The sequence below is a fragment of the Kineosporiaceae bacterium genome (genome assembly GCA_016713225.1).
In the GTDB taxonomy this organism is placed as follows: Bacteria; Actinomycetota; Actinomycetes; order Actinomycetales; family Kineosporiaceae; genus JADJPO01.
This window is the reverse complement of sequence record JADJPO010000003.1, coordinates 230686-461371: the sequence shown is the minus strand read 5'-3', so window position 1 is coordinate 461371 and position 230686 is coordinate 230686. Positions and strand designations below refer to the sequence as shown.

General features: G+C 70.8%; 188 protein-coding genes, 8 pseudogenes and 1 riboswitch (2 of these 197 running past the window's edge). Of the genes and pseudogenes, 65 read left to right on the top strand and 131 right to left on the bottom strand.

Going from position 1 to position 230686, the window contains the following annotated elements:
* The 3 genes from IPK24_13110 to IPK24_13100 form a co-directional block, all read left to right on the top strand.
* A protein-coding gene (locus tag IPK24_13110) for a PepSY domain-containing protein (protein MBK8076471.1) crosses the window boundary here: on the top strand, nucleotides 1-1295 show its 3' portion. It extends 268 nt beyond the left edge of the window; 1295 of the gene's 1563 nt are visible here — the last part of the coding sequence; its start codon lies beyond the left edge, outside the window; the stop codon is at nucleotides 1293-1295.
* 143 nt (nucleotides 1296-1438) lie between these two features.
* Nucleotides 1439-2674, top strand: coding sequence for a thiolase family protein (locus tag IPK24_13105; protein MBK8076470.1), 1236 nt, complete (start codon nucleotides 1439-1441; stop codon nucleotides 2672-2674).
* Nucleotides 2671-4809, top strand: coding sequence for an enoyl-CoA hydratase/isomerase family protein (locus IPK24_13100; GenBank protein ID MBK8076469.1), 2139 nt, complete (start codon nucleotides 2671-2673; stop codon nucleotides 4807-4809). The genes IPK24_13105 and IPK24_13100 overlap by 4 nt, the downstream gene beginning before the upstream one ends.
* 132 nt (nucleotides 4810-4941) lie before the next feature.
* Here IPK24_13100 and IPK24_13095 read toward each other — a convergent pair whose 3' ends face one another.
* Nucleotides 4942-6540 carry a hypothetical protein gene (locus IPK24_13095; GenBank protein ID MBK8076468.1) on the bottom strand — a complete coding sequence of 533 codons (1599 nt, stop codon included), beginning with the start codon at nucleotides 6538-6540 and terminating at the stop codon, nucleotides 4942-4944.
* A 158-nt stretch (nucleotides 6541-6698) separates the two neighbouring features.
* On the opposite strand from IPK24_13095, the gene IPK24_13090 reads away from it, so the two are divergent.
* A complete protein-coding gene (locus IPK24_13090; protein ID MBK8076467.1) occupies nucleotides 6699-7538 on the top strand; it encodes a hypothetical protein in 840 nt (279 codons plus the stop codon).
* Here the strand turns inward: IPK24_13090 and IPK24_13085 are convergent.
* The 9 genes from IPK24_13085 to IPK24_13045 all read right to left on the bottom strand — a co-directional run bounded on the left by IPK24_13085 (nucleotide 7510) and on the right by IPK24_13045 (nucleotide 20981).
* Complete coding sequence (locus tag IPK24_13085; protein ID MBK8076466.1) at nucleotides 7510-9447, bottom strand: 1-deoxy-D-xylulose-5-phosphate synthase; 1938 nt, start codon at nucleotides 9445-9447, stop codon at nucleotides 7510-7512. The two genes, IPK24_13090 and IPK24_13085, sit on opposite strands and share 29 nt — an antisense overlap.
* Before the next feature lie 166 nt (nucleotides 9448-9613).
* Entirely contained in the window at nucleotides 9614-9979 is a 366-nt protein-coding gene (locus tag IPK24_13080; protein MBK8076465.1) for a hypothetical protein, read from the bottom strand.
* On the bottom strand, nucleotides 9976-11229 hold the full coding sequence (locus IPK24_13075) for an ROK family transcriptional regulator (protein ID MBK8076464.1): 1254 nt from the start codon (nucleotides 11227-11229) through the stop codon (nucleotides 9976-9978). Before IPK24_13075 ends, IPK24_13080 begins: the two co-directional genes overlap by 4 nt.
* Nucleotides 11230-11241: 12 nt before the next feature.
* On the bottom strand, nucleotides 11242-12474 hold the full coding sequence (locus IPK24_13070) for an ABC transporter permease (protein ID MBK8076463.1): 1233 nt from the start codon (nucleotides 12472-12474) through the stop codon (nucleotides 11242-11244).
* A gap of 20 nt (nucleotides 12475-12494) precedes the next feature.
* Nucleotides 12495-13289, bottom strand: coding sequence for a sugar ABC transporter ATP-binding protein (locus IPK24_13065; GenBank protein ID MBK8076462.1), 795 nt, complete (start codon nucleotides 13287-13289; stop codon nucleotides 12495-12497).
* Nucleotides 13290-13423: 134 nt separating this feature from the next.
* On the bottom strand, nucleotides 13424-14545 hold the full coding sequence (locus tag IPK24_13060) for a substrate-binding domain-containing protein (protein MBK8076461.1): 1122 nt from the start codon (nucleotides 14543-14545) through the stop codon (nucleotides 13424-13426).
* 306 nt (nucleotides 14546-14851) lie between these two features.
* Entirely contained in the window at nucleotides 14852-17524 is a 2673-nt protein-coding gene (gene acnA / locus IPK24_13055) for an aconitate hydratase AcnA (GenBank protein ID MBK8076460.1), read from the bottom strand.
* Between the two features lie 42 nt (nucleotides 17525-17566).
* A complete protein-coding gene (locus IPK24_13050; protein MBK8076459.1) occupies nucleotides 17567-18919 on the bottom strand; it encodes a class I SAM-dependent RNA methyltransferase in 1353 nt (450 codons plus the stop codon).
* Nucleotides 18912-20981, bottom strand: a complete 2070-nt coding sequence (locus tag IPK24_13045) for an APC family permease (GenBank protein MBK8076458.1) — start codon at nucleotides 20979-20981, stop codon at nucleotides 18912-18914. Before IPK24_13045 ends, IPK24_13050 begins: the two co-directional genes overlap by 8 nt.
* 176 nt (nucleotides 20982-21157) lie before the next feature.
* On the opposite strand from IPK24_13045, the gene IPK24_13040 reads away from it, so the two are divergent.
* Together IPK24_13040 and IPK24_13035 are read left to right on the top strand one after the other, a co-directional pair.
* Nucleotides 21158-21826 carry a TrkA family potassium uptake protein gene (locus IPK24_13040; protein MBK8076457.1) on the top strand — a complete coding sequence of 223 codons (669 nt, stop codon included), beginning with the start codon at nucleotides 21158-21160 and terminating at the stop codon, nucleotides 21824-21826.
* On the top strand, nucleotides 21826-22491 hold the full coding sequence (locus IPK24_13035) for a TrkA family potassium uptake protein (GenBank protein MBK8076456.1): 666 nt from the start codon (nucleotides 21826-21828) through the stop codon (nucleotides 22489-22491). Before IPK24_13040 ends, IPK24_13035 begins: the two co-directional genes overlap by 1 nt.
* A 60-nt stretch (nucleotides 22492-22551) precedes the next feature.
* Here IPK24_13035 and IPK24_13030 read toward each other — a convergent pair whose 3' ends face one another.
* From IPK24_13030 to dut, 4 genes are read right to left on the bottom strand one after another with little or no spacing between them, the layout of a single operon-like run.
* On the bottom strand, nucleotides 22552-23256 hold the full coding sequence (locus IPK24_13030) for a DUF3159 domain-containing protein (protein MBK8076455.1): 705 nt from the start codon (nucleotides 23254-23256) through the stop codon (nucleotides 22552-22554).
* A 37-nt stretch (nucleotides 23257-23293) separates the two neighbouring features.
* Nucleotides 23294-23707, bottom strand: coding sequence for an OB-fold nucleic acid binding domain-containing protein (locus IPK24_13025; GenBank protein ID MBK8076454.1), 414 nt, complete (start codon nucleotides 23705-23707; stop codon nucleotides 23294-23296).
* An 18-nt stretch (nucleotides 23708-23725) separates the two neighbouring features.
* Nucleotides 23726-24505: a DUF3710 domain-containing protein gene (locus IPK24_13020; protein MBK8076453.1), complete on the bottom strand. Its 780-nt coding sequence runs from the start codon at nucleotides 24503-24505 to the stop codon at nucleotides 23726-23728.
* The gene (dut, locus tag IPK24_13015) at nucleotides 24502-24969 is read right to left on the bottom strand and encodes a dUTP diphosphatase (protein MBK8076452.1); all 468 of its coding nucleotides are present in this window, start codon (nucleotides 24967-24969) and stop codon (nucleotides 24502-24504) included. Before dut ends, IPK24_13020 begins: the two co-directional genes overlap by 4 nt.
* A 32-nt stretch (nucleotides 24970-25001) precedes the next feature.
* Between dut and IPK24_13010 the strand changes: the two genes are divergently transcribed.
* Nucleotides 25002-25472: a DUF3093 domain-containing protein gene (locus IPK24_13010; GenBank protein MBK8076451.1), complete on the top strand. Its 471-nt coding sequence runs from the start codon at nucleotides 25002-25004 to the stop codon at nucleotides 25470-25472.
* A gap of 142 nt (nucleotides 25473-25614) precedes the next feature.
* Here IPK24_13010 and IPK24_13005 read toward each other — a convergent pair whose 3' ends face one another.
* The 3 genes from IPK24_13005 to hemH form a co-directional block, all read right to left on the bottom strand.
* Nucleotides 25615-25914 (bottom strand): DUF4193 domain-containing protein, encoded by a 300-nt coding sequence (locus IPK24_13005; protein ID MBK8076450.1) that lies wholly within the window; start codon nucleotides 25912-25914, stop codon nucleotides 25615-25617.
* 173 nt (nucleotides 25915-26087) lie between these two features.
* On the bottom strand, nucleotides 26088-26972 hold the full coding sequence (locus IPK24_13000; GenBank protein MBK8076449.1) for an inositol monophosphatase: 885 nt from the start codon (nucleotides 26970-26972) through the stop codon (nucleotides 26088-26090).
* Nucleotides 26969-28009 (bottom strand): ferrochelatase, encoded by a 1041-nt coding sequence (gene hemH, locus IPK24_12995; protein ID MBK8076448.1) that lies wholly within the window; start codon nucleotides 28007-28009, stop codon nucleotides 26969-26971. Before hemH ends, IPK24_13000 begins: the two co-directional genes overlap by 4 nt.
* 164 nt (nucleotides 28010-28173) lie before the next feature.
* Between hemH and IPK24_12990 the strand changes: the two genes are divergently transcribed.
* Nucleotides 28174-29319, top strand: coding sequence for a DUF3071 domain-containing protein (locus IPK24_12990; protein ID MBK8076447.1), 1146 nt, complete (start codon nucleotides 28174-28176; stop codon nucleotides 29317-29319).
* A 15-nt stretch (nucleotides 29320-29334) separates the two neighbouring features.
* Here the strand turns inward: IPK24_12990 and IPK24_12985 are convergent, their stop codons facing one another.
* From IPK24_12985 to IPK24_12975, 3 genes are all read right to left on the bottom strand, one after another.
* Nucleotides 29335-30486, bottom strand: coding sequence for an alkaline phosphatase family protein (locus IPK24_12985; protein ID MBK8076446.1), 1152 nt, complete (start codon nucleotides 30484-30486; stop codon nucleotides 29335-29337).
* Nucleotides 30483-31061: a phosphodiesterase gene (locus IPK24_12980; protein ID MBK8076445.1), complete on the bottom strand. Its 579-nt coding sequence runs from the start codon at nucleotides 31059-31061 to the stop codon at nucleotides 30483-30485. Before IPK24_12980 ends, IPK24_12985 begins: the two co-directional genes overlap by 4 nt.
* A 67-nt stretch (nucleotides 31062-31128) precedes the next feature.
* A complete protein-coding gene (locus tag IPK24_12975; protein ID MBK8076444.1) occupies nucleotides 31129-33837 on the bottom strand; it encodes a GNAT family N-acetyltransferase in 2709 nt (902 codons plus the stop codon).
* Between the two features lie 10 nt (nucleotides 33838-33847).
* Between IPK24_12975 and IPK24_12970 the strand changes: the two genes are divergently transcribed.
* Entirely contained in the window at nucleotides 33848-35692 is a 1845-nt protein-coding gene (locus IPK24_12970; GenBank protein MBK8076443.1) for an AMP-binding protein, read from the top strand.
* Nucleotides 35693-35783: 91 nt separating this feature from the next.
* Here IPK24_12970 and IPK24_12965 read toward each other — a convergent pair whose 3' ends face one another.
* Nucleotides 35784-36326: a C40 family peptidase gene (locus IPK24_12965; GenBank protein MBK8076442.1), complete on the bottom strand. Its 543-nt coding sequence runs from the start codon at nucleotides 36324-36326 to the stop codon at nucleotides 35784-35786.
* Between the two features lie 500 nt (nucleotides 36327-36826).
* Here IPK24_12965 and IPK24_12960 point away from each other — a divergent pair, with 500 nt between their 5' ends.
* The 4 genes and pseudogenes from IPK24_12960 to IPK24_12945 all read left to right on the top strand — a co-directional run bounded on the left by IPK24_12960 (nucleotide 36827) and on the right by IPK24_12945 (nucleotide 41008).
* A complete protein-coding gene (locus IPK24_12960; protein MBK8076441.1) occupies nucleotides 36827-37444 on the top strand; it encodes a nitroreductase family protein in 618 nt (205 codons plus the stop codon).
* A 27-nt stretch (nucleotides 37445-37471) separates the two neighbouring features.
* Nucleotides 37472-37858 (top strand): annotated as a pseudogene (locus IPK24_12955) (DNA topoisomerase IV).
* 138 nt (nucleotides 37859-37996) lie between these two features.
* Nucleotides 37997-38557: pseudogene (locus tag IPK24_12950) on the top strand (DNA gyrase subunit A).
* Between the two features lie 72 nt (nucleotides 38558-38629).
* On the top strand, nucleotides 38630-41008 hold the full coding sequence (locus IPK24_12945) for a DNA topoisomerase IV (protein MBK8076440.1): 2379 nt from the start codon (nucleotides 38630-38632) through the stop codon (nucleotides 41006-41008).
* A gap of 161 nt (nucleotides 41009-41169) precedes the next feature.
* On the opposite strand, the gene IPK24_12940 is transcribed toward IPK24_12945, so the two are convergent.
* Nucleotides 41170-42357: a xylose isomerase gene (locus tag IPK24_12940; GenBank protein MBK8076439.1), complete on the bottom strand. Its 1188-nt coding sequence runs from the start codon at nucleotides 42355-42357 to the stop codon at nucleotides 41170-41172.
* A gap of 85 nt (nucleotides 42358-42442) precedes the next feature.
* Between IPK24_12940 and IPK24_12935 the strand changes: the two genes are divergently transcribed.
* Together IPK24_12935 and IPK24_12930 are read left to right on the top strand one after the other, a co-directional pair.
* On the top strand, nucleotides 42443-43639 hold the full coding sequence (locus IPK24_12935; protein MBK8076438.1) for an ROK family transcriptional regulator: 1197 nt from the start codon (nucleotides 42443-42445) through the stop codon (nucleotides 43637-43639).
* A 260-nt stretch (nucleotides 43640-43899) separates the two neighbouring features.
* On the top strand, nucleotides 43900-45231 hold the full coding sequence (locus IPK24_12930; GenBank protein ID MBK8076437.1) for an RNA-directed DNA polymerase: 1332 nt from the start codon (nucleotides 43900-43902) through the stop codon (nucleotides 45229-45231).
* 103 nt (nucleotides 45232-45334) lie between these two features.
* Here the strand turns inward: IPK24_12930 and IPK24_12925 are convergent, their stop codons facing one another.
* Genes IPK24_12925 through IPK24_12910 form a run of 4 tightly spaced genes read right to left on the bottom strand, consistent with a single transcriptional unit; the run spans nucleotide 45335 to nucleotide 49538 of the window.
* A complete protein-coding gene (locus IPK24_12925) occupies nucleotides 45335-46273 on the bottom strand; it encodes a cation transporter (protein MBK8076436.1) in 939 nt (312 codons plus the stop codon).
* Nucleotides 46270-46983 carry a cation transporter gene (locus IPK24_12920; GenBank protein ID MBK8076435.1) on the bottom strand — a complete coding sequence of 238 codons (714 nt, stop codon included), beginning with the start codon at nucleotides 46981-46983 and terminating at the stop codon, nucleotides 46270-46272. Before IPK24_12920 ends, IPK24_12925 begins: the two co-directional genes overlap by 4 nt.
* Complete coding sequence (locus IPK24_12915) at nucleotides 46980-47330, bottom strand: winged helix-turn-helix transcriptional regulator (protein ID MBK8076434.1); 351 nt, start codon at nucleotides 47328-47330, stop codon at nucleotides 46980-46982. Before IPK24_12915 ends, IPK24_12920 begins: the two co-directional genes overlap by 4 nt.
* A gap of 57 nt (nucleotides 47331-47387) precedes the next feature.
* Entirely contained in the window at nucleotides 47388-49538 is a 2151-nt protein-coding gene (locus tag IPK24_12910; protein ID MBK8076433.1) for a type IIA DNA topoisomerase subunit B, read from the bottom strand.
* Between the two features lie 259 nt (nucleotides 49539-49797).
* Here IPK24_12910 and IPK24_12905 point away from each other — a divergent pair, with 259 nt between their 5' ends.
* Complete coding sequence (locus tag IPK24_12905) at nucleotides 49798-50028, top strand: hypothetical protein (protein ID MBK8076432.1); 231 nt, start codon at nucleotides 49798-49800, stop codon at nucleotides 50026-50028.
* Between the two features lie 53 nt (nucleotides 50029-50081).
* A complete protein-coding gene (locus IPK24_12900) occupies nucleotides 50082-50558 on the top strand; it encodes a DUF456 domain-containing protein (protein MBK8076431.1) in 477 nt (158 codons plus the stop codon).
* Nucleotides 50559-50699: 141 nt separating this feature from the next.
* Here the strand turns inward: IPK24_12900 and IPK24_12895 are convergent, their stop codons facing one another.
* The 4 genes and pseudogenes from IPK24_12895 to IPK24_12880 form a co-directional block, all read right to left on the bottom strand.
* On the bottom strand, nucleotides 50700-51338 hold the full coding sequence (locus IPK24_12895; protein MBK8076430.1) for a LysE family translocator: 639 nt from the start codon (nucleotides 51336-51338) through the stop codon (nucleotides 50700-50702).
* Between the two features lie 366 nt (nucleotides 51339-51704).
* Nucleotides 51705-52964: pseudogene (locus IPK24_12890) on the bottom strand (RNA polymerase sigma factor).
* Nucleotides 52965-53244: 280 nt separating this feature from the next.
* Complete coding sequence (locus tag IPK24_12885) at nucleotides 53245-53904, bottom strand: Fe-S cluster assembly protein HesB (protein MBK8076429.1); 660 nt, start codon at nucleotides 53902-53904, stop codon at nucleotides 53245-53247.
* A complete protein-coding gene (locus IPK24_12880; GenBank protein MBK8076428.1) occupies nucleotides 53840-54244 on the bottom strand; it encodes a universal stress protein in 405 nt (134 codons plus the stop codon). The genes IPK24_12885 and IPK24_12880 overlap by 65 nt, the downstream gene beginning before the upstream one ends.
* A 21-nt stretch (nucleotides 54245-54265) precedes the next feature.
* On the opposite strand from IPK24_12880, the gene IPK24_12875 reads away from it, so the two are divergent.
* Nucleotides 54266-54760, top strand: coding sequence for an NUDIX hydrolase (locus IPK24_12875; GenBank protein ID MBK8076427.1), 495 nt, complete (start codon nucleotides 54266-54268; stop codon nucleotides 54758-54760).
* Nucleotides 54761-54819: 59 nt separating this feature from the next.
* On the opposite strand, the gene IPK24_12870 is transcribed toward IPK24_12875, so the two are convergent.
* The 5 genes from IPK24_12870 to IPK24_12850 form a co-directional block, all read right to left on the bottom strand.
* A complete protein-coding gene (locus IPK24_12870; protein ID MBK8076426.1) occupies nucleotides 54820-56136 on the bottom strand; it encodes a bifunctional o-acetylhomoserine/o-acetylserine sulfhydrylase in 1317 nt (438 codons plus the stop codon).
* A 35-nt stretch (nucleotides 56137-56171) separates the two neighbouring features.
* Nucleotides 56172-56286, bottom strand: a riboswitch (SAM riboswitch).
* Nucleotides 56287-56332: 46 nt separating this feature from the next.
* Nucleotides 56333-57436: a DUF4192 domain-containing protein gene (locus tag IPK24_12865; protein ID MBK8076425.1), complete on the bottom strand. Its 1104-nt coding sequence runs from the start codon at nucleotides 57434-57436 to the stop codon at nucleotides 56333-56335.
* Nucleotides 57437-57608: 172 nt separating this feature from the next.
* Nucleotides 57609-57995, bottom strand: coding sequence for a DUF1232 domain-containing protein (locus IPK24_12860; GenBank protein MBK8076424.1), 387 nt, complete (start codon nucleotides 57993-57995; stop codon nucleotides 57609-57611).
* Between the two features lie 1110 nt (nucleotides 57996-59105).
* Entirely contained in the window at nucleotides 59106-60245 is a 1140-nt protein-coding gene (locus IPK24_12855) for an alcohol dehydrogenase catalytic domain-containing protein (protein MBK8076423.1), read from the bottom strand.
* A gap of 14 nt (nucleotides 60246-60259) precedes the next feature.
* Nucleotides 60260-61996 (bottom strand): DUF885 domain-containing protein, encoded by a 1737-nt coding sequence (locus IPK24_12850; GenBank protein MBK8076422.1) that lies wholly within the window; start codon nucleotides 61994-61996, stop codon nucleotides 60260-60262.
* 104 nt (nucleotides 61997-62100) lie between these two features.
* On the opposite strand from IPK24_12850, the gene IPK24_12845 reads away from it, so the two are divergent.
* Complete coding sequence (locus IPK24_12845) at nucleotides 62101-63390, top strand: GNAT family N-acetyltransferase (GenBank protein MBK8076421.1); 1290 nt, start codon at nucleotides 62101-62103, stop codon at nucleotides 63388-63390.
* On the opposite strand, the gene mgrA is transcribed toward IPK24_12845, so the two are convergent.
* Entirely contained in the window at nucleotides 63359-64393 is a 1035-nt protein-coding gene (mgrA, locus tag IPK24_12840; protein ID MBK8076420.1) for an L-glyceraldehyde 3-phosphate reductase, read from the bottom strand. The genes IPK24_12845 and mgrA overlap by 32 nt on opposite strands.
* A gap of 72 nt (nucleotides 64394-64465) precedes the next feature.
* Between mgrA and IPK24_12835 the strand changes: the two genes are divergently transcribed.
* From IPK24_12835 to IPK24_12805, 7 genes are all read left to right on the top strand, one after another.
* Nucleotides 64466-65278 carry a purine-nucleoside phosphorylase gene (locus IPK24_12835; protein MBK8076419.1) on the top strand — a complete coding sequence of 271 codons (813 nt, stop codon included), beginning with the start codon at nucleotides 64466-64468 and terminating at the stop codon, nucleotides 65276-65278.
* Entirely contained in the window at nucleotides 65275-66723 is a 1449-nt protein-coding gene (locus IPK24_12830) for a cytosine permease (protein ID MBK8076418.1), read from the top strand. Before IPK24_12835 ends, IPK24_12830 begins: the two co-directional genes overlap by 4 nt.
* 219 nt (nucleotides 66724-66942) lie before the next feature.
* Nucleotides 66943-68166 (top strand): pyrophosphate--fructose-6-phosphate 1-phosphotransferase, encoded by a 1224-nt coding sequence (locus IPK24_12825; GenBank protein ID MBK8076417.1) that lies wholly within the window; start codon nucleotides 66943-66945, stop codon nucleotides 68164-68166.
* 3 nt (nucleotides 68167-68169) lie between these two features.
* The gene (locus IPK24_12820; protein ID MBK8076416.1) at nucleotides 68170-69054 is read left to right on the top strand and encodes a DUF1028 domain-containing protein; all 885 of its coding nucleotides are present in this window, start codon (nucleotides 68170-68172) and stop codon (nucleotides 69052-69054) included.
* A 39-nt stretch (nucleotides 69055-69093) separates the two neighbouring features.
* Nucleotides 69094-69696: a DUF937 domain-containing protein gene (locus tag IPK24_12815; protein ID MBK8076415.1), complete on the top strand. Its 603-nt coding sequence runs from the start codon at nucleotides 69094-69096 to the stop codon at nucleotides 69694-69696.
* A gap of 29 nt (nucleotides 69697-69725) precedes the next feature.
* On the top strand, nucleotides 69726-71279 hold the full coding sequence (locus IPK24_12810; GenBank protein ID MBK8076414.1) for an ATP-dependent DNA ligase: 1554 nt from the start codon (nucleotides 69726-69728) through the stop codon (nucleotides 71277-71279).
* A gap of 32 nt (nucleotides 71280-71311) precedes the next feature.
* Nucleotides 71312-71716: a pilus assembly protein CpaE gene (locus tag IPK24_12805; GenBank protein MBK8076413.1), complete on the top strand. Its 405-nt coding sequence runs from the start codon at nucleotides 71312-71314 to the stop codon at nucleotides 71714-71716.
* A gap of 18 nt (nucleotides 71717-71734) precedes the next feature.
* Here IPK24_12805 and IPK24_12800 read toward each other — a convergent pair whose 3' ends face one another.
* A complete protein-coding gene (locus tag IPK24_12800) occupies nucleotides 71735-72661 on the bottom strand; it encodes a PAC2 family protein (protein MBK8076412.1) in 927 nt (308 codons plus the stop codon).
* 383 nt (nucleotides 72662-73044) lie between these two features.
* Between IPK24_12800 and IPK24_12795 the strand changes: the two genes are divergently transcribed.
* Entirely contained in the window at nucleotides 73045-74811 is a 1767-nt protein-coding gene (locus IPK24_12795; protein ID MBK8076411.1) for a hypothetical protein, read from the top strand.
* Nucleotides 74812-74862: 51 nt separating this feature from the next.
* Nucleotides 74863-75828: a magnesium transporter CorA family protein gene (locus tag IPK24_12790; GenBank protein MBK8076410.1), complete on the top strand. Its 966-nt coding sequence runs from the start codon at nucleotides 74863-74865 to the stop codon at nucleotides 75826-75828.
* A gap of 64 nt (nucleotides 75829-75892) precedes the next feature.
* Here the strand turns inward: IPK24_12790 and IPK24_12785 are convergent, their stop codons facing one another.
* Nucleotides 75893-76261: an SRPBCC domain-containing protein gene (locus IPK24_12785; protein ID MBK8076409.1), complete on the bottom strand. Its 369-nt coding sequence runs from the start codon at nucleotides 76259-76261 to the stop codon at nucleotides 75893-75895.
* Between the two features lie 518 nt (nucleotides 76262-76779).
* Between IPK24_12785 and IPK24_12780 the strand changes: the two genes are divergently transcribed.
* The 6 genes from IPK24_12780 (at nucleotide 76780) to IPK24_12755 (ending at nucleotide 83976) form a co-directional block, all read left to right on the top strand.
* Nucleotides 76780-79575 (top strand): hypothetical protein, encoded by a 2796-nt coding sequence (locus IPK24_12780; GenBank protein ID MBK8076408.1) that lies wholly within the window; start codon nucleotides 76780-76782, stop codon nucleotides 79573-79575.
* Between the two features lie 244 nt (nucleotides 79576-79819).
* Entirely contained in the window at nucleotides 79820-80185 is a 366-nt protein-coding gene (locus tag IPK24_12775) for an STAS domain-containing protein (protein MBK8076407.1), read from the top strand.
* Entirely contained in the window at nucleotides 80186-80839 is a 654-nt protein-coding gene (locus IPK24_12770; protein ID MBK8076406.1) for a response regulator transcription factor, read from the top strand.
* A gap of 50 nt (nucleotides 80840-80889) precedes the next feature.
* Nucleotides 80890-82422 carry a PAS domain S-box protein gene (locus IPK24_12765; GenBank protein ID MBK8076405.1) on the top strand — a complete coding sequence of 511 codons (1533 nt, stop codon included), beginning with the start codon at nucleotides 80890-80892 and terminating at the stop codon, nucleotides 82420-82422.
* Between the two features lie 148 nt (nucleotides 82423-82570).
* Nucleotides 82571-83020 carry a hypothetical protein gene (locus tag IPK24_12760; GenBank protein ID MBK8076404.1) on the top strand — a complete coding sequence of 150 codons (450 nt, stop codon included), beginning with the start codon at nucleotides 82571-82573 and terminating at the stop codon, nucleotides 83018-83020.
* A complete protein-coding gene (locus tag IPK24_12755) occupies nucleotides 83017-83976 on the top strand; it encodes an FAD:protein FMN transferase (protein ID MBK8076403.1) in 960 nt (319 codons plus the stop codon). The genes IPK24_12760 and IPK24_12755 overlap by 4 nt, the downstream gene beginning before the upstream one ends.
* Nucleotides 83977-84011: 35 nt before the next feature.
* On the opposite strand, the gene IPK24_12750 is transcribed toward IPK24_12755, so the two are convergent.
* The 8 genes from IPK24_12750 to IPK24_12715 form a co-directional block, all read right to left on the bottom strand.
* Complete coding sequence (locus IPK24_12750; GenBank protein MBK8076402.1) at nucleotides 84012-85856, bottom strand: DUF4132 domain-containing protein; 1845 nt, start codon at nucleotides 85854-85856, stop codon at nucleotides 84012-84014.
* A 138-nt stretch (nucleotides 85857-85994) separates the two neighbouring features.
* Nucleotides 85995-86633 (bottom strand): hypothetical protein, encoded by a 639-nt coding sequence (locus IPK24_12745; protein MBK8076401.1) that lies wholly within the window; start codon nucleotides 86631-86633, stop codon nucleotides 85995-85997.
* A 55-nt stretch (nucleotides 86634-86688) separates the two neighbouring features.
* The gene (locus tag IPK24_12740) at nucleotides 86689-86934 is read right to left on the bottom strand and encodes a thioredoxin family protein (GenBank protein ID MBK8076400.1); all 246 of its coding nucleotides are present in this window, start codon (nucleotides 86932-86934) and stop codon (nucleotides 86689-86691) included.
* 37 nt (nucleotides 86935-86971) lie between these two features.
* Nucleotides 86972-88021, bottom strand: a complete 1050-nt coding sequence (locus IPK24_12735) for a permease (protein ID MBK8076399.1) — start codon at nucleotides 88019-88021, stop codon at nucleotides 86972-86974.
* A gap of 11 nt (nucleotides 88022-88032) precedes the next feature.
* On the bottom strand, nucleotides 88033-88320 hold the full coding sequence (locus IPK24_12730; protein MBK8076398.1) for a winged helix-turn-helix transcriptional regulator: 288 nt from the start codon (nucleotides 88318-88320) through the stop codon (nucleotides 88033-88035).
* A gap of 131 nt (nucleotides 88321-88451) precedes the next feature.
* Nucleotides 88452-89468, bottom strand: coding sequence for a thioredoxin-disulfide reductase (trxB, locus tag IPK24_12725; GenBank protein ID MBK8076397.1), 1017 nt, complete (start codon nucleotides 89466-89468; stop codon nucleotides 88452-88454).
* Nucleotides 89465-89896, bottom strand: coding sequence for an arsenate reductase ArsC (locus IPK24_12720; protein ID MBK8076396.1), 432 nt, complete (start codon nucleotides 89894-89896; stop codon nucleotides 89465-89467). The genes trxB and IPK24_12720 overlap by 4 nt, the downstream gene beginning before the upstream one ends.
* A 57-nt stretch (nucleotides 89897-89953) precedes the next feature.
* The gene (locus tag IPK24_12715) at nucleotides 89954-90778 is read right to left on the bottom strand and encodes an aquaporin family protein (protein ID MBK8076395.1); all 825 of its coding nucleotides are present in this window, start codon (nucleotides 90776-90778) and stop codon (nucleotides 89954-89956) included.
* 89 nt (nucleotides 90779-90867) lie between these two features.
* Here IPK24_12715 and IPK24_12710 point away from each other — a divergent pair, with 89 nt between their 5' ends.
* Complete coding sequence (locus IPK24_12710) at nucleotides 90868-91638, top strand: helix-turn-helix domain-containing protein (protein ID MBK8076394.1); 771 nt, start codon at nucleotides 90868-90870, stop codon at nucleotides 91636-91638.
* 49 nt (nucleotides 91639-91687) lie between these two features.
* Here IPK24_12710 and IPK24_12705 read toward each other — a convergent pair whose 3' ends face one another.
* The 7 genes from IPK24_12705 to IPK24_12675 all read right to left on the bottom strand — a co-directional run bounded on the left by IPK24_12705 (nucleotide 91688) and on the right by IPK24_12675 (nucleotide 101377).
* Nucleotides 91688-92935 carry a hypothetical protein gene (locus tag IPK24_12705; protein ID MBK8076393.1) on the bottom strand — a complete coding sequence of 416 codons (1248 nt, stop codon included), beginning with the start codon at nucleotides 92933-92935 and terminating at the stop codon, nucleotides 91688-91690.
* Entirely contained in the window at nucleotides 92932-96396 is a 3465-nt protein-coding gene (locus IPK24_12700) for an AAA family ATPase (GenBank protein ID MBK8076392.1), read from the bottom strand. Before IPK24_12700 ends, IPK24_12705 begins: the two co-directional genes overlap by 4 nt.
* Nucleotides 96397-96434: 38 nt before the next feature.
* Nucleotides 96435-97238 (bottom strand): DUF4194 domain-containing protein, encoded by an 804-nt coding sequence (locus IPK24_12695; protein ID MBK8076391.1) that lies wholly within the window; start codon nucleotides 97236-97238, stop codon nucleotides 96435-96437.
* Nucleotides 97235-98743, bottom strand: coding sequence for a DUF3375 domain-containing protein (locus IPK24_12690; GenBank protein ID MBK8076390.1), 1509 nt, complete (start codon nucleotides 98741-98743; stop codon nucleotides 97235-97237). The genes IPK24_12695 and IPK24_12690 overlap by 4 nt, the downstream gene beginning before the upstream one ends.
* Nucleotides 98744-98959: 216 nt before the next feature.
* The gene (locus IPK24_12685) at nucleotides 98960-99604 is read right to left on the bottom strand and encodes a mobile mystery protein B (GenBank protein MBK8076389.1); all 645 of its coding nucleotides are present in this window, start codon (nucleotides 99602-99604) and stop codon (nucleotides 98960-98962) included.
* A 9-nt stretch (nucleotides 99605-99613) separates the two neighbouring features.
* Nucleotides 99614-100060 (bottom strand): mobile mystery protein A, encoded by a 447-nt coding sequence (locus IPK24_12680; GenBank protein ID MBK8076388.1) that lies wholly within the window; start codon nucleotides 100058-100060, stop codon nucleotides 99614-99616.
* Nucleotides 100061-100186: 126 nt separating this feature from the next.
* Nucleotides 100187-101377 carry an MFS transporter gene (locus tag IPK24_12675; GenBank protein MBK8076387.1) on the bottom strand — a complete coding sequence of 397 codons (1191 nt, stop codon included), beginning with the start codon at nucleotides 101375-101377 and terminating at the stop codon, nucleotides 100187-100189.
* Between the two features lie 128 nt (nucleotides 101378-101505).
* Here IPK24_12675 and IPK24_12670 point away from each other — a divergent pair, with 128 nt between their 5' ends.
* The 3 genes from IPK24_12670 to IPK24_12660 are packed head-to-tail and all read left to right on the top strand — an operon-like array spanning nucleotide 101506 to nucleotide 103701.
* The gene (locus IPK24_12670; protein MBK8076386.1) at nucleotides 101506-102129 is read left to right on the top strand and encodes a helix-turn-helix transcriptional regulator; all 624 of its coding nucleotides are present in this window, start codon (nucleotides 101506-101508) and stop codon (nucleotides 102127-102129) included.
* Nucleotides 102122-102856: a hypothetical protein gene (locus IPK24_12665; GenBank protein ID MBK8076385.1), complete on the top strand. Its 735-nt coding sequence runs from the start codon at nucleotides 102122-102124 to the stop codon at nucleotides 102854-102856. The genes IPK24_12670 and IPK24_12665 overlap by 8 nt, the downstream gene beginning before the upstream one ends.
* 59 nt (nucleotides 102857-102915) lie before the next feature.
* Nucleotides 102916-103701 carry an EamA family transporter gene (locus IPK24_12660; GenBank protein ID MBK8076384.1) on the top strand — a complete coding sequence of 262 codons (786 nt, stop codon included), beginning with the start codon at nucleotides 102916-102918 and terminating at the stop codon, nucleotides 103699-103701.
* Nucleotides 103702-103798: 97 nt separating this feature from the next.
* Here IPK24_12660 and IPK24_12655 read toward each other — a convergent pair whose 3' ends face one another.
* The 4 genes and pseudogenes from IPK24_12655 to IPK24_12640 form a co-directional block, all read right to left on the bottom strand.
* On the bottom strand, nucleotides 103799-104506 hold the full coding sequence (locus IPK24_12655) for a hypothetical protein (GenBank protein MBK8076383.1): 708 nt from the start codon (nucleotides 104504-104506) through the stop codon (nucleotides 103799-103801).
* A 283-nt stretch (nucleotides 104507-104789) separates the two neighbouring features.
* Nucleotides 104790-107609: pseudogene (locus tag IPK24_12650) on the bottom strand (vitamin B12-dependent ribonucleotide reductase).
* 266 nt (nucleotides 107610-107875) lie between these two features.
* A complete protein-coding gene (gene nrdR / locus IPK24_12645) occupies nucleotides 107876-108394 on the bottom strand; it encodes a transcriptional repressor NrdR (protein MBK8076382.1) in 519 nt (172 codons plus the stop codon).
* Nucleotides 108395-108799: 405 nt separating this feature from the next.
* Nucleotides 108800-109108, bottom strand: coding sequence for a LysM peptidoglycan-binding domain-containing protein (locus IPK24_12640; protein ID MBK8076381.1), 309 nt, complete (start codon nucleotides 109106-109108; stop codon nucleotides 108800-108802).
* 396 nt (nucleotides 109109-109504) lie between these two features.
* Between IPK24_12640 and lexA the strand changes: the two are divergent.
* Nucleotides 109505-110274, top strand: a pseudogene (gene lexA / locus IPK24_12635) (transcriptional repressor LexA).
* A 342-nt stretch (nucleotides 110275-110616) separates the two neighbouring features.
* Here lexA and IPK24_12630 read toward each other — a convergent pair.
* Nucleotides 110617-111736, bottom strand: a pseudogene (locus IPK24_12630) (aminotransferase class V-fold PLP-dependent enzyme).
* 71 nt (nucleotides 111737-111807) lie between these two features.
* Between IPK24_12630 and IPK24_12625 the strand changes: the two are divergent.
* Entirely contained in the window at nucleotides 111808-112764 is a 957-nt protein-coding gene (locus IPK24_12625) for a LysR family transcriptional regulator (protein MBK8076380.1), read from the top strand.
* Nucleotides 112765-112781: 17 nt separating this feature from the next.
* On the opposite strand, the gene IPK24_12620 is transcribed toward IPK24_12625, so the two are convergent.
* Together IPK24_12620 and hflX are read right to left on the bottom strand one after the other, a co-directional pair.
* Nucleotides 112782-114785 carry an ATP-dependent DNA helicase gene (locus tag IPK24_12620; protein ID MBK8076379.1) on the bottom strand — a complete coding sequence of 668 codons (2004 nt, stop codon included), beginning with the start codon at nucleotides 114783-114785 and terminating at the stop codon, nucleotides 112782-112784.
* Nucleotides 114786-114935: 150 nt separating this feature from the next.
* Nucleotides 114936-116354: a GTPase HflX gene (gene hflX / locus IPK24_12615; GenBank protein ID MBK8076378.1), complete on the bottom strand. Its 1419-nt coding sequence runs from the start codon at nucleotides 116352-116354 to the stop codon at nucleotides 114936-114938.
* 99 nt (nucleotides 116355-116453) lie between these two features.
* Here hflX and IPK24_12610 point away from each other — a divergent pair, with 99 nt between their 5' ends.
* Nucleotides 116454-117074, top strand: a complete 621-nt coding sequence (locus IPK24_12610; GenBank protein MBK8076377.1) for a methyltransferase — start codon at nucleotides 116454-116456, stop codon at nucleotides 117072-117074.
* Nucleotides 117075-117094: 20 nt separating this feature from the next.
* Here the strand turns inward: IPK24_12610 and IPK24_12605 are convergent, their stop codons facing one another.
* Nucleotides 117095-118042 carry a diaminopimelate epimerase gene (locus IPK24_12605; protein ID MBK8076376.1) on the bottom strand — a complete coding sequence of 316 codons (948 nt, stop codon included), beginning with the start codon at nucleotides 118040-118042 and terminating at the stop codon, nucleotides 117095-117097.
* Nucleotides 118039-119064 (bottom strand): tRNA (adenosine(37)-N6)-dimethylallyltransferase MiaA, encoded by a 1026-nt coding sequence (miaA, locus tag IPK24_12600; GenBank protein ID MBK8076375.1) that lies wholly within the window; start codon nucleotides 119062-119064, stop codon nucleotides 118039-118041. Before miaA ends, IPK24_12605 begins: the two co-directional genes overlap by 4 nt.
* 6 nt (nucleotides 119065-119070) lie before the next feature.
* Between miaA and IPK24_12595 the strand changes: the two genes are divergently transcribed.
* Nucleotides 119071-119346: an antitoxin gene (locus tag IPK24_12595; GenBank protein ID MBK8076374.1), complete on the top strand. Its 276-nt coding sequence runs from the start codon at nucleotides 119071-119073 to the stop codon at nucleotides 119344-119346.
* Between the two features lie 88 nt (nucleotides 119347-119434).
* On the opposite strand, the gene miaB is transcribed toward IPK24_12595, so the two are convergent.
* From miaB to IPK24_12555, 8 genes and pseudogenes are all read right to left on the bottom strand, one after another.
* Nucleotides 119435-120943 (bottom strand): tRNA (N6-isopentenyl adenosine(37)-C2)-methylthiotransferase MiaB, encoded by a 1509-nt coding sequence (miaB, locus tag IPK24_12590; GenBank protein ID MBK8076373.1) that lies wholly within the window; start codon nucleotides 120941-120943, stop codon nucleotides 119435-119437.
* A 43-nt stretch (nucleotides 120944-120986) separates the two neighbouring features.
* Entirely contained in the window at nucleotides 120987-121892 is a 906-nt protein-coding gene (locus IPK24_12585) for an amino acid ABC transporter permease (protein ID MBK8076372.1), read from the bottom strand.
* Nucleotides 121889-122551, bottom strand: coding sequence for an amino acid ABC transporter permease (locus tag IPK24_12580; protein ID MBK8076371.1), 663 nt, complete (start codon nucleotides 122549-122551; stop codon nucleotides 121889-121891). The genes IPK24_12585 and IPK24_12580 overlap by 4 nt, the downstream gene beginning before the upstream one ends.
* A gap of 85 nt (nucleotides 122552-122636) precedes the next feature.
* Nucleotides 122637-123470 (bottom strand): glutamate ABC transporter substrate-binding protein, encoded by an 834-nt coding sequence (locus tag IPK24_12575; protein ID MBK8076370.1) that lies wholly within the window; start codon nucleotides 123468-123470, stop codon nucleotides 122637-122639.
* A gap of 93 nt (nucleotides 123471-123563) precedes the next feature.
* Nucleotides 123564-124305, bottom strand: a pseudogene (locus tag IPK24_12570) (amino acid ABC transporter ATP-binding protein).
* 103 nt (nucleotides 124306-124408) lie between these two features.
* Nucleotides 124409-124810 carry a RecX family transcriptional regulator gene (locus IPK24_12565; GenBank protein MBK8076369.1) on the bottom strand — a complete coding sequence of 134 codons (402 nt, stop codon included), beginning with the start codon at nucleotides 124808-124810 and terminating at the stop codon, nucleotides 124409-124411.
* 167 nt (nucleotides 124811-124977) lie between these two features.
* Nucleotides 124978-126084, bottom strand: a complete 1107-nt coding sequence (recA, locus tag IPK24_12560; GenBank protein MBK8076368.1) for a recombinase RecA — start codon at nucleotides 126082-126084, stop codon at nucleotides 124978-124980.
* A 212-nt stretch (nucleotides 126085-126296) separates the two neighbouring features.
* Nucleotides 126297-126530, bottom strand: coding sequence for a DUF3046 domain-containing protein (locus IPK24_12555; GenBank protein MBK8076367.1), 234 nt, complete (start codon nucleotides 126528-126530; stop codon nucleotides 126297-126299).
* A 916-nt stretch (nucleotides 126531-127446) separates the two neighbouring features.
* Here IPK24_12555 and IPK24_12550 point away from each other — a divergent pair.
* The 3 genes from IPK24_12550 (at nucleotide 127447) to IPK24_12540 (ending at nucleotide 134224) form a co-directional block, all read left to right on the top strand.
* Nucleotides 127447-128298 carry a hypothetical protein gene (locus IPK24_12550; protein ID MBK8076366.1) on the top strand — a complete coding sequence of 284 codons (852 nt, stop codon included), beginning with the start codon at nucleotides 127447-127449 and terminating at the stop codon, nucleotides 128296-128298.
* 108 nt (nucleotides 128299-128406) lie between these two features.
* Complete coding sequence (locus IPK24_12545; GenBank protein ID MBK8076365.1) at nucleotides 128407-133326, top strand: DEAD/DEAH box helicase; 4920 nt, start codon at nucleotides 128407-128409, stop codon at nucleotides 133324-133326.
* 13 nt (nucleotides 133327-133339) lie between these two features.
* Nucleotides 133340-134224, top strand: a complete 885-nt coding sequence (locus IPK24_12540; protein MBK8076364.1) for an Fpg/Nei family DNA glycosylase — start codon at nucleotides 133340-133342, stop codon at nucleotides 134222-134224.
* On the opposite strand, the gene IPK24_12535 is transcribed toward IPK24_12540, so the two are convergent.
* The 11 genes from IPK24_12535 to ald all read right to left on the bottom strand — a co-directional run bounded on the left by IPK24_12535 (nucleotide 134211) and on the right by ald (nucleotide 146088).
* Nucleotides 134211-134558 (bottom strand): helix-turn-helix transcriptional regulator, encoded by a 348-nt coding sequence (locus IPK24_12535; protein MBK8076363.1) that lies wholly within the window; start codon nucleotides 134556-134558, stop codon nucleotides 134211-134213. The genes IPK24_12540 and IPK24_12535 overlap by 14 nt on opposite strands.
* Before the next feature lie 331 nt (nucleotides 134559-134889).
* Nucleotides 134890-135210: a hypothetical protein gene (locus tag IPK24_12530; GenBank protein ID MBK8076362.1), complete on the bottom strand. Its 321-nt coding sequence runs from the start codon at nucleotides 135208-135210 to the stop codon at nucleotides 134890-134892.
* Entirely contained in the window at nucleotides 135207-135596 is a 390-nt protein-coding gene (locus IPK24_12525; protein MBK8076361.1) for a hypothetical protein, read from the bottom strand. The genes IPK24_12530 and IPK24_12525 overlap by 4 nt, the downstream gene beginning before the upstream one ends.
* Nucleotides 135597-135707: 111 nt before the next feature.
* A complete protein-coding gene (locus IPK24_12520; GenBank protein ID MBK8076360.1) occupies nucleotides 135708-137153 on the bottom strand; it encodes a HAMP domain-containing histidine kinase in 1446 nt (481 codons plus the stop codon).
* The gene (locus IPK24_12515) at nucleotides 137134-137814 is read right to left on the bottom strand and encodes a response regulator transcription factor (GenBank protein ID MBK8076359.1); all 681 of its coding nucleotides are present in this window, start codon (nucleotides 137812-137814) and stop codon (nucleotides 137134-137136) included. The genes IPK24_12520 and IPK24_12515 overlap by 20 nt, the downstream gene beginning before the upstream one ends.
* A gap of 5 nt (nucleotides 137815-137819) precedes the next feature.
* Nucleotides 137820-138464, bottom strand: coding sequence for a CDP-diacylglycerol--glycerol-3-phosphate 3-phosphatidyltransferase (gene pgsA / locus IPK24_12510; protein ID MBK8076358.1), 645 nt, complete (start codon nucleotides 138462-138464; stop codon nucleotides 137820-137822).
* A complete protein-coding gene (gene rimO, locus IPK24_12505; protein ID MBK8076357.1) occupies nucleotides 138461-139891 on the bottom strand; it encodes a 30S ribosomal protein S12 methylthiotransferase RimO in 1431 nt (476 codons plus the stop codon). Before rimO ends, pgsA begins: the two co-directional genes overlap by 4 nt.
* 80 nt (nucleotides 139892-139971) lie before the next feature.
* The gene (locus tag IPK24_12500) at nucleotides 139972-140625 is read right to left on the bottom strand and encodes an NYN domain-containing protein (protein ID MBK8076356.1); all 654 of its coding nucleotides are present in this window, start codon (nucleotides 140623-140625) and stop codon (nucleotides 139972-139974) included.
* Complete coding sequence (locus tag IPK24_12495; protein ID MBK8076355.1) at nucleotides 140615-143383, bottom strand: DNA translocase FtsK; 2769 nt, start codon at nucleotides 143381-143383, stop codon at nucleotides 140615-140617. The genes IPK24_12500 and IPK24_12495 overlap by 11 nt, the downstream gene beginning before the upstream one ends.
* A 266-nt stretch (nucleotides 143384-143649) precedes the next feature.
* Entirely contained in the window at nucleotides 143650-144876 is a 1227-nt protein-coding gene (gene alr, locus IPK24_12490; GenBank protein MBK8076354.1) for an alanine racemase, read from the bottom strand.
* 96 nt (nucleotides 144877-144972) lie between these two features.
* The gene (gene ald / locus IPK24_12485) at nucleotides 144973-146088 is read right to left on the bottom strand and encodes an alanine dehydrogenase (protein MBK8076353.1); all 1116 of its coding nucleotides are present in this window, start codon (nucleotides 146086-146088) and stop codon (nucleotides 144973-144975) included.
* A 183-nt stretch (nucleotides 146089-146271) separates the two neighbouring features.
* On the opposite strand from ald, the gene IPK24_12480 reads away from it, so the two are divergent.
* Nucleotides 146272-146733 (top strand): Lrp/AsnC family transcriptional regulator, encoded by a 462-nt coding sequence (locus IPK24_12480; protein ID MBK8076352.1) that lies wholly within the window; start codon nucleotides 146272-146274, stop codon nucleotides 146731-146733.
* A gap of 15 nt (nucleotides 146734-146748) precedes the next feature.
* Here the strand turns inward: IPK24_12480 and IPK24_12475 are convergent, their stop codons facing one another.
* A complete protein-coding gene (locus IPK24_12475) occupies nucleotides 146749-148410 on the bottom strand; it encodes a hypothetical protein (protein ID MBK8076351.1) in 1662 nt (553 codons plus the stop codon).
* Nucleotides 148411-148826: 416 nt separating this feature from the next.
* Between IPK24_12475 and IPK24_12470 the strand changes: the two genes are divergently transcribed.
* On the top strand, nucleotides 148827-149021 hold the full coding sequence (locus tag IPK24_12470; GenBank protein MBK8076350.1) for a hypothetical protein: 195 nt from the start codon (nucleotides 148827-148829) through the stop codon (nucleotides 149019-149021).
* A 533-nt stretch (nucleotides 149022-149554) separates the two neighbouring features.
* On the opposite strand, the gene IPK24_12465 is transcribed toward IPK24_12470, so the two are convergent.
* From IPK24_12465 to IPK24_12440, 6 genes are all read right to left on the bottom strand, one after another.
* Nucleotides 149555-150463 (bottom strand): pseudouridine-5'-phosphate glycosidase, encoded by a 909-nt coding sequence (locus IPK24_12465; GenBank protein MBK8076349.1) that lies wholly within the window; start codon nucleotides 150461-150463, stop codon nucleotides 149555-149557.
* A 74-nt stretch (nucleotides 150464-150537) separates the two neighbouring features.
* The gene (locus IPK24_12460; protein ID MBK8076348.1) at nucleotides 150538-151545 is read right to left on the bottom strand and encodes a carbohydrate kinase; all 1008 of its coding nucleotides are present in this window, start codon (nucleotides 151543-151545) and stop codon (nucleotides 150538-150540) included.
* Between the two features lie 35 nt (nucleotides 151546-151580).
* On the bottom strand, nucleotides 151581-153266 hold the full coding sequence (locus IPK24_12455) for a ribonuclease J (protein ID MBK8076347.1): 1686 nt from the start codon (nucleotides 153264-153266) through the stop codon (nucleotides 151581-151583).
* Nucleotides 153263-154201, bottom strand: coding sequence for a 4-hydroxy-tetrahydrodipicolinate synthase (dapA, locus tag IPK24_12450; protein ID MBK8076346.1), 939 nt, complete (start codon nucleotides 154199-154201; stop codon nucleotides 153263-153265). The genes IPK24_12455 and dapA overlap by 4 nt, the downstream gene beginning before the upstream one ends.
* A gap of 270 nt (nucleotides 154202-154471) precedes the next feature.
* Entirely contained in the window at nucleotides 154472-155320 is an 849-nt protein-coding gene (locus IPK24_12445) for an FAD-dependent thymidylate synthase (protein ID MBK8076345.1), read from the bottom strand.
* Nucleotides 155289-155972: an HAD-IA family hydrolase gene (locus IPK24_12440; protein ID MBK8076344.1), complete on the bottom strand. Its 684-nt coding sequence runs from the start codon at nucleotides 155970-155972 to the stop codon at nucleotides 155289-155291. The genes IPK24_12445 and IPK24_12440 overlap by 32 nt, the downstream gene beginning before the upstream one ends.
* Here IPK24_12440 and IPK24_12435 point away from each other — a divergent pair.
* From IPK24_12435 to IPK24_12425, 3 genes are read left to right on the top strand one after another with little or no spacing between them, the layout of a single operon-like run.
* Nucleotides 155971-156747 (top strand): AzlC family ABC transporter permease, encoded by a 777-nt coding sequence (locus IPK24_12435; GenBank protein MBK8076343.1) that lies wholly within the window; start codon nucleotides 155971-155973, stop codon nucleotides 156745-156747. The genes IPK24_12440 and IPK24_12435 overlap by 2 nt on opposite strands.
* Nucleotides 156744-157046: an AzlD domain-containing protein gene (locus IPK24_12430; GenBank protein MBK8076342.1), complete on the top strand. Its 303-nt coding sequence runs from the start codon at nucleotides 156744-156746 to the stop codon at nucleotides 157044-157046. The genes IPK24_12435 and IPK24_12430 overlap by 4 nt, the downstream gene beginning before the upstream one ends.
* Nucleotides 157047-157101: 55 nt before the next feature.
* Nucleotides 157102-160812 (top strand): fibronectin type III domain-containing protein, encoded by a 3711-nt coding sequence (locus IPK24_12425; protein MBK8076341.1) that lies wholly within the window; start codon nucleotides 157102-157104, stop codon nucleotides 160810-160812.
* Nucleotides 160813-160884: 72 nt separating this feature from the next.
* Here IPK24_12425 and IPK24_12420 read toward each other — a convergent pair whose 3' ends face one another.
* Nucleotides 160885-161598 (bottom strand): FadR family transcriptional regulator, encoded by a 714-nt coding sequence (locus IPK24_12420; protein MBK8076340.1) that lies wholly within the window; start codon nucleotides 161596-161598, stop codon nucleotides 160885-160887.
* Between the two features lie 183 nt (nucleotides 161599-161781).
* On the opposite strand from IPK24_12420, the gene IPK24_12415 reads away from it, so the two are divergent.
* From IPK24_12415 to IPK24_12400, 4 genes and pseudogenes are all read left to right on the top strand, one after another.
* Nucleotides 161782-163581, top strand: a complete 1800-nt coding sequence (locus IPK24_12415) for an L-lactate permease (protein MBK8076339.1) — start codon at nucleotides 161782-161784, stop codon at nucleotides 163579-163581.
* Nucleotides 163578-164993 carry an FAD-binding protein gene (locus IPK24_12410; protein MBK8076338.1) on the top strand — a complete coding sequence of 472 codons (1416 nt, stop codon included), beginning with the start codon at nucleotides 163578-163580 and terminating at the stop codon, nucleotides 164991-164993. The genes IPK24_12415 and IPK24_12410 overlap by 4 nt, the downstream gene beginning before the upstream one ends.
* Before the next feature lie 68 nt (nucleotides 164994-165061).
* Nucleotides 165062-166141, top strand: a pseudogene (locus IPK24_12405) ((Fe-S)-binding protein).
* A 165-nt stretch (nucleotides 166142-166306) separates the two neighbouring features.
* Nucleotides 166307-166927, top strand: a complete 621-nt coding sequence (locus tag IPK24_12400) for a hypothetical protein (protein ID MBK8076337.1) — start codon at nucleotides 166307-166309, stop codon at nucleotides 166925-166927.
* 168 nt (nucleotides 166928-167095) lie between these two features.
* On the opposite strand, the gene IPK24_12395 is transcribed toward IPK24_12400, so the two are convergent.
* The 13 genes from IPK24_12395 to rimP all read right to left on the bottom strand — a co-directional run bounded on the left by IPK24_12395 (nucleotide 167096) and on the right by rimP (nucleotide 181339).
* Nucleotides 167096-167839: a 4-hydroxy-tetrahydrodipicolinate reductase gene (locus IPK24_12395; protein ID MBK8076336.1), complete on the bottom strand. Its 744-nt coding sequence runs from the start codon at nucleotides 167837-167839 to the stop codon at nucleotides 167096-167098.
* A 3-nt stretch (nucleotides 167840-167842) separates the two neighbouring features.
* A complete protein-coding gene (locus IPK24_12390; GenBank protein MBK8076335.1) occupies nucleotides 167843-169171 on the bottom strand; it encodes an insulinase family protein in 1329 nt (442 codons plus the stop codon).
* Between the two features lie 16 nt (nucleotides 169172-169187).
* A complete protein-coding gene (locus IPK24_12385; GenBank protein ID MBK8076334.1) occupies nucleotides 169188-171461 on the bottom strand; it encodes a polyribonucleotide nucleotidyltransferase in 2274 nt (757 codons plus the stop codon).
* A 238-nt stretch (nucleotides 171462-171699) separates the two neighbouring features.
* A complete protein-coding gene (gene rpsO, locus IPK24_12380) occupies nucleotides 171700-171969 on the bottom strand; it encodes a 30S ribosomal protein S15 (GenBank protein MBK8076333.1) in 270 nt (89 codons plus the stop codon).
* 94 nt (nucleotides 171970-172063) lie between these two features.
* Nucleotides 172064-173113, bottom strand: a complete 1050-nt coding sequence (locus IPK24_12375; GenBank protein ID MBK8076332.1) for a hypothetical protein — start codon at nucleotides 173111-173113, stop codon at nucleotides 172064-172066.
* Nucleotides 173110-174222: a bifunctional riboflavin kinase/FAD synthetase gene (locus IPK24_12370; GenBank protein MBK8076331.1), complete on the bottom strand. Its 1113-nt coding sequence runs from the start codon at nucleotides 174220-174222 to the stop codon at nucleotides 173110-173112. The genes IPK24_12375 and IPK24_12370 overlap by 4 nt, the downstream gene beginning before the upstream one ends.
* A gap of 114 nt (nucleotides 174223-174336) precedes the next feature.
* Nucleotides 174337-175350 carry a tRNA pseudouridine(55) synthase TruB gene (truB, locus tag IPK24_12365; protein MBK8076330.1) on the bottom strand — a complete coding sequence of 338 codons (1014 nt, stop codon included), beginning with the start codon at nucleotides 175348-175350 and terminating at the stop codon, nucleotides 174337-174339.
* Nucleotides 175310-175825: a 30S ribosome-binding factor RbfA gene (gene rbfA / locus IPK24_12360; GenBank protein MBK8076329.1), complete on the bottom strand. Its 516-nt coding sequence runs from the start codon at nucleotides 175823-175825 to the stop codon at nucleotides 175310-175312. Before rbfA ends, truB begins: the two co-directional genes overlap by 41 nt.
* Nucleotides 175826-176009: 184 nt before the next feature.
* On the bottom strand, nucleotides 176010-176291 hold the full coding sequence (locus tag IPK24_12355) for a DUF503 domain-containing protein (protein MBK8076328.1): 282 nt from the start codon (nucleotides 176289-176291) through the stop codon (nucleotides 176010-176012).
* Between the two features lie 5 nt (nucleotides 176292-176296).
* Nucleotides 176297-179278, bottom strand: coding sequence for a translation initiation factor IF-2 (gene infB / locus IPK24_12350; protein MBK8076327.1), 2982 nt, complete (start codon nucleotides 179276-179278; stop codon nucleotides 176297-176299).
* 60 nt (nucleotides 179279-179338) lie between these two features.
* Nucleotides 179339-179755 carry a YlxR family protein gene (locus IPK24_12345; protein MBK8076326.1) on the bottom strand — a complete coding sequence of 139 codons (417 nt, stop codon included), beginning with the start codon at nucleotides 179753-179755 and terminating at the stop codon, nucleotides 179339-179341.
* A 1-nt stretch (nucleotide 179756) separates the two neighbouring features.
* Nucleotides 179757-180737, bottom strand: a complete 981-nt coding sequence (gene nusA / locus IPK24_12340; GenBank protein MBK8076325.1) for a transcription termination/antitermination protein NusA — start codon at nucleotides 180735-180737, stop codon at nucleotides 179757-179759.
* Nucleotides 180738-180745: 8 nt separating this feature from the next.
* Nucleotides 180746-181339, bottom strand: coding sequence for a ribosome maturation factor RimP (rimP, locus tag IPK24_12335; protein MBK8076324.1), 594 nt, complete (start codon nucleotides 181337-181339; stop codon nucleotides 180746-180748).
* 53 nt (nucleotides 181340-181392) lie between these two features.
* On the opposite strand from rimP, the gene IPK24_12330 reads away from it, so the two are divergent.
* Entirely contained in the window at nucleotides 181393-182382 is a 990-nt protein-coding gene (locus tag IPK24_12330) for a DUF4439 domain-containing protein (protein ID MBK8076323.1), read from the top strand.
* Between the two features lie 208 nt (nucleotides 182383-182590).
* Here the strand turns inward: IPK24_12330 and IPK24_12325 are convergent, their stop codons facing one another.
* The 7 genes from IPK24_12325 to IPK24_12295 form a co-directional block, all read right to left on the bottom strand.
* Nucleotides 182591-183367 (bottom strand): TSUP family transporter, encoded by a 777-nt coding sequence (locus IPK24_12325; GenBank protein ID MBK8076322.1) that lies wholly within the window; start codon nucleotides 183365-183367, stop codon nucleotides 182591-182593.
* 14 nt (nucleotides 183368-183381) lie between these two features.
* Nucleotides 183382-184152 (bottom strand): HAD family hydrolase, encoded by a 771-nt coding sequence (locus tag IPK24_12320; protein MBK8076321.1) that lies wholly within the window; start codon nucleotides 184150-184152, stop codon nucleotides 183382-183384.
* Nucleotides 184149-185903, bottom strand: coding sequence for a proline--tRNA ligase (locus IPK24_12315; GenBank protein ID MBK8076320.1), 1755 nt, complete (start codon nucleotides 185901-185903; stop codon nucleotides 184149-184151). Before IPK24_12315 ends, IPK24_12320 begins: the two co-directional genes overlap by 4 nt.
* A gap of 186 nt (nucleotides 185904-186089) precedes the next feature.
* Nucleotides 186090-186923 carry a GNAT family N-acetyltransferase gene (locus IPK24_12310; GenBank protein ID MBK8076319.1) on the bottom strand — a complete coding sequence of 278 codons (834 nt, stop codon included), beginning with the start codon at nucleotides 186921-186923 and terminating at the stop codon, nucleotides 186090-186092.
* 105 nt (nucleotides 186924-187028) lie between these two features.
* Nucleotides 187029-188171, bottom strand: a complete 1143-nt coding sequence (ispG, locus tag IPK24_12305) for a flavodoxin-dependent (E)-4-hydroxy-3-methylbut-2-enyl-diphosphate synthase (protein MBK8076318.1) — start codon at nucleotides 188169-188171, stop codon at nucleotides 187029-187031.
* 126 nt (nucleotides 188172-188297) lie between these two features.
* Complete coding sequence (locus tag IPK24_12300) at nucleotides 188298-189647, bottom strand: site-2 protease family protein (GenBank protein ID MBK8076317.1); 1350 nt, start codon at nucleotides 189645-189647, stop codon at nucleotides 188298-188300.
* Nucleotides 189648-189655: 8 nt separating this feature from the next.
* A complete protein-coding gene (locus IPK24_12295; GenBank protein MBK8076316.1) occupies nucleotides 189656-190855 on the bottom strand; it encodes a 1-deoxy-D-xylulose-5-phosphate reductoisomerase in 1200 nt (399 codons plus the stop codon).
* A gap of 182 nt (nucleotides 190856-191037) precedes the next feature.
* On the opposite strand from IPK24_12295, the gene IPK24_12290 reads away from it, so the two are divergent.
* Entirely contained in the window at nucleotides 191038-192102 is a 1065-nt protein-coding gene (locus IPK24_12290) for an alpha/beta fold hydrolase (protein ID MBK8076315.1), read from the top strand.
* Between the two features lie 778 nt (nucleotides 192103-192880).
* Here IPK24_12290 and IPK24_12285 read toward each other — a convergent pair.
* Both IPK24_12285 and IPK24_12280 read right to left on the bottom strand, forming a co-directional pair.
* Nucleotides 192881-194347, bottom strand: a complete 1467-nt coding sequence (locus IPK24_12285) for an NAD-dependent succinate-semialdehyde dehydrogenase (GenBank protein ID MBK8076314.1) — start codon at nucleotides 194345-194347, stop codon at nucleotides 192881-192883.
* 103 nt (nucleotides 194348-194450) lie between these two features.
* On the bottom strand, nucleotides 194451-195734 hold the full coding sequence (locus IPK24_12280; protein MBK8076313.1) for a saccharopine dehydrogenase NADP-binding domain-containing protein: 1284 nt from the start codon (nucleotides 195732-195734) through the stop codon (nucleotides 194451-194453).
* Between the two features lie 183 nt (nucleotides 195735-195917).
* Between IPK24_12280 and IPK24_12275 the strand changes: the two genes are divergently transcribed.
* Entirely contained in the window at nucleotides 195918-197675 is a 1758-nt protein-coding gene (locus tag IPK24_12275; protein MBK8076312.1) for an APC family permease, read from the top strand.
* A gap of 233 nt (nucleotides 197676-197908) precedes the next feature.
* Here the strand turns inward: IPK24_12275 and IPK24_12270 are convergent, their stop codons facing one another.
* From IPK24_12270 to IPK24_12255, 4 genes are all read right to left on the bottom strand, one after another.
* A complete protein-coding gene (locus IPK24_12270; protein ID MBK8076311.1) occupies nucleotides 197909-199417 on the bottom strand; it encodes a CoA-acylating methylmalonate-semialdehyde dehydrogenase in 1509 nt (502 codons plus the stop codon).
* A 76-nt stretch (nucleotides 199418-199493) separates the two neighbouring features.
* Nucleotides 199494-200963 (bottom strand): FAD-dependent oxidoreductase, encoded by a 1470-nt coding sequence (locus tag IPK24_12265; protein MBK8076310.1) that lies wholly within the window; start codon nucleotides 200961-200963, stop codon nucleotides 199494-199496.
* A 78-nt stretch (nucleotides 200964-201041) separates the two neighbouring features.
* Nucleotides 201042-202448, bottom strand: a complete 1407-nt coding sequence (locus IPK24_12260) for an MFS transporter (protein MBK8076309.1) — start codon at nucleotides 202446-202448, stop codon at nucleotides 201042-201044.
* A 116-nt stretch (nucleotides 202449-202564) separates the two neighbouring features.
* Complete coding sequence (locus tag IPK24_12255; GenBank protein ID MBK8076308.1) at nucleotides 202565-204016, bottom strand: aminobutyraldehyde dehydrogenase; 1452 nt, start codon at nucleotides 204014-204016, stop codon at nucleotides 202565-202567.
* A 163-nt stretch (nucleotides 204017-204179) separates the two neighbouring features.
* Here IPK24_12255 and IPK24_12250 point away from each other — a divergent pair, with 163 nt between their 5' ends.
* From IPK24_12250 to IPK24_12240, 3 genes are read left to right on the top strand one after another with little or no spacing between them, the layout of a single operon-like run.
* On the top strand, nucleotides 204180-204662 hold the full coding sequence (locus IPK24_12250; GenBank protein ID MBK8076307.1) for an Lrp/AsnC family transcriptional regulator: 483 nt from the start codon (nucleotides 204180-204182) through the stop codon (nucleotides 204660-204662).
* The gene (locus tag IPK24_12245) at nucleotides 204659-206062 is read left to right on the top strand and encodes an aspartate aminotransferase family protein (GenBank protein MBK8076306.1); all 1404 of its coding nucleotides are present in this window, start codon (nucleotides 204659-204661) and stop codon (nucleotides 206060-206062) included. Before IPK24_12250 ends, IPK24_12245 begins: the two co-directional genes overlap by 4 nt.
* On the top strand, nucleotides 206047-207501 hold the full coding sequence (locus tag IPK24_12240) for an FAD-dependent oxidoreductase (GenBank protein ID MBK8076305.1): 1455 nt from the start codon (nucleotides 206047-206049) through the stop codon (nucleotides 207499-207501). The genes IPK24_12245 and IPK24_12240 overlap by 16 nt, the downstream gene beginning before the upstream one ends.
* 330 nt (nucleotides 207502-207831) lie before the next feature.
* Here the strand turns inward: IPK24_12240 and IPK24_12235 are convergent, their stop codons facing one another.
* Nucleotides 207832-209826: a hypothetical protein gene (locus tag IPK24_12235; protein MBK8076304.1), complete on the bottom strand. Its 1995-nt coding sequence runs from the start codon at nucleotides 209824-209826 to the stop codon at nucleotides 207832-207834.
* A 190-nt stretch (nucleotides 209827-210016) separates the two neighbouring features.
* Here IPK24_12235 and IPK24_12230 point away from each other — a divergent pair, with 190 nt between their 5' ends.
* The 3 genes from IPK24_12230 (at nucleotide 210017) to IPK24_12220 (ending at nucleotide 212861) form a co-directional block, all read left to right on the top strand.
* Complete coding sequence (locus tag IPK24_12230; GenBank protein ID MBK8076303.1) at nucleotides 210017-210595, top strand: carbonic anhydrase; 579 nt, start codon at nucleotides 210017-210019, stop codon at nucleotides 210593-210595.
* A gap of 1112 nt (nucleotides 210596-211707) precedes the next feature.
* Nucleotides 211708-212154: a peptidoglycan-binding protein gene (locus IPK24_12225; protein MBK8076302.1), complete on the top strand. Its 447-nt coding sequence runs from the start codon at nucleotides 211708-211710 to the stop codon at nucleotides 212152-212154.
* 128 nt (nucleotides 212155-212282) lie between these two features.
* The gene (locus IPK24_12220; protein MBK8076301.1) at nucleotides 212283-212861 is read left to right on the top strand and encodes a CDP-alcohol phosphatidyltransferase family protein; all 579 of its coding nucleotides are present in this window, start codon (nucleotides 212283-212285) and stop codon (nucleotides 212859-212861) included.
* Nucleotides 212862-212991: 130 nt separating this feature from the next.
* Here IPK24_12220 and IPK24_12215 read toward each other — a convergent pair whose 3' ends face one another.
* The 11 genes from IPK24_12215 to rpsB form a co-directional block, all read right to left on the bottom strand.
* A complete protein-coding gene (locus IPK24_12215) occupies nucleotides 212992-214488 on the bottom strand; it encodes a hypothetical protein (GenBank protein MBK8076300.1) in 1497 nt (498 codons plus the stop codon).
* Complete coding sequence (locus IPK24_12210; GenBank protein MBK8076299.1) at nucleotides 214485-215168, bottom strand: ABC transporter ATP-binding protein; 684 nt, start codon at nucleotides 215166-215168, stop codon at nucleotides 214485-214487. Before IPK24_12210 ends, IPK24_12215 begins: the two co-directional genes overlap by 4 nt.
* A complete protein-coding gene (locus tag IPK24_12205) occupies nucleotides 215165-215722 on the bottom strand; it encodes a PadR family transcriptional regulator (GenBank protein MBK8076298.1) in 558 nt (185 codons plus the stop codon). Before IPK24_12205 ends, IPK24_12210 begins: the two co-directional genes overlap by 4 nt.
* Nucleotides 215723-215954: 232 nt before the next feature.
* Nucleotides 215955-217862, bottom strand: a complete 1908-nt coding sequence (locus IPK24_12200) for a propionyl-CoA synthetase (GenBank protein ID MBK8076297.1) — start codon at nucleotides 217860-217862, stop codon at nucleotides 215955-215957.
* A gap of 239 nt (nucleotides 217863-218101) precedes the next feature.
* Nucleotides 218102-218659, bottom strand: coding sequence for a DivIVA domain-containing protein (locus IPK24_12195; protein MBK8076296.1), 558 nt, complete (start codon nucleotides 218657-218659; stop codon nucleotides 218102-218104).
* Nucleotides 218656-219816 carry a 23S rRNA (adenine(2503)-C(2))-methyltransferase RlmN gene (rlmN, locus tag IPK24_12190; protein ID MBK8076295.1) on the bottom strand — a complete coding sequence of 387 codons (1161 nt, stop codon included), beginning with the start codon at nucleotides 219814-219816 and terminating at the stop codon, nucleotides 218656-218658. Before rlmN ends, IPK24_12195 begins: the two co-directional genes overlap by 4 nt.
* Nucleotides 219813-220598 (bottom strand): phosphatidate cytidylyltransferase, encoded by a 786-nt coding sequence (locus IPK24_12185; protein MBK8076294.1) that lies wholly within the window; start codon nucleotides 220596-220598, stop codon nucleotides 219813-219815. The genes rlmN and IPK24_12185 overlap by 4 nt, the downstream gene beginning before the upstream one ends.
* Before the next feature lie 734 nt (nucleotides 220599-221332).
* The gene (frr, locus tag IPK24_12180; GenBank protein MBK8076293.1) at nucleotides 221333-221890 is read right to left on the bottom strand and encodes a ribosome recycling factor; all 558 of its coding nucleotides are present in this window, start codon (nucleotides 221888-221890) and stop codon (nucleotides 221333-221335) included.
* A 55-nt stretch (nucleotides 221891-221945) separates the two neighbouring features.
* Nucleotides 221946-222677, bottom strand: coding sequence for a UMP kinase (locus tag IPK24_12175; GenBank protein MBK8076292.1), 732 nt, complete (start codon nucleotides 222675-222677; stop codon nucleotides 221946-221948).
* A gap of 115 nt (nucleotides 222678-222792) precedes the next feature.
* Nucleotides 222793-223629 carry an elongation factor Ts gene (locus IPK24_12170; protein ID MBK8076291.1) on the bottom strand — a complete coding sequence of 279 codons (837 nt, stop codon included), beginning with the start codon at nucleotides 223627-223629 and terminating at the stop codon, nucleotides 222793-222795.
* Nucleotides 223630-223667: 38 nt separating this feature from the next.
* Nucleotides 223668-224630: a 30S ribosomal protein S2 gene (gene rpsB, locus IPK24_12165; GenBank protein MBK8076290.1), complete on the bottom strand. Its 963-nt coding sequence runs from the start codon at nucleotides 224628-224630 to the stop codon at nucleotides 223668-223670.
* A gap of 286 nt (nucleotides 224631-224916) precedes the next feature.
* Here rpsB and IPK24_12160 point away from each other — a divergent pair, with 286 nt between their 5' ends.
* A complete protein-coding gene (locus tag IPK24_12160) occupies nucleotides 224917-226143 on the top strand; it encodes a pyridoxal phosphate-dependent aminotransferase (protein MBK8076289.1) in 1227 nt (408 codons plus the stop codon).
* 126 nt (nucleotides 226144-226269) lie between these two features.
* On the opposite strand, the gene IPK24_12155 is transcribed toward IPK24_12160, so the two are convergent.
* Nucleotides 226270-227217 carry a hypothetical protein gene (locus IPK24_12155; protein MBK8076288.1) on the bottom strand — a complete coding sequence of 316 codons (948 nt, stop codon included), beginning with the start codon at nucleotides 227215-227217 and terminating at the stop codon, nucleotides 226270-226272.
* Between the two features lie 177 nt (nucleotides 227218-227394).
* Between IPK24_12155 and IPK24_12150 the strand changes: the two genes are divergently transcribed.
* Nucleotides 227395-228105, top strand: coding sequence for a M23 family metallopeptidase (locus IPK24_12150; protein MBK8076287.1), 711 nt, complete (start codon nucleotides 227395-227397; stop codon nucleotides 228103-228105).
* On the opposite strand, the gene whiG is transcribed toward IPK24_12150, so the two are convergent.
* The 3 genes in view from whiG to dprA are tightly spaced (at most 58 nt apart) and all read right to left on the bottom strand, a layout consistent with a single transcriptional unit that may run on beyond the window.
* The gene (whiG, locus tag IPK24_12145) at nucleotides 228048-228854 is read right to left on the bottom strand and encodes an RNA polymerase sigma factor WhiG (protein ID MBK8076286.1); all 807 of its coding nucleotides are present in this window, start codon (nucleotides 228852-228854) and stop codon (nucleotides 228048-228050) included. The two genes, IPK24_12150 and whiG, sit on opposite strands and share 58 nt — an antisense overlap.
* A 58-nt stretch (nucleotides 228855-228912) precedes the next feature.
* Nucleotides 228913-229947, bottom strand: a complete 1035-nt coding sequence (locus IPK24_12140; GenBank protein ID MBK8076285.1) for a tyrosine recombinase XerC — start codon at nucleotides 229945-229947, stop codon at nucleotides 228913-228915.
* Between the two features lie 45 nt (nucleotides 229948-229992).
* Nucleotides 229993-230686, bottom strand: partial view of a DNA-protecting protein DprA gene (dprA, locus tag IPK24_12135; protein MBK8076284.1) — the 3' portion only. 485 nt of this gene lie beyond the right edge of the window; 694 of the gene's 1179 nt are visible here — the last part of the coding sequence; its start codon lies off the right edge, out of view — the gene reads right to left on this strand; its stop codon occupies nucleotides 229993-229995.

The window sequence follows — 230686 nt, the reverse complement described above, 5'->3', positions numbered from 1 at the left end:
TCCCGTTGAGCCGCCAGGAGGCGGCCGTCCACGCCGCCTTCCCCGACCAGACCGTCACCGCGGTGCAGCAGGGCGCCGAGAACCGGGCGACCTTCTTCACCGTGCAGACCGGTGAGGATTCGAGTCGCAACGTCTACGTCGACCCCTTCACGGGCAAGGTCCTGGGCTCACTGGGCGAGACCGACCTGCTGTCCAACCTGGCCGTTCAGGTGCACGGCAGCATCGTCTTCGGCAGCCTGCGCGACATCGAGCTGTTCCACGACCCCATCGTCGACGACACCTTCACCGTGGGTACCGCCGGCGACCGGATCATCGAGCTCGCCGCCTGCTGGGCGATCGTGATGACCCTCACCGGGTACTACCTGTTCTTCCGGGGTCGCGCGGCGCGGTTGCGGCGCAAGGCATCTGCCGCGGTCGGGGCGAAGCTGCGCAACCAGCACGGCGTCACCGGCGCGGTGATCGGCGCGGGCATCCTGCTGCTGGTGTTCTCCGGCCTGCCCTGGACCGGTCTGTGGGGCAGCGTGGTGCAGAAGTGGGCCTCGGGTCACTCGGCCAGCCTGTGGGGTGAGGACCCCGGTGCGACCTCGACGCTGGGCGAGAAGCTGACCGAGATCGGCAGCAACTCGGCCCCGGCACCGTGGGCCGAGGGCGCGGCGCCGATGCCCGAATCGATGCCGGAATCGATGCCCGGCATGGATCACGGCACCGATGCCGCCGGCAGTTCGTCGTCCGGCACGATCTCGATCGATCGGGTGATGACCGCGGCGGCGAGCGACGGGCTACCGCAGCCGTACTACATCACCTACCCCGACGAGAAGGACGGGGTGTTCTCGGTGCTGGCCGATCAGTGGCACGACAAGTCCAACCCGGCGTTCACCAACGTCGGCAAGGAGCGCACCGCCCACGTCGACCAGTACAGCGGTCAGGTCGTGGCCCGCTACGGCTACTCCGACTACACCGTGGCGGCCAAGACGGTCAGCCAGGGCATCGCGCTGCACGAGGGCCGACGTTTCGGCTCGTTCAACACCATGGCCAGCACGGCGTTCTGCCTCGCCGTGCTGTTCCTGTGCATCAGCGGCCCGCTGATGTGGTGGCGGCGCCGTCCCACCGGCGGCGGGGTCGCGGCCCCGCGCGGCAAGATGCCGTGGAAGGCCACGCCGTGGCTGATCGCGGCAGGCGTCGCCTTGGCGATCTTCTTCCCGCTGTTCGGCGCGAGCCTGCTGCTGGTGCTCGCCTTCGACCAGTTGGTGCTCACCCGGGTGCCACGCCTGGCTCGCACGTTCAACCGGGTCTGACCGCCCCGGGAACCTGACAGGGTGGGGTGTCCGTGCACGTCGCGGGCACCCCACCCGTCACTGGTCGGCGACGGCGTGAGAGGACTCTCGTCGCGGGGCCTCGGCAGTTTTATTACTGTCGAGTAGCATCACGGCGAACCCCCATGAGCGAGGAGGCTCGAGTGGCCGGCATCCTGCACGACGTCGTCTTCGTGGACGGCGTGCGCACCCCTTTCGGCACCGCCCGTGACACCGGGATGTACGCCCAGACCCGGGCGGACGATCTGGTGATCCGTTGCATTCGCGAACTGCTGCGCCGCCACCCCGAGCTACCCCCTGAACGCGTCGACGACGTGGCCATCGCCGCCACCACCCAGACCGGCGACCAGGGCCTGACCATCGGCCGCATGGCCGCGTTACTGTCCGGGTTGCCCAAGAGCGTGCCGGGCTTCGCGATCGACCGGATGTGCGCCGGGGCCATGACCGCGGTCACCACGACCGCATCGGGCATCGCCAGCGGTGCCTACGACGTCGTGATCGCCGGTGGCGTCGAGCACATGGGCCACCACCCCATGGGCACCGGGATCGACCCCAACCCGCGCATCCTGGCCGAGAAGCTGGTCGACCCCTCCGCGCTGGTCATGGGCCAGACCGCCGAGAACCTGCACGACCGATTCCCGCAGCTGACCAAGCAGCGGGCCGACGCCTATGCCGTGGCCAGTCAGGCCAAGCTCGCCGCGGCCTACGAAGCCGGTCGGATCCAGGCCGATCTGGTGCCGATGGCCACCCGCAACGTGGACGCCGGCTGGGGCCTGGCCACCGTCGACGAACCACCCCGACCCGGCACCACCCTGGCCGACCTGGCCGCCCTCAAGACCCCGTTCCGCCCCCACGGCCGGATCACCGCGGGCAACTCGGCAGGCCTGAACGACGGCGCCACGGCGTGCCTGCTGGCCTCGGCCGAGACCGCGGCAGAACTCGGTCTGCCCACCCGGATGCGTCTGGTGGGCTACGCCTTCGCGGGCGTCGAGCCCGAGGTGATGGGAGTCGGCCCGGTACCGGCCACCGAGAAGGCGCTGGCCCGGGCGGGCATGAGCATCGAGGACATCGGGCTGTTCGAGGTCAACGAGGCGTTCGCCGTCCAGGTGCTCGCCTTCCTGGATCACTTCGGCATCGCCGACGACGACGAGCGGGTCAACCCGGACGGCGGCGCGATCGCGGTCGGGCACCCGCTGGCCTCCAGCGGGGTGCGTCTGATGACCCAGCTGGCCCGCCACTTCGAGGCCCGCCCGCAGGTGCGCTACGGGCTGACCACCATGTGCATCGGCATCGGCATGGGCGGCACGGTCATCTGGGAGAACCCCCACCACGCCGACTACGGCAAGGAGCGTGCGGCATGACCGCCTCGAGCCCGACCACCACCGGCCCGACCTCGTCGAATGCGGATGCGCTGCCGGCCCTGCCGGACGAGGTGGTGACTCGCGCCCTGGTGCGTGACGTCGTCCTGCCCCGCACCGTCGGCGGCGACCCGGGCACCCTGGCCCTGATCACGCTGGACAACGGGCGCGACCACACCCGGCCGACCACGTTCGGCCCCGCCGGGCTGCGCAGCCTGAACGAGGCACTCGACCAGGTCGCCGCCCAGGTCGCGGCCGGTCAGATCAGTGCCGTGGCCGTCACCGGCAAGCCGTTCTTCTTCCTCGCCGGGGCCGACCTGACCATGGCCGCTTCAGGTGCGGCGTCGGCGTCCGGCCCTGCCGAGGCGCGTGAGGTGGCGGTCGCGATCGGCCGCTACGGCCACGACGTGATGCGCCGGCTCGGCGAGCTGGGGGTGCCCTCGTTCGCCTTCGTCAACGGCGCGGTGCTCGGCGGCGGGGTCGAACTGGCGCTGCACTGCACCTACCGCACCATCTCGTCCGGGGTGCCGGCGCTCGCGCTGCCGGAGTGCTTCCTGGGCATCCTGCCCGGGTGGGGTGGCACCTACCTGTTGCCGAACCTGATCGGGCTGGCCCCGGCACTCGAGGTGATCGTCGCCAACCCGCTGCAGAACAACCGCATGCTCAACGGCCGCAAGGCCTTGGCGTTCGGCATCGCCGACGTGATGTTCGACCCGGCCGACTTCCTGGAGCGGTCGCTGGCGTGGGCGGGCGACGTCCTGACCGGCGTGACGACCGTCGAACGAGCCGAGATCGACCGCGACGAGCAGACCTGGACGGCGACCCTCGCCGAGGCGCGAGCCGGGGTCGACCTCAAGCTGCACGGCGCCGCACCGGCCTGCTACAAGGCCCTCGATCTGGTGGCGCTGGCGCGCACCGCCGACCGTGACACCGCCTTCGAGGCCGAGTCGCAGGGGCTGGCCGATTTGATCGTCAGCCCGCAGTTCGCCAACAGCCTGTACGCCTTCGACCTGGTCAACAAGCGCGCCAAGCGCCCGGTGGGGGTGCCGAGTTCGTCGCTGGCCCGCCCGGTGACCAAGGTGGGCGTGGTGGGCGCCGGGTTGATGGCGACCCAGCTCGCCACGCTGTTCCTGCGTCGGCTCAAGGTGCCGGTGGCCCTGACCGACCTGGACGCCGAGCGCGTCACCCGCGGCGTCGACGCGGTGCGGGCCGAGATCGATTCCCAGGCCGGCAAGGGACGGATCCGCCCCGATGAGGCGAACCGGCTGAAGGCCCTGGTCAGCGGCTCGGTCGAGGCAGCCGAGGCCTTCGCCGGCGCCGACCTCGTGATCGAGGCCGTGTTCGAGGAGCTCGAGGTCAAGAAGACCGTCTTCGCCGCGGTCGAGAAGGTGGTCTCCCCCGAGTGCGTGCTGATGACCAACACCTCCTCGTTGTCGGTCACCGCGATGGCCGCCGACCTGGCCCACCCCGAACGGGTGGTCGGGTTCCACTTCTTCAACCCGGTGGCGGTGCTGCCGCTGGTCGAGGTGGTGCGGGCCGAACAGACGGACGACGCGACGCTGGCCACCGCCTTCGCCGTCGGCAAGCAGCTGCGCAAGTCGTGCGTCCTGGTCAAGGACGCCCCGGCGTTCGTGGTCAATCGGCTGCTCACCCGCTTCCTGGGTGAGGTCACCGCTGCCGTCGACGAGGGCACCCCGATCGAGGTGGCCGATGCCGCCCTCGAGCCGCTGGGCCTGCCGATGAGCCCGTTCCTGCTGCTGCAACTGGTCGGCCCGGCGGTGGCGCTGCACGTCGCCGAGACGATGCACGCCGCCTTCCCCGACCGGTTCGGGGTCTCGACCAACCTGCGGGCCATCGTGGCGTCCGGCCGCTCCGGGGTGTTCACCTGGGGCATGGACGGCAAGCCCTATGTCGACGACGAGACCAAGGCCATCCTGGTGCAGGGCGACGCGCCGTCCACCGCCGAGCAGGTGCGCGACCGGGCGCTCGCGGCGCTGGCGCAGGAGTGCCGGCTGATGGTGGCCGAGGGAGTGGTGGCCGAGGCGGCCGACATCGACCTGTGCATGCTGCTCGGAGCCGGCTGGCCGTTCCACCTGGGCGGGATGACGCCGTACCTGAAGCACACCGGACACCTCTGACCCCACCCCCCGTGATCATGTAATTCGTGCACATTTCCCCCGTGATCATGCAATCCGTGCACGCTTGTGAAGCGTCTTCACAAGCGTGCACGGATTGCATGATCACGGGGTGCGGGGTGTGACGCCCGAGTGTCAGCTGAAGTTGGTGCGCAGGGTGCGGGCGAAGGCGGCGACCTGACGACGCAACTCGGCCTGGTCGACGTCCAGCACGCTGCGCAGCACCGCCTTCTCGACCACCGCGGGATCCTGCTCCGGGGACGTCGCGGCGGCTGCGTAGAGCTGGAACAGCCGGGCCTCACCGTAGTGCTGGGCGATGTAGAGGCAGGTCAGCCAGGCGTCGGTGTAGTTGCGCGCGACCTGGCTGTTGGTGCCGGTGTAGAACGTCGTGCTCTGGGTGACCAGCACCGGCCGCCAGACCCGCTTCTGCAGTTGCTGCCAGGTCGGGGCGGGTAGGCCACGACGGTCGAGGGCGACGACGGCGCTGACTCGGCCCGCCACGAGCTGGCGGTAGGCGATGAACTCGGCCGCCCCCTCGACCAACCAAGCCGGCACGGCCCCCTGACCCTCCAGGGCGAGCGCCACGTGGGTGATCTCGTGCCGGAGCACGGCCTGCGATCGGCTGTCCCGCCGGGTCAACAGGTAGGGCGTGACCGCCAGCCGGGCGGCCACGGGTGCCGAGCTCGTCGTGCCGCTGCGACCTTGACCGGTCAGGGTGCGTACCTCGGCGGCAAAGGCCGCCGGATCGTTGCCGGCGCGGCGTCCCTCGCGAGCGGCCCGCCCGCCGAACCAGCTCGCCACGATGACCGGATCGGTGGAGGCGTACGCCACCACCTGCCCGTTCCAGCGCGTCGACGGCAGCACCGCCCGGACGGCGCGGCTCGCCTGCTCGAGCTCGGCGGCCAGCCTCTGGTTGTCCGCCCGGCGTGCCGGGTCACCGACCACGAGCGCGTGCGTCGTGCGCGCGACGGTGACCTCGGTGGTCACCCAGGGCTCCATCGGGGTTGCCGCTGACGGGGTGATCGGCCGGGCCGCCGGGGCTGCGGCGCTGTCCCCCACCAGTCGCCAGGCCGACCCCACCCGGCCGAAGCGCAGCGCGAGCACGGTGGCCACCGGGCTGCGGTCCCACCCGGCGAGGGTGTACCCGAACTGCACCGGCACATCCACGTAGCGGTCGAATCGCGCCGGTGCCGGATCGGTCCGCAGCGCGGGCAACGGCCCCGGCAAGAGACTGAACTGGACGGCGCTCGCTCCGACGGTGCGCACTCGGGCCGGCAGCGCCGCCCATCGCGCACCGAGGGCCTGGTCAGCCGGGTCGACCAGGGCCGCGATGCCGGCCGTGTCCCCCGCACGCACGGCGGTCTGCATCCGACTGAGCAGCTGAGTGATCTCGATCCGGGCATCCCCCGGCCGCGCTGCGGAGGCGGCGGGCCCCCGACCGAGCAGACCGTTCAGGCCAGGCACCCGTGAGGGGGCCAGCACGGCGAGCGACCCGAGCGCCACCACGGCCGCCACGGAACCGGCCAACCCCATCGAGCGGCGCCGACGTCGCCCGGCCGTGGGCAGAGTGGGCCGGGCGGGCACGTCCAGCTGCGGCGGGCGGTCGCCCGCCCGCGCGATGGCCTCGGTGCTGATCGCCTCGGTCGGAGGTCTGGTCAAGTGCGCCAGGGGCAACCCCATCGGACGGGTGGCAGCGACCTGAGGGTCGACCACCGCTCGTCCGTTGTGATCCACGACCAGCACGGTAACCGCACCGCCCTGGTCACGCGCCGTGTTTCAGGGTTCACCACAGGCCCGCATCCGTGCCCGTCGCTCACCTACTGCTGCTCCACACGGGCGAGACCGGCCCTCGTAAGGCCAATCAGACGCGTGGGGCAACTACTGTGCGTGACATGAATACCGGCGAATCGGCGTCCGAACTGCGTCGAGCAGTACTCAGCGTCATCGTGACCCACGACATCGACATCACGCCGCATGATCGCGGTGTCGTGCTGGCCGGCGGCACCCTGCTCGCCTGGGACCAGCTGGCCCAGGTGTGCGGCTCCCGAGCCCCGATGAGCCCCGCAGCCCGGCACCGGATCGCCGCCCTGCTGCGGATCCACGATCACCTGGCCCGGTTGGACCACCCCTCGACCCGGGTACAGCAGGGCCGGACGGCGCGCGACGTGCTGCGCGAGAGCGCCGAGATCATGGCGCTGCCTCGTGGTCACGTGCACCACTTGGGGCCTGCCTGGCAGCACCGCGAGGTGGCCGGGCGTGCCCTCTCACTGGGCCTCGGGCTGCGCACCACCGAGGACCGGCCCCCGCTTCCCGTGCCACACAGCCTGTTGCAGCGCTACGGCCTGTCCGCCGAGGACTGCTGGCCGCGGGCGACCGTCCATCTCGAGCGGCACGCCACGGTGGCTGCCGAACTGCTCACGCGGGGCGGGCGGTACGCCGGCACGCTGCGACCGGTCGCCGGCAGTGACGTCCTGACGCTGCTCGCCGGCAGCGGGCTCCGCCGGGCGCTGGCCGCCGGTGACGGCAGCGGCATGCGAGCCGTCGCCGTCCCAGCCCGCGCTCAGGGCTGGTACGACCTCACCCGGGTCGACCCGGCCTACGTGGCGCTGGCCTGGCAACTCACCGATGAGGTGGACCGCGGCGTCAGGGTGCCTCTGCTGGTCACCGCCGACGAGGTCGTCTCCGCCTCGATCCGTGGCGACCTCACCCGGCCCGCGGTCGAAACGCGCTGACGTCGGCCGCACGAGGGGTGATGTCCTGGATCACCTCGTCGCTGATCGTCACGGCGGTCAGGCCGATCTGGTCGAGCACGCTGGCACGGCCGGCGTGATCCAGGAAGGTCGACGGGATCCCGAAGGTGCGCACCGGGACGTCGATCCGACGCCCGGCAAGGTGTTCGCGCACCACGCTGCCCACGCCGCCGCGCACCAGGTTGTCCTCGATGACGACCACCAGTCGGTGCCCGGCAGCCAGGTCGAGGACGGCGTCCGGTACCGGCAGTACCCATCGTGGGTCGATCACCTGCGCACCGATCCCGCGGGCGGTCAGGCGCGCGGCGACGTCCAGCGCGGTACCGACCATCGCGCCGACCGCCACCAGCAGGACGTCGGCGGGACCCTCGCGATACAGCACGTCGACAGCGCCCGGGCCTGAGCCACCGGAAGATCCGGCCGCGCCGCCGAGGGTGTCGATCGCGGGGATGTCCGCCGGAACGGCGCCCTTCGGGAACCGCAGCACCGTGGGGCCGTCGGTGATCGCGACGGCCTCGGCGAGTTCGGCGCACAGTGTGGCGCCGTCACGTGGGGCCGCCAGGCGCAAGCCGGGCACCATGGCCAGCATCGACATGTCCCACATGCCGTTGTGGCTGGCGCCGTCATCACCGGTGACGCCCGCCCGGTCGAGCACGAACGTGACGCCTGCCCGGTGCAGGGCACAGTCCATCAACACCTGGTCGAAGGCCCGGTTGAGGAAGGTCGCGTACACCGCGACCACCGGGTGCAGACCGGCGAAGGCCATACCGGCGGCACTGGTCGCCGCGTGTTGTTCGGCGATACCGACATCGAAGACCCGCTCGGGGTGCTTGGCCGCGAACCGGTGCAGCCCGACCGGGATCATCATGGCGGCCGTGATGCCGACCAGTTCCGGGTGTTCGTCGGCGAGTTCGACCACCGCGTCGGAGAACACCGAGGTCCAGCCCGTGCCCGAGGCGGCCAGCGGCTGGCCGGTCTCGGGGTCGACCACCCCCACCGCGTGAAAGTGGTCGGCGCTGTCGTTCTCGGCGGGGGCATAGCCATGGCCCTTGCGGGTGAGGACGTGCACGATCACCGGGCCGCCGTACTCGCGGGCGCGGCGCAGCACGTGCTCGAGCTCGGCGATGTCGTGCCCGTCGACCGGGCCGAGGTACTTGATGCCCAGGTCCTCGAACATGCCCTGCGGGGCCACCACGTCCTTGAGGCCCTTCTTCACGCCGTGCAGCGCCTCGTAGGCCAGCCTGCCGGGGGCACCCCGCCGCTGCAGTACGCCCTTGCCCCAGTCGAGGAAGCGCTCGTAGCCACGGGTGGTGCGCAATGTCGACAGGTGGTGGGCCAGGCCACCGATGGTCGGCGCATAGGAGCGCCCGTTGTCGTTGACCACGATCACCAGGCGACGGTCGGGGCCGGCGGCGATGTTGTTCAGCGCCTCCCAGGCCATGCCGCCGGTCAGCGCGCCGTCCCCGATCACGGCCACGACGTGGCGGTCCTCGCCACGCAACTGGTGTGCTTTGGCGATGCCGTCCGCCCACGAGAGCGCGGTCGAGGCGTGGGAGTTCTCGACGATGTCGTGCGGTGACTCGGCGCGGCTCGGGTAGCCCGAGAGGCCACCCTCCTGGCGCAGGCCCGAGAAGTCGTGCCGGCCGGTGAGCAGCTTGTGCACGTAGGCCTGGTGGCCGGTGTCGAACACGATCCGGTCGGTCGGTGAGGCGAAGACCCGGTGCAGGGCGAGGGTCAGCTCGACCACGCCCAGGTTGGGACCGAGGTGTCCCCCGGTGCGCGAGACCTGTTCCACCAGAAAGGTACGGATCTGGGTTGCGAGGTCGTCCAGGTCCTCGGGGCGCAAGGGCTGGAGATCCTCCGGGCCGCCGATCGAGGCGAGCTGCACCATCCGGGCTGGAACCTCCCTGGTCCGGCCACACACCGACACCGATACCGATACTAGGTGGCCCCGCCCGGAGCAGCCGTTCGAATCCAGCTCACGTGCGCAGGATCTCCACATCTGCATGTCGGCAGCTGCGTGTCGGCAGCTGCATGTCGGCGCGCCGGGCCGCGGGTCACAACCGAGGCGTGTGGCGTCCGCCTCGTAGCGCGGTCTCGACCAGCCGGACGCCGCGCAGCGCCGCGAGCAGCCGCGCCTCCTCGCGGTCGAGCACCTCGAAGACCTCGCTCAGCACCTGCACCTCGAGCGCCTCGGCCAGCTGGGTCCGCGCCGTCGCGCGGGCATCGCGCAACCCGGTCAGCTGCGCCTCGACATGGGCCAGGGCCAGGTGCAGCAGAGCCAGCGGATGACGCTGCAGCAGGGGGTAGCCGCGGTAGTCCGGCGGGCACAGGTCGAGCACCCACGACACCGCCGAACGCTGCCAACCGGGGGTGTCCGGGGGACGCACCGGTGTCGGCCAGCCCGGTGGGCCCGACGTCACGGCATCACCTGCAGGTCACGCCCTCCCAGCACGGCCGTGGGATCGGCCAGCAGGTCCGACCACGCCAGCTCCGAGGCGCCGAACAGCGCCGCGTCACCACCCAGGGCCGGGACGGCGACCCGCGCCTGATCGGCGGGCGCCGTGAGGGCGGCCGAGCGCAACGTCGCCTCCACTTGCCCCCGAACCAGCGGGAAGACCTCCCGGAGCAGACCACCGACGATGAACAGCCGTGGATTGACCAGATTGATGATGCTGGCCATGCCCAGGCCGAGGTAGTGACCCACCTCGGCGAGAGTGCCGTCGTCCGGCTCGAGCCGGGCGAGGGCGGCGATCAGGTCGTCGGAGGCGGCGTCCTCGGGAAGGTGCAGTGCTCGGGCCACGGCGGGCAACCCGATCTCGGTCTCCCAGCACCCGTGCGCCCCGCAGCGGCAGCGCCGCCCGCCGGGGCGGATCACCATGTGCCCGAGTTCGCCGGCGTATCCCCCGGCGCCGGCCACCGGGTGACCTCCGATCACCATGCCGCCACCGACGCCGACCTCGCCGGCCAGGAACACGACGTCGTCCACGCCCTGGGCAGCCCCGCGCCGGTGTTCGGCGAGCAGGCCGAGGTCGGCGTCGTTACCCAGCCAGATCGGCAGGTCGGGCAGCCGTCGCTGCAGCATCTCGCCGAACGGCACGTCGACCCAGGCCAGGTTGGGTGCGAAGCGGACACAGCCGTCGCTCTGCCGGATCACCCCGGGCAGCGCCAGGCCCAGCCCCACCACGTTCTGGCCCGCCGCCGGATCGGCCAGCACCTCCTCGACCAGGGCGAGCACGAGCTCGAGCACCGCAGTCGGTCGGCAGTCGCTCTGCCGCCGGGTGCGGCGCGTGCAGACCGTGCCGCCGAGTCCGATCAGGGCCACGGTGACCCGGTCGACGGCGATGTCCGCCGCGATCACCTGGATCTGATCGCTGGCCGGCGTCACGACCAGCGAGGGCCGCCCGGCCCCGCTCTGGCTCTGAGCGGCGTCCGGACGTTGCTCCTGGACGGCGCCGAGGGCTGCCAACTCGGCGACCAGGACGGCGATGGTGCTGCGGTTCAGACCCATCCGCGCGGTCAGCTCGGCCCGGGTCAACGGGCCGGACTCGTGCAGGTGGGCCAGCAGCGTGCCGAGGTTGTGTCGCCGGACGTCTTCCTGGGTACCGCCGCGGGCGGCCCGGACCGGCTGAACCGGTCCGGGCGCGCGCGGGCGATGAGGGCCGCCGGGCATCAGCCTGATCGACTAGCGCCCGGTGGCTGCCGTGCGACGGCGCGAGATGGCGTCCACACTCGCAGCCAGCAACAGCACCAGGGCCGTGACGATGAACTGGTAGGACGACTCCTTGGTGATGAACGGCATACCGTTCGCCAGGACGGCAACCACCAGCCCGCCGATGATCGCGTCGATGATGCGGCCCTTGCCACCGAAGAGCGAGGTACCACCGATCACCGCCGCGCCGACGGCCAGCAAGAGGGTCGTCGAGCCACCGGTGGTCGGCGAGATCGAGTTGTCCCGCGAGGCAAGCACGATGCCGGCCATGGCCGCCAGCAACGAACCCATCACGAAGCAGACGATCTTCACTCGGGTCACGTTGATACCGGCGCGGCGCGCCGCCTCGGCGTTGCCGCCGACGGCATAGATGTGCCGGCCGAACTTGGTGCGGCGCAACAGGAACGTCAAGCCCACCACGACGACCGCGGTGATCGGGACGATGATCGGGACACCCTTGAGTGAGGACACCCCGGGGTTACGGCTGCGCTCGGCGTTGAGGATCCAGGTGGCCAATCCCAGGACGACCGTCAACGCCCCGACCTTGGCCAACAGCGCAACAATCGGCTCGGTCGGCAGACCGGCCTTGGCCCGACCAGCCCGTTGGAGCAATCCCACGCCGGCGTAGGCGAGGACGGCGACGACGAACAGCGCCCAACCCCACACCACCGGCAGGTTCTTGTTCTGGATCGCGAGGATCGTGTCGTCCTTGATCGAGATGGTGCCGCCGTCACCGATCACCCAGAGCATCACGCCCTGCAGCCCCAGGAAGGTGGACAGGGTCACGACGAACGAGGGAATGCCGAGCTTGGCGACCAACAGGCCGACCACCAGACCGATGACGACCCCGGTGATCAGGCAGCCGATGACGGCGATCGGCCAGGGGAGACCCTGCTTGGTCATCAGCACGCCCATGATCGCCGCCGAGGTGCCGGCCGTGTAGCCGGCCCCGAGGTCGATCTCACCCAGCAGCAGGATGAACACCAGGCCCATGGCGATGTAGATGACACCGGCGCTCTGCTGCAACAGATTGGCGGCGTTGTACGCGGTCGCGAAGAGGTTCGGCTTCATGGCCGAGAAGAGGATGACGAGGAACAGGAAGCCCAGGACGGCCGGCAGCGCACCGACGTCTCCGCCACGCAGCTTCGTGACGTAGTCCCCGATCATCGAGCCCAGCGTGGGCGGGGTCGAGGTGTGCTCCTCCATGGCGTATTCGGTCGTCGCGCTCACAGCACGGCCTCCTTCGACGTCAGGCCGATGTCACCACTGCGGCCCGAGGTGATCAGCTCCACGATGCGCCCCCGGTCGAGGGACTCGGTCGACACCTGAGCGGCCAGCTGCCCCAGGTACAGCGCCGCCACGTTGTCGGCGACCTGCATCACGTCGTTCATGTTGTGCGAGATCAGGATGACCGCCAGGCCGTTGTCGGCCAGCCGGCGCACCAGGTTCAGCACCTGCTCGGTCTGGGCCACACCCAGCGCCGCGGTGGGCTCGTCGAGGATCACCAGCTTGCTGTTCCAGAGCACGGCCCGGGCGATCGCCACCGTCTGCCGCTGCCCACCGGACAGGCTGGAGACGTTCTGGCGCACCGACTTCAGGGTGCGCACCGACAGACCCTTGAGGGTCTCGATGGCGCGCTGCTCCATCGTGGCCTCGTCCAAGGTGCCGCCGGACATCGCCTCACGGCCCAGGAACAGGTTGTTGACCACGTCGAGGTTGTCGCACAACGCCAGGTCCTGGTAGACGACCTCGATGCCGAGCGAGTTGGCCTGCTTGGGGCTGGTGACGTTCACCTCCTGGCCCTCGAAGGTGTAGCTGCCACCGTCGAAGGAGTAGATGCCGGCGATGCCCTTGATCAGGGTCGACTTACCGGCACCGTTGTCACCGACCAGAGCGGTGACCTTGCCCGACCAGGCGTCCAGGTCGACGCCCTTGAGGACGTCGACGGCGCCGAAACTCTTGGTGATTCCACGCAGGCTCAACAAGGGAGTCAACTGCGGGTGGGCTGACGTGCTGCTCATCGTGTCCTCACGTTCCCTCCGGTGACGGGTCAACGGTGCGCCGATGCTGCAGTGCCCGACGCGGACGGGGCCCGGGCCGCACCGGATGCGGCCCGGGCCCCGTCACGTCGTCGTGCTGTGGAGCGAGAGGTGGATCAGCTGATGCCGTTGGCGGTGCAGGCCGCCTTCAGGGCGTCAGTGGTGCAGACCTTGTCCTTGGTCGTGAAGCCATCGGCGATGACGTCCTTGACCGTGTCCTTGAAGATGGCCTGCGGCTCGAGCAGCACCGAGGGCACCTGGGTCTTGGCGGTGGTGTCCTCGACCTTGCCGGTCGCCAGGGCGTCGGCTGCCGCGGTGTCACCCTTGGCCAGCGCGATCGCCAGCTGGGCGGCCGCGTCGGCCTCCTTCTTGACGGCCTTGTAGACCGTGACGTACTGCTCGCCGAGCAGCACCCGCTGCAGACCCTCGTCGGTGGCGTCCTGACCGGTCACCGGCACCTTGCCCGCGAGACCGTTCTTCTTCAGCACCGAGATCGCCGAGCCACCCAGACCGTCGTTGGCGGCAGCAACGCCGTCCACCTTGCCGCCGGCCTTGGCGAACATCTGCTCGAAGACGGTGACGGCCTTGGTGTTGTCCCAGTCCGGCACGGCCTGCGAGTCGGTCACGGTGTAGCCCGCGGCCTTGATGGCCGCGTCGTAGCCCTGCTTGAACAGGGTGGCGTTGTTGTCCGTCGGCGACCCGTTGAGCTCGAGCACGTTGCCGGTCTTCTTGCCGGCCGCCTGCAGGCCCTTGACCAGGCCCTCACCGATGGCCGTACCGACCTTCACGTTGTCGAACGACACGTAGTACTTGGCGCCGCCGCCCAGGGTGAGCCGGTCGTAGTCGATGACCGGGATGCCTGCGGCATTGGCCTTCTTGATGACGGCCGCACCGGTGTCGGAGTCCAGGTTGACGATCATCAGGACCTTGACGCCGGCACCGATCATGCCGTCGGCCAGGGTTGCGAACTTGGCCTTGTCGCCGCCGGCGTTCTGGATGTCCGCCTCGACACCGGCCGCCTTGAAGGCGTCGCCGAGGAACTTGCGGTCCGCGGTCTCCCAGCGAGCCGAGGACGCCGAGTCGGGGAGGATCACGCCGACCTTGCCGACGCTGGCGCCGGCCGCGGCCGACGTGCTGCCGGACGAACCCGACGTGGACGTGTCGCTCCCGCCACACGCCGACAGGCTCAGGGCACCAATGGCGGTCAGGGCGAGCAGCCCGACACTACGCTTGCGCATACTCCGGTCCTTCCTGGAGCCGAGGATGGCTCCGGGATCGCGTGCCGCCGGGCGAGCGCCCCACGGCCCCCATCACCCTTCATCTGAGTGATGGATATGTTGTGGCCGACAACATATTCGCCCGCCGTCAGTGACGGAAGTCATTCCGGGTCATCTGATGGTCACGCTCTCGTAACAAACCGGCTCATGCTCCGTGGGTGACGCATCATCCCAGGATTTGTCCTGTTTTGCGCGTCACCTACGGAGCATGAGCGGTCACCCGCGGAGCATGAGCGGGTTGGGGTGGGGCTTGGTGGTGGGCTCGGGTCAGCTGCGGACGAGCTGGCGCAGGACGTACTGCAGGATGCCGCCGTTGCGGTAGTAGTCCGCCTCACCGGGGGTGTCGATGCGCAGGACGGCGTCGAACTCGACGGTGCTGCCGTCCTCGGCGGTCGCCGTCACGTGCAGGGTGCGCGGCGTCGTCCCGTTGTTGAGTTCGGTCGCGCCCGTGATCGAGAAGGTCTCGGTTCCGGTGAGCCCGAGCGAGTCGGCGTTCTGGCCCGCCGGGTACTGCAGCGGCAGGACGCCCATACCGATCAGGTTCGAGCGGTGGATCCGCTCGTAGCTCTCGGCGATGACGGCCTTGACCCCGAGCAGCGCCGTGCCCTTCGCCGCCCAGTCACGGCTGGACCCCGAGCCGTACTCCTTGCCCGACAGCACCACCAGCGGGATCCCGGCCGCCGCGTAGTTCTGGGCCGCGTCGTAGATGAACGCCTGCGCTCCCCCGGCGGTGAAGTCGCGGGTGAAGCCACCCTCGACGCCGTCCAGCAGGAGGTTCTTCAGCCGGATGTTGGCGAAGGTGCCGCGGATCATCACCTCGTGGTTGCCGCGGCGCGAGCCGTAGGAGTTGAAGTCCTTGGCACCCACCCCGTTCTCGCTGAGGTACTGCGCCGCCGGCGTGCCGGCCTTGATGGAGCCGGCCGGGCTGATGTGGTCGGTGGTCACCGAGTCACCCAGCTTGGCCAGCACCCGGGCGCCGCTGATGTCGGCGACCGGGGCCGGGTCCATGCCCATGCCGTCGAAGTACGGCGGCTTGCGCACGTAGGTGGACGCCGCGTCCCAGGCGAAGGTGTTGCCGGTCGGCGTCTCGAGGTTCTGCCAGCGCGCGTCGCCGGCGAACACGTCCGCGTAGTCGGCGGTGAACATGTCGCGCGTGATGGACGACGCGATGGTCGCGTCGATCTCGGCCGGCGTCGGCCACACGTCGCGCAGGAAGACCTCGGTGCCGTCGGCAGCGGTGCCCAGCGGCTCGGCGTCCAGGTCGATGTCCATCGTGCCGGCGAGCGCGTACGCGATCACCAGCGGCGGTGAGGCCAGGTAGTTCATCTTGATGTCGGGGTTGATCCGACCCTCGAAGTTACGGTTACCCGACAGAACCGACACCACGGCCAGGTCGCCCGACTGGACGGCGGCCGAGACCTCCTCAGGCAGTGGACCCGAGTTGCCGATGCAGGTGGTGCAGCCGAAGCCCACGACATGGAAGCCGAGCTTCTCGAGGTAGGGGGTCAGCCCGGCCTTGTCGAAGTAGTCCGAGGCCACCTTGCTGCCGGGGGCGAGCGAGGTCTTGACCCACGGCTTGACCGTGAGCCCCTTCTCGACCGCCTTCTTGGCCAGCAGCCCGGCGGCCATCATCACCGAGGGGTTGGAGGTGTTGGTGCACGAGGTGATCGAGGCGATCGCCACCGCACCGTGCTTCACGGCGTACGACCCGTCGGCCACCGTCACCGAGGCCGTGACGTCCTTGGTGTACGTGGGCAGCGCGGCGGCGAAGGCCTGCTTGGCGTTCGAGACCAGGATCCGGTCCTGCGGGCGCTTCGGGCCGGCGATCGAGGGCACCACGGTCGACAGGTCGAGCTCGAGGTACTCCGAGTAGGTGGCCTCGCGGCTCGGGTCGTGCCAGAGGCCCTGCTCCTTGGCATACGCCTCGACCAGGGCGAGCTGGGACTCGCTGCGCCCGGTCAGGCGCAGGTAGTCGATCGTCACGTCGTCGATCGGGAAGATCGCGCAGGTGGAGCCGAACTCCGGGCTCATGTTGCCGATGGTGGCCCGGTTGGCCAGCGGGACGGCGCCCACACCCTCGCCGTAGAACTCGACGAACTTGCCGACCACGCCGTGCTTGCGCAGCATCTCGGTGATGGTCAGCACCACGTCGGTGGCGGTGGCGCCGGCCGGGATCGCCCCGGTGAGCTTGAAGCCGACCACCCGCGGGATGAGCATCGAGACCGGCTGACCGAGCATGGCGGCCTCGGCCTCGATGCCGCCGACGCCCCAGCCCAGCACCCCCAGGCCGTTGACCATCGTGGTGTGGCTGTCGGTGCCGACGCAGGTGTCGGGGTAGGCCCGGACGGCGCCGCCCACCTCACGCGTCATCACGATGCGGGCCAGGTACTCGATGTTGACCTGGTGCACGATGCCGGTGCCGGGCGGTACCACCTTGAACTCGTCGAAGGCGCCCTGCCCCCACCGCAGGAACTGGTAGCGCTCGCGGTTGCGCTGGTACTCGATCTCCATGTTGCGCTCGAGCGCGTCCTGCCGACCGAACACGTCGATGATCACCGAGTGGTCGATCACCATCTCGGCCGGCGCCAGCGGGTTGATCCGCGCGGGGTCACCGCCCAGGTCGGCCACGGCCTCGCGCATGGTGGCCAGATCGACCACGCACGGCACGCCGGTGAAGTCCTGCATCACCACGCGCGCGGGGGTGAACTGGATCTCGGTGTCGGGCTCGGCCGCCGGGTCCCAGGAGGCCAGGGCGCGAATCTGCTCCGCCGTGACGTTGGCGCCGTCCTCGGTGCGAACCAAGTTCTCCAGCAACACCTTCAGGCTGAACGGCAGCTTCGCGGCGCCGTCCACCGCCGACAGTCGGTAGATCTCGTAGCTGGTCCCACCAACGTCGAGGGTGCTCTTGGCCCCGAAGCTGTCCTTGGAGGTGTTGGTCACGGTCCGCTCCTTCGCGTCTCGCCGAGAGAAACTATCTCGATGTCAAACTATCTCGTTCGGGTGCAGAGTGGCAAGGCACTCCACATGGTGCGTCATGGGGAACATGTCGAAGGCGCGCAGCCCTGTCAGGCGGTAGCCATTCTGCGCCGCATGGGTGATGTCGCGAGCCAGCGACGCCGCATCGCAGGACACATACGCCACCACGCGGGGGCGCAAAGCCGCGATGCGGGCCATCACCTCGGGTCCGGCGCCGGCCCGAGGCGGGTCCAGAACCACCACATCGGCACGGCCACTGCTCCAGTGCGACGCGTCGGCTGTATCGGCTGTGTGATCCGGGTCGTCCGGGTCAGGTGAGGCCTCGACCAACCCTTGGGTGATGCGCACCTGTGGCAGGTCGTGCAGATTGCGCCGGGCGTCCTTGCAGGCCCGCCCCTCACTCTCGACGGCGTGCACGAACCCTGCTGGTCCGACGCGCAGCGCGAGGGCGGCGGCGAACAGGCCGACCCCGGCATAGAGATCAACGGCCCGCTCACCCGCTGCCGGCATCGTCACACCCAGCACGGCGTCCACCAGGGTGGCCGGCGCCGCCGGGTGCACCTGCCAGAACCCACCGTCGCTGACCCGGAACCGCCGGGGCTCGGGCAGCAGCGGGGTACTCACGTGGTGCTCCACCCAGGTCCGCCGGCCCTCGACGCGACGGACCGGTTCGCGGGGCGGCGACGCGCTACGGGCGCCGCGGCGTCCGGACGGTGGTGGTCCGGAGGACTCCTCGACGATCACCAGGGCGGGCCCGGGGGAACCGTCGACCACCTCGACCGCCGCAGCCCCCGGCCAGCTGCGCCCCGGGATGTCGGCCGCGGCCACTCCCGGGTGGGCGATCGGGCACCCGGCCACCGGGATCACGGCATGCGAGCGGGCCGAGCGGAACCCCGCCCGGCCCCGCGCGTCCACCGCGAAACGCACGCGGGTACGCCAGCCGAGGCCGTCGTCCGGCTCGGTGCCGTTCGAGGGGCCGCCGGGCGGCTCGACCACCAGGTCGGGCAGCTCGATCCCGGCCAACCGGGAGAACTGATCCCGGATCACGGCCGCCTTGCTCAGCCGCTGCGCGGCCAGCGAGGCGTGTTGCCAGTCACAGCCGCCGCAGCCGCCCGGGCGAGCCGCCGGGCAGGGGGGCACCACGCGGTCCGGCGAGGGCTCGAGCACCTCGACGGCGTCCGCCCGCCAGAATCGTTTGCCTGCAGCACGCGGCCCGGACGACGCCGGGTCCAGCCGGGCCATCACCACCTCGCCGGGCAGGGCATGACGGACGAAGACCACGCGACCTTCGTGTCGGGCGACGCAGAACCCGCCGGCGGCCACGGCCCCGACCTCGAGCCGGAGCAGCGGCTCACTCACCCGGTGTCCGCTCGTCACCCAACAGTTCGTCGATGGTCCGTGGCGCACCGGTCTGCAGCGCACGCCGAGCCAGCTGGGGCAGATGATCGGAGCGCTTCGCGGCCCCCTCGGACGAGGTGAGCTGCCACGGCACGCTCGCCACCATCACCCCGCTCATGTAGTGCAGCCGAGTCTTGAGTCGCAACGCGCTCTGGTTGTGCAGGATGTGCTCCCACCAATGGCCCACGACGTACTCGGGCACATAGACGACGACGAGGTCACGCGGACTGTCGAGGCGGATGTTCTTGACGTAGTCGACCACCGGACGGGTGATCTCCCGGTAGGGCGAGTCGAGAGCGCGCAGCGGCACCGGAAGATCGGTGGCCTCCCACTCTCGCTGGAACGCAGCCGTCTCCTCCGGGTCGACCACCACGGTGACCGCCTCCAACGTCGACGGACGTGAGGCTCGAGCATAGGCCAGCGCCCGCAGGGTCGGTTTGTGCAGCTTGGACACCAACACGATGGCGTGCACCCGTGACGGCAACTGTCGGGCGGCACCGCCCTCGTCGATCGCCAGTTCGCGCCGCACCTTGCGATAGTGGCCCCGGATGGCGAGCATGATCAGATAGAGCACGCTCATCGCGATCAGCGCGAGGTAGGCACCCCGGACGAACTTGGTCGCCAACACGATGATCAACACGATGCCGGTGATGCTCAGGCCGATCACGTTGACGATCCGCGAGCGCTGCATCCGGCGACGAGCTGCCGGGTCGTTCTCGGTGCGCAGCAACCGGTTCCAGTGCCGCACCATGCCGGTCTGGCTGGTCGTGAACGAGATGAACACCCCGACGATGTAGAGCTGGATGAGCTTGGTGACCTCGGCGTCGAAGACCAGGATGAGCCCCGCCGCCGCGGCCGCCAGGGTCACGATGCCGTTGCTGAACGCCAGCCGGTCACCCCGGGTGTGCAGCTGTCGGGGCATCAGGTCATCCCGCGCCAGGATGGAACCGAGCACGGGGAACCCGTTGAACGCCGTGTTCGCGGCCAGGACCAGGATCAGCCCGGTCGTCGCCGTCACCAGGTAGAACGCCACGGGGAATCCGTCGAACAGCGCCTTGGCGATCTGCCCGATCGCCGGGTCCTGGACATAGTCCTCGCCCACCGGGACGCCGTTGCGCAGCAGGTGCGTGGCCGGGTCCTCGCTGATGTGCACCTTCATCTGCCGAGCGAGCACCAGGATGCTCATCAGCATGGTCACCGCGATCCCGCCGAGCAGCGCCAGCGTCGTGGCCGCGTTCTTGCTCTTGGGCCGCTTGAACGCCGGCACACCGTTGCTGATCGCCTCGACACCCGTGAGCGCGGCGCAGCCCGACGAGAACGCCCGCAGCAGCAGGAAGCCCCAGGCGAGGCCGACCATGCCCTGCTCGAAGGCGGCCTCGGGCTTGGCGGTCAGGGCCGCACTCTCGGCCAGCGGGAGGTTCCCCAGGGCCAGGCGGATGAGTCCGTAGGCGCTCATTCCGAGAATGGCCACCATGAAGGCGTACGTCGGGATGGCGAAGGCCGTGCCCGATTCCCGGACGCCGCGCAGGTTCATCGCGGTGAGCACAGCCACCACCAGGACGGCGAGCAGCGCCTCGTGCCCCCGCAACCCCGGGATCGCGGCGGCGGCGTACTGGGCGCCGGAGGAGACCGACACCGCCACGGTCAGGACGTAGTCGACCAGCAGTGCGCTGGCCACCGTGAGGCCGGCCGGCACCCCCAGATTGGTGGTGGCGACCTCGTAGTCACCACCGCCGGAGGGGTAGGCATGCACATTCTGGCGGTACGACATCACCACGATGAGCATGACGAACACCACAGCCAGACCGACCAGTGGCGAGAACGTGTAGGCCGCTGAACCAGCCAACGCCAGTGTGAGCAGAATCTCATCGGGCGCATAGGCGACCGACGACAACGCGTCGGAGGCGAAGACGGGCAACGCGATCCGCTTCGGCAACAGCGTCTCCGAGAGGCGTTCGCTGTGCACCGGACGACCGAGGGCGATCCGTTTCAGGGCATCGGCGAAAACAGGCACGCTGGGCATCGTAGGCGTGTTGATGGGGCGTGTAGCGTTCGTGTCGACACAGTTGTCGGCTCAGTGACCGACACAGTGACCGGCGGTGACCAGCACGGTGACCGACACGGTGACCGACACGGTGACTGACACAACGACCAACACAGTTCAGGACACCTGGCACTCGGCGAGGAGTCGGACCAGAAGTGCATTTCGTGATCATGGGGTGCGGCCGGACCGGCTCGACCCTCGCGCAGATGGTGGAACGGCGGGGTCACTCCGTCGCGGTGATCGACCAGAACCCCGACGCCTTCCGGCGCCTCGGATCCTCCTTCGACGGCCTGCGGGTGACCGGGGCGGGCTTCGAGCGCGAGACGCTGCAAGAGGCCGGCATCGACGAGGCCTACGCCTTCGCTGCGGTGAGCAGCGGCGACAACTCCAACATCTTGGCCGCCCGGGTGGCCCGCGAGATGTTCGGGGTGTCCAACGTGGTGGCGCGCATCTACGACCCGGGTCGGGCCGAGGTCTACCAACGCCTCGGGATTCCCACCGTGGCGACCGTGCGCTGGACGGCGGACCAGATCGTCCGTCGCCTGCTGCCGGTGGGCGCGGCCTCGGAGTACCGCGACGCCTCGGGCTCACTGATCATGGCGGAGGTCGGCGTGCACCTCGGCTGGGTCGGACGGCGCATGGCGACCCTGGAGGACGCCGCCCGCGGGCGTGTGGCCTACCTGTCCCGGCTGGGCGAGGGCATCGTGCCCGGGCCGGACACGGTGTACCAAGAGGGCGATCTGGTGCACCTGATGGTGCGCGAGACCGACCTGCCGCAGGCCGAGTCCGTGCTGGGCGTGCCCCCCGTGGCGGTGAGTCACTGATGCGCGTCGTCATCGCCGGAGCCGGCAGTGTCGGCCGATCGATCGCCGGGGAGTTGCTGGCCAACGGGCACCACGTGCTCTTGGTCGATCGCGACCCGGCCGCCATCCGGGTCTCGAGCGTGCCGGATGCCCAGTGGCTGCTGGCCGACGCCTGCGAGATCAGTTCGCTGGCCGAGGCCGGGCTGGCCGAGTGCGACGCGGTGGTGGCCGCCAGCGGTGACGACAAGGTCAACCTGGTCGTCTCGCTGTTGGCCAAGACCGAGTACGGCGTACCCCGCACCGTGGCGCGGGTCAACAACCCCAAGAACGAGTGGATGTTCGACGAGGCCTGGGGCGTGGACGTCGCGGTGTCGACCCCCCGGCTGATGACCGCTCTGGTCGAGGAGGCCGTCTCCATCGGGGACCTGGTGCGGATCTTCACCTTCCAGCAGAGCCACGCGAACATGGTCGAACTGACGCTGCCTGCCGATGCACCGGTGGTCGGAACCATGGTCGGCGACATCGAATGGCCGGCGGACACGGTACTGGTGGGCATCATCCGCGCCGACCGGCCGATTGCGCCGAGCCGGGACGACACCCTCGAGGCCAACGACGAGCTGATGTTCATCACGGTGCCCGAGTCGGAGGACCAGCTCCAGCGATTGCTCAGCCCGTCCAACGTCTGAGCAACTCCCACCTCTCGGTGATCATGCAATCCGTGCACGTTTCGTGCACGGATTGCATGATCACCGAGAGGTGGGGTGCGGGTCGTCGTCCGGCTGGGCGGCGATGGGCGCCGAGTCCTCGACGCCCGGGGGCCGGGCGAGCGGAACCCGCCGGACGATGAGCCAGCAGACCAACACCGTGACGCCGAAGAGCGGCAACCCGAGAGGAACCGAGGCCGCCCCGAGCCCGGTGACGTGATCGCGCAGGTACAGCGGTACCTGGAAGCCCAACCGGATCACGAACATGGCCACCCACGCCCAGGTCGCCCAGGTGTACGCCCGGGCTCGGGCGGGCACCTGCCGCCAGTGCGTACCCTCGCCGAGCATCAATCCCAGCAGCACGCCCACATAGGGCCAGCGCACGACGATCGAGATCAGACACAGCACCGTGAAGAACGCGTTCTTCAGGATCGAGGCCAGGAAGAAGTTGATCGCCGAATGGGTGTACCAGGCGATGGCCGCTGCCAGTGCCACGCCCATCAAGCCACTGACCGCCTGCATCACCGTCTGCCGCTGGGCCAGGCGGACGACGGTGAGCGCGACGGCGGTGCCGACCGCGGCGATCAGGGCGCGTTGCAGGTCGTTGTCGATGGTGTAGACGAGAGTGAACACCAGGGTCGGGACGACGGACTCGAGCAGGCCGCGCACGCCGCCCACGGCGGACTCGAACGAGAACTGCTCGGCCATGGCCTGGGCCAGGCCCGACGTCGCCGGCCCGGGTTGCACCCCCGAAGCCGCTGCGGGGGATGACGCCCGCTCCGGCTCACTCCCCGGCACGCGCGACCAATTCGTAGCGGGGGTTGAACAGGGCCGGCTCGCCCTCCGAGCTGGTGATCATGCCGTGGACCCGGATCCGACGACCCGGCTCGATGCCGGCGATCTGCCGCCGTCCGAGCCAGACCACGGTCAAGGTGCCGCTGCCGTCGTACAGGGCGGCCTCCAGCGCAGGAACCCCCGCGCGGGGCCGCAGCGTCACCGAACGCAAGGTGCCACACACCGTGGCATCGCGGCGCGATTCCAGATCGGCCACCAAGGTTCCGCCGAGCTCGGCGGCACGTTCCTGCTCCTGCTCGGCCAGAACCTGAGACTGCGGTGCGACCAGACGCGAGATCGCCGCGCGAAAACGTGACGTCGTCGCACGTGCGGTCGGTGTCTTGGCCTGTTCGGTGCCTGCCATGGGTTCAGCGTACGCGGGCTAGTGGATCTCGGTGATCTCGGGACCACGCTCGAAGGGCTGCAGGTCGTCACGGCGGGCGGCCGGCGGTTCGACCTCGGTGGAGGCCTGACCGTCGGCGGTCACCACCTCGGGCAGGCTCAGCACGAGCAACTCCCGCGGAGCCATGGCCTCCTCGCCGCGCACCACCACGATGTCGCGGACCACCGACTCCAGGTCGAGGGCCGCCCCGGCGTCGTGAACCGCCTGCCCGTGGAACACCGCGCGCAGGAACCACCGGGGTCCGTCGATGCCGACGAAGCGCGCGGGCTGGTGCCCGGTGCGACCATCCGGCGTACGCGCCGGGATGCGGGCCAACAACTCCCGGCCGAACACCCCGGCCACCTCGTCGGCGGTACCACCCTGCCGCGTGATCCCCGAGGCGATCTCGCCGCGGATCTCCTCCCAGATCCCCTCACTGCGGGGTGCGGCGAAGGCCTGCAACTGCACGGCCGATTCGCCGAGCTGCACGGTGGCCGAGTTCACCGTCCCGGTGGATTCGTCCATCTCGAGGCGCAGCTCCATCCCGGCGCGGCCCCGCAGGCGCAACGCGCCCAGATCGACGTACCCATCGGCATCCGGCTGCTCGACGACGTCCCAGGGGCCGTCGGGCCGCGGTGACAGACCTGGGCGGGTGTCCTCCTCGTCCGGCTCGTCGAGTTCGTCCAACTCGTCGAGTTCGGCGTCCAACTCCTGCGCCGCGCCGACCTCGGCATCGCTGACCTCAGCCGCCTCGGTCTTACGACGTCGGAACAAGCTCACTGCGCCTCACCCTTCTGTTCACCCGTCTGTTCGAATCCTCCGGTGGACCCGAAACCGCCTGCGCCCCGCGGGGTCTCGGTCAATTGGTCCACCTCCAGGAATGTCGCGTGCTCGACCCGCTGCACCACCAGCTGGGCGATCCGGTCTCCCCGGCGCACCGTGAACGGGTGATCGACATCGGTGTTGATCAACGTCACCTTGATCTCGCCTCGATATCCGGCATCGACCGTACCCGGTGCATTCACCACAGTCACACCATGCCGGGCGGCCAGCCCGGACCGCGGGTGCACGAACGCGGCGTAGCCCTCCGGCAGCTCGACGGCGATGCCGGTGGGGACCACCTCGCGCCGACCCGGGGCGAGGACGACATCGACCGCACTGACCAGGTCTGCGCCGGCATCGCCCGGATGGGCGTACCTGGGCGGCGGCAGCCCGGGGTCGAGGCGGCGGAACGGGATCCGCATGCACGCGAGCCTAGCCCGTGTGGGAACCTGGGCTGGTGAGTGTGGACTACCGCGAAAAACTCCGTCCGGCCGCGTGGGTCTGGGCCACCGCCTCCCTGCTGGGCTGCGGATTCGGACTGATCCTCGTCCCCAAGAGCGAACAGCTCGCCCTGGTCGTGGCCATCCTGGCCACCGCGACGCTGGCCGGTCTCCTCGCGCGCACCACACCCGAGGTCACCGTGCGCGACGGGCAACTCCAGGCCGGGCGGGCGCGGTTGCCGCTGGAATTCTGCGGCGCGGTCGAATCGTTGGACGCCGCAGCCATGCGGCATGCGCACGGCCCCGGCCTGGACGCACGCGCCTACCTGTGCATCCGTGGCTGGATCCCCACCGGAATCCGGGTCGCCGTGGCCGATCCTCGCGATCCCACCCCCTACTGGCTGATCTCCAGCCGTCGCCCCAACCTGCTGGCAGAGGCCATCGAGGCGGCTCGGGCCGAGCAGCCATCGGCTACTCAGCCCTGACCGACCCCTCCCCTGACGTCACCTGACGTCCGTGACGTCGGCGACGTCCCTGATGTCACTGACGTCGGCGAGGTCCCTGATGACATTCCATCCCCCGAACCCCCGGTCCCCCGAGCGGGTACGGCCCGATCCGCCGCCCGCGTCAGGCGGCGCACTCCTTGCACACCGGCTGCCCGCCGACCTCTTTGGCCAGCTGACTGCGGTGGTGCACGAGGAAGCAGCTCGAACAGGTGAACTCGTCGGCCTGACGCGGCAGGACCCGCACCGAGAGTTCCTCATTGGACAGGTCGGCGCCGGGAAGCTCGAAGCCCTCGGCCGCCTCGGTCTCGTCTTCGTCGACGGCGCCGGAACCCTTGTCGACGCGCCGGGCCTTGAGCTCCTCGAGAGAGTCCTCGCTCAGCTCGTCGTCCGTCTTGCGCGGCGCGTCGTAGTCGGTCGCCATATAGGTCACGCTCCGGTGAAAAGTTGTGATGAACAGGGGTGTCACGTGCCGGGCCGGTACACGTGGCCGAACGTCGGGTCGGTCTGGCCTTCCCCACGCGCTGGGCGATTGTGCACTATGCGGGTCGCCGAGGCGAACCCACTAGGGCGTGATGTCCGACGGCGTGTCATGACTCACATCTGCTCGACCAGCCCTCGCAGCGTCTCGGCCAGCGGCGCCGGCCCCACCACCACCAGGTCCGGCGACGGCGGACCGCCACCGGGACCGAGCACCAGCCCTCCGGTTTCGGTCACCACGAGCTGGCCCGCCGCAATGTCCCAGACGTTGAGCCCACGCTCGTAGAAGGCATCCAGTCGGCCCGTGGCCACCGCGCACAGATCGAGCGAGGCGCTGCCGATCCGACGGATGTCACGCACCAGGGGCAGCAACGCCGAGACCACCTCGGCCTGTTCCCGACGGCGTTCGGGCCGATAGCCGAACCCCGTTCCCACCAGAGCGGCGTCCAGAGGTGGCGCGGATCGGGTGGGCAACCGGCACCCGTCCAACCAGGCGCCGTGGCCGGCGATCGCCGTCCAGGTCTCGCCCGATGCCGGGTTGTGCACGCACCCGGCCAGGGCCTGCCAACCGCCGGGACGACGCGGGTCCCCGGTGACGACGGCGACGCTGACGGCGTAGGCCGGCAGCCCGTACAGATAGTTGACGGTGCCGTCGATCGGATCGATCACCCAGGTCAGGCCGCTGCTGTGACCGGTGCGTCCGGCCACGCCGCCGGCCTCCTCACCGAACAACGCGTCGTCCGGCCGAGCCTGCTGCACCATCTCGCTGATCAGCTGCTCGGCGGCCCGGTCCATGGCGGTCACGACATCGGTCGGGCTGCTCTTGGTGGCCTCCACCGTCACCGGTGCCGCTCGCCGTCCCTGCTCCACCAGGATTCCGGCCGCCCGGGCGGCCTGCTCGGCCACGTGCAGCAACGCCCGTCGGGATGCCTCGTCGAAGGCCCCGGGATCGACGGTTCGGGGCAAGGGGCCGGACGAGGTGTCCTCGGTCGGATCGCTCATCGTGCACAACATCCCTCGCCGCAGCTGACCGGCTGATCCGGCAGGCTCTCACCGCGCGCCTGCGCGGCGTGGTCCGCCAGGGCATCGGCCATGGCCGCCACGAATCGGGGGTCCGTCCCGACGGTCGGCACCCGCACGAAGCCGAGACCCAGTCGTTCGGCGACTCCCGCGGCCTGGGTATCGAGGTCGTAGACGACCTCCATGTGATCACTGATGAACCCGATCGGCACCACGACGACGCCGCTGGTGCCCTGGCGAGCCGACTCGGCGAGGTGGTCGTCGATGTCCGGCTCCAGCCAGGGGGTCTCGGGCGAACCGGATCGTGAGCAGTAGACCAGGTCCCACGCGTGACGACGGCCGTGACGTCCAGCGAGGGCCTCCATCACCGTCTGCGCGGTCAGCGCGTGCCCGGTGCGATAGGCCTGACCCCCGGGGCCCGAGGCCTGGTCCATCGTCAGCGGGATGGAGTGGGTGACGAACACCACCCGTGGAGCTCGCGCCACGTCCGGCCCCAGGGCCTCCAGCTCGTGCAGGCCCCGGTCGACCGCGTCGACGACGGCGGCGATGATCCCCGGCCGACCGGCGAAGGGGCGCACGACGTCGACCTCGATCTCGCGTCCCTGCCGGGCCAGCTCCCGAACGGCGTCCTCCAGGTTGGCGCGGTACTGCCGACAGCCGGACCAGCTCGGGTAGAGGCTGGTCAGGATGGCCACCACCCGCCGCGCACCGGACTCGTGGGCCTCGCTCAGCGCCTCGGTCAGCAGCGGATGCCAGTTGCGGTTGCCCCACCACAGCGGCTGCTGCACCCCACGGGCATCCAGCTCGGCGCGCAGTGCCGCGAGCAGGACCCGGTTGGCCCCGTTGATCGGACTCCGACCACCCACTGCGTGGTAGTGCTCCGCGACGGCGGCCAGCCGGTGCGGCGGCACCGGCCGACCCCGGGTCACGTTCTGCAGGAACGGCATGACATCCTCGGGCCGTTCCGGACCGCCGAAGGACACCAGCAACACCCCGTCGTACGGGGCCAACGCACTCACCCGGGCATCCTCGCACCACCCACGAGCGACTCAACACGCGAGCCACACGCCAGCCACACGGGAGCCAGACGGACCAGTCGCTCGCCGACATGCCCGGTGACATGCTTCGCCATCGGTGCGCGGGATGGCACAGTCGAACCAGGACGCAGCTGGAGGGGTGACGCATGCAGGACCTCACGCTCGTCGGCGTCCATGACGACGGGGAGCACCTGGTATTGGCGGGGGCCGAGGGCCAGAGGTTCAGGGTCCGGGTCGACGAGCCGCTTCGTGCTGCCGTGCGCCGCGACCGTCCTCGCCTGGGTCAGCTGCAGATCGAACAGGACGGGCGGTTGCGTCCGCGGGACATCCAGGCCCGGATCAGGTCCGGCGAGAGCGCCGAACAGATCGCCGCCGACTCCGGTGTCGCGATCGAACACATCCGCCGCTACGAGGGACCCGTTCTCGCCGAACGGGAATTCGTCGTCCGGCAGGCCCGTGCGGTGCGCTTGCGAGGGGTTTCACGGCTGGACGGCACCGTCCCCACCCTCGGTGAGTTGGTGACCGAACGACTGGCCGTCCGCGAGGTGGAACACGGCGAGGGCTCGTGGGATGCCTGGCGCACGGAGGACGGCACCTGGATCGTCACCCTGGCCTTCACCGCCGGGACGCGTCAGCGTCAGGCCCAGTGGGCCTACAACGCACAGCTGCGTCACGTCACCGCACAGGACGACGAGGCGCGCTGGCTGACCGAGAACGAGACGCCCGGGTCGAGCCCGGGGGCGGCGGTTCACCGACGACTGGTGCCGCTGCGCGCCGCCGATGACCACGACCGCGGCCACGAGCACATCTATGACGTCGAGGCCGACGGCGGGGTCCGCCAGGCCGAGCCGCCCTCCTCCCCCGCAGCATGGCCCGCGGCCTCCACGGTCGACCTGCTGGACACGCTGCGGGAGCGTCGTGGTCGGCGACAGCGACCACTCGACGACCTGTCGGACTTCGAGGACGACGGTCTGCCACCGGCAGCCCACCCGCCGCGGTCACGACCGGACGAGGCGATGGACGCCGAGGTGCTCACCCTGCCCGAGTCCCCGGTCGCGGTGACGATCTCGCCGGTGCCCGCGGTGAAACCGGCTTCCCCCGGTGCACCCAGCGCCCCCGCGGCAGCCGGGGCGGTGAGTCCGGTCGGTGTGGTCAAGCCTGTGCCAGTGGTGGCCGAACCCGCGGCCGAGGCACCCACGCCACCACCGCCACCGCCACCGCCACCGCGGCGCAGCAAGCGCGCCAGCGTGCCCAGCTGGGACGACATCGTCTTCGGCGGACGCCGGGAGTGAACGCCGCCGAGCCGCTCAGGCTCGGCCGCGGGTGACCAGGAGCGGCACCAGCTGTTCGGCGTCGGTCCGGGCTCCGTGCAGCCCCAGCAAGGCGAGGACCTCCTTGCGCGCCGTCCGCGAGTCGACCACGGCCGTGGTGCCCCGGGCCGAACCGACCACGTCGCCGATCCGCGGCACCACCCGAGGGTGCACCGGACCGAACCAGCCGGCGGCCATGGCGTCCTGACGGCTCAACAGCTCGAGGCGATCGCCGAGCCGCTCCCGCCAGGCCGCGAGCACGTCGTCCGCGGCACCAGTGCGGCAGTAGAGGTGCAGACCCCGCGGCTCGCCTCCGACCTGCTCCACCCCGGCGGCGAGCGTCGGTTCGTGGGCGACGTCCACCCGGTCGGCGAACGGCACGTCGACCATGCCGTGGTCGGCGGTGACCACGATCAGCGTGTCCCGCGACAGCCGAGCGACCAGTCGCGACAGCGCGGCGTCCACCGTGGCGAGTTCCTCACCCCACTGCCACGACTCACAGCCGGCCACGTGACCGACCTTGTCGATCTCACCCCAGTACAGATAGACCAGGCCGCGCCGCCGCGAGCCGAGCGCGCGCAGCGCCGCCACGGTGGCCTCCACCCGCTGATCCAGGGCCGTGGCGGCGGCGAAGCGGCCGCCACGCAGAGCCGCCTCGGTCAACCCGGACCCGTCGAAATAGGCCGGCCCCACCCGGACGACGTCCACGCCGTCTGCGGCGACCTGTTCGAACACGGTGGGTTCCGGCTGCCAGCGATGGGGGTCGACCATGGGATCCCAGGCCAGCTCACTGAACAGCACGCCGCGGTCGGGGTCGAGCACGTCGAGCCCGACCAGACCGTGCTGCCCCGGCAACCGGCCGGTGCCGAACATCGCCAGGCTGGTGGCTGTGGTACTGGGGAAGCCACAGCTGATCACGCGCCCAGACCCGTTCAGTCGCAACGAGTTCAAGAAGGGCGCATGTCCGCCGCGGCGGGCCAGCAACTGCTCACCCAGACCATCGAGCAGCACCACCACGGCATGCCGGGCGGGCTCGAGCACCAGGCGAGCCGCAGCCTCGCCCACCTGGCCCTCGTCGGGTGGGCCGCTCAACGGGACGCCGAGAGCCGTCGCCACCGCGGGCAGGACGTCGGCGAGGGTCGGGTTCACCCCGGGTGGTGACCGGTGGCCGCCATCGCCGCCGACAGCGACCGCGCGAACGCCACCGCCGCCCCGACGGCATCGGTGCCCTCGGCATCGGCGGACAACCGCAACGTGATGTCGTCGGCGGCCGCGGTCCCCGTGTAGCCGTGATCGGCCTCGCACTCGGGGTCGACGCACCCGGCCGGTTCCAGGTCGAGACGACTCATGCCACCCCAGCCGATGGTCATCGTCAACTCACGCGGCAGGGCGCCGGTGCGATGCTGCTCGGGACGGGTCACCGCGTGGGAGAGCACCAGCGAGCGGATATGACGCAACGAGACGGCCTCGGTGCTGGCCGAGGCGTAGGGCTCCGGGCTCAGGGTGTCCGGCTCGTGGTCGTCGGCATGGGCGACCACCAGACGCGTCGCCGTCAACGCCAGCACCGTGACGTGGCGGCGGATCTCCTCGCGGTCGAAGGTGGTCTCGGGGTGCACCAGGAAGCTGTCGACCACCTCCCCGGCCACTGCGACGTCCAGGACGTCGCAGATCAGCTCCGGGTAGTAGCCGGCCCGCTCGACCTCGGTCCGCAGGTGTTTGGGCAGCCCATCCTCGACGCGCCCAACCGCCGCTCCTCGTTCACGCACGGCCCCATCCTGTCACCCTCCCAGGTCAGGTCGAGGCACCCAGCTCCCGACGATCATCGTGGCGGGCGAGTGTGGTGAGTTGGACGGTCGCCGAGAGCACCGCGATACCGTGCTCGCCGACCACGATCGGGTTGAGGTCGAGGTAGGCGACATCAGGCAGTTCGTCCGCCAGACAGGACACCCGCGCGATGAGGTCCTCCAGGGCCGCGACGTCCACCGGCCGAGCGCCGCGGTGACCGAACAGCTTGGGTGCGGCACGGACCGAGCGCACCATGTCGGCGATGTCGGCCGTGGTCAACGGGGCGATCCGGTGCGCCAGGTCACCGAGCAACTCGCTGGCGTCCCCGCCCAGACCGAACGAGACGACCGGACCGTAGGCCGGGTCCTCCACGGTACGCACCACACACGCCACACCGGCGGGCGCCATCTTCTGCACCACGAGGTCACCACCACCGAGCGGCGCCAACTGGGCGGACATCTCGACCACGTCGCGGGCGAGTTCACCGGCATCGCCGATGTCGAGCCGTACCCCGCCCAGGTCGACCCGATGACGCAGATAGGGCGCCGTGGTCTTGAGCGCCACGGGCCAACCGAGCCGGGTACCGACCTCGGCTGCCTCCGCGGGATCCTTGATGGCCAGCGAGGGCCAGACCTCGATGCCGTAGCAGCGCAACAGCTCCGCGGTCCGGCGCGGGTCGAGCTCGATGCCCTCGGGATGATCGGCCAGGACCGACTCGACCAGGGCCTGAGCCCCGGCGACGTCGCAGTCGCGGGCCTCGACACGTTCACCGTGATCGCGGCGACGCCACTGGGCATAGCCGACCACGTCGGCCAGCGCGCTGACGGCTTCCTCCGGGGTGTCGTACAGCGGCACGCGCTGCATCGTCCCCGTCTCGCCCACCTCGGCGATCAGTTCGTCACCGGCATACCCGATCAGGCTGGCGACCACCGGCTGCCGTGAGGCCGACGCCGTCTCGGCCAGTGCCTGGGCGATGTCGGGGGTGTGGGCGAGCACCGCCGGGGCGAACACCGCGACGACGGCGTCCACCGAGATGTCGTCGAAGGCCGCCCGCAGCGCCTGCCGGAACTCATCGGGGCCGGCCAGCTCGGGGACGGCGACGGGCCCGTGGACCACCGAGAGCCGCTGGGCCAGGCAGGCGTCACCGACCAGGTCGGCCAGCGCCCGGCTGTTGGCCACGACGGCGACCCGCTTGCCTTCGGGCAGCGGCTGGTCGAGCAGGAGTTGGGCGACGTCGAACAAGCGGCGCACGGTGTCCACGCGCAGGCAGCCGGTCTGACGCAGGATCGCGTCGAAGGCCTCCGGCGGCGCCTGGGGTGCCCGGCTCGTGGTGTGCCGGGCGAACCCGGAGGTGCCCGAGGTGAGCACCACCACGGGGCGGCTGCGAGAGACCCGGCGCGCGATGCGCGCGAACTTGCGGGGGTTACCGGTGTTCTCGAGGTAGAGCCCGACGGCGTGGGTGTTGTCGTCCGCCTCCCAGTACTGCAGGCAGTCGTTCGCGGACACGTCGGCCCGGTTACCCGCCGAGACGAAGGTCGAGATGCCCACCGAACGCCGGGCGGCCAGGTCGAGCACCGCGACCGAGAGCGCACCGGACTGGCAGAACACGCCGAACCGCCCCGCCGGCGGGGTCTCGGCGCGCAGCGAGATGTTCAGCCGCACCCTCGGGTCGGCGTTGATCACACCCCAGGAGTTGGGCCCGACCACCCGCATGCCGTTGGCGCGTGCCAACGTGACCAGTTCGCGTTGGCGTTCCAGGCCTGCCTCGTCGGCTTCGGCGAAACCACCCGAGACCACCACCATGCCCCGGACACCGGCCTTGGTGCAGTCGTGGACGACGTCCAGTACCGCGGCGGCAGGCACGGCGACCACGGCCAGGTCCACCGGGTGGGGGACGTCGACCAGTCGGCGGTGCGCCGGGATACCGAGAACGCTGTCGGCCTCGGGGTGCACCACGTGCAGCGCGCCGGTGAAGCCGCTGGCCTGCATCGCCGTCAGCAGGGCCCGCCCGATGGTGTCCTCCCGGCGGCTCGCGCCGAGCAGGACCACCGAGCCCGGATTGAGCAACGCGTGCATGCTGCTGGCCTCGGCACGGTGCTCGCGGGCTTCCATCACCGCCCGGGACTTCTCGGTGGGGTCGATGTCGAAGCTCAGGGAGATGACGCCGTCCTCGTACCGGTGGGCCACCTCGTAGCCGGCGTCGTTGAACACCCCGATCATCTTGCGGTTCTGCGGCAGCACCTCGGCCATGAACCGGTGCAGGCCGTTCTCGCGCGCCGCGGCGGCCAGGTGCTCGAGCAGCACCGACCCCACACCGCGGCCATGGTGGTGATCGGAGATGTTGAACGCGACCTCTGCTTCGTCGCCCTCCACCCGGTCGTACCGACCGATGCCGACGATGTCGCCCCCGATGGTGATGACCATGGCCACCCGGTCGCGGTGGTCGACCACCGTGAATCGCTCCAGGTCGCGGTCGGACAACCGCGGCATGGGAGCGAAGAACCGCAGGTAGACGGACTCCGGGGATTGGGAGAGGTGGAAGCGCTGCAGCGCCTCGGCGTCCTCGGGCCGGATCGGCCTCAGATGGGCGGTGCCGCCGTCGCGCAGGACGACATCGGCCTCCCAATGCTCCGGGTAGGCCGGCCGTTCCGGGATCAGCACACCGCTCAGCCTACTGACACTGATCTCTTGCCGTCCGCCCAGGGCCGGTGCCATGGTGCGCGATATGACCGACACCACGCCGTCGTGGCGTCCCGAGCAACCGTCGTCGACGCGCCCGGCGGGGCACGCCGTGCAGCTGACGGCCTCCCCCGCCCATGTCTCGTTCCGGCAGGCCAGAGACCTCTTGCTCACCTTGCGAGAGGACTACGACGAGGCGCGAGAGCGATTCCGGTGGCCCGATCCGGGTGAGTTCAACTGGGCACGCGACTGGTTCGACCATCTGGCGGCCGACCCGACCTGCGGCGCGCGAACCGCCCTGTGGGTGGTCGATCCGGCGCGGCCCGAGGACGACGTCCGGGTGACCTATGCCGAAATGGCCGACCGATCCCGCCGCGTGGCGGGCTGGTTGGCCGGTCTGGGCGTGCTGCGCGGTGACCGGGTGTTGGTCATGCTCGACAACCAGGTCGAGCTCTGGGAGACCCTGCTGGCGTGCATGCGGCTGGGAGCGGCCGTCATCCCGGCGGCGACCCAACTCGCCTCGGCCGATCTGCGCGACCGGATCGAGCGCGGCGCGGCACGGTACGTGGTCGCCCGCAGTGAGGACACCGGCAAGTTCACGGACTATCTCGGGGGATGGACACCCATCGCCGTGGGCGAACCGGTGGTGGGCTGGCACGACTACGCCGCGGCGACAGCAGCGGTGCCCGTGGCCGAGGTGGCGCGCACCGAGGCCGAGGACACCCTGTTGCTCTACTTCACCTCGGGCACCACGGCGCGCCCGAAGCTCGTGGAGCACACTCATGCCTCCTACCCCATCGGCAGTTTGTCGACCATGTACTGGATCGGGCTGCGTCCCGGCGACGTACACCTCAACCTCGCCTCGCCGGGCTGGGCCAAACACGCGTGGAGCACCGTGTTCGCGCCGTGGAACGCCGAGGCCACGGTGGTCGCCGTCCGCAGCCCCCGGCTCGATGCCGAGCGGCTGCTGTCGATCATCGCGCGCTGCGGGGTGACGACCTTCTGCGCCCTGCCCACGGTCTGGCGGATGCTCGGTGAGGCGGATCTGGAGGCCTGGAACGGACGCCTGGCACTGCGTGAACTCGTGGGGGCCGGTGAGCGGGTGAGCGAGGCGGTCGCCGAACGGGTTCACCGGGCCTGGGGCCTGCCGTTGCGCGAGGGGTTCGGTCAGACGGAGACCACGGCTCAGGTCGCCAACACCCCGGGCCAGCCGCTGGTGCCGGGCTCGATGGGGCGTCCGCTGCCCGGATACGACGTGGCCATCCTCGACCCGATCACCGGTGAGGAGGTGCCCGACGGCCTCGAGGGGGAACTGTGTCTGCGCCTGGCCCCCCGCGACGATCAGGGGGCACCGCTGGGGCGACCGGCCGGGCTGATGGTCGGCTACCGCAACGACGAGAGCCGGACGGCGCAGACGATGTACCACGGCTTTTACCACACCGGCGACATGGCCCGACGCGACGCAGGGGGCTATCTGACCCACATCGGGCGGGCCGACGAGGTGTTCAAGGCCAACGACTCACGGATCTCGCCGTTCGAGATCGAGAGCGTGCTGGTCTCGCACCCGGCGGTCGCCGAGGCGGCCGTGGTGCCCTCACCGGACCTGCGACACGGCAGCGTCCCCAAGGCTTTCATCACCCTGGTCGAGGGTGCGCCGGCCACGGAGCAGACGGCCCGCGCGATCCTGGCTCACGCCGCGGAACGGCTGTCCGCCCACAACCGGGTGACGCGGCTGGAGTTCGGCCTCCTGCCCAAGACCCTGGCCGGCAAGATCCGTCGGGTGACGCTGCGCGAGCAAGAGGCGCGGCGTCGGGCGGAGTCGCCCCACGCTGTCGGGCCGAGCGAGTTCTGGGTCGAGGACCCTGCCGATCCGGTCTCGGCCGACCGGTGATCGGCGGGTACGGCTCATGCCCGCACCCGCCGATCACCCTCGCCGAACACCCCTCGGCCCGGCGGCAGCCGTCCGGCTGCGCGCGGGTGGATCAGATGACCCGACCCGCGCTCCAGCGGGTGGTCCAGATCTTGACCTTGCGCACCGTGGAACCGGAGCGGGGCGAGTGCCAGACCATGCCGTCACCGGCATACACGGCGACGTGGTACTTGTAGCTGCCACCGAAGAAGACCAGATCGCCGGGGCGGATCTGCAACTTGCTGATCTTGCGGGCCTTGCGCCATTGCTGCTGCGCCGTGCGCGGCAGGGCGATGCCATTGCGGGAGTAGACGTACTTGGTGTACCCGGAACAGTCGAACGCTCGCGGCCCGGCGGCGCCGTAGCGGTACGGGCGCCCCTTCAGCGAGGCAGCGGTGCGCAGCACCGACTGTGCCTTGGCCAGCGCGGCGGCCTGTGCCCGGAGTCGGGCAGTCGAGATCGGCGCCGCGCTCGGTGCGGTGCTGGTGAGCGCGGTGGTCGTGGCGACCACCGGAGCGGCGGAGGCGGGGGCCGACGGCAGCAGGAGCGCCGTGGAGGCCACGGCCGCCGTGGCCAGGGCGTACGAGGACAGGCGTTTACGAGGGATGTCGGACATGACGAGTTGATTTCCTTCCGGCGTCGCCTGCGAGGTGAGCTGTCGGGTTCGGGCTGGGAAGGCTGCCCGGCCGGTGGGTACCGGCTTCACCCCGAGGTGACCCTGTGCTGCGCCACGCACCTGATCGCTCAGGTGCACAGCTGTGGCACGCACCGAGGTGCGCACCGTGGGCCACCGAAGGTGGGTCCCCCGCTTCCGCCGTGAGCTGGGTAGGCGTCGTTGGTAGGCGGCGTCTCTGCCGAATCGAGGATGGCTCACCGGCGGAACTAGGCGTATGAGCACATCCGGCAACCGGTTCGGGGTTGCCGTGACAACGTTGCACTAGATTCACCGAATAACAAAGTCATAACGTCCGTTGTGTCAGGACATTACGGACATATCAGCCGTGAGGCTTGTCACCACGATGACAGCTTCCACTGTCGTTACCTTGCTGTTATATGGCCTCTGACCTGCGGGTATGTATCTGAACTGATCGCTTACTGTCCAGAGAGGGCAATGAGGTGGAATTCACAGACGTGATTCGTAGGCGCCGCATGATCCGCCGCTATGACGCCACGGAAGATCTTTCCCGAGATCAATTGACGCGTTTTCTGGAATTGGCGATCCGTGCCCCGAGCGCTGGTTTCAGCCAGGGCTGGGACTTCGTCGTCCTGACCAGACCCGTTGACCGGGAACGGTTCTGGACCGCCACCACCGATCCCCAGGTCCCGGCCGACCGGTGGCTCGACGGCATGCGCACCGCCCCCACGCTGGTGCTCTGCCTGTCCGACCCGCAGCGCTACCTGAGCCGCTACGCCGAGCCCGACAAGGGCTGGACCGACCGTGACCCGGCGCGGTGGCCGGTGCCGTACTGGGACGTCGACACCGGCATGGCGGCCCTGGTGCTGTTGCTGGCCGGCGTGGACGCCGGTCTGGGCGGCTGCTTCTTCGGCGTTCCTCCCGCACGGGCCGACGCCGTCCGGGAGGCCTTCGACATCCCGGCCGACCGCAACCTGGTCGGGGTGGTCAGTCTGGGTCGACCCGGGGCCGATCGCCCCTCCCCCTCGGTGCGCCGAGGCCGCCGCCCACTGTCCGACGTCGCGCACAACGGCCGTTTCGGCGCGGCCTGGCCCGGCTGAGGTCGCCCCTCGGCGAGAATGGGCGGCATGGCCCGCGCCACCAACCCACCACCGGACACCGCCGGCGAGCGGATCGTCGACATCGATGTCCAGACCGAGATGCAGGGTGCCTTCCTGGAGTACGCCTACTCGGTGATCTACTCCCGGGCACTGCCCGACGCCCGGGACGGCCTCAAGCCGGTGCAGCGCCGCATCCTGTACTCGATGGCCGAGATGGGCTTGCGACCCGACCGCGCGCACGTCAAGTGCGGTCGCATCGTCGGCGACGTCATGGGCAAGCTGCACCCTCACGGCGACAGTGCGATCTACGACGCACTGGTGCGCCTGGCGCAGGACTTCACGATGCGGCTGCCACTGATCGACGGCCACGGCAACTTCGGTTCGCTGGACGACGGCCCGGCCGCCTACCGCTACTGCGTCACCGGCGAGACCCGGATCCGGCTGGCCGACGGCAGCTCGCCGCGCATCGGTGACCTGGCCGCGCGCCACGGCCTCGAGGCGAACTCGGAGGCCGACGTCGACCTGCAGGTCCTCGACCGGCACGGACGGCCGGTGCGGGCCGACCGGATCTTCCATTCCGGCACCCACCCGGTGATCGCGGTCTCGACCGAGACCGGCCACGAGCTGCAGGGCAGCCACAACCACCCGGTACTCACCCTGCGCGAGGTCGACCGGGTACCGCGGCTGGTCTGGCGACGCCTGGACCAGTTGCAGCCCGGCGACGTGCTGTGCCTGGCGCGCCATGCCGCGCACCCGTCGTCCGGGCCGACCGAACGCACCGATCCCGTGGCCGTCGACGGCCAGGCCGCCTACGTGGCCGGCGGTGGCGCCGAGGGCCTGGTCGAGGGCATCCCGGATGCCGTCTGGTGCGCCACCCCGGCGACCAAACGAGCCTTCCTCAGCGCAGCGTTCCAGAGTGACGGCAGCGTCGTGCGTGGCCGGCGCCACACGGTCTCGGTGCGCTACCGCACCCCTCACCGGCGCCTGGCCCGTGACCTGGCCCAGGTGCTGCTGGAGTTCGGAGTGGTCGCCCAGCTGACGCAGGACGTGCACCGAGGCGCCTATCGGGTGTTGATCGCCGGACGGCACAACGTGGCGGAGTTCGCCGCGTCGGTCTCGTTCCTCGGCTCGAGCCAGGCCCGGTTGCACCGGGCACTCGACCAGATACCGCAGACCGCGCACCGGATGAGCGCCGACGCCGCACCGTTCCTGGCCGACTACCTGGTGCGCGCCCTGCCCACCCCCCGTCCGGACACGAGCTGGGTGCCGGCCGACACCCTGGACGGCTGGCCCGACCGGCGGGCGGGGGTGATGGCGACGCTCGATCGCACCTCGGTGCGCGAGGTGGTGGCCCAGATCCTGGATCCGGGCTATCGGTACGTGCACGTCGCCTCGGTCGAACCCCGGGCACCCGAACCGGTCTACTCGGTGCGAGTGGCGACCGAGGACCACTCGTTCCTGGCCGGGGGCTTCGTCAACCACAACACCGAGGCCCGGATGGCCTCGCCGGCCGCGCTCATGACCGATGGCCTCGACGAGAACGTGATCGACTTCGTCCCGAACTACGATGGCCAGCTGATGCAGCCCGACGTCTTGCCGTCGGCCTTCCCGAACCTGTTGGTCAACGGAGCGAGCGGAATCGCCGTCGGCATGGCCACGAACATGCCGCCGCACAATCTGATCGAGGTCATCGGCGCGGCGCGGCATCTGCTCACCCACCCCGAGGCGTCGCTGGACGACCTGATGCGGTTCGTGCCCGGACCCGACCTGCCCACCGGCGGCAAGATCGTCGGCCTCGACGGCATCCGCGATGCCTATGCCACCGGCCGCGGCACGTTCCGTACCCGGGCCACCACGCGGGTGGAGGCGATCACCCCTCGGCGGCAGGGCATCGTGGTCACCGAGCTGCCCTACCTGGTCGGCCCCGAGAAGGTGCTCGAGAAGATCAAGGATCTGGTGCAGGCCAAGCGGTTGCACGGCATCGCGAACGTGGTCGATCTGACCGACCGCGAGCAGGGCCTGCGCCTGGTGATCGAGCTCAAGGGTGGATTCAACGCGGACGCCGTCTTGGAGCACCTGTTCCGGATGACGCCGATGGAGGATTCCTTCGGTATCAACAACGTCGCCCTGGTCGAGGGCCAGCCCCGCACCCTGGGCCTGCGCGAGATGCTCGAGGTCTACATCGGGCACCGGCTCGAGGTGGTGCGCCGGCGTTGCGAACACCGCCTCGGCAAGGCCGCCGACCGGCTGCACCTGGTCGAGGGTCTGCTCATCGCGATCCTCGACATCGACGAGGTCATCGCGGTCATCCGCTCCAGCGACGACACGGCGCAGGCACGCACCCGGTTGATGGAGATCTTCGACCTGAGCCGGGTGCAGGCCGACTACATCCTCGAGATGCCGTTACGGCGGCTGACCAAGTTCTCCAAGCTCGAACTCGACAAGGAGAAGATCGAGCTCGAGACCACCATGGCCGAGCTCCGCGCGATCCTGGCCGACGAGGGGCGACGGCGCGAGGTGGTCTCCACCGAACTGGCCGACGTCGCCTCCGCCTACGGGACCCCGCGGCGCACGGTCCTGCTGGAATCCGCCGGGGCGGCCGTGACCGCTTCTCGCGCAACACCTCTGGAGATCGCCGACGACCCGTGCTGGGTGCTCATGTCCTCCACCGGCCTGCTGGCCCGGACGGCGTCCGACGAGGCCCTGTCGCCCGCCGACCCCGCCCGGCGGGCGGCCCACGACGCCGTGGTCAGCAAGGTGGCGGGGACCGCGCGCGGTGAGGTCGCAGCGCTCACCACCCATGGCCGCATGGTGCGTCTCGGGGTGGTCGACATGCCCTCGCTACCTCCGACGTCCAGCGCACCGTCCCTGTCCGGCGGCGTGCGGATCGAGGAGTTCCTGGCGCTCGAGAAGGGCGAGCGGGTGCTGGCCCTGACCTCGCTGCGCACCGACGGCCCGGGAATCGCGGTGGGCACCGCTCAGGGTGTGGTCAAGCGGGTGTTGGCCGACTACCCGGGCAACAAGGACTCGTGGGAGATCATCGCCCTGCGCGACGGTGACCAGGTGATCGGGGCCGTCGAACTGCCCTCGGAGAACAGCGATCTCGTCTTCGTCAGCAGCGACGCGCAGTTGCTGCGATTCGGCGCCGACAAGGTGCGCCCGCAGGGACGGGCAGCCGGTGGCATGGCCGGCATCGCGCTGTCGCGCGGCGCGCGGGCGATCTTCTTCGGTGCCGTCGACCTGACCCTGGACGACGGCGAGTGGGCCAGCGTGGTGGTCACCGTGGCCGGATCCGGCTATGGCCTGCCGGGGACGCAGACCGGCAGCGCGAAGGTGACCCCGTTCGCGGAGTACCCGGCCAAGGGGCGAGCCACCGGCGGCGTGCGCTGCCAACGATTCCTCAAGGGCGAGGACACCTTGCTGCTCGCCTGGGCCGGCACCGCTCCCCCGCTGGCGGCAGGCGCCAACGGTGTCGCCGTCCCCCTGCCCCCACCGGACTCCCGCCGCGACGGCTCCGGCACCCCGCTGCGCCAACCCGTCGCCGCCGTCACCTCCCCCGCCTGACCAGCCCCCCGAGCCCCCCGAGCCCCCCGAGCACAACCCGCTCATGCTCCGCAGGTGCCGGCTCATGCTCCGCAGGTGCCGGACAAATCCGACATCGTGTCGACATCGCCGGTCACCCGCGGAGCATGAGCGGGTTGGGTTCGGGGTGTGGCCGGGCCGGTTCAGCCGACCAGGTGCTCCATGGCGAGCTGGTTGAGGCGCACGAAACCGCAGTTGCGCCGTCCGGCCTCGTCGGGGTCGAAGGCGTTGTCCTCGTCCGTGCCGGCCACGAGGTCGGCGATGCTCTCGCCCGGGTTCAGTGTCGGGACGGCGAGCTCGGCCAGCCCGGCGGTCGCGACCGCCTCGACCACCCGCGGATCCGCACGGAACGCGGCAGCCTTGTCGGCGAGCAGCAGGTACATGTCCATGCAGGCCCGGGCCGAGTCCCACACGCCGTCCAGGTACTCGGTGCGCGAGGGCTTGTAGTCGAAGTGCTTCGGCCCGGTGTAACGCGGCGCATCGGGTGAGCCGGTGAAGCCGTTCTCCAGCAGGTCGACGGTGAAGAACGCCGAGGCCAGGTCACCGTGGCCGAAGACCAGGTCCTGGTCGTACTTCATGCCCCGCTGCCCGTTGAGGTCGATGTGGAACAGCTTGCCGCTGAACATCGCCTGAGCCAGCCCGTGCACGTAGTTCAGACCCGCCATCTGCTCGTGGCCGACCTCGGGGTTCAGGCCCACGATGTCGCCGTGCTCCAGCTCGGCGATGAGCCCCAGGGCGTGCCCGATGGTGGGCAGGAAGATGTCGCCCCGAGGCTCGTTGGGCTTGGGCTCGAGGCCGATCCGCAGGCTGTAGCCCTGCGACTTGATGTACCCGGCGACGGTGTCCAGGCCCTCCTTGTAGCGCTCGAGCGCGGCGTAGAGGTTCTTGGACCCGTCGTACTCGCTGCCCTCGCGCCCACCCCACATCACGAAGGTGTCGGCACCCATCTCGGCGGCCAGGTCGACGGCGCGGAGGATCTTGCGCAATCCGAACCGGCGCACGCCCCGGTCGTTGGCGGTCAGCCCGCCGTCCTTGAACACCGGGTGGCTGAAGGTGTTGGTGGTGACCATCTCGATCACGATGCCCGCGGCATCGGTGGCCTCCTTGAAGCGCCGGCAGGTCTTCTCCCGGGTGGCGTCGTCGACGCCGAAGCCGTACACGTCGTTGTCGTGGAAGCTCACCCCCCACGCGCCCAGCTCGGCCAGCTTGTCGGTGTACTCCCAGGGGTCGAGTGCCGGCCGGGTGGCCACGCCGAACGGGTCGACACCGACCCAACCGACGGTCCACAGGCCGAAGGAGAACTTGTCCTCGGGGCGGGGTTGACGGGGCATGTCCGGACCTCCTCTAATTTGTTGTATGGTAAAACTTAACCCGTCGACGGCCTCTGGTCAACGGTCCGAGAGCCCTCGATCAGGGATGGCGGGCAGCGCCGGTCAGGCCAGTCTGCGCGAGGCCAACCTGCGCCTGGTGACCGCCCTGGTCTATGCGTCCGACGAGCCACCCTCTCGCGCGGAGCTGGCATCGGCGAGCGGACTCACCCGCTCGACGGTCTCCCGGCTGGTGGACGAACTGGTGGCCGGCGGGCTGCTGCGCGAACTCGACCCGGCGCCGGCGAATGGACGGGGACGTCCCGCCGTCCCGCTGGCCCCCGCCCGCGCGAGCCTGGTGGCCACCGGCGCGGAGGTCGCGGCAGCCCATGTGTCGGTGCGCTGCATCGACCTGTCCGGACAGGTCCTGGCCGAGCGACGCCACGAGGCCCACTTGGTCGGCTCCGACCCCGGGATGGTGCTGGCCGAGCTCGGCCGCACCCTGGCGTCCGTGCACGACCAACTGCCGGACGGCGTGCGCCACCTCGGGACCGCACTCGCCCTGCCGGGTCTGGTCGAACGCGGTACCGGGCGCCTGCTGCAGGCGCCCAATCTCGGCTGGCGGGACGTCGTCCCGGCGCCTCTGGTGACCGGCGCCGAGGTGGTTCACGTCGGCAACGAGGCCGACCTCGCCGCGCTGGCCCTGACACAACGCCGGCCGGGGCGGCCGTCGGAGCTGATCGACGTGGTGTACGTCTCCGGCGAGGTCGGGATCGGCGCGGCCGTGGTGCGCTCGGGGCAGGTGATGGCCGGACGCCACGGCTGGGCCGGCGAGGTCGGCCACATCAGCGTCGACCCCACCGGCCCCACCTGCCGATGCGGCTCGAGAGGGTGTTTGGAGCAGTACGCCGGACGCGCCGCGATCCTGCGGGCAGCCGGCCTACCCGAGGACACCCCGCCGCCCGACCTGCTCCGGCTCGCCGACGACGGACACCTCGGCGTCCGGCGTGCCCTGACCCGGGCAGGCTGGGCGCTCGGCGTGGTCCTGGCCGGAGTGGTCAACCTGCTCGATCTGCCGACCGTCGTCCTCGGCGGCGATCTGGACCTGCTGTCGCGGCACCTGAAGCCGGCAGCCGAACCAGAGCTGACCAGCCGGGTGCTGTCGGCTCGATGGGTCGCGCCGCAGCTGCTCGGCGCTGGCGAAAGCGATTCCGCCGCAGGGGGTTCCGTGGGATCTCCTACAGCCACGGGTGCGGCATACCACCTACTCGGCGAGGTCCTCGATCACCCCGCACAGCACGTGTGACCAGCCACCGGCAGCGACGCTGGCGACCATGATCTAGGCTCCCCTGTCGTGCGGTGGTGGCTCGGACGAGATGGCCGACGCGGCAACGCGTCCGGCGTCTTCGGGGCTACCCCGAGGTGGGCACGACAACCAGGGCATCACGGCGCAGGTGCCGGACAGCGCTGCGCGCTGTTCCGCACCCGCAGGACGAGTTCGGTCGGACGAGGCCACCACCGCACACGCCTCACCGCCAGGAATGGCCGACGCCTCGGCCGGACGACATGAGGCTCTCCGACAGCACCCTCGCCCGCGCTCTGGCGATGGCCTTTCTCGACGGCGACTGGGAGTTCGACCCGCTGCTGGACCGCGCCGCCCAGGTTCTCGGCGGACGACGACGGTGGGTCCGCCGGCTCGTCAAGGACCTGCTCGCCGCCTTCCCCCGCACCCCCCGCGACGCTCCGTCCGCTCTCGCCGGCTGGATCGGTGCCCATCCCTCCCTGATCGAGGCCGCGGCACGAGCGCGGGACGCCGCCCGCCCGCTCCGGGTGGCGGCAATCCACCCCGGGCACACCGAGATGGGCCGGCGTCGCTGGCCGGTTGCCACGCTCGACGATCTCGCCGACCTGGCCGAGCTGCTCGACCTCGACCAGGCACACCTCGCCTGGTTCGCCGACCAGCAGCACCGCGCGCGACGAGCTCCGGACGGGCCGCTGCACCACTATCGGCGGCGGTGGATCAGCCGATCGGGGCGAACTCCGCGACTGCTCGAGGTGCCATTGCCCCGGCTGCGCGCCCTGCAGCGCACGCTGACCCACGAGGTGCTCGCCCATATTCCGACCCACCCTGCTGCCCACGGTTTCGTCCGCGGCCGCGGTGCCGTCACCGGCGCCCAGCAGCATGTGGGGCGCGACGCCGTCCTCAGCCTGGATCTGTCGGCGTTCTTCGCCTCGGTGAGCGCGGCCCGGGTGCGGGCCATCTGGCGTGCCGCGGGCTACCCCGAGCCGGTAGCCGACGCCCTCACCGGCGTGGTGACGACGCTCGCCCCCGTCCGGATGCTCACCGCCATGCCGCCGGGCGGGCCACCCGAGGCCCGGGCTCTGCTTCGCGCCTGGCTGCGTGCCTCGCACCTACCCCAGGGTGCGCCCACCTCACCGGCCCTGGCCAACCTGGCGGCCCATCGGCTGGACGCCCGGCTGGCCGGCTACGCCGCAGCCGCCGGGTGGTGCTACACGCGCTACGCCGACGACCTGACCATCTCCGGTGGCCCGGAGATGGTCCGCCGCACCGACGCCGTGGTGGCGGCGCTGAGCCGGATCGTCACCGAGGAGGGGTTTCGGGTGAACCCCACCAAGACCCGGCTGCGCACCGCCAGCCAACGCCAGCTGGTGACCGGGATCGTGGTGAACCGCCGTCCCGGCCCCGGTCGATCCGAATATGATCAGCTGAAAGCGTTGCTGCACAACGCTTCCCGCACCGGCGGCCAGGCGCAGAACCGCGACGGTCACCCCGCGTTCGCCGCTCACGTCCGCGGCCGGATCGCCTGGGTCGCCCAACTCCACCCCGAACGCGGCGCCCGACTGCTCGCCACGTGGCACGAGGTGGACTGGAGCTGAGGCGAGCACTCTCGAACAACCCCTGGTGATCACGATGAGGATCTTTCTCGTCGTGAGTACTCGACACGTGGGTGACGGTCGGCGGTGGGCGCGGTCGTGCGGGTCAGGCGTGGGTGTGGAACTCGTGGGAGGCGTGGCTGGCCGGTTCGAGCTGGAAGGTGCAGTGCTCGACGTCGAAGTGCCCGGCAAGGCATTCGGCGAACGTGTCCAGCAGGCGGCCGATCCCGCCGTCGGCCAGGGCCTCGTCGGTGACGATGACGTGGACAGACAGGACCGGTAGACCCGAGGTGATGGTCCAGGCGTGTAGGTCGTGCGCGCCGAGCACGCCGGGGACGTCGAGCAGGTGTCGGCGCACCTGGTCGAGTTCGACGCCCCGCGGGGTTGCCTCCAGCAGCACGTCGACCGCTTCACGAAGCAGCGTCCAGGTGCGTGGAAGGATCATCAGGGAGACGACGACGGAGGCGACCACGTCCGCCCGGACCCACCCGGTCACCGCAATCACGGCGGCGGCCGCGATGACCGCGATCGAGCCGAGGGTGTCGCCGAGGACCTCCAGGTAGGCACCGCGGACGTTCAGGCTGTCCTGGGAGCCGGCATGCAGCACGAGCAGGCCGACGATATTGGCCAACAGACCGACGACGGCGAAGACGAGCATGGCCCTGCCCTCGACCTGCGGCTCCTGAACCCACCTGGTCCAGGCCTCGATCAGGATGTAGATCGCCACACCGAACAGCAGGACGGCGTTGACCACCGCCGCGAGAATCTCCAGCCGGTAGTAGCCGAACGTGCGTTCCGCGGTGGCCGGACGCGACGCGAAGGTGATCGCCAGTACGGCGAGGAGGATTCCGGCGACATCGGTGGACATGTGGCCCGCATCGGCCAGCAACGCCAGCGATCCGGTGATCCAGGCGCCGACCAGCTCGGCGACCAGCACCGTCGTGGTGATGGCCAGCACGATCAGCAGTCGGCCCCGGTTCTGGCCACCGGCGCTGACGGCATGCCCGTGTCCCTGCCCGTGTCCGGAGCGGGGGGCGCCACTCATGAAGGGTTCTCCGTGGTGAGGTCATGGATCGCTACCGAGGCCACCGGAATCGTCACCGGAATGGTGGTGGCGTCCGCGTCGGCGTCCAACCCGGGGGTGCAGGTGCAGGCGTCACCTCTCCAGGCCTCCCTGCCCTCCTGCACAGCCAGGCCAGCGACGACGAGGCCGACCAGCGGGTCTGCCCACCACCACCCGAGCGTGGCGTTCAGCAGCAGCCCGACCAGCAGGACACCGGACAGGTAGGTGCACAGCAGGGTCTGCTTGGAGTCGGCCACCACGGTGGCCGAACCGAGCCGGCGGCCGGTGCGTCGCTGTGCCCAGGACAGAAACGGCATCACCAGCAGTGACAAGGCGGCGATCACGATCCCGACGGTGGACCGCTCAGCCTGGACGCCGGTGAGCAGGGTGCGCGCGGACTCGAAGCTCACATAGCCGGCCAGGGCGAAGAACGACAGCGCCAGCATCCGCAACGCCTGGCGTTCGCGGGACTGCGGCAGCGGATGCCCGAACTGCCACAGGATGATCAACCCGGAGGACATCTCCACGATGGAGTCCAGCCCGAAGCCGACCAGCGCGATCGACGAGGCCGCCGCCCCGGCGGCGAGGGAGACCGCCGCTTCGACCGAGTTGTAGGCCACCGACGCGCCGGCCAGCAGCCGTGCCCGTCGCCCCAGGGCGACACGCCGCTCAGGTGTCACCGAGTCGTTCATGGAGTCGCCTGCGTCCCGTAGCGAGGGCACAGGGCGACAGCGGCACCCGTCGCAGCCAGCAGCTGCTCGGCGGCCTGCAGCACCGCTCGCACCTCATCCGGCACCGCGAGGGAGTACACCGACGCCCGACCCTGCGGGCGGACCTGGATCACGCCGCAGTCCAGCAGGCATCGCAGATGCGCCGACACCGTGGACTGCGCCAGCGCCAGATGCTCGGTCAGCTCCACCACGCGGTGTTCCCCGAGCATCAGATGCGCCACGATCGCCAGCCGGGACGGATCCGCCAACGACCGGAACAAGCTGGTGGCCGCAGCCAGCGACTCAACATCGGCCACCATCGGTTTCATCGCCATATGACGATGATAGACCGCGTCGTCCAGGTCGGCTGCAGCACCCGGTACGGGTCAGGCGTCGATGCGGTCGCGATCCAGCGCGGCGGCCCCGGCCACGATGAAGTCCTTGCGCGGCGCCACGTCGTTGCCCATCAACAGCTCGAACACCTTGGTCGCCGCCTCGAGGTCGCTCATCCGCACCCGGCGCAAGGTGCGGTGACGCGGGTCCATGGTGGTCTCGGCGAGCTGGTCGGCGTCCATCTCGCCCAGACCCTTGTAGCGCTGCGGCGGGGTCTTGTAGGTGCGGCTCTTCTTGTCCAGCGCCGCCAGGGTGCGGTGCAGTTCGGCGTCGGAGTAGGTGTAGACGTACTCGTTCTTCTTCGCCCCGGGGTTGACGATCTCGACCCGGTGCAACGGCGGGACGGCGGCGAACACCCGCCCGGCCTCGACCAACGGGCGCATGTACCGGAAGAACAACGTCAGCAGCAGAGTGCGGATGTGCGCGCCGTCCACATCGGCGTCCGACATCAGGATGATCTTGCCGTAGCGCACGGCCTCGAGGTCGAAGGTACGCCCCGACCCGGCGCCGATCACCTGGATGATCGCCGCGCACTCGGCGTTCTTGAGCATGTCGGCGACGGAGGCCTTCTGCACGTTGAGGATCTTGCCTCGAATGGGGAGCAGCGCCTGGAACTCGCTGATCCGCGCCCGCCGCGCCGTCCCGAGCGCGGAGTCACCCTCGACGATGAACAACTCGCTGCGCTCGACGTCGTCGCTGCGACAGTCGACCAACTTGGACGGCAGCGACGAACTCTCGAGCGCGTTCTTTCGCCGACTGATCTCCTTGTGCTGGCGGGCGGCCACCCGGGTGCGCATCGCCCCGACGACCTTCTCGAGCAGCAGGGCCGCCTGAGCCTTCTCGACGCGTTTGGCCGAGGTCAGCAGCGCGGTCAGCTCACGCTCGACCACGTCGGCCACGATCTTGCGGACCGCAGAGGTCCCCAGCACCTCCTTGGTCTGCCCTTCGAACTGCGGCTCGGCCAGGCGCACGGTGACCACCGCGGTCAGACCTTCCAGGACGTCGTCCTTCTCGAGCTTGTCGTCCTTGCCGAACTTGAGCCGCCGCGCATTGTCGTCCACGACCTTCTTGAAGGTCTTGACCAGCGAGGCCTCGAAGCCGGCGATGTGGGTGCCGCCCTTGGGCGTGGCGATGATGTTGACGAACGAACGCACCTCGGTGTCGTAGCCGGTGCCCCAGCGCAATGCCACGTCGACCTGACACTCTCGCTCGAGCTCGGTCGGGGTCATGTGCCCCCGGTCGTCGAGCACCGGCACGGTCTCGCGGAACGTCCCCGTGCCGCGCAACCGCCAGACGTCGCTGACCTTCTCGTCCGTGGCCAGGAACTCGGCGAACTCGGCGATCCCTCCGTCGTGCAGGAAGGTCTCGGTGTGGCGGCCGTGCTCGCCCGGGGTGCCGGGCAGCGCCCGCGCGTCGCAGAGCTCGATCGCCAGCCCGGGAACCAGATAGCTGGTCTGGCGCGCCCGGGTGACCAGCTCGTCATAGGTGAACGCGGCGTCCTTGAGGAAGATCTGCCGGTCGGCCCAGTACCGCACCCGGGTACCGGTGACCCCCCGCTTGACCGTACCGACGATGCGCAGGTCGCTGCGATCGGTGAACGGCGTGAACGGCGAGTCCGGGGACGGCGGGCCACCGGCGTCGTCGAACACGCCCGGCTCGCCGCGCCGGAAGCTCATCGCGTGGGTCTTGCCTGCGCGGTACACCTCGACGTCCAGGCGGGCCGACAAGGCGTTCACCACGCTGGCGCCCACGCCGTGCAGACCGCCCGATGCGGCGTAGGAGCCGCCGCCGAACTTCCCACCCGCGTGCAGCTTGGTGTAGACCACCTCGACCCCGGACAATCCGGTCTTCGGCTCGATGTCGACCGGGATACCTCGGCCGTCATCGGCCACCTCGACCGACCCGTCGGCATGAAGCACGACGTCGATGCGCTTGCAGTGCTCGCCCAGAGCCTCGTCGACCGAGTTGTCGATGATCTCCCACAGGCAGTGCATCAGACCCCGGGAATCGGTGGACCCGATGTACATGCCGGGGCGCTTGCGCACGGCCTCGAGGCCCTCGAGTACCGACAGGTGGCGGGCGGTGTAGTCGGACGAGCCTGCGGCCGCTCGGCGCGCGGTGCCCCCGGCGCGGTTGGTGCCTATCGGCTGAACGGCCACTGCCTGCCCACCTCGTGTCAGTCTGATCTGGTCTGATCCGGTCTGGTCCGCGGATCTCGGGCCATTTTCTCGTACGTCTGATCGAGGCTACCTGGCCGCATCGAGCGGCTTCGCGGTGAGCGAACGCGACTCGCCGCGGTTTTCGGGAAGTGCTCGGCCTGGTTGACTGTTGCCGAGAACGCAGCGACCGACAGGAACATCGCACCAGGCACGTATCCGCCGACCCGGCCGAAGGAGGCCCGCAGTGAACGCCACCCTTGCCCCAACTGCGCTCAGCGCGGCCGATCGCTGCGACCGATGCGGCGCCCGCGCCTACATCCGGGTGGTCCTGCCCGGTGGAGCCGACCTGCTCTTCTGCGCTCACCACGGCCGCACCCACGAGGGCGCACTGCGCGAGCGCGCCGTCCATTTTCACGACGAGACCGGCCGCTTGGTCGAGTCCACGCCCGGTACCGCGCCGGACGACGAGCGCTGAGGTCGTCGGCGTCCGACAGGTGAGCAGACGCAGCACCACCTAGGCTCCAGGCCATGGGGATCACCATCCTGGCCGGCGTCCTGATCGTGGCCGGGCTGATCGGCATCGTCGTCCCGGTGCTGCCGGGCCTGCTGCTGAGCTGGGCCGGCGTCCTGATCTGGGCACTCTCGCTGCGCACCGGCGGCGCCTGGACCGCGCTCGCCATCGCCACGGCGATCATGGTGATCGGCTCGGTGATCAAGTATCTGGTGCCCGGACGGACGCTGCGCGAGGCCGGCGTGCCCTGGTCGAGTCTCGGTCTGGGCACCCTTCTCGGCATCGTCGGGTTCGTCGTGATCCCGGTGCTGGGCCTGTTCGTGGGCTTCGTCGCCGGGGTCTACCTGGGTGAGCGGATCCGCCTGGACGACAACTCCGCCGCCTGGCCCTCGACCGTGGCTGCCCTCAAGGCGGTCGGCCTGAGCATGCTCATCGAGCTGCTCGCCGGCCTGCTCATCGCCGTCACCTGGGCCGCAGCCCTGATCGTCACCTGACCCCGGACACCCCACCCCAACCCCATCCCAACCTGCTCATGCTCCGCAGGGAACGGGTCATGCTCCGCAGCTGACGCTTTTCAGGCCGAATCCGGCGGGACGACGCGTCACCTGCGGAGCATGAGCAGGTTGGGCTGGGGGTCACAGGGCGAAGGCAACCCCACCACCGAGCACCAGCAGGACGACGCCCGTGAGCCCGTGCAGCCAGGTGTCCACTGCCGGTCGGGTGACCAGCGCCCGGCCGCGTTCGACCGCACCCACGAACACCACGTACCAGGCGGACGTCGTCAGCGCCCAGACCGCGCCGAGCATGACGCCACTGGCGAACACGTACCCGCGCGGCGCGATGAACTGCGGAATGAGCGAGATCGCGAACACTCCCGCCTTGGGGTTGCCCAGATTGGTGGCCAGCCCGGCGAGGTAGGCCCCGGGCCGATCCGTCGTCGACTGCGTCGACTCATCGCGGGCCGTGGAGGAGCCCTCGCTACGCCGACTGCGCCACATGGCCCGAAGGCTGTTCACCCCGAGGACCGCGAGTACCAGCCCGCCCCCCACGCGCAACACCGCGTAGGCGCTCGGGTTGGCCAACAGCAGTGCCGAGAGGCCACCGGCCGCCGTGGTCGACCAGATCAGCAGGCCGGTGCAGGTGCCCGCGATGCTGATCCAGGCTAGCCGCGGTCCGCCGGCCAACGCCTGGCGCAGCATGAGGGCCTGCCCGGCCCCCGGCACCATGGCCAGCAGCCAACAGGTGGCGACGAACGCGGGTAGCCGGATCGGCACGGTGGCCCTCCTGAATGAGTCGGTATCTCAGCCTGACTCCACCCAGGAACCAAACAAAGTCAACTCTCTTCCGTCTACCTTCGAGATGATGTGATCCGCGCCGGCCACGCCGCGCGGTAACAGCTCGACCGCGAAGCTCAGAGTTCGGGTTTCACTCCCCAGGTCCGCTTCGAGACCGAGTCCTACGACGTGGCCCAGGCCTTCGTGGGACCTCGATCACCATCACCCCTGAATTGCGCCCCCGAACCCAAACCTGCTCATGCTCCGCAGAGAACGACTCATGCTCCGCAGATGACGCTTTTCAGACCGTTTCCGGCCGGACGACGCGTCACCTGCGGAGCATGAGCAGGTTTGGGGTGGGTTTGCTCAGTCGAGGTAGTCGCGCAGGACCTGGGAGCGGCTGGGGTGGCGCAGCTTGGACATGGTCTTGGACTCGATCTGGCGGATCCGCTCTCGCGTGACGCCGTAGACCTTGCCGATCTCGTCCAGCGTCTTGGGCTGGCCGTCGGTCAGGCCGAAGCGCATCGAGACGACGCCGGCCTCGCGCTCGGACAGGGTGTCCAGCACCGAGTGCAATTGCTCCTGCAGCAGGGTGAACGAGACGGCGTCCGCCGGGACGACGGCCTCGGAATCCTCGATCAGGTCACCGAACTCGCTGTCGCCGTCCTCGCCGAGCGGGGTGTGCAACGAGATCGGCTCACGGCCGTACTTCTGAACCTCGACCACCTTCTCGGGGGTCATGTCCAGTTCCTTGGCCAGCTCCTCCGGGGTGGGCTCGCGGCCCAGGTCCTGGAGCATCTGACGCTGCACCCGGGCCAGCTTGTTGATGACCTCGACCATGTGCACCGGGATCCGGATGGTGCGGGCCTGGTCGGCCATCGCGCGGGTGATCGCCTGCCGGATCCACCACGTGGCGTAGGTCGAGAACTTGTAGCCCTTGGTGTAGTCGAACTTCTCCACCGCGCGGATCAGACCCAGGTTGCCCTCCTGGATCAGGTCCAGGAACAACATGCCGCGTCCCGTGTAGCGCTTGGCCAACGAGACCACGAGCCGCAGGTTCGCCTCGAGCAGGTGGTTCTTGGCGCGGCGCCCGTCCTCGGCGATCCAGTACAGCTCACGGCGCATCTTCTGTTCGAGCTTGGCGCCGGAGTTCAGCTTCTCCTCGGCGAACAGGCCGGCCTCGATGCGCTTGGCCAGTTCGACCTCCTGCTCGGCATTGAGCAGCGCCACCTTGCCGATCTGCTTGAGATAGTCCTTGACCGGGTCGGCCGTGGCGCCCGCCGTGGCCACCTGCTGCGCCGGGGCATCGTCATCGTCGTCGGACAGGACGAACGCGTCCTCCTCCTCGACGGCGGCGGGGGCCTCGGCCTCGACGGCGGCGACGACCTCGGGGGTCTCCTCCGCCTCGACGATGTCGGTCAGATCGGGCTCGGCCACCTCGAGCTCGGTCTCGTCGATGGCCTCCAACTCGACGTCCCCGTCGGCGGCCACCGGCACCTCGTCCGTCCCCGCGGCGGCGGCCTTGGCGCCACGCCCCTTGGCAGGAGCCTTGGCGGCGGACTTCTTGGCCGGCTTGGCGACACCCTCGGCGGCATCGTCAGAGGTCGCTGCGCGGCTGGACCGCTTGGCCGGAACCGTCGCCTTCACCGTCGCCTTGGCCGTCGCACCGGCAGCAGCGAGCACACCACCACCCGAGGAAGCCGCCTCGAGGGGACCCTCGTGCTCAGAGGGGACGGGAGCGGACACGGAAGCCGGAACCGACGACACGGACGACCTTTCGTCGCGAAGGATGGAACACCGGGGACAACGTCCAGGCACGCGAAGACATGCCCCAACGGGTCAACTCGTCATTCTGGCATGTGAGGTGCACCCACAGCACATCGAAAGCTCGCTCCCCCAGGGCGAGTCATCCACGCGTGGCCTTGGCCGCCTCTTTGACAGCCCGTTTGTGCTCACGCACCTTGTGCAGCGAGGCCGCATCGGTCACGTCGGCCACCGACCGATAGCCGTCCAGGGCGTAGTCTCCTGCGGCCCGCTGCCACCCCTCGGGACGCACCCCGAGCTGCTTGGCCAGCAGTGCCAGGAAGATCGCGGCCTTCTGTTGGCCGAAACCGGGCAACGCCTTCAGCCGCGCCACGAGCTCGGCGCCACTGGCTGCCTCCCGCCACAGCGCCGCGGTGTCACCGTCGTAGTGCTCGACGATGTGCCGGGCCAGCGCCACCACCCGCCCGGCCATGCTGCCGGGATACCGGTGGACGGCGGGAGGCCCGGTCATCAGCGCCACGAAGGTCTGCTCGTCCTGGGCCGCCACCTCGACCGGGTCGAGCCGATCGACGCCCAACCGCTCGGCGATCAATGCCGGCCCGGCGAAGGCGCGCTCCATCGGAAACTGCTGATCCAGCAGCATGCCGACCAGGAGGGCGAACGGGTCGCGCGACAGCAGGTCGTCAGCCGCCGGCTCTTGAGCCAGCACCAGCCGAGGGGTCGTCACGTCGCCGCGCTCAGTCGGACTCGGCCTTGACGGCCAGGACGGGGCACGGCGCCTCGAGCAGGATCCGTTGCGCATTGGACCCGAGGATCAACTTGCCCACGGGAGTCCGGCGACGCAGACCGATGACGATGAAATCGGCGTCCACCTCGACGGCCACCGCGATCAGGTCCTCGGCAGGGTCCATGCCACGCACCAACTGGCGGACCTCGTACGTGACCCCGTCCGCATCGAGCTGGGTCCGGATGTACTCGACATCGCGCTCATACCGGACCGCTTCGTCGGCATCGAGATCCCGCCCACCCCGATTCGAGTTGATCACGACGAGGTCGGTGTTGCGCAGACGGCATTCCCGGGCAGCGTGACGCAGCGCGGCGCGGCCCTCGGGAGTAGCCACATATCCCACGACGACAGGCATGCTTCAACCTACCGTGAGGGCATGGCAGCGCACGACGGCAACGGCTGGGTCGCCTGTCGATGCGGTGCAGAGCACTGGGGCCGTTTCGGCGCGGCGGGACTTTTGCTGCTCAGCGACCCGGACCCTGTCCTCCACGGCACCCCGTCATCTCGGCGGGCGCTGATGCAGCTGAGGGCCGGTTGGGTCCACCAAGGCGGCTTGTGGGCACTACCCGGCGGCGCCCGCGACAGTCACGAGGACGTGGTCACGGCTGCCCTGCGCGAGGCGGCCGAGGAGGTCGGCGCCGAGGCAGAGCACCTCACCGTGCTGGCCCAGCTCGACGGTGTCGACCACGGCGACTGGAGCTACACCTACGTGGTGGCCCGCACCACCCGTCCAGGGCACGTCACGGTGCGCACCACGGAGAGCGAAGAGCTGCGGTGGGTCAGCCTGGACGAGGTGCCGGCGCTGCCGCTGCACCCCGCCCTGGACGCCGCGTGGCCGGAGCTGTCGCGGGCTCTCGCCCACCTGACCTGACAGCCCCGACCACCGGCCTCACCGAGCTCGGCTCGGCCGACTCAGCCGATCGTGACGAGTCAGCCGGCCTTGGCCGCGCGGAAGCCGGTCTCGAGGTCGGCCAGGATGTCGGCGATGTTCTCGATGCCCACGGACAACCGCACCAGACCGGGGGTCACCCCGCTGGCGATCTGCTCCTCGGCGCTCAGCTGGCTGTGCGTGGTGGACGCCGGGTGGATCACCAGGCTGCGCACGTCGCCGATGTTCGCGACGTGGCTGTGCAATTCGAGGGCGTTCACGAACCGCTTGCCCGCCTCGACACCACCCTTGATCTCGAAGGCCAGGACGGCGCCGGTGCCCTTCGGGGCGTACTTCTTGCCCCGCTCGTACCAGGGGCTCGAGGTCAGACCGGCGTAGGCCACGGACTCCACTTCGTCACGCTGCTCGAGCCACTCGGCCACCGCCGCGGCATTCTGCACGTGCCGCTCGATGCGCAGGCTGAGCGTCTCGAGCCCCTGGGCCAACAGGAAGGCGTTGAACGGCGAGGCCGCTGGGCCGAGGTCGCGCAGCAACTGCACCCGAGCCTTCAGGATGAACGCGAGGTTCGCCCCGAGCCCGCTGCCCACGCCGAGGTCGCGGGCATACACCAGCCCGTGGTAGCTGGGGTCGGGCTGGTTGTAGTTGGGGAACCGATCGGGTGATGCGGCGAAGTCGAAGCTGCCGCCGTCGATGATGGCCCCGCCCAGGGCCGTGCCGTGTCCGCCGAGATACTTGGTGGTCGAGTGCACGACGATGTCGGCGCCCCACTCGAGCGGCCGGATCAGGTACGGCGTGGCCACGGTGTTGTCCACCACCAGCGGCACCCCGACCTCGTGGGCCACTGCGGCCACGCCCTCGATGTCGAGGATGTCCTGCTTGGGGTTGGCGATGGTCTCGCCGAAGAACGCCTTGGTGTTCGGACGCACCGCCGCGCGCCAGGAGTCCAGGTCGTCCGGGTCGTCGACGAAGGTGACCTCGATACCGATCTTCGGGAAGGTGTAGTGGAACAGGTTGTAGGTGCCGCCGTACAGGCTCGGGCTGGCCACGATGTGGTCGCCTGCCTCGGCCAGGTTGAGCAGGGCGAGGGTCTCGGCGGCTTGACCGCTGGCCACGAAGAGCGCACCCACACCACCCTCGAGGCTGGCCAACCTCTTCTCGACCACGTCGGTGGTGGGGTTCATCAATCGCGTGTAGATGTTGCCGAACTCCTTGAGTCCGAACAGGTTCGCTGCGTGATCGGTGTCCCGGAAGACGTAGGACGTGGTCTGGTAGATCGGCAGTGCCCGCGCCCCTGTGGTCGGGTCGGGCTCCTGACCGGCGTGGATCTGACGCGTTTCGAAGGACCAACCGTTACTCATGCGACTACTCCTCGAGCCGTGGGGCCCGTCACCGGGACCCGCGCTTGCCTCCGCCACCTCGGCGGCCGGCCATGTCATCACCCGGGGCACCCCACCGCGGAGGAGGGTTGCCGGCCAGCGAGCCGGGGCTTGACGCTGGCACTCTTGACCCGGCGGCAACAGTAAGCGCGGATGTCGGGATACGGGAAACCCCGTCTCACGATATGAGCGCTCGCTGACGGGCCACCCACGGCGGTGCGATGCAGGCACTCACCAAACCGAGCACCAGGTGGGACATCCGGTGCTGCGGCTGGTCCTGCAGCGCGCGCTCGGCCAGCAGCCGTGCCTGAACCGGTTCGCCCTGCCACCACGCCGCCCAGGCCAGGACACCCAGCGCCTCGGCACGTCGCCCGACCGGCGCCCGCCGAGCCACCGCAGCCAACACACGCCGGCTGCGGCGGAGCAGCTCGTCATCGGGAAGGTGGCGCTCTGCCTCGGCCATGGCCCGCTCGGCCTCCCCCGCCGCCATCAGGCGCGCCGAGCTGAGACCGTCGGCCCCGGTCGGCGCCGACATGGCGACCAGGACGGCGTCCCGGAAGCGCACGTCGTCCAGCCCCTGGACGAGATCGACCAGGTCTTCGCTGTCGATCTCGGCCGGAACCAGGTCGCCCTGTGCCGCCACCAGGTCGCCCCAGCGCCGCATCAGGTCGAAGCGGACCGCAGCGGTGCTCGGGACGTCGACGAACAACTCCGGCGGCAGCGGATCGACGGGAGCGACGTCGGCCACCAGGTCGTCGGCCTCCTCGACCAGGGCTTGACCGCGAGACACCAGGTCAGCGGCCATCGGGCCGGCGAACACCGACGCCAGCGGGAAGCCCTCGGGTGGGCAGCACCCCTCGTCCCGACAGAGGATGGACCGATAGCTCTGGTCATCGACCGTGATCACGTCCATCACCCCCAGCCGGCCGGCGCGTGCGGCCTTGCGCCACGCCTTGACCAGCGAGTCGGTCGGACGCTGCGTGATCAACAGGGCGACCGCAGCGGGGTGATCCTGGTCGGCCATCAGCCGCGCGAGGTGCTCGAAGGCCTGCCGGCGTTCCCGTACCGGAGGCAGGTCGAGCCGCGCGACCATACCCACCTGCATTCGCCCGGACCTGCCGGATCTGCCGGAGCCGCCCGGCCCGCCGTTGCGGCCCGCCTCACCGGAGGATCGGGCGGGGAGCATGCCGATCACCACCAGACTCTCGCGCGGACGGAATCCGATGCGGTAGTAGGCGTAAGCGATCAGGTCGGCCGGGTCGGCGGCGACGATGGTGTCCATACGGCCACCCTGCGCCCGGCGTTGCCGGTGGCGCTCGACGTCCCTGCCGGGCTGTGGACAGTGGGACGAAGTCCCTCGGCTGTGCACGCAACGACGTCGTCGTTGCGAGACCGGTTCACCTCCCGGTCGCGACCGAGTCCTCCACGACCTGGTCCACGACCTACTCCACGACCTACTCCACGACCTCGCCCACGACCACGCGCACCCCGGGTTCGGCGCCCGGCCCCGTGGTGGCCTTCTCCCACGCGAGGAAGGTCTCGGTCTCACTCAGCACGACCCCGGCCAACCAGGCGGCGACCAGCGCGTCGTCCCCGAGACCGAAGACCCACAGGAAGGCCTCGGGCATCAGATCGATCGGCGAGATCAGGTAGACCAGCCCGAGCCCGGCGGCCAGCAGCCGCGAACGATCCAGGTGCGGATACCTGCCGTTCAGCCCCAGCGACAGCATGCGCGGCACGGCCCGCAACCGCGGTCCGACGCCCATGCCCGGGCCGCTCGCGCTGCGCAACGCCCGGAACAGCGCGGCCCACGCCGCTCGCCGGCGAATCGTGACAGCCATGGAGGACCTCCTGCTCATCGTCAGCGACTCAACGAGCCCGGACCCTGCCGGTGTTCCGGCGCAGCGTGCGTTCCCGGTCCTGCCCAGTGTGCATCACGTCACATTCGCCGTGGGTATCAGCGCCGGGGGTACCGGGTTCCTGTCCGCGGGCGTGCTGGGGGGGAGGCCCGTCCCACACGGTCCGGTGGAGGCCTGCCACGGGGAGGCCTCCACCGGGACCTCTGGGCGGATCACCTGCCAAGATGGACACGTGCCCACCCGCCGTGTGCTGCCGCGTCCGGTGGCCGGAACCCGATCCGTGGCCACGGGAGTGGCCTCCCTCGTTCCCGATACCGACGGTCGCCGAGGCTGGACCCTCTTCGTGAACGGGATGGAGTCCAGCCACGTCGACCTGGACGATCCGACCCGGCTCGACTTCGAGTACATCCGCTGGCTGGTCGCCGGCATCGAATCCCTGCCCGTCGTGGCCCGGCCCGCAGAGGAGACCGATACCTGGCGCATCCTGCACCTGGGCGGTGGTGGCTGCACCCTGCCCCGCTACCTGGCCGCAGCCCACGACCGGGCACGTCAGGTCGTCGTCGAGCTCGACCCCGGCGTGCTCGAGCTGTCCCAGCAGGCCTTCGGGTTGCGCTCGCGGGCCCGCCTGCGGCTGCGCATCGGCGAGGCCCGAGCCGCGGTCACGGCCGAGGCGGACGCCGGCTGCGACGTGGTGGTGCGTGATGCCTTCATCGGCTCGAACGTGCCGCCTCACCTGCTGACCCGCCAGTTCGTGGCGGAGGTGGCCCGCATCCTGCGACCGGGCGGGCTCTACGTGGCCAATCTCGCGGACGGTGAGTTGTTGGCCACCGCACGCCGGGAAGTGGCCACGGCGCAGCAGAGCTTCGCGCACGTCGCCCTGGTCGCCGAGCCGGGCCAGCTCCGCGGACGGCGTTACGGCAACGTCGTGATCGCCGCCTCGCACTCCCCGCTGCCGGTCGTGGGATGGGCTCGTCGACTGGCCTCCGACCCGGTGCGTGCCCGGCTGGTGGACGGCGAGGCGGCTCGGGCCTTCGGGTCGGGCCGTCACCCGTTCGACGACGCCGATCTGGAGCCCGGATGGTTCGACCCGGCTCATGGCGCCCCGGCCGGCTCCACCACCGTCAGCCCGGATGCCGCCGCCGCGTCCCCGGTCGTTCTCGCGACCGAACCCATCGCGGCCAGTGCTGCACCCGCCCGCTCCAGCGAGACCCTGCGGGTGACCAGGTCGGCCGGACGCAACGCGCCCGAGGCCACCAGCGACAACAGCCGGGGATAGGACCGCGGCGACATGCCGTGGCTGCCCAACAGCTCCAGCTCCCCCGCGATCACCAGGTGCATCGGCACCGGCGGCCAGCCCAGCACCGGGGGCGTCAGCCCGATCTGCACGTGACGACCCCGCGGCCGCAGGCTCGCCACGGACGCCACCAGGGACGGGGCCACCAGGCCGCCCGAGCCGGCCGAACCACCGGTACCGCCGCCGGTTCTGCCACCGGTACTGCCGACGGCGTCCACCGAGACCTCGGCGCCGCCCCCGGTCAGCTCACGTACCCGTCGTCCGGTCTCGAGCGGATCGTCGTCCGGCAGGATCTGCAGGGTGTGCGCGGCACCCAACCGGGCCGCGAGGTCGAGCGCCTCGCGCCGGACGTCGACCGCCACCACGTGCGCCCCCGTCGCGGCACCGATCATGACCGCCGACAGCCCGGCACCACCGCAGCCGTACACCGCCAGCCACTGCCCGGCGCCCAGCCGGCCCACCTCGATCACGGCACGAAAGGCCGTGGCGAACCGGCAGCCGAGTGCCGCCGCCGAGGCGGCGTCGACCTGGTCGGCCAGACGCACCAGGTTGACCTCGGCCGCGTCGACCAGCACCAGATCGGCGAACGAACCCCACCGGGTGAAACCGGGCTGAGTCTGCTGCGGACAGACCTGGTGGTCCCCGGCCAGACAATGCACGCACCGGCCACACCCGTTGACGAACGGCGAGGTCACCCGCTCCCCCACCCGCCAGCCCCGGACGGCGCGACCGACCGCGGCGATGCGGCCGGCGAACTCGTGCCCGGGTACGTGCGGCAACCGGATGTCGGGATCATGGCCGAGCCACCCGTGCCAGTCGCTGCGACAGACACCGGTCGCCTCGACGGCCACGACCACCGCGTGATCCGGGCAGTCCGGGTCGGCCACCTCGCGCACCTCGAGCGGGCCACCGAAGGACTCGAAGATCACGGCGCGCATCGTGTCGGCTCCCGCTACAGCGCCGCGAGTTCGTCGGTCAGGTCGTCCAAGCCGAGCGAACCCTGCGACAGCGCCGCCATGTGCCATGCCTTGGCGTCGAACGTCTCGCCGCGAGCCGCGCGCGCGGCGCGGGCGGCGTCCCGGCCGGCCAGCCAGGCCCGCTCTCCGAGCTTGTAGCCGATGGCCTGCCCCGGCATGCCGAGATAACGGATGATCTCGCTGTCGACGAAGTCGCCCGGCCTGCCGCTGTTCGCGGCGAAGAACTCGCGCGCCAGCTGCGGCGTCCAGCGCTCACCCGGGTGGAATGCCGTGGCGACTCCCTGATCGGCGGGGATCGGCAACTGAAGGTGCATCCCGATGTCGATGATCACCCGGACGGCGCGCATCTGCTGGGCGTCCAGGAACCCCAGCCGCTCGCCCGGCTCGGTGAGGAAGCCCAACTCGTCCATCAGCCGCTCGGCGTACAAGGCCCAGCCCTCGACGTTCGCGCCGACCGACCCGATGGTCGACTGATACCGGGTCAGCTGCGGGGCGACGAACACCCATTGGCCCAGCTGCAGGTGATGACCGGGTACCCCCTCGTGGTACCAGGTGCTCACCAGATCCCAGGTGGGGAATCGGGTGCGCCCCAGGGTGGGCAGCCAGGTCCGTCCCGGGCGACTGAAATCCATCGACGGCGCCGTGTAGTAGGGCGCGGCGGCCGAACCCACCGGCGCGATCATCGCCTCGACCCGGCGCAGCGGAGCGGCCAGGTCGACGTGCACGCCGTCCAGCGCAGAGATCGCGCCGTCCATGAGCGCCTGCAGGTGATCCCGGACGGCGTCGACCCCCTCGATCGCCGGGCCGTGATCGTCCAGGTGCTGCATCGCCTGCCGCGGGGTGGAGCCGGGCAGCACCCGCTCGGCCCCGGAGCGCAGCTGCGCATCGAGCCGGGCGAACTCGGCCCAGCCCCAGGCGTAGGCCTCCGCGAGGTCGAGGTCGGCACCGGTCCACTGGCGCGCGTGCACGGCATAGCGCTCCGGCCCCACCGTGTCGCTGCCGGACGCCGCGGCGCGCGGTGCGTACTCGCGCGCCAACCAGTCGTGCAGCTCGGCGACGGCCCGATCAGCCGTGCGGGCCGCCGCGACCAGGGGGGCCTCGAGGCCGGGGTGCTCCCGGGCACCGCGCCCGGCGAAGGCCGTGAACCAGCCGCCGTCCCGGCCCCAGGTGCCGAGCTGATCGACCAAGGCGTCGACCAGCCCCGGGCCGGCCACCAGGTGCCGGTCCAGACCCTCGGCCAGGCTCTGGCGATACCCGTGCAGGGCATCCCCGACCCGACCCAATCGGGCACCGACGACCTGCCAGTCCTCGGCGGTGGCCACGGGCATCTGCAGGAAGACCGCGCGTACCTCGTGCACCGGGCTGGACAGGGTGCCGACGTCGCGCAGGGGCTCCCCGGTCTCGTGCACCGCCAGCGCCGCGGTCAACCGCTCCCGCAGCAGCCGGGCGCACCGCCGTTCGCTCTCTGGCCAGCCCTCGGCGCCGTTCGGCGCGGCCGCCATCAGTCCGTCGAGGGCGGCCAGCGTCGCGCCGGCCAGATCGGCCCGAGCCTCGAGACCGGTCGGCGACAGGTCGGTCAATGCGTCGTGACGCCCGGCGCCACCGAGGTAGCTGGCCAGCACCGGATCGAGCTCGACCAACCTGTCCAAGTAGTCGTCGGCGAGCCCCCGAGGGCTCGTAGCGGTCGTCACCGGCGGCCCGTCTGCGCTCATGTCGGCATCATGCCCCACCCGGCCGCGCGGGCCCGGGCACCCGACCGGGTAGCGCTCGAGGCGAAACACCGGACGTACCACCCCAATGTCACTAGGGTGTGTCGATGCTTGACAGCCCAGGGACGAGCCCGGCGCTCATCGCGCGCACGCCGTCGCCTGCGCCCCGCGACACCCTGGTCCTGAAACCCTGTCGGCCGCTGGTGCGCACGGTGGGCACCCTGGCCGACTTCGACGCCTTGGCAGAGGCCTGGACCCGGCTGCACGAGAGCTCACCGACGAGCACCACCCCGTTCCAGGCGTACGCCTGGATGCGCTCGTGGTGGCGACACGTCGGTGAGGGCGACCCCGGACTGCGTCTGGCGATCATGGTGGTCGAAGACCGTGGTGAGATCACCGGGATCGCCCCGATGGCCGTCCGGACGACGCGGCTGGCCGGCGTCCGGACCCGAAGGGTCATCCCGCTCGGCGTGCCCTACACCGACTATCTGCCGCCGCTGATCAGCGCCGACCCGCAGTGTGGGCGAGCAGCCCTCGGCGCGTTGGCCCGGTCCATCGCCCAGTGGGCCGGCCAGGCCGGGGCCGGCGGGTTCGACGAGCTGGTGCTGAGCGACCTGCCCGAGACCTGGCCGTGGCTCGAGGCCTGGCAGGCGGCGCTGGGCGAGGCCGGACTGCGGTGTCGGCGTGATCCCGGTGAGGTCTGCCCGCGCGTCGTCCTGGCCGAGACCTGGGACGAGACCTGGCAGCTCCTGCCCCCGGTCACCCGGGGCAAGATCGGCCGCCGCCTTCGCCAGCTGCGGTCCCGGCACGATGCCCACCTGGAGCTGGCCGGAGGCCCGGACACCATCGAGCAGGACCTGGACGACGTGATCCGCCTGCACCAGCGCCGCTGGGAGGCAGCCGGCCAGCCGGGCATCTTCGCCAACCCCCAGGTGCTCGGCCTGGTGCGGGACGCCGCGCCGACCCTGGCAGCGCAGGATCGGCTGGTGGTCGCCTTCCTGGTGCTGGACGGCGTCCGGCGTGCCGCACTGCTGGGACTGCGCCACGCGCAGGAGTTCCACTTCTACACCGGCGGTCTGGACGACGCCGGTGAGGCCATGCGGTATTCGCCGGGGATCGTCGCGCACCTCGAGCTGATGCGGGTCCTGCACGAGCAGGGCATCCGGGTCTACGACCTGCTGCGCGGGACCGAGAGCTACAAGTGCGACCTGGGCGGCGTCGGCTCGCCGACGTGGACCCTGACGGTGAGCGGACGCCGACCGCGCGCCGGGCGGGTGGTGCTTCGGTCCCGGGAGCAGGCGGCAGCGGTGTATGCCACCCTGCCGACCACCGCCCGGGACACGACGCGCAGACTGGCGCACAGCATCAGGCGTCGCTGGAGGCCTGCCACAGATTGATGCCGGCGTCCACCGCGTGCCGGTCGATCTGGGCGAGCTCCTGGTCGGTCAACGCCGCGCCCTGCAGGGCGGCGACGTTGGCCTCCAGTTGGGCCACGCTGCTGGCCCCGATCAGCACGCTGGTCACGCGTTCGTCGCGCAGCACCCACGACAACGCCAACTGGGCCAGGCTCTGGCCGCGACCGCGGGCGATCTCGTTCAACTCCCGCACCCGCGCCAGGGCGTCGTCGGTGAGCATCGAGGCGCTCAAGGCACCGCCGCGAGCGACGCGCGAATCAGCGGGGACGCCGTCCAGATAGCGGTCGGTCAACATGCCCTGGGCCAACGGCGAGAAGGCGATGCAGCCGACACCTTCCTGACCCAGCACGTCCAGCAGGCTCGGATCGCCCGCCTCCACCCACCGGTTGATCATCGAGTAGCTCGGCTGGTGGATCAGTAACGGGGTGCCCATCGAACGCAAGATCGCCACGGCCTGGCGGGTGCGCTCAGCCGAGTACGACGAGATCCCCGCGTACAGCGCCCGACCGGAACGGACCGCCGTGTCCAGCGCACCCATGGTCTCCTCCAGCGGAGTATCCGGGTCGGCCCGGTGGCTGTAGAAGATGTCCACGTAGTCCAGGCCCATGCGGGCCAGCGAGGCGTCGAGGCTGGCCAGCAGGTACTTGCGCGAGCCCCAGTTGCCGTACGGCCCCGGCCACATGTCGTAACCCGCCTTGGTCGAGATCACCAGCTCGTCCCGGTAGGGCGCCAGGTCGGTGGCCATGATGCGACCGAAGTTCGTCTCGGCCGCGCCATAGGGCGGCCCGTAGTTGTTGGCCAGGTCGAGATGGCTCACCCCCAGGTCGACGGCCCGGCGCAGGATCGCTCGCTGGGTGTCGAGGCCGACGTCGTGACCGAAGTTGTGCCACAGGCCCAGCGAGACCGCCGGCAGCAGCAGGCCACTGCGGCCGCATCGCCGGTAGGTCATGTCGTCGTAACGGGCGAGGGCGGGCACGAAGGGCATCGGCAGGTTCATGGGCGAAACCTTCTCATCACTGTCGGGCCTCGCCAGTACGGTGTGCCCGTGTTCGACCCGATGGCGCCCACCTTCGTGCGGGCCGGTGCGGCGGCTGCCGCCCTGGCCGAGCGCACCGGTGTGGCCCGTCACGATGCCGTGGTGGTGCTCGGGTCGGGCTGGTCCGGCGCCGGGCAAGCCCTCGGTGAGCTCCACGCCGAGCTCGAGACGGCCTCGTTGCCGGGCTTCTTCGCCCCGGCGGCCGAGGGCCATCTCGGCGTCGTGCGCTCGTGTCTGCTGGACGGCGTCCGGGTACTGGTCTTCTGCGGGCGTACGCACCTGTACGAGGGGCACGGGCCGGACGCCGTGGCGCACACCGTCCGGACGGCTGCTGCGGCGGGCTGCCGGCTCGTCGTGCTGACCAGCGCCAACGGGTCGCTGCGCCCGCAGTGGCCGACCGGCACCGGTGTGCTGGTCAGGGATCATCTCAACCTGACCGGATGCTCACCCCTGGTCGGCCCGAGGTTCGTCGACCTGACCGACGCCTACTCGCCCGGGTGGCGGGCCCGCGCTCGGGCGCTCGACCCCGACCTGGTCGAGGGCGTGTACGCGATGCTGCCGGGGCCGCACTACCAGACCGTCGCCGAGACCCTGGCGCTGCGCACCCTGGGCGCCGACGTCGTCGGCATGTCGACCGCACTCGAGACGATCGCCGCACGGGAGGCCGGTCTCGACGTGCTGGCGCTCTCGGTGGTGACCACCGTGGAGGCGAGCGGTGATCCGATCGACCCCGAGGAGGTGATCCGGGTGGCGGCAGCATCGGCGACCCGGCTGGGGCGCGTGATCGCCGCTCTCGTGGCACAACTCGCAGCAGACCCTGGAGGCTCCGCATGAGCACAGAACCCACTGTCGAGGCCCCCCGAGGCGTGGAGGCCAATGGCATCAACGTGATCTCCGAGGGCGAGCGCAAGGGCCGCCCGCGAGATCTCTTCTGGCCCTGGTGCGCAGCCAACATCTCGGTGCTGGGTATCAGCTACGGGGCCTGGATCCTCGCCTTCGGGGTGTCGGCCACCCAGGCCATCGTGGCGGGCGTGGTCGGCGCCGTGGTGTCGTTCGTGCTCGTGGGCCTGGTCGCCACCTCGGGCACCGCCGCCTCGGCCCCGACCATGGTGGTCTCCCGTGCTGCGTTCGGGGTCCGCGGCAATGCGCTGCCGGCGGCCGTGTCCTACCTGTTGCTGATCGGTTGGGAGACGGTGCTCTGCGCCCTCGCCACGCTGGCCACCGCCACCGTGTTCGGGCGCCTCGGCTGGGGCTCGGGAAACACGACCAAGGTCATCGCCTTCCTCGTGGTCGCCGCGATCATCGTCTTCGCCGGCGTCTTCGGCTTCGACGTGATCATGAAGCTGCAGACCTATCTGACCATCGCACTGGCCGTTCTCACCGTCGGCTACGTCGCCCTGACCTGGAGCCACGTCTCGGCGGACACGGTCGGCGCCGTGGCGTCGGGCTCCACCCAGGCGTTCATCGGTGCCCTGATCTTCGCCATGACCGGATTCGGTCTGGGCTGGGTCAACTCCGGCGGCGACTACGCCCGCTACCTGCCGCGCACGTCGTCCAAGGCCGGCGTGATCGGCTGGACCACCGTGGGCGCCAGCATCGCCCCGGTGATCCTGGTGTTCTACGGCGTCCTGCTGGCGGCCTCGGACGAGGAGCTGAACAAGGCCGTCAGCTCCGACCCGATCGGCGCGCTGACCGGCATACTGCCCACCTGGTTCCTGGTGCCGTTCGCGGTGGTCGCCATCGGCGGCCTGATCGGTGGGGCCGTGCTGGACATCTACTCCTCCGGGCTCGCCCTGTTGGCCCTCGGACTGAAGATCCCCCGGTGGGCTGCAGCGGGCATCGACGGTGTGGTGATGATCCTGGGCACCGTCTACTTCGTCTGGATCGCCGACAGCTTCTTCTTCCCGTTCCAGGGGTTCCTGATCACCCTGAGCGTGCCGATCGCGGCCTGGTGCGGGGTGTTCCTGGCCGATCTGCTCCATCGCCGTGGTGGGTACCGCGAGGCCGACTTCTACGACGCCCGCGGCCACTACGGCGCCGTCAACCCGGTCGGGACCGGGGCCATGGTGGTCGCCAGCCTGCTCGGCTGGGGTCTGGTGACCAACTCCTACGCCGGCTGGCTGGGCTGGCAGGGATACCTGCTCGGCCCGTTCGGCCTCGGCGGCAAGGAGGGCGCCTGGGCGTACGCGAACCTCGGCGTCCTGGCGGCCCTGGGCCTGGCGTTCGTCCTGCAACTGGCCCTCGGCCGGACGACGCGGCGCAGCGGCCGAGACGCCTGAGACACCTCCGGCATCTCCCGCCGGCCAAGTACGGACAGTGATCTACCGGCTACCGATCACCCAGGGTTTGCCCGCACGTCACAGCCGCGCCCCTGGCCAGCACGGCGGGAGATCGCACTAGGCTGAGTCGGTGACAGGTCCGGCCCGGTTCGGGCCGCCTCGGCGTTGCCCCGGTTGTCCTGTCGACCGTCCTGCTCGCCCTAGTACGTGGAGATCGCCATGACCGTCCGTCGCGTTGCCCTGCTCACCGCCGGGGGCCTTGCCCCCTGCCTCTCCTCGGCCGTCGGTGGCCTGATCGAGCGGTACACCGAGCTGGCACCCGAGGTCGAGATCATCGGCTATCTCGACGGCTACGCCGGGCTGCTCGGCGGGCGCTACCTGACCGTGACGCCCGACGTGCGCGCCAAGGCCCACCTGTTGCACCGCTTCGGTGGCAGCCCGATCGGCAACAGCCGGGTCAAGCTGACCAACGTCAAGGACTGCGTGAAGCGTGGCCTGGTCACCGAGGGCCAGGACCCGTTGCACGTGGCGGCCGAGCAACTCACCCGTGACGGCGTCGACGTGCTGCACACCATCGGCGGCGACGACACCAACACCACCGCCGCCGACCTGGCCGCCTACCTGCACGGCAACGGCTACGAGCTGACCGTGGTGGGGCTGCCCAAGACCGTCGACAACGACGTGATCCCGATCCGCCAGTCGCTCGGCGCCTGGACCGCTGCCGAGCAGGGCGCGGTCTACGCGAAGAACATCATCTCCGAGCACTCCTCGAACCCGCGCATGCTGATCGTGCACGAGGTCATGGGCCGCAACTGTGGCTGGCTCACCGCTGCCACCGCCGCCAAGTACCGCGAGTGGCTGGGCACCCAGGAGTTCGCCGGCTTCGGCAACGACGCCCGCCGCTGGGACGTCCACGCCGTCTTCGTCCCCGAGCTCGGCTTCGACCTCGCCGAGGAGGCGCAGCGGCTCACGGCGGTCATGGACGAGCTCGGTTGCGTGAACATCTTCCTGTCCGAGGGTGCCGGGGTCAGCACCATCGTGGAGGAGATGATCGCCCGCGGTGAGGAGCCGCAGCGCGATGCGTTCGGCCACGTCAAGCTCGACACCATCAACCCCGGCGCCTGGTTCGCCAAGCAGTTCGCCGGGCTGGTGGGTGCCGAGAAGACCATGGTGCAGAAGAGCGGGTACTACTCGCGGTCGGCTGCCGCCAACACCGAGGACCTGGCACTGATCAAGCGGTGCACCGACCTCGCCGTGGACGCTGCGATGCGCGGCGAGTCCGGCGTGGTCGGCGAGGACGAGGACGCCGGCGACACGCTTCGGGTCTGTGAGTTCCCGCGGATCAAGGGCGGCAAGGCCTTCGACACCGACCAGGCCTGGTTCACCGAGCTGCTGGCCGCGATCGGCCAGCCCAAGGGTGAGCGTCTCACCGTCGAGCACTGACCGGTGACGTTCTCGATCGTCGCCCGCTCCCGCGACGGACGCTGGGGCGTGGGCGTGGCCTCCAAGTACCTGGCCGCCCCCAGCGCCGTCGCCGCGGCTCGGGCGGGGGTCGGCGCCCTGGCCACCCAGGCCTGGTGCAACCTGGCCTGGCGCCCACTCGGCCTGGCCCGATTGCAGGCCGGGCTGTCGGCCGACCGGGTGGTGGCCGAACTGACCGCCGCCGACCCGCAGCGCGACCAACGCCAACTCGGCCTGGTGGCCGGTACCGGGCCCGGGGTGACCTACACCGGCGCCGGGTGCATGGACTGGGCAGGCGGCGTCGCGGGGGGCAGCGAGCCGGGTGAGCAGGGTGAGGCCTACGCCATCCAGGGCAACATCCTGACCGGCCCCGACGTGGTCGAGGCCATGCAGCGGGCCTGGTTGAGCGGGGACGCCGACACCCCGCTGGCACACCGGCTGTTGCAGGTCCTCCAGGCCGGGGACGCCGCCGGGGGCGACCGTCGCGGCCGCCAGAGTGCCGGCCTGTTCGTCGTCTCGACCGCACGTCGCGAGGCCAACCAGGCTGAGTTCGGCACCGAGGTCGCCCCGGACGACGAGGTGGACCTGCGGGTCGACGATCACCGGGACCCGATGGCCGAGCTGGCTCGACTCGTGGCCTTGCACGACCTGTACAACGCACCCAGTGACCCACGGACCTGGCTCCCGGTGGAAGGTGACCTCGCTCGGGAGATCGACGGCCATCTGCAACGTCTCGGCTACCCACCGTCGCCGGACGGGCTGAGCGCGTGGGCCGGGGTGGAGAACTTCGAGAACCGGCTGCACGTCGGTGTGATCGAACCCGTGCTGCTCGATCATCTTCGGGGGGCAGCGGCCGACGCCTCGGGCTAGGCTGCGCCCGACCCGATGCGACAAGGAGCACACCACCCCATGAACCTCGACGACATTCTCGAGCAGATCCCGGTCGACCAGATCGCCGGTCGGCTCGGGGTCGACACCGATACCGCTCGCAACGCCATCGGGGTGGCGCTGCCCGCTCTGGTCGGCGGCATGCAGGCCAACGCTCAGGACCCGGCCGGTGCGGCCTCCCTGGCCTCGGCCCTCGGCCAGCACGACAACGATCTGCTCGACAACCTGCTCGGCGGCAACCTCGACGTCGGCCAGGTCGACACCGCCGATGGCTCGAACATCGTCGGCCACGTCTTCGGCGACCAGCAGGACCAGGTGGTCAGCCAGCTCGCCGGCGCCAGCGGCGCCGGCGGCGGTCTCATCGCCAAGTTGCTGCCCATGCTGGCCCCGATCGTGATGTCCTACCTCGCCAAGCGGGTGCTCGGCGGCGGCAACTCCGCGGGGTCCGGCGGCGGGCTCGGCGACGTGCTGGGCAACGTGCTCGGTGGCGGGGCCGGCGGTTCGGCCGGCGGCGGCCTGGGCGACATCCTCGGCCAGGTGCTGGGTGGCCGTTCCGGCGGCGGCGCGGGCGGTGTCGACCTCGGCGACCTGCTCGGCGGGCTGCTCGGCGGCGGACGCCGCTGAGCACAGGTCCGGCCGACCACGATCGGCACATGTTGCTCGCCGACGTCGCGGCCACCTCCACAGCGGTGGCGGGCGCGTCGGGACGTCGGGTGAAGGTCGACCTGTTGGCCGAGCGGCTGCGTGCCGCATCCCTCGGCGATCTGCCGATCCTGGTCAGCTGGCTCGCCGGTCAGCCCCGCCAACGCCGCACCGGTGTGGGCTGGGCCGGCCTGCGCGTGCTGCCCCCCGCGGCCGAGCGAGCCGTCCTGACCGTCGAGACGGTCGACGCGGTGCTCGATCAGACCGCCGCGGCCGCCGGGCCGGGCTCGGCCACGCTGCGGCGGGAGCTGATCCTGACCCTGCTGGCCCAGGCCACAGCGGTCGAGCAACTCTTCCTGCGCGATCTGCTCTCCGGCGGTGTGCGGCAGGGGGCGCAACAGGGCCTGGTCATCGATGCCGTGGCGCACGCTGCCGGCGTGCCGCTCGACCAGGTGCGCCGGGCGATGACCTTCTCCGGCGACCTGGCGGCGGTGGCCACGGCGCTGCGGGCCACCGGACCCGCGGCGCTGGCCGACTTCGGCCTGCAGGTGGGTCGACCGCTGGCGCCGATGCTCGCCCAGAGCGCCCCCGACGTGGCGGCTGCCCTGGAGCGCACCGGCCCGGCGGGTCTGGAGTGGAAGCTGGACGGGGTGCGGGTGCAGGTGCATCGCGACGGCGACGACATCGCGGTCTTCACCCGCACCCTGGACGAGGTCACCGATCGGCTCCCGGAGGTGGTCGAGGCGGTCCGTGCCCTGCCGGGGCGCCGCATGGTGCTGGACGGCGAGGTGATCGCGCTCGGGCCGGATGCCCGCCCGTTGCCGTTCCAGGTGACGGCCGCGCGGACGGCGCGGCGCGACGTCCCGACGGCCCGGACCGCGGTGCCGCTGAGCACCCGGCTGTTCGACGTGCTGCACCTGGACGACACCGACCTGCTCGACCGGCCGGGCAGTGAACGTCACGAAGCCCTGGTTTCGGTGGCCCCGCCCGAGCTGGTGGTGCCACGCCTGGTGCCGGACGGCGAGACCCCGGCCCAGCGCCTCACCCAGGCCGAGTCCTTCGCGACCTCCGCCCTGGCCGCCGGCCACGAGGGCGTGGTGGTCAAGTCCCTGGAGGCGACGTATGCGATGGGTCGACGCGGTGCGGCGTGGGTGAAGGTCAAGCCCCGGATCACCCTCGACCTGGTGATCCTGGCCGTCGAACGCGGCCATGGCCGGCGCAGCGGTTGGCTGTCCAACCTGCACCTGGGCGCCCGCGACCCGCAGGGAACCTACGGCCCCCCAGGGGGTTTCGTGATGCTGGGCAAGACGTTCAAGGGCCTGACCGACGCCATGCTGCGCTGGCAGACCGAGCGGCTGACCGACCTGGCGATCGCCGATGACGGCTACGTGGTCACCGTGCGCCCCGAGCTGGTGGTCGAGGTGGCCTTCGACGGTGTGCAGACCTCGTCGCGCTACCCCACCGGGATGGCGTTGCGGTTCGCCCGGGTCCTGGCCCACCGGCCGGACAAACCCGCCGCACAGGCCGACACCGTCGAGGCCGTGCGCGCTCACCACCCGGGCTGAGCCGGGCAGCGCGAACGGGACGAGGAGCGGACATGGGGATCACCGTGGCGCAGGCGCTGGCGTTGCGCGCGGCCGGCCTGCGCTGGACGCCTGCGGCGGGTGATCGGTTCGTGTTGCCGCACCGCGACATGGACGGCGACGTGTTCGTGCTCTCGGACATGACGGTGCAGGTGCACGAGTTCCCCACCGGAGCGGTGATCGGCTTCAACGGGGTGGCCGAGTGGGCGCTGGACTCGGTGCAGGCCGAGGAGGCGCTGTGGCTACCCGCCGAGCACCAGTTGCGCGATCTGCTGGGTGGCCTGTTCATCCGGCTGATCCGGGCCGACGGCGACTACGTCGTGACGGTTCGCACCCCGGACGGCGAGCGCGACCACGCGGCCGCCGACGCCGCGCAGGCCTACGCCGCGGCGCTGCTGGCGGTGCTGGCCGAGCTGTGAGGCCACGACGTCGGAGCGCTACCCCTCGCCACGACCGCGCCGCTCGTTCTCGGCCGCCAGGAACCGCTCGAGCTCGGCGCCCAGTTCATCGGCGGTCGGCAGGTCCGCCGGAACCCCACCCCCGACGGACTCGGCCTGCTCGGCGGCGATGGTGTCGTACTGCTCCTCCAGCGCCCGCACCACGGCGGCGACATCCGGCTGATCGGCCAGCTGTTCGGCGATCATCTGTTGCACCTTCTCGCCTGCGGTGGCCAGTGCCTGGGTCGGCAGTCGCAACCCGGCGAGGCGACCGACCGACTCCAGCAGCACCTGGGCCGCAGCGGGGTACTCGTTCTGCGCCAGGTAGTGCGGCACATGGACGGCGAACCCGGCGGCGTCCCGCCCGGCCTCGCCCAGGCGCAACTCGAGCAGACCGGTCATCTGCCCGGGCACCTGAACTCGGCCGACCCACTGCCGGTAGTCCGACACCGTCTCGGGCCGGGTGGCATGCGCCGTGACCCCGACCGGTCGGGTGTGCGGCACCCCCATGGGGATGGCGTGGACCCCCAGTGACAGCCGGACGCCGTAGTGCTCGACGAGCCCCGTCACCGCGGCCACGAAGCGCTCCCACTGCACGTCGGGCTCCGGGCCGACCATGAGCAGGAAGCCGGTTCCGGCCATGTCCTGGGCCAGATAGATGTTCAGGCTGGGGGCCTGGTAGCTCTCCCAGTGGTCACCGTCGAAGGTCATCACCGGTCGGCGCGCGCGGTAGTCGTACAGCTGATCCAGGTCGAAGGAGACCAGCAACCGATGGTCGAGGGTGGCCAAGAGGTGATCGGCGGCGAGGCGTCCCGCCTGCCCGGCATCGATGAAGCCGTTCAGGCAGAACAGGAGAACGGGCTCGGACAGTTCGTCCGGGGCGGGCTGGTCGGCCGTGAACGCGTACAAGCCGCGAGGATCGAGCATGCCGTCCACAATAGGCTCCGCCGGCGATCTACGAGCTGCGGACAAAGCTCAGCGGCTCGGACCGGTTACTCACCAGGTACCGTCGCCAACTCCGCTGCCGCGTCTGCGCAGAGCCGCGGCGCTCGGTCTGTGGCTTTAGGTCACTTGCCTGGGTGAGCCGGTTCGAGCCGCCGACTTCACAGTGCTCCTGAACCCGCGGATCGTCCTGGGACTTTGGTCCCGAGACGTGGAGGATCCCTGGCTGGACGTCACGGCGGCCGGCGGGTAGGTCGGGATCGTGCGCGTCGGCACCATTTCGCCGGACCCGCGCCGATAGCGTTGTTCTCGTCCGTCGCCATCACGGCGGCCGGGACGCCGACAGCCCACGACCAGGGAGGTGCCAGGTGAAGGGATGCCTGGCACGCGCGTCGGGCGGGGCCGTGTTGATCGCCGTGTTCGGCCTGCTCGCCGTGCTCATCTGGCGCCAGCCGACCGACCCGGGCGACCCCGAGCCGTCGCCCATCGGCGTCGACTTCGCCGAGGCCTGGCAGGCCGGCCGGCTGGACGACGTCAGCTACGACCCGAGCAGCCCACCAGCCCTGGACGACGGCAATTCCCGCAAGATCGCTGCCGAGGCCCGACGCATCGTCGAGGATCTGTCAGAGGACGACGAGGATCACCCGGTCACGGTCGTGGCCGTCGGCAACCCCCGCCAGATCACCCAGCCCGAGGCCGACCTGCGGCCGGGCGACCTGATGCAGACCCTCGAGGTGAGCTGGCAGCTCGGCCACGACCGCACCTGGACCTATCGCACCGAGGTCGCGATCCGCGAGACCGACGATCAGCCGCGAGTCCTCTGGCGGCCCAGCGCGATTCACCCCGCTCTGACCGAGGGTCTGCGCCTGACGACCCGACGCCTACGCGCCAACCGCGCCCCGGTCCTCGCGGCGGATGCCCGGCCGTTGGCCACCGGCGCAGCGGATCGCCTGGTCGGGGCCGTGGCCACGGCGACCGACGACCTGGTCGCCACGAACCCGGATCGGGTGGTGGCCGGCGATGTGGTCGGCACCAGCGGGCTGAACCTGATGTACGACGCGCAGCTCGCCGGGACCGCAGGGCTCGAGGTGGGCTCGGTGCCGATGCGGGAGTCCACGCCGGTGCAGCCCCTGGTGCGCCAACTGTTCGTCTTTCCCCCCGTACCGGGCAAGCCGCTACGGCTGAGCCTGGACCCGGGATGGCAGCAACGTGCCGACGCGGCCGCCCGGGCCGCCAAGGTGCCGGTGGGGGTGATCGCCCTGGACGCGATGACCGGCCGCATCCTCGCCGCCGCCAGCGCCGGTGGGGACGGTCGCGACCTGGCGCTCCAGGGCCGATACCCGGGCGGTGGGGCGCTACGCCTGGTGACCACCCTGGCCTCGGTACGGGCCGGTCAGTTCAGCGGCTCGGGTCTGGACCTGTCGACAGCCGGGCGCGCCGGCTTGGACACGTTGGCACTCGACTGTCGGCCGTACGACGTCGAGGGACAACGGTTCACCAATCCCGCCACCGCGCCGCAGACCTCCCCGGTGCCCCTCGGTACCGGGATCGCCCGCGAGTGCGTGACCGGGTTGGGGCGTCTGGCGGCCTCACTGCCGGCCGAGGCCCTCCCGGACGCCGCCACCTCACTCGGTATCGGCCTACCCAGCGATACCGGCACGCAGGCCTACGACGGCGTCGTCCCCCGCCCGCGCACCACCCTCGAACAGGTCCAGAACGCCGTCGGCGAGGGCACGGTCCTGGTGAGCCCGCTGGCGATGGCCCGGGCGAGCGCCACGGTGGCCACCGGTGTCGCCCATCCCCCCACCCTGGTCGGCGATCGACCCGCTGCCACACCTGATCCGCAGGCCCAGCTCGCCAGCAGTGAACTGGCTGTGCTGACCTCGTTGATGCGCGACTCGGTCAGCCTCGACGAGTCGCTGGCGCCGCTGCGCTCAGCCTCCTCGGGCGCAGTGTCCGCCTTCGGGGGAACGGCGGGGTACGGGCCGGCCGCCACCGCCCCCGCGTATGGCTGGTGCACCGGGTACCAGGGTTCGGTGGCGTTCGCGGTGCTGGTCGCGGGCGGCACCTCGGGCCAGGCAGATCCTGGACTCGCCCGCCGGGCGGCCGACGTCGTCGCAGCGCTCCTCGGCTAACCTGCGACCGTGCCCGACACCCTCGTGGAGGACGCCGGCCGGCCCGCCGGGATCCGCACCCGGCTCTACCGGCATGGACACCTGGAGCTGGACGCCTTCCCGGTGGCCGACGTCTCCGAGCACCTGCAGCACGAGGACGCCGTGGTGTGGATCGATCTGGTCGACCCGGATCTGCACGCCCTGGACGTCGTCGCCGAGGAACTGTCACTGCACGCCCTGGCCCTCGAGGACGCGCTCACCCGCCACGAGCGACCCAAGGTGCACCGTTATCTGGAGCACCTGTTCGTCAGCGCCGTCCACGTCCGTCTCGTGGACACCTCGGGCGAGCTGCTGCTCACCGAGGTGTCGGCGTTCGTCACTCCCCGGGCGCTGGTGACCGTCCACGACCTGGGTTTCCCGATCGAGGACGTGGTGTCCCGGTGGGACGGTTCCTCCGACCTCGTCGAACACGGCGTGGCCTACCTGCTGCACGGGTTGCTGGACGCCGTGGTCGACAGCCACTTCGACGCCGTGCGCGCCCTCGACGAAGAGCTGGACGACCTCGAGGATCTCCTCTTCGGCGACAGTCCACCGCCGAACCTGGTGCAGCGCAGGGCCTTCGAGCTGCGCAAGTCGGTGGTGTTGCTGCGCCGTGTGGTGCTGCCGATGCGGGAAGTGGTGAACTCGCTGCTGCGTCGAGACCTGGGCATCGTGCCCGGGCCTCTGGTGCCCTACTACCAGGACGTCTACGACCACGTGCTGCGCGCGACCGAGTGGACGGAGTCGTTGCGCGATCTGGTCTCCACCGTCCTCGAGACCCATCTGACCATTCAGGGCAACCGGCTCAACTCGGTGATGAAGAAGGTCACCGGCTGGGCGGCGATCATCGCGGTGCCGACGGCGGTGACCGGCTTCTACGGGCAGAACATCCCGTATCCGGGATTCGGTCACTCCAGCGGGTTCTGGACCTCGACCCTGGCGATCGTGGTGTTCTCCGGGCTGCTCTACGGCGTGTTCCGTCACCGTGACTGGATCTGAGCGTTGTCGGGCACGACGACGCCCGGGGCTCGAGCTGAGGTGAGCCCCGGACGAAGCCGCCGGATCAGCCCTCGGCGGCCTGAGCCAGCGCGGCCAGGGCGGAGTTCCAGCGCGCCGTCAGGGCGTCGACGTCGCTGACCGTGCTCAAGTGGTCCTGACGCAGGTCGAGCCGGGTCACCTCGCCGTCCGTGCGCAGATCGACCTCGACGATCGAGGGCGGGCTGTCAGGAGTCTCGTGCCAGGACACGCGCAGCTGTTCCAAGGGGTGGTAGCTGCGCAGCACTCCGCTGACACCATCGGAGCAGTGGTACGGCTCGCCCTTGCCACCCAGGCGAGCACCCTCGCCCAGCAGAGCCTCCGCACCAGCGGGACTGACCAGCACCTCCCAGACGTGGGTCAACGGGGCCGACACGGCCCTGCTGACCTCGACCACGGGAGGCGCGTCGAGCTTCCCGGCGGTCTGCTCCTCCGACTCACTGACGCTTGCCGACATGGTGCCCTCCTCGTTCCGCGACAACCGGCCCCGGTTGCGGAACCGGTGCCCCCATCAGACTCCTCGCAGCGCCTCCCCACAAGTCCCCCGTTGTCCGGATCACATCGTGATCTCGCCCCGGCGCGAGACCCCGAAACCTGGTCTGGCCTGGTCGGGTCGAGTCGGGTCGAGTCGGGTCTGGTCGGGTCGGACCGCTCGGGTCTGAACGAGTGAGTCGCGCGGATCACCCGATCGCCGCGTTCGCCGGCGGATCGTGAGGAACGGCCCCCCGGTCGTTCACCGGAACGGCCCACCCGACCGGGACGCCGCCGGGCCGGCCCGTCGGCCGATCACCCGCTGTGGTCCTCAGGCGCCCCGGGACACCCGAACGGGTGATCGGTTCCCCGCCCGCTGGGTTCAAGGAGATGACGGGCCGATGCCGAATGACTTGGGCAAGCCACACGTCACGGAGGACCAGAGTGCGCCTGTCCCGTATGCCGGTGCCCCACCCGCTGAACACCCGTTCCCTGATCGCGACCCTCGTCCTCGCGGGTACGGCGAGCGTGGCCGGCCTGGCAGGCCCGGCCGAGGCGACGACGACGTCGACCTCGACCGTCACCGGAACCGTGGATGTGGTGGTGGTGGACCGTCACACCGCCCATGCCGACGCGGAGCGCGGGCACGAGGTGGTTCTGGGCGGTAACCGGCCCGCGCTCGAGACCACCACGATGGTGACCGCGGGCGGGCGCACCTACGCCGTTCCGGCTGCCCTGGGCAACGGGCTGCGGTCCGGTCAGCGGGTCAAGGTCACGTTGCGCAGCACGCGTCTGCGCTATGCCACGGGTACCGGGTCCGGCACCACCGCCACGGTCACCGCGGTGGCCCCGGCCTCCTCGATTCGCGCCGCGGCCGCCGCCACGAGTCTGCGCGCCGCAGCCGGCGCCCACACCCTGACCGTGTTGCCGGTCTATTGGAGCAGCCCCGACAGCCAGACCCAGGCCTCGCTGACGACGCTGGCCCAGCGCACGGCCGACTACTGGAGAGCGCAATCGCAAGGCACCGTGGCCATCACCCCGACGGTGCGCAACTGGGCCAAGATCACCGATCCGGGCAGCTGCGATTCCGGCGCGCTCTTCGACCGGGCCCTGGCTGCCCACCAGGTGGCCGCTCCGACCTCCCTGACCAGTCACGTGCTGGTCTACTTCCCTCAGCGCTCCGACTGTGGCGGCTGGGCCGGTCTCGGTTCGGTCTCCGGATCGCGAATCTGGGTCAACGGTTACCCGCTGCTCGATGTCACCGCCCACGAATTCGGTCACAACCTGGGTCTCGGTCACGCCAACCGGGCCACCTGCACCTCCGGCGGCTCCCGCGTCTCGCTGTCGACCTCGTGCACCGTGGAGAGCTACCAGGACTCTGCCGACGTGATGGGCTTCGCCACCTACGCGGCGAGCGGATCGCTGAACACCGCCTTGGCCGATCAGATCGGCTTGGCGCAGACGGTCACCGCCTCGGCGACCTCACCGGCCGAGGTCGAGCTGTCCCCGCTGACCCAGGTCGGGAACGTGCGGGCCGTCAAGGTGGACGTCGGCACGGGCTGGGTGTACGTCGACTTCCGTCCGGCCCAGGCTCCGGACACCCGCAAACCCGAGTGGGCCGGCGTCCAGGTGCACTACCTGCCCAACGGCAGCTACCCGCAGTCGCAGTTGCTCGACCTGCAGCCCTGGCAGTCCTCCGCCTTCACCTCGACCGCGATGCCGGCGTACTCGGTCTGGCGGGTGCCGGGCACCACCGTCGCGATCTCGGTCGGGGTGGTGGGCTCGACCGCCAAGGTCCGGGTCGTCTCGACCGCCGCCGACACCAGTGCCCCGACAGTGCCGAGCGTGCAGGCCACCCGAGCCTCCAGCACCACGGCGACGGCGATCTGGACCGCATCGACCGACGCCGGGTCCGGCGTGGCCGGGTATCGGGTGAACGTCGACGGCAAGCCGGTGGCCTTCGCCGGCCCCACGGCCACCTCGGCCCAGGTGAGTGCCTCCTCCAGCGCATCGTCGGTGCGGGTGGACGCCGTCGATGCGGCCGGCAACGTGGCCACCGGTACGGCCGTCTCGCTCGCGGCAGGCTCCACCGGATCGGGCGGCGACACCGGATCCGGCAGCTCTGGAGCACCCGACGCCCCGGTGATCACCGGGCCGGCGGACGGCAGCGCCGCCGCCTCGAAGACCGTCACGTTCGCCTGGTCACCGGCGCAGACCGGCGGCGCCGTGTCCGCCTACCGGTTGTACGCCAACGGGTCACCGTTCACCGGCCTGATCCCGGCCGCTGTCCGGACCGCCCGGATCGTGCTCCCGGCCGCGACGACCACCACCCTGGGCGTGATGGCCCTCGACTCGACCGGCCGATCCAGTGCCCTGGCCACAGCGAGGGTCACCGTCGACACGGTGGCCCCGGCCGTGCCCCGCACCGTCAAGCTCGCGGCCGGCGCCAACCGGGTGACGTGGACCGCCCCGCCCGACAGCGGCACCGCCCTTCACTACGAGGTGACGCTCGATGGTGCGCCAGCCGTGACGACCACCGAGACCCGCAGCGCTGTGGCCGCGGCCGGGACGCACGTCTGGACCGTGCGCACCGTGGACGCTGCCGGCAACCGCTCGGCCCCGGTCAAGGCGACCGGCACCGTCGACGTCAGCGCCCCGGGGGCACCGAGCCTGCTGAGCATGACCGTCGCCGGGCAACAGCAGGCGATCAGCTCCAAGCGCGCGGTGGTGCTCAGCTGGCTGGCGGCCGCGGAGCCGGACACCTGGATCGCCACCTACCGCCTCGAGATCAGCGCACCATCGCTGGCCGGCCCGGTGGTCAAGACGCTGTCGGGCAAGGTCCTCAAGGCCTCGGTGACCCTGCCCGAGGGAACCTCCACCATCACGGTGACCGCGATCAATGCGGGCGGCACCGTGGGCGAAGCCGCCACGGCGACGATGCAGGTGGACACCACCAAGCCCTCGGCACCGGTGATCACCACACCGGCACGGCAGAAGGCCGGCGCCGCCACCCCGGTCTCCTGGACGGCGGCCGGCGACGAACAGTCCGGAATCCTGCGCTACGACATCGCCGTGGCGGGCAAGGTGCTGGCGAGCGTCGCCTCCTCGGCGACGACGGCGACGCTGCCCGCTGGGACCTTCGCGGCCGGCCGCACCGCCCGGATCACCGTGACGGCCGTCAACGGGGCAGGCCTCTCGAACGCGGGCACATCAACCGTGATCACCGTGTACGCAGGGTGACCCTTCGCAGGTGAATTGGGCACCGATGGGACCTTCGGTCCTGGAGAGTTGACACTTCGGACACCTAGCGTCGTCGTGTGACGTGATCGTCCCCGACGAGCGGAGGTGAGCCGTGACGGACAGCCATTCCCGGATCCCCCCGTTACTCGATGCACGAGTGCTCCAGATGGAGCCCCTGACCCAGTGGTGGCATCACGAAGACGTGGTGTGTGTCGCGCTGAGGTCGGTCAGCAGGATGCCCGTGGTGACCGTCGCGGGCGCCTTCGACTCGCGGGCCTGGCCGGTGTGCCGACGTGCCCTCGAGGCAGCCCTGCGCTCGCGACCGCGCTGCGTGCTGGTCGACCTGGCTGCGGTGACCTCGATCGACGACCACGGCGCCGGGCTGCTCGAGGCGATGCGACGAGCGGCACTGTGGCACGGTTCGCAGTTCTGGCTGGCTGCCGTCCCCGATGATCTCCAGGCTCAGCTCGACCTGACGGGGTTGGCCGGCGAGTTCCCGATCTCGCGCAACGCCACTCGGGCGATCGAGGAGATCCGCCGCACCCACCTCAAGTCGGTACCCCGGCGTCGATCCTTGCCCGATGCCTCGCCCGATACCCGGACGGCGTGAGTGGCTGTCACCGTCTTCATCCTCGACGATCACGAGCTGGTGCGTCGTGGCCTGCGCGAGATCCTCACCGAGGCCGGCGGTATCGAGATCGTCGGAGAGTCCGGTCTGGCCCGTGAGGCTGCCCGCCGCATCCCGGCGCTGCGCCCCGACGTGGCACTGCTCGATGCCCGCCTACCCGATGGCTCGGGCATCGAGGTGTGTCGCGAGATCCGGTCGCGGGATCCCTCCATCCACGCGATCATCCTGACCAGTTACGACGACCACGAGGCGCTCACGGCCTCGGTTCTCGCCGGTGCCGCGGGCTACATCCTGAAACAGATCCACGGCCCGGACCTGGCCGACGCGGTGCGACGGGTGGCGGCCGGGGAGTCCCTCATGGAACGGCCTGCGGCACTACAGGTTCCTGCGCGTGCCACGGAGTCGAACCGGCGGAACAATCACCCGATGACCGAGTTGACCCCGCAGGAGGAGCGGGTGCTCGATCTGATCGTCGAGGGCCTGACCAATCGTCAGATCGGGCAACGCCTCAACATCGCCGAGAAGACCGTCAAGAACCACGTGACGTCCCTGATGGCCAAACTGCACGTCGAGCGACGCACTCAGGCTGCGGTGTACGGCGCGCGGATTCGAGGCTTCGGCCGACGGTGGTCGTGACCCGGGCATGATCAGGTGTCGAGTCCCTACCGGGAGCGGGTGAGCCCACGATGAACGCCTCCGACCTCGGCCGGGGAGCGTTTCGTGCCGCCTTCGACCATGCCCCGGTGGGGATGGCCATGGTGACCCGTGGCGGCCACCGCATCGTCCGGGTGAACCGGGTTCTCGCCGATCTCCTGGGTGTCGAACCCACGGTGATGGTGGGGCGTTCGGTGAACGACTACCGGGAACGCCGCGCCGGCCGCAAGATCGACAGCTGGCGGGGTGCCGACGAGGTGCCCGGATTCACCGGGGAGCGTCCCTGCCGCCGAGCCGACGGCTCGACGGTGTGGCTCGAGGTACACACCTCGGTTCTGCCCGACCGCGACGACGGGGGCGAGCCCCTGTGCCTGCTGCACCTGGTCGACGTCAGCCGACGCCGGGCCGCCGAGGCCGATCGCGAGCGGCGCCAGGCCTGGGCGAGCGCCCTGGGCGAGATCCGGCTCGCCGTGCTGCTCGGGGCCCATCCCTCACGGTCGCTGTCCCTGGTGTGCCGACGGGCCCGGATGTTGCTCGGGGCCAGCGACGCCGTGGTCATGGTGCCCTCCCCCGATGGTCACAGCGCCACCGTGCGAGCCGCCGACGGTCACGATGCCCAGCCCCTGGTCGACACCCAGGTACCCCTCGAGCTCACGCTGGCGGCCCGGGTGTTGCCCGTGGGGCGGGCCGTGGTGACCGCCTCCGATGGAGAACCGCACGCGGTGATCGAGGGCATCCTGCCGGCCGAGGGACGCGCCGAGGTCCTGGCACTGCCGTTGCGCACGCCGGATGTGGTGATCGGCGTGCTCGGGATGGTCCGACCGGTCGGGCATCCCTTCAGCCGCAACGACATCGATGTGGCGCGCAGCTTCGCCGACCAGGCAGCCGCCGCGCTGCACATCGGTGAGTTGCGCGCCGACCGGGAACGCCTTCGGGTGCTGGAGGATCGCGAGCGCATCGCCCGGGACCTGCACGACAGCGTCATCCAGGACCTGTTCGCCGCCGGCATGGCCTTGGACTCGGTCCAGCCCTTGATCAGCGCGCCGCTGGCGACCGCCCGGGTGGCCGCCACCGTCGACCAACTCGATGCCACCATCAAGCAGATCCGCACGACGATCTTCGACCTCGAGACGGGGGACCCGGATCGGGGCGTCGACCTGCTGCGCCGAGTCGTCGACGCGCGCGCCGACCAGCTCGGGTTCAGCCCTCTGCTCGATGTGGACGGTGAGCTCGAGGACGCTCCGGCGGCGGTGGTCGACCACGTACTCGGTGTGGTGAGCGAGAGCCTGTCCAACATCGTGCGGCACGCCGAGGCCACCAAGGCCGTGGTCCGCCTGCGCGTGAGCCCCACCGGTGCCGTCACCTTGGTGGTGACGGACGACGGCACCGGGTTCGACCCCAACCAGGTTCAGCCCGGTAACGGACTGGCGAACATGCAACGGCGCGCCGAGTTGCTCGGCGCTGTGCTGAAGATCCGCTCGACGGCAGGCACCGGCACCCGACTGGTGCTGCGGGTGCCACCGACCGACCGGAGTGAGTCCCTGGCGGGATTCCCGGTGCTCTGACGGTGCTCTGATGGTGCGCTGCGGTCCCACGGCCGTCACCCGAGGCTCACAGCCGGCCCACAGGCCGGCGACATGGTCCTCGTAGTCGGCCGGGCCACGGTGGGGTTGTCGCCGATGGACGGCGGCAGTCGACCCCCGGAGCCCCACCATGACCTACCAGCCACTCCCCCACGAACAGCCCGACGCTCAGGTCCCCGGAGCCTTCGCCGTGCCCCCGACCCAGGTCACCTCTCGGCAGGCTCGCCGGGACGCCGCCCGGCGCGGAGTGCGTCTGGCCACGGTGGGCCTGGGGGCCGCGGCCCTGTTCGGCACCGGAGCCGTGGTGACCATCGTCGCGAGCGGCAACGAGGCCGCCCAGGCCGCCACCGACAGCGCGAACAACAGCCAGTCCAGCAGCCAATCCAGCTCGACGAGCGCCGATGAGGACAGCGAGCACTGGGACAGCTCCCAGGGCTCCGACGACTCCGACCATTCCGAGGACACCGACAGGTCGGACGATTCCGATGACGCCGCGACCAGTTCCGGCTCCGGTCAGGCCGCGGTGCAGGCCCCGACCACCGCGGCCCAGGCGCCGGCGGCCGCCACGCACACGTCATGAGCGTCTCGGCGCCCTCGAGGTCGACGACCTCTGCACTGCGCTCGGCGACGTGGCGAGCGCTCGGCGTCCAGGTACGTCTGGTGGTCACCGACGCCGACAGGCTCGGTGCCGCCCGCGCGGATCTCGCCGCCCGGCTGGAGGCTCTGGACGCCACGTGCAGCCGGTTTCGCAGCGACTCAGAGCTCGTGCGCCTCGATGAGGCGGGCGGCCGACCGACTCGGGTCAGCCCGCTGCTCGCCGACGCGGTGGCAGTGGCCCTGAACGGCGCCCGCCGGACCGGCGGGGCACTCGACCCCACGTTGGGGCATCACATGTCCGCCCTGGGCTACGACCGCACGTTCTCCCAGATCGCGGACACGGACAGTTCCGCCAGCGGCACAGCGGCTCAGCACCAGCTGAAGATCGCGGTGTCCACGGCGGCGAGCTGGCGTGATGTCCACCTCGACCGCCCCCGCGGGATGCTGCAGGTGCCGGCCGGGGTACGGCTCGACCTCGGCGCCACGGCCAAGGCCTGGGCTGCCGACCGCGCCGCCGCGGCCCTGGCGGCCGATCACGGCTGCGGGGTGTTGGTCAGCCTCGGCGGCGATCTGGCGATGGCCGGCCCGGCGCCCGAGGGTGGATGGCCGATCGCCGTGCAGCAGACCCAGGATGACGAGCCGGCTCAGGTGATCGCCCTGACCGGCGGTGGCCTGGCCACCTCGGGCACCGCGGCCCGGCGATGGACTCGCGGCGGCGAACTCCTGCACCACGTGCTGGACCCCCGCACCGGCATGCCGGCCCGCACGCCGTGGCGAGCGGTGACGGTCGCCGCGGCGTCCTGCCTCGAGGCGAACCTGGCCAGCACCACGACGATCGTGCGTGGCGCCGCCGGACTGGCCTGGCTGCGCGCCCGCGACCTGCCGTCACGGCTGGTCGGTGAGGACGGCTCGGTGGTTCAGCTCGGTCGCTGGCCCTGATCGTGGTCACGCGGAGGTCCGGCAGCTCCCCTCGATCACTCGGGTCCCCCCTCGGTGCGTGCCACCACGCGCGCCGTCGCCACCAGGCGGTGCAGCAGACCGCGGTCCTCGAACGGCAGGAAGATCCCCAACGGGCGAGGTCGGTGGACGAGTGATCCGAGCCGGCCGTCGGCCTGCTCCCGCACCACCCCCGTGGACAGGTGCAGCTGCCAGCCACCCGAGGCCGAGCGCACCACCAGGTGAGGCCCCTCGACCGTGGCTCCCGGGATCGCATCCCGGGCCAGCAGCCGTTCGAGCGCCAGCCGGCGGAGCCACCCCGGCGCATCCAGCGGCGGCGCGGCGCGGTCCGTGCTCGATGCTCGGCCCGTGGCCGCCACCAGGTGAACCAGGTCGCGCAGTACCTCGCTGACGGTGATGGGTGACACCTCGCCCGCCTCGACGGGCCGCACCCCGGTCCGGTCCTGCCGATGCCAGCGCAGCGTGGTCGGCCGCAGGAACGGCTGCAGCTCGCCGTCGGCCTCGACCTGCACCACGTCGGTTCGCCATTCGGCGCACAGCCTGCCGGCCGCGATCCGCCGAGTCGCCGTGAACCCGGTCGCCGTCCGCTCCACCACCCATCCCCGATGGCGGACCAGTGCCAGCGCACGAGCCCGGCTCAGCAACCGATCGCCGAGCATCTGAGCGCTGCCGCTGCGACCAGGCGGAAGGCGATGCACGTCGCGCCAGATCTGCGGGAAGGACTGGTAGTACTCCTCGTCCCAGGTCAGGTGTCGCCAGCGATCGACCTCGTCGGCCTCGGCCCGTGCCGGGTGCCAGAACCGCAGCTGATCTCGCCCCGAAACAGCAACCCAGGCGCCGTCCGGGTCGCGCAGCCCCCAGCCACCGCGCCGCTGTTCGGGCAGTCCCGTTCTCCAGCGGGCATCCTCGCCGCAGCGCAGCTGCCAGAGCAGGGTTCGGGCGTGCAGCCCCACCAGGGGGTGCGACAGGTAGCACGCGGACCAGGTCGTGCCGGTGATCACCGGATCGTCAGCCAGCAGGCGTTCCAGCCGTCGCTGCTGGGCAGCGGCGATCGTCTTGGCCCGCTGGGCCATTCGGCTCAGCTGGGCCAGCTCGGCCGGGTGCTCGCGGGCCACCGCCTCGGGGACCCGGTGCACCAATCCCCCCGAGGGCACCCACCAGGTCACCGTGAGCCGGGCTCCGTGCGCGTCCCCGGTGAGGTGCAGCCGTGCGAGGTGCTCACCCACCGGCAGCTGAGCGCGGCCGTCGGCATCCAGACCCAGGTCGGGAACGGCGCCATCCGGCAGGTCGGTGGGCCACCCGCCGGCCGGCCCACCGGGTTCGCTGCCATCGGGGACGTCGAGCGCGGTGTCGATCAGTGCCCGCAGCGCGCGGTTGGTCACCGCCTGGCGTACCCGCAGCAGCGCGCGGGCCAGCTCCACCGACGTCGTGGCGCCGCTCACGGTGCGCGCGGTCAGGTGGGAGAGCGCGGCTCGGGCCACGGGGGCGCAACGCGACGCGCCGGTGCCTCGCGCCCCGGCACCGCACCTGATGCTCACCTCGGCGAGCAGCGCTGTCGCGGACGACGCCAGGCCCGCGTCGTCGTGGTCGAGGTCGCCGGCGACATCGTGGACGGCCTCGAGCAACGTCGGGAGCAGTCGACGATCGACCAGGTACCGCGCCTCGGGCGACGGCCGATGGCGGCACAGCTGATCGAGCAGCAATCGGTGGACGACGCGCGGGTCGCCCTCGGCGAACCACCGCTCGCCGTACGCCGCACGCACTGTCTGCAGTGCCCGTGCCCCGAACTCATCGCCCAGGAACGGCTCCTCGGGTGAGGCCGCGCGATGCCTCGCCCCACCCTCGGTGGTCGTCTCCCCCATCGATCGCCTCCCCGTGCGATCCGGATCACGCTCGAACCGATGCAACCACACACCACCGACAAAGCGGTCGTTCGGGGTGAACCTGTCGAGGCCTCGGCCGATGAGCGCGCCCCCTTCCTTCTGGTGAGGACCTCGGCGTCAGCTCGTCGTGACCCGGCTCGGCGCGCGGAGCGCCTGTCCCGTCAGTCGCACCAACCTGGTGCCGGTCAGCAGCCCGACCGTGATGCCCATGAGAACGGCGGCGGCGACCCCCACGACCACGTGCACCGGTAACGGCCACCCGTTCGGCACCGTCGACAGGGCCGTGACCGGGATCATCACCCCGACCAGCCAGGCGCCCGAGGTGACACCGATCCAGGATCGGGCGCCGGGTACGTGGCGGCGCAGCACCAGCCACTGCAGGACACCCATGGCCAGCAGGCCGACGACCAGGCCCGGCCCGACGAACACCAGTGACATCACCCCGAACGCCTGGATCGCGGCCGAGCCTCCCATCCCGGCGAGCCAGGCCAGTGCGGCCGCGAGTGCCGTCGCCCCGATCCACTGTCGCCGGAGCAGGCCCGGCAGCGCCCTGCTCACGACTGCCGACTGCGTCCAGCCGAGGGCAGCCCCCTCGAGAGTTCCGGCCACGGTCAGGCCGGCCGTGAGGGCGACATCACCCGCCCCGCGCGCGGCCAGCACGGCACCGGTGACAGCCGGCGGCACGAAGCCGACCAGCTCCCCGGCGACGAACGCCACGGTCCAGTCCCGACGTAGCCGGGACGCGTTGTGCTCCACGTCCTCATGGTCCTCTTTCGGCGGCAGCTCGGCGACGAGCTCCTCGACGTCGGCCTCAGCCCAGACCGAGACCCGCGAGCACCTCGCGCAGCTGACCGGCGGTCGGCACCCGGCCCGACACCACCACCTGGTCGTCGACCACGAGCGCCGGCGTGCGCATGACGCCGTATCCCGCAATCTCGCCGAGGTCGACGACGTGCTCGATCTGTGCCACCGCGCCGAGCTCGGCCAAGGCCGTGCGGGTGCGTGCCTCGAGTTGCTCGCAGTTCGCACAGCCGGAGCCGAGCACCTTGATGATCATCATGTCTTCCTCTCATCGTCGCTGATGCCGCGGGGTCTCACCCGAGCAGTGCGTTGAACAGGTATCCGACGGCAACGATGCCGGTGGCGACCACCCCGACGAACATCGCCAGCAGTGGTGGCCGGAGTACCCGGCGCAGCAGAATGAGCTCCGGCGCGGACAGCGCGACGACGCTCATCATGAAGGCGAGCAGCGTGCCCATGGGCAGCCCCTTGTCGTGCAGGGCCTCGACCAACGGCATGACGCCTGCGGCGTTGGAGTAGAGCGGGACCCCGATCCCGACCGCCACCAGGACGGCGAACGGGTTGTCGGCGCCGGCGAAGCGCGTGAACACGTCCTCAGGTGCCCAGCCGTGGATCACCGCGCCCAGGCCGACCCCGATGAGCAGGTAGGGCCAGATGCGGGTCAGGATGGACCGCACCTCCTCGACGGCGATCTGGACCCGGTCGGACAGACTCAGGCCGATCGCCGGATCGATCACCACACCGCGCAGCCGGGTCTCGAACACGAACGGCTCGACCCACCGCTGCACTCCGAGTCGACCCAGCACCCAGCCGGCGGCGATCGCCACGACCAGACCGGCCGCCACGTAGAGCAGGGTGATCCGCACGCCGAACATGGTCAGCAGCAGGCCGATCGCCACCTCGTTGACCAGCGGCGAGGCGATCAGGAACGACAGCGTGACCCCGATCGGCACGCCTGCGGCCACGAACCCGATGAAGGCGGGAACCGCCGAGCAGGAGCAGAACGGTGTGGCCACCCCGAGCCCGGCCGCCATCACGTTGCCCACCCCTTCCCGCCGGCCGCCGAGCAGGGTTCGGGTGCGCTCGACCGAGAGGTAGGAGCGAGCAAAGGTCACGGCAAAGATGATCACCGTCAACAACAACGCGATCTTGACGGTGTCGTAGCAGAAGAACCGGATGCTCTCACCGAGCCGCCCCGAGGGGTCGAGTCCGAGTGCATCGAACAGTACGGCGTCCCAGAGCAGGGGGTTGAGCCGATACGCGCCGGCCCAGACGAGCCCGGCACCCGCCAGGGTCAGCCCCAGCCGCCGCCGGGTCAGGTTCGGCGAGTCCAGGTGGAGCAACTCGACGGCACTCACGAGTGGTACCCGCGCTCGGCCGGCGCCCCCGGAAGTGCACCGCGCAAGCGGTCCAGCGCGTCGGGGGCGAGGGTGTAGTCGATCCAGCGGCCCCGCCTCGCCGCCGTGATCAGGCCCGCCTCGCGCAACACCTTCAGGTGATACGAGAGCAGGTTCGCGGCGATCGGCACCTGCGTCTGCAATGCGCACACGCACGTCGTCCCCGCCGTCAGGGCCTGAACGAGCGCATAGCGACTCGGATCGGCGATCACTGCCAATACCGCGACGGCCTGCTGGTCCACCACGACCGGGCCGACGTCGACCGACCCGGCCGTCGGTAATGATTCAATCGTGGTTGATTCGAACACGATCGAAACATACGCGCCGGCCGGGTCCACGAGTCATGACGAACGGCCCGAGGCATGGAGCCGAGCGATCAGGGTGCGGCGGCGGTCAGCACTCGATCCGGGGCATCGGCCCGCGCGGCCAGGTAGCGTTCGGCGTCCAGCGCGGCGACACACCCCGACCCGGCGGCCGTGATGGCCTGCATGTAGTCGTGATCGACCACGTCCCCGCAGGCGAACACCCCCGGAAGGCTGGTGCGCGACGATCGGCCGTCCACCGCGATGAAGCCGGCGGCGTCGAGCGCCACCTGATCGCGGACGAGGTCGACCCGTGGGTCGTGACCGATCGCCACGAAGATCCCGGTGACGTCCAGGGTGCGTTGCTGACCGGTGAGGACGTCGCGCAGGACGACGCCGCTCACCTTCTGCTCACCCAGGATGTCGACCACCTCGCTGTTCCAGGCGAAGCTGATCTTCGGATCGTCGATGGCGCGCTGTTGCATGATCTTGCTGGCGCGCAGCTGGTCACGCCGGTGCACCAGCGTCACGCTGCGCGCGAAACGGCTCAGGAACGTCGCCTCCTCGACGGCCGAGTCGCCGCCCCCGACCACCACGATGTCCTGGCCGCGGAAGAAGAACCCGTCGCACGTGGCGCACCAGGAGACACCGTGACCCGACAGCCGCTTCTCGTTCGCCAGACCCAGCTCGCGATACGCCGAACCGGTCGCCAGGATCACGGTCCGGGCGTGGTGCACCGTGCGGTTGCCCCACTGCGCGTCGCCGGTGACCACCTGCTTCACCGCGCCGCGCAGATCGACCTCGACCACGTCGTCCACGACGAGTTCGGCCCCGAACCGCTCGGCCTGAGTCCGCATGTGCTCCATCAGGTCAGGCCCCAGGATTCCCTGCGGGAAGCCGGGGAAGTTCTCGACCTCGGTGGTGTTCATCAGCGCGCCACCGGCCGTGACCGACCCGGTGAACACCAGCGGACGCAGGTCGGCGCGAGCGGCGTACAGCGCCGCGGTGTACCCGGCGGGCCCCGACCCGATGATGATGACGTCTCGGACGACGCTCGCGTCCTTGCCGTCCGGTGGGAGCTGGTCGGTCATGCCGAGGCCTCTTCGGGCAACAGTTCGGCGATGAGGTCCTCGACCTTGGCCTTGATGGCATCGCGGATCGGCCGGACGGCGTCGAGTCCCTGGCCGGCCGGGTCGTCCAGCGGCCAGTCGAGGTAGCGGGTGCCCGGGTAGAACGGGCAGGTGTCGCCGCAGCCCATGGTGATGACGACGTCGCTGACCTCGACGGCCTCGCCGGTCAGCACCTTGGGGGTCGCGGTCGTGATGTCGATACCGACCTCCTTCATGGCCTCGACGGCGGCGGGGTTGACGTGCTCGGCCGGGGCGGTACCGGCGGAGCGGACCTCGATCCGCCCGCCGGCGAGGTGGGTCAGCCAGCCGGCGGCCATCTGCGAGCGACCGGCGTTGTGGATGCAGACGAACAGCACGGACGGCGTGCCGGTGGGCGACTTGAACGACATGACAGGGGTCCTTTCGGTAGCGATGGAAGGGATCGAGAGAGACTGGGCGAGAACGGTTCAGCCGTCCTGGCGATAGTCGAGGTGGGCGACCACGACGTCGTCCGCGGCCTGCCCGACGTCCGGGTACAGCGCCCGCACCAGCACCGCCCCGACCAGGCAGCCGACCACCTGAGCCGCGATGAACGCCGGCACCGACGCCGGCGCGATGCCGGCGAAGGTGTCGGAGAAGATGCGGCCGATGGTGACCGCCGGGTTGGCGAAGGAGGTGGAGGCGGTGAACCAGTACGCCGCCCCGATGTAGGCACCGACCGCCGCCGCGGACAGCGGCGAACGCCCGGTGCGGGCGAGCGCGAAGATGATGCCGATCAGCCCGGCGGTGGCGACCACCTCGGACAGCAGGACACCACCGGTGACCCGGTGGTGGGTCGAGATCTGCACAGCCGCCAGCGAGTACATGAGGTTGGCCAGGACCGCGCCGGCGATCGCCCCCGAGGTCTGCGCCACCGCATACGCGGCGACATCCCGCAGCGGCAGGCCGTGGCCCGATCGATGCCCGAGCAGCCAGTCGATGAAGGAGACCACCGGATTGAAGTGCGCTCCCGAGACCGGGCCGAACTGCAGGATCAACACCGTCAGACCGAGCAGGGTCGCCAGGGAGTTGTAGAGCAGCTGCAGCCCCACGTCATCCGGCGACAGGGTCGTGGCCATGATGCCGGAACCGACCACCACGGTGACCAGCAGCGCCGTCCCCACGGCCTCGGCCAGCAGGCGGCGCATCAGCGGCGGCAGGGGGTCGTTCGCCACGGCGACGACAGGGGCCAGACCGTGATCGGGGTGATCGGGGTGACCGGTGGATGCGCCGGGCAGCTTGACGTCGCTCATGCATCCATCATACTTGAGTCAACAGATGTTGAGGCAATATCCGACGAGCGAAGGTTTCCGCGACCATGTCGGTGAGGGAGGTGCCCGCCATGACCGAACCGAAGGCGCAGGCCCAGACGCAGGCCCAGACGCAGCCGCTCGCCGTCCGGGCTCGGATGTACGCCGCTCTCGGCGAGCCGGTGCGGCTGCAGATCGTCGATCACCTGACCTACGGCGACGCCTCCCCCGGCGAGCTCGGCGCGGTGACCGGTCTGGCGACCAACCTCTTGGCCTTCCACCTGAGCACGCTCGAGGACGCCGGGCTGATCCGCCGAGTGCGATCCGAGGGCGATGGCCGGCGCAGCTACGTGCAGCTGCGGTGGGACGATGCGACCGTCGCCACGGTCGTCGGCGCCGCCACGACGGCGAATCCTCTTGCCGGGCAGCCTGTTCCGCGGGTGCTGTTCGTCTGCACCCACAACTCGGCCCGCTCCCAGCTGGCGGCGGCGAGTTGGTCGACGATGAGCGAGATCCCCGTCGCGAGCGCCGGCACGCATCCCGCCGAGCAGGTGCACCCCAAGGCCCTGGACGTCGCACGCCGTCACGGCCTGCAGGTCGTCCGGCCGAGCACGCACCAGGTCGACCAGACCCTGCAGCCCGGCGACCTGGTGGTGGCCGTCTGCGACAACGCCCACGAGGAGCTCACCGCCACTCCGCCGCAGCTGACGCTGACGACACCGTCCGGCGCGGTGGGACGGGGGTGGCTGCACTGGGCGATTCCCGACCCCGTCAGCGACGGCAGCGACGCCTCGTTCGAGACCGCCTACGCCGACATCAGCCACCGCGTGGCCCGGCTCGCCCAGGCCGTGACCGGAGCCTGACCCGCCCATCCTCGGTGATCATGTAATCCGTGCACGCTCGTGAAATGCTTCACGAGCGTGCACGGATTGCATGATCACCGAGGGTTTGGGTGAGCAGGCGCTCGGCTTCGGCCAGCGCGAGCGTGAGCGGGATTCGCTCCTGCTCGATGCGGCGGACCCCCGGCCAGGCGGGGTCGGTGAGCGACTCGTACAGTCGCCGCTCGTCGTCCGTCAGGTGCGGTACCGGACGGCGCGAGCCCGCCTCGAGCGGGCGACCCTGGGGATCGACGGTGGCGCCGAAGCGTTCCCAGCGTGCGTAGGCGGCCGGGTTCATGAACATCGAGAGCGCGGCGATACCGGCAGCTCGGAACTCGTTGAGGATCTCGAGGCCGGCGGCGTCCATGTCACCCCAGTAGACGACGGTCGGCGCGTGAGCCAGCCAGTCGACGGCGGCGATCGCCCCCGCGCCCCGTCCGACACCCTCGACGCTGACCGCCCGCGCCCGAGCTGGGAAGTGGAGCGCGGTGTCCTTGTTCTCAGAGATGATCACCAGTTCAGGGCGGTAGGCGGGAACCATCGCATCGCCGATGGTCACCGCGTCGTGCCACCGCCCGCCCCCGGCCCGGTGGCCGGGATCGAGGTAGGTGAAGTGCACCCGAGGCGGATGAGGCGGTGCCAGGCCGAGGTCATCGCGCCCGGCCAGCCGGCTCACCAGCTGCCGGCGAGTGTTGAGCCACTTGGCGTGCAAGCCCTCGATCGGCACCTGGCGTGGCGTCAGACCCGCCGCATCGTGGGTGGCGAACCACTGCCCCGCCCGCATCAGGAGGTCGACATCCGCCGCGGCGAAACCGTCGACCGCCCGGACGGTCTCGGCGAGTGTGCCGTCCGCGGCCAGCTGAGGAAAGCGCTCGGCGAGCGCCCGCCAGTTGGCCCGGCCCCGGTCGAGACGGCCGGGCCACGGTTCGCCGACCACTTGCGCCGCGAGGTCGACGTCCAGCACCACCAGATGAGTGGGCAGCACGTGATCGGTGCCGTGCACCCGACGCGTCGTCGTCCGCAGGGTGATCCCGAGGCTGCCCGCCCACGCCCGCCACGTTGCCGCCCAGTCGAGAAGGGCGGCGAAGTCGTGCAGCAGCGACTCGGTGGTGGGGCGACCCAGGGGGAACGGGTGTGGCCAGTGCTGCTCGGGCGATTCCTCGTCGTCCGACCCTTGCCGAGCCAGCGCATGCCACCAGGTGCGCGCCAGGCGCCGCTCGACGTCCGCGATCACCTGCTCGATGCTGCGGACGACCGGTGACGACCCGGTCGCCGGGTTCACTCCCGCGCGTCCAGCCGGCTGACGATCTCGGCGGCGGACACCTGCAGGACGTAGTCCTGGGCGTCGGTCACCGAGGCCACGAACGAGTAGCTGGTGGTGTTGTTCTTGGTCACCATCAGCAGCGCGTCCATGTGCGGCTCGAGCGCCGAGACCTTGTCCGGCGGGGCGCCGACGATGAGCTGGAAGCCGAGTCCCTTCCAGGCGCGCACCGCCCGTCCGGCGAAGTCGGAGTCGGACTTGATGAACCCCTCGTCGATGAACACCGGGGCGAACCGGGGCCGGGCTCGGAGCTCGTCCCCGAGCCGGAAGCGCAGCGCCGCACCCACGATGAAGGCCACCAACTCCTGGCTCTCACCGCCGCTCTTGCCGCCCAGGGCCGAGTGGGTACTGAGCACCTGCCCGTCGGGGCCGTAGCGCTCGGCGGTCACGAAGACGTGCCGCCGGACGTCGAGCAGCGCGTCCCGGTCGGAGCGCTCGGCGTCCCATCGGGGATCCTCGCGGCGCCGGATCCGGGCCATGAACGATTGCAGCGCCACGAATCTGGCCTGCATCAGGTCTTCGCTGAGCTCTCGGGTCGCCCCCGAGGCCAGCTCACGCAAGGCCCGCCGGAAGTCCGCCACGGTCTCGGGGGTCAGCCGCCGCAGTCTGATCCTCAGCCGGTCACCCGTGGCACCGAACTCCAGTTCGCGCAGGATGTCGTTGATCGGTTCGAGCCGCTCCTCGATCTCCTGGACGCACGACTCCATCTGGCCCGACAGCGGCACCAGGTCCTCGCCCGACCACTTCATCAGCTTCTGCCGCCAGGCCTCCTTGCGCTCGTGCAGGCCGGTGGCGACGATCCGTTCCAGGATCGCGGCGTAGTCGGGGTAGGACGCGGTGGTGTGACCGAGGTTCGGGTCCGGGAACCGCTTCAGGTAGGCGTTGAAGATCGCCTCGAGGTCGGCCGCCGCCGCCGTCGCGGCGCTCTCGGCCTCGGCGATGGCGAGGCTCAGGGTGCGGTGCAGCCGCGCCAGGTTGTTGGTGAACTCGTTCAGGTCACTCGGGTCGCCAGGACCGACGGCGGCCGCGAAGTAGCCGTCGAGGGCCGCCGACTGATCCGGTGTCAGCACGACGTGGACGTCGGCCTCGAGCCGATCGATCTCGTTGTGGGTGGCGTCCTGACGATCGACCAACTCGGCCCAGCGCCGGTTGAGGTCGTCCTCACGCTGGCGCAGCCGGTACCGGTCCTGCCGGGCCACATCCAGCTGGTCGCTCAGCTCCTCGATGCGCTGCTGCAGTGCCGCCAGCAGGTCGTTGGAGGCGAGGATCGCCTCGCGGCTGCCCTCGAGCTGAGTGAGCTGAGCCTCGACGGCGGCGACGTCGATCTCGACCCAGGCGACGGAGGTCACGGCCTCGGAGGCCTTGCGTCGCGCGTCGAGGTCGCGCCGGTCCTCGTCGATGCGCGCTCGCTCGCGGTCGACCTCGGTGAGCAGCGTCTCGATCCGGCCCAGCTCCTCCTCGATCTCGGCCAGCACGTCCTGGCTGCTGAACCCGATCACGTTCATGGCCTCGGATCGCCCGTGGCTGCCCCGACTACCCTGCCGGGTCTGCCCGGCCAGGCTCACCCGGTACCCGGGACCGGCCAGGTCGTCGGGACGCTGCACGCACAGCGCATTGCGGGCCGGCTCACTGACGTGGCGGCGCACCCACGCGGTGAACGGTGAGTCCTTGAACACCAGCTTGCCGGCGACCGTGGCGGGGTCGAGCGTCCCACCCGGACCCGCCGCGCCGTCCGGGTCGAGCGGCACGCCCTGGAAGACCAACCGACCGGCCAGGTGCAGCGGGTCGATGGCTCGGCTGAATGCAGCGAGGCGATCCTGCGGCACCAAGAGCAGGCGGGCACTGGCCCCCAGCACGGTCTCGATCGCCGTCCGCCACGGCCCTTCGCCCTCGCTCAGGTCGATCAGTTCGGCGAGGAACGGCAGCTCCTCCTCGGTCATGCCCGACGCCTCGGCCACCTGGGCGCGCAGCTGGTGCAGCCGGCCCCGGATCCGGCTCTCGCGACCGGCGAGCGAGTCCCGCTCGGCGATCAGCTCGCGGCGGCGCGAGAGCAGGGGGAAGTCGCGGTCCCGCAACGCCTCCCGCGCGGCGATGAGTTCGCTCGACCGGGCGTCGTAGCCGGCCAGGAACTCCTCCGCCTCCTGTCGGGCGAGGGCGTAGCGGTCCGCGTCGTCCAGGGGCAGGTCGAGCACCTCGGTGCGCTCGGCCAGGTCGGCCCGCCGGCTCGATCGGTCGTCGCGCGTGATGCCGGCCGTGATGATCTGCTGGTCCAGGCTCGCCAGCTCACCACCGCCGGACTCGCGGTGCTCGGTCTGGGCGGCGGCCAGATCCTGGGCGAGGCCGTTCTCGGCGGTCACGGCGGCCCGCAGCTGCTCGCTCACCGCGCGGCGTCCGGCCCGGGTCTGCTGGACGGCGTCCTCGAGCAGGTCACGCTCGCGGTGGCGGCTCCACAGGTCGACCGGGTTGCCCGTGGTGCGGGTCAAGCCGAAGGTGTCGATCTCGTCGATGGTGCGCCGGGCGGTGATCAGGCGGTCGTACTTCGCCGTGATCGGGGTGAGCAGCTCGGCCTTGTCCTGCTCGGTCTGCATTGCCTGGTAGGCAGCTTCGAGGTCGTCGAAGTGCGCGATGGCCCGGTCAGCAGCGTCGTAGGTCGTCGGCCGCTCGAGCACCATGTCCTTGTAGAGGTCGTCCACGGTGCGGATCTGCTGCCCGGCCTGGATGCGCGCCAACAGCCGCAGCGCCTTGAGGCCGTCGCCGTTGGCGCCGATGCCGAGCTTGGTGTGCAGCCGGGTGGCGAAGGCGGTGTAGCCGTCATGGGTGATCAAGCCGGGGAAGGCGGCCTTGAGCACCCGCGGCTGGAACTGCTCGCTCGCCAACGGCGCCAGGTCGGCCAGGTCGAAGGGCGCGTCGATGGTGGCGAAGCGCGGCGCGAGGTCGGCGAAGACCGTCGCCCGGGCCGGCACGAAGTAGACCCGCAACGCGGTGAAGTGTTCACCGTGATCGTTGACGAAGGTCATGCCGATGGCGCCCCAGGTCGCCGTGCCTTCTCCGCGCAGGAGTTTCGGACGTTCCCGCCCGCTCTCGTCGGGCACCGTGTCGGTCTGGCCGCGCAGGTAGGACATCAGGTTGCGCTGCCCGGCGCTGCGCGCCCGACCTGCCACGGCGTCGTTGGAGGCACCGTTGAAGGCGATGTCCGAGGGCATCATCAGTGCGATGTAGGCGTCGAGCAGGGTGCTCTTGCCGCTGCCGGAGGCGCCGGAGATCAGCGTGGCGCCCTGGTGGAACGGCACCGTCACGGCGCCCTCGAACCCACCCCAGTTCACCACCTGCAGCGTCTGTGCGCGCCACTGGGTGGTGCCCTCGGTGGCGCCCTCCAGGTAGAACAGCGGGGCGTCGGGGATGGTGTCGCGGGCGGCGTCCATCGAGTAGTGAACGGCCGGGAGCTCGGCCTCGGTCTGGGTCACGCGTCCTGCTCCTCTGGGTCGGTCTCGCCGTCCATCGTGCTGCCGTCCAGTGCCTCGTCGTCCGGGGCGGCGTCGTCGATCAGAGTGTCGTCGAACGCACCCCCGGGGCGCTGGGCCTGCAGCCAGCGCAGCAGCTCGTGCAGGCGCTCCAGCGGCAGGACCACGTCGATGGCGGGGCTGATCTCGAACCGGTCGGCGTCGTGCTGGCCGATCAACAGGCCCGCGGTGATCAGGTTCTCGATGGCCTTGGCGCCCCGACGCGAATCCCCTGCCTGGTCGGTGGCGTGGGCCGGACGCAACGACGCCACGTGGTCGAGCATCTCCTGCCGGTCGACGAACACCCGGATCTGGCCGGTACCCTCCTCCGCCCGGCTGCGGCGGCGCAGGTAGACCATGATCACGGTCTCTTCCCGGGACCAGGCCAGGTCGCGCACCAGGGTCGGGAACCGGCCGCCGCCGTCCGGGGCCGCCTGGCGTTTGAAGGCGACCTCGCGTTCACGATCCAGGTGCAGGTCGAGGAAGACGTCGTTGAGCCGCGACCGGATCAGGTGCGGGTGGGCGATCAGCGCCCGCCACTCCCCCGGATGGGTTCGGGCGGTGATGAACCGGTGCTTGAGCAGGGCCACCAACGCCCGGCGTTGGGCGACGTCGAGCCGACCCTCGTCACCCTCGAACAGCGCGATGCTGCTGCTGAGGTCGGCATCGCCTTCGGTGTCGTCCCACTCGTCCCGGTCGACCTCGCCGGCTGCGTCATCGTGGGATCGGTCCACCACGGCGGCCTCGTCGTGGGTGAGCGTCATGCGGGGCTCTCCTCGGGCTGGGGTTCGGTTCGAGCGCCGGTCGCGGGAGCCAGCGGGACGACCGGCACCAGCAGCTCGCGCCGGCTGCCGTCCGACCGGACGGCCACGAACAGCTCACGGTCATCCTGCGCCTCGGGCAGCCCGCGGGTGTTGGCCGCCAGGTGCAGCAGGCCGAGGATCTCGACCGGACGGCGCAGCGACTCGTCCAGCTCGGCGAACAGTTCCCCGAGCGAGGCGGTCGGTTCCGGCGAGCGCAGCGCCTCCTGCAGGGCGTACCGCAGGCGACCCAACGACGGGCCACCCATGGCGCGCAGCCGGTCGAGTGACACCTCGTCCGGGCGCTGGTCGGTCACGTCGAGCAGCTCGGGCGGCGGCGCGTCGTCCGCAGGGTCGTAGAACCGCTCGCGCAGGTGGTCGATGTCGAACCGGGAGGGCAGTAGCGGCAGGTCGACGGCGGACCGGGGGCCGGTCTCGGCCAGCCAGGTCTGCAATTCGGTGTCGAGCTGGCGCAGCGTGGTGTCCAGTTCGCGGTCGCGGACCACGTTGTGGGTGGCGATGTAGTCGCGCAGCGCGCGGGTCACCCGGGTGCGCTGGGTCAGCACCCGGTCGAGGCCACGCCGGATCAGGGTCACGGTGCCGCGCAGGTCGCGCCGATCAGCGTCGTTCAGCAGGGTGTCGGCCTTGGGGTGGGTGAGCAGGGCACTCAGGTCCTCGGTCAGCTGCAGGAGCAGCTCCTCGTCGCGCAACAGCGCGAAGGCGCCCTCGAAGGCGCGGCCCTCGGCGGTGGCGGTCATCAGCGACTCGGCCCGGCGCAGGTAGTCGTCGACCACCGCCCCGGCTGGACGTTCCTCCTCACGGAAGGAGGCCAGGATCTGCGAGCGCAGCGTCGTGAAGGTCTCCTCCACGCGGGAGAAGTCGCTCGGCAGCCCGGCGACCAGGGCCAGCAACTCGCTGTAGCCCTCCATCAGGTAGTCGTCGGAGACCTGCGGGAGGTCGCCGGTCAGCACCCGGTCGCGTTCCCGCTTGAGCCGGGCGATCTCAGCGTCGAGGATGTCGACCCGCGCCCACCGGTCGGGGTTCGCCTCGGCGTTGAATCGGCGGACGGCGGTCACGATGGTCGAGATCCGGTGTTCGCTGAGGCTGGCACGCTCGCGGGTCAGGCTCGCGACCAGGTTCAGCGCGTCCTGGGCATGGCTGGTCAGGGTGTAGACCTCGGTGCCGTCGTCCTCGACGCTGCGCACCAGCCACTGGCCGCGCATCCAGCGTAGGCACAGGTCACGGCCGGTTCCGGTCGGCAGGTCGGGCGCACCCGTGGCCCGCAGCTCGTCGAGGAAGGTGTCGACCATGCCGTGCAGCCGAGCCGTCGGCACGCTGCGCACGTCGCGGCTGAAGGTGCTGCGGAAGATCGCGATCACCACGGGGGCCTGACGCTGGTGCAGCAGGGTGAGGGTCGGCTGCTCGAACGCGCCGCGCACGCGCGAGAGCTCTCCGACGATCTGACTCACGTGTGCTCCCCCGTCACCTTCCGTTGTCGCTGCCGCCCCGACGCATCACGGGGACGACGTCCGCGCGCCCACTCGAGCCGAGGACGGATCCACGGTAAGGGGTGGCACCGACAACGCAGGCCCGGTTCGCCGTCCTGGCCCGCTGGCACCGCTCAGTCGAGCAGCCTCTCGCCGGCGAGGTCGAGAGGCACGAGCGCGCCGTCTCCCCAGGCGTCCTCACGAGCGCGCGAAGGCCATCAAAGGGGCATAGTCCAGCAACAGATCGGCCGTACGCAGCGCCGCCAGGTAGGCACGACGCACCTCGGCACGGCGCTGCGGATCGGGATCGATCGGCTGAGCGGGTGCCCGTCCCCAGCCGAACGGCGGCCGACCGAGCGAGTGTGCCGCCGCATCGGCCAGCAGTCGTGACCAGCGTCCGTTGCCATTGGGGAACGGGTGAACCAGTACCGCTCGATGCGACAGCCGAAGGCAGAACTCGTCAGCAGACAGGGCGGTCTGACCGGCTACGCGGACGTCGGCCAGCCAGAACGCGGCGTCCGCGATCAGATCGTGCAGACACAGCAGGATGCGCCACGGCTCGACACCGATGTTGCGTTCGGTGGTCCTGAAGCTGCCGGCCCAGGCCCACACGTCGCCGTACATGGCACGGTGCAGTTGCTTCATCCATCCGACATCGAGGATCCGCTCGGCGGTGAGCCGCCGCCGGCCAGACAGGGCCGCGAGCCGCGCCCGGGCGATGTTCTCCGCCTCGACAGCATCCAGTTCACCGCGCGTGAGCACGGGCAGCAGCAGCCCGTCGCGTTCCTGCTCGGTCAACGGTGTGGCGCCCGGGACCGCACCGAACAGCGAGGAATCGGTCATCAGAGATCCTCACCATTGCTCGGCGGCCTGTTCGACCATCCGACGATGGTGTTCCTGGTCGTGTTGATCCGGCAGCTGAGCCTCGAGCAGCATGCTCTGGTGAACTGCCGCGACGTGCTCAGCCAGCTGGGCGGCCAGGCGCTTCTCGACGATGCCCTGCAACGACCCTCGAGGAACCAGGGCGTAGACGAGGTCACAGTCCAAGGCCTCCGCGGCACGCTGCAAGGTACTCAACTGCGCAGCCCGGTCCAGCTCGCTGCGTTCCAGCCGCCGCACCGTGGTCTGGTTCACCCCTAGTCGTTGCGCGAGATCGTTCTGTGACAACCCCAGCGCCTCGCGCACCGAGCGGACCCAGCCTCGGGCGGGACGGGCGAGAAGTGGGACGTCGGCACGCAGCCGTTCGAACCGGGCATCCAGGAGTTGCCGTGCTCGCTGCTGCCGCAGAGCGCTTGACATGACCGCCGCCTTCCTGAGCACCAATGAAACGCTCGATGCATCGTAATGCATGACAATAACCTTGAGCAATGCACTGTGATGCCTCGTTACATCGAATTGTGCTGCTCGAGGACTCACCAAACTCGTTCACATCCTGGACGTCCCGGCGGTGCGCCCGAGCAACGAAGCGGCCGTCAGCACCGTCGCGACTGCCGCACCGGCCACCATCGCCACCCCCGGGCCACGGACGTCGACCAGTGCCCCGGCAGCGGCCGTGCCCGCGGCGGTACCGACGTTGAACGCCGAGGTGACCCAGGAGGTCGACTCGGCGCTCGCGACGTCCGTGGCCGCATCGGCCAGCAGGTAGGAGGCCACCAGCGCCGGGGCGACGAACAACCCCGCGGCAGTGATCAGCACCAGCAGCACCAGCGGCAGGTTGATCACGAGCCCCGAGGCGGCCACGGCCGCACTGCTCAGCAGGACGAAGCCCACCGCCTGATGCTGCACGGTGCCGGGCCAGGTGCGACGCCCGTAGACCAGGCCGCCGACGATGCTGCCGATCGAGACCAGCGCCGCAGGCAGGCCTGCGAACCCCTGGTCCAGGCGTCGCATCACGGCGGCGATGGCGGCGAGCTCGAACCCGGCGAGCAGATAGCCGATCGCGAGGGCCGGCAACAGCCGGATGAGAAAGCGCGTCGACCGCCAGCGCGCGTCACGCCGCCCCAGCTCTGGCGTCGCGCCGCGGGAGGTCGCCCGGCCGAGCAGGCTGCCCATGCCGAGGTTCGCGAGTACGAGCAGGCCGACCGAGACCCCTAGGACGGCGCGTGCGTCGAACCGTGCGATCGCGGCACCCGCCAGCAGCGGGCCGAGGACGAACAGCACCTCCTCGGCGACCGAGTCGAGTGAAAAGGCCTCCTGCAGTTGGGTTTCGTCATACGTCAGGTCACGCCAGGCGGACCTCATGACGGGGCCGGTGGGCGGGGCGAGACCTCCGGCGAGCAGGCCCGTAGCGGTCAGGACCGGGAGCGCCGAGGTGGCCAGGGCACCCATCGCCAGCAGACCGAGGCCGTTCACCAGCGCGAGGACGGCGAGGGTTCGGCCGTGGCCGCATCGGTCGGCGGCACGCGCTCGTAGCGGCCCGAGGAGTCCAGCGGTCAGTCCGTAGGCCGCGGTCGCAACACCGGCTTCGGCATAGGAGTGCCGTTGCATGGCGAACAACAACAGCAGGGCGAGCGGGATGACGCCGAATTGCAGCCGGGCCAGGGCAGCCCAGGCGAACAGTGGCGTGACGTGGGGGGTTCGGAGCAGCGCGAGATAGCCGCCAGGGGCGGAGTTCATCAGGGACCTTTCCTGCACGGGGGTATGACGACATCGACTGCGGGCGCTGGTGCCCGCGCACAGGTGGCGTCATGGAGGGGTGCAGGCCATGGGCGCGAGAATAGCCCGAGTCATACGATGCACTCACGATGCACTATTGTGCACTCATGGATCAGAGTTCGGCCGATCTGGCGGCAGCCATCGGCGCTCGGGTGCGGCAGGGTCGTCAGGCGCGGCATTGGACGTTGGATCAGCTGGCCGAAGCGGCGGGCGTGAGCCGTCGTCTCGTGGTCAATGTCGAGCAGGGATCCACCAACCCCAGCGTCGGCACCTTGCTCAGGATCAGTGATGCCCTCGGCATCGGCCTGCCGGCCCTGGTGGAGCCGCCGCATCCCACGGTGGTGAAGGTGACCCGCCAAGGTGACGGCGCGGTCCTCTGGGAGAGCCCGGCCGGTGGGCGTGGGGTACTCGTGGCGGGTACCGAACCCCCGAACGTCGTCGAGTTGTGGGACTGGACTCTGGGTCCGGCCGATCGTCACGCGACCGAGCCCCACGCGTCGGGCACCCGGGAACTGCTGCAGGTGCTGGAGGGCGGGCTCGTGGTCGAGGTCGCCGGCCAAGTGATCACTCTGGACGCCGGTGACGCCGTCGCGTTCCCCGGCGACGTGCCGCACTCGTATCTCAACACCGGCACCGAGTCATCCAGGTTCTCCTTGACGGTCTTCGAGCCAGGCGTGGGGTCGGCGCCCCGAGTGGACGGTTCCGATGTCTGACCTCGCTGAGCTGGAAGCGTTCGTGACCCAGGGGCGCGTCGACCCGGCGGTGTTCGCACTGCGTGCCGACTACCGGGCGCTGCTCGTCGCCGTCGATGGACTTGTCCCCGGGCCGAGCGACTCGACGAGCAACGACCTGCTGGACGCCGCGGAAACCGCTGCCCGAGAAGCGTTGTCGCACTCAGCGGTCGATCAACTCCCCCACGTAGCGGCCTGGCGTGAGGCCTACCGGGCGTTCGGCTCCAAACCGCAACGCACGCGCAACAGCCTCGAGGCGCTGTTGCGTCGCGCCGAGACCGGATTGCCGCGCGTGAACCGACTCACCGACCTCTACAACGCGATCTCGGTGCTCCATCAACTGCCGCTCGGCGGCGAGGATCTGACCCGATACACCGGCTCACCGCGGTTGGTGCGCGCCATGGGCACCGAGAACTTCGACACCGTGGCCGGCGGCGACCCAGTGATCGAGCACCCCGAACCCGGCGAGGTCGTGTGGTGCGACGCGGACGGCGTGACGTGTCGGCGCTGGAACTGGCGGCAGGCCCGCCGCACCCAACTGCGCGAGGACACCACAACAGCCCTGTTCATCCTCGACGCGCTCGATCCGTTCACCGACGAGGCCCTCCAGGCCGCCACCGAGGATCTGGTCACTCACCTGCGACGGCTCGGCCCCGACGTACGCGTCGTTCACCACCTCATCGCCGCCTCCCTCGAGGATCTGCCGTGACCGACGCCGTCGCCGTCCCGGTCCCTCGGGTACCGCCGTGGGGCCTGGCCGTGGCCGCGATGGCCTCGGTGCAGCTGGGTTCTGCCCTGTCGATGGGACTCATCTCGACCGTGGGTCCAGCGGGCACCGCTTGGTTGCGTCTCAGCGCCGGCGCAGTGATCTTCGTCGTCCTGGCCCGCCCGTCCCTGCGCGCGCTCCGGCGTCGCGACGTCCCGGCACTGCTCGGCCTCGGGGTGACCACGGGGTTGATGACCATCGTGTTCCTCGCCGCGATCGAGCGCCTACCGCTGGGTACGGCCGTCGCCATCGAGTTTCTCGGCCCGCTCACCGTGGCCGCGGTGCGCAGTCACAGCGCCCGAGCACTCATCTGGCCGGCCGCCGCGCTGGTCGGGGTGGTGCTGCTCTGCCAACCGTGGCGCGGCGACATCCACCTGGCCGGCATCGGTTTCGCCACCCTCTCGGCGGTGGGGTGGGCCACCTACATCCTGCTCACCCAGCAGGTCGGTGATCGGTTCAGCGGCGTCACCGGGCTCTCGCTCACCGTGCCCATCGGCGCCGTCACGGCGGCATTCTTCGGGCTCCCCGGCGTGATGGGGCACTTCTCCCCCGGGTTGCTCGCCACGGCGGTGGGGCTCGCCGTCCTGCTGCCGGTGTTGCCGTACGCCTTCGAGATGCTGGCGCTACGTCGCATGACCCCCACCGCATTCGGCACCCTGATGGCCCTCGAGCCGGCATTCGGCGTCCTGCTCGGGTTGATCGTGCTCGACCAGCAGCCATCGATCGGGCAGGTCGTCGGCATCCTGCTCGTCGTCCTGGCCGGGGCCGGCGCGCAACGGCACACCTGACGATCCGCGTCACACCTGACGATCCGCCCGCGCACGGACCACCACGCGAGCGGTCAACGGCGCCACCATCCCGCGGGATGGTGCCTTCAGCCAGTCCTCAGTGATCCGTTGTCTCGTCGATCGCCGCCAACCAGTCTGCCCAATACCGCTTCCACGCCTCGACAGCTGCAGAGTCGGGCAGTCCGTCGTGTGACACGTTGACCATGACCCGGCCGTCACCCTTGGGCGTCACCGTGAACAGCGCCGAGCCGACCGGCTGACCGTCGATGGCCACGCTCAATCGCAGGGCTTTGCTGGTCGCCCTGGAGCGCAACTGTGTCTCGAGGCCCGGGAACAGTGACACCCGGTCGGCGTCGTCGACGATCGCCGCTCGCAGGGCAGCGGGATCGACGGTGACGGTGCGGGTCTTACCGGCGCTGAACGTGCCGTCGGCCATCTGGTTCGGGGCACGTCGACCGGTGATCCGCTCGTACCCCACCGTCACGCCCTGACCCCACCAGCCGCGGACGCCGTACGCCTCGGCGATGTACGCGGCGATCGCGGTGTGGCCACGGTCGTGGCCCGGCCAGGCATCGATCAGGTCGCACCACTCGTCCCAACCCCGACCGGTTGCTCGGGTGATGGCCAGGTCGTCGACCTCTGGTTCCGCAGCGCGAACGCGCCGGCGAGGCGTCGGCCCATCGCCGTCGGCCGTCCCATCACTGGTGAACCCGCCGAGCAACGTCCGCCGGGCTGCGCCGTAGCGCTCGCCGGTCTTCTCCATGCGCTCGCGGATACGGCGCTTGAACGTCTCCTGCTTGGTCATGTGAAGCACCTCATGTGTCGACGCGCGACCCTCGACGACCCGCGCTCGGCGACGGTCACGAGGACACATCGGTGATCTTCACGCCGAGCACACAGGGTCCCCTTTGCTCTCCGATACCCGGCGGCGCGAGCGCCGAGGAGAGAGTCCGGCGAGGCGAGTCGCCACGGACACGGTACGACAGAACATCGTCGAGAGTCATCACCGCTCATCCCGGACGCCGCGCCCGAGAAACACAGCGCCGCCCGTCCCGAGATCCGGGACGGGCGGCACCTGGTCGCTCACATCAGCTGCAACCGGAGGGCCAGCCACCCCCCCACAAACGCGCACCGGCCCCGCGCGGGCGCGTCGGCGGGCACAGGTGAAGCACACCTGGGGCGTCGGAGGCGCGGCCCTGCATCTTCTCCAGCAGTTCGGCGCTGGAGTGCACCTCGACCGGAGCCGCCTTGACCGCGACGGCACCGGCGAGATCGGCCGGCTTCGCCTTGGGCTTGGGCTGGGAGGAGGCCGACTGCGCCATGCTCTCGAGCTCTTCTTCGACCTCGTCGTCGCTGGATTCCTCGACATAGGAACCGGTTTCGGGGTGTCGGGTGCGCTCCTCGGCGGTGTAGATGCTCATCGCCGAGCGGGTGTCGAAGTCGAGGTAGTCCAGCGCCAGGCGACGGAAGACGTAGTCCATGATCGACTGAGCCATGCGCACGTCGGGGTCGTCGGTCAGACCGGCCGGCTCGAAGCGCATGTTGGTGAACTTCTCGACGTAGGTCTCGAGCGGCACCCCGTGCTGGATCGCGACGGAGACCGCGAGCGAGAAGGCGTCCATCATGCCGGCGAGGGTCGAGCCCTGCTTGCCGAACTTGAGGAACAGCTCGCCCAGGTCGCCGTCCGGGTACTGACCGGCCGTCAGGTACCCCTCGGCGCCACCCACGGCGAACGACGTGGTCTGGCTGGTGCGGCGCTTCGGCAGCCGGCGTCGGGTCGCGCGGTACTCGACTCGCACCTCGGGTGCCGGTGTGGCCTCGGCAGCGACGGCCACGTCGGACTTCTTGGCCTTGCCGTCCGACAGCGGCTGACCGACCTTGCAGTTGTCGCGGTAGACCGCCAGTGCCTTCAGACCGAGCTTCCAGCCCTGGAAGTAGACGTCCGAGATCTCTTGCACGCTCGCCGACTCGGGCAGGTTGACGGTCTTGCTGATCGCCCCGGACAGGAACGGCTGGCAGGCAGCCATCATCCGCACGTGCCCCATGGGCTCGAAAGCGCCCGCTCGCCCATCGCGCAGTCGAACACGTCGTAGTGCTCCCGCCGCAGCCCCGGCGCATCCACCACGTGACCGTGCTCGGCGATGTACTCGACGATCGCTTCGACCGTCTCCTCGGCGTAGCCCATCTTGCGCAGCGCCAGCGGGATGGTCTGGTTGACGATCTGCATCGAGCCGCCGCCGACCAGCTTCTTGAACTTGACCAGCGAGAAGTCGGGCTCGATACCCGTGGTGTCGCAATCCATCATGAAGCCGATGGTGCCGGTGGGCGCGAGCACACTGGCCTGCGCGTTGCGCCAGCCGTTCTTCTCACCGATCGTGTTGCCGAGCTCCCACTCGCGGGTGGCCACCCGGTGTACATCACGATCGAGCGCGGTGACCGAACGGATCGCATCGTTGGCCGCGGCGTGCTTGCGCATCACCCGACGGTGCCCCTCGGCGTTGCGGGCGTAACCCTCGTAGGCCCCCACCACGCCGGCCATCTCGGCCGACCGACGGTAGGCGGTGCCGGTCATCAACGAGGTGATGGACGCCGCCAGCGCCCGCCCACCCTCGGAGTCGTACCCGAGGCCCGAGGCCATCAGCAGCGCACCGAGGTTGGCGTAGCCGATACCGAGCTGGCGGAACGTCCGGGTGGTCTCACCGATCGGCTCGGTCGGGAAGTCGGCGAAGCAGATCGAGATGTCCATCGCCGTGATGACCAGCTCGACCACCTTGACGAACAGCTCGGCGTCGAACGAGCCGTCGCTGCTCACGAACTTCATCAGGTTCAGCGAGGCCAGGTTGCAGCTGGAGTTGTCCAGGTGCATGTACTCCGAGCACGGGTTCGAGGCGGTGATCCGGCCCGACTCGGGGGTGGTGTGCCAGTCGTTGATGGTGTCGTCGTACTGGATGCCGGGGTCGGCGCACTCCCAGGCGGCCTTGGCCATCTTCTCGAACAGCCCTCGGGCGTCGACGCTCTCGATCACCTCACCGGTCAGGCGTGAGCGCAGGCCGAACGGGTCACCGTTCTCGACCGCTCGCATGAACTCGTCGCTGACCCGAACCGAGTTGTTGGCGTTCTGGTACTGGACGCTGATGATGTCCTTGCCGCCCAGGTCCATGTCGAAGCCGGCGTCGCGCAACGCGCGGATCTTGTCCTCCTCGCGCGCCTTGGTGTCGATGAACTCCTCGATGTCGGGGTGGTCGACGTCCAGCACGACCATCTTCGCCGCGCGACGCGTGGCACCCCCGGACTTGATCGTCCCGGCCGAGGCGTCCGCCCCGCGCATGAACGACACCGGGCCGGACGCCGTCCCGCCGCTGGCCAGCAGCTCCTTCGAGGACCGGATCCGGGACAGGTTCAGGCCGGCGCCGGAGCCGCCCTTGAAGATGAACCCCTCCTCCTTGTACCAGTTGAGGATCGAGTCCATCGAGTCGTCGACCGACAGGATGAAGCACGCCGAGACCTGCTGCGGAGCGGGCGTGCCCACGTTGAACCAGACCGGTGAGTTGAAGCTGAACACCTGGTGCAACAACATGTGGGTCAGCTCGTGCTCGAACACGTCGGCGTCGGCGTCGGTCGCGAAGTACCCCGCGTCCTTGCCCGCCTTGGTGTAGGTCAGCACGACCCGGTCGATCAGCTGCTTGAGGCTGCGCTCACGCACGTCGGACCCCAACGCGCCGCGGAAGTACTTGGTGGTGACGATCGTGGAGGCGTTCAGGCTCCAGAAATCGGGGAACTCGACGCCCTTCTGCTCGAAGATCGTCTCGCCGGTCCTCCAGTTGGTCCTGGACGACGTCACGCCGCTCCCAGGTCACCGCGTCGTAGGGGTGCACCCCGGCGGTGGTGAAGACCCGTTCGACCGTCAGCCCTTGTGTTGCAGCCGGGGGCTGTCTGCCTTCGCCTTTACGCCCCCAGGGCCGGACGAGGTCTGAGTCATCGCTGTGTTCCCCTCAATGATCGCTACTGATGCCGACGGTGCGTCTGATGTGCGTCTGATGTGGTGGCGTACTGGTGCTGTGGTCCGTGCTGCTGGGGTGTCGCGCCGCCGGGGTGCCCGCGCAGGATCTGTCGAGTTGGCGGAGTGGTCCCGTCGGCGGCGCCACCTTCCCCAGCAGCGCCGCCGACGGGGGTTCTAGATCACACCTGCGGTGGAGCCGTTCGGTGTGGTGTGCCCCGTCAGGGGCTCGTTCATTCCTGTCAGGGCGTCACGTTCGGCGCGCAGCAGGGCGATGGCGGACTCGAAATCCGCCAGGGAGTCGAACGCCTGATAGACGCTCGCGAAGCGCAGGTAGGCGACCTCGTCCAGTTCTCGCAGCGGCCCGAGGATCGCCAGCCCGACGTCATGGGCATCGACCTCGGCCGCGCCCGTGGCCCGGATACTCTCCTCCACGCGCTGAGCCAGGCGGGCCAGGTCGTCCTCGCCGACCGGGCGACCCTGACAGGCCTTGCGGACCCCGGTGATCACCTTCGCCCGACTGAACGGCTCGGTGGCCGCCGATCGCTTGACGACCGTCAAGCTCGCCGTCTCCATGGTGCTGAAGCGGCGCCCACACTCGGGGCACTGCCGCCGACGGCGGATCGAGGTGCCGTCGTCGATGCTGCGGGAGTCGACAACCCTCGAATCGGCGTTTCGGCAGAACGGACAGTTCACACCGACCACCTCCTCTCCACGGTTCGCCACCCCCGCCGACCCAGCTCGACCGGCCACCCGAGGGCTTCTGTGGATGCACCTGGGGATGACCTGTGGACGACCCCCCACAAACCTGGGGATCATGCTGGGGACTACATGTGGACGGCTTACATCGGTGTAACTACTAGATCTGGGGGTAACGCTAAGCCGCTACCCCCGGAGGCGCAACTCACGACACGCCGGGAAACGCCGTCCGGCACCCTGCAGCCAGGCCGGCGAACGAACCCCGTCGCCGCAGGCCAGCCCCTCACCCAGGCACCTCCACCGACGGCGGACACGCCGACGTGAGCGCCGACGTGACCCAGGGCGAGGGTCATCCGCGACGCCCCCACTCGGCCGATGCCCCCACTCGGCCGACCCCCACGCTCATCGCCGCGGTACCGCGAGTCGCAACCCGACGGGGAGCTCGGCGCTGCTCAGGTGGTTCAACTCGACGATCTGCTCCACCAGGTCGCGCGGATCACTGCCCGGCTCGGCCCGCAGGGCGATCTGCCACAACGTCTCCCCCGGCGCCACCAGGTGATAGCTCATCGGAACCGGCGCAGCATGCTCACCACCCTGCGCCGACCCACCGCCGAGCAGGACCGCACCCACCACGGCCGTGAGCACGAGGCCGATCGTGGCCAGCACCAACAGCCACCGCGCCACCAGCCGCCCCCGCCGCGTCAGGCGCACCGGGCCCGACGCCCGCGCGTGGCGCCCCGACGAGGCACCCTCGACCCCACCCGGCACGGGCGCTTGGGCCGACGCGCGGGAGGTGCGGGACGCCAGAGGGCGGGGAGCGGACGGGTGTGCCACCGGGGAAGAGTCAGGGTCGACATCGGTGCCTCCACATCGGGTTTCGGGCCGGACATCACCCGGTCCTCGGACACCCGGCCGGGCGGCCGGACGTCGAACGCTCGTTCGAATCGAACGTGTGTCCGAGTTCTATCACCCCCCACCGACAGAGTCGAGACACCCTCGAACATATGTTTGAAACGTGTCGCGATTCGTTCTACGGTGACTACGAAGCTCGCACCCGAGCCCGGGCCCGGCTGCGTGACCGAGTGACCCGACTGTGTGGAGGACGACATGACGAGGCGGCGGCTCGACCAGACGGATCGAGCGGACGTGGCTGCGGCCGGCAAGGCCGCCCACGACGACACGCCCGGTGGCGAGGTGCACGTGTTGCCCGACGGCCCCGCCGACGGCGACGGCCTCACCGACCGTCAGCGACTCGTGCTCGAGACCATTCGCGACTCGGTGGAACGCCGTGGCTACCCGCCGAGCATGCGGGAGATCGGGGCCATCGTCGGGTTGACCAGCCCCAGCAGCGTGGCCCACCAGCTCAGCACCCTCGAGCGCAAGGGATACCTGCGGCGTGACCCCAACCGCCCTCGCGCGATCGAGGTACGCATGCCCGGCGAATCGCACGCGGTGCGCCCGATCGAGGGGAGTTCGACCCCACGGACTACTCCGAGCTGCGACCCCAGCCCTCGTATGTTCCGGTCGTGGGGCGGATCGCCGCGGGGGACCGATCCTGGCCGAGCAGGCCGTCGAGGATGTGTTCCCACTCCCCGCCAGCTGGTCGGCGAGGGCAGCTCTTCCTGCTCAAGGTGGTGGGCGACTCCATGGTCGAGGCAGCCATCTGCGACGGCGACTGGGTCGTGGTCCGCCAGCAGTCGGTCGCCGACAACGGTGAGATCGTGGCGGCGATGCTCGATGGCGAGGCCACGGTGAAGACCTTCAAACGGCGCGACGGGCACGTCTGGCTGCTACCGCACAACGCCGCCTATGACCCGATTCCCGGGGACGAGGCGACCATTCTCGGACGCGTCACGGCCGTGCTTCGTCGCGTATGAGTCCGCTCGACCACCGTGGGGCACTACTATTGACACTCAGTGATGTTCTCGCCCTGCGCTCACGCCGGGCCGGAATCGCCGACCAAGGAGAACCTGACGTGCAGGGACACCACATCGACGAGACGCTGCGCACCGTGATTGCCCGGCATCTCGACGTGCCCCCACAGAACTGACCACCGAGTCCTCCCTGGAGGAACTGGGCCTGGACGACGACCTCGCCAGCCTCATGCTGGGCGCCGTGGGCGACGAGCTCGAGGCTCCGCTTCCCCGACGACTTCCTCGACGGGCTGGACACCTACGGCAAGCTGCACAGCGCCGTCCTGATGGCCGTCGGAGCCTGACTCAGGCCCCGCTCGACACCGCCTCGACCACCCGGGCCACGTCGTCCTCGTCGTTCCACACGTGGAACGCCAGGCGTAGGCGGCCGGCCCGGGTGGCGAAACGGCATCCTGCCTCCCGCAGTCGCCGTTCGACCGCCCCGTTCGGATCGGCCAAGGACAGAATCGGGCAGTTGGCCGGCGGCATGCCCAGTGCCCGCCGGACGCCGTCCGCGAGCTCGACCCCGGTCCACCGGACGCCCTCACCTGCTGCCGCCAACAGGTCCAGGGTGGGCGCTGCCCCGACCCACGCCAACCATGCCGGCGACACATCCAGCCGACGAGCATCGCCGGCCAGGGTCATCTCGGGACCATAGATCGATTCCCAGACCGTCTCACCCGCGTACCACCCGGCCGAGACCGGTCGCAGCCAGGCCAGCGCCTCAGGACTCGCCGAGGCGAAGGCCACCCCTCGCGGACAGCTCAGCCACTTGTAGGCCGCGCACACCGTGACATCGATCGAGGAGGCCGCCACCGGCAACCAGCCCACCGCCTGCGTCGTGTCGCACACCGTCCTGGCCCCGTGGCGGCGGGCGGCGTCCAGGATGGCCTCGAGATCGGCGAGCCGACCATCGGCGGACTGCACCAGCGAGAAGGCCACCAGCGACGTGGTGGCCCGGATCTGATCAGCGACCTCGGCCAACGGCACCTGCCGCACCACGACCCCGCGATCGCGTTGCGTCAGGAACGGGAACACCACCGACGAGAAGTCACCCGCCGGCACCACCACCTGGCGCCCTCGGGAAGCGAGGCCGCCACCGGCGCGAGCATGGCCGAGACCTGAGACCCCACCGCCACCCAGGACGTCGGCACCCCGACCAACCGAGCCCAGGCGGCCCGACTCGACGACACCGCAGCGTCGTATCCGGACGCCGAGGCCGCACCTCGGCCCACTCCCCCACCGCCGCGCGCAGAGCCGCCGCGCCGGCGATCGACGGCAGGCCCATGGTGGCGGCATCCAGGTACCCCGGAACCCGATGGAAGGCCGACTGCAGTGCGGTCCTCGACCCCGCCTCCGACGCCGCCGCTGACGCCGCTTCTGACGAAGACGCGGTATCCGAACAGGTGATTTCCGGATCGCTCATTCGGCCATGGTGTCGACGCCACGCCGCATCACACAATGCCGATCTTCACCTGCTGCCCATAGGGTCCCGTTATGGCTTCGACCCTGGACCTCTCCTCGCTGCGCCTGGTGCGCGCGATCGCCGACGCGGGCACGATCACCGGCGCAGCCACCACTCTCGGCTTCACCCAGCCGGCGGTGAGCCAGCACGTCCGGCGGCTGGAACGTCGACTCGGAACCGCGTTGCTGGAGCGGCATGCCCGCGGTGTTCGCTTGACCGAGGCGGGCCAGGTCCTCGCGCGATACGGCGCCACCGTGGCCGCCACGGTCGCCGCGGCGGAACGTGAGGTGTCGGCCCTGGCCGGGCTGCGCGCGGGCCGGGTACGCGTGATGTCGTTCCCCTCGGCATCGGCCACCCTGGTACCCGCGGCACTCCTCCTGTTGCGCGACAACGCACCTGACGTCGAGGTCGACTTCAGCGAGGCCGAGCCGCCCGAGGCGACAGCTGCCCTACGCGAGGGCCGCTGCGACATCGCGGTCACGTTCGACTACACCTCGCCGGACCCCGCAGCGCATCCCCCGGGGGCGCCGGACCTCGACCGCGAACACCCCGAGCGCGCGGACCATCTCGGGGTACACCGGGTGCAGTTGATGTCGGACGCCAGTCTGCTCGCGATCGCCTCCGGTGACCCCTTGGCGGACGAGCCCCGCCTACACCTGCGCGACCTGACCGATACCCGGTGGATCGCCGGTTGCTCCCCGTGCCGCACCCACTTGACCGACTCGGCCGCAGCCGCCGGATTCGCCCCCCGGATCGCCTTCGAGACCGACGACTACATGGCGACGCTGGCCTTCGTGGCCGCCGGGCTGGGTGTGGCCCTGTTGCCCGGGCTGGTGGCTCCCGTCGCCGCGACCTATCCCGGGACCCTGCGCTCCATCGCGGGGGTCGGCCGGCGCGCGGTCCACGCCCTGACCACGACCGATCTGCTGCGCGTACCCGCGGTGGCGGTCACCATCGAGGCGCTCCAGGAAGCTGCCGCGGTCCAGTGACCACCGGCTGAAACGGGTTACGACACCACGGTTTCGGTGCCGGTCGGGACGTCGATGCGCCGCAGCGCGGCCACCACGACCTCACGGTCGGTGGTGGTCCAGAACGGCGGCAGCGAGGCCCGCAGGAACCCGGCGTAGCGCGCCGTCGCCAGGCGCGAGTCGAGGACGGCCACGACCCCCCGATCGGCACCCGAGCGCACCAGCCGCCCCACGCCCTGGGCCAACAACAGGGCCGCGTGCGTGGCCGCGACCGACATGAAGGCATTGCCACCGTGACGGGCCACCGCCTCTTGTCGGGCGGTACCCAGCGGGTCGTCCGGTCGGGGGAACGGGATGCGATCGACCACCACCAATTGACACGAGGCGCCTGGCACGTCGACCCCCTGCCACAGCGACAACGTGCCGAACAGGCAGGTGCGCTCGTCGTCCGCGAAGGCCCGGACCAGGGTCGGGGTCTGGTCATCGCCCTGGCACAGGATCGGGACGTCCAGCCGCTCACGCAACAGCTCGGCGGCGGTCTGAGCGGCACGCCGGGAGGAGAACAGCCCCAGGGTGCGACCACCGGCGGCCTCGACCAACCCGGCCAGCTCGTCGATCATCGGCTCGCCGAGCCCGTCCCGACCGGGCGCCGGCAGATGCCGCGCGATGTACAGGATCGCCTGACGCGGGTAGTCGAACGGGCTGCCCACGTCCAGCCCGGTCCACGCCGCCGGAGATGCCGGCACCGCATCGTCATCGTGGTCGTCGTGGTCGTCGTCGTGGTCGCGGACCGCGCTGCCCGAGGCCGATGCCCGCGCGCCCTCGCCACCCTCGCCCCGGCTCAGACCGAACGAGCGCGCCACCGCGTCGAAGCTGCCGCCGACCGACAACGTCGCGGACGTCGCGATGACCGTGCGCTCGTCGAACACCCTGGCGCGCAACGCCCCTGCCACCGTCAGCGGTGCGACATGGAGACCGATGCGCACCGGGCCGGACTCGGGTCGACCCACCCGCGACAGCCACGCCACGTCGGCCCCGCCCCGGGCGGCCGACCCGCTGGCCAATCGCTCGGCGACGTCGAAGATCTCACCGATCGCAGCCCGGGCCAACGCCCGAGCGCCGTCGGCCCCACCCGACCCGGCCGCCGGCTTGGTTGCCTCGAGCGCACTGATCAGTCCGCGCGCGGTGTCCCGCACCGCGACGACCGCAGCACCGAGCTGATCGTCGTCGTGCTGCGCCAGGTCGGTGATCCGCCCCTCGGGCGCGACCTGGAACGCGGCCGCCAAACCCGTTGCGGCGTCGTCCAGTTCGGTCGTGGTGACCCCGGTACCACGGCATCGCCGGGCAGCGACCTCGACCGCGGTGACGGTGAGCCCTTGGAGACCACCGACGTCACCCGGTCGGCCAGTTCGTGGGCCTCGTCGACGACCAGGATCTCGTGGTCGGGGCAGCAGGCTGCGCCACTCGAAGGCGTCGATCGCGACCACCGCGTGGTTGGTCACCACGATGTCGACGTGGCGGGCCCGCTCGCGGGCGTTGTCGCAGAAGCACTCGGTGGCCCGGGGACACGTGGTGCCCAGGCACTCGCGCGCCGAGACCGAGACCTGCCGCCAGGCCTGCTCGCTCACGCCCGGCACCAGCTCATCGCGTTCGCCGGCCGTGCTGGTCTCGGCCCACTCGCGCAACCGCACCACCTGCAGGCCGATGCGCCCGGCCAGCGGGGCGGGGGCGCCGGCCGCCGCCATCGCGAACAGGCCGCCGTCGTCCTCGGGGTAGCCACCCTCGAGCTTGTACCGGCAGACGTAGTTGGCCCGCCCCTTGACCACCTGCCACGTGGGACGCCGCCCCAACAACGGGGTGAGCGCATCGGCCAGCCGGGGCAGGTCACGCTCGACGATCTGTGACTGCAGCGCCAGGGTCGCGGTGGACACCACGACCGTCTGCCCGGATCGGACGGCGTGAGCGATCGCGGGGACCAGGTAGGCCAGGGACTTGCCGGTCCCCGTGCCGGCCTGCACCAGCAGGTGGACGCCGCTGGTCATCGCCTCCGCCACGGCCTCGGCCATGCGCTGCTGACCTTCGCGTGGGGTGCCGTCGACCGCCGCCACCGCGGCGTCCAGCAGATCCCCACGCACCGAGCCTACGTGAGGCCGACCGCCTCACGAGACAGACGGCGCCGGGACTGGGGATGATCAGGCCACCGCGACGGCACGCAGTGCATCGGCCAGGTCGGGCCGGACCCGGGCCCGCAGCCGGGTGCCGTCCTCGCAGTGCTCGGTGTCGAGCACCTCGCCCTCGGAGTGCGCCCGGCTGACCAGGTCACCGCGCTGGTAGGGCACCACCAGATCGACCTCGACATCGGGCCGGGGCAGTTCGGCGGCGACCAGCTCGGCGAGCTCGGCGAAACCGACGCCGGTGCGGGCCGAGACGGCGATCGAGCCCTTCTCGCGCCGCAGCAACCGGTCGATCTCGTCGGGATCCGCGGCGTCGATCTTGTTGATCACGACGATCTCCCGGACGGCGCTCGCGCCGACGTCGGCGAGCACCTCGCGCACCGCGGCGAGCTGGCCGTCGGGGTCGGGGTGCGCGCCGTCGACGACGTGGAGCACGAGGTCGGCGTCGGCCACCTCTTCGAGCGTGGACCGGAACGCCTCGACCAACTGATGCGGCAGCCGGCGGACGAAACCGACGGTGTCGGTGAGGGTGAAGGTTCGCCCGTCTGCGGTCTGGGCACGGCGCACGGTCGGGTCGAGGGTGGCGAACAGGGCGTCCTCGACCAGCACGCCCGCGCCGGTCAACCGGTTGAGAATGCTGGACTTCCCGGCGTTGGTGTACCCGGCGATGGCCACCGAGGGCACCTCGTGCCGGCGGCGTCCGGACCGCTTGGTGTCGCGGGCGGCCTTCATACCTGAGATCTGGCGGCGCAGCTTGGCCATGCGGGTGCGGATCCGGCGCCGGTCGAGTTCGATCTTGGTTTCACCGGGGCCACGCGAGCCGATGCCCTCACCGCCGGCCACCCGGCCACCGGCCTGGCGCGACATCGAGTCACCCCAACCGCGCAGGCGTGGCAGCAGGTACTCGAGCTGAGCCAGCTCGACCTGGGCCTTGCCCTCCTTGGACTTGGCGTGCTGGGCGAAGATGTCCAGGATCAGTGCCGTCCGGTCGATGACCTTGACCTTGACCACGTCCTCCAGACCACGGCGCTGGGACGGTGACAGGTCGCCGTCGCAGATCACCGTGTCCGCACCGGTGTCGGCCACCAGCGCGCGCAGTTCCTCGGCCTTGCCCGAGCCCAGCCAGGTGCCCGGGTCGGGGTTCTCGCGTCGCTGCAGCACGCCGTCCAGCACCTCGGAACCGGCTGTCTCGGCGAGTGCCGCCAGCTCACGCAGCGAGATCTCGGCACCCTGGGAGGTCTCGTGGCCGCCGCCGTACAGGCCGGCGAGCACCACGCGTTCGAGACGCAGCTGGCGGTACTCGACCTCGGTGACGTCGGTGAGCTCGGTCGACAACCCGGCGACCCGGCGCAGCGCATGCCGGTCGGCGAGATCGAGCTGCTCACCGTCCCACGAACTCGACTCATCGTGGTGGGCAGGAGTGGATGCGGTAGTCATGGCTCCCTCAGCCTCTCAGGCATCCCGCGGTCACGCCACGTGATTAGCGGCTGGGCTTCGCCCCTCGAGCAGGCCCGGCCGCTGGCCTAGGCTGTGCCGGTGTCCTCCGGCGAGCACTACTTCAGCGAGCAGCAGTCCGGCCCCGCCGAGCGGCGCACCCTCGAGGTGAGACTCGCCGGGCGTGAGGTCGCCGTGGTCACCGCAGGCAACGTGTTCAGCGGTGATCGGCTCGACCTGGGCACCCGGGTGCTGCTGCGCGACGTGCCCGCCCCACCCGCCGAGGGGCATCTGCTCGACCTGGGCTGTGGTTGGGGTCCGCTGGCCCTCACGCTGGCGATGCACTCCCCCGGTGCCCACATCTGGGCGGTCGACGTGAACCCGTTGGCCCGTGAGCTGACCGCCGAGAACGCTGCCACCCACGGCCTGACGAACATCACCGTCGCCGCCCCGCAGGACGTTGCGCCAGACCTCCGGTTCGCGGCCATCTGGTCCAACCCCCCGATCCGGATCGGCAAGCCGGCCCTGCACGCACTGCTGCAGCAGTGGCTGCCCCGATTGACCGACGACGGTCACGCCTACCTCGTGGTGCAGCGCCACCTCGGTGCGGACTCGCTGCACGCCTGGCTCGCCCAGCTGCTGCCCGAGGTCTTCCCGTCGCACACGGTCCGCCGCCTGGGCAGCGCGAAGGGATATCGCGTGCTCGAGGTGTCACCCGGCTGAGCCGCGGTGCGCACCGGAGCTCAGCCGAGCAGCGTGCCCTCGGCGACGATCCGGGCCGGGCCGACCAGCTCGGCGTGCTCCCCCGCCAACGGCGAGCCCTGCGCCAGCCGCACCAGTAACCGGCCACCCGGCACGTCGACGGTCCATTCGTCGGGAGCACCGTCGCCGGCCCAGACCCGCGCCGCCAGCACCGCAGCGACCGCGCCGGTGCCGCACGAGCGGGTCTCACCCGAGCCCCGTTCGTGCACCCGCATGACGAGGTGACCCAGTGGCCGGCCGGCCGCGTCCCGGTCGACGCCGTGACCGGGAACGACGAACTCGACGTTGGCCCCTTCGGGCGCCACCGGGTCGAGCACCGGTGCCCGGGTCAGGTCGAGAGCGCGCAGGGTGGCCACGTCGGGTACGGCGACCACGACGTGGGGGTTGCCGATGTTCACCGAGAGCCCGGCCTGCGCCAGGGACGACCCGTGCGCGTGCACCGTGCGGTCGCTACCCGCCTCGGCAGCAGCCGTTCCGCCCTCGATCCGCCACGGACCGAGGTCGACGGCGTACTGCTCGCCCTCGCGACGCACGGTCTTCACCCCGGCGCGGGTGTCGATCGCGATGCTGTCGCCGTCGGCGAGGTCGAGCAGTCCGGCGCGAACCAGGTAGTGCACGAACACCCGGATGCCGTTGCCGCACATCTCGGCGAGTGAGCCGTCGGCGTTGCGGTAGTCCATGAACCAGCGACCGGCCTCGCCCTCGGCTGAGCGCACGACACGCAGGATTCCGTCGCCGCCCAGGCCGGCCCGACGATCACACAGCGCCTGCACCGCGGGCGCGTCTAGCTGCAGGCGCCCGTCGGGATCGGGCAGCACGACGAAGTCGTTCTCGGTGCCGTGGCCCTTGGCCCACGACAGGCCTGCCAGCGGCGAGGTCGGTGCCTGCGGCGAGGGCACGTCGAGCGTCGGGGGCGAGGCCGAGGTCATGGCGCACAGCGTTGCACAGCCCGGGCGATCAGGTCGGCCGCGTCGTGGTCGAGCCAGGTGATGCGGGGGTCGCGGCCGAACCACGACAGCTGACGCCGCGCGAACCGCCGGGTCGCGGTGACGGTGGCCAGCCGCGCGGCGGCGTCGTCCAGTTCGCCGTCCAGCAGCTGCAGCACCTGCGCATAGCCGAGGGCGCGTGAGGCGGTGCGGCCGGCGCGCAGGCCGTGGAGCTCGGCGAGGTCACGCGTCTCGGCGACCAGCCCGGCGTCCCACATGCGCTCCACCCGGGTCGCGATCCGCTCGTCGAGCACCGGGCGTGGCACCTGCAGCCCGATCTGGATCGCGGGCTGGTGGTAGGCGCCGGTGGGGAGGGTCGCGGTGAACGGCCGCCCGGTCAGGGCGATCACCTCCAGCGCCCGGACGACGCGCCGCGCGTTGCTCGGCAGGATCGCTACCGCCGCGGCCGGGTCGCGCTCGGCGAGCCGGGTGTGCAGGGCTGTCGCGCCGATCTGCTCGAGCTCGGTCTCGAGGGCGGCGCGCACGCGGGGATCGGTCGGGGGAATCTGCAGCTCGTCCAGGACCGCGCGGAGGTAGAGACCCGAGCCGCCGGCCAGGATCGGACGCCGCCCGCGCGAGCGGATGTCCTCGATCGCGGCCCGCGCCTCGCGTTGATAGGCGGCGACGCTCGCCTCGTCGGTCACCTCGAGCACGTCGAGCTGGTGATGCGGGACGCCGCGGCGTTCGGGCACGGGGAGTTTGGCGGTGCCGATGTCCATCCCGCGGTAGAGCTGCATCGCATCCGCGTTGACGATCTCACCGTTCAGGACCACGGCCAGCTCGACGGCGAGATCGGACTTGCCCGAGGCGGTCGGTCCCACCACGGCGATCACCGGGGCGGCGAATCGTGCCGCCGCGACGGCTGGAGGACTCACGACGTGAGTCTGGCACGCCAGCGTCGGGCGGAGCGGGCATGATGTTGACGTACAGCCGCGGTCAGCGGCGTTCCGAACAGGGAGATACATCACGCCATGAGCGCGTTCGACGATCTGAAGAACAAGGCCGCTGAGCTTGCCGACCAGGCCAAGGAAGGTCTCGCCAGCGCCACGGAGCACGCCAAGCACGGGCTGGAGTCCGCCAAGGACAACCTCGAGGGCCTGTCCGACGCCGCGATCGCGAAGGCCGGGGACGCCGTCGACGCGGCCACCGGTGGCAAGTTCGCCGACAAGGTCGACGCCGTCCAGGCCAAGGCCGACGAGCTGATCAAGGGCCGCGAGGCCGCTGCCCCGGAGGAGCCGCAGGTCTGAGCCTGCGTTACCCCACCGTGTCACCAGTGATCGCCGTGGGATCGGCGTTCTCCCCCGGGCTATCGGGGAAGACCACGATTCCCGGCGATCACTGCTGTGCGGGCTGCACCACCGGGATCGCGATCCCGGTCGCCGGACGGCGCGTGGCCGCCGCGCGCTCGGCCCAGGCGTCCCCGGCACGGGTGCGGCGAACCTCGAACGGGCCACCGGTCAGCACGCCGTCCGCCACCAGGTGGTGCGGCGCACCGTAGGTCACCTGCACCGTGACGACGTCCCCCGGCCGGGGGCGGAGCGGGCCGCCCGCCCCGGCCACAGCCGCCACGGTGTCCGGGAGCGCGAAGTGCACCAGCCGGCCGTCTCGGGCGCGACCGGACAGCCGGGCGGTGGCCTGGTCCTTGCGGCCCTCGCCCTCGGCGACCAGGACGTCGAGCACCCGCTGTTCCTGGGCGCGGTTCTCGGCCCAGCTGATCTCCTCCTGCAACGCCACCAACCGCTCGTACCGTTGCTGCACAACGGCTTTGGGAACCTGATCGGGCAGCGTGGCGGCCGGCGTCCCGGGGCGGGGTGAGTACTGGAAGGTGAACGCCTGCGCGAACCGGGACGCCGCCACCACCTCGAGCGTGGCCTCGAAGTCGGCCTCGGTCTCACCCGGGAAGCCGACGATGATGTCGGTGCTGATCGCGGCGTCCGGGATGGCGGCTCGGACCCGATCGAGGATGCCCAGGAATCGTTCACTGCGGTACGAGCGCCGCATCGCCTTGAGCAGCCGGTCCGAGCCGGACTGCAGCGGCATGTGCAACTGCGGCATGACGTTGGCCGTACCGGCCATCGCCTCGATCACGTCGTCGGTGAACGCCGCCGGGTGCGGGCTGGTGAAACGCACCCGTTCCAGGTGGTCGACCTCACCGCAGGCCCGCAGCAGTTTGGCGAAGGCACCCCGGTCACCGAACTCGACGCCGTAGGTGTTGACGTTCTGGCCGAGCAGCGTGACCTCGATGGCACCCTCGGCGACCAGGGCCTCGATCTCGGCCAGGATGTCGCCCGGGCGGCGATCGCGTTCGGTGCCGCGCAGGCTCGGCACGATGCAGAAGGTGCACGTGTTGTTGCACCCGACACTGATCGAGACCCAGGCGGCGTACGGCGACTCGCGGCGCGTGGGCAGCGTGGAGGGAAAGACCTGCAGCGACTCGAGGATCTCGACCTGGGCCTGCTGGTTGTGGCGGGCGCGGTCGAGCAGCGCGGGCAGTGAGCCGACGTTGTGGGTGCCGAACACCACGTCGACCCAGGGCGCCTTGCGCACGATGGTGTCGCGGTCCTTCTGGGCCAGGCATCCACCGACCGCGATCTGCATGCCGGGGCGGGCCGCCTTGGCCGGGGCGAGGTGACCGAGGTTGCCGTAAAGCTTGTTGTCGGCGTTCTCGCGCACCGCACACGTGTTGAACACGACGACGTCGGCGGGTTCGGCGTCGTCGGCGGCGCGCACGTACCCCGCGCCCTCGAGCAGACCCGAGATGCGCTCGGAGTCGTGCACGTTCATCTGACAGCCGTAGGTGCGCACCTGGTAGGTGCGCGGCGTGGTGGGTTCGGGTGACGTCATGGCCGCACCAGCCTACGGCGCGAGAGTCACCCCTGAGGTCAGGTCACCCCGTGGTGGACCGACCCACCACCACGGGCGCGGCATCCACCTCGGCCTCGGCACCCACCAACCCTGGAACAGCCGTGATCGGCGTGCGCCCTCGGCGGCGCATCCGCTGCTCGACTCGGGCTGCCACGGCGGTGAGCGAGTAGTTGATGACGATGAAGATCAACGCGGCGAACAGATAGGCCGGCACCGTGTTGGCATAGGCCGAGCCCAACGACTTCGACCAGTTCAGCAACTCGAGATAGGTGATCTGATAGCCCAACGCGGTGTCCTTCAACGCCACCACGAGTTGGCCGATCAGGGCGGGGAGCATCGCGGTGAGGGCCTGGGGCAGCTCGATCGAGCGCAGCGTCTGCGCCGGGCTGAGCCCGATCGACAGGCCGGCCTCGGCCTGCCCCCTGGGCAGCGAGTGGACGCCGGAGCGCACCAGCTCGGCCACCACCGAGCCGTTGTAGAGGGTCAGGGCGACCACGACGGCGGCCAGCGGGTTGTAGGCGTTCGGGAAGACGTTGTTGGCCGAGAACACCCCGGCCAGGAAGATCATCATGATCAGCACCGGGACGGCGCGGAAGAACTCCACGATGGCCCCGCTCACGGCGCGGATCGCGACGTGGGTCGACAGCCGGCCCATGCCGAAGATCAGCCCGAAACCGAAGGCCAGCACGATGGCCAGGGCCGCCGCGCGGATCGTGCCCCACAACCCGGGCAGCAGGTAGTTCACCCAGGCATCCGGTTCGAGGAACGCCGTCCACATGAAGCCCTGCAACTGCTGGGCGTCGGCCATCTTGCGCAGCACCAGGACGAGTCCGAACACCGCCAGCAGCAGCCCGAGAATCGTCAGCAGGCGATGACGCAGCCGGGCCTTGGGGCCGGGGGCATCGAAGAGAACCGCCTGGGCGCTCATCGCTTCACCGCCAATCGCCGCGACAGGCTGGTGAACCCGATGCCCAGCGGCAGGGTCAGGATCACGAAGCCACCCGCGAAGATCAGGAAGATGAACAGCGAGCTGCCCTCGTTCTCGACGATCTCGGACAGCAGGCCGGCAGCTTCGGATACCCCGATCACCGCCGCCACGGTGGTGTTCTTGACGAGCGCGATGAGGGTGGACCCCAGCGGCGCGATGGCGCCGCGGAACGCCTGCGGCAGGATCACCTCGCGCAAGCTCTGAGCGAAGGTCAACCCGATCGAGCGAGCCGCTTCCGCCTGACCCACCGGCACGGTGTTGACACCGCTGCGCAGCGCCTCACACACGAAGGCCGCGTGGTAGACCGAGAGCATCACCACCGCCCAGCGGAATCCGTTGCGGGCGAAGTCGTCATCCAGGCTCAGGCCCATGATGAAGCTCAGCCCGAGAATGCTCAGCACCATCAAGAGGGTGAGCGGAGTGTTGCGGATCAGGTTCACGTACGCCGTGCCCAGCGTGCGCAGACTGGCGACGGGTGAGACCCGGAGAACGGCTACCACGGTGCCCAGTAGCAGCGCCCCCAGGGCCGAGAGCACGCCCAACTGGACGGTCACCCAGAAGGCCGCAGCGATGTCATACCTGGCGAGGATGTCGCTCATCGCCACCCACCTCCCTCTCGATCAGGGCCCGGACGCCGACCACCTGGGCCGTGGCGGTCGGCGTCCGGGGAATCGTGAGCGCTTCTCAGGCGCAGGCGTCCGGCGTGGGCGGGTTACCGGCTCCCGGCTTGTACCCGGCGGGGCCGAGGTTGGCGTCCACGGCCTTCTGCCAGGCGCCGTCCTTGATCATGGCGTTCACCGCGTCGGTGACCTTCTGGCACAGCGCCGTGTCGCCCTTCTTGAGGCCGATGCCGTAGCGCTCCTCGGAGAAGGTCTTGCCCACGACCTTGAGCTTGCCCGTGTACTGGGCCTGGGCGGCATACCCGGCCAGGATCGTGTCGTCGGTGGTCAAGGCATCGACGCCCTTGGAGACCAGGGCAGCGACGCACTCCGAGTAGGTGCCGAACTCCTGCAGGTTGACGCCGGGGTACTTGTCCTTGACCTTCTGGGCCGAGGTCGATCCCTTGACCGAACACAGCTTCTTGCCGGTCATGGCCTCAGGTCCCGTGATGGACGTGTCGTCGGCCCGGACCAAGAGGTCCTGCCCGGCGATGAAGTACGGGCCGGCGAAGGAGACCTTCTGCTTGCGGGTGTCGGTGATCGAGTACGTGGCCACCACCAGATCGACCTGACCGGTCTCGATCAACGTCTCACGCTGGGCGCTCGGCGCCGGCACCCAGGTGATCTTGTCAGCCGTGGTGCCGAGCTTGCCGGCAACGTACGTGGCCACGTCGATGTCCATGCCCTTGTAGTCGCTGCCCTGCTTCAGGCCCAGGCCCGGCTGATCGATCTTGATCCCGATCTTCAGCCCACCCGCACCACTGCCCGAGCTCGTCGTGGCATCGGACCCGCCACAGGCAGTCAGGCCCACCGCCAGAGCGGCCGTGGCACCGAGAGCGGCGAGACGACGTCGTGTGATCTTCAATGAGTTCCCCTTCTGTCCTGCCGATCCCGTGCCCGATGAGCACCGGCCGGCACCGTCCGAGCGGGAGCGCCCCGGCTCGCGTGGTGGCTAGTGGGTGAGGATCTTGCTGAGGAAGTCCTTGGCCCGATCGCTCGTCGGGGCGGTGAAGAACTGCTGCGGCGGCGCCTGCTCGACGATCTGACCGTCCGACATGAACACCACGCGATTGGCCGCCTTGCGGGCGAAGCCCATCTCGTGAGTCACCACGATCATGGTCATGCCGCTCTCGGCGAGCTTGACCATCACGTCCAGCACCTCGTTGATCATCTCGGGGTCGAGGGCGGAGGTGGGCTCGTCGAACAGCATGACCTTGGGGTTCATGGCCAGCGACCGCGCGATGGCGACCCGCTGCTGCTGACCGCCGGAGAGCTGGGCGGGGTACTTGGCGGCCTGAGCATGGATGCCGACCCGCTCGAGCAGCTCCATCGCCTCGGCGTCGGCGAGCTTCTTCTGGTTGCTTGCGCACCTTGATCGGGCCGAGGGTGACGTTCTCGAGGATGGTCTTGTGGGCGAACAGGTTGAAGCTCTGGAACACCATGCCCACGTCGGCCCGCAGCTGGGCCAGCGCTTTGCCCTCCTCGGGAAGGGGGGTGCCGTCAATCGTGATCGTTCCGGTTTCGAAGGTCTCGAGACGGTTGATCGTGCGGCACAACGTGGACTTGCCCGACCCCGAGGGGCCGATCAGGATCAGCACCTCGCCCCGGCCGACCTCGAGATCGATGTCCCGCAGCACGTGGAGATCGCCGAAGTGCTTGTTCACCTTCGACATCACGACGAGCGGCTCAGCCATGCCGGGAACATACCCGAGCAATCACCATCTTTCGATCACAGAGTCGGACATTGAGTCCGTATTGCAATCACTCGGATATCAGTGATACTTCAACCAATCAGGCTCAGTCCGTCAGGTCCATCTCGGTGGCGTCGGCACAGACCGTCCGGATGGCCCGCAGCGCCACTCCCGCCCCGTAGCCCTTGCGGGCGAGCATCGACAGCAGGCGGCGATCCCTACGGGCGGGCTCGTCGAAGCGCATCGAGGCCACCCGACGCCGGCACAGGGCGATGGCCGCCGCGAGCTCGGCGTCCTCGTCGACCACCCCAGCCGCCTCGCGGGCCAGGTCGGAGTCGACACCACGGGATCGCAGTTCGTGCTCGAGTGCACGACGCGCCAGCCCACGACCGGTGTGGCGTGACTCGACCCACATCCGCGCGTACTCGGCGTCGTCGATCAGACCGACGTCCTCGAAACGCTCGAGTACCTGGTCGGCAACCTCGGCCGGGACGTCCCGCCGAGCCATCGCGTCGGCGAGCTGCGCCCGGGTCCGCGGGGCGGCCGTGAGCTGACGCAGGGCGATGGCACGAGCCACCACCGCCGGGTCGGCGTCCCGGGTCGGGTCGGCGGCGGTCTCGGGGTGGGGCTCTGCCGCCCTACCCCGGGACCTGCCACGAGACCGGCCTGCCACGGTCAGAAGTCGACCTTGACTGCCTTGCCCTTGGCTGCCGTGTCGGGCTTGGCGGCCTCTCGTGCCGCAGGCTTGTCGCCGTCACGAACATCCACCGCCGGGGCGTCGACCCGCGGACCGATGCCGAGCTTCTCCTTGATCCGCTTCTCGATCTCGTCCGCCAGGTCGGGGTTGTCCCGCAGGAAGCCGCGGGCGTTCTCCTTGCCCTGGCCGAGCTGGTCACCCTCGTAGGTGTACCAGGCCCCCGACTTGCGCACGAAGCCCTGCTCGACACCCATGTCGATCAGGCCACCCTCGCGGGAGATGCCGATGCCGTAGAGGATGTCGAACTCGGCCTGCTTGAACGGCGGGCTGACCTTGTTCTTGACGACCTTGACCCGGGTACGCGAGCCGACCGGCTCGGAGCCGTCCTTCAACGTCTCGATCCGGCGCACATCCAGTCGCACCGAGGAGTAGAACTTCAAAGCCCTTCCACCGGTGGTGGTCTCGGGCGATCCGAACATGACGCCGATCTTCTCGCGCAACTGGTTGATGAAGACCGCCGTGGTACCGGTGTTGCTCAACGCCCCGGTGATCTTGCGCAGCGCCTGGGACATCAACCGGGCCTGCAGACCGACGTGGCTGTCGCCCATCTCGCCCTCGATCTCGGCGCGCGGCACGAGCGCGGCCACCGAGTCGATGACGATGATGTCGATCGCGCCGGAGCGGATCAGCATGTCGGCGATCTCGAGCGCCTGCTCACCGGTGTCGGGCTGAGAGACCAGCAGCGCGTCGGTGTCGACGCCGAGCTTCTGGGCGTACTCCGGATCGAGGGCGTGTTCGGCGTCGATGAAGGCGGCGATGCCGCCGGCCCGCTGGGCGCTGGCCACGGCGTGCAGGGCCACGGTGGTCTTACCGGAGGATTCCGGCCCGTAGATCTCGACCACGCGGCCGCGGGGCAGGCCCCCGATGCCGAGGGCCACATCGAGGGCGATCGACCCGGTGGGGATCACCTCGATCGGTGGGCGCGAGTCCTCACCGAGACGCATGACCGACCCCTTGCCGAACTGGCGGTCGATCTGGGCGAGTGCGGTCTCGAGGGCCTTCTCGCGGTCTGCTGGGGCTGCCATGTCTCCACCTCGTGGTCGGGAGTGCTCGAATCGGGAGCGGGTCTCGGTCTGACGATTGACGGCGACGCTAGAGGCCACCACCGACAACCGCCCGGCCGGCCGCCGTCCCCTGTGGACAGTGGGACGAGAACCCGGCGCTGTGGAGGAGACTAACCCGAACAGGTGTTCGAGGGCAGCGACACGCCGGGCTCGAGCGATCGGCGTGTCCCGGCTCACCGGCGCCGGCGCCGGGTCACCGGCTCCTCACGGCCCCAGCGCCGGTCCTCCGGCACCTCCAGGTCGAGACACAACGCGAGCCAGACGGTGCGCGGGTCCTCGCCGTCCGCCAGCGCCCGCTCGGCGGTGCGCTGCGCGAGCGCACCGAGCACGTGATCGCGCGCCAGGGTGCGGCCGTACACCGCCCCGAACTCGTCCTCCACCAACTGCCAGAACTCGCTCATCCGCACCGCACGAGCATCTCATCGCCCGATGGAGTGACGCCGACTCCGCCCGGACGGGCCAGGTGTCAAGCTCCGCGCGCGCCCTGACGATGGGTGGGCCATGACCATCGTCACTCGTCGAGGCGTCCCCTATCGCGCCCTCGCCGCTGCGTCGGCCCTCGTGATGGTGCTGCTCGGCCTGCTGGTCGGGCTCACCCTGGTGAACCTGAACCGGGCCATCTCCCACGAGGAGACGGCCATGGCCGCGAAGGCCGAGCTCGCCCAGCTGTCCCGCGAGCTCGGTGGCGCCTCGGACCTGCTCACCAGCGAGGCGCGTTCGTACTCGGTGACCGGCGACCGCAAGCACCTGGACGCCTACTGGGCCGAGATCAACACCACCAAGACCCGCGACCGGGTGATCTCGCGGCTGAAGGAACTCGGGGTGCAGCAGGACCTGCTCGACCTGCTCGCCGAGGCCAAGGCGAACTCGGACGCGCTGGTGAAGACAGAGACCCGATCGCAGCGGCTGATGCTCGAGGCCACCGGTGTCGCGCGGGCGGACATGCCCGGACCGGTCGCCGAGTGGGCGCTGTCCCCGGCCGATCAGGAGCTGTCGTCGACGCGACAGAAGGCCCTGTCCGCCAAGATCATGTTCGATGATCAGTACACCGCCGACAAGGTCCTGATCATGACCCCGGTGGCCACGTTCGACGAACTGCTGGCGAAGCGGTCGGCCGCCCAGGTGGCGACCGAGAAGGCGCGCCGCGCGAGCGCCGGCAACCAGGTGATCCTGCTCTTGGTGCTGGCCGGCCTGGCCATCGCCGCGATCCAGTGGCTGAACTACCGCCTCGTGGGGCGCCCCAGCACGCGGTACGCCGACGCCCTGAGCCGTCGCGCCGAGAGCGACCTGTCGTTCGGCTTGGCGCCCGAGGGCGCACGCGAGATGCGGCAGTTGGCCGACGCCTTCGGCCAGCAGTTCACCCAGATCGCCGCCCTGGTGCAGCGGCTGGAGAGCGAGGCCGCGCAGGTGGCGCAGTCCGCCCAGCGTCTCGACGGCATCGGCCGCGACGTGATGAACCGCACCACGGACGCCTACGACCGCGCCACGCAGGCTTCCGAGGCCTCGGCAGAGGTCGCCCACAACGTCGGGGCCGGGGCCGCCGGCGTGGAGCAGATGAGTGCCTCCATCGCCGAGATCTCCAAGAGCGCTGCGGCAGCGGCTGCGGTGGCGGGCAGCGCCGTCCAGGTCACCGAACGCACCCACCAGACCGTGGGACGGCTCGGCGGCAGCACGGCCGAGATCGGCAACGTCGTCCAGCTGATCAACTCGATCGCCGAACAGACCAACCTGCTGGCCCTCAACGCCACCATCGAGGCCGCCCGCGCCGGTGAGGCGGGTAAGGGGTTCGCCGTCGTCGCGACCGAGGTCAAGGACCTGGCCCAGGGGACGGCGCGCGCCACCAACGACATCACCGCCCGGATGGAGGCGATCGAGGGGGACGTGGCGGCGGTGATCACGGCGATGGACGAGATCGGAGCCATCATCGGTCAGATCCACGACGCGCAGAGCACCATCGCCTCGGCGGTGGAGGAACAGACCGCCACCACGCACGAGATCAACCGCAGTCTGACCGACGCGGCCGCTGCGGCTCAGCGCATCGCCGACACGGCCACCGGCGCGGTCGAGGCTGCCGGCCAGGCGCGGTCCTCGGCCTCCGAGTCGAGCTCCGCCACCGACGACATGATCAGGGTCGCCGCCTCGTTGGACGGGCTGGTCTCGCAGTTCCGCCGCTGACGCACGGCTGAGCGCACCTCGAGCAGGCACTGAGCAGCAGGCACAGAGCAGGCACTGAGCGGGCAGTCACCAGGCCACCAGACCTGCCGAGCCCCCACCGACAGCGCGATTGTCGGTGGGGGCAGGCAGGATGGCCCCGTGCTCGATCGCTTCTCCCCCGCCGCCCGGGACTGGTTCACCGGGGCGTTCGCCGCGCCCACGGCCGCCCAGCTCGGCGCCTGGCAGGCGATCAGCGCCGGCGAGCACGCCCTGGTCGTGGCACCCACCGGGTCCGGCAAGACCCTGGCCGCCTTCTTCTGGGCGCTGGACGAGCTCGCCCGTTCGCCGGTACCCGAGCAGGTCACCCACCGGTGCCGGGTGCTCTACGTCTCGCCGCTGAAGGCCCTGGCGGTGGACGTCGAACGCAACCTGCGTGGCCCGCTGACCGGTCTGCGGCAGGCCGCCACCCGGCTCGGGTTGCCGGTGCCCGAGGTCCGGGTGGGCTTGCGCTCGGGTGACACCCCGGCCGAGGAGCGCCGTTCCTTCACCCGCACCCCGCCCGACATCCTGATCACGACGCCGGAGTCGCTGTTCCTGCTGCTGACCTCGCGGGCGCGGGAGGCACTGGCCGGCGTGGGCACGGTCATCGTGGACGAGGTCCACGCCCTGGCCGGGTCCAAGCGGGGCGCTCACCTGGCGCTGAGCCTGGAGCGCCTCGACGCCCTGCTCGCCGCCCCGGCACAGCGGGTGGGCCTGTCGGCGACGGTGCGTCCGGTCGAGGACGTCGCCCGCTGGCTCGGCGGCGCGGGCGAGCGTCGGGTGGCGATCGTGCAGCCCCCCTCGGCGAAGGTGTTCGACCTGTCGGTGGTGGTGCCGGTACCGGACATGGGTGACCTGGACGGTCTCGCCCCACCGGGCACGCCGGCCCCGGGACGCGCCGCCGAGCCCGACCTCGACCTGAGCGGCCCGGCGGCCGGCGAACTGCGCCGTCCCTCGATCTGGCCGCACGTCGAGGAACGGGTGGTCGACCTGGTCGGGGCGCATCGTTCGACGTTGGTGTTCGCCAACTCACGGCGGCTCGCCGAGCGACTGACCGCGCGGCTGAACGAGGTCTGGGCCGAGCGTCTGACCGGTGAGGCGCCGGTGATCGACAGCGCTCCGGCCGAGGTCATGGCCCAGTCGGGTGCCGCCGCGGGGGCACCCCCGGTGCTGGCCCGGGCACATCACGGCTCGGTGAGCAAGGAACAGCGGGCCATCATCGAGGGCGAACTCAAGGCCGGCCGGTTGCCGGCCGTGGTCGCCACGTCGAGTCTGGAACTCGGCATCGACATGGGTGCGGTCGACCTCGTGGTGCAGGTCGAGTCACCGCCGAGTGTGGCCAGCGGCCTACAGCGGGTGGGTCGGGCCGGCCATCAGGTGGGGGCGATCTCGCGCGGGGTGCTGTTCCCGAAGTACCGCAGCGACCTGGTGCAGACAGCGGTGGTGGTCGAGCGGATGCGCGACGGCGCGATCGAGGCGCTGCGGGTGCCCGCCAACCCGTTGGACGTGTTGGCGCAACAGCTCGTGGCGATGCTCGCGCTGGACGACTGGTCGGTGGACGACGTCGAGGCGCTGGTGCGCCGGGCCGCACCGTTCGGGACGTTGACCCGGCCGGTGCTCGAGGCGGTGCTCGACATGCTGTCGGGCCGCTACCCGAGCGATGAGTTCGCCGAGCTGCGACCGCGCATCGTCTGGGATCGGCTCACCGGCACGCTGTCCGGACGCCCTGGGGCGCAACGCCTTGCGGTCACCAGCGGCGGCACCATCCCGGATCGTGGGCTGTTCGGGGTGTTCCTCGCCGGTGAGTCCGCCGCGGCGGGTGGCTCGGGTGGGCGCGGCGGCCGGAGCGGGGGCCGCCGGGTCGGCGAGCTGGACGAAGAGATGGTCTACGAGTCCCGGGTGGGTGACGTGTTCACCCTCGGGTCGACGTCGTGGCGGATCGAGGAGATCACGCACGACCGCGTGCTGGTGACCCCGGCCCCGGGCCAGCCCGGACGGCTGCCGTTCTGGCACGGCGACGCCCAGGGCCGACCGGCCGAGCTGGGTCGAGCGGTGGGGGCCTTCGTCCGCGAGATCGTCGCTCTGGACGACGCGGCGGCCCGGGCGCGCGCCGGCGCGGCCGGTCTGGACGCCTGGGCCTCGGACAACCTGCTGGCCTACCTGCGCGAGCAACAGGCGGCGACCCGCCACGTACCCGACGACCGGACCATCGTGATCGAACGGTTCCGCGACGAACTGGGCGACTGGCGCGTGGTGCTGCACTCGCCGTTCGGCGCGCAGGTGCACGCGCCGTGGGCGCTGGCTCTGGCCGAACGCCTGCGCGAGCGGTACGGCGTCGACGTGCAGGCGATGCCGGCCGACGACGGCATCGTGCTGCGCCTGCCGGACGTCGAACCGGTCGGCTTCACCGATGCGCCCGAGCCGATGGGGGCGGCCGAGTTGGCCGACCTGGTCATGCTCGAACCCGGCGACGTCGAGTCCCTGGTCACCGAGACGCTCGGCGGTTCCGCGCTGTTCGCCGCCCGCTTCCGCGAGTGTGCGGCCCGGGCGTTGCTGCTGCCCCGGCGACGGCCGGACCGGCGGCAACCGTTGTGGCAGCAACGGCAGCGGGCGGCCCAGCTGCTCGAGGTGGCCTCACGCTACGGCAGCTTCCCGATCGTGCTCGAAACGGTGCGCGAGTGCCTGCAGGACGTGTTCGACGTGCCGGGCCTGGTCACCTTGATGCGCGATCTCGCGGCCCGGTCGGTGAAGATCGTCGAGGTCACCACCACCGAACCCTCACCCTTCGCACGCAGCCTGATGTTCGGGTATGTCGCCCAGTTCCTCTACGAGGGCGATTCCCCCCTGGCCGAACGGCGGGCAGCTGCCCTGGCGCTCGACCCGGCCCTGCTCTCGGAGCTGCTCGGTCGGGGTGAGGGTGCCTCGCTGCGGGATCTGCTCGACCCGGCCGCCGTCGAGCGCACCGAATCCGAACTGCAGCGGCTGGCACCGACGCGGCGACTGGTCGGCCTCGAGGGGGTCGCCGACCTGTTGCGCCTGCTCGGGCCGACGAGCCTGGAGGAGCTCTGTGAACGAACCCTCACCGAGCCCTGGCGCGGTGAGCCGAGTGAGCCCAGCGAGCAGAGTGAGCAGAGCCAGCAGAGTGGGCAGAGCCAGGCTGATCCGCTCGATGCCGGCGGCGACCTCGCGGCCCCGGTGGCGGCGGACGTCGTCCAGGGCTGGTTGTCGACGCTCGAGAGTTCCCGGCGGGTGATCCGGGTGCGGATCGCGGGGCAGGAGCGGTGGGCAGCGGTCGAGGACGCCGGCCGGTTGCGCGACGCGTTGGGCACGCCGCTGCCGGTCGGGGTCGCCGAGGCGTTCACCGAGCCGGTGGCCGACCCGCTGGGCGATCTGGTCTCGCGGTACGCCCGCACCCACGGGCCGTTCACGGCCACCTCGTTCGCCCAGCGTTTCGGGCTGGGCGTGGCCGTGGTGACCGAGGCGCTTCGCCGCCTGGTCGCCGCGGGGCGTCTGGCCGAAGGTGAACTGCGTCCCCTCGAGTGCGGTGGGGGGCAGGGCACGGACTACTGCGACCGCGAGGTGCTGCGGACGCTGCGCCGCCGATCGGTCGCCGCCCTGCGCGCCGAGGTCGAGCCGGTCGCCGCAGCCGACCTGGCCCGGTTCCTGCCCACGTGGCAGGGCATCACCGACCAGGCCGGGCGACTGCGCGGTTCGGACGGCGTGCTGCGGGCCGTCGAGCAACTGGCCGGAGCGCTGGTCCCCGCCAGCGCGTTGGAGACGTTGATCCTGCCGGGCCGGGTGACCGGGTACTCCCCCGTGCTGCTGGATGAACTGCTCTCCAGCGGTGAGGTGCTCTGGGCCGGTCACGGTGCCCTGCCCGGGGACGACGGCTGGGTCAGCCTGCACCCGACCGACATCGCGCCGCTCACGCTGGCCCCGCCGGATCCGCTGTTCACGGCCGGTGAGCTGCACACGGCGGTGCTGAGCGTCCTCGGCGGGGGTGGTGCCTTCTTCTTCCGCCCCCTGTCGCAGGCGGTCTGGCAGGTTCTGTCGGACGCCACACCGGATGCCACGACACTGCCGGACGACGCCGTCCTGGCGGAGGCGTTGTGGGACCTGACCTGGGCGGGCTGGATCACCAACGACAGCCTGTCCGCGCTACGCACCCGGATGGCGGGCGGGCGGACGGCGCACCGGACGCGACCTGCCCCACCCCGATCCCGCTATGGCGGCCGCTACTCGGGGCTGCGTGCAGCGCAGGCATCCCGCGCAGCCGCCGGAGGGGTGGTGCCCGGGCGCCTGGCGATGCCGACTCGCTCCGGGCCGCCGACCGTCGCGGGACGCTGGTCCCTGCTGCCCGAACGCGACGGCGATGCGACGGTTCGAGCCCATGCCCAGGGCGAGGTGCTGCTGGAACGCCACGGGGTGCTCACCCGCGGTGCCGTCATCGCGGAGGGGGTGGTCGGCGCCTTCGCCGGCACCTACCGCGTGCTGTCGGCCTTCGAGGACGCCGGGCGGGTCCGGCGGGGGTACTTCGTCGAAGGGCTGGGGGCGGCGCAGTTCGCCTCCACCGGGGCGATCGACCGGCTCCGCGCGATGGCACGGCCCGTCGGGGACGATTCGCCGACGAACCGGCAGACCATCGTGCTGGCTGCCGCCGATCCGGCCAACCCCTACGGTGCGGCACTGCCCTGGCCGCCCCGTCCGGCCGAGACCGGGCAGCACAAGCCCGGTCGCAAGGCGGGTGCGGTGGTGGTGCTCGTCGACGGTGCCCTGGTGCTCTACGTCGAACGGGGCGGCCGGTCGCTGCTGTCCTGGTCGCAGGAGGCGACCGAGCTGCAAGCCGCCGCCGACGCCCTCGCCTTGGCGGTTCGGGATGGTGCGCTGGGCAAGCTGACCGTGGAGCGCGCCGACGGCGAAGGGGTTCTGGGCAGCGATCACCCCTTGGCCCGGGCACTGGCCGAGGCCGGGTTCCGGGCCACACCACGCGGCCTGCGGATGCGGATCTGAGAGCGGGGCGAGCATGCCCGAGGGCGACGTGGTCTGGCGGACGGCGCAGCGGCTCCACGCTGCGCTGGCCGGGCACCGGCTCACGACGTGGGATCTTCGCTGGCCCACGCTGGCCACCACGGACCTGCGCGGCGGACAGGTACTCGAGGTGGTCAGCGCGGGCAAACACCTGTTGTGCCGCATCGAGCGCGACGAGCGACGGCTCACCCTGCACAGTCACCTGCGCATGGAGGGCTCGTGGCACGTCCACCGCACCGGCACCGGGTCAGGAGCCGGCCGACTGACCGAGCCCGACATCCGCGCCGTCCTCGGCACCGAATCGTGGACGGCGGTCGGTCACCGCCTGGGCATGCTGGACCTGGTCGCCACCGGTGACGAACACACCCTGGTCGGTCATCTCGGCCCGGACGTGCTGGGCTCGACCTGGGCGCCGGACGTCGTCCTGGGAATCCTCGCGCGGCAGCCGTCACGGGCGATCGGCGACCTGCTGCTCGATCAACGGGTGCTCGCCGGCGTGGGCACGTTCTACATGGCCGAGGCGCTCTTCCTGCGCGGGGTGAGCCCGTGGACACCCGCTGGGGACCTCCCGCCGGACAGCCTGTCAGCCCTGGTCGACCTGGTTCACCGGCTGATGGCCGCCAACCGGGATCGCGCCGTCCAGATCACCACGGGTGATGCCCGTCAGGGCCGGACCCATTACGTCCACGCCCGATCGGGGCGGCCGTGCCGACGGTGCGGCGACACGGTCCGCGTGGCCATGATCGGGCAGGCACCCCGCGACCGGACGGCGTTCTTCTGCCCACGATGCCAACCGGGCCATGCGCCTGCTGCCGCGGCGGCACACCCGGCGCCGCTGGGCGCCCGCCGACGAGGTGAGGCGAGGATCAGGCGGCGCTGAGCTGCCCGGTGGGCATCCCGGTGCCGAGATCGTCCGGAACCGTGTCCGGAACGTGGACGTCGTTGACGGCCAGCCCATCACTGAGCCGCTCGGTCAGGCCCTCGGCCAGGGCCACCCGCTGACTCACCCGGTGCAGTACCGAGGACAGCGGTACATCGAGGGCCCCACAGATGGAGGCCAGCAACTCGCTGGACGCCTCCTTCTGGCCCCGCTCGACCTCACTCAGATACCCGAGGGACACCCGGGCCACGGAGGAGACCTCGCGCAGCGTGCGCCCTTGCTCGCGACGGGCATCCCGCAGGACGTCACCGATTTCCTGTCGCAACAACACCACGGTTCCGCCCTCCTCTCGCTCGTCGTCCCTGCTCAACGCCTCGGTCGGCGCCTCGACATATGCCCTGACATCTGCCTGACATCTGTGTCGACATGTCGTCGACCCCCGGTGCCGCCAGCTGTAGCCCCACCGTACCTCGCCGTAGCGACAAGCGCCCGGATAGGCACGGCGGCGCGGCGTCGAGGGCAGCGTGGGGACCACCCTGTCTGCAGGAACCACCGTGCCATCCAGCCTGTTCCAGGAACCCTCCGCGGGCAAGAGCTGTACGCCTTGGGCGCAATACCCGTGCTCACCACCCGTGCATACCACCCGTGCCACCGCGGGGCGTGACTCACTGATCCCCGGCGGCCTCGGCCTCCGCGCGGGCGAGCAGGGCATCGGCCTCGGTGACGATCTGTTCCGCCCGGGCGAGCCCGGCGGATCCCGCCGATCCGGCCTCCCCGGCCTGTGCTCCGCTCGGCTGCCCGAGCGACGACGGCTCGACCGATGCCGGGGCGCTCACCTGCACCGACGGCCCAGGGGCGGTGCTGCCGGCCGATGCCGGGGTCGTGCGCCCCGCCCGCAGGCCGCATCCGGACAGCAGCACCACGGCACTGATCACGACCACGGACGACGCGAGCCCGGCACGCCGGCTGGCGGGCGAGCGGCTCACTTGGTGCACACCTCCCGCGAGTCCTTCAGCCGGGCCAGGATGTCGGGCAGGGCGGCGGCCAGGTCCTGGCGGATGGCCACCCGGTTCTCCAGCAGGCGAGCGGCATCGGCGTGGCCGGCGGCCCGGGCGGCCGCCAGGCGAGCCTGTGCCCGGGCGATCGAGCCCTTGGTCTCGGCATCACCGGCCAGGCGCGCCGTCGCCCGCTCGACGCGGGTGATACGGGTCTCGATGCGCGCGCAGGTCCGGCTCATCACGTTCGCCCCCGACGCCGACGGTGCGGGGGTCGCCGAACCGGAAGGAGCGGAATCGGCGGCGGCGACGGTGATCGGGCCGGCCACCAGGGCAGCGGCCAGGGCCGGGATGGCGAGAGCGGTGAAGGTGGGCATCGAGGGTGTCCTCCGGTGCGGGTCCCCGGCGAGCCGAGGACGGCGAGCCGGCGAGGTTTCGCCGACACCGGAACCGTCCCGCGGTCAGGTGTCCGCACCGACCGAGAAATGTCAGGGGAATGTTCGGGTTGCCAACTCGAGCGCGAAACACACCCCGCCCTCGGCGGCCGGTTCGGCCACCGCCCGGCCTCCCAACCGGCGCGCGAGTTCACCGACCAACGCCAGACCCACCCCGGAACCCACCGGCCGCGCGCCGCGATAGCGCTCGGTCAGCACCCCTCGGTCGAAGGCCACGGCGCGATCCTCGGCCGACAGCCCCGGGCCGTCGTCGCGCACCTCCAGCCGGACGCCGCCCGGCAGCGGCAGCACGGCCAGAACCACCCGGCCGCCGGCCGGCAGCACCCGCAGGGCATTGTCGGTCAACGCGTCGATGACCTGCCGGACCCGTTCGCCGTCGGTCGTCACCACGGGCCCGCTCGGGGGTGCCTGGACCTCGCAGTGCACCCCCGCCGCGGCCGCCCGGGGCAGGAAGGCCGCCTGCGCTGCCCGCAACAACTGCCCGAGGTCGACCGGGGCGGCCACCAGACGGAAGTCGTCCGCCTCGAGCCGGGCCAACGCGAGCAGATCCTCGACCCGGCGCTGCAACCGGCCGGCCTCGGCCACGATCACCTCGGCCGCCGGGGCGATCTCGTGCGGTGCCAGCACGCCGTCCGCCAGGGTCTCGGCGTGCCCGGCGACCGCGGTGAGCGGGGTCCGCAGCTCGTGGGACACCGCGAGCAGGAACCGGCGCTGACGCTCCTCGCTGACCGCGAGTGCCCGGGAGAGCGCATTCAGGGCCTCGGTCACCTCGGCCACCTCACGCGGCCCCCGTGGCGTCAACGCCAGGTCGCGCTCCCCCGCCGACAGCCGGCGCGCGCCCGACGCGAGCCGCTCCAACGGGCGTGTGACGCTGCCCGCCAGCGCGAGACCGGCCAGCGCACCCCCGAGCAGGCCGAGCAGCCCGCCGAACAGGATCCGCCGCCGCTGGGCAGAGGTCAGCTGGGTCGCCGCGTTCACCCGGCGGGCCAGCAGCACGGTCCGCCGTCCGGCCGGGCGGGCGGTGACCAGCCAGTCGGTGCCCGCGACGCGTCGCGAGATCACCGGCGCCCCGTCCGCGGCAGCCGCCGCGTCCTGCGCGGTGAACGGCGCCGTGCTGGGAACCCGGCCGGGTGAGACCACCTCACCGGCCCAGCCGGCCCGGCCATCGAGCCGATTCAGCCGTGCCACCGCCCGTGCCGGTGAGCCGGAGTCGGCCAGTGCCGCCAGGGTGTCGACCTCTTGGGTCAGCGCGGCGGCGGCCTGATCGCGGTTGCCCAGGGCGATCACGCGCGCCATGCCCAGACCGGTGATCAGCGACCCGGCCAGCGCCACGCCCGAGACCAGCACCACGACCCGGCGCCGCAAGGACCAGCGCGCACCGTGCCCACCCGGTGCGCCCTGGGTACCCGGCGCACCCTGTGAACCCGGCGCACCCTGCGAACCCGGCAGGTGAGGTCGGTCAGGCGGGCTCGACGGCATACCCGACACCTCGTACGGTACGCAGTCGCGCCGCCGTCCCGATCTTGGACCGCACCTGGGCGACGTGCACGTCGACGGTGCGGGTCGGCGTCCCGGCGGGGTAGCCCCAGACCTGCGTGAGCAGCTCCTCGCGGGTGAACACCCGTCCCGGACGGCGCATCAGGAACGCCAGCAACTCGAACTCGGTGGTGGTCAGGTCGACCCCCAGGCCCGAGGCCGAGGCCCGCCGGGTGGCCGGGTCGAGCACCAGGGCGCCGACCGTGATCGCGGCCTCGATCGCCGCCGAGCCGCCCCGGCGCAGCACCGCCTTGACCCGCGCGACCAGTTCCCGGGGACTGAACGGTTTGGTGACGTAATCGTCGGCGCCGAGCTCGAGGCCGAGCACCCGGTCGACCTCCTCGTCGCGGGCGGTCACGAACAGCACGGGCGTCCAGTCGCCGCCTGCCCGCATGCGTCGGCACACCTCGGTGCCGGGCAGACCGGGCAGCCCGACATCGAGCACCACCACGGCGGGGCGATCCCGGGCGATCGCGGTCAGCGCCGATTCCCCGTCGCCGTGGATCGTGGCGGTGAACCCCTCGCGTACCAGGGCGCCACGGATCAGCTCGGCGATGGCCGGCTCGTCCTCGACCACCAGCACCAGGGGGTGGGCGTTCGACACGGCGATCAGGCCCGTTCGTCTCGTCGCCCGCGCCGTGCATCGCGCCGGTCCCGGGTCCGTTGGCTCGTCGCCACCAGGCGCCCGGCCTTGGCCAGGTAGTCCGCGCCGGTGACCAGGGTCAGCGCCACCGCTGCCCCCATGGCGAGCACCGCGATCAGATGCCAACCGCCTGGTAGCGGCAGCACGTAGAGCGTGATGGCGAGGGCCTGCAGTGCGGTCTTGACCTTGCCGCCTCGCCCGGCCGGCATCACGGCGTGCCGGATCACCACGAACCGCAACACGGTGATGCCGATCTCTCGCACCAGCACCAGGGCGGTGACCCACCACGGCAGCAGACCCAGCACGGACAACCCCACCAACGCCGTCCCGGTCAGGGCCTTGTCGGCGATCGGGTCGGCGATCTTGCCGAGATCGGTCACCAGGTTGCGACGCCGGGCCAGCTCGCCGTCGAACCGGTCGGTCAGTCCCGCGATGACGAACACGGCGGCGGCGGCACCCCGCCAGGCGTCGGATCGGCCGTCCTCGTGCAGCAGCAGCCAGCCGAACAAGGGCACGAGCAGCAGCCGCACACCGGTCAGCAGGTTGGCGATGTTCCAGTTGGTCGCCTCGGGATGCGACGGCGTGGTCACCGGATCCACCCGGTCGATCACGGGCGCACCTCGGCCACCAGGTCCGCCCCCTCGGCGGCGATCACCACGGCCGCCACCAGATCCCCCGGGACGACGCGTGCCGCTGCCCCGTGGGCGTCCACCAGGCGCGTGGTTCCGTCGACATCCGGACCCTGGTGCGCCGCTCGGCCCACCGGCCCGTCGCCGGCATCACCCTCGTCCGGCTCGTCGACCAGCACGCTGATCGCCTCGCCGACCCGGTCCTCGGCTCGTTGGGTGGTCAACTCCTCCACCAGATCGCTGACGTGACGCACCCGCACGGCGATCTCGTCCTCGTCCAGGGCGCCGTCCAACGTGGCGGCCTCGGTACCGTCCTCCGGCGAGAAGCCGAACACCCCGACCACGTCGAGCCGGGCCTGTTCGAGGAAGTCGGTCAACACCTCGAGGTCGGCCTCGGTCTCGCCGGGGAACCCGACGATCACGTTCGAGCGGATGCCCGCCTGCGGGGCCAGGGCGCGGATCCGCTCGATCAGGGCGAGGAAGTCCTGCGACCCCCCGAACCGGCGCATCCGCCGCAGCAGGGCCGGTGCCGCGTGCTGGAAGGACAGGTCGAAGTAGGGCGCGATGCCGTCGGTTGCGGCGATCACCTCCACCAGGCCGTCGCGCAGTTCGGCCGGCTGGAGGTAGGACACCCGCACCCGGTCGATGCCCTCGACGGCGGCCAACTCGGGCAACAACCGCTCGAGCAGGCGCAGGTCGCCGAGGTCCTTGCCGTAGGAGGTCGAGTTCTCACTGACCAGCAGCAGTTCGCGCACGCCGCGTTCGCCGAGCCACCGGGCCTCGGCCAGCACGTCGGTCGGCCTGCGGGAGATGAACGCGCCCCGGAACGTCGGGATGGCGCAGAACGCGCAGCGGCGGTCACATCCGGAGGCGATCTTCAGCGGCGCCCACGGGCGCCCGTCGTGGTGGCGGATCACCGGCTCGACCGGGGCGTCGGCGTCGGTGGCGGACCGGGCCAGCGGGCTGATCGGCACCAACAGCCGCCGGTCGGACGGCGTGTGCGAGGCCGGGCGCTCACCGTGCAGGACGGCGTCCAGGTGGGTGGCGAGCTCGGCGTAGCTGTCGAAACCCAGGACGGCGTCCGCCTCGGGCAACTGTTCGGCGAGTTCGGCGCCGTAGCGCTCGGCCAGGCAGCCCACCGCGACCACGGCCCGGGTGCGCGCGGCGCCCCCGTCACGCAGGTCAGCCGCCTCGAGCAGGGTGTCGATCGAGTCCTTCTTGGCCTGCTCGACGAACCCGCAGGTGTTCACCACGGCGACGTCGGCCTCGGCGGCATCATCGACAAGTTGCCAACCTGCCGCGTCCAGCCGCCCGGCCAGTTCGGCGGAATCGACCTCGTTGCGGGCACAGCCCAGGGTCACCAACGCCACGCGGCGGCGCTCGCCCTCGACCTGACCCGCTGCGGACACCGGGTCAGCCTAGTGCTCCACGACGGGCGCGAGACCGCCGAGGGCTCGGACAGCCGGCCGTGGTGAGCCGGGGTGCCGGTTCAGTGCCCCGAGTGGTCGTCCAGCAGTGAGCGCATCGAGCGGGTCGGCGGCAGCCAGGCGCCACCCTCGGGCAGGTTGTCCAGGCGGACCCGGGGCAACGGCTGAGTGAAGGCCCCCGGCACGTCCTCGAGGTCGAGGAAGGTCAGCACCTCCGACTCCTGGGCGTACCCGGCGACCTCGGCGAACGAGATCACGATGATCTCGACGCCCTGGCGCCCGAGCCGCTCCAGCGGCTCGAGGAAGTTGCGTCCGTCACCGCTGGCCACGACGAGGCGGCGGAGTCGCCGGCTCGCCGCACGGCGCTCGATGTGGGCCAGCATGTCGAGGTCGACGTCGTCCTCGGGGCCGAGCTTGGGCCGGGCGAAGACCGCGTAGCCGAACGAGCGGATCGCCTCGATCCAGCCACGCATGTTGACCGCGGTTCCGGGGGGCACGTTGGCGAACACGCAGCCCTCGACCTCGGCGTCCCCCGCCCCGGACAGCAGCCACTTGGCGACCGCGTCGAACCTCGGCCGCGACGCCGGGGTGGGACGCCCACCGATCACGTTCGACAACGTCATGTCGATGTTGGGCGCGTCCCAGACCAACAGGTCGAGCGCCACGTCGGTGGTGTGCGCCTGCTCGGGCAAGGTGATGGCGCCGCTATCGGTCATCGCCGGGCTCCCATTCATCGGGGATCCGGCCGGCGTCGTCGTCCGGGTGGCCAGCCTGGTCCGGGTTCACGTCGTCCATGGTGACGGGAACATCCTCACCGCGCATCAAGGCCAGGGTTGCCGGCAGGTCGTCGGGGCGCACCATGACGTCGCGCGCCTTGCTGCCCTCGCTCGGGCCGACCACGCCGCGCGACTCCAGCAGGTCCATCAGGCGCCCGGCCTTGGCGAATCCGACCCGTAGCTTGCGCTGCAGCATCGAGGTCGAGCCGAACTGGGTGTTGACCACCAACTCGGCGGCCGCGAGCAGCAATTCGAGGTCGTCGCCGATGTCGTCGTCCACCTGCTTCTTGACGACCGGCGCGGCGACGTCCTCGCGATAGCTGGGCGCGAGCTGCTTCTTGACGTGCTCGACCACCTGGCGGATCTCGGACTCGGTGACCCAGGCGCCCTGCACCCGGGCCGTCTTGCTGGCACCCATCGGCAGGAACAGCGCATCGCCCTGGCCGATCAGCTTCTCGGCGCCGGGCTGGTCCAGGACGACGCGAGAGTCGGTGACCGAGCTGGTGGCGAAGGCCATGCGGCTGGGCACGTTGGCCTTGATCAGGCCGGTGACCACATCGACGCTCGGGCGCTGCGTGGCCAGCACCAGGTGGATGCCGGCCGCGCGGGCGAGCTGGGTGATGCGCACGATCGAGTCCTCGACGTCACGCGGTGCGACCATCATCAGGTCGGCCAGCTCGTCGACGATCACCAGCAGATACGGGTAGGGCGTGACCTTGCGCTCGCTGCCGGGCGGCACCACGACCTTGCCGGCGCGGACGGCGGCGTTGAAGTCGTCGATGTGCTTGAACCCGAACGCCGCCAGGTCGTCGTAGCGGGCGTCCATCTCCTTGACGACCCAACCGAGCGCCTCGGCGGCCTTCTTCGGGCTCGTGATGATCGGCGTGATCAGGTGCGGAATGCCTTCGTAGATGGACAGTTCCACCCGCTTGGGGTCGACCAGCACCATGCGCACCTCGTCCGGTGTGGAGCGCATCAGGATCGAGGTGATCATCGAGTTCACGAAGCCGGACTTACCGGCACCGGTCGCACCGGCGACCAACAGGTGGGGCATCTTGGCGAGGTTGGCGACCACGTAACCGCCCTCGACGTCCTTGCCGACACCGATCACCATCGGGTGGGTGACCTTACGCGCCGCCTGGCTGCGCAGCACGTCACCGAGCGAGACGGTCTCGCGGTCGGTGTTGGGGATCTCGATACCGATCGCGGACTTGCCGGGGATCGGCGACAGGATCCGGACATCGGCGCTGGCCACGGCATAGGAGATGTTCTTGCTCAGCTGGGTGACCCGCTCGACCTTGACCGCCGGGCCGACCTCGACCTCGTAGCGGGTCACGGTCGGGCCGCGGCTGAACCCGGTGACCCGGGCGTCGATCTCGAACTGCTCGAAGACGGTGGTGAGCGCTTCGACCACCTTGTCGTTGGAGGCGCTGCGGGCCTTGGGCGGCGACCCTGGCGTGAGCAGGTCCGAGGGCGGCAGGGCATAGCTGACGTTGCCGAGCAGCAGTTGCTCGACCCGCGGTGGCAGCTGCGTGGTCGGCGGCGGCTCGGGGGGTGCCTTGTGCTCGACCGCCCTGTCGACCAGGACGCCGGGCGCGACGGGGCGCTTCTCCCCCGGGCGCGGGCCGGACAACACGATCGTGTCCTCGGGGTCACCGGTGCGGGTCGCCCTGACCTTGGCGCCGGGGGTCGCCTTGTCGACGTCCACCACGGCCTTGACGAATGCCTCGTCGCCGGCGAGCGACCCGTCGGGTGCGGCCTTGCCGGGGCGACGACGACGCTTGGCCAGGAAGCTGGACGGTGCGGGGCCGTCGTCCTCGACCGGCTCGTCCTCGACCACGGGGCCGGCGCGTCCGGTGAGCAGGTCACCGGCCGCGCACAGCCGGTCGCCCACCTCGTAGATCGGGGTCGCGGTGAGCACCAGGAGGCCGAACAGGGCCAGGAGTACCAGGATCGGCACGGTGACCCAGACGGTGACCGCAGCCTCGGTCGGTGAGGACAGCAGGTAGCCGATCATGCCGCCACCGGACTGCATGGCCGGGGAGCCCTCGGGTGGCGTCGGGATGCCCGCTGCCACGTGCAGCAGCCCGGCCGAGGCCCCGCCGAGGATCATCGCGCCCAGTTGCAGCCGCCGCAGCGCGTCGTCCGCCGGGTCGGTGTCGTCCGGCTGACGCATGTGGCGTACGCCGAGGGCGACCAGGACGACGGGCAGCGCGAGCGCCGCTCGGCCGAGGCTGCCGGCGAAGATGGTGTGCAGTACCCCGGCCACGGGCCCGGGTAGGTGCCACCACTCGACGGCGGCCACCACGATCGCGAGGGCGACGTAGAACAGCCCGACCCCGTCGCGACGGTGGGCCTCGTCGAGGTCGAGCAGATCGCCTCGGAAACGCCGGGCAGCGCCCCCGAGCAGGTGGGCAGCGCCCATCCACATCGAGCTGATCGCGCGGACCGGCCACGAGGGTCCGGTGCGGCGGCGGGGGTGCCGGGTGGCCGGGCGACGCGCCGGAGGGCGGCGCTGCGGCGTGCCGCGCCCCGAGGTGCCGCTCGGACGGCGTCCGGTGGTGCCGTTCTTACCGCGGGCGGCGCCGGAGGTCGTCGATCGGCCGGTGGCGGGGTCCCGGCCAGGCAACCGAGGCCGCCCACCGGCGGACGAGGACCGGCTCGTCGGGCGGTTGGTCGTGGACGTACGGGTGGCCATGGTCGCGAGGCTACGTGACGACACCCCCTGAACGGCGGAGCGCCACGCCTGTCCCAGTGGTCACACCTGTCACGCCACTCCTTTCATGATCACTGTTGGATCGCAGTTTGCTCCGGGTCAGGCGGAGCAAACTGCGATCCAACGGCGATCATGGACGGTTACTCAGGACCAGGGAGGTCGGCTCAGGACCAGGGAGGGGGCGGCTCGGCGCACAGGAGACGGCTCGGGGACGGATAGCGACGGATCAGGGACGAATCGGGGATGAATCAGGCATGGTCGGAGAACCGCGGCACCCGGCGTCCGATGCCGCAGACCACCTCGTAACCGATGGTGCCCCAGCGCGCGGCGACGTCGTCTGCGGTGATCCGGTCGGTTCCGCCGGCGCCGTCCTGAGAGCCGATCAGCACCACCTCGTCGCCGATCTCGGCCTCGGGCACGCCGTCCAGGTCGATCATGCACTGGTCCATGCAGACCCGGCCGAGTACCGGCACCCGGCGCCCCCCGACGAGCACTTCGTTGCCGTCGACCCGCCGCCAGCCGTCGGCATACCCCACCGGGATGGTCCCGATGCGCTGGCGAGCAGTCGTGTGATAGCGGTGGCCGTAGCTGACCCCCTCCCCCGGCGGTACCTGCTCGACCCGGGCCAGCACCGTCGACCAGCGCAGGGCCGGACGCACGCCGTCGGGTAGGCGCACCGCCTCCCCCGGCGAGAGGCCGTACATCGCGATCCCGAAGCGCACCAGGTCGTGGGCGGCCTCCGGTACGGCGAACGTCGCCGCCGAGTTCGCCGCGTGCACCAGCGGCCGCGGCCGCCCCGCGGCGTCCAGCTCGGCGAACACCGGGGCCACGCTGGTCAGCGTGGCCGCGAATCGCTGCTGCTGGCCCGCTGTCACGCCGGCGCTCGGATCCGGCTCGTCGGCGCAGGCGAAATGGGTGAAGATCCCCTGCAGCACCACGTCTTCGGACGTCACGAGCTGCGTCGCCAAGGCCCGGGCATCCTCGGGTCGCACGCCGACCCGGGTCATCCCCGTGTCGATCTTGAGGTGCACCGACGCCGGACGACGCGCCGTTGCCGCTGCTGCCGAGGCCTGCTCGAGGTGGGCCGTCGTCCAGATGGTGAGGCTCACGTCCGCCGCCACGAGCTCGGTCATCGCCCCGGGCGGGGTGTAGCCCAGCATGAGGAGGGGCGTCTCGATGCCGGCCGCGCGCAGCTGCAACGCCTCACCGGCCCGGGCGACCCCGAGCCAGGTGGCCCCGCCGTCCAGCGCAGCCCGTGCCACCGGCACGGCGCCATGCCCGTACCCGTCGGCCTTGACCACCGCCATCACCGCGGTGCCACTCACCCGTCGAGCGATGGCGACGTTGCCCCGAATCGCGTCGAGATCCACCTCGACCCAACAGGACTCGTCACGCCGAGCCGCCACTCCGCTCACCCGAGCGAGCCTATAACCGCGATCACCAACCTGCTCATGCTCCGCAGCGGCCCGCGTCATGCTCCGCAGCGAACGCCTGTGACGCGTCTCAGCGGAGCATCGAGAGTCACCCGCGGAGCATGAGCAGGTTTCGTGGTTCAGGTGGTCGGGGGTGGGTCAGGCCAGGACGTCGGCCGTCTCGCGGTGGGTCAGGCCGAAGGCGTCGGCGACCGGGCCGTTGGTGATCTCGCCGGCAAAGGTGTTCAGGCCCTTGGCCAGGCTCGCGTCGTCGGTCAGCGCCTGACGCCAGCCCTTGTCGGCCAGCCGGACCGCATACCCGAGGGTGGCGTTGGTCAGCGCCCAGGTCGAGGTCTTCGGGACGGCGCCCGGCATGTTCGCGACGCAGTAGTAGATCGAGTCGTGCACCGTGAAGGTGGGGTCGGCGTGCGTGGTCGGGCGCGAGCCCTCGAAGCAGCCGCCCTGGTCGATGGCGACGTCGACCAGCACCGAGCCGGGCTTCATCTCCTTGACCATGTCGTCGGTGACCAACTTGGGCGCCTTGGCACCCGGGATCAGCACGGTGCCGATCACCATGTCGGCGCCCAGCACCTCTTCGCGCACCGACAGCTTCGACGAGGCGATCTGACGCACCCGGTTGTCGTAGCGCCAGAAGCTCATGCGCAACTTGTCGAGATCGGTGTCGAGCATGGTGACCTCGGCGCCCATGCCGAGGGCGATGTTGGCGGCGTTCTGACCGGCCACCCCGGCACCCAGGACGACGACCTTGGCGTTGGCCACGCCACCGATGGCGCCCATCAGGACACCCTGGCCGCCGTAGGCCTTCATCATCGCGTGCGCCCCGACCTGCGGCGCCAGACAGCCCGCCACCTCGGACATCGGGTAGAGCAACGGCAGCAGACCCGAGGGCAGCTGCACCGTCTCGTAGGCGATGGAGGTGACCTTGCGCTTCATCAGCTCTTCGGTCAGCGGCTGATCGGCGGCCAGGTGCAGGTAGGTGTACAACACCAGACCCTCACGCAGCCGGTGGTACTCACTCGCGATCGGCTCCTTGACCTTCATCACCATGTCGCTGGCAGCCCACAGGTCATCGGCCGAGTCGATGATCGTCGCGCCCTGCGCCACGAAGTCGGCGTCCGTGATCGCCGAGCCGACGCCGGCGTTCCGCTCGATCAGCACCTCGTGCCCGTGAGCGACCAGTTCGGCCACCCCGACGGGCGTGATGCCCACCCGGTACTCCTGGTTCTTGACCTCGCGAGGAACGCCAACCTTCATGACGATCATCCTTTCGTCCCGGTGCAGCGACCTCCGCTGCTCGACCCCGAGATTTCGATGGCGGCAGCTTAGTGACGAATCCGCCGCAGGTGGTGCCATAGACACCCCACAACAGCGGCTCGGATGGCATCATCTACCACGAATCCTGCATATGGGGGGTCGAACATGCCGCAGCCAACCGAGATGGCGCGCCTGGACCAGATCGACCGCGCCATTCTGCGCCTCCTGCAGCAGGACGGCCGGTTGACCAATGCCGAGTTGGCCAAGCAGGTGCGCTTGTCGCCCTCACCATGCCTGCGCCGGGTCAAGGCCCTCGAACAGGCCGGCTACATCACGGGCTACACCGCCGTGCTCGATGCGGCCAAGCTGCACCGCTCGTTGCACGTCATGGTCATGGTCAGCCTGACCTCGCAGCGCCAGGAGACCCTCGAGGCCTTCGAGCGGGCCGTGAGCGAGCTGGACGACGTCCTGGCCTGCTATCTCATCGCCGGCGAGGCCGACTACCTGCTCACCGTCGCCGTCAAGGACCTGGACGCCTACCAACAGCTCTACACCCGGCGCCTGGGCGAACTGCCGGGCGTCGCGTCGATGAAGAGCCTGGTCACCATGAAGGCGGTCAAGGCCTCGACGGCCTTGCCACTGTGACGCACACCACGTGAATCATCCGAACGGTGGAGGTTGGCCTCGAACCGGGGCGGGAATTCCTGAGGGTGCCGCGAGGGCCACGTCTCGGCCCTCGCGGACCATCCACCTCACCGGGGAGGCCGGGGCCGGCCACGACGCAGCGCCGTCCGGCAGCATCTTCACGAGTTCGTCGCGCACCTCGATGAAGGTCGGGCTCATCGGATAGTCACTGTGTCCCCTGATCGGCGGGTCCACCACCTCCCCCGGTGGGTTCGGCCGCAACCCGCTGCCGTGTCGCGGGTTCAGGTCACACGGGTCGAGCACGCCGCGATCCACCACCCGACCCAACGCGTCCTCATCCGGGCGCCCCCCGATCGCGACGTCCAGCTCACCGACGAGCTCGCCGGACGTGGCGCTACCGCTGATCGGCCAGCCGAGGTAGTCGGTGTCGCGGTGGAGGCTGCGCCAGCGCACTCCGGACCACCCGTGCCGACGATCACCACCGAGCATCTCGGCCAGGCGTTCGCGGGCGTCACGGCCGAAGAACGCCGGGAAGGTGCGGCCGTAGAGCCGAGTCAGCTGGGAGCCCATGGTGAGCAGGGCGACATGCTGTCGCCGCTGCGGGGACAGCTGGGCGATGGTCGCCGCGCACAGCAGGCTCCCCTGGCTGTGGCCGGCCAGCACCATCGGAGTCCGCTCGAACGCCTCGATGCGCGTGACCAGTTGCGGCACAGCACGTTCGGCGTAGCAGGGCGGCGCGAACGGGTGGGCGCCGCGGGGCCAGAACGTGGCGATGTCCCAGAGCACCCCCAGCGAGCGGCGGAAGGTCGGCTTGCGGTAGGTCAGGCCGATCACCAGCGTGAGCCCACCGAGCAGCAGCACCGCCAGCTTCGCCCCGATCACCACCACCGCGGGCCGCGGGGTGTCGGGCCAGCCGAACCAGGTCAGCACGTCGTACCAGACCCCCCACCGAGGCACCGCCTGGCACACGGTCATCGGCGCCCGGCAGACCGTCACCGCCGCCCCGGCGACGATCACCGGCACGGTCAGGACGGCGAACCACCCCAACACGGTGAGGCCGATGAACCCGACGAACCGGTGCAGGCCCCGGGCTGCCGCCACGTCCCGCGCTCTGACTCGAGCGTGACGATTGGTGGCGGGCACCTTCGACAGCAGGTCGCGCCGAGCCGTCGAACGCACCCGCGCCAGGGCGATCGCCGCCACCACCGCCGTGATCAGCGCCAACACGGCGCCCACAGCGAGCCCGACCGCGCTCCACTGCATGGTCACCGGAAACTCGGGTCGGCGTCGGGCACCACGGCTCCCGCCGTCCAGCCACGCCTGGACGCCGAACAGGACGGCGATGCTGTAGAGCCAGCCCAGGATCCAGCCGAGGCCGGCGAACACCGGCGTGGCCAACCCGTTCCACGCCGGTTGATCCAGTCCCTCGCGTCGGCCGGCGGCGTGCGCCTCCCACCAGGTGAGAACGACCATGATCCCCAAGAGCACGACCTGGACGGCGTACAGCCCCCGCACGCTCGCGTCGAGACCGGGTTGGGCACCGACCGCGGACGACGGCCCGGCGCTCGGCGTCGCCGCGTGGGCCGCGAGGGCGGCCAGCAACACCGAGACCGTCGCCACCCCGGCAGGGATCCAACTGAGCCACAGCTGCCAAGCGGGCACGCCCCCGTTGCGCACGCGCACCACCGGGGAGCCAGAGCAGGCCGAGCGCCACGAGCAACGCCACCGCGGCCAGGAGTTGGGACAGCACCGAGGCCTGCCCCGACCACGTGGCCGCATCGGAACGGACGCACGCGGCGAGCAGGAAGGCCACGCTGCCCAACCCGGCCCCCAAGTGGATGCGACGCAGCGCCCGGACCTGGTCCTCGCCGCTCCAGAACGACGCGTGCTCGAAGGCGGTGCGCTCGACGGGCTCGTCAGCAACGGGCTCGGCGGCATCGCGTGCGGCCAGATCGGATCGGACCGAGGCCGCAGGTACCACCGACTCATAGCCGATCGACTTGCCCGCAAGCCACCACACCGCAGCCAACACCGCCAACGGCACCAGGGTCATCAGCAGTGCCCGGTGCTCCCCCACGGCGAAGTAGTCGTCGGTGAACACCGTGCTCAGGAACGGCACCTGCCGAGAGCAGGCGGCGCCGCACTGCCACCCCACCAGGTCCATCGAGGCGGCGCTCACCGCGATCAACAGGGTGGCGGTCAGACTCAGGGCCAGCGCCCGCACCGTCCAGGCGAGCAGAGCGGTGGTGGCCGCCTCGCGAAGCTCCTCGGACGGCGGCGTTCCCTGATCGTGGCCGCCATCGCCGTGAGCTTCGGTCTTCGCTGGACCAGCCGGTCCCGGGACTCTCGGCCGGCTCCACAACGCGACGTTCACCAGAGCGAAGGGCAACAGCGCGCTCCACCCGGCGCGGCGCAGGTCCTTGGCGGCCAGGTCGCGTTGCCCGGAGGTCAGCTGCCCCCAGCTGAACGCCTCGACGACGTAGCGCGCTGTGCCGGCGCGGACGTCACCGGGCTGCGAGCCCGCAACCGGCGGCGTGGGCGGCGTGGGCAGCGTGGACGCTGGCGGAACCGTGTCGGGGTGGCGGTAGAAGCCGGTGACGGCATCACCGGCGACCCGCACGAGGACCGGTTCGGCGGCCGGCACGGGGGTGGCAGGCACCAGCCCGTGCGCGAGAGAATCCCCGGCGCCGGCGGCCCCCGGCGACCAGGTGCGCAGCACGGAACTCGGCGGGGTGTTCGACACCCCGTGCACACGAAGTTCCCAGATCGTCTGTTCCACACCGACAGGAGCAGCCGGACCACGGTCCGGATACACCCGATCTCAGCGCGCGAGCTCCACCGCGGTCAGGGCGGCCAGCCGGGCGTTGTGGCGGATCAGCGCGATGTTGGCGACCAGGCTGCGCCCGCCCGTGAGGTCGTTGATCCGGGCCAGCAGATAGGGCGTGACCTCCTTGCGCGAGATGCCCTCGCGCTCGGCGTCCGCGATCGCCTCGGCGATCCGGGCATCGATGTCGGCCGGGTCGAGCGCGTCGGCCTCGGGGATCGGGTTGACCACCAGGACGCCGCCCCGCAGTCCGAGCCGAGCATGCTCACGCAGCACGGCGGCCAGGTCGCTCGCGCCCTCGACCCGGTGGTCGACCGGCAACCCGGAGCTGCGGGTGAAGAACGCCGGGAACTCGTCCGTACCGACCCCGATCACCGGCACCCCGTAGGTCTCCAGCATCTCGAGCGTCTTGGGCAGGTCGAGGATCGACTTGGCCCCGGCACACACCACGGCCACGGGGGTCGAGCCCAGCTCGTCCAGGTCGGCCGAGACGTCGAAGGTGTGCTCCGCGCCACGGTGCACCCCGCCGATGCCGCCGGTGGCGAAGATCGGGATACCCGCCCGGTGGGCCAGGAACATGGTGGCCGCCACCGTCGTCCCCGCGCTGGCCCCGGCCGCCATCAGCGCCGGCAGGTCGCGCCGCGACGCCTTGGCGATCGCCGCCGAACCGGCACCGGCAGCCAGCCGCTCCAGCGCGGCGTCGTCCAGACCGACGCATAGTTCGCCGTCCAGTACCGCGATGGTTGCCGGGACGGCGCCCGCCTCGCGCACGACCTGTTCGACGCCCTGCGCGGTGGTCAGGTTGTCGGGGTAGGGCATGCCGTGGGTGACGATGGTCGACTCCAGGGCGACCACCGGCCCGCCCTGGGCCAGGGCATCAGCGACCTCGGGTGTGACGTGCAGCATCGGCGCGGATCCGTCCGTTCCGTTCGGCTCGATCAGGGGTTACCCACCCGGGTGAACTCGTCAGGTCACCCGGCTCAGTTGAACTCGCGCGTGCCGAGGGCATCGTCGGCGGACGCGCGCGAGGCAGCGATCATGCCCGGACGGCGCAACCGGTGCAACGCGGCGGCGTCCACCAGGTCGGCCGACAGGTCGGGCCGCACGCTGAAGTGGCTCTCGACGGTGAGCGCAGCGACCAGCGTGCCGGCGAGCACCGCGTCGTCCAGGCCGGCGCCGGCGGCCAGCAGGGTCAACGTGCCGGCGATCAGGGAGTCCCCCGCGCCGGTGACGTCGAACACCGAGGCCGCGGTCGCCGGCACCATGCGGATGCCGTCGGCGTCGCCGATGACCAGGCCGTCGGCCCCCCGGCTCAGCACCACGTGTGCAGCGCCGTGATCGTGCAGCAACTCCACCAGGTCGAGCGCGTTGCCGGTCAGCGGCCACCCGTGATGGATCGCCAGAGCCTGCGCCTCGTCCAGGTTGCAGAAGAGCACCTCCACGCCGGTCAGGTCGCGCGGCAGCCGCCCCACCTTCGGGGTCGAGACGGCGTCGACGGCCAGCTTGGTGCCTTCGATCCGGCCCCGGCGGACGGCGTGCGCGAGGGTGTCGATCGGCAGGTTGCAGTCGGCGAAGACCCAGCTGTTCGGCTCGATCGAGCTCGGCCAGGTGGCGTCCAGGTCGGCCGGGGCCAGCCCGTCCAGGACGTCCATGGCCGCTGCCCCGAGCACCAGGTCACCGGAACTGTCCAGCACCGCCACGTACTGTGCGGTCTCGCCCGACAGCGCCACGCTGACACCGGTGACATCGACCCCGAGATCGGCCAGGTAGGCGATGACCGCCCGCCCCGAGTCGTCATCGCCGACCCGCGAGACGAGCTCGACCGGCGTCCCCAGCCGAGCCAGGTTCTCGGCGACATTGCGCGCCACGCCCCCGAAGGACGTCACGGCCCGGGCCGGGTTGGACGTGCCGACCACGGCCGGCCCGGTCAACTTGAGCTTTCGGTCGACCACGCAGCCGCCCGCGCAGATCACGCGTCCCGACGTCATGAGGCCCGTCCCGTTCTCGCCCCCGCGATAGCTGTTCATGCTTCGATGACCACCGGAATGATCATGGGGCGGCGCCGGTACCGCTCCGAGACCCATTTGCCCACCGTGCGGCGCACGATCTGCTGCATCCCGTAGGTGTCGGCATTGCCGTCCCCGGCGGCGGCGGCCAACGCCTCGACGATGCGTGGCCGCACCGCGTCGAAGACGGTGTCGTCCTCGGCGAACCCGCGCGCGTGGATCTCCGGCCCCGCGACCACCTTGCCGCTGCCGGAGTCGACCACGACGATCACCGAGATGAAACCCTCCTCGCCCAGGATGCGCCGGTCCTTGAGGTCGGCCTCGGTGAGCTCGCCCACACTCGCGCCGTCGACATAGACATACCCGCAGGGCAGCGCCCCAACCACCTTGGCGACACCGTCGACCAGGTCGACCACGACCCCGTCCTCGGCGACCACCACGCGGTCGCGCGGCACCCCGGTGGCGATGGCCAGGTCGGCATTGGCCACCAGGTGACGCACCTCGCCGTGCACCGGCATCACGTTGCGCGGCTGCACGATGTTGTAGCAGTAGAGCAGCTCACCGGCCGAGGCGTGGCCACTGACGTGAACCCGGGCATTGCCCTGGTGCACCACCGTCGCCCCCAGCCGGGTCAGCCCGTTGATCACGCGGTAGACCGCGTTCTCGTTGCCCGGGATCAGCGAGCTGGCCAACACCACGGTGTCTCCGCGCCCGACCCTGATCTGGTGCTCACCGTGGGCCATCCGTGACAGCGCGGCCATCGGTTCGCCCTGCGAACCCGTGCACATCAGCACCACGCGGTCGTCCGGCAGGTCGTCCAACGCCTTCGGGTCGATCAGGACGCCGTCCGGCACCTTCAGATAGCCCAGGTCGGAGGCGACCCCCATGTTGCGCACCATCGAGCGCCCGACCAGCGCAACCCGGCGGCCGTGGGCGTGGGCGGCGTCCAGCACCTGCTGCACCCGGTGCACGTGGGAGGCGAAACTGGCCACGATCAGCCGCCGCTCGGCCTGGCCGAACACCCGGTCGAGCACCGGCGCGATCTCCCGCTCGGAGGTGGTGAAGCCGGGCACCTCGGCGTTGGTCGAGTCGACCATGAACAGGTCGACCCCCGCCTCACCGAGCCGCGCGAAGGCCCGCAGATCGGTGATCCGGCCGTCCAGCGGCAACTGGTCCATCTTGAAGTCGCCGGTGTGCAGGACGACGCCCGCCGCGGTGCGCACGGCGACGGCCAGGGCGTCCGGGATGGAGTGGTTGACCGCGACGAACTCGCAGTCGAACGGGCCGAACCGCTCGCGCTGGCCCTCGGCCACCGCGAACGTGAGCGGGGTGATCCGGTGCTCGCGCAGCTTGGCCTCGACCAGCGCCAGGGTGAGCTGCGAGCCGATCAGCGGCAGGTCCTCGCGTCGGCGCAGCAGATACGGGACGGCGCCGATGTGGTCCTCGTGACCGTGGGTCAGGATGACCGCGACGATGTCGTCCATCCGATCGGCGATCACCGAGAAGTCCGGCAGGATCAGGTCGACGCCGGGCTGGTGGTCCTCGGGGAACAGCACCCCACAGTCGATGACGAGCAGCTTGCCGGCGTGCTCGAGGACGGTCATGTTGCGCCCGATCTCGCCCAGGCCACCCAGCGGGATGACGCGCAGGCCACCCTCGGCCAGCGGCGGCGGCGAACCCAGCTCGGGATGCGGATGACTCACGAGGACGGCACCATCCCGGCAGTTGTCAGGGCTTGTCGGACGACGTCCACCTCGGCCGGCGAGGCGGCCAGCAGGGGCAGGCGCGTGGCACGGCTGCCGATCACGCCGAGCAGCTCCATGGCGGCCTTGGAGCGGATGGCCCCTTGCGAGGCCGGGCTCATGATGGCCTGGGTCAGACCGATCAGGCCGGCGTTGATCTGCCGCGCCGTCGCCAGGTCACCGGCATCGACCGCGGCGACCAGGGCCGCGTGCCGGGCGCCGGCGACATGGCCGACCACGCTCACCACCCCGACGGCACCCACGCTCAACCACGGCAGGTTCAACGCGTCGTCCCCGCAGTAGTAGGCGAGGTCGGTGCTCGCCATCACCTCCATGCCGGCCACCAGGTCGCCGGTGGCGTCCTTGACGGCGGTGATCCGGGGGTGGTCGGCGAGCCGCCGCAGCACCGGCGTGGAGATGCGCACGCCGGCGCGGCCGGGGATGTCGTAGAGCATGCACGGCAGGTCGGTGGCATCGGCCACGGCTGTGAAGTGGGCGACCAGGCTCTCGGCCGGTGGCTTGTTGTAGTAGGGCGTGACCACGAGCAGTCCGTGAGCGCCGGCCTTGGCGGCCGCTTCGGCGAGCTCGATGGTGTGGCGGGTGTCGTTGGTGCCCACGCCCGCCACGATGGTCGCCTGCTCACCCACGGCGTCCAGGACGGCGCGCAGCAGCGCATCCTTCTCGGTGTCGCTGGTGGTCGGCGACTCCCCCGTGGTGCCCGACACGACGATGCCGTCGTGGCCGGTCGCGACCAGGTGGGCGGCGAGTGCCTGGGCACCGTCCAGGTCGAGGTCACCCGCAGCAGTGAACGGGGTGACCATCGCGGTCAGCACGGAGCCGAACGGGCGCCGAACCGAGGAGGCCGGCGCAGCGGGGACAGCCGCGGTGGATGACATGTGTCCGAGGATAGAGGTCACCCCGAGATCACGGACGCCGCTGGGCGAGGTGCGGGGGCGGCTGAGCGCCCGAGGGTCGGCGCCGGGAGCCTCCCGACAAACGACAGATCTCGGAGCTGCCCGCTCGGGGGTCCGGGCAGCTCCGAGATCCGGGGGCTACATCGGGGTCTCGGTGGTGGGTGTTACACGGGCGCCTATGTGACGTGGGTCACAACGCATCACCAGGGACTTCCGACCTGTATCCACGCCGCGAATCGGGTGATGTCGGTCTCAGGGCGCGACGCGGCCGTTGGCCTCGAAGGCGGCGTGGGTCAAGGGCATCAGGCCCTGCCAGAACGCCTCCATCTGCTCCGCGCACATCTCGATCTCACGCTGCGGGAACGAGGGGTTGGTGGCGTTCTCGCGCTTGGTGCGCAGCGACAGGAAGTTCATCAGCGCCCGGGCGTTCATCGTCACGTACATCGAGGAGTAGATGCTCACCGGCAGCACGATCCGGGCCACCTCGCGGGCCACCCCGGCGGCCAGCATGCGCTGATACGCGGCATAGGCCTGGGTGCAGGCGGCCTTGGTCTCGGCCTCGACCAGGGCTGACTGCTCGGGGGTGCCGTCGACGAAGTCGTAGGCCCCGGGCTTGCCGATCTGCACCAGCTTGCGCTGCGGGCCGGGCACGTAGAACACCGGACGCAGCTCGCGGTAGCGCCCCGACTCCTCGTTGTAGGAGGCGATCCGGTGCCGCATGAACTCGCGGAACACGAAGATCGGGGCTTGCACGTAGAAGGTCATCGAGTTGTGCTCGAACGGGCTGCCGTGACGGTCGCGCATCAGGTAGTTGATCAGACCGCGGGACCGGTCGGCCTCGTCGTCCACGTGAGCCAGGGTCTGCTCCCCCTGGGTCGAGACCCGCGCGGCGAACACCACATCGGCGTCACGGGCCGCGGCCCGGACCAACTCGACGGTGACCTCGGAGCGGAAGGTCGCCTCGTGACCGTCGTCCGCCGCAGGGTCCTTCCGGACGTCGAGGCGCAACTCGGGCGAGGCCAGCGTGATGTCGTCACTCACCCGGCCGAGACTACAGATCCACGCTGATCTACCCAGCCCGAACGACCCTGACGGTGCCATCGAGCAGCTCGAAACGTACCTCGGCCAGCGAGCCGATCACCGCATCCGGGACACAGGCGGCCAATTCGGCGGCGCTGTGCGTCGTGGTCAGCGCCAGGGTGGTGCAGCCGGCCAGCCGGCCCGAGGTCAGCCCGGCCGGCGCATCCTCGACCACCAGACACTCACGCGGGTCGAGACCGAGTCGCTCGGCGGCCAGCCGGTACGGCGCCGGATCGGGCTTGCCTCGCGGCACGTCGTCCGGGGTGATCACCAGAGGTGGCGCCGGCAACGCCGTGATCTCGAGCCGGGCCCGCACCAGCGGCGGGGTCCCCGAGGTGACGATGGCGGCCCGATCGGCAGGCAGCGCAGCCAGGGCCTCGAACGCTCCGGGCAGCACCGTGATGCCCTCCAGCTGACCGGTCTCGATGGCCTCGATGCGGGCGAACGCCGCCTCCACCTCGTCGGCCGGCACCAGGTCGACGAGCACCTGACGGGCGGGCACGCCGTGCGGGATCTCGATCGGCAGGCTCGCCAGCCCGCGTTCGCGCGCCCACAGGTCCCACGAGCGCACCACCGCCGGGGTCGAGTCGATCAGCGTGCCGTCCAGATCGAACAGCACGGCGGCGAACCGGCGCCGGCCGACCTCGCCGAGCCCCGGGGGGTGGATGCTCATGGCCGCACCCTACGAGCGGGCGACCCTGGCGACGCATCCGACCGACACGACGGGCAGACTGCCTGCCGTGAGCCCCGATACCCCCGACCCGTCCGCAGCGCGGCGCGCCGTCGTCCGTCAGGCCGCGTCGGTGGGCGTGGCCACGGCCGCCTACGGCGTCAGTTTCGGCGCCCTCTCGGTGGCGAGCGGGTTGAGCCTGGCTCAGACCTGCGTGCTGAGTCTGGCGATGTTCACCGGCGGCTCGCAGTTCGCCTTCGTCGGCGTCATCGGGGGCGGCGGGGGCGGTGCCGCCGCGGCCGCCACGGCGGGTCTGCTGGGGGTGCGCAACGGGTTCTACGGGTTGCAGATGGCGCCGTTGCTGCGCGAACGGGGCTGGCGGCGTCCGGTGGCGGCCCAGCTGACGATCGACGAATCGACGGCGGTGGGTACGGCACAGACCTCACCCGAGCTGATCCGGCTGGGGTTCTGGAGCACCGGGATCGCCGTGTTCGTGTTGTGGAACCTGACCACCCTGCTGGGTGCGCTCGCCGGTGACGCGGTGGGCGACCCGCGCACCTTCGGCATGGACGCCGCTGCGGCGGCCGCCTTCCTCGGCTTGCTCTGGCCCCGACTGCGCTCGCTGCGCCCTCGGGCCGTGGCCCTCGGCTCCGCCACCCTGGCGGCGGTGTTGATCCCGATCGTCCCGGCCGGGATCCCCGTGCTGGCAACGGTTCTCGTGGCGTTGGCCGGCGCGACCGTCCGTGCCGACCAACCCGACGTGAGGAGCGCGTCATGACCTGGACGGCGCTGCTCGCGGCGTGTGGGCTGTGTTACCTCACCAAGGTGGCCGGGTACCTGGCACCGCACCACTGGCTGGAGCGGCCGAAGGTCACCCGGACCGCAGCGATGGTGACGGTGGCGTTGCTGTCGGCCCTGGTGGCGGTGCAGACGGTCGGGTCGGGCCGAGCGCTGAGTCTCGATGCCCGGATCCCCGCCGTGGCGGTGGCCGCCATCCTGCTCTGGCGCAGGGCACCGTTCGTGATCGTGGTGGTGGCCGCCGCCGTGGTGGCCGCCGGCCTGCGAGCACTCGGCTGAACCCGGCGAAAGAGATCAAGTAGGTCGGCGAACCTGCCGATGGAGCATCGTGCCAGTGCGTCGGGCAACGATGGCTCCCGCGGGGGTGGGGGTCGCGAGCTTCGTCGCGGCGATGATGATGCTCAGTACGGTCGCATCGACCTTCTCGGCCACCACGTCCGGGCCGCCGTCGACGCTGAGTGCTCAGGACCTGTCGGCCTACGTGCCGACTGCGGTGGCGGCGACTCGTACCTCGGCAACCACGTGCCTGGTCACCTGGACGCCTGCGGCCGGCACTCCCCCTGTCGTGACCTACGACGTCACCGACGGAGCAGCCACCAACCTGGCCGTCGGCGCCTCGAGTGGTGTCTCGGTCACGGTGCCGGTGACGGCGCTGACCCCCACGGTCCGGGCTCGCGTGAACACCTGGGTGTCGAGTGCCGAGAGCGCCGCCATGGCACCCTGCGCCGGATTCCCGGACCCGCCCGGCTCGCTCGTCCTCACCCCCACGGACGGCGCGCTGTCGGCGTCCTGGTCGGCGCCGGCCGGCAACGGCGGCACGGTGGCCTCGTACTCGGCGACCATCAGCCCGGCGCCGAACAGCGGATCGGCAACCTGCAGCGTCGCCGCTCCCACCACCACGTGTGCGTGGTCCGCGCTCGACAACGGCACGGCCTACACCGTCACCGTCACGGCGACGTCGAACGTCGGCACCGGGCCGGCGTCGTCGGCCACCGGATTCCCGTTCCCGTCCACGGTGATGACCCCGGCGCGGCTGAGACTCTGGCTCGACGGGGCCGACGGAGCGACCCTGTACGCCGACTCCTCCTGTTCGGGGGGCGCAGCCACGACCAGCATCGGGTGCTGGGCCGACAAGTCCGGCCAGGGCAACCACGCCGTGCAGGCCAGTGTGGCCAGCCGGCCGGTCCTCGCCGCGGCGAACCTGCCCCGATCGGCGCCCACCTTCGACGGCAGTGACGACCGGATGACGCTGAACCCGTCTCTGCTGCCCACCGGGACCTCGGCCAGCACGCAGTTGCACGTCGTCCAGCCCACCGACCCGGCTCTCGCGTCGTCCTCATATCGCACGGTGCTCGCGTGGGGGACTGCCAGCACGAACCTGAAGCGCATCTTCGCCAAGGACGCCGGCAGCGCCGCGGTGTTCGCCGACGCCCACACCAACGGCTATTCCAGCCCCGGGTCGTTCGCGGCGAACACCACCACGATCGGGGTCAGCGAGTTCGCGGGGGCGTCCGTCCGCACCGCACGGGACGGGACGGCGTACACGGCGGGCACGGCGGCAGCCTTCAACACCTCCTCCGCCAACGCCTACCTGGCCAGTTGGGGCAGCAGTTACCCGTGGCAGGGACCGATTCCGGAGGTGATCGTCGTCGCCGGCACCCTGTCCACCGGGGAACGCCGGGCGGTGGAGGAGTACCTGGCCCGCAAGTGGGCGGTGGCGGTGCCACCGTCCGCACCGACCTCGCCCGCCGCGACGGCCGGCGACACCAGTGTGGCCGTCACCTGGGGCGCTCCCACCTGGAACGGTGGCTCGGCCGTCACCGGATACACCGCGACCGCCGTGCCCTCGGACGGCGCGCTGCCCACGCGGACCTGCACCGCGGCGTCCACCGGGTGCACGCTGAGCGGGCTGACGCACGGCGTCACCTACTCGATCACGGTCACGGCGACGAATGCCGTCGGGACCGGCGCGGCGTCCTCGACGGTCACGGCGATCCCCTACCCGGCCTCGATCATGACCACCTCACGGTTGCGGCTCTGGCTCGACGGTGCCGACACCACGACCCTGTTCGCCTCGGCGGCATGCAGCGGAGCGGTCAGCTCGACAGCCATCGGATGCTGGGCGGACAAGTCCGGACAGGGCAACCACGTCGTCCAGACCACCGCGGCGAGCCGCGCCTCGACCACCTCGCTGAACGGGCATCTGGCGCCGACCTTCGACGGCGTCGACGACCACTTCGCGTTGGCGACCTCCACCCTGCCCACCGGGACGACGACCTCGACGACAGCGATGGCCGCGAAGCTGACCGGCACCGTGGACTATCGCCTCTTGATGCTCTGGGGGAATTCGGCCGTGGGCCAGGCGCGCTCGTGGTACCTCAACTCGGGGCCGCTCGTCGCGGATGCCTACTCGGGTGCACCGACCGCCTCGAGCCTGCCCACGACCGTGGCGCAGAACAGTCAGTTCCAGCTCATCTCGGGCTTCACCTCGGGGTCGTCCTCGATCTCGGTGAACGGGCTCGGCCAGAGCACCGCCGCCGCGGCGGTGTCCACCGTGTCGACCTCGCTGTTGCTCGGCGGTCTGCCGGGCAATCCGGTCTGGTGGGCCGGCCCCATTCCCGAGGTGATCGTGTTCACGGGTGACCTCGCCACGGCCGAGCGACGCACCCTGGACGAATACCTGGCCCGCAAGTGGGGCACGATCATCACCCCGGGCGCCCCGGGCGGCGTGTCGGCCACGGGCGGCAACACTCAGGCGACGGTGTCCTGGACGGCGCCCTGGAACGGCGGCGCCGCCATCACGGCGTACACGATCACCGCCACGCCGCTGGACGGATCGCTGTCGACACTCACGGCCTCCTGTGCCTCGTCGCCCTGCACCGTGACCGGCATGACGAACGGCGCGCCGTACACGGTCACCGTCACGGCGGCCAACTCCGTCGGCACCGGCCCGGCCTCCTCCGGGGTCACGGTCGCGGCCTATCCGACCTCGCTGTTCACCTCGGCAGCGGTGCCGATCTGGGTCGATGCCCAGCACTCGACCTCACTCTCGACCGCCGCAGACTGCAGCGGCTCCGATGCCACCACCGGCAGCCAGATCGGGTGTTGGCGCGACCGGTCCGGCAACGGCCACGATGCACCGCGGCTCAGCGCGACGGGGGCCACCCTCACCGCGAGCGCGATCAACGGCCGACAGGCGCTGCGTTTCGACAAGACGCAACCCCACAGCTATGCGGTCACGTCGTCGGGGGTCGGCGCGCTCGCCGCGGCCAATCGGTCCATCCTGGCGGTGGCGGCGAGCCGCTCGACCGCCGGCACCGCCGGAACGAACAACGCCGCGACGATCGCCATCTGGAACCAGGGGTGGGGCACCGGTCTGTTCGCGAAGGCGTTTGGCGGCACCACGGCGGTCGACACATACCAGGCCGACTCCTACAACGCGTCGTTGAGCGCGAATTACGTCTCGACGCCGGCCACCGCCAGCCCGACGGTGATCTCGGCGGTGTTCTCCTCCGCCGTCGGCGCGATCACCAACGCGGTCGCCGCCAACGGGGTCGGGACCTCGACGACCTCGACGATCGCAGGATCGTGGGACACCGCACACGGGGACAGCCTGGCCATCGGCGCCGAGGACGCGAACGCGTCGGCCGACTACAGCTATCCGCTCGACGGCGACCTCGGCGAGATCCTGGTGTTCAACCGTGCCCTCACCGCGGCCGAGCGGCGGACCGGTGAGGAGTACCTGGCACGGCACTGGGGTGTGGTGATCGCTCCGGCGGCGCCCACCCTGGCCAGCGTCACCAAACCCGTTGCAGGACAGCTCACCGCGACCTGGTCGTCGCCGGCGTGGAACGGCGGCGCCACGGTCTCGTCCCATGTGGCGACCGCCACGGCGTCCGGGTACACCACGCGGACCTGCTCCGGGGCCGGCACCTCGTGCACGATCACCGGGCTCACCGCCGGCGTGACCTACACCGTCACGGTTGCCGACATCAACACGGCAGGCACCGGCCCGGCCAGCAACAGCCGGACGGGCACCGCCTGAGCACCACCGGCTTGAGCCAGCGGCCGAGCCTCAGACCGAACCACCAGCCGAAGCACCAGCCGAGCCACCGAGTCAGTCCGCGGCGCCGTAGAAGGCGGCGATGTGGGCCTCGACCAGGTCGGCGGCTCGCGCTCCCTCGCCGTCCAGCAGTGCCTGGTGGATGCCGTGGTGTTCACCGCAGAGGCGCCCGGTCACGCCGGCGAAGTCGTCGGCGTCCTGCAGGTGGGCGAGCAGGGTGGCGCGCATGGCCAGACGCAGCGCCGTGGTCATCTCGGCCACGAGCGGGTTGCCACTGGCCCGGGCGATCGCCACGTGAAAGGCGGTGTCCTCGTCGTTGAACACCTCCGGGGTGACGTCCGGATCGTCCATCGCGGCCAGGTGACGGCGGATCTCGGTGTGATCCTGCGCCGACGCGTGGACGGCGGCGAGCCGGGCCGACTCCCGTTCGAGGGCGATGCGCGCCCGCACCACGTCCCGCGAGCCGACGCTGGCCAGGGTGACGTGCAGCCGCACCAGGCGGGCGAGTGCCTCGGCGGGCTGGGCGGTGAGCACGGTGCCGGCCTCCGGCCCCGACCCGGTGCCCTGCACGATCACGCCCATCGCCTCGAGCACCCGCAGGGCCTCCCGGACGGCGACCCGGCTCACCCCGAGCACGTCGGCGAGCTGACGCTCGGAGGGCAACCGGTCACCGACGACGAGGCGACCGGAGGAGATCTGCTCCTCGATGCGGTCCAGGACCAGCTCGTAGGTCTTCGCCCGTTGCACCGGTCGCCAGCCCTGAGCCATCTCCTCGGTCGCGGTCATCCGGGCCTCCTCGCGAGGACGTGCGGTTGATTCGGACATTGATTCCCAAAAGCTCTTGTTACCTACGACACGTCACTCTATCGTGGCAGGAACACCGTGTGGTCCTACCACATCACTGCAGAACCACCTCGCTCCCCGCAGTTGTCCCATCTGCCGTACTCCCCCATGCACCGTCGCATCCCGGAGGCCGCCGTGAACCCCCTGCCCTTGACCGCCCAGCTGACACCTCAGCTGGCATCCCCCGTGCTGTCCGAGAACTTCACTCAGCGCCTGTCCCCGGTCGGCGGGAGCCTCGCCCTCTCCGCCCTGGTGGGGCTGCTGCCACTCGTCGTCGTCTTCGTCCTGCTCGGCGTGGTCAAGACCAAGGCCTACGTCGCCTCGCTCGCCGGGGTGGCCACCGCGTTCCTGGTCGCCGTCCTCGCCTATGGCATGCCCGCTCCCCTCGCGGCACTCTCGGCCACCCAGGGCGCCGTGTTCGGCGCCTTCCCGATCATGTGGATCGTGCTCTGCGCACTCTGGCTCTACCAGTTGACCGTGACCAGTGGCCGGTTCGAGGACCTGCGCCGCACCTTCGACGTGATCAGCGAGGATCCACGCATCCAGGCCGTGCTGATCGCGTTCTGCTTCGGCGGCCTGCTCGAGGCGCTGGCCGGTTTCGGCGCCCCGGTCGCCATCACGGCCACGATGCTGATCGCCCTGGGCGTCGCCCCGCTGCGCGCCGCCTCCACGGTGCTGCTGGCCAACACCGCCCCCGTGGCCTTCGGCGCCATCGCGATCCCGATCACCACGGCGGCCACCCTGACCGGCATCCCCGCCGCGGACATCGGCGCGGTCGTCGGACGACAGGCGCCGATTCTGGCGACGTTCGTCCCGCTGCTCCTGCTGCTCATCGTCGACGGACGCCGCGGCCTGCGCGAGGTCTGGCCCGCGGCGCTGGTCACCGGCGTGTCCTTCGCCGGCGCCCAGTTCCTGACCTCCAACTTCCTGTCCGTCGAGCTCACCGACATCGTCGCCGCGCTGGTCGGCCTGGCCGCCACCGTGCTGTTCCTGCGGGTCTGGACCCCGGTCGGCGCCCACGAGGCGCACCAGCGGCTGGCCGCAGACCGCGATGTCGAGGCGGACGCCGCCCGTGCGGACGGCCGCGGCAGCAGCACCACGGCCACCACGACGCGGACCAAGACGACTTCGGGCTCCTTCCTGGACGACGGACCGCTCACCCAGGGCCGGATCTGGATGGCCCTGTTCCCCTACCTGCTGGTGATCGCGGTGTTCTCGGTGTCCAAGCTGGTCCCCGCGGTGAAGACCTTCCTCGCCGGCACCGACCGCAAGATCGGCTGGCCCGGGTTGGACGGCCACGTGCTGGGCTCGTCCGGAAAACCGATCACCTCGACCATCTACACCCTGACCTGGCTGTCCAACCCCGGCACCCTGCTGCTGCTGAGCGGTGTGATCGTGGCGTTGGTGTACAAGGTCACCCCGGCGACGGCGATCGCCGACTTCACCTCGACGCTGAACAAGTTGAAGCTCGCGATCCTGACCGTGATGGGCGTGCTGGCCCTGGCCTACGTGATGAACTTCTCCGGTCAGACCATCACGATCGGCACCTGGATCGCCGGCACCGGCGCGTTCTTCGCGTTCCTGTCCCCCGTGCTGGGCTGGATCGGCACCGCGGTCACCGGCTCGGACACCAGCGCCAACGCGCTGTTCGCCAAGCTGCAGGCCACCGCCGGCGCCAAGGCCGGCATCGACCCGACGCTGCTGGTCTCGGCCAACACCACCGGCGGTGTGGTCGGCAAGATGATCAGCCCGCAGAACCTGACCATCGCGGCCAGCTCGGCCGGCCTGGACGGTCAGGAGTCGGCGATCCTGCGCCGGGTGCTGCCGTGGAGCCTGGGGCTGCTGCTCTTCCTGTGCACGCTGGTGTTCCTGCAGTCCACGCCGGTTCTCGGTTGGATGCTGCCATGACCGCCCACGCCACCACCCCGGCCCGTCACCGGGGCCTGGCACCCGCCGTCCTGGACGATCTGCGGGCCATCGTCGGCGCCCCGTTCGTGCTGACCAGCGACGGCGACGTCGAACCGTTCTCGCGCGATGCCACGCCGTTGTTCCGTGCCCAGCCGGACGCCGTGGTGCTGCCGGCCGACACCGCCCAGGTCAGCGCCGTCCTGGCGATGGCGACCCGACTCGGCATCCCGGTGACGCCGCGCGGGGCGGGATCGAACCTGTCGGCGGCGACCATCCCCGAACACGGCGGCATCGTCATGGTGCTCACGCGGCTCAACCGGGTGCTCGAGGTCAATCCCGCCGAGCTGCTGGCCGTCGTCCAGGCCGGGGCCACCACGGCCGAGCTGTACGACGCGGCGGCCGCCGTGGGCCTGCTGTACGCCCCCGACCCGGGCAGCCGCACCGTCTCGACGGTGGCCGGCAACGTGGCGATGTGTGCCGGCGGGCTGCGGGGCCTGAAGTACGGCGTGACCCGCAACTACGTGCTCGGGCTCGAGGCCGTGCTGCCGACCGGTGAGGTGATCCGCACCGGCGGGCGGCTCTGGAAGGACGTCGCCGGCTATGACCTGACCCGGCTGTTGACCGGCTCGGAGGGCACCCTGGCGGTGATCACCGAGATCACGGTCGGCCTGCTGCCGATGCCGGCGACCACCGGCACCGGGGTGGCCTACTTCGACGACCTGTCCGACGCCGGGCGCGCGGTGGCGAAGATCATCTCGGACGGCGTGCTGCCGGCCACCCTGGAGTTCCTGGACAACCGCTGCATCAACGCCGTCGAGGACTTCGCGGCGCTGGGGCTGGACCGGCAGGCCGGCGCGTTGCTGCTCTTCGGCGACGACGGGTCGGACGCCGCGGTCGAGCTGTCACTGGACCGGATGGCGGCGACCTGCGCCTCGATCGGCGCCCGGGGTGTGACCCGGGCGCGCGACGTGGTGGAGTCGGATGCCCTGCTCGCTGCACGACGGTGCTCGCTGCCGGCGCTGGCCCGGTTGGCACCGATCACGATGCTCGAGGACGTCACCGTGCCGCGGCCGAAGTTGGCCGAGATGGTGGCGACGATCGATGCCATCGCCGTCCGGCACGACGTGGTGTGCGCGACCTTCGGCCACGCCGGCGACGGCAACCTGCACCCGACGATCGTGTTCGACCCGGACGACGGCGACGCCCGCCACCGGGCCGAGGCCGCCTTCGACGAGGTGTTCCACGCCGCCATGAACCTGGGTGGCACCATCACCGGCGAACACGGTGTGGGGGCGGCGAAACGGCCGTGGCTCAACGCCCGGCTGGGCGATGACCAGATGGCTCTGCTGCGCCGGGTGAAGTCTGCCTTCGACCCGGCGGGCATCCTCAATCCCGGAAAGCTCGGCTCGTGAGCGCCGAGTCGGTGGGTGACGCTGCGGTGCCGGTCGCGGCGCCACCAGCTGACGAAACCACCACGCGGCGAGGGATTTTCGATCCCGACCTGCTCAATGCCTGCATCTCGTGTGGTTTCTGCCTACCGGCCTGCCCGACCTACAAGATGACCCAGGACGAACGCTCCAGCCCGCGCGGTCGCATCACGTTGATGCGGGCACTGGAGACCGGCCGGCTGGACGAGGACGATCCGACCCTGCAGGAACAGGCGGCCTTCTGTCTCGGCTGCCGGGCCTGCGAGAGCGTCTGCCCAGCCGGCGTCCAGTACGGGCACCTGCTCGAGCAGTGGCGCGATCACCAGTGGCGCGGTCGCCACGTGCCGCCGTTGGCGTTGGGACTGCGCAACGCCATGCGGGTGACACCGGCGTTCACCGCGGCGGGCGTCGTCCGGCGGGCCGCCCCCCGCACCGGAGCGGCCCGGCCCGGCCAGGCCCACCTGATGCTGGGGTGTGCCGAGCGGGCCTTGTTCCCCAACGTGTCGCGCTCGGTGCTGAAACTGCTGCCGGGAGTGGTCGACGTGCCGTCCGGCCAGGGGTGTTGCGGGGCGATGCACGCCCACAACGGGCAGTCGCAGATCTCGCACGATATGGCCGAGACCATGGGCCGGCTGATGCCGGGCACCATCCTGGTCACCGCAGGAGGGTGCGGCGCCCACCTGGCCGGGGTGCTGGGGCGCGAGCGGGTGCGCGAGTTGTCGGAGTACCTGCTCGCGCAGTGGGCCGAGCACCCCGAGCAGGTGCCGGACTTCGTCCCGCTCACGATCGACGGCCGCCGAGCGCGTGCGGGGTTGCAGGACTCCTGCCACCTGCGCAACGGCCTGAAGGTGACCCTGCCGCCGAGGGAGCTCATCGGCCGGGTCGCCGACTACGTCGAGCTGCCCTCGGCGGGGTCGTGCTGTGGTTCGGCCGGGACGTATTCCCTGTTGCGCCGCAAGGACTCTCAGCGCGTGCTCGACGTCCATCTGGACGAGATCGAGGCCGCCGACCTCGACTACCTGATCGTGGTCAACGTCGTCTGCCAACGCCAGATGATCGGTGGTCTGCGCCGACGGAGGTCACGCACCAAGGTCCTCCACCTCGCCGAACTCCTGGCCCGAGCCCTCCCCTGACCCCCAACCACCCCAAACCTGCTCATGCTCCGCAGGGAACCGGTGATGCTCCGCAGGTGCCGCGATTCGGCGGCACCTGCGGAGCATCGCGGTGTCACCTGCGGAGCATGAGCAGGTTTGGGCGGGGCGGCGGGATGGTGCGGGCAGCGTGGGAGGCTCGTTGTCGTGATCGGGACGAGGCTGGACGGTGCGACGCGGGCCTGGTGGCGGTTCGTCGGCCGGCGAGTCGATCTGGTCGGCGCCGAACGCTGGCTCGACGCTCCACGCTGCGGCCCCGGACCGGTCGGCGACAGCTGGCTGCAGGCCGAGGCGTATCGACTCGGGGCCACCGTGCGCGCCGACCAGCCGGATGGCGGGTTGCTGGCATCGATGTCACTGCTGGACGGCTCCGAGTTCCGGGCGGCAGACCTCGATCCGATGGTCTGCGACTTCTACGAACACACCGCGCGGTGGCGCATGGAGGTGTGGAGCCAATGGTCGGCGGCGTTCCAGCCGGGCGGTGAGGTGCTCAGTCGGCTGTTCGGCCGCCGAGTGCAACAGCTCGCGCTCCCCACCCGTCCGCTGGACGTCGCCCACGGGATGGACTCACGCGTCGTCCAGTTGATCGGCGAGCAAGAGCAGCAACTGGCCGCCGGCTGGCTGCGCACCCTCGCCGCCACGGGCGAGTTCGTCTACAGCGGCTGCTACTCGGTGCGACACCTGCCCAGCAGCGATCAGCCGTGTTTCGATCGCGCTTGGCGGGAAAGACTCGTCGCGTTCATGAGGCTCCTGTCGCGGCAGTGGTAGCCGGGTCTGGAGGGCGCCCAGGCAGCTGCCCGGCGCGAACCCGGTCATGCTCCGCAGCGGTTGCACCCAAGTCCGATTTGCGATGATTCACACGTCCCCTGCGGAGCATGACGCGTCACCCGCGGAGCATGAGCGGGTTTGTGTGGGGTTTGGTGGGATTGGTCGGGGTCAGGCGTCGAGGTAGTGCTCGAGGCCGACGGTCAAGCCCGGGCGCGAGGCGACCGTCCGGACGCCGAGGAGGACGCCGGGCATGAACGAACTGCGGTCCAGGCTGTCGTGGCGCAGGGTGAGGATCTCGCCGGGGCCGCCGAACAGCACCTCTTCGTGGGCCACCAGGCCCCGCAACCGCACCGCATGCACCCGGACGCCGTCCACCTCCGCGCCACGCGCGCCGTCCAGGGAGGTGGTGGTGGCATCGGGCATGGGCGGTGAGCCGGCCTTGGCACGGGCCGCAGCGATCAGCTCGGCGGTGTGCCGGGCCGTTCCGGACGGCGCGTCGACCTTGTCGGGGTGATGCAGCTCGACGATCTCGACCGACTCGTAGTGCGGCGCGGCGATCTGCGCGAAACGCAACAACAACACGGCGCCGAGAGCGAAGTTGGGGGCAACCAGAACCCCCACTCCCGCAGCCGATTCCAGCTCGGAACGAACGGCCTCGAGCCGCTCCGGCGTCCAGCCCGTGGTGCCGATCACCGCGTGTACCCCGGCACGCACACACGCCAGGGTGTGCTCCAGCGCGACGTCCGGCACCGAGAACAGCACGGCCACGTCGCACCCGGCCAACGCATCGAGGCCGTCGCTGTCGTCGGTGACATCGATCTGCGCGGCGAGCTCCAGATCCGCTGCGGCCGAGACCGCTTCGCACACCGCCCGCCCCATGCGCCCCCGGGCCCCGATCACCGCGACACGCATGGGTCAGACTCCTTCGAAGATCCGGCCGGTCTCGAACGAGCCGACCACGGTCAGCGAGCGCGGACGCGAGGCGAGGTCGCTCGCCAGCGCAGCGACGTCGTCCGCCGTCACGGCGCGCACCCGCCGCAGGGATTCCTCCAGCGTGAGGAACTCGCCGTGCACCAGTTCGGCCTTGCCGAGCCGGGTCATCCGCGAGCCGGTGTCCTCGAGGCCGAGCACCAGCGAGCCACACAGCTGACCGTGCGCGCGCTCGAGCTCCTCGGCGGTGATGCCGTCGGCCGCCAGGGTATCCAGCCCCGACCCGAGAAGTCCCAGCACCTCGTCGATCTTGGCCGGCATGCAGCCGGCGTACAGGCCGAAATAGCCGGCGTCGGAGTACCCGGTGGCGAAGGAGTAGACCGAGTAGGCCAGACCGCGCAGCTCGCGGATCTCCTGGAACAGCCGGCTGCTCATGCCGCCGCCGAGCACCGCATTGAGCACGGACATCACGTGGCGGCGCGGGTCGGTGGCCACCAGGCCCCGGGTACCGAGCACCACGTTCGCCTGCTCGGTCGAGCGGGTCACCAGCAGGCTGCCCCCGGGAGCGGTCGCCGGGGCACCCCCCACCGGACGGCGCGCCCGCGGCTCGGCGTCGGCGGCCAGGTGCCAGCCGGACCGGTCGAGCTCGCGAGTCACCTGCTCGCACAACAGATCGTGGTCCACTCCCCCCGCGGCCGTGATCACCAGGCCGGGCGGATCGTAGTGGCGGGCATAGTGCGCGCCGATGTCGTCGCGGCCGATCGCCGCAATGGTCTCGGGGGTACCGCCGATCGGCCGCCCCAACGGGTGCCCGGCCATCACCAGCTCGGCGAACCGCTCGTGGACGACGTCACTCGGGTCGTCGTCGTTCATCGCGAGTTCCTCGAGGATCACCCCGCGCTCGCTCTCGACGTCGGCCCGGTCGAGCCGCGCCGAGGTGACCATGTCGAGCAGGACGTCGACCGCCAACGGCAGATCGGCATCCCGCACCCGGGCGTAGTAGCAGGTGTGTTCCTTGCCCGTTGCCGCGTTGGCCTCGCCGCCGACGCGATCGAGCACCGTGGCGATGTCCATCGCCGACCGGCGCGCCGTCCCCTTGAACAGCAGGTGTTCGAGGAAGTGCGTCGAGCCGTGGTGACCATCGGCCTCGTCTCGCGAGCCGACCCCGACCCAGCACCCGATGGTGGCCGAACGCAGGTGCGGCATGACCTCGCTGAGCACCCGCACCCCGCCGGGCAGGACGCTGCGGCGAACCACCGCATCGTCCTGCCCGGTCAGGATCTGCTCACGGGCACCCTGAGGTACCAGCGGCATGGGGATTGCCGACACGTCAGGCGTTCGCCTCCGCCGGGGCGCCCTTGGCGGCGTCCGCTGCGTCCGCAGCGTCGGCCGCAGCCTGCTCGGCCTCGGCGAGCACCGGCACCAGGGACAGCTTGCCGCGCGGGTCGATCTCGGCGATCTCGACCTGGACCTTCTGGCCCACCCCGAGCACGTCCTCGACGTTCTCGACCCGCTTGCCGCCGACCATCTTGCGGATCTGCGAGATGTGCAGCAGGCCGTCCTTGCCGGGCACCAGCGAGATGAACGCGCCGAAGGTCGTGGTCTTGACCACGGTGCCCATGTACCGCTCGCCGATCTCGGGCATGGTCGGGTTGGCGATCGCGTTGACCGCCGCCCGGGCGGCCTCGGCCGAGGGGCCGTCGGTCGCACCGATGTAGACCGTGCCGTCGTCCTCGATCGAGATGTCGGCGCCGGTGTCCTCCTGGATCTGGTTGATCATCTTGCCCTTCGGGCCGATGACCTCGCCGATCTTGTCGACCGGCACCTTCACCGTGATCACCCGCGGCGCGTACGGCGACATCTCGTCCGGGCCGTCGATGGCCTCGGCCATGACGTCCAGGATGTGCAGCCGGGCGTCGCGGGCCTGGGTCAGCGCGCCGGCCAGCACCGAGGCGGGGATGCCGTCGAGCTTGGTGTCGAGCTGGATCGCGGTCACGAAGTCCTTGGTGCCGGCGACCTTGAAGTCCATGTCGCCGAAGGCGTCCTCGGCACCGAGGATGTCGGTCAGTGCGGCGTACTCGGTGGTGCCGTCGACGGTGTCCGAGACCAGACCCATGGCGATCCCCGCGACCGGGGCGCGCAGTGGCACACCGGCGTTGAGCAGGGACAGTGTCGAGGCACACACCGAACCCATGGACGTCGAGCCGTTGGAGCTCAGCGCCTCGGAGACCTGCCGGATCGCGTAGGGGAACTCCTCGCGGGTCGGCAGCACCGGCATCAGGGCGCGCTCTGCGAGGGCACCGTGGCCGATCTCGCGACGCTTGGGCGAGCCCACGCGGCCGGTCTCACCGGTCGAGTACGGCGGGAAGTTGTAGTTGTGCATGTAGCGCTTGCGGGTCTCGGGCGAGAGCGTGTCCATCTGCTGCTCCATGCGCAGCATGTTCAGCGTGGTGACACCCAGGATCTGGGTCTCGCCCCGCTCGAACAGACCCGAGCCGTGCACCCGCGGCAGCACCTCGACCTCGGCCGAGAGCTGGCGGATGTCCGCCAGGCCACGGCCGTCGATGCGCACCTTGTCGCGCAGGATCCGCTGGCGCACCAGCTTCTTGGTCACCGCGCGGTAGGCCGCCGAGATCTCCTTCTCGCGGCCCTCGAACGCGTCGGCGAGCTTGCCCTTGACCGCGTCCTTGATCTCGTCGAGCCGGCTCTCGCGCTCCTGCTTGCCCGCGATCTGCAGCGCACTCGCCAGATCGGCGATGGCCTCGGCCTCGACGGCGGCGTAGGCGTCCGCGGCGTAGTCGGGGAACAGCGGGAACTCCGCGGTCGGCTTGGCCGCCTTGGCGGCGATCTCGGCCTGCGCCCGCACCAGGGTGGCGATGAACGGCTTGGCCGCCTCGAGGCCCTGGGCGACGACTTCCTCGGTCGGCGCACCGACGCCGCCCTGGATCAGGGTCCAGGCCGTGTCGGTGGCCTCGGCCTCGACCATCATGATCGCGACGTCGTCCGAGGCGGCGTCGGCGCCCGAGGTCACCACGCGGCCGGCGACGACCATGTCGAACACGGCCCGCTCCAGCTCGCTGTGCCGCGGGAACGCGACCCACTGGCCGTCGATCAGGGCGATCCGCACCGCGCCGAGCGGGCCGCTGAACGGCAGCCCGGCGAGCTGGGTCGACATCGAGGCACCGTTGATGGCGACCACGTCGTACAGGTCGTCCGGGTTGAGCGCCATGACGGTGACGACGACCTGGACCTCGTTGCGCAGGCCCTTGACGAACGAGGGACGCAACGGGCGGTCGATCAGCCGGCAGGTCAGGATCGCGTCGGTGCCGGGGCGGCCCTCGCGGCGGAAGAACGAGCCGGGGATGCGGCCCGCGGCGTACATCCGCTCCTCGACGTCGACCGTCAGCGGGAAGAAGTCGAAGTGGTCCTTGGGCTGCTTGCCCGCGGCGGTGGTGGACAGCAGCATCGTCTCGCCGTCCAGGTACACGGTGGCCGAGCCGGCGGCCTGGCGGGCCAGGCGGCCGGTCTCGAACCGGATGGTGCGCTTGCCGAAACTGCCGTTGTCGATGACGGCTTCGGCGCTGGTGATCTCAGGACCCTCCACGGGTTCCTCCGTTTTCTCGATGCGGCGCACCGGACGATCGAGCAGTCCGGTCTTCGATCGAGACCCACGGTGTTCCGGCGGCGTCGCCGCCCGCTCCGGAGGCCACTACCGAGGACCGGCTCGCATGATGCGGTCCGCGCGTCCGCAGTGGTGAAGCTGATGCGTGATGAAGTGATGGTGAACGACAAGCTGAGAACTGACTGAGCCGCGACTCCGTGAGGGAGCCGCGGCTCGGGGGTCATCGGCGCAGGCCGAGCCGCTCGATGAGCGAGCGGTAGCGCGCGATGTCCGTGCGCTGCAGGTACTGCAGCAAGCGGCGGCGCTGACCCACGAGGATCAGCAGCCCGCGGCGGCTGTGGTGGTCGTGCTTGTGCTCCTTGAGGTGTTCGGTGAGGCTCTTGATGCGGTGGGTCAGCATCGCGACCTGAACTTCGGGGGACCCCGTGTCGTTCTCGCCGGTCGCGTACTCGGCCATGATCGTCTGCTTGGTGGCGGCGTCGAGTGCCACAGTGCTCCCCTATCTCGGTCGTTGCGCGGCGCACCGGGGCATGCCCACCCGGGCTCTCTGGTTCCGCGGCCGTTCGGACGGCAGCCTCACGCTATCAGTGCCCCAGGTCACCCGCCGAATTCGCCTCGCCGCGGTCCGCGTCCGCGGAGGTCGCCACCAGCTGCTGATAGACCGCCCGAACCCCCACAGCCCGGGTCAACTCGGAATCGATCTCGGCGAAGAACACCCGCCGGTACGTGGCGTCGCTGACCGCGTAGATCGTGAAGTAGAGCGCGGCGAAGGCGGCCAGGAACACGCTCACCTTGGCCAGTTCGGCGCTGATCGGCAGCGGCAGGCCGATCCGGTCCCACCAGACGTGGGACGGCTCGGTGTCGCTGCCCATCCAGAGCGAGATCACCCGATCCTGCATGATCAACACCCCGAACCCGATGAAGAAGCCGAACACGGCCACGGTGAGCAACGCCACCTGCACGGTCTGGGCCGCCAGGAGCACCAGCACCAGGTTCACGCGTTGCGCCCGGCTCAGGACGACCCGCGGCGCGGAGGGCGCGATCTGGGCGGCACGGGCAGCCAGTGGGGTGCCCTCACAGGCCTCGACCAGCCCCTCGGCCACCACGGCCGCCTCCACCCGGCGGACCTCCTCGGGCAGCCGGGTCAGCAGGAACGCCGCCCCCAGCACGGCGAACACCAGGACGGCGGCCGCCACCCGGGCGACCCGCAGTCCACCCACCACCTGCCAGACCTCGGTGTTGATGAACAGGAACGTGGTGAACAGCAGCAGCAACGGCAGCGCCCGAAGCGCCAGCGGGAACAGCAGCGACACCTGGGTGATCATGCGCCGGGCCGCCCAGCGGGCCATCGTGGCCACCCGTAGCGGGCCCGAGGCGTAGGCCAGCAGCGCCACCAGCACCACCCCGACCCCGACGCTCACGCCGTTGCCCAGGTCGCTGGCGCCACTGACGACGGCCCCGACCAGGGCGCCGGCGACGACGGCGACCACCGCCACGGGGATCAGCCGCGCAGGCGCGACCAGCGCGGCCACCCGGGTGTCGACCCCGTCGACGAACCAGGGCAGACCGTGATCGGCGAACCAGCGTTCGGCCAGTTCACGGTCGGCCGGCTCACGGTCAGGTTGGGCGCTCACACCCGTCCCGGGTCGGCCACGCCCAGGGTCTGGCGGCACTCCTCGACATCACTGCGCATCTGCACGATCAACGCCTCGACACCGTCGAAGCGCAGCGTGGGACGCAGCAGCCGGACGAACTCGACGCCGACCTGCTGCCCGTACAGGTCGAGGTCGTCGCGATCGAGCACGTACGCCTCGACCCGGCGCTGGTGACCGTCGAAGGTGGGGTTGGTCCCCACCGAGATCGCCGCCGGCAGCCGGGGCGCGCCGTCGGCGTCGAGCAGCACCAGCCACCCGGCGTAGACCCCGTCGGCCGGTACCAGCCCGACGGCGTCCTGGCTGAGGTTGGCGGTCGGGTAGCCCAGCAGGCGGCCCCGGTGATCACCGTGCACCACCTCACCGCTGACCCGGTGGGGGCGGCCGAGTACCTCGGCGGCGCGGGTGACGTCCCCGTCGGCGAGCAGCTCCCGCACCCAGGTCGACGACCAGCGCCGCACCCCATCGGCGTCCTCGCCGGTCGACTCGGCATCGGCCCGGGCGGTGGCTCCCTCGCCGGTGGCGTCGGCACCGAATCCCAGGTCGTCCAACAGCAGCACCTCGAAGCCGAGCTGCTTGCCCGAGGTGCGCAACGTGGTGACGTCACCGCTGTTCTTGTGACCGAACCGCATATCGCGTCCCACCACGACAGCCCGCACGTGCAGCGCGTCCACCAGCGCCGCCTGCACGAAGTGTTCGGGCGACCAGCCGGCGAGCTCACGGGTGAAGGTCAGCACCAGGACGGCGTCCAGACCGGTGGCGGCCAGCAACTCGAGTTTGTGGTCCAGCCCGGTCAGCGTCGCCGGGGCGCGCTCGGGGTAGAGCACCGCCAGGGGGTGGGGATCGAAGGTGATCGCGACGGCCGACGCCTGGCGGCGGTGAGCCTCGGCCACGATCTGGCCGAGCACGGCCTGATGCCCGCGGTGCACTCCGTCGAAGTTGCCGATGGTGACCACGGTCGCCGACCCGGAGGCCTTCAGGGCGGCGGCCGCCTCACTCAGTTCGTTCCAGCGCTGCACGCCCCTACTCTGCCAGCCGCACGCGCCGAGAACCGCATCGCCTGCCCTCACGGCCCATGAGACTGCTGTCATCAACGCGCCCACGGCTGGCTCGATGAGGGCAGTGATCGAATCGAGAGGTCACGAAAGCACCGTTCCAGCCGCCGAATCGGTGGTTTCGCGACCTCTCGATTCGATCATGGAGCGCTAGCCGAAGACCAGCAGCGGACGGCAGGTGGGGCCTGCCTCGTCGACGATCGCCACCAGCACGCCGTCCGGGTCGAACGCGGCGCGAGGGCTGTGCTGCGCCGCGGCCGCGTCGTCCGGACTGCCCGACACGTCGGCCGCCCCGGGAATCGTCCGGGCTCGCTCCAGCCGCTGGCCGTGGCGGAGCTTCACGGCCTCGACCGTGGTCAGCTCGCGCACCGGGAAGGCGCGGCGTGCCGCCTCGGCCAGCGAGGTGGGCGGCGCGCCGTCCGCGAACTGTTCGAGGGTGTGGGCGGCCTCCAGGCCGTAGGGGCCGACCCGGGTGCGTCGCAGCGCCGTCAGGTGCCCACCGACCCCGAGCCCGGCCCCCAGGTCGCGGGCGAGCGCCCGGATGTAGGTGCCCGACGAGCAGTCCACCACCACGTCGAGATCGATCACGCCCAGCTCACCCACCACCGCGTGGGGGACGGTGATGCGTCGCACCGCGAGGACGTCGAAGCGCGAGACGGTCACCGTCCGGGCGGGCAGCTCGACCTGCTCCCCCGCCCGCACCCGGGCGTAGGCCCGCCGGCCGTCCACCTTGATGGCGCTGACCGCACTCGGCACTTGCTGCAGCTCGCCGGTCAACGCCCGGACGCCGTCGCGCATCGCCTGCTCGTCCACTCCGCCTGCGTCGGCGTGGGTCAGCTCCTCCCCCTCGCGGTCGTCGGTGACCGTGCTGATCCCCAGGCGCATGGTGGCCAGGTAGGTCTTGTCCGTCCCGACCAGGTAGGTGAGCAGCTTGGTGCCGCGGCCGAGGCCGAGCACCAACACCCCGGTGGCCATCGGGTCCAGGGTGCCGGCATGGCCCACCTTGCGGGTGCCCGCGATCCGTCGCATCCGCGCGACGACGTCGTGCGACGTCCAGCCCTCGGGCTTGTCGACGACGGCCAGACCCTCCCAGGTCCCGTCCGTCACCTCCGCCACGATGCGATCAGGCGCGATCGGCGGGCTGCCGACCGGTGGCGGCGGCATCGGCCACGCCGGCGGCAGCGTCGTCGTCCTCGGGCTCGTCGCCCAGCTCGTCGAGCTCGTCGTCGTGCCGGTAGGGGTCGGCGTCCCCGGCGTAGGTGGCAGTGCGGCTGAGCGCGGCCACCTCGGCGTCGTGCGCGGCCGCGGCGCGCAGCAGGTCTTCGATGTGGGCCGCGTTCTCGGGGACGGCGTCGGCGATGAACTCCAACGTGGGGGTGAGCCGGATGCCGGTGCGCTTGCCCACCTCCGAACGCAACACGCCCTTGGCACTCTCCAGCGCCGCGGCACTGGCCTGCTGCTCGGTGATGTCACCGAAGACGGTGTAGAAGATCGTGGCGTGCTGCAGGTCATTCGTGACGCGAGCATCGGTCACCGTGACGAACCCGAGGCGTGGGTCCTTGATCCGCTTCTCCAGCGCCTCGGCCACGATCTCCTGGATCCGGTCGGCGAGCTTGCGCGCGCGTGCCTCATCAGCCATCCCCCGACGGTACCCGCTCGACCGAGTCCTCACGCCATCGGCCGCCTGGAGCCCGAACGAACGGCCCCCAACCCGCTCATGCTCCGCAGGCGCCCACTCATACTCCGCCGGGGACGCCGGATTCCGGGTCGCAGCGGAGTATGAGTGCACATCTGCGGAGCATGAGCGGGTTTGATGCGGTGGGTCAGGCGTCCTCGTCGTCCCAGAGGCGTTGGTGGGCCGAGAGCAGCTCGATCTCGGGTCGCCCCGCCACCAACGCCTCGCAGGCGTCGAGCACCTCGCGCACGTGAGCGGCATCCGGGGCGACCACGGCCACCCCGACCTCGCACCGTCGGTGCAGGTCGAGGTGACCGGATTCGGCCGCGCTGACCTCGAACCGGCGCCGCAGTTCGGCCACGATCGGCCGAACCACGGACCGCTTCTGCTTCAGCGAATGGACGTCACCGAGCAGCAGGTCGAGGCGCAAGGACCCTACGAACGTGGCTTCTCCCGCATCTCGAAGGTCTCGATCACGTCGTCGGTGCGGATGTCGTTGAACGACCCCAGACCGATACCGCACTCGTAGCCCTCACGGACCTCGGTGGCGTCGTCCTTGAACCGGCGCAGCGACTCGATCGTCAGGTTCTGCGCCACCACCACGCCGTCACGCAGCAACCGCGCCTTGCTGTTGCGGCGGATCTCGCCACTGCGCACCAGACATCCGGCGATGTTGCCGAACTTGCTCGACCGGAACACCTCGCGCACCTCGGCGGTACCGAGCTGAGCCTCTTCGTACTCCGGCTTGAGCATGCCCTTGAGCGCGGCTTCGACGTCCTCGATCGCCTGGTAGATGATCGAGTAGAAACGCAGGTCGACACCCTCGCGATCAGCCAGCTCGTTGACCCGCTCGGCGGGTCGCACGTTGAAGCCGATGATCACGGCGTTGTCGACCGTGGCCAGGTTGACGTCGTTCTGCGTGATCGCCCCGACGCCCCGGTGGATGACCTGCAGCTGCACCTGCTCGTCGATCTCGATCTTGAGCAGGGCGTCCTCCAGCGCCTCGACCGAACCGGAAACGTCGCCCTTGAGGATCAGGTTGAGGGTCTGCACCTTGCCCTGCTCCAGGGCCTTGGTGAAGTCCTCCAGGCTGATCCGCTTGCGGCGCTTGGCCAGCATGGCGGCGCGCTCGACGGCCTCGCGCTTCTCGGCGATCTGGCGAGCAGTGCGGTCGTCCGGCGCCACGATGAACGTGTCGCCGGCGCGAGGCACCGAGGTCAGACCGAGCACCTGCACCGGACGCGACGGCAGGGCGACGTCCATCGCCTCGCTGTTCTCGTCCAACATCGCCCGGACCCGGCCGTAGGCCGTGCCACAGACGATCGAGTCGCCGACCGCCAGGGTGCCGGACTGCACCAGCACCGTGGCCAGCGGGCCACGGCCCTTGTCGAGGCTCGCCTCGATGGCCACACCACGGGCGTCCTTGTCGGGGTTGGCCCGCAGATCGAGGGCGGCATCTGCGGTGAGCAGCACCGCCTCGAGCAACGCATCGATGTTGAGCCGCTGCTTGGCCGCGACGTCGACGAACATGGTGTCGCCGCCGTACTCCTCGGCCACCAGGTTGTACTCGGTCAGCTGCTGGCGGATCTTGGCGGGGTTGGCCCCCTCCTTGTCGATCTTGTTCACCGCGACCACGATCGGCACGTTCGCCGCCTGGGCGTGGTTGAGCGCCTCGATCGTCTGCGGCATCACGCCGTCGTCGGCCGCCACCACCAGGACGGCGATGTCGGTGACCTTCGCACCACGGGCACGCATGGCGGTGAACGCCTCGTGGCCCGGGGTGTCGATGAAGGTCAGCGCGCGGTTGACGCCCTCGTGCTCGAAGTGCACCTGGTAGGCACCGATGTGCTGGGTGATGCCACCGGCCTCGTCGGCGACCACGTTGGCGTGCCGGATCGCGTCCAGCAGCTTGGTCTTACCGTGGTCGACGTGGCCCATGACGGTGACCACCGGCGGACGCGGCTCGAGGAACTCCTCGTCGCCCTCGGCCTCACCCTCGATGTCGATGTCGAACGACTCGAGCAGTTCACGGTCCTCGTCCTCGGGCGAGACCACCTCGACGACGTAGCCGAGTTCGGCTCCGAGCAGCGCGAACGTGTCCTCACCCAGCGACTGGGTCGCGGTCGCCATCTCACCGAGGTGGATCAGCACCGTGACCAGGCTGGCCGGGTTGGCGTTGATCTTGTCGGCGAAGTCGGTCAGCGAGGCACCGCGACGCAGCCGGACGACGGTCGAGCCATCGCCACGGGGGACGGTGACACCGCCCGCCAGCGGCGCCTGCATGTTGTCGAATTCCTGACGCTTCTGGCGCTTGGACTTCTTGACCCGTCCGGGACGACCGCCACGGCCGAAGGCGCCCTGCGTGCCACCACGACCACCGGCACCCTTGCCGAAGCCACGACCGCCCGCGGGACCACCCGGACCACCGGGACCGCCGCCACCACCGGGACGACCACCGAAGCCGCCGCCACCGCCGCCGGGACGACCACCGCCGCCACCGCCGGGACCGCCACGACCGGGAGCGCCGGTACGACCACCGCCGGGACCACCCTGACCACCGGGACCGCTACCCGGGCGGCCGACCGCCGAACGACCGGGCATCATGCCCGGGTTCGGCCGCGGGCCACCGGGACGCGGACCAGCCGGACGCGGCCCACCGGGCCGGTCCGTGGTGCCGGCACCGCCGGACGGCGCGCCACCCTGGCCGGGGGCACCGCCACCGGAGCGGGACCCGCCACCGGGACGCGGCATGCCCTGGCTGGAGGCGAAGGGGTTGTTGCCCGGACGCGGACCGCCACCCGGACGCGGCATGCCCTGGCTCGGAGCGAACGGGTTGTTGCCCGGACGCGGTGCACCCGGACGCGGGCCGTCGCCGCCACCCTCACGGGCTGCGGGGGCCTGCGGACGTGCTGCCGGGCCGGGCCGCGGCGTTGCCCGAGCCGGCTTGGCCGGGGACGGCGCGGGAGCCGCCGACGCGGCAGGAGCCACGGGAGCGGCGGGCGCCGGGGACGCTGCCGGAGCCGGCGCGGCGGCAGCGGGAGCCACCGGTGCGACGGGCTGGACCGGAGCGGCCGGAGCCGACGGCGCAGGGGTGGCTGCCGGGGCCACCGGGGTGACCGGCTCGGCCATCGGGGCCATCGGGGCCATCGCCGCCGGGGACGCAGCGGCCGGCGACTTCGGACGGGGGGCGCCCGGCTTGGGCGCTCCCGAGGAGGATGCCGCCTTCTTGGCGGGGGCGGACACCGCGCCCGCCGGTGCGGCGGAGGCGAAGTGCTCGCGAAGTTTGCGTACTACCGGCGGTTCAACGGTCGAGGATGCCGACCGGACGAACTCGCCGAGTTCGGTGAGCTTGGTCATCACGACCTTGCTCTCGACCCCGAGCTCCTTGGCGAGCTCGTAGACCCGGACCTTTGCCACGTCTCTCCTGTCTCGGTCCGGGCCGGACAGGCACGGACCGTCTTTACGGCTGGGCGGTACTCATCGCTGGGTACTCATCGGGTGCTCATGAACATCGGACCCGCTTCCGGCTCGGACGGATGTGCTGTTCACGTACTGCCTCACGAGCGCCACCGGCAACCGGCCACTGCGGCGCAGTGCCCGGCCGAACGCGTTGCGGCGTTCGGCGGCGTCGAGACACGCTGGGTCGAGGTGCAACCAGGCTCCTCGTCCCGGACGGCGGCGACCCGGATCCGGCACCACGGAGAGGACTCCGTCGACCAGATCTGAGGTCACTCGCAGCAGGACGGACCGGGCACCGCGTCGCCGGCAGCCCACACAGGTGCGCTGCGGCTCGGCGTGACCGGCCTCGGCCAGTCTAGCGCGCTGGGCGACACTGCCTGTCACCGGTGTCCCTCGCGCGGCGCAATCCGGACGGGCTCGGTCGCCGACGGGCATCTCACGACCCGGCGGTCGCCGGGGGCACGTCCGGGCGGATGTCGATGCGCCAGCCGGTGAGCTTGGCGGCCAGCCGGGCGTTCTGGCCCTCCTTGCCGATGGCCAGCGAGAGCTGATAATCGGGCACCACCACCCGAGCCGACCGAGCCGCCTCGTCGACCACCTCGACCGAGCTGACCTTGGCCGGCGACAGTGCCGCCGCCACGAACGCGGCCGGATCCTCGCTGTGATCGATGATGTCGATCTTCTCGCCGTTCAGTTCGGAGACCACCGACCGCACCCGCTGCCCGAGGGGGCCGATACACGCCCCCTTGGCGTTGACCCCGGTCACCGTCGAGCGCACCGCCATCTTGGTGCGGTGACCGGCCTCGCGAGCCAGGGCGACGATCTCGACCGTGCCGTCGGCCACCTCGGGCACCTCGAGCGCGAACAGCTTGCGCACCAGGTTGGGGTGGGTGCGCGAGACCGTGATCGAGGGACCCTTGGGCCCCTTGCGCACCCCGACGACGTAGCACCGCAGCCGGCTGCCGTGGGCGTAGGACTCCCCCGGCACCTGCTCGGCCGGCGGCAGGACCGCCTCGACCGACCCGAGGTCGACGTGCACCATGCGCGGGTCGACGCTCTGCTGCACCACGCCCGAGACGATGTCGCCCTCGCGGCCGATGAACTCTCCGAGCACCTGCTCGTCCTCGGCGTCGCGCAGCCGCTGCAGGATGGTCTGACGCGCCGTGGTGGCGGCGATCCGACCGAACCCCTCGGGAGTGTCGTCCCACTCCCGCACCGCCCCCGCGTCGTCGGTCTCCTTCACCCAGACCACGACGTGCCCGCTGGAACGATCCAGTTCCACCCGGGCCTCGGGATGGGCACCCTCGGTGCGGTGGTAGGCGAGCAGCATCGCCTGCTCGATGGTGCGCACCAGCAGGTCGAAGGGGATCTCCTTCTCACGTTCGATCAGTCGCAGTGCGGCGAGATCGATGTCCATGGGACGTCTCACCTCCCCCGGGGGCCGGTAGGACGATCCTCGCCCGCCGGCCGGTCGTCGTCCAGAGGGGTCGAGTCCTCGATGTCCGCCATGTCGGGGGCGTCGGCCTCGAGTGCCTCGGCCTCGTCGCCGCCGGCACCGGAGAAATCCACCTGGACGGCGCCGCGCGCCACCTGTGCCCAGGCCAACCGGATCGGACCGGCCGACGCGGCCAGCGACAGTCCCTCGTCGTCCACGTCACCCAGGCGTCCGGTGGCCTGACCGCCATCGGTCAGCCGAACCGACACCAGCCTGCGCCGGGCGCGCAGCCAGTGCCGGCGCTCGGTCAGCGGGCGATCCACCCCCGGCGAGCTGACCTCGAGCACGTAGGGCGCCTGGCCCAGCACGGGGCTGGCATCCAGCGCGGCCGAGATCGCCTGCGAGGCCGAGGCCACGGCGTCCATCGGGACGCCGCCCAACTGGTCCTCCGGGAGGTCGACCACGATCCGCACGACACGCCGACGTCCGGCGCTGCTGATGGTCACGTCCTCCAGGACGAGTCCGGCGGTGCCGGCGGCCGTCCGGGCCAGTTCGCGTACGCCGTCCACCTGCGACGCCGACATGTGTGTGCCTCCTCGATCGAAGGTGCAGCCTACCTGCGTGGGATGATCCCGGCGTGCCTGCTCCGGACGACGCCCGACGGCCGCTGCCCAGCCGTCGCAACCTGCTCGCGTTGGCGATGTCGGTGGGGCTCGCACCGAGCCTGCTGACCGGGTGTGAGGGGACGGCCGGGCCGGCCGCCGTGGTGAGCGATCCCGCGGTCACGCGCACCGCGGACAGGACGCAGCGACTGCTGCAGGCGGCTCAGGCCGCCGCCGGCTCCGCGGCGACGGCGGAGCGAGCCCGGTTCGCGCGCCTGGTCGCCGACCATCAGACCCACCTGGCCGCCCTCGGGGTGCTCTCCGCCAGCCCCGCCCCCAGCCCGAAGCCCTCGGCCACGGCCGCGCAGCTCGCCCGCGCGGAACGCGAGGGCGCCGAGCAGGCGCTCGGCGACAGCGGCCTGGTCGCCCCGGCCGTCGCCGTGCTGCTGACCCGGATCGCGGCGTCCCGGGCGGTGCACGCCGACCTGCTCGACCCGCGGCTGGGCACCGCAGCGCTCGTCGTGCCCTCGGCGCCGGCCACGGCGTCCTCGGCTGCCGCGGGCAACACCCCGACGGCATCCGGGTCGACCCCCACGCCGACGCCGGGCTCACCGGACGCCGCCGCCCGCGATGCGCTCGCCGCCCTGGTGGCCGGTGAGCACGCCGCGGTCTTCGGCTACGGCCTGGTGGTGGCGCGCACCGGGGGCGCCGACCGCCGACGCGCCCAGGCCGCCTGGCAGTGGCACGAGCTGCGGCGCGACGCGTACGCGGACGTGCTGCACGATGCCGGCGGGGTGGTGCCCGCCGCCCGGCCGGCCTACGACGTCGGGGACGCCGCACCCGCCTCGGCCGGCCCGGCAGCAGGTCGTGCTCTGGCCACCCGGATCGAGCGTGCCCTGTTCACGACGGTGCTCGATGCCGTGGCCCAGAGCTCAGGCCCGTGGCGCTCCACGCTGGCGCGCGATGCCGCCGAGGCCGCGCGCCGTCTCGAGCACTGGGCCGGCCCTGTCCCCGCCCTGCCCTGATCCTGTGATCCCGTGTGGTCACTTCCGAGCCTGTGCGGTCACTTCCCTTGCTGTGCGGTCACTTCCGAGCCTGTGCGGTCACTTCCCTTGCTGTGCGGTCACTTCCGAGCCTGTGCGGTCAGTTCCGGACCAGCCGCGGTCACTTCCAGCCGATGACAAGGGTGTCATCCACCCGAAGTGACCGCACTCCGCGCGCCACATCAGATCATCAGGTCACCAGGTCCCAGGCCAGACGGACGATCAGCACCGAGACCACCACCAGGAACACGGTCCGGACGAACGTGCTGCCGCGGGCGATGGCCGTGCGGGCGCCGAGGTAGCCGCCGGTCAGATTGGCCAGCCCCATGGCGAGACCGACCCCCCACATCGGGGCGCCGAGCGGCACGAACACCAGCAGCGCGCCCAGGTTGGTCGCGAAGTTGGTGATCTTCGCCGTCCCGCTCGCGGCCAGGAACGAATACCCCAGGACGGCGACCAGCGCGATCACCAGGAACGACCCGGTGCCCGGGCCGAAGATGCCGTCGTAGAACCCGATCCCGGCACCGATCACGACTGCCCGCATCAGGTGCGCCCGTCCATGGTGCCGCAGCTCGGTGTGTTCTCCCATGGCCGGACGCCGCCAGGTGATCACGGCGACCACGACCAGCGCCGCCAACGCCAGCGGACGGAACACCGCGTTCGACATCAGGTGGGCCAGCGCCGCGCCGCCGGCCGACCCGCACAACGCCGAGATCGCCATCGCGCCTGCGGTGCGGGGATCGGGCCGGATCCGGCGGGCGTAGGTGAGCGAGGCGGTGGCGGTCCCGAAGATGCTCGCGAGCTTGTTCGTGGCCAACACCTGAGCAGGCGCCGCCGCGGGGAAGGTCAACAACAACACCGGCAACTGGATCAACCCACCGCCGCCGACCACGGCGTCCACCCAGCCCGCGGCCAGTGCGGCGAGCACCAGCACGGCGAGCAGACCGGGACTCACCTCGGGCGGCACGAGCTACCTGCACCTCACCCGGTGCGCCAGCCGTCCACGAGGCCGAGCACGTCCAGCAGCCGGTGCGCGACGCCGTCCGGGTGGACGTCGACCGGTACCTGTTGGTAGGCCGGGATGTCCGAGTGCGGGATGAGGATCGCCCGCATGCCCAGACGCTGAGACCCGTGCACGTCCTCGTAGGGGCGGTCGCCGACGTAGACGCACGCGCGCGGGTCGGGGATGCCGAGCACCGCCATCGCGGACCGGAAGGCCGAGCGGTGGGGCTTGGCGTGATCGATCTCGGAGGAGTAGACCGCGCCGTCGATCAGGTCCAGGACGCCGTCGCGAGCGAAGACCGCGGCGTGATAGTCCCGCGACCAGATGGTGTTCGAGAGCACCCCGACCTTGATACCTCGGGCGCGCAGGCCCGCGAACAACGGCGCGACGTCCGGATCGGTGAAGGTGTGCGGCTCCCAGAACTCCTCGTAGGCCGTCATCGCCGCATCGTGGCCCGGATGATCCGAGGCGACGCCCGCCCTGGCCAGCACCTCGGCCAAGTGGGCGCTGCCCGCGCCGCCACGGATCCGCGCCCAGGCAGCGTCCTCGGCGGCCAGGATGCGGGCCGCCAGCGCCTCGGCGTGCTCGGGTGAACCGCCGGACGCCGCCGCGTACTCGCGCGCGTAGACACGCCACTGCTCGGCCAGGTCGATGGTGTGCCACGGCGTCAGCGTGCCGCCCCAGTCGAAGATCACTGCCTGAACCGGGACCGCCGCACCAGCGTTGGCCGGGCGGGCCGTCTCGCTCACCCGCGCACGACCTCGGTGATCCGGGCCGCCGCCTCGGCGACCGGCACCGGGGTGCGCTCGCCACTGCGGCGGTCCTTGATCTCGATGGTGCCCTCGGCCAGCCCCTTGCCGACCACCACGATGGTCGGCACCCCGATCAGCTCGGCGTCCTTGAACTTCACCCCGGGCGAGACCTTCATGCGGTCGTCGTAGATCACCCGCACGCCGCGGCCGACCAGGTCGGCCGACAGCGCCTCGGCGGCGTCCAGGATGGTCTGGTCCTTGCCGGCTGCGACCACGTGGACGTCGGCCGGACTCACTTCGCGGGGCCAGATCAGCCCGGCCTCGTCGTAGGTGGACTCGACGATCGCGGCGACCGCGCGCGAGACCCCGATGCCGTAGGAGCCCATGGTCACGGTGACCAACTTGCCGTTCTCGTCCAGCACCTGTAGCCCGAGGGCGTCGGCGTACTTGCGCCCCAGCTGGAAGATGTGGCCGATCTCGATACCGCGGGCGGTCTGCAGCGGCTGACCACAGGTGGGGCAACCGTCACCGGCGCGCACCTCGGCGGCCTCGATCACGCCGTCCCCGGTGAAGTCGCGCCCGGCGACCAGGTCGAAGACGTGCTTGCCGGGCTCGTCGGCACCGGTCACCCAGGCGGTGCCGGGCACCACGCGAGGGTCGAGCAGGTAGCGGATGCCGCTGGACTTCTTCTCGCCCAGCACGCCAGGGCCGATGTAGCCCTTGGTCAGCGTCGGGTAGCGGGCGAAGTCGGCCTCGGTGAAGGCCTCGACCTCGGCCGGGGCGACAGCGGCCTCGAGCCGTTTGGGGTCGACCTCGCGGTCGCCGGGCAGGCCGATGCAGAGCGGTTCGCGGGTGCCGTCGGGGTGGACGAGCATCACCACGACGTTCTTGAGGGTGTCGTCGGCGCGCCAGGACCGCCCGTCGCTACGGGGGTGCAGCTCGTTGGCCACGTTCACGAGGGTCTCGATGGTGGGTGTGTCCGGGGTGAGCTCGGCGTGCGCCGCCGGGACGGCGTCCCAGTTCTGTGCCGCGGGCACCGGCGTGGTGACGGCCTCGACATTGGCCGCATAACCGCAGGCGGAGCAGCGCACGAAGGTGTCCTCGCCGACCTCGGTGGGCTGCAGGAACTCCTCGCTCTTGCTGCCGCCCATCGCCCCGGACATGGCGCTGACGATGACGAAGTCCAGGCCGAGGCGGGTGAAGGTCTTGATGTAGGCGTCGCGGTGGCGCTGATAGGAGCGCTCGAGTCCGGCGTCGTCCACGTCGAAGGAGTAGGAGTCCTTCATCACGAACTCGCGCCCGCGCAGGATGCCGGCGCGGGGCCGGGCCTCGTCGCGGTACTTGATCTGGATCTGGTAGATCGACAGCGGTAGGTCCTTGTACGAGGAGTACAGGTCCTTGACCAGCAGCGTGAACATCTCCTCGTGGGTCGGGCCGAGGAGGTAGTCGTTGTCGCGGCGGTCCTTGAGCCGGAACAGGTTGTCGCCGTACTCGGTCCAGCGGTTGGTGGCCTCGTAGGGCTCGCGGGGCAGCAGACCGGGGAAGTGCACCTCTTGGAAGCCCGCGCCGTCCATCTCTTCGCGCACGACCCGCTCGACGTTGCGGTAGACCCGGTAGCCCAGCGGCAGCCAGGAGTAGATACCCGGCGCCGCACGACGGATGTACCCGGCGCGCACCAACAACTTGTGGCTCGGGACCTCGGCGTCGGCCGGGTCGTCGCGCAGGGTGCGCAGGAACAGGGTGGACATCCGCAACAGCTCGCTCACCCTGGCGAGGATAGCCCGCCAGCCAACCTGCTGATGCTCCGCAGGTGACGGGCCGAGGGCTCGAAACAGCGTTGTCAAGCGTCATCGGCGGAGCATGAGCTGTCCGCTGCGGAGCATGAGCGGGTTGGGGATGGGTCAGGGGTGAGTTGGGGGTGGGTTGGGGGTGGGTCAGAAGAGGACGGTGGCGAAGGTGCCGACCCGGGTGAAGCCGACGCGCTCGTAGACGTGGACGGCGCGGGAGTTGTAGGCGTTCACGTACAGGGACACGATGGGAGCCAGATCGCGACGGCAGAACGCCGCGACAGCGGCCATGCCGGGGATGGCGACGCCGCGACCTCGATGTTCGGGCGCCACCCACACCCCCTGGACCTGAGCGGCCTGCGGGGTGACCGAGCCGATCTCGGCCTTGAAGACCACCTCGGGTCCGCGGGCACCGACCTCCAGGCGCACCAGCGAGCGGCCGTTGGTCACCAGGCCGGCGACCTGGGATCGATAGAGCGAGCCGCCGTCGGCCAGCACCGGGGAGTAGCCGACCTCCTCGGTGAACATCGCGACGCAGGCGGGGGTGACCAGGTCGATCTCCTCGACGCGCGCGAGGCGCACCAACGGATCGGGGGCGACCAGGGGCGGGCCGTCCAAGGCCATCAACGGCTGATCGTCACGGATGTCCCGAGCCCGGCCCCAGCGCGAGGACAGCTGCGACCACAGCGGCATGACCATCTCGCTGGCCCCGACGATCGAGGAACAGTGCCGCCCCTGCCGTAGGGCTCGGTAGGCGAAGGCCTCGATCGCATCCGGATTCGCCTCCACCGGAACGAGGTTGGCCCCCGACCAGCACAACGCGTCCAGTGACCCGCCGTCGTAGTACCCCCACAGCTCGCCCCCGCTGGAACGGGACACCCCGTGACTGCGCAGCCGTGCGGCGACGAACACGTTCGCCACCGGGTCACGGGCACACACATCCAGGGCCTCGTCGAGATCGACGCGGTCCAACATCCGCATTGAGGCCCGCAGCACGAGGGCATCATCTCAGGTCACGCACCGCCATCACAGGTGCACACGACAAGCGGCCGGGCCGGTGCGATCGACCGGGCGCAGGGCACCGGACTACTCGGGGTTGACGCGCATCTGGTCGGCCAGCTGCATCGCATACTCGACCAGGGTCTCGACGATCTTCGACTCGGGCACGGTGGCGACCACTTCACCCTTGACGAAGATCTGCCCCTTGCCGTTGCCGGACGCCACGCCCAGATCGGCCTCGCGGGCCTCCCCCGGGCCGTTGACCACACAGCCCATCACGGCCACCCGCAGCGGGACGTCGAGCCCGTCCAGCGCCGCGGTCACCTTGTCGGCCAAGGAGTACACGTCGACCTGGGCGCGCCCGCACGAGGGGCACGAGACGATCTCGAGTTTGCGCGGGCGCAGGTTGAGCGACTGCAGGATCTGGATGCCGACCTTGACCTCCTCGACCGGCGGCGCCGACAACGAGACCCGGATGGTGTCCCCGATGCCCTGGCTCAGCAGCGCCCCGAACGCGGTCGCCGACTTGATCGTGCCCTGGAACGCCGGCCCGGCCTCGGTCACGCCCAGGTGCAGCGGCCAGTCACCCCGCTCGGCGAGCAGCTCGTAGGCACGCACCATCACCACGGGGTCGTTGTGCTTGACGCTGATCTTGAAGTCGTGGAAGTCGTGCTCCTCGAACAGGCTGGCCTCCCACACCGCCGATTCCACCAGCGCCTCCGGGGTGGCCTTGCCGTACTTGGCCAGCAGCCGCTTGTCGAGCGACCCGGCATTGACCCCGATCCGGATCGAGGTCCCGGCGTCCCGGGCCGCCGCCGCGATCTGCTCGACCTGGTCGTCGAAGGCGCGGATGTTGCCGGGATTGACCCGGACGGCGGCACACCCGGCATCGATGGCGGCGTAGACGTACTTGGGCTGGAAGTGAATGTCGGCGATCACCGGGATCTGCGACTTACGGGCGATGGCGGGCAGCGCCTCCGCGTCGTCCTGGCTGGGGCAGGCCACCCGCACGATGTCGCAGCCGGCCGCCGTCAGCTCGGCGATCTGCTGCAGGGTGGCGTTGATGTCGACCGTCGGCGTCGTGGTCATCGACTGGACGCTGATCGGGGCGTCCCCGCCGACGGTCACCGTGCCGACCTGGATCGCCCGCGCACGGCGGCGGGGGCTCAGCACGGGCGGTGCCCCGTCCGCGAACCCGGCGGTGGGGCCGGCGCTGGGGCTGGCCGGCACGATGGGCAGACCGATGTTGACCGACACGGGGACGCGCTCCTGTTCGAGAACGACGAAGAAACGACGAAGAACTGAGCGACCGGCCCGGTGGACCGGCCGATTCGAGCCTAACCGGGACGGGCGTCCTCAGCCGCCCAGACGGATCGGCTTGACGATGTCGGCATAGATCAACAGCACCGACATGGTGATCAGCACCGATCCCACGGCGTAGGCCAACGGCAGCGCGCGGGCGATGTCGACCGGGCCGGGGTCGGGCCGGCCGAAGACCCGGGCCACCTGGCGGCGCAGCCCCTCCCACAGGGCTCCGACGACGTGCCCGCCGTCCAGCGGCAGCAGCGGCACCAGGTTGAACACGAACAGCGCCAGGTTGAGCGAGGCGATGAGGTTGACCCAGATCGCGATCTTGTCGACCCAGCGCACCGGAGCCTCGTCGGTGCCCTGGAAGGAGCCGACCTCACCGGCGATGCGACCGACACCGACCACACTCACCGGACCCTCGGGGTCACGCGGACCATCACCGAACGCCGCCTGCACGACGCCGACCATCTTCTCGGGCACTTTGGTGATGGCGGAGAAGGTCACCGCGAGGTAGCCCCCGATCACCCCGGGAACCTTGGCCACCGGTACCGGCTCGACCGTGTCGAGCGGGGTCATGCCGAGGAATCCGGTCGGGGTGGTGAGGTACTCCCCGTTCGGGCCGGTCACCGGGTTGTCGTTCTCGTCGTAGACGTACCGGGCCGAGACCATCGGCGTCACGGTCAGCGTCACCGGCGCCCCGTTGCGACGGACGACGACCTCGATCGGGGTCGCGTTGCTGGCGCGGATGCGATCACGCAGCTCACGCCACGACTCCACCGGACGCCCGGCGTAGGAGATCACCTCGTCACCGGCGCGCAAGCCGGCCAGCTCGGCAGGCGACTTCTGATCCGTCGGAAGGCATCCGCGCGACGGCGTGGTCTTGGACACCGGCACCGGCAGCACACACTGCGAGATCGAGCCCACCGTGGTGGTCAGCGTCGAGGCACCGTAGAGCGTGAGCACGCCGGTCATCAGCACGACGGCCAGCAGCAGGTTCATGAACGGCCCGCCGAGCATGATGACCAGTCGCTGGGGAACGGAGCGTTGGTAGAACAGCCGGTCGGCATCGCGGGGGCTGATCTCTCGCTGGGCCTCGGCGCGCGCCCGGTCGATCAGGACGCCGAACCGCCCGGTCGAGTCCGCGCTGACCGGCCGGCCGGGAGCCGGCGGGAACATGCCCATCATGCGCACATAGCCGCCCAGCGGAATCGCCTTGATGCCGTACTCGGTGCCGCCGCGACGGGTCGACCACACCTTGGGCCCGAACCCGATGAAGTACTGCGGACAGGCCACCCCGAAGCGCTTGGCCGGGAGCAGGTGACCCAGCTCGTGCAGCGCGATCGAGAACGGCACCCCGACGCCGAGCAGGATCAGCCAACCGAGCAGGTTGCCGAACAGGTTGCCGCTCACAAGACCCCTTCTGCCGAGGCGCCGAGCACCTCGGACGCTCTCTGTCGTGCCCAACCGTCCGCGGCCAGCACGTCGTCCAGCCCTGCCGCCTCACCGCTCGCGCCGCCGGCCCGCTCGTGCTCGTCGACGACCACAGCCACCGTGTCGACGATGTCGAGGAAGGCGATGCGCCCGGCCAGGAACGCCTCGACACAGACCTCGTTCGCCGCGTTGTAGACGCCAGGATACGTTCCACCGGCCCGACCCACCCGCCGTGCCAGGGCCACGGCGGGGAACGCGTCGTCGTCCAGCGGGGCGAACTCCCAGGTGGCAGCCTGCGTGAGGTCGACCGGGCGGGCCACGCCGGGTACCCGTTCGGGCCAGCCCAGAGCGAGCGCGATCGGCAGGCGCATGTCGGGCGGTGAGGCCTGCGCGATGCACGAGCCGTCGACGAACTCCACCCACGAGTGCACGATCGACTGCGGGTGCACGGTGACCGCGATGCGCTCCAGCGGGACATCGAACAACAGGTGTGCCTCGATCACCTCGAGACCCTTGTTGACCAGCGTGGCCGAGTTGGTGGTGATCACCGGACCCATGGCCCAGGTGGGGTGCGCCAACGCCTGGCCGGGCGTCACCCCTCGGAGTTGCTCGCGGGTGCGACCGCGGAACGGACCGCCGCTGGCCGTCAGCACCAGCCGGGCCACCTCGGCAGCCGACCCCGAGCGCAGACACTGCGCCAGTGCAGAGTGCTCGGAGTCCACCGGGACGATCTGCCCCGGGGCTGCGGCGCCGGTGACCAGCCGACCCCCGATGATCAGTGACTCCTTGTTGGCCAGCGCGAGCGTCGAGCCCGATCGCAACGCCGCCAGCGTGGGCGCCAGCCCGATCGAGCCGGTCATCCCGTTCAGGACGACGTCCGCCCCCAGACCGGCCAGCGCGGACGCCGCGTCAGGCCCCACCTCGAGCCGGACGCCGTCAACCCCCACCGAGACGCCGCGGCGGGCCAGGGCTGCGGTGAGCGATGACGCGGCCGCCGGATCGGCCAGGCCCACGTGGTGCACACCGAGCGCGGCGACCTGATCGGCCAGCAGGTCGACCCGACCACCGCCGGCGGCCAGGGCCACGATCCGGAACCGGTCGGGGTTGGCCTGCACCACCTCGATCGCCTGGGTGCCGATCGAGCCGGTGGAGCCGAGCAAGACGATGTCGCGCACGGCGGTGACGCTACCCAATGGGGATGACAATCACGGTGCGTGTCGGGCCGGCACATGGGGAAACATCGTTTTGCCGCATTTCCCGTCAGAGAACCCGGCCAGGCGTGGCAGGCTGCCCCTCACGCACACCCGAATCGGAGGCGCAAAACATGCATCGTGCTCTCACCCGTATCGCGCGGATCATGGCGGTTCCCGTCATGGCCCTCGCCGGAGCCGGCCTGGCCGTGGGTAGCTCCGCCCAGGCTGCCACCACCCCTGCAGCGGCTCCCGGCGCGGCCGAGGCAGCCCTGGACACCCCGGGCGTCCCGGCCGCACTGTCCCGCCAGCAGCTCGCCTGGCAGGAGTGCATTCCGGACGCCGGGTTCCCGCAGTTCGAGTGTGCCGGCGTGGAGGTGCCCAAGGACTGGTCCAAGCCGACGGGTGAGCGCATCACCATCGCGGTCTCGCGAGTCAAGGCCGCGGACGCGACCGCCCGCCGTGGCGTGCTCTTGAGCAACCCCGGTGGCCCTGGTGGCTCCGGCCTGATCCTGAGTCTGTACTTCTCCCTGGTCGAGCCCGACCTCGCCGCCGCCTACGACCTGATCGGCATCGACCCGCGCGGCGTGGGGTCGTCGTCCCCCGCGCTGGCCTGCGCCGACCCGGCCATCCTGAACGCCCTCTATGGCCTGGATGGGCGTGACACCTCGGCCGCCAACCAGAAGCGCTACCTCGACCTGAACAAGCAGTACGCCGCGGCGTGCTCGGCCGACGCCCTCACCCGGCACATCCGCACCGACCAGGTGGTGCGCGACTACGACCTGGTCCGCTCGGTGCTGCGCGAGGCGAAGGTGAGCTACGTCGGGTACTCGGCGGGCACCTGGCTCGGCTCCTGGTACGCGGCGGTGTTCCCGAAGCGGGTCGACCGCTTCGTGCTCGACGGCAACCTGGACTTCACCGCTCCCAGCAGCGAGAGTTTCAACCGCCAGCCGGCCGGTTTCCAGAAGAGCTTCGAGTCCTACCTGCTGCCCTGGATCGCCTCCTACGACGAGGTCTATGACCTCGGCACCACCAAGGCCGCGGTGAAGAAGGTCTACGAGGCCCGCCGGGCCGTGCTCGCCAAGACCCCGCTCACCCTGGCCGATGGCAGTGCGCTCAACGCGGCCGGCTACGACTCGGGGGATCGCCGGGTCGCTGTACTGGACCGGACTGTACGACGGTCTGGCCACGGCCCTGTCGACGCTCGAGCACTACGACACCGCCACCGATGAGGCCAAGGCCCAGGTGCTGGACGTGTTCGGCAGCGGAGGAGCCGAGGGGAACGACGTGTTCTGGGCCGTCGTCTGCCAGGACGACAAGTCCCCCTCGTACAACCAGGTCCTCGAGGACACCCGCCGGTTCCGCCGGACGGCGCCGTTGGTCGGTGCCAGCTGGAACGCCAACCCGTGCCCGTTCTGGCCCGGTCGCCCCAAGGGTTCCCCGGTCGAGGGTGACGAGCTGCCGAAGCTGCTCATGATCAACAACGATGCCGACCCGGCGACCCCGCTCGGCAACGCCCTGGCGGCTCGCCGGAACACGCCGAACGCCCGCCTGGTGACGGTCACCGCTCAGCCGGACCACACCATCTACGGCAACGGCGATGCCTGTGTCGAGGGCCTCGCCAACGGCTGGCTGATCAACGGCGTGATGCCACGCCGCGACACCCGGTGCGCCGGGTTGCCGCTGCCGGTACCGGAGGCATTGGCCGGAGGCGCCGCGGCAGCGGCCGGCGCCGCCTCACCCGCCGCCCGGGCCGCGGCTGCGCCGCGGATGCCGGCCAAGGTGTGGATCGAGCAGTTCCAGAAGACCCACGGGACGCCGAAGGTCAGCTGAGTCCGGCTGATCCACGGCGAACGACAGATCGGCCCGGTCCCCGCGAGGGGGCCGGGCCGATCTGCGTGAACGATGTATGTTTCCCCCCGACCCTCGGTGATCATGTAATCCGTGCACGAAACGTGCACGGATTACATGATCACCACGGTTTGGGAGGGGCTCAGGGTTGGGAGGGGCTCAGAGGGCGATGCCGACGTACTTGGTCTCGAGGAACTCCTCGATGCCCTCGGCGCCGCCCTCCCGGCCGAAGCCGGAGTGCTTCACGCCGCCGAACGGCGCGGCCGGGTTCGACACGATGCCCTGGTTGAGGCCGACCATGCCGGTCTCGAGGCCTTCGGCCACCCGCATCGCGCGCGAGAGGTCCTTCGTGAAGGCGTAGGCGACCAGGCCGTACTCGCTGGCGTTGGCCAGGGCCACGGCCTGTTCGTCGGTCTCGAACGTGGTCACCGGAGCGACCGGGCCGAAGATCTCCTCGCTCAGCAGCCGGGCGTCCGCCGGGACGTCGGTGAGCACGGTCGGGGCGTAGAAGTAGCCCTGCTCCCCCACCGTCGAGCCGCCGGTGAGCACCCGAGCCCCGGCACCCACCGCCTGGGTCACCAGCTCGTCGACCTTGGCCTGGGACGGCGCGTCGACCAGCGGGCCGACGTCCACCCCGGCCTCGGTTCCCCGGCCCACGGTGAGCGCGGCCATCTTGTCCGCGAAGCGGCGGGCGAACTCCTCGGCGACCGAGCTGTGCACGATGAACCGGTTGGCCGCGGTGCACGCCTCGCCCATGTTGCGCATCTTGGCGAGCATCGCGCCGTCCACCGCCGCCTCGACGTCGGCATCGGCGAAGACCAGGAACGGGGCGTTGCCACCGAGCTCCATCGAGACCCGCAGCAACTGCTCGGCCGACTGCTCGACCAGCTTGCGACCGATCTCGGTCGAGCCGGTGAACGACAGCTTGCGCAGCCGCGGGTCGCGGATCAGCGGCTCCATCACCGCGCCACTGTGACTGGTGGTGATCACGTTCAGGACGCCGTCCGGCAGGCCGGCCTCGGTCATGATCTGGGCCAGGGCGTACATCGACAGCGGGGTCTGGGTGGCGGGCTTGACCACCATGGTGCAGCCGGCGGCCACCGCAGGGCCGATCTTGCGGGTGCCCATCGCCAGCGGGAAGTTCCAGGGGGTGATGAACAGGCACGGCCCGACCGGCTGCTTCATGGTCAGCAGTCGGGTGGCGCCGTTGGGGGCCACGCTGTAGCGCCCGCTGATCCGCACGGCCTCCTCGGAGAACCAGCGGAAGAACTCGGCGGCATAGGCGACCTCGCCGAGCGCCTCCTTGACCGGCTTGCCCATCTCGAGGGTCATGATCAGCGCGAGCTCCTCGGCCCGGGCGGTGATCAGCTCGAAGGCCCGACGCAGGATCTCGCCGCGCTCACGGGGCGGGGTGGCTGCCCAGGAGGCCTGCACGGCCACCGCGGCGTCCAGGGCGGCGGTGCCGTCGGCCACCGAGGCGTCGGCGATGTGAGCGATCACCTCGCCCGTGGCGGGGTCGTCCACCGGCACCGTGGCCCCGCCCGTCGCCGGACGCCACTGCCCACCGATGAACAGCTCGGTCGACACCGAGCCGATGACCTCGGACTCGCGCGCGGACAGGCTCATCGCAACTTCCTCTCGAGTTTCGTCGTCCCGGCCCTTCAGACCGGCCAGCCTAACCATCACCACATCGATCGTTCGTCACCGATCGTTCATCACCGATCGTTCATCACGGTGCGACGACGCGCTCCTGCAGTCCCCAGGTCGGACCCAGATCACCCAGCCGGTCCAGGAACGGTACGGCGTCGAACGCCTCCGGCCCGAGAACGCCCTGACCGGACCAGGTGCCCTCGGCGAGCAGTTCGAGCGCGACCACCGGGTTGACAGCGGTCTGCCAGACCACACACTGCGAGCCGTACTCGGCCATGGACCAGTCGTTGTCGACCACGTGGTGCAGGTAGACCTCGCGGGGGCGCCCGGCGAACGGCGTCCCGTCGGGGTGAGTGCCCTTGCCGGTGCCGGTGACCCACAACCCGGCGCAGGTCGCGCCGTGCATCCGATCCCCCAGGGTGGCGGGGTCCGGCAGACAGGCGGCCACCACATCGCGCGGGCTCACCCGGACGCGGGCCGAACTGCCGTCGTCCAGACCGCCCCGGACGGCGACCGGCGCGGTGCCGTCCAGGCCCAGCTTGTGCAGCGTGCGTAGGACGTCGATGAACTCCTCGCCGAGCCCGTACTTGAAGGTGACCCGCCGCGCCGTGACCCAGCGCGGCATCAGCAGCACCTCCTCGTGCTCGACGTTGACGCACTCCACCGGGCCGATGCCACCGGGGAAGTCGAATACCTCGGGCTCGCTGAAGGGCTCGGTGGTGAACCAGCCGCGGCCCGCCTCGTGGATCACCGGCGGGTTGAGGCACTCCTCGATCGTGGTCCAGATCGAGAAGGACGGCGCGAAGTCGTAGCCGTCGACGGTGAGGTTCGCGCCGTCGCGCACACCGAGTTCGTCGATGGTCTCGAACAGGTGGTCGGCGGCGTAGCGGGCGAACACGTCCGACAGCCCGGGCTCGACGCCGATGCCCACCAGCGCCAGTCGACCGGCGTCCCGCCACGCCTGCTCGCGGGCGAACTGCTCGTCACCGAGCTTGACCCCGCAGCTGCCGTACGGGTCATCCGAGTGCGGCCGCGACAGGCTCATCGCCATGTCGAGATAGTCGGCGCCGGCGGCCAGGGCGCCCTCGAAGACACTCATCACGAAACGCGGATCGACGGCGTTGAGCACGTGGGTGATCCGGTGCTCGCGGGCCAGGGCCGAGACCGCCTCGGCGCTGGAGGCGTCGACGCGCGCGGCGACGAACCGCCCGTCCGGGTGAACCGCGGTCACAGCGGCCACGGCCTGCTCGGCCCGGGCGAGATCGTAGTCACTGATCACGAGGTGTTCGAAGAAGTCACGACGGGCCGCGATCCGAGCCACGGCGCTGCCCACTCCCCCGGCACCCACCACCAGTACCCGCATCGCCATCGCCATCGCCATCACCGTCTCAACCTTTCGACACCCGAAACCTGCTGTGATCCTAGGAGCGCGGAAACGAATCCGTAACAGAAACGCCCCTAGACAGTAGATATCGAAGGTGTCATTGTTCCGCGAACGACCCTGTCCACCCTCCGCCGCGACGCGGAGGCTCAGAGGAGCGAGTACATGAGCAGTGATACCGCGGCACCCATCGGTTTCCCCGAGGTCGCCGGCGACAAGGGGCTGAAGGGTGGTGCCCTCGGCCTGCTCTCCAGCGTGGTGGTCGGAATGGCCTCCACGGCCCCCGCATACAGCCTGGCGGCCAGCCTCGGCTTCGTGGTGGCCGCGGGTGGCTCACTGCTCGCCGGCACCAAGGCGCCGGCCGTCTTCATGCTGGCGTTCATCCCGATGTACTTCATCGCGATCGCCTACCAGGAGCTGAACAAGGCCGAGCCGGACTGTGGCACCACATTCACCTGGGCGAGCCGGGCCTTCGGCCCGATCACCGGCTGGCTGGGCGGCTGGGGAATCATCGCCGCCGACGTGATCGTGATGGCTAACCTGGCCCAGGTCGCCGGCGCCTACTCGTTCACCTTCACCGGTGAGGTGGGGGCGTTGTTCGGGCAGGATTGGTCCGGCGTCGCCGACCTGGCCGACAGCACCTTCTGGTCGACGGTCGCGGGCCTGATCTGGATCGCGCTGATGACCTACATCTGCTACCGCGGCATCGAGGTCAGTGCCCGGTTGCAGTATGGCCTCCTGGCCATCGAGGTCGTCGTGCTGATCATCTTCGCGATCGTGGCGCTGACCAAGGTCTACAGCGGCAACGCCGAGTCGTACTCGCTGACCCCGAGTCTGTCGTGGCTGTGGCCGGGCGGGCTGGGTTTCGGCGACGTGATCGCCCCCGCACTGTTGACGACGTTCTTCATCTACTGGGGCTGGGACACCGCCGTCGCCTGCAACGAGGAGAGCGACGACCCTGGTAAGACCCCCGGTCGCGCCGCGGTCATCTCGACGATCCTGCTGCTCGGCACGTACGCCATGGTCTCCATCGCCGCCATCGCCTTCGCCGGAGTCGGCACCGACGGAATCGGGCTCGGCAACGCGGACAATGCCGACGACGTGTTCGGGGCTGTGGGCGAGACTCTCTTCGGGGACAGCACCCTGGGCAAGCTCGGCCTGATCCTGCTGGCTGCCTCGATCCTCACCTCGGCTTCGGCCTCCACCCAGACCACGATCCTGCCGACCGCGCGCACCGCGCTGTCCATGGGCGTGTTCAAGGCGCTGCCGGAGCGCTTCGCCAACGTGCACCCGAAGTACCTGACCCCCACCTGGTCGACCATCGGCATGGGCATCATCTCGGCCGTGTTCTACCTGCTGTTCACCCTGGTCAGCCCCAACCTGCTGACCGCACTGATCGGCTCCATCGGCCTGATGATCGCGTTTTACTACGGGCTCACCGGCTTTGCCTGCGCCTGGTTCTACCGCAAGAACGCCGCCAAGGGCGGCCGTGACCTGGTGATGCAGGTCCTGATCCCGCTCTCAGGCGGCCTGATCATGCTGGCCACCTTCGGCTATGGCCTGCAGCAGTTCTTGCTGCCGGACTGGCTGACCGATGACGACGGCAACAACATCACCATCTTCGGCCAGGGCGCCGTGGGAGTCGTGGGGTTGCTCGCGCTGGCGCTCGGCGCCGTGGCCATGGTCATGCAGTGGCTCAGCGCCCCGGCGTTCTTCCGCGGTGAAACCCTGCCGAAGCGCGGCTCGCACGACCTGGTGCTCGCCGGTATCGCGGGAGCGGGAACCGACGTCCACTCGCGGCGACTGCCCGACTCGGGTCTGCCCGAGCTGATCATCGCGCCCGACCTGTCGAACCTGCCCAAGGGCGAGCACGTGGCCGACCTGACCACGCACCACGAGGTCACGCCCGAGCCCGAGAAGTAGTCAGCCCGACACCAGTGGCGGCCCTCCCCAGTCAGGGGTGGGCCGCCACGTCGTGTGGGCCGCGAGTCGCGTGCCGCACCCGTCACGCCGCCCGGACGAGCCCAACCCACCCAACCCCTGAGCCATCATCCATGATCACCGTTAGATCGCAGTTTCCTCCTTCTGGACCGGAGCAAACTGCGATCTAACGGTGATCATGAGGGGAAGCGGCAGATCGCGGGGTGCGCCGTCGATCAGGTGTGCTGCGGGAAGCCCAGGTTGATGCCGCCGTGGCTCGGGTCGAGCCAACGGGACGTCACGACCTTGCCGCGGGTGAAGAAGTGCACGCCCTCCATGCCGTGGGCGTGGCTGTCACCGAACAGCGAGTTCTTCCAGCCACCGAAGGAGTAGTAGGCCATCGGCACCGGGATCGGCACGTTGATGCCGACCATGCCGACCTCGACCTCGTACTGGAACCGCCGGGCGGCGCCGCCGTCGTTGGTGAAGATCGCGGTGCCGTTGCCGTACGGGTTCGAGTTGACCAGTTCCATGGCCGCCTCGTAGCTCGGCACCCGGACGACCGACAGCACCGGGCCGAAGATCTCGTCGGTGTACACCGACATCGACGGAGTGACGTTGTCGATCAGGGTGGGGCCGAGGAAGAAGCCCTCACCGTCGGCGTCGAAGCTCGCCTGGCGCCCGTCGACCTCGACGGTGGCCCCTGCCTCGGCGCCTGCGCCGACGTAGGAGGCGACCTTGTCACGGTGCTCACGGGTGACCAGCGGACCCATGTCGACGTTGCGGGTCCCGTCACCGGTGCGCAGCGTGGCGATCCGCTCCTTGATCTTGGCGATCAGCGGGTCACCGACCGGATCGACGGCGATCAGCGCCGAGATGGCCATGCACCGCTCGCCGGCCGAGCCGTACCCGGCGTTCACCGCGGCGTCGGCGGCCAGGTCGAGGTCGGCGTCAGGCAGCACGATCATGTGGTTCTTGGCGCCACCGAGCGCCTGCACCCGCTTGCCGTGCCGAGTGCCGGTCTCGTAGACGTACGTGGCGATCGGCGTGGAGCCCACGAACGAGACCGACGAGATGTCGGGGTGGGTCAGCAGCGTGTCGACCGCCTCCTTGTCGCCGTGGACGACGTTGAGCACACCCGGCGGCAGCCCGGCGTCCGCGAAGGCCTGGGCGATCAGCAGCGCCGCGGTCGGGTCCTTCTCACTCGGCTTGAGCACCACGGCGTTGCCGCAGGCCACCGAGATCGGGATGAACCACAGCGGCACCATCGAGGGGAAGTTGAACGGCGAGATGACCGCGGTGACGCCGAGCGGCTGACGGATCGAGTAGACGTCGACCCCGGACGACACGCCCTCACTGAAGCCGCCCTTGAGCAGGTGCGGGATACCGCACGCGAACTCGACGATCTCGAGGCCGCGCTGCACCTCGCCCGCGGCGTCCGAGAGCACCTTGCCGTGCTCGGCGGTGATGGCCGCCGCGATCTCGGACGCACGCTGGGAGATCAGCTCGCGAGCGGCGAAGAGCACCTTGGCGCGGGTCGACAGGGACGACGTCCGCCACGCGGCGGCAGCGGCCGTGGCCGAGGCGACGACCTGGTTGACATCGGCGGCGCTGGCCAGACGCACCTGCGCCTGCTGCTCCCCCGTGGCGGGGTTGAAGACCGGGCCGGTGCGCTCGCCGGAACCGGCGAACGGTTTGCCGTCGACGAAGTGGACGATCTCGCGCAGGGAGGGGGTCGAAGTCATGGCACTAGTGTGCCAATTCTGGAGACTTTGTAAAGACAAACTCACCAATTGATCTCGAACGATCTCGAGAACAACCTCAGGAGTCGAACCCCAACCCGAGCCGGTCGAGCGTGCGCAACCACACGTTGCGCCGTCCCTGGCCGGCATCGGCCGCGGCGATCGAGCGCCGGGTCAGTTCGATGCCGGCCCACCGGAACGGTTCGGGCGGGAACGGCAGCGGCCGCGAACGCACCATCTCGAGTCGGGTCCGGGGGGTGTCCCGGCGGTCGAGGAGTTCCAGGGCCACCTGGGCAGCGAACCGGCTCGCCCCCACGCCCAGCCCGGTATAGCCCTGGACGGCGCACACCTTGGTGTCGCAGGCGCGTTGCCAGAACGCGGTGAACCGGGTGCAGGTGTCGATCGCGCCACCCCAGGTGTGGCTGATCCGCAGCCCCTCGAGCTGCGGGAAGGTCTCGTACAGGTGCTGCACCAGCAGCCGTTCGGTGGCCTGGTTGCGCATCCGCCGCCCGGACAGGTCACCACCGAAGTAGTACAGCGCGTCGTAGCCGCCCCAGATGATCCGGCCGTCCGCGGTCAGCCGGTAGTAGTGGAACTGGTTACCGGCATCGCTCAGCCCCTCGCCGCCGGCCCACCCGATGGCGGCGCGCTGCTCGGCGCTCAAGGGCTCGGTGGCCAGGACGTGATCCCAGACCGGCACCACGTAGGGCCGCACCCGGTGCAGCAGGGAGGGGAAGGCGTTGGTGGCCAGCACCACCCGGCGGGCGTGCACCACCCCGGTGGCCGTCTCGAGCCTCACCCGGTCACCCTGGTCGGCCAGCGCCAGCACCCGCGACCGCTCGTGAATCCGGACGCCGGCCCGCTCGGCCACCTCGGCCAGGCCCCACACCAGCCCGGCAGGGTCGAGCGTCGCCGTGCCCCGGGTGTCGCGCAGCCCACCCAGATAGGTCGGTGAGTCGACCAGGGCGCGGGCGGCGTCGGCGTCCAGCAGGTCGAGGTGTTCGCCCACGCCGGCCTCGACGGCGGCCTGGTGCAGCTCGGTCAGCTCGGCCAGTTGCCACTCGGCCACGGCCATGGAGACCTCACCGGCGCGGCTGAACGAACAGTCGATGCCGTGATCGGCGATCGTCTGCTCGATGGCGTCGAGGTTCTCGAGGCCCATCCGTTCGAGGGTGGCCAGCTCGTCGGGCCAGCGGGACAGGCCGTTGCCCAGGCCGTGGGTCAGGCTGGAGGAGCAGAACCCGCCGTTGCGGCCGCTGGCCGCCCAGCCGAGGTCGCCCCCGTCGAGCAGGGTGATGGTCCAGGCCGGGTACTGCTCGGCGGCCAGGACGGCGGCCCACAGCCCGGTGAAGCCGCCACCGACGATGGCCAGGTCGACCGAGGCGTCGCCGTCCAACGGGGCTCGCCGGTCGGGTCGCAGCTCGGTGTCGAGCCAGAACGGGACGCCGCGCGCGCCCACCAACGCCTCGTCCACCAGCGCTTCGTCCACGGCACCGGACACCCGGTCGCCGAGGTTCGCGCTCAGCCCACCGGCCGACGCGCTGCCCATCCGACACCTCCCGCACTACCTGGTGCAGCACACCCTAGGGGCTGATCGATCGTTCCCGATGCCCGACGAGCACGACCCTCAGCGTTCCTGCCGCGGCATGGCCCAGCCGGCCACCGCCATCAAGGCAGCCACACCGGCCACAGCCCAGAACGCGGCCGTCGCGGCGAGGCCGAACCGGGCCGGATCGTGCGACGCGGCGACACCGCCCATGACCCCGTTGACCAGCGCCCCGAGCACGGCGACCCCGACCGCGCTGCCCGCCGAGCGGGCGAACATGTTGGCCCCGGTGACCACGCCCCGCTCGGCCCACTCCACGCTCGACTGAGCCGCGATCAGCGACGGGGTGGCCACCAGACCCAGGCCGAGCCCCAGCACGAAGCAGGCACCCCCGATGGCCGGCACCGAGGGGTGCGCCGACGCCAGGGCGAGGGCCACCGCGCCGGTCACGGCGAGGGTGCCGCCGATGATCACGGTGCGACGGAACCCGAACCGCAGATACAGCCGTCCCGCCTGGGAGGCCGAGATGGGCCAGCCGAGCAGCAGTGGTGCCAGCGTCAGGCCCGAGGCCAACGGCCGCAGGCCGAGCCGGGCCTCCAGGAAGGTCGGCACATAGGTGGTGACGCCCAGAATCAGCACTCCGACACCGAAGCCGACCAACGTGGTGGTGATCAACAGCCGTCGCGAGAAGAGCCAGACCGGCAACACGGGCTCGGCCGCCCGGCGCTCCACCCGAGCGAAGATGAGCAGCGCCAGGGCGCCGACCCCGAACGCCGCCAGGCTCTGCCACGAACGCCACGCCCAGGCCGTTCCTCCCTCGAGCGTGGCGAGGATGACCAGCGCCAGCCCGATGGTCAGCAGCGTGCCGCCGGGCCAGTCGAGACGGTGGCGCCGAGGCTCGATGTGTTCGTGGAAGCGCCGCAGCAGCAACCACGCTGCCACCAGGCCGAGCGGCACGTTGACGAAGAAGATCCACGGCCAGCCCGCGTACTCGCTGAACAGTCCCCCCAACGTCGGGCCGAGCACGGACGCCGTCCCCCAGACACTGGCGACGTACCCCTGCACCGTGGCCCGCTCGGCGACGGTGTAGATGTCGCCGATGATCGTGATCGCCATCGGCTGGACGGCGCCCGCCCCCAGCCCCTGCACCGCCCGGAACGCGATCAGCGCCGGCATCGAGGTGGCCAGTCCGCACAGCGCCGACCCCAGCACGAACAACGCAATCCCGGCCAGGATCACGGGTTTGCGGCCCACCGTGTCGCTGACCTTGCTGTAGAGCGGCACGCTGACGGCCTGGGTCAGCACGTAGATCGAGAACAGCCACGGGAAGCTGGCGAAGTCGCCCAGGTCGGCGACGATCGTGGGGACCGCGGTCGCCAGAATGGTGGCATCGATCGCGATCAGTCCGGTGGTCACCATCAGGGCGATCAGCACCGGGCCACGCTCGGACCCGAACCCGACTCCCGCCGCCACAGGGGTTTGGGTCATCGGACGATCCTACCTACCGGCCCCGCTCTCACCCGTGATCACCGTTGGCAGGGGTTCTCCCCCCGTGACGGGGGCAGAACCCCTGCCTGACGATGATCAATCGCGGGACACCGATCTCAGGCGGTGCCGAAGTTGGCCATCACGTGCTTGATGCGCGTGTAGTCCTCGAGGCCGTACATCGAGAGGTCCTTGCCGTAGCCGGAGTGCTTGAAGCCACCGTGCGGCATCTCGGCCACGAGCGGGATGTGGGTGTTGATCCACACGCAGCCGAAGTCGAGCGAGCGCGACATGCGCATGGCCCGGCCGAAGTCGCTGGTCCACACCGAGGAGGCCAGCGCGTACTGCACGCCGTTGGCCATCGCGAGGGCCTCGGTCTCGTCGGCGAAGGTCTGCACCGTGATCACCGGGCCGAAGATCTCGTTCTGGATCACCTCGTCGTCCTGGCGGACGCCGGAGACCACGGTCGGCTCGATGAAGTAGCCATCACCCAACGCGGTGACCCGGTTGCCACCGGCGCTGATGGTGGCGTGGTCGGGCAAGCGCTCCAGGAAGCCGGTGACCCGGGCCAGCTGACCGGCGTTGTTCACCGGGCCGAACAGGGCGTCCTCGTCGTCCGGCAGGCCGACCTTGCTACCGCGGGCCTGCTCGGCCAGGGCGGCCACGAAGTCCTCGTACACGCCGGCCTGGGCGATCACCCGAGTGGCGGCGGTGCAGTCCTGACCGGCGTTGAAGTAGCCGGCGACGGCGATCGCCTCGGCGGCCGCCGCGACGTCCGCGTCGTCGAAGATGACGACCGGCGCCTTGCCGCCGAGCTCGAGGTGCACCCGCTTGACGTCGCGCGACGCCGACTCGGCCACCTGCATGCCCGCGCGCACCGAGCCGGTGATCGCCACCATCTGCGGCGTGGGGTGCTCGACCAGCGCCCGACCGGTCTCGCGGTCACCGGTGATCACGTTGAGCACGCCGGCGGGGACGAACTCGCTGATCACCTCGGCCAGCAGCAGCGTGGTCTCGGGGGTGGTGTCGCTCGGCTTGAGCACCACGGTGTTGCCGGCGGCCAGCGCCGGTCCGATCTTCCAGGCGGCCATCATCATCGGGTAGTTCCACGGCGTGACCTGACCGATCACGCCGATGGGCTCACGCCGGATCCACGAGGTGTGACCGGCCAGGTACTCCCCCGCTGCACGGCCCTCGAGCACCCGGGCGGCGCCGGCGAAGAAGCGCAGCTGGTCGACCATCGGCGGGATTTCCTCGCTGGTGGTCAGCGCGTGCGGCTTGCCGGTGTTCTCGGCCTCGAGCTTGACGAAGTCCTCGGCCCGGGCCTCGATCGCGTCGGCGATCTTCAGCAGCGCCTGCTGCCGCTGGCTCGGCGTGGTGTCGCGCCACGTCTCGAAGGCCTTGGACGCCGCGGCGTAGGCGGCGTCGACATCGGCAGCCGACGAGACCGGCGCCGAGGCCACGACCGCACCGGTCGACGGGTCGACGATGTCGCTACGGGCGTCGCTGATCGGGTCGCGGTATTCACCGTCGACAAAATTGCGCAGCTGCCTGGGGGCGGACGTGCTCACGGCTTCTCCTCGCGGGAACTGGTCATGATGTGCGCCAGACTCTAGCCGCCGAACGCCAAAATCGGCAGGGCAGAGGCCTGACAGCCGTGGAATCCCTACACGAAGGGCGGCTATGACAACGGAATCGCTTGCCAGATGACCAGACCGTTGTCAGGATCTGGCGATGGGCAACCGGGCAGAACGACCGTCACCCGCTGCGGCACCGCTCGACGAGATCTCCAAACGGATCATCGAGCAGCTGCAGGAGGACGGCCGTCGTCCGTATGCCGCGATCGGCAAGGCCGTGGGCCTGTCCGAGGCTGCCGTGCGCCAGCGGGTACAACGCCTGCTGGAGTCCGGCGTGATGCAGATCGTGGCGGTGACCGACCCGCTTCAGGTCGGCTTCCACCGCCAGGCGATGATCGGCGTCCGGGTCGAGGGCGACATGACCACGGTGGCCGACCGGCTCGCCGAGCTGTCCGAGGTGTCCTACGTCGTGGTCACCGCCGGCTCGTTCGACCTGCTGGCCGAGGTGGTCTGTGAGGACGACGACCACCTGCTCGACGTCCTGGTCCAGCGCATCCGGTGCCTGCCGGGTGTGCGCACCACCGAAACCTTTGTCTACCTGAGACTGCGCAAGCAGCACTACAACTGGGGTACCCGATGACGATCACACCGCAGGCCTTCTCCGAGCCCGGCCCCGACCGGCTCGCGGACCGGGCGCGTGACCACCTCTGGATGCACTTCACGCGCCACTCGACCTTCATCGACGGTGAGGGTCACGTGCCGGTGATCGTGCGCGGCGAGGGTGCCTACATCTGGGACGACCAGGGCCGCCGCTACCTCGACGGCCTGGCCGGGTTGTTCACCGTGCAGGTGGGCCACGGCCGCCAGGAGCTCGCCGATGCCGCCGCGATGCAGGCGCGGGAGCTGGCGTTCTTCCCGCTGTGGTCCTACGCCCACCCGCGGGCGATCGAGCTGGCCGAGCGCCTGGCCGCCGAGGCCCCCGGTGACCTGAACCGGGTCTTCTTCACCACCGGTGGCGGTGAGGCCGTCGAGACCGCGTGGAAGCTGGCCAAGCAGTACTGGAAGCTCGTCGGTAAGCCGATGAAACACAAGGTCATCTCACGCAACGTGGCCTACCACGGCACCCCCCAGGGCGCGCTGTCGATCACCGGCATCCCCGAGGCCAAGCAGATGTTCGAGCCGCTGGTGCCGGGCGGGTTCAAGGTGCCCAACACCAACCTCTACCGGGCACCCGAGCACCTGCGCGAGGACCCGAAGGCGTTCGGTTTGTGGGCGGCCGAGCGCATCGCCGAGGCGATCGAGTTCGAGGGCCCCGACACCGTGGCCGCGGTGTTCCTCGAGCCGGTGCAGAACTCCGGTGGCTGCTTCCCGCCGCCGCCCGGGTACTTCGAGCGGGTGCGCGAGATCTGCGATCAGTACGACGTGCTGCTGGTCTCGGACGAGACCATCTGCGCGTTCGGTCGCATCGGCGGCATGTTCGCCTGCAACGACCTGGGCTACGTGCCCGACATGATCACCTGCGCCAAGGGCATGAGCAGTGGGTACGCCCCCATCGGCGCGATGATCGCGAGTGAGCGGATCTTCGAGCCGTTCAGCAAGGGCACCACGTACTTTCCGCACGGGTACACCTTCGGCGGCCACCCCGTCTCGGCCGCCGTGGCGATGGCCAACCTCGACATCTTCGAGCGCGAGGGTCTGTACGACCACGTGCGCAGCACCGCGCCGGCGTTCCGGGCCTCCCTCGAGAGCCTGCTCGACCTCCCGATCGTCGGCGACGTCCGGGGTGAGGGCTTCTTCTACGGCATCGAGCTGGTCAAGGACAAGACCACGCGTGAGACGTTCAACGACGACGAGAGTGAGCGCCTGCTGCGCGGGTTCCTCTCCAAGGCGCTGTTCGACGCCGGGCTGTACTGCCGCGCCGACGACCGGGGCGACCCGGTGGTCCAGCTCGCTCCCCCGCTGATCATCGGGCAGAGCGAGATCGACGACATCACCTCGACGCTGCGCTCGGTCCTCACGGAGGCATGGTCCCGGCTGTGAGTTCGACGCCGTCGTTCTGGCACGAGAGCCTGATCGCCTCGGGCGAGGACGATCTGCGCCCTCGCCCGGGGTTGGACGGCGACCTCGACGTCGATGTCTGCATCATCGGCGCCGGGTACACCGGTCTCTGGACGGCGTACTACCTGCTGGACGCCGACCCGGCGCTGCGCGTCGTCCTGCTCGAGGCGCAGATCGCCGGGTTCGGTGCCAGCGGCCGCAACGGCGGCTGGTGCTCGGCGCTGTTCCCGCGCTCGACCGCCTCGCTCGCCCGCCGGTACGGCCGCGATGCGGCGCTGGCCATGCGGCGGGCGATGCACGAGACGGTGCGCGAGGTCGGCCGGGTGGCCGACCTCGAGGGCATCGACGCGCACTATGCCCGCGGCGGCACCATCAGCGTGGCCCGCACCGAGGTGCAGTTGCGCCGGGCGCACGAGGACGTTGCCGGTGATGCCGCCTTCGACGGCATCGACGAGGTGAGCTTCCTCGATCCGGACGCCGCGGCCGAGCACGTGCGCACCTCGAACCTGCTCGGGGCGACCTACACCCCGCACTGCGCCCGGATCCACCCCGCGCGACTGGTACGCGGTCTGGCCCGGGCGGTCGAACGGCGCGGCGGCCGGATCGCCGAGCACACCCCGGCGCTGCGGGTCGAGCTGGGCTCGGGTACCAGCCGGGTGATCACCGAGCGGGGCACGGTGCGCGCGGCTCACGTCGTCCGGGCGATCGAGGCCTGGACCGGCACGCTGCCGATCACGCCGGGCGTCCCGGGAACCCCGAGCGCAGGCGCCCGGCCGCTGCCGAACCCGGCCCGCGCCCTGATCCCGGTGTACTCCCTGATGGTGGCCACCGAGCCGTTGCCGGCCTCGACGTGGGCCGAGATCGGGCTGGAGCGGGGGCAGACGGTCAACGACCACCGCCACCTGATCATCTACGGCCAGCGCACGGCGGACGACCGGCTGGTGTTCGGTGGCCGCGGCGCGCCCTATCACTTCGGCTCGGCGATCGAGCCGCGCTTCGATCGCGACCCAGCCGTGTTCACCGCTCTGCAGGCCACCGCACGCGAACTGTTCCCAGCCCTGGGCCGCGCCGAGTTCACTCACGCCTGGGGCGGGCCGTTGGGCATCTCGCGCGACTGGCACTCCAGCGTGGGGATCGACCCGGCGACCGGCTTCGGTTGGGCCGGCGGCTACGTCGGGGACGGCGTCGGGACGGCGAACCTGGCCGGCCGGACCCTGGCCGACCTGATCCGCGGGGTCAAGAGCGAGGCGACGGCGCTGCCTTGGGTCAACCACCGTTGGCGTTCGTGGGAGCCCGAGCCGCTGCGCTGGCTCGCCGTGAACGCCGGGCTGCACACCATGACCGCGGCCGACACCGAGGAGCGACTCACCGGCCGGTCGAGCGTCCTGGCGCGGGTGATGGCACCGTTCCTGGGGCACTGACCAGACGAGGCACCAGTCCGGGCGGCGGTTTCGGCAGCAGGGTGACGTGGTAGGCCTCGTCGATCGGGTCTGGTGTCGTTGAGGCCGCGGCGGAACGGGCTCGGCGAAGCCACGGTGGCCACAGCGGACGCCGGCCTGTCGACCCGAGGAATCGTCCCAGCAACCCAGGTGTCTCAGAAGGGTGGGTGTTCGCTCTCGGTCCGGATGGTCCTGCCGGTGGGGGTGACCCATTGGGTGATGGGCAGTCCGGTGCCGGGGTCGACCAGGGTGGGGGTGAACCCTCGTTCCCGGAGTCGGTGGTGGTGCTTGCAGAGTGGGTGCAGGTTGCATTCACACGTGGGTCCACCGTCGCTGTGGGGGATGCGGTGGTCGATCTCGCAGGTCACCGCGCGGCGGCGGCAGCCGGGGAAGGTGCAGCACTGTTCGCGGGCCTGGACGAGTTCGCGCAGTAGGCCGGTGGCGGTGCGGACCAGGGCCTGGGGTGCCTTCCCGATGCCCAGGACCGTGCCGTGGGTGGGTGAGCCGGGGGTGTCGTCGGTGATCAGGCACCGCCAGGTCGCGGTGACGCCCATCCGATGCAGCCCGGCGAGCAGTTCGCGGATGGCGGATGCGGTGAGTGGTCCGTAGTCGTTGGCCTCGCCGATGCCGTCGCCGCCGAGGACGGCGGACAGGGGCACGGTGATGTGGACTCGGGGTCCGGGCAGCGATGCGAGGGAGTCCGCTGTGAAGGGTTGGGGTGGTCGGCAGCCACCAGACGGCGTCGGCGGGCACCCTGGCCCGGGTTGGGCCGGCTGCGGCGGTTGGGGTGCACGTGCCGGTGCCGGTGTGGGTGTCGGGCACGTCGTTGGCCTCGGCCTCTGCCTGGGTCTCGGATCTGGCCTCGGTGTCGAACTCGGCCTCCGGCTCGGCGTCGGGCGCGGAGGCGGCGTCTGCCGCCGATTCGGCGTTCGCGTCGGGCTGGGCATGGGCCTCGGCTTGGGCGTCATCGTCTGCTGCTGCGTCGGCGGGGGATTCGGTCTCCGCTTCGGGCTCCCTCGCGGGATCGGTGGTCCCGGTCCCGGTCCCGGCCCCGGTGCCGGGGTGGGTGGTGGGGTGGGTGCCGGTGATGAGGTCGGTGATGATGTCGGCGCGGATCGCGGCGGTGGGGCGGGGCTGGTCGGGGTCATCGCCGGCGGAGGCGTGAGCGAGCAGGGTCATCTGGATTGCCTCGATGTCGGCGACCGAGGCGGTCAACGTCATCCGCCCGGTCCCGGGGCCGGCGGTACGGAACGCGACGCGGCGGCGTTCGATGTTGTCGGCGATCTGTTCGGCCAGGTCCCGCGGATCGGCCTTGGCGACCACTCGGTCGAGCCAGGCGGCGAGTTGACCGTAGGTCAACGCGACCACCTTGACCAGCAGCTGCGGTTCCAGCCGCGTCAGGGTCTCGCCGGGCAGGTGGCGGGTCTTGGCCTGGACCAGACGGGCGGTGTCGATGTCCACGGTCCCGGTGGCCAGCAGGTGCCACAGCCCGGGCAGGCGGGTGGGCAGTTCGCGCAGGGTGTCCACCCGTGCCGCCAGGGTGGTCTCGGCGAGGAGGCAGGTGGCGGCGGTCTCGGCGATCGCGGCGCGGTAGCCCAGGTCGTGGTCGGGGAACACCGGCTGGGCGTTGACCGGGCTGGCCTGCTCGTCGGCGGCGCCGTTCTCCCACCGGGTGACCAACTCCTCGGCCGCGACGGTGGCGGCGAGTTTCGCCCAGGTCGCCACCCGACACCCCGCAGCGGCCAGGTCGGCCACGGCCCGGTCGGGCAGGTCGGCCAGGCATCCCAGTTCGACGCCCGCGTCGGGGTCGGGCACGGACAGGGCGGCCAGGTCACCGACCGCGGTCTGCACCGCTGCCGCCAACCGGGCACCAGCCTCACCGGCCAGGGCCGCCACCAACCCCTCCGGGCCTGGCTCACCGACGATGCTCACCCCGTCCGGTCCGCGAAGGGCGTCCGCGGGGCTCGGCCCACCCGGTGCGTTCACGCCGTCCGGCCGGCGCCCGCTGTCGGCTGCGCCAACGATCGCCGGCGAACGCTCCTCGTCCGATGCGTTCCCGGCAGGCAGCGTGGTCAGGGCACTCACCGGCACCAGCCCGGCCAGGTGGGCGCACCGATCGGTGAGCCGAGCGATCCGGCGGGCGGCCCACTCCTGTTCCTCACTCAACCGGCTCACGCGCCGCTCCAGACGACCACACGCCGTCCGCAGCTCACCATCGCGCGCCCGCAACAGGGCACACTCCGCGCGCAGCGCAGCCACCTCGTCGGCATCACCCGACTCGGCGAAGCACGCTTGCATCACGGACATGGAACTAGTCTAATCGAACATACGTTCGATATCAAGGGATGAGCTAGTAGGTTCAGTGACGAACTCACCGAGGCGTCCCGCCACTCCCCGCCCGAGCTCGAGCTCGGGCGGGAACTCGGCAGGCGAATCACCGCCGAATACCCTATGTTTTCGATGAACTTTCAATCGATTGATGATCCCGGGAGACCTCATGTCCGTGCTCCAGGAAGTGCTCGACGCCAACGCCGCCTACTCGGCCGACTTCGGCGCCAAGGGCGAGCTGGCGCTGCCCCCGGCGCGCCGATTCGCCATCCTCACCTGCATGGATGCCCGGCTCGACCCGGCCAAGTACGCCGGCCTGAGCGAGGGCGACGCCCACGTGATCCGCAATGCCGGTGGCCGGGCGAGCGACGATGCGATCCGCTCGCTGGTGATCTCGTACAAGCTGCTGGGCACCCAGGAGTGGTTCGTCGTCCACCACACCGACTGCGGCATGGAGTTCTTCACCGACGAGGTGATGCGGGGCCTGCTGGCCAACAGCCTCGAGACCGCCGCAATGGGCGAGAACGGCTTCCACGACGTCGGTACCGGCCCGGGCAGCACCGAGGCCGCCTACGTCGACTGGCTGACGATCAGCGACCAGACCGGGGCCGTGGTGGACGACGTCCGGCGGATCCGGGACAGTCGGCTGGTTCCGGGCAGCATCCCGATCCACGGCTACCTCTACGACGTGCGCACCGGCCGGTTGATCGAGGTGCCCGAGGCCACCACGGTCGGGGCCGCCCGCTGACCGGGTTCCGTGTTCCCCGGCGAGCCTGCACCGAGTAGTCCAGCTCAGCGAACCTCGAGCACAACCGTGCTCTGCGCCGCCCTTCCGCCGACGGGGTCCCTGCATCACTGGGGAGAGGGAACTCCCCGCCGGGCTCACGGAGGGGCGCCATGGTTGTCGGCCGACATGCCGGGGCAGGACGACATCACGCGGGACGTCACGCCCCGGGCCAGGACGACCCGGGCCTGCGCCGCCGACGTCAGGCCTGGGCCAGCGCGGTAGCCGGTGGCGTGGCGGCCATGGTGTTGTCCGGCACGCTGGCAGATGCGAAGGCTGCCACTCTGCCGTCGGCCGGGGGGACGCGCGCTCCTTCGGCCGTCCTGGCGGCGAGTGTCTCCACGGCCGCAGTCCCCGTCCCAGCGGTGCCCTCGGGCCTTCCCACGGCCATCGAGCCGCTGTCGCCTTACCTGCCACAGGTCTCCTGCCGCCCGGCGTCGACCCCGGGCGCCGTGGCCCTCGGCGACCTGCTGCGCGCCACCTACGCCGGCACCAGTTACAGCATCGCGCGCGACTGCGGCGCCGACGGCATGGCCAGCGAGCACTACGAGGGGCGGGCCGTCGACTGGTTCGTCAGCGTGCGCAAGCCCGATCAGGCGGCCCGCGCCACTGCCGTCCTGAACTGGCTGTTCGCCTCGGACGCCGCGGGCAACCGGTACGCCAACGCCCGCCGACTCGGCGTCATGTACGTGATCTGGAACAACCGCATCTGGGGCTCCTACAACCCCGACGCCGGCTGGCGGGCCTACGGCACGTGCGCGCTGCGGCCCGACCCGAGCGCCGACACCACCTGCCACCGAGACCACATCCACATCTCGCTGTCCTGGGCGGGGACGATGAAGCGCACCTCGTTCTGGACGCGTACGGTGGCGGCCACCGACTACGGCCCCTGCGCCCCGAGCGATCTGAACTGGGCCGGCGGCTACACCACGGCGCGCGCCACCCCCTGCCCGGCACACCCCACCGTGGCGGCGCCCGCCGGGGCCTCGTCGGCCCTGGCCGCCCTGGTGCGCTACAGCGGCGCCACGCTCGGCGCTGGCTCGAACGGAGTGATCGTTCGAGCCGTGCAAGGTGGCCTGGGGCTGACCACGGACGGCAGATACGGCCCGGCGACCGTGGCCGCGGTCAGCGCAGTGCAGCGGGCGCGAGGCCTGCCGGCCACCGGTGCCCTGGACGCCGCGAGCTGGCGCGGGCTGATCGCCGCCCGGATCGCGCGGGAGAGCCTGGCGAAACCTCCGACGGCGAGCCCGCCGTCCGGCGCCCAGTCCAACGGCGGCGGCACGGCAGGTGGGTCGCTGACCAGCTCGGCCGCCGCCACGTTGCGCCCCCATGCCGGCACCGTGTTGCGCCCCGGCTCGAGCGGTGCCGCCGTCCTCGCCCTGCAGCGGGCACTGCACGTGGCGGGAGCCAACGGGTACTTCGGCCCCGCGACGACGGCAGCGGTGATCGCCTACCAGAAGGCACACAAGCTGACCCCGGACGGTGTGGTCGGGCCCGCCACCTGGAAGGTGCTGATCGGCTGAACCTGCTGATCGGCTGATCCTGGGTCGAGGGATCATCGACGGCGTGCCCGATCCTCGCCTCTACCTGCTGGGGCCGCCCCGGTTAGGGTCGACACGTGAGTGAGCGGGGGCTGACGACCGACGGCAGCGTGCTCGGCCTGGCCGGCCGGCGCGAGACCACCCGCACCTGGGCCAACCTGGTCACCGCGATCCGCACCCTCATCGCCGTCCCGCTGGCCATGGCGGCCGCGGTACAGGCCTCACCCGAGCTGCTGATCGCGGGGTACCTGACCTACTGGATCGGCGACATCGCGGACGGCGCGATCGCCCGGGCTCTGGACCAGGAGACCCGCATCGGCGCGGTGCTCGACATCGTCGCCGACCGAGCCTGCGGAGCGTGCTGTGCGCTGGCGCTGGGGGTGATCCGGCCCGAGCTGTGGCCGGCGTTGGCGATCTTCCTGCTGCAGTTCATGGTGCTGGACGGCGCGCTGTCGCTGTCGTTCCTGCGCTGGCCGGTGAAGGGCCCCAACGACTTCTACCTGATCGACCGGATCATCTTCCGCTGGAACTGGTCCAAGCCGGCCAAGGCGCTGAACACCGCCGGCGTGATCCTCGCCGCCGCCGCCGACCAGCCGGTTCTGGCCGTCGTGATCGCCCTGGCCCAAGTAGCCGTCAAGGCCTACTCCACACACCGCCTGCTCCAGCTCACCCCTGACCCCCAACCCTGACCCCCAACCCTGACCCCCAAACCCGCTCATGCTCCGCGGGTGACCGCCCATGCTCCGCAGCCGACGCATGTCGGGGCCGTTCCCGGCCCTCGGAACGTCACCCGCGGAGCATGAGCGGGTTCCGGGTGGTTCAGGGGGTGCGGAGGTTCTCGATGGACGCCGCTGCGCTGACCTCGCCGCGCAGCACCCGACTCACCACCGTCGCGGCCAGCCATGCCAACCCACCAGCCACGATCACGGCCGCAGGCAGCGTCAGCCACACCGGCCACCCGATCGGTTCGACCCCGAGTCGGAAGATGAGTCCGGTCGCCACCCATCCGAGGACGGCGCCGGCAACACACGGTGGCACGGCCGCAGCACGCAGCTGGCGCGCAACCAGGCTCTCGACCAGGTGTTGCGAGGCACCGAGCGCCACCAGGGATGCCGTGGGCCGGCGGGAGTCGAGCACCTGCTCCACCGTGCCGCTCATCATGGAGGCGGCCGCGACCACGGCGACCACCACCGTGGCCGCCCCGGCGAGAGCGAACCCGCCCAGGTAGAACCCCAGGTCGTACTCGCCGCCGTGCAGGTTGTCCTGCACCAGCGAGGCCGACCCGACGAGGCACACCGCGAGGGTGACACCGCAGGCGAGCAGCACCCCGGCCACCCGCCCGGGGGTCCAGGGGTCGGCGACCAGGCGTCGTCCGACGATGCGTTCGGCCACGTCCGGGGATCTCAGGCGGCGGCGTCCGAGCAGAACCATGATCGCCGGGCCGGTCGTGATCGCCGCCCCGGCCAGTCCGAGGGGGAACGTCAGGGTCGCCAGATCGCGCAGACCGTCGACCCGGGCCAGCATGAACCCGGCAACGGCCGCCAGCAGGTAACCGATCGGCACCAGGAGTGCCCGCCGCCGGAACGGGCGCGGTCCACGCCGCACCACCCCCAGCGGGCTGACGACCGACGGGTCGACCGCCCGTCCGGCACGAGCGGACGACGCCGCCACCACGACGATCATCACCAGAGCTGCCGCCGCCCATCCGGCCCCGAGCGCCGGACGAGCCGGCGGCAGCAGCTTCCAGCCCGGGGGTGGCATCACCCCGAGCAGTACCAGCAACACCGCATACGCCGGGCCGGCCAACAGGGCTCCCACCATCGCCGCCGGCAGCACCTCGCTCACGGCGATCCGGCGGCAGTCGGCCCGCGTCGCCCCGCTCAAGATCAGCGCCGCCAGCCGTCGTTCGCGCGCGGCCGCGCCGAACCGCACGAGCTGCAGGACCAGGACCACGACGGGGACGGCGAGCAGGAGCGCCGCTGCCATGACGCCAGCGCGCAGGCCAGGCTCGACCAGATAGGGCGCCAACTGCCAGCTCGGGACGACGGCGATCCCCTCCGCCACCGCCGTCCCGACGGATGGGTCCGCGACGGACTCGACCTCGGACTGGGTGAACATCAGCGCGATGCCCACCGACGCGATACCCAGCGTTCCGGCACCGGCTACGGCCGCCGCCAGCCAACGGTCGCGGGTGCGCTGAGTACCGGCGGCACGCACCGATCGACCGAGCTGCCAGGCCGCCCGCCACCGCTGACCCAGCGACGGGTTCGGGCCACCGGGCAGCGCGGCGCGCACCACGGCATCGGCGGCAGTCATCGCAACATCGCCATCGAGGCGATGGCGCCATCCACCAACCGCAGCTCGCGGTCGGCCACCGCGGCCACGGTGTTGTCATGAGTGATCATCACCAGGGCGGCGGCGCTGTCGCGGACCCGAGTCAGCAACAGCCCCAACAATTCCCGGCCGCCCGCGGTATCGAGGCTTCCGGTCGGCTCGTCGGCGAAGACCACGTGCGGCCCGGTGACCAGAGCGCGCGCGACGGCCACCCGTTGGGCCTGCCCGCCGGACAGCTCCGCCGGCAACATGCCGGCCACCTCGGCGGCCCCACACCGATCGAGCCAGTCGCGCGCCAGCTCGCGCGCGGCGTCCGGGGGTTCACCTTCGAGCAACAGCGGCAAAGCCACGTTGTCGAGCGCGTCGAGCTCACCCACCAGTTGGCCGAACTGCAGCACGATGCCCACCTGTCGCCGGCGCAGGCGAGCACGCTCGGCGTCGCTGATCCGTGCCAGATCGTGGCCGAGCAACTGCACCCGTCCGGTCTGGGCGACCATGAGGCCGGCGGCGAGGTGCAACAGGGTCGACTTGCCCGAACCACTGGGCCCGGTGATCGCGACCACCTCGCCGGCCTGGACCTCGAGGTCGACCCCGCGCAGGGCGACCGTGGAGCGGTAGGCGTGTTGAACCCGCTCGAGCGACAGCGCCGGAGTGGTCGTCATGACAGATCGTCGGTCCTCTCCCGGTGGGGGGCGTGCGCCAGCAGGTGGCCGGCTGCCTCGAGCCAGCGCAGGTCGGCGTCCAGGTGGGTGATCGCGTGTTCGCGGATCAGGGTGGTGGCCGGGTGCGCGGCCGACGCCGACGCCGAGGTGGCGACGGCTTGTTCGGTCAGGGTGCGCAGCCGTCGCAGCAACACCTCGCGCTGGCGAGCGACCAGCCCGGCCGGGTCGCGATCGGTTCTGATGGCCGCGATCAGCTTGCGGATCATCTCTTCCGCGGCGGGCGGCGGGGCGTCCACCGGCTCGGCGAGCCAATCGGTCATCCGATCACGGCCGGCCCCGGTCAGCTCGTAGATCGTGCGCTCGGGACCACCCCCGGTCTCGACGTGCGCCACTGCCACGAGCCCGTCGCGCTCGAGCCGACCCAGGGTGGCGTAGACCTGTGCATAGGCCAGGGGGCGGGCATCGAGGAACCACTCGTCGTGATGGCGCTTCAGGTCATACCCATGGCGCGGCCCGCCGTCCAGCAGCGCCAGCATCACCTCGCCCAGTGCCATGGGCCGACTATACACACGATGTATTCATTCAGTGAATAGCTTGCGTCACGCCTGCGCCCTGTCATCAGTACCGGCGTCACCAGTACCGGCCCCAAACCGGCTCATGCTCCGCAGGTGATGCGTCCCGAGCCGAAATCGGCCCGACAACGCGGTCCCTGCGGAGCATGAGCAGTCACCCGCGGAGCATGAGCGGGTTGGGTTGGTTGGGTTGGGGTGGGGTGGTTGGGGTGGGTCAGTTGTGGCGGAGGAGGATGGGGGTCAGGGCCTCCAGGACGCCGGGGTCCTCGATGGTGCTGGGGACCGCAGGAGTCTTGCCGTCCGCGATCTCGCGCATGGTCTTGCGCAGGATCTTGCCCGAGCGGGTCTTGGGCAGCGCCTTGACCACGTCGATCTCGCGCAACGCCGCGACCGCACCGATCTGCTGGCGCACCAGCGCGACGAGCTCCTGACGCAGCGTCTCGGGGTCGATCTCGAGACCGGCCTTCAGGACGACGAACCCGCGCGGGATCTGACCCTTGAGCTGATCGGCCACACCGACCACGGCGCACTCGGCGACCGCGGGGTGGTGCGCGAGCACGGCCTCCATCGAGCCCGTCGAGAGCCGGTGGCCGGCGACGTTGATGACGTCGTCGGTGCGGCCCATGACGTAGACGTAGCCGTCGGCGTCCTTGAAGCCACCGTCACCGGTCAGGTACCACCCCGGGAACGTGGTCATGTAGCTGGTGTCGTACCGCTCGTCGTCCTGCCACAACGTCGGCAGACAGCCCGGGGGCAGCGGCATCTTGATGCAGATCGAGCCCTCTTCGTCGGCGCCCAGCACCTGGCCGGTCTCGTCCAGCACCTGGACGTCGTAGCCCGGCACCGGCACGGACGGCGAGCCTGCCTTGATCGGCAGCGGGTCGAGCCCACGCAGGTTCGCGCAGATCGCCCAGCCGGTCTCGGTCTGCCACCAGTGATCGACCACGGGCATGCCGAGCACCTCGGTGGCCCACTCGTAGGTGTCGGGGTCGAGTCGCTCCCCCGCCAGGAACAGGGTGCGCATGCACGACATGTCGTACCGCTTCAGGTGTGAGGCGTCCGGGTCCTCCTTCTTGATGGCCCGGAACGCGGTCGGCGCGGTGAACAGCGCACTGATGCCGTACTCGGAGATGACCCGCCAGAAGGCCCCGGCGTCCGGGGTGCCGATCGGCTTGCCCTCGTAGACCATCGTCGTGCACCCGGCCAGCAGCGGCCCGTAGACGATGTAGGAGTGACCCACCACCCAGCCGACGTCGCTGGCGGCCCAGAACACCTCGCCCGGGTTGATGTCGTAGATGTTCTTCATCGACCAGTGCAACGCGACGGCGTGCCCGCCGTTGTCGCGCACGATGCCCTTGGGCTTACCGGTCGTGCCCGAGGTGTAGAGGATGTACAGCGGGTCGGTGGCCCCGACCGCCACCGCCTCGGCGGGAGCGATCGCGTCCGAGGCCATCGCAGCCGCCCAGTCGACGTCGTTCGGACCCATCTCGGCGACCGACTGCGGCCGCTGCAAGATGATCGTCTTCTCGGGCTTGGACTGCGCCAGCTCGATGGCGGCGTCCAGCATCGGCTTGTACGGGATCACCCGCGAGGTCTCGATGCCGCAGGAGGCCGACACGATCACCTTGGGGGTGGCGTCGTCGATCCGGATCGCCAGCTCGTTCGGCGCGAAGCCGCCGAAGACCACGGAGTGGATCGCGCCGAGGCGGGCACAGGCGAGCATGGCGATGACGGCCTCGGGCACCATCGGCATGTAGACGACCACCCGGTCGCCCTTCTCGACACCCTGGCTGCGCAGCACGCCGGCGAACTTGGCCACCTGCTCGAGCAACTCGGAGTAGGTGTAGGTGCGCTTGGTGCCGGTGACCGGCGAGTCGTAGATCAGCGCGAGCTGGTCGGCCCGGCCATTGATCACGTGGCGGTCCAGTGCGTTGTAGCAGGTGTTCAGGACCCCATCGGGGAACCACTTGTAGAACGGGGGGTTCGAGTCGTCGAGCACCTGGGTCGGCGCCTGCACCCAGTCGATCCCCTTGGCCGCCTCACCCCAGAACCCGCTCGGGTCCTCGATGCTGCGGCGGAAGGCCGCTTCGTATGCCCCAGTACCAACCTGCGTGGAAGTCATTCGCGCTCCTGTGCGCTCGTCATCCCTGGCTTGATCGACGCACCACCCCAGGGATGCTTCCTCGCATCGTGTGCACCCCAACGGTTCGACTCGATCGTCAACGCCCGTCTCGTGCGCCATCGTCGCGGGCGCGGGCCGCGGCGGGATAGGCCAGAGCGGTGAGGTAACTCACTCACGCGACGAGTGGCCGCGACTCACACAACGCCGTTCAATTCCCCGGACATTGGTCCCAGAACCACTCAGACCGCCGCGACCACCAGCAGTTCGACCACCCGGTCGAGGAAGGCATCCACCGAGGCCTCGCGGTACCCGCGAGCGCCCCGACGGCTCTTGAACACCGCCAGCCGGACGGCGTCCGGCTGCAGCGGGCGGCCGCTGGCGAAGGCGTCCTCGATCCGTCGGCAGAGATCGTCGACCTGCTCGATGTCGTAGGTGAGCTCGAGCCCGGTACCCCGCGGGAAGCGCTGGCCGTCGCTGCGCGCGAGCTGAGCCCGCAGCGACTGCTCCTGGCTGCGCAACTGGGTCTGCCAGCCGCTGCTGCCGGCGCGCTCCTCGCCACGGTGCTTCTCGCGGCGGGCAAAGGCATCCTCGATGCGGTCGAGCGCGGCGTCCACGGCCTCGACGTCGTACCCCCCACGCACCAGGTCGAAGCCGACGGTGCGCACGTGCCAGGAGGTCATCGTCCCGCCGCGCCCACCGTCCTCATAGGCCGCCCGCGCCCGGGCCAGGAACGCCTCGACCTGCTCGGCGTCGTAACCCTTCGCCAGCCGGCTCGCCCGGGGAAACGTGTCGGTCACGGCGTTGATTGTGCCAAACGCTGGGCCCTGGTCGAACCACCTGCGGCGAGCTGACCGCACGCGCCGTCGATCTCGCGGCCTCGAGTGTCACGAATCGTTGTCGTGACACCGGCCTCGCGCAGGGTCTGGACGAACCGATCGGCGACCGACGGCTCGCTCGCGGTCCACCGCGATCCAGGGGTGGGATTGAGGGGGATCGGGTTGATGTGCACCCAGCCCCGCCCCCGTCGATTGAGTTCTCCGGCCAGTTTCTTGGCCCGCCAGGCCTGGTCGTTCACGTCCCGGATCAGCGCGTACTCGATGCTCACCCGGCGTCCGGTGGCCCCGGCATAGCGGCGCGCGGCGTCCAGAACCTCGGTCACCGGCCACCGCGTGTTGACCGGAACCAGTTCGTCGCGCAGCGTGTCGTCCGGCGCGTGCAGCGACAACGCCAGCGTCAGCGGCAGGCCTTCGGCCGCCAACCGGTCGATGGCCGGCACCAATCCCACGGTCGAGACCGTCACGCCCCGCGCCGACAACCCCAGCCCCGCGGGAACCGGCGCGGTCAGCGCCCGGACCGCGGTCATCAGGGCGCGGTAGTTGGCCAGCGGCTCCCCCATGCCCATGAACACCACGTTGCTCACCCGCGGGCCCCCCACCCGCGCCTGGACGCGGGCCGCCGACACCACCTGTTCGACGATCTCGGCGGCGCTCAGGTTGCGTTCCAGGCCCCCCTGGCCGGTGGCACAGAACGGGCAGCCCATGCCGCAACCGGCCTGGCTGGAGGCGCACACGGTGACCCGCTCGGGGTAGCGCATCAGGACGCTCTCGACCAGCGAGCCGTCGAACAACTGCCACACGGTCTTGACCGTCTGGTCGTTGTCGCAGGTCAACTCCCGCACCGGAGTGAGCAACCAGGGCAGCATGGCCGCCGCCAGCCGCTGCCGGGCCGCCGCGGGAAGGTCGGTCATCGCCTCGGCCCCGGCGCCGTCCGGCCCGACGCCGACCAGGTGCTCGAAGTAGTGCACCGAGAGCTGGCGTGCCCGAAAACCCTTGTCACCCAGGGCGATGACGGCCTCGGCGCGTTCGGCCTCGGTCAGATCGGCCAGGTGCCGAGGGGGACGAGTCGCCCGGCCACCGGACGGCGCAGCCACCTCGAGCCCGACCGGCACCTTCACGTGACGGGGACCAGGTAGGCCAGCAGCAGGAAACTGGCCGGGGCGGTGAGCAGCAGCGAGTCGAGCCGGTCCATCATGCCGCCGTGCCCCGGCAACACACTGCCCATGTCCTTGACCCCCAGGTCGCGCTTGAGCAGCGACTCGGCCAGGTCACCGATGGTCGCCGTGACGGCCACCGCGGCACCGACCACCGAGCCGGCCCACCACGGGCCGTGCAGCAGCACGATGACCCCGGCCGTCGCCACGATCATGCAGGCGAGCACCGAGCCGGCCAGCCCCTCCCAGGACTTGCGCGGGCTCACGCTGGGCGCGAGCGGGTGCCGACCGAACCGGACCCCCGCGGCCAGACCGCCGATGTCACTGGCCACGGTCACCGCGATGAAGACGATGACGCGCATCGCGCCGTCCGGCGCTGCCAGCATGACGATCGAGAAGGCGGCCATGAACGGCACGTAGGCCGCCGTGAACACCCCCGCCGAGATGTCGCGCGCAGCGCCGTCCAGACCGTCGATGATGCGCCACAACAGCACCCCGAAGGCGGTCAGCGCGAAGGCGACCAGCAGGCCCTCCTCCCGGGCCACGTAGGCCGAGACGAGCATGCCGAGCGCGCCGACGACCAGCGGCACCACCGGGATCTGGATCCGCTTGGCGGCCAGCGCCCCGGCCATCTCCCACAGCGCGATGACCACCGCGGCCGACACCAGGCCGACGAAGGCCTCCTTGCGGAACAACAGCGAGGCCAGGACGGCGCCGCCCAGCGCCGCGCCGACGGCGATGGCCATCGGCAGGTTACGACCCGCACGACTGGACGCCGAGCCCGACCGGCCGGCAGCGCCACCGGACGGCGCGCCGCCACCTCGGGCACGTCGGCGGGGCGAGTCCTGGGTACGGGCGGCAGCACCGGCCCGCGGCAGCAGCTGGGTCTCCTCGTCGCGGACGGCGTCTGCGGCCGCCCGGTCGAGGTCGAGGGGTTCCGGCGAGGGATCGGCGGTGGACACGACCTGCGGAGCGACGTCGGGCGCACCGACGATGCGCAACGAAGCGCTCGGCGTCGGGTCGAACGAGACCGGCGGGGTCGACAGGATGCGCCGCTGACCGGCGGTCGGCCCGGTCCGGGTGCGTTCGGCCAGTCGCAGCGCACCGGTCCGGGGGTCGGAGGCCCGGGGGTCTGGGGTGCCGGCGTCGGGGGTGCGGGTCTGCGGCGCAGCGGCCGGGGTCGCCCAGGGAGCCGGGTCGGGCGTCGCCGGCCGCGTCAGGGTGGGCATCGGCCCGGTGGGGAGCAACCGGGGCGGTAGGAAGCCGGAACCGTCGTCATCGACCAGCGAGATGCTGCGTGGGCCGGTCTCGGTGGCCGAGACATCGGGCAGGGAGATGACGCGCGGGGCCTCGAAGGGGGCGGTGCGCTCGGCGCTCAACCTCGGGCCCGAGGCGGCGCGGGTCGCCCGTTCGGCCCGCTGACCGCGCAGGGTGCGGCGGCTGGGCAGCGGTTCGCCACCGATCAGGGGGTCGTGGGCGCTCATACCTCGAGCAGCTCACTCTCTTTGTGCTTGAGCAGGTCGTCGATGGCCTCGACGTGACGCTTGGTCACCTGCTCGAGTTCCTTCTCGGCGCGGTTGACCTCGTCCTCGCCGGCCTCGCCGTCCTTGTTGATGCGGTCGAGCTCCTCCTTGGCCCGGCGCCGGATGTTGCGCACCGAGACCCGGGCCTCCTCGGCCTTGTGGCGGGCGATCTTGATGTAGTCCCGGCGGCGCTCCTCGGTCAGCTGGGGCAGCACCAGCCGGATCACCACGCCGTCGTTGGACGGGTTCACGCCGAGGTCGGAGTCGCGCAGCGCCCGCTCGATCGCACCCATGGAGCCCTTGTCGTAGGGCGAGACCAGCACGGTGCGCGCCTCGGGGGTCTGGAACGAGGCGAGCTGCTGCAACGGCGTCGGGGCACCGTAGTAGTCGACCAGGATCTTGTTGAACATCGCCGGGTTGGCCCGCCCGGTGCGGATCCCCGCGAAGTCCTCCTTGGCGACCTCGATCGCCTTCTCCATCTTCTCTTCGGCCTCGAAGAGAGTCTCGTCGATCACAGCTGCTCCCTGGTGTGCCAACGGGGTGATTGCACGAGCCGGTGAGGTGGACCGGTCAGGTGGCCGAAACCAGCGTGCCGATCCTCTCACCTCGGACGGCACGCACGACATTGCCTTCGCCCTCCATACCGAACACGATCATCGGCATGTCGTTCTCCATGCAGAGGGCGAACGCCGTGGCATCCGCCACCTTCAGATTGCGTGACAAAGCCTCACTGAACGTGATGTGTTCGAGCCGCGTCGCGGTGGGGTCGAGCCGCGGGTCCGCGGTGTAGACGCCGTCCACCCCGTACTTGCCCATCAGGATCACCTCGCAGTGGGTCTCCAGCGCGCGCTGGGCCGCGACGGTGTCGGTGGAGAAGAACGGCATCCCGGCGCCGGCGCCGAAGATGACCACCCGCCCCTTCTCGAGGTGGCGGATCGCGCGGCGCGGGATGTAGGCCTCGGCGACCTGGCCCATGGTGATCGCGGTCTGCACCCGGGTGTCGATGCCTTCCTTCTCCAGGAAGTCCTGCAGCGCCAGGCAGTTCATCACGATGCCGAGCATGCCCATGTAGTCGGCGCGGGCGCGGTCCATGCCCCGCTGCTGCAATTCGGCGCCGCGGAAGAAGTTGCCGCCACCGATCACCACCGCGACCTGGACGCCCGATTGCACCGCCTGGGCAACCTCCTTGGCGATCGCCTTGACCACGTCCGGATCGACGCCGACCTTGCCCCCGCCGAAGGCCTCGCCCGAGAGCTTCAGCAGGACTCGGTGGTACCTCAGATCGTCCGTCGTGTCCTGCATCTGGTCGGGCATGGGCTCAGTCTGCCAGGTCCGTGAGGGCCTGGATGCACGCCGAACGGCCGCCACCCCCGAGGGGGTGACGACCGTCTGCGTGACGTTCGGCGAGCGGTGGCGCTCAGGCGCCGACCTGGAACCGAGCGTAGGCCTGGGCGGCCACACCGGCCTCGGTCAGCACCTGCTTGACCGTCTTGGTCTGGTCCTTGGCGAACTTCTGCTCCAGCAGGACGACGTCCTTGAAGAACGCGTCCACCCGGCCCTCGACGATGCGCGGCAGGGCCTGCTCGGGCTTGCCCTCCTCGCGCGACTTCTCCTCGGCGATGTGGCGCTCGGCAGCCACCACGTCGGCCGGCACGGCCTCCCGGGTGAGGTAGGCCGGCTTCATCGCCGCGGCGTGCATCGCGACGTCCCGGGCGACCGCCACGTTCGCGGCGTCACCCTCGACGCCGACCAGGACGCCGATCTGCGGGGGCAGATCGGGGCTGGTGCGGTGCAGGTAGCTGGCCACGTGCGGGGCCTCCACCCGGGCCACGCCGCGCACCTCGATCTTCTCGCCGATGGTGCCGGTGGCGTCGGTGATCAGCTGGGCCACGGTCTGGCCGGGGGCCACCTCGCTGGCCAGCAGCTCCTCGACGGTCGTCGCCTTGATGGCGACGGCCTGGTCGAGCACCCGCTGGGCCAGGGCCTGGAACGTGTCGCCCTTGGAGACGAAGTCGGTCTCGCAGTTGACCTCGACCAGGGTGCCCACGCCGTCGGCGACGTGCGCGGCCACCAGGCCGTTGGACGCCGTCCGGTCGGCCCGCTTCTCGGCAGTGGCCTGGCCCTTGATCCGCAGGAACTCGATCGCCTTCTCGAGGTCGCCGTCGTTCTCCTCGAGTGCCCGCTTGCAGTCCATCATTCCGGCGCCGGTGAGGTCACGCAGCTTCTTGACGTCGGCTGCGCTGATGTTCGCCATGGGGGTTCGGTACTCCTTCGATTCTGCGTCGTCCGTGGTCAGTTGGTCTCGGCGGGCGTCGGCTCGGCCTCGACGGGTGCCTCAGCAGGCGCCTCGGCGGGTGCCTCGGCCGGAGCCTCGGCAGGCGTCTCGGCGGAAGCCTCGACCACTGCCTCGACAGCTGCCGGTGCCTCGGCCTCGACGGGCGCGGCCTCAGCTGGCGCAGCAGCCTCGGCGGGAGCCTCGGCCGACCCGGCGAGCAGCTCGCGCTCCCACTCGGCCAGCGGCTCGTCGGCGGTGACCGCACCGGCGGTGGCGGCCTCGTTGCCCCGCGAGCGAGCCATCAGGCCCTCGGCCACGGCGTCGGCGACCACGCGGGTGAGCAGGGTGACCGACCGGATCGCGTCGTCGTTGCCCGGGATCTTGTAGTCGACCTCGTCCGGGTCGCAGTTGGTGTCGAGGATCGCCACGATCGGGATGTTGAGCTTGCGGGCCTCGTCGACCGCGAGGTGCTCTTTCTTGGTGTCGACGATCCACACCGCGCTCGGAACCCGGGCCATGTCCCGGATGCCACCGAGGGTCTTGGTCAGCTTGTCCTTCTCGCGGCGCAGGACCAGCAGTTCCTTCTTGGTCATGCCGGAGCCGGCGACGTCGTCGAAGTCGAGCAGCTCGAGCTCCTTGAGGCGCTGCAGCCGCTTGTGCACGGTCTGGAAGTTGGTGAGCATGCCACCCAGCCAGCGCTGGTTGACATACGGCATCCCGACCCGCGCGGCCTGCTCGGCGATCGGCTCCTGCGCCTGCTTCTTGGTGCCGACGAACAGGATCGTGCCGCCGTGGGCGACGGTCTCCTTGATGAAGTCGTAGGCGTTGTCGATGAACAGCAGCGACTGCTGCAGATCGATGATGTAGATGCCGTTGCGCTCGGTGAAGATGAACCGCTTCATCTTCGGGTTCCAGCGCCGGGTCTGGTGTCCGAAGTGGACGCCGCTCTCGAGGAGCTGGCGCATCGTGACGACAGCCATGATCTCTCGTGTCTCCTGATCGGTTGTCCGCGTCGTCCGGTCGGACGGCGCGCCAGGCGCCACGACGCACCAGAACCGCATCGGGCAGTGCCCGGATGAGGACCGATCGGTGCGCCCCGTCGGCGGATCGAGATCTCGATCCAGGTCCACAGACGGCCCGTGGCGCGGTGATGTCGGACCAGTACGCCCTGCAACTCACGCTGCAACACACACCGAACCGCGGGGGCATCCTACGGGCGTGGTGGCACGGTCACCAAAACGACCACGGCTGCGTAGAGTGCGCGCCATGGCAGCACGCAGCGCGCCCGACCACGGCAGGGTCGGCGGCGCCTGGCAGCGGGTCGCCCGGTCCTCCCGGTTGCTGCGCGAGGACGGCACGCTGGCCGCGACCATCTTCGCCGAGATGTCCGCCCTGGCGGTGCGTACCGGCGCGGTCAACCTGGGCCAGGGCTTTCCCGACACCGACGGGCCGGACGTCGTGCTGGAGGCAGCGGTGCGCGCCGTCCGAGGTGGGGCGAACCAGTACCCGCCCGGACGCGGCATCCCCGCATTGCGGGCTGCCATCGCCGCGCATCAGCAGCGGTTCTACGGCCTGGACGTCGACCCCGACCGCGAGGTGCTGGTGACCGTGGGGGCGACCGAGGCGATCGCGTCCGCCGTACTGGCGTTGTGCTCGCCGGGCGACGAGGTGGTGATGCTGGAGCCGTATTACGACTCCTACGCGGCCACCGTCGAGCTGGCCGGGGCGGTGCGCCGCACCGTGCCGCTGCGCTTTCCCGACTACACCCTGGACGTCGCGGCGCTGGCGGCCGCGTTCACCGACCGCACCCGACTGCTGCTGCTCAACTCGCCCCACAACCCGACCGGGCGGGTGCTGACCCGGGACGAGCTGACCGCGGTGGCCGAGCTGGCGATCCGGCACGACGTGATCGTGGTGACCGACGAGGTCTACGAGCACCTGGTCTTCGACGGCCTCGAGCACCTGCCGCTGGCGAGCCTGCCCGGAATGGCCGAGCGGACGCTGACCATCTCCTCGGCCGGCAAGACCTTCTCGGTGACGGGGTGGAAGATCGGCTGGATCACCGGCCCGGCAGACCTGATCGACGCCGTGACCACGATCAAGCAGTTCCTCAGTTACGTGTCGGGCGCACCGCTGCAGCCGGCGGTGGCCGAGGCGCTGGCGCTGCCCGACGAGGTCTACGCCGGCCTGACGTCCCGGCTGCAGGCCGGCCGCGACCAGTTGGTCGCGGGCCTGGCCGAGGCCGGGTTCACCGTGGCCCCGACCTCCGGCACCTACTTCGTCGTCGCCGACGCCGCTCCCCTGGGCTTCCCCGACTCGCTGGACTTCTGCCAACGGCTGCCCGACCTCGCCGGCGTGGTCGCCGTCCCGGTGCAGGTCTTCCACGACACCCCGGACGCCGCCGGCGCCCGCTCCCTGGTCCGCTTCGCCTTCTGCAAACGCCCCGAAGTGATCACCGAAGCCGTAACCCGCCTCACCACCGCCCTAACCTGACCCCCCAACCCCACCCCCCGGGATCCCCACCCCCAGGACCCCCACCCCCATGAGCGCAATGTCACGTTGCGCTCATCCAGCGAGTGCAACGTGACATTGCGCTCGCCGGGGATGAGCGTGAAGCCCTCAGTCGAGGTCGGGCAGGTCACGGAGAGTGGCGGCAGCGGCGTCCCGGACGCTCTGTGCCTCGGTCCGGTGCCGGACGGCGTCGCTCACCTCGATCAGGCGCGCGTCATCGTCCGCCTCGGCCTGGGCGAGGTCGGCCCGCAGCTGGGCCAGGCGGGTTCGAGCAGCCTCGGAGGCCTCCCGGGCACGCTGCACCGTGACGGTGGCCGTCTCGAGGTCGCGCTCGGCCCGGGCCAGGGCGAATTCGGCCTCGCGGCGAGCCCCCTCGAGACGTTCCCGCTCGGCGCGCTGACGGCGGGCCTGAGTGCGGGCGAGCTCGCCGTCGGACGTCGCGTCGTCACCGGCGGGGGTGGTGTCGGCGGGGGTGGCCTCGGCGGACCGACCGCCGCGGATCACAGCCAGCGGGACGCCCGTGGCGGTGCGGGCGACCGCATCGGCGATGTCGACGTCGCCGAAGCCGGAATAGGCCAGCGCCCGGGTCAGCGTGCCCGACCCGACCGCCTGGGTGGCCTCGGCGCTGGCCAGCGCCGCCACCACGGTGTCGCGTACCTGATCGAGCACGGACGGCGCGAGCCGCTGGCCGCCCTCGCTCGCCTGCTCGGCAGCGGCCTGGGTCATGGTGCGCAGGACGACGTCCCGCTCACCGCGCAGTGTGCGCAAGGCTGCGGCATCCAGTCGGGTCTGCGCCGAGCGCAGCCGTTCCCCCAGGTCGGTCAACTGCTCCACCAGATCGGGACGACGGCGCACCAGGTGGTTGACCGCCCATGCCGCCACGCTCGGTTTGCGCAGCGCGGCAATCTGTTTCGCGATCTCGGGCTCGCCGTCGGCCTTGGCCTGCTTCGCCAGACGTGAGCGGGTGGCCACGAAGTCGCCAGGCGCCGCTGCATAGACCTGCGCGGCGGCATCCTCGAGCCGGGACTCGCCGCCGGCGACGCCCTCACCCGTCATCTGCCCAGGCTAGAGGCTGTGCCGATCTGCACGGACCTGCACCGACCTGCACCGACCTCGCGACGGACCTCGCGACGGCGAGGACGTTGCGTCCCCAGATCGGCCAGGTCGTCCCACTGTCCACAGGACGCGAGGGGGCGGTGGCCCAGCGGGCGGCGGCGGGCGCATCGTCGGGACATGGCCGTTCGACGCTTCCTGATCGCCGTTGGTGTGTGTACCGCCGTCCTCGGGTGGGCCTTCCCGGATGGTGCCGCGGCGTTGGTTCCGGACGCGCCATCCGGGGGGCCCGCCGTGGTGGTCGACCGTGGTCCCACCGCGGCGGCGCCTTCCCCGCGTCCGGACGCCGCCGAGCCGGTGATACCCGGGCGCGCGTGGTCGTGGCCGCTGACGCCACCCCACCCGGTACTGGCCCGCTTCGCCCCCGGCCCACAGCGATGGTCGCCCGGTCACCGTGGCGTCGATCTGGGGGCCACCGCCGGGGCGGCTCTGCTCGCCCCCTCCGACGGCGTGGTGTCCTTCGCGGGCGCCGTCGCGGGTCGTGGGGTGCTGGTGATCAGCCATCCGAACGGGGTCCGCACCACCTATGAGCCCGTGGCCGCGCTGGTCGGAGTGGGTCACCCGGTGCGCTCGGGCCAGATCGTGGGCCGCGTGCTGGCCACCGGATCACATTGCGCTCAGGCGACGTGCCTGCACTGGGGCGCGCTGCGTGGGCAGACCTATCTCGACCCGCTGTCGCTGCTCGGCCTGCGGCCACCACCGGTGCTGCTCCCACTGCTCCCGCTGGTGCCGGTGGGGGTCAGGACCGCCGTGGCCGCTCCGGCGTCGCCGGGTCAGCCGGCCTCGGCGAGTTTGGCGCGCAGCTGCATCACGGCCTTGGTGTGCATCTGACAGATCCGCGATTCGGTGACCCCGAGCACCCGCCCGATCTCGGCCAACGTCAGCCCCTCGTAGTAGTAGAGGGTGATCACGATCTTCTCGCGTTCGGGCAGCTGGTTGATCGCCCGCGACAGGATGAACTTGGTCTCTTCTGCCTCGAAGGCAGTGACCGGGTCCTCGGCCTTGGTGTCCTCGAGGGTGTCGACGAGCGAGAGCTTGTCGCCCTTCTCCCCGCCGACGGTCAGCAGCTCGTCGAGCGCCACCACGTTCACGTACGAGACCTGGGAGAAGATCGAGTGCAGCTCCGGCAGGCTGATGCCCAGCCGGGCGGCGACCTCGACCTCGGTCGGGCTGCGGTGCAGCTCGGCCTCGAGGGTGGAGTAGGCGCGTTCGACCTCACGGGCCTTGTAGCGGATCGAGCGCGGGATCCAGTCGATGGCTCGCAGCTCGTCGATGATGGCGCCGCGGATCCGCGAGATGGCATAGGTCTCGAACTTGATCGCGCGTTCGATGTCGAACTTCTCGATGGCGTCGATCAGCCCGAAGATCCCGTAGGACACCAGGTCGGCCTGCTCGATGTTCGGCGGCAACCCGACGCCCACCCGGCCGGCCACATACTTGACCAGCGGCGAATAGTGCAGGATCAGCTGCTCGCGGGTGACGGGGTCAGCCGTCGCCTTGAACTCCACCCACAGCGCCCGCAGGGCTGCCTCGTTGGCGGCCACAGGGTCCACCTGGACCCTGACCTCGTTGGCGACCACTCGGCCGTTTCTCCCCTCTGCCCCGTGGGCGTGCGTTCGCCGCAGAGGTCCGCGCGCGTCACGCGCGGGGGTGCGCCTGACGATGCCCGGCACGCAACCGCTCGACCGAGACGTGCGTGTAGATCTGCGTTGTTGACAGCGTAGCGTGACCGAGCAACTCCTGTACGCTACGCAGGTCCGCGCCGCCGTCCAACAAGTGCGTCGCCGCCGAATGGCGTAACGCGTGAGGACCGATGTCCGGGGCGCCGGTCACCGACCCTGCCGCGCGGTGAACCACCTCGCGCACCTGACGCGGATCCACCCGCCCGCCGCGGCGGCCCAGGAACACCGCGTCGCGTGAGTCGGCGCGGCGGGGCATGACCGGCCGGCCGTCGTCCAGCCAGGCCTGCAGCGCACGGGCCGCGGGGACGCCGTAGGGCACCACCCGCTCCTTGCCTCCCTTGCCGAGCACCCGCAGGATCCGCCGGCCATGGTCGATGTCGGCCAGATCCAGACCGACCAGCTCACTGACCCGCACCCCGGTGGCGTAGAGCAGCTCGAGCAGGGCGCGATCGCGGACGGCGACCGCGACGTCGACCGACCCGGCCTCACCTCGCTCTCGGCCGGACTGCGCTGCCCGGACATCCGCCTCGGCCACATCGAGCAGTTCGGTGGCCTGACCCTGACGCAGCACCCCGGGCAGCACCCTGCCCGCCTTCGGCGAGCGCAGCCGCACGCCGGGGTCGGTCGGGATCCGCCCCGTGCGCGCCAACCAGCGCGTGAACGTGCGCGCGGACGCCGCCCGCCGGGCCAGGGTCGCGCGAGCCAGCCCCTCGGCGCTCATCCCTGCGAGCCAGGACCGCAGCAGCGCCAGATCGATCAGCGCCAGATCGATCAGCGCCGAGTCGATCAGGGCCGAGTCGATCAGCGCGGGGTCGTCCCGGGGCACCTCGATCGCCTCGTCGGGCGTGGCACCAGGCGATCGGCTCGCCGCGAAGGCCAGCAGGTGCCGGATGTCGGTCAGGTAGGCCCGGCGCGTGTGCTCCGATCGACCGCTCTCGAGCCGGAGGTGATCACCGTAGGCGGCCAGCAGCGGCTCGACGGCGGTCTCCATCTGCCCACGGTGGCCTGCCGACCCGCTGCCCACAAGACGGCGCGCTCACCCGAGCGCCCGCGAGCCGCGGGAGGAGTCCCGGGACGGGCGGGGCGAGCGAACCCAGTGCCCGTGAACCCCGATCACCAGGCCGTGGCCGACCAACCACGCCAACACCGGACGCACCGTGGCCGGCTCCAGACCGGCACTGCGGCTGATCGCGTCCAGACTGACCGGCTTGCGCACCGGCACGAACTCGTAGACCCGCAGCTGTTCGGCAGTCAGCCCGTCGTGGGGCTCGGGCACCACCACCGGCTCCGGCGCAACCGCGTCCCCGATCGCGGAGGCCAACTCGACCACCTCGCCGGCGTCGCAGACACAGACCGCGCCGTTGCGCAGCAACCGGTGGCACCCGGCCGACAGCGCCGACGTCACCGGCCCGGGGCAGGCGCCCACCGGACGGCCCAGCCCGAGGGCGTGGTTGGCGGTGTTCTGTGCACCCGAACGCCATGCCGCCTCGACCACCACGGTGGTGGTCGCCATGGCGGCGATCAGCCGGTTGCGTTGCAGGAACCGGAATCGGGTCGGGGAAGAGCCGGGCGGCACCTCGCTGAGCACGCAGCCCTGCTCGGCAACCTGCCGCAGCAAACGGTCGTTGCCGCTGGGGTAGAACCGGTCGATGCCGTTCGCCAGCACCGCGAGCGTGCGGCCCTGGGCGGCCAGGGCCACCCGATGCGCCGCAGCGTCGATGCCGTAGGCG

Bases quoted from the DNA above. Each gene is read 5' to 3' on its own strand.
- IPK24_13105 (MBK8076470.1), top strand. From the start codon at position 1,439: ATGAGCGAGGAGGCTCGAGTGGCCGGCATCCTGCACGACGTCGTCTTC.
- IPK24_13100 (MBK8076469.1), top strand. From the start codon at position 2,671: ATGACCGCCTCGAGCCCGACCACCACCGGCCCGACCTCGTCGAATGCG.
- IPK24_13090 (MBK8076467.1), top strand. From the start codon at position 6,699: ATGAATACCGGCGAATCGGCGTCCGAACTGCGTCGAGCAGTACTCAGC.
- IPK24_13085 (MBK8076466.1), bottom strand. From the start codon at position 9,447: ATGGTGCAGCTCGCCTCGATCGGCGGCCCGGAGGATCTCCAGCCCTTG.
- IPK24_13075 (MBK8076464.1), bottom strand. From the start codon at position 11,229: ATGCCCGGCGGCCCTCATCGCCCGCGCGCGCCCGGACCGGTTCAGCCG.
- IPK24_13070 (MBK8076463.1), bottom strand. From the start codon at position 12,474: ATGGAGGAGCACACCTCGACCCCGCCCACGCTGGGCTCGATGATCGGG.
- IPK24_13065 (MBK8076462.1), bottom strand. From the start codon at position 13,289: ATGAGCAGCACGTCAGCCCACCCGCAGTTGACTCCCTTGTTGAGCCTG.
- IPK24_13060 (MBK8076461.1), bottom strand. From the start codon at position 14,545: ATGCGCAAGCGTAGTGTCGGGCTGCTCGCCCTGACCGCCATTGGTGCC.
- IPK24_13045 (MBK8076458.1), bottom strand. From the start codon at position 20,981: ATGCCCAGCGTGCCTGTTTTCGCCGATGCCCTGAAACGGATCGCCCTC.
- IPK24_13035 (MBK8076456.1), top strand. From the start codon at position 21,826: ATGCGCGTCGTCATCGCCGGAGCCGGCAGTGTCGGCCGATCGATCGCC.
- IPK24_13025 (MBK8076454.1), bottom strand. From the start codon at position 23,707: ATGGCAGGCACCGAACAGGCCAAGACACCGACCGCACGTGCGACGACG.
- dut (MBK8076452.1), bottom strand. From the start codon at position 24,969: ATGCGGATCCCGTTCCGCCGCCTCGACCCCGGGCTGCCGCCGCCCAGG.
- IPK24_13005 (MBK8076450.1), bottom strand. From the start codon at position 25,914: ATGGCGACCGACTACGACGCGCCGCGCAAGACGGACGACGAGCTGAGC.
- IPK24_13000 (MBK8076449.1), bottom strand. From the start codon at position 26,972: ATGAGCGATCCGACCGAGGACACCTCGTCCGGCCCCTTGCCCCGAACC.
- IPK24_12990 (MBK8076447.1), top strand. From the start codon at position 28,174: ATGCAGGACCTCACGCTCGTCGGCGTCCATGACGACGGGGAGCACCTG.
- IPK24_12975 (MBK8076444.1), bottom strand. From the start codon at position 33,837: ATGGCACCGGCCCTGGGCGGACGGCAAGAGATCAGTGTCAGTAGGCTG.
- IPK24_12970 (MBK8076443.1), top strand. From the start codon at position 33,848: ATGACCGACACCACGCCGTCGTGGCGTCCCGAGCAACCGTCGTCGACG.
- IPK24_12965 (MBK8076442.1), bottom strand. From the start codon at position 36,326: ATGTCCGACATCCCTCGTAAACGCCTGTCCTCGTACGCCCTGGCCACG.
- IPK24_12945 (MBK8076440.1), top strand. From the start codon at position 38,630: ATGAGCGCCGACGCCGCACCGTTCCTGGCCGACTACCTGGTGCGCGCC.
- IPK24_12940 (MBK8076439.1), bottom strand. From the start codon at position 42,357: ATGCCCCGTCAACCCCGCCCCGAGGACAAGTTCTCCTTCGGCCTGTGG.
- IPK24_12935 (MBK8076438.1), top strand. From the start codon at position 42,443: ATGGCGGGCAGCGCCGGTCAGGCCAGTCTGCGCGAGGCCAACCTGCGC.
- IPK24_12930 (MBK8076437.1), top strand. From the start codon at position 43,900: ATGAGGCTCTCCGACAGCACCCTCGCCCGCGCTCTGGCGATGGCCTTT.
- IPK24_12925 (MBK8076436.1), bottom strand. From the start codon at position 46,273: ATGAGTGGCGCCCCCCGCTCCGGACACGGGCAGGGACACGGGCATGCC.
- IPK24_12920 (MBK8076435.1), bottom strand. From the start codon at position 46,983: ATGAACGACTCGGTGACACCTGAGCGGCGTGTCGCCCTGGGGCGACGG.
- IPK24_12915 (MBK8076434.1), bottom strand. From the start codon at position 47,330: ATGAAACCGATGGTGGCCGATGTTGAGTCGCTGGCTGCGGCCACCAGC.
- IPK24_12900 (MBK8076431.1), top strand. From the start codon at position 50,082: ATGGGGATCACCATCCTGGCCGGCGTCCTGATCGTGGCCGGGCTGATC.
- IPK24_12885 (MBK8076429.1), bottom strand. From the start codon at position 53,904: ATGCGCAACGGATCCTGCTCGAGGCGCCGTGCCCCGTCCTGGCCGTCA.
- IPK24_12880 (MBK8076428.1), bottom strand. From the start codon at position 54,244: ATGCCTGTCGTCGTGGGATATGTGGCTACTCCCGAGGGCCGCGCCGCG.
- IPK24_12875 (MBK8076427.1), top strand. From the start codon at position 54,266: ATGGCAGCGCACGACGGCAACGGCTGGGTCGCCTGTCGATGCGGTGCA.
- IPK24_12870 (MBK8076426.1), bottom strand. From the start codon at position 56,136: ATGAGTAACGGTTGGTCCTTCGAAACGCGTCAGATCCACGCCGGTCAG.
- IPK24_12865 (MBK8076425.1), bottom strand. From the start codon at position 57,436: ATGGACACCATCGTCGCCGCCGACCCGGCCGACCTGATCGCTTACGCC.
- IPK24_12860 (MBK8076424.1), bottom strand. From the start codon at position 57,995: ATGGCTGTCACGATTCGCCGGCGAGCGGCGTGGGCCGCGCTGTTCCGG.
- IPK24_12855 (MBK8076423.1), bottom strand. From the start codon at position 60,245: ATGCGCGCCGTGATCTTCGAGTCCTTCGGTGGCCCGCTCGAGGTGCGC.
- IPK24_12850 (MBK8076422.1), bottom strand. From the start codon at position 61,996: ATGAGCGCAGACGGGCCGCCGGTGACGACCGCTACGAGCCCTCGGGGG.
- IPK24_12845 (MBK8076421.1), top strand. From the start codon at position 62,101: ATGCTTGACAGCCCAGGGACGAGCCCGGCGCTCATCGCGCGCACGCCG.
- mgrA (MBK8076420.1), bottom strand. From the start codon at position 64,393: ATGCCCTTCGTGCCCGCCCTCGCCCGTTACGACGACATGACCTACCGG.
- IPK24_12835 (MBK8076419.1), top strand. From the start codon at position 64,466: ATGGCGCCCACCTTCGTGCGGGCCGGTGCGGCGGCTGCCGCCCTGGCC.
- IPK24_12830 (MBK8076418.1), top strand. From the start codon at position 65,275: ATGAGCACAGAACCCACTGTCGAGGCCCCCCGAGGCGTGGAGGCCAAT.
- IPK24_12825 (MBK8076417.1), top strand. From the start codon at position 66,943: ATGACCGTCCGTCGCGTTGCCCTGCTCACCGCCGGGGGCCTTGCCCCC.
- IPK24_12815 (MBK8076415.1), top strand. From the start codon at position 69,094: ATGAACCTCGACGACATTCTCGAGCAGATCCCGGTCGACCAGATCGCC.
- IPK24_12810 (MBK8076414.1), top strand. From the start codon at position 69,726: ATGTTGCTCGCCGACGTCGCGGCCACCTCCACAGCGGTGGCGGGCGCG.
- IPK24_12805 (MBK8076413.1), top strand. From the start codon at position 71,312: ATGGGGATCACCGTGGCGCAGGCGCTGGCGTTGCGCGCGGCCGGCCTG.
- IPK24_12800 (MBK8076412.1), bottom strand. From the start codon at position 72,661: ATGCTCGATCCTCGCGGCTTGTACGCGTTCACGGCCGACCAGCCCGCC.
- IPK24_12765 (MBK8076405.1), top strand. From the start codon at position 80,890: ATGAACGCCTCCGACCTCGGCCGGGGAGCGTTTCGTGCCGCCTTCGAC.
- IPK24_12760 (MBK8076404.1), top strand. From the start codon at position 82,571: ATGACCTACCAGCCACTCCCCCACGAACAGCCCGACGCTCAGGTCCCC.
- IPK24_12755 (MBK8076403.1), top strand. From the start codon at position 83,017: ATGAGCGTCTCGGCGCCCTCGAGGTCGACGACCTCTGCACTGCGCTCG.
- IPK24_12750 (MBK8076402.1), bottom strand. From the start codon at position 85,856: ATGGGGGAGACGACCACCGAGGGTGGGGCGAGGCATCGCGCGGCCTCA.
- IPK24_12740 (MBK8076400.1), bottom strand. From the start codon at position 86,934: ATGATCATCAAGGTGCTCGGCTCCGGCTGTGCGAACTGCGAGCAACTC.
- trxB (MBK8076397.1), bottom strand. From the start codon at position 89,468: ATGACCGACCAGCTCCCACCGGACGGCAAGGACGCGAGCGTCGTCCGA.
- IPK24_12720 (MBK8076396.1), bottom strand. From the start codon at position 89,896: ATGTCGTTCAAGTCGCCCACCGGCACGCCGTCCGTGCTGTTCGTCTGC.
- IPK24_12715 (MBK8076395.1), bottom strand. From the start codon at position 90,778: ATGAGCGACGTCAAGCTGCCCGGCGCATCCACCGGTCACCCCGATCAC.
- IPK24_12710 (MBK8076394.1), top strand. From the start codon at position 90,868: ATGACCGAACCGAAGGCGCAGGCCCAGACGCAGGCCCAGACGCAGCCG.
- IPK24_12700 (MBK8076392.1), bottom strand. From the start codon at position 96,396: ATGGACGCCGCCCGCGACACCATCCCCGACGCCCCGCTGTTCTACCTG.
- IPK24_12695 (MBK8076391.1), bottom strand. From the start codon at position 97,238: ATGACGCTCACCCACGACGAGGCCGCCGTGGTGGACCGATCCCACGAT.
- IPK24_12685 (MBK8076389.1), bottom strand. From the start codon at position 99,604: ATGACCGATTCCTCGCTGTTCGGTGCGGTCCCGGGCGCCACACCGTTG.
- IPK24_12680 (MBK8076388.1), bottom strand. From the start codon at position 100,060: ATGTCAAGCGCTCTGCGGCAGCAGCGAGCACGGCAACTCCTGGATGCC.
- IPK24_12675 (MBK8076387.1), bottom strand. From the start codon at position 101,377: ATGAACTCCGCCCCTGGCGGCTATCTCGCGCTGCTCCGAACCCCCCAC.
- IPK24_12670 (MBK8076386.1), top strand. From the start codon at position 101,506: ATGCACTATTGTGCACTCATGGATCAGAGTTCGGCCGATCTGGCGGCA.
- IPK24_12665 (MBK8076385.1), top strand. From the start codon at position 102,122: ATGTCTGACCTCGCTGAGCTGGAAGCGTTCGTGACCCAGGGGCGCGTC.
- IPK24_12660 (MBK8076384.1), top strand. From the start codon at position 102,916: ATGGCCTCGGTGCAGCTGGGTTCTGCCCTGTCGATGGGACTCATCTCG.
- IPK24_12655 (MBK8076383.1), bottom strand. From the start codon at position 104,506: ATGACCAAGCAGGAGACGTTCAAGCGCCGTATCCGCGAGCGCATGGAG.
- IPK24_12625 (MBK8076380.1), top strand. From the start codon at position 111,808: ATGGCTTCGACCCTGGACCTCTCCTCGCTGCGCCTGGTGCGCGCGATC.
- IPK24_12620 (MBK8076379.1), bottom strand. From the start codon at position 114,785: ATGACCAGCGGCGTCCACCTGCTGGTGCAGGCCGGCACGGGGACCGGC.
- hflX (MBK8076378.1), bottom strand. From the start codon at position 116,354: ATGACTACCGCATCCACTCCTGCCCACCACGATGAGTCGAGTTCGTGG.
- IPK24_12605 (MBK8076376.1), bottom strand. From the start codon at position 118,042: ATGACCTCGGCCTCGCCCCCGACGCTCGACGTGCCCTCGCCGCAGGCA.
- miaA (MBK8076375.1), bottom strand. From the start codon at position 119,064: ATGTATCTCCCTGTTCGGAACGCCGCTGACCGCGGCTGTACGTCAACA.
- IPK24_12595 (MBK8076374.1), top strand. From the start codon at position 119,071: ATGAGCGCGTTCGACGATCTGAAGAACAAGGCCGCTGAGCTTGCCGAC.
- miaB (MBK8076373.1), bottom strand. From the start codon at position 120,943: ATGACGTCACCCGAACCCACCACGCCGCGCACCTACCAGGTGCGCACC.
- IPK24_12585 (MBK8076372.1), bottom strand. From the start codon at position 121,892: ATGAGCGCCCAGGCGGTTCTCTTCGATGCCCCCGGCCCCAAGGCCCGG.
- IPK24_12580 (MBK8076371.1), bottom strand. From the start codon at position 122,551: ATGAGCGACATCCTCGCCAGGTATGACATCGCTGCGGCCTTCTGGGTG.
- IPK24_12565 (MBK8076369.1), bottom strand. From the start codon at position 124,810: ATGGCTCGGCGGGACGTCCCGGCCGAGGTTGCCGACCAGGTACTCGAG.
- recA (MBK8076368.1), bottom strand. From the start codon at position 126,084: ATGGCAGCCCCAGCAGACCGCGAGAAGGCCCTCGAGACCGCACTCGCC.
- IPK24_12550 (MBK8076366.1), top strand. From the start codon at position 127,447: ATGCGGCAGTTGGCCGACGCCTTCGGCCAGCAGTTCACCCAGATCGCC.
- IPK24_12540 (MBK8076364.1), top strand. From the start codon at position 133,340: ATGCCCGAGGGCGACGTGGTCTGGCGGACGGCGCAGCGGCTCCACGCT.
- IPK24_12525 (MBK8076361.1), bottom strand. From the start codon at position 135,596: ATGCCCACCTTCACCGCTCTCGCCATCCCGGCCCTGGCCGCTGCCCTG.
- IPK24_12520 (MBK8076360.1), bottom strand. From the start codon at position 137,153: ATGCCGTCGAGCCCGCCTGACCGACCTCACCTGCCGGGTTCGCAGGGT.
- IPK24_12500 (MBK8076356.1), bottom strand. From the start codon at position 140,625: ATGACCGATAGCGGCGCCATCACCTTGCCCGAGCAGGCGCACACCACC.
- IPK24_12495 (MBK8076355.1), bottom strand. From the start codon at position 143,383: ATGGCCACCCGTACGTCCACGACCAACCGCCCGACGAGCCGGTCCTCG.
- alr (MBK8076354.1), bottom strand. From the start codon at position 144,876: ATGACGCGGGCCGCTGCGGAGCATGAGCAGGTTGGTGATCGCGGTTAT.
- ald (MBK8076353.1), bottom strand. From the start codon at position 146,088: ATGAAGGTTGGCGTTCCTCGCGAGGTCAAGAACCAGGAGTACCGGGTG.
- IPK24_12480 (MBK8076352.1), top strand. From the start codon at position 146,272: ATGGCGCGCCTGGACCAGATCGACCGCGCCATTCTGCGCCTCCTGCAG.
- IPK24_12465 (MBK8076349.1), bottom strand. From the start codon at position 150,463: ATGCTGCACGTCACACCCGAGGTCGCTGATGCCCTGGCCCAGGGCGGG.
- IPK24_12460 (MBK8076348.1), bottom strand. From the start codon at position 151,545: ATGACGTCGGGACGCGTGATCTGCGCGGGCGGCTGCGTGGTCGACCGA.
- dapA (MBK8076346.1), bottom strand. From the start codon at position 154,201: ATGTCATCCACCGCGGCTGTCCCCGCTGCGCCGGCCTCCTCGGTTCGG.
- IPK24_12445 (MBK8076345.1), bottom strand. From the start codon at position 155,320: ATGGCACCGTCAGGGTCGTTCGGGCTGGGTAGATCAGCGTGGATCTGT.
- IPK24_12435 (MBK8076343.1), top strand. From the start codon at position 155,971: ATGGCCGCACCCTACGAGCGGGCGACCCTGGCGACGCATCCGACCGAC.
- IPK24_12440 (MBK8076344.1), bottom strand. From the start codon at position 155,972: ATGAGCATCCACCCCCCGGGGCTCGGCGAGGTCGGCCGGCGCCGGTTC.
- IPK24_12430 (MBK8076342.1), top strand. From the start codon at position 156,744: ATGACCTGGACGGCGCTGCTCGCGGCGTGTGGGCTGTGTTACCTCACC.
- IPK24_12420 (MBK8076340.1), bottom strand. From the start codon at position 161,598: ATGGCTCAGGGCTGGCGACCGGTGCAACGGGCGAAGACCTACGAGCTG.
- IPK24_12415 (MBK8076339.1), top strand. From the start codon at position 161,782: ATGCACCGTCGCATCCCGGAGGCCGCCGTGAACCCCCTGCCCTTGACC.
- IPK24_12410 (MBK8076338.1), top strand. From the start codon at position 163,578: ATGACCGCCCACGCCACCACCCCGGCCCGTCACCGGGGCCTGGCACCC.
- IPK24_12395 (MBK8076336.1), bottom strand. From the start codon at position 167,839: ATGCGTGTCGCGGTGATCGGGGCCCGGGGGCGCATGGGGCGGGCGGTG.
- IPK24_12390 (MBK8076335.1), bottom strand. From the start codon at position 169,171: ATGCCGCTGGTACCTCAGGGTGCCCGTGAGCAGATCCTGACCGGGCAG.
- IPK24_12370 (MBK8076331.1), bottom strand. From the start codon at position 174,222: ATGACAGCAGTCTCATGGGCCGTGAGGGCAGGCGATGCGGTTCTCGGC.
- truB (MBK8076330.1), bottom strand. From the start codon at position 175,350: ATGCCGCCGCCACCGGTCGGCAGCCCGCCGATCGCGCCTGATCGCATC.
- rbfA (MBK8076329.1), bottom strand. From the start codon at position 175,825: ATGGCTGATGAGGCACGCGCGCGCAAGCTCGCCGACCGGATCCAGGAG.
- IPK24_12345 (MBK8076326.1), bottom strand. From the start codon at position 179,755: ATGCCCGTCGGCGACCGAGCCCGTCCGGATTGCGCCGCGCGAGGGACA.
- nusA (MBK8076325.1), bottom strand. From the start codon at position 180,737: ATGGACATCGATCTCGCCGCACTGCGACTGATCGAACGTGAGAAGGAG.
- rimP (MBK8076324.1), bottom strand. From the start codon at position 181,339: ATGTCGGCGTCGCAGGTGGACGGCGTACGCGAACTGGCCCGGACGGCC.
- IPK24_12315 (MBK8076320.1), bottom strand. From the start codon at position 185,903: ATGTCCACCCTGTTCCTGCGCACCCTGCGCGACGACCCGGCCGACGCC.
- IPK24_12310 (MBK8076319.1), bottom strand. From the start codon at position 186,923: ATGCGGATGTTGGACCGCGTCGATCTCGACGAGGCCCTGGATGTGTGT.
- IPK24_12290 (MBK8076315.1), top strand. From the start codon at position 191,038: ATGGCGGTTCCCGTCATGGCCCTCGCCGGAGCCGGCCTGGCCGTGGGT.
- IPK24_12285 (MBK8076314.1), bottom strand. From the start codon at position 194,347: ATGAGCCTGTCCGCGCGCGAGTCCGAGGTCATCGGCTCGGTGTCGACC.
- IPK24_12280 (MBK8076313.1), bottom strand. From the start codon at position 195,734: ATGCGGGTACTGGTGGTGGGTGCCGGGGGAGTGGGCAGCGCCGTGGCT.
- IPK24_12275 (MBK8076312.1), top strand. From the start codon at position 195,918: ATGAGCAGTGATACCGCGGCACCCATCGGTTTCCCCGAGGTCGCCGGC.
- IPK24_12270 (MBK8076311.1), bottom strand. From the start codon at position 199,417: ATGACTTCGACCCCCTCCCTGCGCGAGATCGTCCACTTCGTCGACGGC.
- IPK24_12265 (MBK8076310.1), bottom strand. From the start codon at position 200,963: ATGGGCAGCGCGTCGGCCGGTGGGCTGAGCGCGAACCTCGGCGACCGG.
- IPK24_12260 (MBK8076309.1), bottom strand. From the start codon at position 202,448: ATGACCCAAACCCCTGTGGCGGCGGGAGTCGGGTTCGGGTCCGAGCGT.
- IPK24_12250 (MBK8076307.1), top strand. From the start codon at position 204,180: ATGGGCAACCGGGCAGAACGACCGTCACCCGCTGCGGCACCGCTCGAC.
- IPK24_12245 (MBK8076306.1), top strand. From the start codon at position 204,659: ATGACGATCACACCGCAGGCCTTCTCCGAGCCCGGCCCCGACCGGCTC.
- IPK24_12240 (MBK8076305.1), top strand. From the start codon at position 206,047: ATGGTCCCGGCTGTGAGTTCGACGCCGTCGTTCTGGCACGAGAGCCTG.
- IPK24_12235 (MBK8076304.1), bottom strand. From the start codon at position 209,826: ATGTCCGTGATGCAAGCGTGCTTCGCCGAGTCGGGTGATGCCGACGAG.
- IPK24_12230 (MBK8076303.1), top strand. From the start codon at position 210,017: ATGTCCGTGCTCCAGGAAGTGCTCGACGCCAACGCCGCCTACTCGGCC.
- IPK24_12215 (MBK8076300.1), bottom strand. From the start codon at position 214,488: ATGACTGCCGCCGATGCCGTGGTGCGCGCCGCGCTGCCCGGTGGCCCG.
- IPK24_12210 (MBK8076299.1), bottom strand. From the start codon at position 215,168: ATGACGACCACTCCGGCGCTGTCGCTCGAGCGGGTTCAACACGCCTAC.
- IPK24_12205 (MBK8076298.1), bottom strand. From the start codon at position 215,722: ATGGCACTGGGCGAGGTGATGCTGGCGCTGCTGGACGGCGGGCCGCGC.
- IPK24_12200 (MBK8076297.1), bottom strand. From the start codon at position 217,862: ATGACTTCCACGCAGGTTGGTACTGGGGCATACGAAGCGGCCTTCCGC.
- IPK24_12185 (MBK8076294.1), bottom strand. From the start codon at position 220,598: ATGGCCATCGCCGTCGGCGCGGCGCTGGGCGGCGCCGTCCTGGCCTCG.
- IPK24_12175 (MBK8076292.1), bottom strand. From the start codon at position 222,677: ATGCAGGACACGACGGACGATCTGAGGTACCACCGAGTCCTGCTGAAG.
- IPK24_12170 (MBK8076291.1), bottom strand. From the start codon at position 223,629: ATGGCGAACATCAGCGCAGCCGACGTCAAGAAGCTGCGTGACCTCACC.
- rpsB (MBK8076290.1), bottom strand. From the start codon at position 224,630: ATGGCTGTCGTCACGATGCGCCAGCTCCTCGAGAGCGGCGTCCACTTC.
- IPK24_12160 (MBK8076289.1), top strand. From the start codon at position 224,917: ATGGCAGCACGCAGCGCGCCCGACCACGGCAGGGTCGGCGGCGCCTGG.
- IPK24_12155 (MBK8076288.1), bottom strand. From the start codon at position 227,217: ATGACGGGTGAGGGCGTCGCCGGCGGCGAGTCCCGGCTCGAGGATGCC.
- IPK24_12150 (MBK8076287.1), top strand. From the start codon at position 227,395: ATGGCCGTTCGACGCTTCCTGATCGCCGTTGGTGTGTGTACCGCCGTC.
- IPK24_12140 (MBK8076285.1), bottom strand. From the start codon at position 229,947: ATGGAGACCGCCGTCGAGCCGCTGCTGGCCGCCTACGGTGATCACCTC.